The organism is Halovenus marina, assembly GCF_051414115.1.
GTDB classification, from domain to species: Archaea; Halobacteriota; Halobacteria; order Halobacteriales; family Haloarculaceae; genus Halovenus; species Halovenus marina.
In genome coordinates this window covers 272,986-498,611 of sequence record NZ_JBLKNZ010000001.1, presented here as the reverse complement: position 1 = coordinate 498,611, position 225,626 = coordinate 272,986, and the positions used below count along the sequence as shown (strand labels likewise).

The 225,626-nt window shown below is 62.1% G+C and carries 222 protein-coding genes and 1 pseudogene (2 of these 223 only partly in view); 111 read left to right on the top strand and 112 right to left on the bottom strand.

The window, feature by feature from the left end:
* From ACMGFL_RS02585 to ACMGFL_RS02550, 8 genes are all read right to left on the bottom strand, one after another.
* Positions 1-509 carry the 5' end (the start) of a [LysW]-lysine hydrolase gene (locus ACMGFL_RS02585; protein ID WP_436933973.1) on the bottom strand. The gene continues 556 nt to the left of window position 1, outside the view, so only the first 509 of its 1,065 coding nucleotides appear in the window; its start codon is at positions 507-509; its stop codon lies beyond the left edge, outside the window.
* Positions 506-1,633 (bottom strand): aspartate aminotransferase family protein, encoded by a 1,128-nt coding sequence (locus ACMGFL_RS02580; RefSeq protein WP_436933972.1) that lies wholly within the window; start codon positions 1,631-1,633, stop codon positions 506-508. Before ACMGFL_RS02580 ends, ACMGFL_RS02585 begins: the two co-directional genes overlap by 4 nt.
* A complete protein-coding gene (locus ACMGFL_RS02575; protein WP_436933971.1) occupies positions 1,630-2,496 on the bottom strand; it encodes an acetylglutamate/acetylaminoadipate kinase in 867 nt (288 codons plus the stop codon). The genes ACMGFL_RS02580 and ACMGFL_RS02575 overlap by 4 nt, the downstream gene beginning before the upstream one ends.
* 11 nt (positions 2,497-2,507) lie before the next feature.
* Entirely contained in the window at positions 2,508-3,545 is a 1,038-nt protein-coding gene (gene argC, locus ACMGFL_RS02570; RefSeq protein WP_436933970.1) for an N-acetyl-gamma-glutamyl-phosphate reductase, read from the bottom strand.
* A complete protein-coding gene (lysX, locus tag ACMGFL_RS02565; protein ID WP_436936407.1) occupies positions 3,542-4,444 on the bottom strand; it encodes a lysine biosynthesis protein LysX in 903 nt (300 codons plus the stop codon). Before lysX ends, argC begins: the two co-directional genes overlap by 4 nt.
* Positions 4,445-4,581: 137 nt before the next feature.
* Positions 4,582-4,770, bottom strand: coding sequence for a lysine biosynthesis protein LysW (gene lysW / locus ACMGFL_RS02560; protein ID WP_436933969.1), 189 nt, complete (start codon positions 4,768-4,770; stop codon positions 4,582-4,584).
* Between the two features lie 261 nt (positions 4,771-5,031).
* A complete protein-coding gene (argH, locus tag ACMGFL_RS02555) occupies positions 5,032-6,495 on the bottom strand; it encodes an argininosuccinate lyase (protein WP_436933968.1) in 1,464 nt (487 codons plus the stop codon).
* Position 6,496: 1 nt separating this feature from the next.
* The gene (locus ACMGFL_RS02550) at positions 6,497-7,705 is read right to left on the bottom strand and encodes an argininosuccinate synthase (RefSeq protein WP_436933967.1); all 1,209 of its coding nucleotides are present in this window, start codon (positions 7,703-7,705) and stop codon (positions 6,497-6,499) included.
* 306 nt (positions 7,706-8,011) lie between these two features.
* On the opposite strand from ACMGFL_RS02550, the gene ACMGFL_RS02545 reads away from it, so the two are divergent.
* From ACMGFL_RS02545 to ACMGFL_RS02525, 5 genes are all read left to right on the top strand, one after another.
* A complete protein-coding gene (locus tag ACMGFL_RS02545) occupies positions 8,012-8,197 on the top strand; it encodes a DUF7554 family protein (protein WP_436933966.1) in 186 nt (61 codons plus the stop codon).
* 202 nt (positions 8,198-8,399) lie between these two features.
* Positions 8,400-9,518, top strand: coding sequence for a hypothetical protein (locus ACMGFL_RS02540; protein ID WP_436933965.1), 1,119 nt, complete (start codon positions 8,400-8,402; stop codon positions 9,516-9,518).
* Positions 9,519-9,674: 156 nt separating this feature from the next.
* Positions 9,675-11,159, top strand: a complete 1,485-nt coding sequence (locus ACMGFL_RS02535) for a molybdopterin-dependent oxidoreductase (protein ID WP_436933964.1) — start codon at positions 9,675-9,677, stop codon at positions 11,157-11,159.
* 94 nt (positions 11,160-11,253) lie between these two features.
* A complete protein-coding gene (locus ACMGFL_RS02530) occupies positions 11,254-11,529 on the top strand; it encodes a winged helix-turn-helix domain-containing protein (protein WP_436933963.1) in 276 nt (91 codons plus the stop codon).
* A gap of 8 nt (positions 11,530-11,537) precedes the next feature.
* On the top strand, positions 11,538-11,831 hold the full coding sequence (locus ACMGFL_RS02525; protein ID WP_436933962.1) for a DUF8036 family membrane protein: 294 nt from the start codon (positions 11,538-11,540) through the stop codon (positions 11,829-11,831).
* Between the two features lie 16 nt (positions 11,832-11,847).
* Here the strand turns inward: ACMGFL_RS02525 and ACMGFL_RS02520 are convergent, their stop codons facing one another.
* Positions 11,848-13,029 (bottom strand): DUF418 domain-containing protein, encoded by a 1,182-nt coding sequence (locus tag ACMGFL_RS02520; protein ID WP_436933961.1) that lies wholly within the window; start codon positions 13,027-13,029, stop codon positions 11,848-11,850.
* 109 nt (positions 13,030-13,138) lie between these two features.
* On the opposite strand from ACMGFL_RS02520, the gene ACMGFL_RS02515 reads away from it, so the two are divergent.
* On the top strand, positions 13,139-13,648 hold the full coding sequence (locus tag ACMGFL_RS02515; protein WP_436933960.1) for a 2'-5' RNA ligase family protein: 510 nt from the start codon (positions 13,139-13,141) through the stop codon (positions 13,646-13,648).
* Positions 13,649-13,843: 195 nt separating this feature from the next.
* The gene (locus ACMGFL_RS02510) at positions 13,844-14,305 is read left to right on the top strand and encodes a hypothetical protein (protein ID WP_436933959.1); all 462 of its coding nucleotides are present in this window, start codon (positions 13,844-13,846) and stop codon (positions 14,303-14,305) included.
* 15 nt (positions 14,306-14,320) lie between these two features.
* On the opposite strand, the gene hisA is transcribed toward ACMGFL_RS02510, so the two are convergent.
* Positions 14,321-15,037, bottom strand: a complete 717-nt coding sequence (gene hisA / locus ACMGFL_RS02505) for a 1-(5-phosphoribosyl)-5-[(5-phosphoribosylamino)methylideneamino]imidazole-4-carboxamide isomerase (RefSeq protein WP_436933958.1) — start codon at positions 15,035-15,037, stop codon at positions 14,321-14,323.
* A 107-nt stretch (positions 15,038-15,144) separates the two neighbouring features.
* On the opposite strand from hisA, the gene ACMGFL_RS02500 reads away from it, so the two are divergent.
* Positions 15,145-15,321, top strand: coding sequence for a hypothetical protein (locus ACMGFL_RS02500; protein WP_436933957.1), 177 nt, complete (start codon positions 15,145-15,147; stop codon positions 15,319-15,321).
* A 151-nt stretch (positions 15,322-15,472) separates the two neighbouring features.
* Positions 15,473-15,862, top strand: coding sequence for a ferredoxin Fer (fer, locus tag ACMGFL_RS02495; RefSeq protein ID WP_436933956.1), 390 nt, complete (start codon positions 15,473-15,475; stop codon positions 15,860-15,862).
* Between the two features lie 177 nt (positions 15,863-16,039).
* On the opposite strand, the gene ACMGFL_RS02490 is transcribed toward fer, so the two are convergent.
* The 4 genes from ACMGFL_RS02490 to ACMGFL_RS02475 all read right to left on the bottom strand — a co-directional run bounded on the left by ACMGFL_RS02490 (position 16,040) and on the right by ACMGFL_RS02475 (position 17,575).
* Positions 16,040-16,219 carry a hypothetical protein gene (locus ACMGFL_RS02490; protein WP_436936406.1) on the bottom strand — a complete coding sequence of 60 codons (180 nt, stop codon included), beginning with the start codon at positions 16,217-16,219 and terminating at the stop codon, positions 16,040-16,042.
* Complete coding sequence (locus ACMGFL_RS02485) at positions 16,219-16,380, bottom strand: hypothetical protein (protein WP_436933955.1); 162 nt, start codon at positions 16,378-16,380, stop codon at positions 16,219-16,221. Before ACMGFL_RS02485 ends, ACMGFL_RS02490 begins: the two co-directional genes overlap by 1 nt.
* Positions 16,380-16,661 carry a DUF433 domain-containing protein gene (locus ACMGFL_RS02480; protein ID WP_436933954.1) on the bottom strand — a complete coding sequence of 94 codons (282 nt, stop codon included), beginning with the start codon at positions 16,659-16,661 and terminating at the stop codon, positions 16,380-16,382. Before ACMGFL_RS02480 ends, ACMGFL_RS02485 begins: the two co-directional genes overlap by 1 nt.
* 158 nt (positions 16,662-16,819) lie before the next feature.
* On the bottom strand, positions 16,820-17,575 hold the full coding sequence (locus tag ACMGFL_RS02475) for a TrmB family transcriptional regulator sugar-binding domain-containing protein (protein WP_436933953.1): 756 nt from the start codon (positions 17,573-17,575) through the stop codon (positions 16,820-16,822).
* 155 nt (positions 17,576-17,730) lie between these two features.
* Between ACMGFL_RS02475 and ACMGFL_RS02470 the strand changes: the two genes are divergently transcribed.
* The 9 genes from ACMGFL_RS02470 (at position 17,731) to ACMGFL_RS02430 (ending at position 24,601) form a co-directional block, all read left to right on the top strand.
* Positions 17,731-19,236, top strand: coding sequence for a sensor histidine kinase (locus ACMGFL_RS02470; protein ID WP_436933952.1), 1,506 nt, complete (start codon positions 17,731-17,733; stop codon positions 19,234-19,236).
* 127 nt (positions 19,237-19,363) lie between these two features.
* A complete protein-coding gene (locus ACMGFL_RS02465; RefSeq protein ID WP_436933951.1) occupies positions 19,364-19,783 on the top strand; it encodes a TRAM domain-containing protein in 420 nt (139 codons plus the stop codon).
* Positions 19,784-19,897: 114 nt separating this feature from the next.
* Complete coding sequence (locus tag ACMGFL_RS02460; RefSeq protein ID WP_436933950.1) at positions 19,898-20,644, top strand: SCO family protein; 747 nt, start codon at positions 19,898-19,900, stop codon at positions 20,642-20,644.
* On the top strand, positions 20,641-21,150 hold the full coding sequence (locus tag ACMGFL_RS02455; RefSeq protein WP_436933949.1) for a TlpA family protein disulfide reductase: 510 nt from the start codon (positions 20,641-20,643) through the stop codon (positions 21,148-21,150). Before ACMGFL_RS02460 ends, ACMGFL_RS02455 begins: the two co-directional genes overlap by 4 nt.
* On the top strand, positions 21,147-21,797 hold the full coding sequence (locus ACMGFL_RS02450) for a cytochrome C biogenesis protein (protein ID WP_436933948.1): 651 nt from the start codon (positions 21,147-21,149) through the stop codon (positions 21,795-21,797). Before ACMGFL_RS02455 ends, ACMGFL_RS02450 begins: the two co-directional genes overlap by 4 nt.
* An 86-nt stretch (positions 21,798-21,883) precedes the next feature.
* On the top strand, positions 21,884-22,288 hold the full coding sequence (locus ACMGFL_RS02445) for a thioredoxin family protein (protein WP_436933947.1): 405 nt from the start codon (positions 21,884-21,886) through the stop codon (positions 22,286-22,288).
* Between the two features lie 101 nt (positions 22,289-22,389).
* Positions 22,390-23,277 (top strand): methyl-accepting chemotaxis protein, encoded by an 888-nt coding sequence (locus tag ACMGFL_RS02440; RefSeq protein ID WP_436933946.1) that lies wholly within the window; start codon positions 22,390-22,392, stop codon positions 23,275-23,277.
* 79 nt (positions 23,278-23,356) lie between these two features.
* Positions 23,357-24,037 carry a type I 3-dehydroquinate dehydratase gene (locus ACMGFL_RS02435; protein ID WP_436933945.1) on the top strand — a complete coding sequence of 227 codons (681 nt, stop codon included), beginning with the start codon at positions 23,357-23,359 and terminating at the stop codon, positions 24,035-24,037.
* A gap of 60 nt (positions 24,038-24,097) precedes the next feature.
* Entirely contained in the window at positions 24,098-24,601 is a 504-nt protein-coding gene (locus tag ACMGFL_RS02430) for a pyridoxamine 5'-phosphate oxidase family protein (RefSeq protein WP_436933944.1), read from the top strand.
* A 6-nt stretch (positions 24,602-24,607) separates the two neighbouring features.
* Here the strand turns inward: ACMGFL_RS02430 and uppS are convergent, their stop codons facing one another.
* Entirely contained in the window at positions 24,608-25,531 is a 924-nt protein-coding gene (gene uppS / locus ACMGFL_RS02425; RefSeq protein ID WP_436933943.1) for a polyprenyl diphosphate synthase, read from the bottom strand.
* A 148-nt stretch (positions 25,532-25,679) separates the two neighbouring features.
* Between uppS and ACMGFL_RS02420 the strand changes: the two genes are divergently transcribed.
* On the top strand, positions 25,680-25,874 hold the full coding sequence (locus ACMGFL_RS02420; protein WP_436933942.1) for a cold-shock protein: 195 nt from the start codon (positions 25,680-25,682) through the stop codon (positions 25,872-25,874).
* Positions 25,875-26,028: 154 nt separating this feature from the next.
* Here ACMGFL_RS02420 and ACMGFL_RS02415 read toward each other — a convergent pair whose 3' ends face one another.
* A complete protein-coding gene (locus ACMGFL_RS02415) occupies positions 26,029-28,923 on the bottom strand; it encodes a S8 family serine peptidase (RefSeq protein WP_436933941.1) in 2,895 nt (964 codons plus the stop codon).
* A gap of 131 nt (positions 28,924-29,054) precedes the next feature.
* Here ACMGFL_RS02415 and ACMGFL_RS02410 point away from each other — a divergent pair, with 131 nt between their 5' ends.
* The 6 genes from ACMGFL_RS02410 to ACMGFL_RS02385 all read left to right on the top strand — a co-directional run bounded on the left by ACMGFL_RS02410 (position 29,055) and on the right by ACMGFL_RS02385 (position 33,865).
* Positions 29,055-29,495, top strand: coding sequence for a DUF5778 family protein (locus ACMGFL_RS02410; RefSeq protein ID WP_436933940.1), 441 nt, complete (start codon positions 29,055-29,057; stop codon positions 29,493-29,495).
* Between the two features lie 75 nt (positions 29,496-29,570).
* Positions 29,571-30,254, top strand: coding sequence for a precorrin-2 dehydrogenase/sirohydrochlorin ferrochelatase family protein (locus ACMGFL_RS02405; RefSeq protein ID WP_436933939.1), 684 nt, complete (start codon positions 29,571-29,573; stop codon positions 30,252-30,254).
* Positions 30,251-31,618, top strand: a complete 1,368-nt coding sequence (gene hemA, locus ACMGFL_RS02400; protein ID WP_436933938.1) for a glutamyl-tRNA reductase — start codon at positions 30,251-30,253, stop codon at positions 31,616-31,618. The genes ACMGFL_RS02405 and hemA overlap by 4 nt, the downstream gene beginning before the upstream one ends.
* An 81-nt stretch (positions 31,619-31,699) precedes the next feature.
* Complete coding sequence (locus tag ACMGFL_RS02395) at positions 31,700-31,978, top strand: 4a-hydroxytetrahydrobiopterin dehydratase (protein ID WP_436933937.1); 279 nt, start codon at positions 31,700-31,702, stop codon at positions 31,976-31,978.
* A 166-nt stretch (positions 31,979-32,144) separates the two neighbouring features.
* Complete coding sequence (locus tag ACMGFL_RS02390; protein ID WP_436933936.1) at positions 32,145-33,239, top strand: DUF3179 domain-containing protein; 1,095 nt, start codon at positions 32,145-32,147, stop codon at positions 33,237-33,239.
* 20 nt (positions 33,240-33,259) lie between these two features.
* On the top strand, positions 33,260-33,865 hold the full coding sequence (locus ACMGFL_RS02385; RefSeq protein WP_436933935.1) for a hypothetical protein: 606 nt from the start codon (positions 33,260-33,262) through the stop codon (positions 33,863-33,865).
* An 11-nt stretch (positions 33,866-33,876) separates the two neighbouring features.
* Here the strand turns inward: ACMGFL_RS02385 and ACMGFL_RS02380 are convergent, their stop codons facing one another.
* Complete coding sequence (locus tag ACMGFL_RS02380) at positions 33,877-34,539, bottom strand: phosphate ABC transporter permease (protein WP_436933934.1); 663 nt, start codon at positions 34,537-34,539, stop codon at positions 33,877-33,879.
* A 107-nt stretch (positions 34,540-34,646) separates the two neighbouring features.
* Between ACMGFL_RS02380 and ACMGFL_RS02375 the strand changes: the two genes are divergently transcribed.
* Positions 34,647-35,357, top strand: coding sequence for an SDR family oxidoreductase (locus ACMGFL_RS02375; protein ID WP_436933933.1), 711 nt, complete (start codon positions 34,647-34,649; stop codon positions 35,355-35,357).
* Positions 35,358-35,397: 40 nt separating this feature from the next.
* On the opposite strand, the gene ACMGFL_RS02370 is transcribed toward ACMGFL_RS02375, so the two are convergent.
* Positions 35,398-36,036, bottom strand: coding sequence for an ArsR/SmtB family transcription factor (locus tag ACMGFL_RS02370; RefSeq protein ID WP_436933932.1), 639 nt, complete (start codon positions 36,034-36,036; stop codon positions 35,398-35,400).
* A 180-nt stretch (positions 36,037-36,216) separates the two neighbouring features.
* Here ACMGFL_RS02370 and ACMGFL_RS02365 point away from each other — a divergent pair, with 180 nt between their 5' ends.
* Together ACMGFL_RS02365 and ACMGFL_RS02360 are read left to right on the top strand one after the other, a co-directional pair.
* Complete coding sequence (locus ACMGFL_RS02365) at positions 36,217-36,363, top strand: ribbon-helix-helix domain-containing protein (protein ID WP_436933931.1); 147 nt, start codon at positions 36,217-36,219, stop codon at positions 36,361-36,363.
* Between the two features lie 78 nt (positions 36,364-36,441).
* Positions 36,442-37,608, top strand: a complete 1,167-nt coding sequence (locus ACMGFL_RS02360; protein ID WP_436933930.1) for a 3-dehydroquinate synthase II — start codon at positions 36,442-36,444, stop codon at positions 37,606-37,608.
* 25 nt (positions 37,609-37,633) lie between these two features.
* Here ACMGFL_RS02360 and ACMGFL_RS02355 read toward each other — a convergent pair whose 3' ends face one another.
* A complete protein-coding gene (locus tag ACMGFL_RS02355; RefSeq protein WP_436933929.1) occupies positions 37,634-38,563 on the bottom strand; it encodes a phosphatase PAP2 family protein in 930 nt (309 codons plus the stop codon).
* Positions 38,564-38,611: 48 nt separating this feature from the next.
* Positions 38,612-39,043: a DUF7575 domain-containing protein gene (locus ACMGFL_RS02350; RefSeq protein WP_436933928.1), complete on the bottom strand. Its 432-nt coding sequence runs from the start codon at positions 39,041-39,043 to the stop codon at positions 38,612-38,614.
* Positions 39,044-39,171: 128 nt separating this feature from the next.
* On the opposite strand from ACMGFL_RS02350, the gene ACMGFL_RS02345 reads away from it, so the two are divergent.
* Positions 39,172-40,431 (top strand): DNA double-strand break repair nuclease NurA, encoded by a 1,260-nt coding sequence (locus ACMGFL_RS02345; RefSeq protein ID WP_436933927.1) that lies wholly within the window; start codon positions 39,172-39,174, stop codon positions 40,429-40,431.
* Here the strand turns inward: ACMGFL_RS02345 and ACMGFL_RS02340 are convergent.
* Entirely contained in the window at positions 40,425-40,766 is a 342-nt protein-coding gene (locus tag ACMGFL_RS02340) for a DUF7113 family protein (RefSeq protein ID WP_436933926.1), read from the bottom strand. The genes ACMGFL_RS02345 and ACMGFL_RS02340 overlap by 7 nt on opposite strands.
* A 102-nt stretch (positions 40,767-40,868) precedes the next feature.
* Between ACMGFL_RS02340 and ACMGFL_RS02335 the strand changes: the two genes are divergently transcribed.
* Complete coding sequence (locus ACMGFL_RS02335; RefSeq protein ID WP_436933925.1) at positions 40,869-42,701, top strand: ATP-binding protein; 1,833 nt, start codon at positions 40,869-40,871, stop codon at positions 42,699-42,701.
* A 45-nt stretch (positions 42,702-42,746) separates the two neighbouring features.
* On the opposite strand, the gene ACMGFL_RS02330 is transcribed toward ACMGFL_RS02335, so the two are convergent.
* Positions 42,747-42,890 (bottom strand): hypothetical protein, encoded by a 144-nt coding sequence (locus tag ACMGFL_RS02330; RefSeq protein WP_436933924.1) that lies wholly within the window; start codon positions 42,888-42,890, stop codon positions 42,747-42,749.
* Between the two features lie 59 nt (positions 42,891-42,949).
* On the opposite strand from ACMGFL_RS02330, the gene ACMGFL_RS02325 reads away from it, so the two are divergent.
* Positions 42,950-43,552, top strand: coding sequence for a stage II sporulation protein M (locus ACMGFL_RS02325; RefSeq protein ID WP_436933923.1), 603 nt, complete (start codon positions 42,950-42,952; stop codon positions 43,550-43,552).
* A gap of 61 nt (positions 43,553-43,613) precedes the next feature.
* Entirely contained in the window at positions 43,614-44,039 is a 426-nt protein-coding gene (locus ACMGFL_RS02320) for a universal stress protein (RefSeq protein WP_436933922.1), read from the top strand.
* Between the two features lie 24 nt (positions 44,040-44,063).
* Here the strand turns inward: ACMGFL_RS02320 and ACMGFL_RS02315 are convergent, their stop codons facing one another.
* Complete coding sequence (locus tag ACMGFL_RS02315) at positions 44,064-45,086, bottom strand: KaiC domain-containing protein (RefSeq protein WP_436933921.1); 1,023 nt, start codon at positions 45,084-45,086, stop codon at positions 44,064-44,066.
* Between the two features lie 129 nt (positions 45,087-45,215).
* Between ACMGFL_RS02315 and ACMGFL_RS02310 the strand changes: the two genes are divergently transcribed.
* On the top strand, positions 45,216-45,791 hold the full coding sequence (locus tag ACMGFL_RS02310; RefSeq protein ID WP_436933920.1) for a response regulator transcription factor: 576 nt from the start codon (positions 45,216-45,218) through the stop codon (positions 45,789-45,791).
* Here ACMGFL_RS02310 and ACMGFL_RS02305 read toward each other — a convergent pair.
* Positions 45,788-46,408, bottom strand: coding sequence for a PAS domain-containing protein (locus ACMGFL_RS02305; protein ID WP_436933919.1), 621 nt, complete (start codon positions 46,406-46,408; stop codon positions 45,788-45,790). The two genes, ACMGFL_RS02310 and ACMGFL_RS02305, sit on opposite strands and share 4 nt — an antisense overlap.
* A 234-nt stretch (positions 46,409-46,642) precedes the next feature.
* Here ACMGFL_RS02305 and ACMGFL_RS02300 point away from each other — a divergent pair, with 234 nt between their 5' ends.
* Positions 46,643-46,843 (top strand): hypothetical protein, encoded by a 201-nt coding sequence (locus ACMGFL_RS02300; RefSeq protein WP_436933918.1) that lies wholly within the window; start codon positions 46,643-46,645, stop codon positions 46,841-46,843.
* An 11-nt stretch (positions 46,844-46,854) separates the two neighbouring features.
* Here ACMGFL_RS02300 and ACMGFL_RS02295 read toward each other — a convergent pair whose 3' ends face one another.
* From ACMGFL_RS02295 to dnaG, 11 genes are all read right to left on the bottom strand, one after another.
* On the bottom strand, positions 46,855-47,298 hold the full coding sequence (locus tag ACMGFL_RS02295; RefSeq protein ID WP_436933917.1) for an acyl-CoA thioesterase: 444 nt from the start codon (positions 47,296-47,298) through the stop codon (positions 46,855-46,857).
* Between the two features lie 51 nt (positions 47,299-47,349).
* Positions 47,350-47,835, bottom strand: a complete 486-nt coding sequence (locus ACMGFL_RS02290; protein ID WP_436933916.1) for a GNAT family N-acetyltransferase — start codon at positions 47,833-47,835, stop codon at positions 47,350-47,352.
* A 46-nt stretch (positions 47,836-47,881) separates the two neighbouring features.
* Positions 47,882-48,442: a DUF1684 domain-containing protein gene (locus ACMGFL_RS02285; RefSeq protein WP_436933915.1), complete on the bottom strand. Its 561-nt coding sequence runs from the start codon at positions 48,440-48,442 to the stop codon at positions 47,882-47,884.
* A gap of 93 nt (positions 48,443-48,535) precedes the next feature.
* The gene (locus tag ACMGFL_RS02280) at positions 48,536-48,781 is read right to left on the bottom strand and encodes a DUF7385 family protein (protein ID WP_436933914.1); all 246 of its coding nucleotides are present in this window, start codon (positions 48,779-48,781) and stop codon (positions 48,536-48,538) included.
* A 223-nt stretch (positions 48,782-49,004) separates the two neighbouring features.
* A complete protein-coding gene (locus ACMGFL_RS02275; RefSeq protein WP_436933913.1) occupies positions 49,005-50,060 on the bottom strand; it encodes a DUF4238 domain-containing protein in 1,056 nt (351 codons plus the stop codon).
* Positions 50,061-50,246: 186 nt separating this feature from the next.
* A complete protein-coding gene (locus tag ACMGFL_RS02270; protein WP_436933912.1) occupies positions 50,247-51,050 on the bottom strand; it encodes an arginase family protein in 804 nt (267 codons plus the stop codon).
* Complete coding sequence (locus ACMGFL_RS02265; RefSeq protein WP_436933911.1) at positions 51,050-51,421, bottom strand: translation initiation factor IF-5A; 372 nt, start codon at positions 51,419-51,421, stop codon at positions 51,050-51,052. Before ACMGFL_RS02265 ends, ACMGFL_RS02270 begins: the two co-directional genes overlap by 1 nt.
* Positions 51,422-51,479: 58 nt before the next feature.
* Complete coding sequence (locus ACMGFL_RS02260) at positions 51,480-53,297, bottom strand: ABC1 kinase family protein (RefSeq protein WP_436933910.1); 1,818 nt, start codon at positions 53,295-53,297, stop codon at positions 51,480-51,482.
* 18 nt (positions 53,298-53,315) lie between these two features.
* Positions 53,316-53,672, bottom strand: coding sequence for an Hsp20/alpha crystallin family protein (locus ACMGFL_RS02255; RefSeq protein WP_436933909.1), 357 nt, complete (start codon positions 53,670-53,672; stop codon positions 53,316-53,318).
* 72 nt (positions 53,673-53,744) lie between these two features.
* Entirely contained in the window at positions 53,745-54,497 is a 753-nt protein-coding gene (locus ACMGFL_RS02250) for an HAD family hydrolase (protein WP_436933908.1), read from the bottom strand.
* A gap of 88 nt (positions 54,498-54,585) precedes the next feature.
* The gene (dnaG, locus tag ACMGFL_RS02245; RefSeq protein WP_436933907.1) at positions 54,586-56,151 is read right to left on the bottom strand and encodes a DNA primase DnaG; all 1,566 of its coding nucleotides are present in this window, start codon (positions 56,149-56,151) and stop codon (positions 54,586-54,588) included.
* 286 nt (positions 56,152-56,437) lie between these two features.
* Here dnaG and ACMGFL_RS02240 point away from each other — a divergent pair, with 286 nt between their 5' ends.
* Positions 56,438-57,295 carry a fumarylacetoacetate hydrolase family protein gene (locus ACMGFL_RS02240; protein ID WP_436933906.1) on the top strand — a complete coding sequence of 286 codons (858 nt, stop codon included), beginning with the start codon at positions 56,438-56,440 and terminating at the stop codon, positions 57,293-57,295.
* 85 nt (positions 57,296-57,380) lie between these two features.
* Positions 57,381-58,832, top strand: coding sequence for a 2,5-dioxovalerate dehydrogenase (gene xacF / locus ACMGFL_RS02235; RefSeq protein ID WP_436933905.1), 1,452 nt, complete (start codon positions 57,381-57,383; stop codon positions 58,830-58,832).
* On the opposite strand, the gene ACMGFL_RS02230 is transcribed toward xacF, so the two are convergent.
* On the bottom strand, positions 58,829-59,719 hold the full coding sequence (locus ACMGFL_RS02230; protein WP_436933904.1) for a DNA adenine methylase: 891 nt from the start codon (positions 59,717-59,719) through the stop codon (positions 58,829-58,831). The genes xacF and ACMGFL_RS02230 overlap by 4 nt on opposite strands.
* Before the next feature lie 523 nt (positions 59,720-60,242).
* Here ACMGFL_RS02230 and ACMGFL_RS02225 point away from each other — a divergent pair.
* From ACMGFL_RS02225 to ACMGFL_RS02200, 6 genes are all read left to right on the top strand, one after another.
* The gene (locus ACMGFL_RS02225) at positions 60,243-61,709 is read left to right on the top strand and encodes a sulfatase-like hydrolase/transferase (RefSeq protein WP_436933903.1); all 1,467 of its coding nucleotides are present in this window, start codon (positions 60,243-60,245) and stop codon (positions 61,707-61,709) included.
* Between the two features lie 135 nt (positions 61,710-61,844).
* A complete protein-coding gene (locus ACMGFL_RS02220) occupies positions 61,845-63,401 on the top strand; it encodes an HTTM domain-containing protein (protein WP_436933902.1) in 1,557 nt (518 codons plus the stop codon).
* A 52-nt stretch (positions 63,402-63,453) separates the two neighbouring features.
* On the top strand, positions 63,454-64,356 hold the full coding sequence (locus ACMGFL_RS02215) for an HFX_2341 family transcriptional regulator (RefSeq protein WP_436933901.1): 903 nt from the start codon (positions 63,454-63,456) through the stop codon (positions 64,354-64,356).
* A 66-nt stretch (positions 64,357-64,422) separates the two neighbouring features.
* Entirely contained in the window at positions 64,423-65,391 is a 969-nt protein-coding gene (locus tag ACMGFL_RS02210; protein WP_436933900.1) for a beta-ribofuranosylaminobenzene 5'-phosphate synthase family protein, read from the top strand.
* A 92-nt stretch (positions 65,392-65,483) separates the two neighbouring features.
* Entirely contained in the window at positions 65,484-65,720 is a 237-nt protein-coding gene (locus ACMGFL_RS02205) for a hypothetical protein (protein ID WP_436933899.1), read from the top strand.
* Positions 65,717-66,076 (top strand): type II toxin-antitoxin system PemK/MazF family toxin, encoded by a 360-nt coding sequence (locus ACMGFL_RS02200; RefSeq protein WP_436933898.1) that lies wholly within the window; start codon positions 65,717-65,719, stop codon positions 66,074-66,076. Before ACMGFL_RS02205 ends, ACMGFL_RS02200 begins: the two co-directional genes overlap by 4 nt.
* An 18-nt stretch (positions 66,077-66,094) precedes the next feature.
* Here ACMGFL_RS02200 and ACMGFL_RS02195 read toward each other — a convergent pair whose 3' ends face one another.
* The 3 genes from ACMGFL_RS02195 to katG all read right to left on the bottom strand — a co-directional run bounded on the left by ACMGFL_RS02195 (position 66,095) and on the right by katG (position 70,067).
* The gene (locus tag ACMGFL_RS02195; protein WP_436933897.1) at positions 66,095-66,802 is read right to left on the bottom strand and encodes a helix-turn-helix domain-containing protein; all 708 of its coding nucleotides are present in this window, start codon (positions 66,800-66,802) and stop codon (positions 66,095-66,097) included.
* A 91-nt stretch (positions 66,803-66,893) separates the two neighbouring features.
* Positions 66,894-67,814 carry a sensor histidine kinase gene (locus ACMGFL_RS02190; protein WP_436933896.1) on the bottom strand — a complete coding sequence of 307 codons (921 nt, stop codon included), beginning with the start codon at positions 67,812-67,814 and terminating at the stop codon, positions 66,894-66,896.
* A gap of 96 nt (positions 67,815-67,910) precedes the next feature.
* Complete coding sequence (gene katG, locus ACMGFL_RS02185) at positions 67,911-70,067, bottom strand: catalase/peroxidase HPI (RefSeq protein ID WP_436933895.1); 2,157 nt, start codon at positions 70,065-70,067, stop codon at positions 67,911-67,913.
* Positions 70,068-70,248: 181 nt separating this feature from the next.
* Here katG and ACMGFL_RS02180 point away from each other — a divergent pair, with 181 nt between their 5' ends.
* The 3 genes from ACMGFL_RS02180 (at position 70,249) to ACMGFL_RS02170 (ending at position 72,927) form a co-directional block, all read left to right on the top strand.
* Entirely contained in the window at positions 70,249-71,748 is a 1,500-nt protein-coding gene (locus ACMGFL_RS02180; RefSeq protein ID WP_436933894.1) for a replication factor C large subunit, read from the top strand.
* A gap of 87 nt (positions 71,749-71,835) precedes the next feature.
* Complete coding sequence (locus ACMGFL_RS02175; RefSeq protein WP_436936405.1) at positions 71,836-72,690, top strand: M48 family metallopeptidase; 855 nt, start codon at positions 71,836-71,838, stop codon at positions 72,688-72,690.
* Positions 72,691-72,927, top strand: coding sequence for a DUF6199 family natural product biosynthesis protein (locus ACMGFL_RS02170; RefSeq protein ID WP_436933893.1), 237 nt, complete (start codon positions 72,691-72,693; stop codon positions 72,925-72,927).
* A gap of 166 nt (positions 72,928-73,093) precedes the next feature.
* Here ACMGFL_RS02170 and ACMGFL_RS02165 read toward each other — a convergent pair whose 3' ends face one another.
* A complete protein-coding gene (locus ACMGFL_RS02165; protein ID WP_436933892.1) occupies positions 73,094-73,579 on the bottom strand; it encodes a COX15/CtaA family protein in 486 nt (161 codons plus the stop codon).
* 363 nt (positions 73,580-73,942) lie between these two features.
* On the opposite strand from ACMGFL_RS02165, the gene ACMGFL_RS02160 reads away from it, so the two are divergent.
* The 3 genes from ACMGFL_RS02160 to ACMGFL_RS02150 all read left to right on the top strand — a co-directional run bounded on the left by ACMGFL_RS02160 (position 73,943) and on the right by ACMGFL_RS02150 (position 75,257).
* Positions 73,943-74,179 (top strand): DUF4242 domain-containing protein, encoded by a 237-nt coding sequence (locus ACMGFL_RS02160; protein WP_436933891.1) that lies wholly within the window; start codon positions 73,943-73,945, stop codon positions 74,177-74,179.
* A gap of 204 nt (positions 74,180-74,383) precedes the next feature.
* The gene (locus tag ACMGFL_RS02155; protein WP_436933890.1) at positions 74,384-74,617 is read left to right on the top strand and encodes a hypothetical protein; all 234 of its coding nucleotides are present in this window, start codon (positions 74,384-74,386) and stop codon (positions 74,615-74,617) included.
* A 7-nt stretch (positions 74,618-74,624) separates the two neighbouring features.
* Positions 74,625-75,257 (top strand): DUF998 domain-containing protein, encoded by a 633-nt coding sequence (locus tag ACMGFL_RS02150; RefSeq protein WP_436933889.1) that lies wholly within the window; start codon positions 74,625-74,627, stop codon positions 75,255-75,257.
* Between the two features lie 45 nt (positions 75,258-75,302).
* On the opposite strand, the gene ACMGFL_RS02145 is transcribed toward ACMGFL_RS02150, so the two are convergent.
* Positions 75,303-75,596, bottom strand: a complete 294-nt coding sequence (locus ACMGFL_RS02145; protein ID WP_436933888.1) for a Rieske (2Fe-2S) protein — start codon at positions 75,594-75,596, stop codon at positions 75,303-75,305.
* Between the two features lie 120 nt (positions 75,597-75,716).
* Here ACMGFL_RS02145 and ACMGFL_RS02140 point away from each other — a divergent pair, with 120 nt between their 5' ends.
* The 3 genes from ACMGFL_RS02140 (at position 75,717) to ACMGFL_RS02130 (ending at position 76,966) form a co-directional block, all read left to right on the top strand.
* On the top strand, positions 75,717-76,046 hold the full coding sequence (locus ACMGFL_RS02140) for a DUF5783 family protein (protein WP_436933887.1): 330 nt from the start codon (positions 75,717-75,719) through the stop codon (positions 76,044-76,046).
* Between the two features lie 89 nt (positions 76,047-76,135).
* Positions 76,136-76,480, top strand: a complete 345-nt coding sequence (locus ACMGFL_RS02135; protein ID WP_436933886.1) for an Ig-like domain-containing protein — start codon at positions 76,136-76,138, stop codon at positions 76,478-76,480.
* A gap of 111 nt (positions 76,481-76,591) precedes the next feature.
* The gene (locus ACMGFL_RS02130; protein WP_436933885.1) at positions 76,592-76,966 is read left to right on the top strand and encodes a NifU family protein; all 375 of its coding nucleotides are present in this window, start codon (positions 76,592-76,594) and stop codon (positions 76,964-76,966) included.
* Here ACMGFL_RS02130 and ACMGFL_RS02125 read toward each other — a convergent pair.
* Both ACMGFL_RS02125 and ACMGFL_RS02120 read right to left on the bottom strand, forming a co-directional pair.
* Positions 76,963-77,541: a sugar O-acetyltransferase gene (locus tag ACMGFL_RS02125; protein ID WP_436933884.1), complete on the bottom strand. Its 579-nt coding sequence runs from the start codon at positions 77,539-77,541 to the stop codon at positions 76,963-76,965. The genes ACMGFL_RS02130 and ACMGFL_RS02125 overlap by 4 nt on opposite strands.
* A gap of 100 nt (positions 77,542-77,641) precedes the next feature.
* Positions 77,642-78,529, bottom strand: coding sequence for a ketopantoate reductase family protein (locus tag ACMGFL_RS02120; protein WP_436933883.1), 888 nt, complete (start codon positions 78,527-78,529; stop codon positions 77,642-77,644).
* Between the two features lie 83 nt (positions 78,530-78,612).
* Between ACMGFL_RS02120 and ACMGFL_RS02115 the strand changes: the two genes are divergently transcribed.
* Positions 78,613-79,056: a type II 3-dehydroquinate dehydratase gene (locus ACMGFL_RS02115; RefSeq protein ID WP_436933882.1), complete on the top strand. Its 444-nt coding sequence runs from the start codon at positions 78,613-78,615 to the stop codon at positions 79,054-79,056.
* Positions 79,057-79,084: 28 nt separating this feature from the next.
* On the opposite strand, the gene ACMGFL_RS02110 is transcribed toward ACMGFL_RS02115, so the two are convergent.
* From ACMGFL_RS02110 to ACMGFL_RS02095, 4 genes are all read right to left on the bottom strand, one after another.
* The gene (locus ACMGFL_RS02110) at positions 79,085-79,375 is read right to left on the bottom strand and encodes a DUF7130 family rubredoxin-like protein (RefSeq protein ID WP_436933881.1); all 291 of its coding nucleotides are present in this window, start codon (positions 79,373-79,375) and stop codon (positions 79,085-79,087) included.
* Between the two features lie 81 nt (positions 79,376-79,456).
* Entirely contained in the window at positions 79,457-80,662 is a 1,206-nt protein-coding gene (metX, locus tag ACMGFL_RS02105) for a homoserine O-acetyltransferase MetX (protein ID WP_436933880.1), read from the bottom strand.
* 34 nt (positions 80,663-80,696) lie between these two features.
* Positions 80,697-81,998, bottom strand: coding sequence for an O-acetylhomoserine aminocarboxypropyltransferase/cysteine synthase family protein (locus tag ACMGFL_RS02100; RefSeq protein ID WP_436933879.1), 1,302 nt, complete (start codon positions 81,996-81,998; stop codon positions 80,697-80,699).
* Positions 81,999-82,118: 120 nt separating this feature from the next.
* Positions 82,119-82,727, bottom strand: coding sequence for an undecaprenyl diphosphate synthase family protein (locus tag ACMGFL_RS02095; RefSeq protein WP_436933878.1), 609 nt, complete (start codon positions 82,725-82,727; stop codon positions 82,119-82,121).
* Positions 82,728-82,838: 111 nt separating this feature from the next.
* On the opposite strand from ACMGFL_RS02095, the gene ACMGFL_RS02090 reads away from it, so the two are divergent.
* From ACMGFL_RS02090 to ACMGFL_RS02065, 6 genes are all read left to right on the top strand, one after another.
* Positions 82,839-84,179, top strand: a complete 1,341-nt coding sequence (locus tag ACMGFL_RS02090; protein ID WP_436933877.1) for a DUF92 domain-containing protein — start codon at positions 82,839-82,841, stop codon at positions 84,177-84,179.
* Positions 84,176-84,643 (top strand): GNAT family N-acetyltransferase, encoded by a 468-nt coding sequence (locus ACMGFL_RS02085; protein WP_436933876.1) that lies wholly within the window; start codon positions 84,176-84,178, stop codon positions 84,641-84,643. Before ACMGFL_RS02090 ends, ACMGFL_RS02085 begins: the two co-directional genes overlap by 4 nt.
* Positions 84,644-84,691: 48 nt before the next feature.
* Positions 84,692-85,786, top strand: coding sequence for a TrmB family transcriptional regulator (locus ACMGFL_RS02080; RefSeq protein ID WP_436933875.1), 1,095 nt, complete (start codon positions 84,692-84,694; stop codon positions 85,784-85,786).
* Positions 85,787-86,792: 1,006 nt separating this feature from the next.
* Entirely contained in the window at positions 86,793-87,737 is a 945-nt protein-coding gene (locus ACMGFL_RS02075; RefSeq protein ID WP_436933874.1) for a mannonate dehydratase, read from the top strand.
* A 134-nt stretch (positions 87,738-87,871) separates the two neighbouring features.
* Complete coding sequence (rdfA, locus tag ACMGFL_RS02070; RefSeq protein ID WP_436933873.1) at positions 87,872-88,483, top strand: rod-determining factor RdfA; 612 nt, start codon at positions 87,872-87,874, stop codon at positions 88,481-88,483.
* 97 nt (positions 88,484-88,580) lie between these two features.
* Positions 88,581-90,527, top strand: a complete 1,947-nt coding sequence (locus ACMGFL_RS02065) for an archaea-specific SMC-related protein (protein ID WP_436933872.1) — start codon at positions 88,581-88,583, stop codon at positions 90,525-90,527.
* Positions 90,528-90,693: 166 nt separating this feature from the next.
* On the opposite strand, the gene ACMGFL_RS02060 is transcribed toward ACMGFL_RS02065, so the two are convergent.
* From ACMGFL_RS02060 to ACMGFL_RS02045, 4 genes are all read right to left on the bottom strand, one after another.
* Positions 90,694-91,458 (bottom strand): IclR family transcriptional regulator, encoded by a 765-nt coding sequence (locus ACMGFL_RS02060; RefSeq protein WP_436933871.1) that lies wholly within the window; start codon positions 91,456-91,458, stop codon positions 90,694-90,696.
* A 319-nt stretch (positions 91,459-91,777) separates the two neighbouring features.
* Positions 91,778-93,142, bottom strand: a complete 1,365-nt coding sequence (locus ACMGFL_RS02055) for an aspartate aminotransferase family protein (RefSeq protein WP_436933870.1) — start codon at positions 93,140-93,142, stop codon at positions 91,778-91,780.
* Between the two features lie 193 nt (positions 93,143-93,335).
* Positions 93,336-94,883: a M81 family metallopeptidase gene (locus ACMGFL_RS02050; RefSeq protein ID WP_436933869.1), complete on the bottom strand. Its 1,548-nt coding sequence runs from the start codon at positions 94,881-94,883 to the stop codon at positions 93,336-93,338.
* Positions 94,884-94,994: 111 nt separating this feature from the next.
* Positions 94,995-96,761, bottom strand: coding sequence for an ABC transporter substrate-binding protein (locus tag ACMGFL_RS02045; protein WP_436933868.1), 1,767 nt, complete (start codon positions 96,759-96,761; stop codon positions 94,995-94,997).
* Between the two features lie 314 nt (positions 96,762-97,075).
* On the opposite strand from ACMGFL_RS02045, the gene ACMGFL_RS02040 reads away from it, so the two are divergent.
* Genes ACMGFL_RS02040 through ACMGFL_RS02030 form a run of 3 tightly spaced genes read left to right on the top strand, consistent with a single transcriptional unit; the run spans position 97,076 to position 101,021 of the window.
* Positions 97,076-98,023, top strand: coding sequence for an ABC transporter permease (locus ACMGFL_RS02040; RefSeq protein WP_436933867.1), 948 nt, complete (start codon positions 97,076-97,078; stop codon positions 98,021-98,023).
* A 2-nt stretch (positions 98,024-98,025) separates the two neighbouring features.
* Positions 98,026-98,943 carry an ABC transporter permease gene (locus ACMGFL_RS02035; protein WP_436933866.1) on the top strand — a complete coding sequence of 306 codons (918 nt, stop codon included), beginning with the start codon at positions 98,026-98,028 and terminating at the stop codon, positions 98,941-98,943.
* Positions 98,940-101,021 (top strand): ABC transporter ATP-binding protein, encoded by a 2,082-nt coding sequence (locus ACMGFL_RS02030; RefSeq protein ID WP_436933865.1) that lies wholly within the window; start codon positions 98,940-98,942, stop codon positions 101,019-101,021. The genes ACMGFL_RS02035 and ACMGFL_RS02030 overlap by 4 nt, the downstream gene beginning before the upstream one ends.
* Before the next feature lie 60 nt (positions 101,022-101,081).
* On the opposite strand, the gene ACMGFL_RS02025 is transcribed toward ACMGFL_RS02030, so the two are convergent.
* Positions 101,082-101,819, bottom strand: coding sequence for a TenA family protein (locus ACMGFL_RS02025; protein WP_436933864.1), 738 nt, complete (start codon positions 101,817-101,819; stop codon positions 101,082-101,084).
* A 100-nt stretch (positions 101,820-101,919) separates the two neighbouring features.
* On the opposite strand from ACMGFL_RS02025, the gene ACMGFL_RS02020 reads away from it, so the two are divergent.
* Both ACMGFL_RS02020 and ACMGFL_RS02015 read left to right on the top strand, forming a co-directional pair.
* Positions 101,920-103,071: a hypothetical protein gene (locus ACMGFL_RS02020; RefSeq protein WP_436933863.1), complete on the top strand. Its 1,152-nt coding sequence runs from the start codon at positions 101,920-101,922 to the stop codon at positions 103,069-103,071.
* Positions 103,072-103,235: 164 nt separating this feature from the next.
* Positions 103,236-103,994: an MBL fold metallo-hydrolase gene (locus tag ACMGFL_RS02015; RefSeq protein WP_436933862.1), complete on the top strand. Its 759-nt coding sequence runs from the start codon at positions 103,236-103,238 to the stop codon at positions 103,992-103,994.
* Positions 103,995-104,026: 32 nt separating this feature from the next.
* On the opposite strand, the gene ACMGFL_RS02010 is transcribed toward ACMGFL_RS02015, so the two are convergent.
* A complete protein-coding gene (locus tag ACMGFL_RS02010; protein ID WP_436933861.1) occupies positions 104,027-104,866 on the bottom strand; it encodes a fumarylacetoacetate hydrolase family protein in 840 nt (279 codons plus the stop codon).
* 109 nt (positions 104,867-104,975) lie between these two features.
* On the opposite strand from ACMGFL_RS02010, the gene ACMGFL_RS02005 reads away from it, so the two are divergent.
* A complete protein-coding gene (locus ACMGFL_RS02005; RefSeq protein ID WP_436933860.1) occupies positions 104,976-105,788 on the top strand; it encodes a creatininase family protein in 813 nt (270 codons plus the stop codon).
* Position 105,789: 1 nt separating this feature from the next.
* Here the strand turns inward: ACMGFL_RS02005 and ACMGFL_RS02000 are convergent, their stop codons facing one another.
* Positions 105,790-106,776: an LLM class flavin-dependent oxidoreductase gene (locus ACMGFL_RS02000; RefSeq protein ID WP_436933859.1), complete on the bottom strand. Its 987-nt coding sequence runs from the start codon at positions 106,774-106,776 to the stop codon at positions 105,790-105,792.
* A 243-nt stretch (positions 106,777-107,019) separates the two neighbouring features.
* Between ACMGFL_RS02000 and ACMGFL_RS01995 the strand changes: the two genes are divergently transcribed.
* On the top strand, positions 107,020-108,351 hold the full coding sequence (locus ACMGFL_RS01995) for a glycerate kinase type-2 family protein (RefSeq protein WP_436933858.1): 1,332 nt from the start codon (positions 107,020-107,022) through the stop codon (positions 108,349-108,351).
* 578 nt (positions 108,352-108,929) lie between these two features.
* On the opposite strand, the gene ACMGFL_RS01990 is transcribed toward ACMGFL_RS01995, so the two are convergent.
* Both ACMGFL_RS01990 and ACMGFL_RS01985 read right to left on the bottom strand, forming a co-directional pair.
* Positions 108,930-109,712 (bottom strand): SDR family NAD(P)-dependent oxidoreductase, encoded by a 783-nt coding sequence (locus tag ACMGFL_RS01990; protein WP_436933857.1) that lies wholly within the window; start codon positions 109,710-109,712, stop codon positions 108,930-108,932.
* 431 nt (positions 109,713-110,143) lie between these two features.
* A complete protein-coding gene (locus ACMGFL_RS01985) occupies positions 110,144-110,929 on the bottom strand; it encodes an IclR family transcriptional regulator (protein WP_436933856.1) in 786 nt (261 codons plus the stop codon).
* A gap of 289 nt (positions 110,930-111,218) precedes the next feature.
* Between ACMGFL_RS01985 and ACMGFL_RS01980 the strand changes: the two genes are divergently transcribed.
* The 3 genes from ACMGFL_RS01980 (at position 111,219) to ACMGFL_RS01970 (ending at position 115,953) form a co-directional block, all read left to right on the top strand.
* Positions 111,219-112,757, top strand: coding sequence for a class I adenylate-forming enzyme family protein (locus tag ACMGFL_RS01980; protein WP_436933855.1), 1,539 nt, complete (start codon positions 111,219-111,221; stop codon positions 112,755-112,757).
* Between the two features lie 235 nt (positions 112,758-112,992).
* Entirely contained in the window at positions 112,993-113,949 is a 957-nt protein-coding gene (locus ACMGFL_RS01975) for a TAXI family TRAP transporter solute-binding subunit (RefSeq protein ID WP_436933854.1), read from the top strand.
* A 48-nt stretch (positions 113,950-113,997) separates the two neighbouring features.
* On the top strand, positions 113,998-115,953 hold the full coding sequence (locus tag ACMGFL_RS01970) for a TRAP transporter permease (RefSeq protein ID WP_436933853.1): 1,956 nt from the start codon (positions 113,998-114,000) through the stop codon (positions 115,951-115,953).
* Between the two features lie 97 nt (positions 115,954-116,050).
* On the opposite strand, the gene ACMGFL_RS01965 is transcribed toward ACMGFL_RS01970, so the two are convergent.
* Positions 116,051-116,959, bottom strand: a complete 909-nt coding sequence (locus ACMGFL_RS01965) for a MaoC family dehydratase (RefSeq protein WP_436933852.1) — start codon at positions 116,957-116,959, stop codon at positions 116,051-116,053.
* 949 nt (positions 116,960-117,908) lie between these two features.
* On the opposite strand from ACMGFL_RS01965, the gene ACMGFL_RS01960 reads away from it, so the two are divergent.
* Entirely contained in the window at positions 117,909-118,010 is a 102-nt protein-coding gene (locus tag ACMGFL_RS01960) for a DUF2061 domain-containing protein (RefSeq protein ID WP_436936404.1), read from the top strand.
* A 274-nt stretch (positions 118,011-118,284) separates the two neighbouring features.
* Here the strand turns inward: ACMGFL_RS01960 and moaC are convergent, their stop codons facing one another.
* From moaC to ACMGFL_RS01940, 4 genes and pseudogenes are all read right to left on the bottom strand, one after another.
* The gene (gene moaC, locus ACMGFL_RS01955; protein WP_436936403.1) at positions 118,285-118,806 is read right to left on the bottom strand and encodes a cyclic pyranopterin monophosphate synthase MoaC; all 522 of its coding nucleotides are present in this window, start codon (positions 118,804-118,806) and stop codon (positions 118,285-118,287) included.
* Positions 118,807-119,271: pseudogene (locus ACMGFL_RS01950) on the bottom strand (MogA/MoaB family molybdenum cofactor biosynthesis protein); the annotation flags it as partial. It lies immediately after the preceding gene.
* Between the two features lie 76 nt (positions 119,272-119,347).
* On the bottom strand, positions 119,348-120,760 hold the full coding sequence (locus ACMGFL_RS01945; protein ID WP_436933851.1) for an FAD-dependent oxidoreductase: 1,413 nt from the start codon (positions 120,758-120,760) through the stop codon (positions 119,348-119,350).
* 4 nt (positions 120,761-120,764) lie between these two features.
* A complete protein-coding gene (locus tag ACMGFL_RS01940) occupies positions 120,765-122,156 on the bottom strand; it encodes an aromatic ring-hydroxylating oxygenase subunit alpha (RefSeq protein WP_436933850.1) in 1,392 nt (463 codons plus the stop codon).
* Positions 122,157-122,277: 121 nt separating this feature from the next.
* Between ACMGFL_RS01940 and ACMGFL_RS01935 the strand changes: the two genes are divergently transcribed.
* Positions 122,278-123,558, top strand: a complete 1,281-nt coding sequence (locus tag ACMGFL_RS01935; protein ID WP_436933849.1) for an MFS transporter — start codon at positions 122,278-122,280, stop codon at positions 123,556-123,558.
* 15 nt (positions 123,559-123,573) lie between these two features.
* Here ACMGFL_RS01935 and ACMGFL_RS01930 read toward each other — a convergent pair whose 3' ends face one another.
* The 11 genes from ACMGFL_RS01930 to ACMGFL_RS01880 form a co-directional block, all read right to left on the bottom strand.
* Entirely contained in the window at positions 123,574-124,638 is a 1,065-nt protein-coding gene (locus ACMGFL_RS01930; RefSeq protein ID WP_436933848.1) for a type II glyceraldehyde-3-phosphate dehydrogenase, read from the bottom strand.
* 97 nt (positions 124,639-124,735) lie between these two features.
* Positions 124,736-125,623 (bottom strand): DUF6282 family protein, encoded by an 888-nt coding sequence (locus ACMGFL_RS01925; protein ID WP_436933847.1) that lies wholly within the window; start codon positions 125,621-125,623, stop codon positions 124,736-124,738.
* Positions 125,616-126,071, bottom strand: coding sequence for an acyl-CoA thioesterase (locus ACMGFL_RS01920; RefSeq protein ID WP_436933846.1), 456 nt, complete (start codon positions 126,069-126,071; stop codon positions 125,616-125,618). The genes ACMGFL_RS01925 and ACMGFL_RS01920 overlap by 8 nt, the downstream gene beginning before the upstream one ends.
* A gap of 163 nt (positions 126,072-126,234) precedes the next feature.
* Positions 126,235-128,097: an archaea-specific SMC-related protein gene (locus tag ACMGFL_RS01915; RefSeq protein ID WP_436933845.1), complete on the bottom strand. Its 1,863-nt coding sequence runs from the start codon at positions 128,095-128,097 to the stop codon at positions 126,235-126,237.
* Positions 128,090-128,704, bottom strand: coding sequence for a rod-determining factor RdfA (rdfA, locus tag ACMGFL_RS01910; protein ID WP_436933844.1), 615 nt, complete (start codon positions 128,702-128,704; stop codon positions 128,090-128,092). The genes ACMGFL_RS01915 and rdfA (ACMGFL_RS01910) overlap by 8 nt, the downstream gene beginning before the upstream one ends.
* A 348-nt stretch (positions 128,705-129,052) precedes the next feature.
* A complete protein-coding gene (locus ACMGFL_RS01905) occupies positions 129,053-131,203 on the bottom strand; it encodes an acetate--CoA ligase family protein (RefSeq protein WP_436933843.1) in 2,151 nt (716 codons plus the stop codon).
* Between the two features lie 95 nt (positions 131,204-131,298).
* On the bottom strand, positions 131,299-131,769 hold the full coding sequence (locus tag ACMGFL_RS01900; RefSeq protein WP_436933842.1) for an Lrp/AsnC family transcriptional regulator: 471 nt from the start codon (positions 131,767-131,769) through the stop codon (positions 131,299-131,301).
* Positions 131,770-131,897: 128 nt separating this feature from the next.
* Positions 131,898-133,865 (bottom strand): TRAP transporter permease, encoded by a 1,968-nt coding sequence (locus ACMGFL_RS01895; RefSeq protein WP_436933841.1) that lies wholly within the window; start codon positions 133,863-133,865, stop codon positions 131,898-131,900.
* Positions 133,866-133,945: 80 nt separating this feature from the next.
* Positions 133,946-134,908, bottom strand: a complete 963-nt coding sequence (locus ACMGFL_RS01890) for a TAXI family TRAP transporter solute-binding subunit (RefSeq protein ID WP_436933840.1) — start codon at positions 134,906-134,908, stop codon at positions 133,946-133,948.
* Between the two features lie 246 nt (positions 134,909-135,154).
* Positions 135,155-138,040 carry a penicillin acylase family protein gene (locus ACMGFL_RS01885; protein WP_436933839.1) on the bottom strand — a complete coding sequence of 962 codons (2,886 nt, stop codon included), beginning with the start codon at positions 138,038-138,040 and terminating at the stop codon, positions 135,155-135,157.
* 202 nt (positions 138,041-138,242) lie between these two features.
* A complete protein-coding gene (locus tag ACMGFL_RS01880) occupies positions 138,243-138,677 on the bottom strand; it encodes a universal stress protein (protein ID WP_436933838.1) in 435 nt (144 codons plus the stop codon).
* 165 nt (positions 138,678-138,842) lie between these two features.
* Between ACMGFL_RS01880 and ACMGFL_RS01875 the strand changes: the two genes are divergently transcribed.
* Positions 138,843-139,973, top strand: coding sequence for a CaiB/BaiF CoA transferase family protein (locus ACMGFL_RS01875; protein ID WP_436933837.1), 1,131 nt, complete (start codon positions 138,843-138,845; stop codon positions 139,971-139,973).
* A 1-nt stretch (position 139,974) separates the two neighbouring features.
* Here the strand turns inward: ACMGFL_RS01875 and ACMGFL_RS01870 are convergent, their stop codons facing one another.
* Positions 139,975-141,333, bottom strand: a complete 1,359-nt coding sequence (locus ACMGFL_RS01870; RefSeq protein ID WP_436933836.1) for an MFS transporter — start codon at positions 141,331-141,333, stop codon at positions 139,975-139,977.
* A gap of 154 nt (positions 141,334-141,487) precedes the next feature.
* On the opposite strand from ACMGFL_RS01870, the gene ACMGFL_RS01865 reads away from it, so the two are divergent.
* Complete coding sequence (locus ACMGFL_RS01865) at positions 141,488-141,790, top strand: hypothetical protein (RefSeq protein WP_436933835.1); 303 nt, start codon at positions 141,488-141,490, stop codon at positions 141,788-141,790.
* Positions 141,791-141,859: 69 nt separating this feature from the next.
* On the opposite strand, the gene ACMGFL_RS01860 is transcribed toward ACMGFL_RS01865, so the two are convergent.
* Positions 141,860-142,594, bottom strand: a complete 735-nt coding sequence (locus tag ACMGFL_RS01860) for an SDR family NAD(P)-dependent oxidoreductase (RefSeq protein WP_436933834.1) — start codon at positions 142,592-142,594, stop codon at positions 141,860-141,862.
* 275 nt (positions 142,595-142,869) lie between these two features.
* On the opposite strand from ACMGFL_RS01860, the gene ACMGFL_RS01855 reads away from it, so the two are divergent.
* Both ACMGFL_RS01855 and ACMGFL_RS01850 read left to right on the top strand, forming a co-directional pair.
* The gene (locus ACMGFL_RS01855; RefSeq protein ID WP_436933833.1) at positions 142,870-143,622 is read left to right on the top strand and encodes an AzlC family ABC transporter permease; all 753 of its coding nucleotides are present in this window, start codon (positions 142,870-142,872) and stop codon (positions 143,620-143,622) included.
* A complete protein-coding gene (locus ACMGFL_RS01850; protein WP_436933832.1) occupies positions 143,619-143,951 on the top strand; it encodes an AzlD domain-containing protein in 333 nt (110 codons plus the stop codon). Before ACMGFL_RS01855 ends, ACMGFL_RS01850 begins: the two co-directional genes overlap by 4 nt.
* Before the next feature lie 235 nt (positions 143,952-144,186).
* On the opposite strand, the gene ACMGFL_RS01845 is transcribed toward ACMGFL_RS01850, so the two are convergent.
* Positions 144,187-145,488, bottom strand: coding sequence for a M20 family metallopeptidase (locus ACMGFL_RS01845; protein ID WP_436933831.1), 1,302 nt, complete (start codon positions 145,486-145,488; stop codon positions 144,187-144,189).
* A gap of 153 nt (positions 145,489-145,641) precedes the next feature.
* Between ACMGFL_RS01845 and ACMGFL_RS01840 the strand changes: the two genes are divergently transcribed.
* Complete coding sequence (locus ACMGFL_RS01840) at positions 145,642-146,523, top strand: LLM class flavin-dependent oxidoreductase (protein WP_436933830.1); 882 nt, start codon at positions 145,642-145,644, stop codon at positions 146,521-146,523.
* Between the two features lie 32 nt (positions 146,524-146,555).
* Here ACMGFL_RS01840 and ACMGFL_RS01835 read toward each other — a convergent pair whose 3' ends face one another.
* On the bottom strand, positions 146,556-147,770 hold the full coding sequence (locus ACMGFL_RS01835) for an enolase C-terminal domain-like protein (RefSeq protein WP_436933829.1): 1,215 nt from the start codon (positions 147,768-147,770) through the stop codon (positions 146,556-146,558).
* 227 nt (positions 147,771-147,997) lie between these two features.
* Between ACMGFL_RS01835 and ACMGFL_RS01830 the strand changes: the two genes are divergently transcribed.
* Positions 147,998-149,395, top strand: coding sequence for an MmgE/PrpD family protein (locus ACMGFL_RS01830; RefSeq protein WP_436933828.1), 1,398 nt, complete (start codon positions 147,998-148,000; stop codon positions 149,393-149,395).
* 18 nt (positions 149,396-149,413) lie between these two features.
* On the opposite strand, the gene ACMGFL_RS01825 is transcribed toward ACMGFL_RS01830, so the two are convergent.
* On the bottom strand, positions 149,414-150,505 hold the full coding sequence (locus tag ACMGFL_RS01825) for a hypothetical protein (RefSeq protein ID WP_436933827.1): 1,092 nt from the start codon (positions 150,503-150,505) through the stop codon (positions 149,414-149,416).
* Positions 150,506-150,667: 162 nt separating this feature from the next.
* On the opposite strand from ACMGFL_RS01825, the gene ACMGFL_RS01820 reads away from it, so the two are divergent.
* Positions 150,668-151,435: an enoyl-CoA hydratase/isomerase family protein gene (locus tag ACMGFL_RS01820; protein WP_436933826.1), complete on the top strand. Its 768-nt coding sequence runs from the start codon at positions 150,668-150,670 to the stop codon at positions 151,433-151,435.
* Positions 151,436-151,562: 127 nt separating this feature from the next.
* Positions 151,563-153,038: an ATP-binding cassette domain-containing protein gene (locus ACMGFL_RS01815; RefSeq protein ID WP_436933825.1), complete on the top strand. Its 1,476-nt coding sequence runs from the start codon at positions 151,563-151,565 to the stop codon at positions 153,036-153,038.
* Positions 153,039-153,060: 22 nt separating this feature from the next.
* Here ACMGFL_RS01815 and ACMGFL_RS01810 read toward each other — a convergent pair whose 3' ends face one another.
* From ACMGFL_RS01810 to ACMGFL_RS01790, 5 genes are all read right to left on the bottom strand, one after another.
* On the bottom strand, positions 153,061-154,056 hold the full coding sequence (locus ACMGFL_RS01810; protein ID WP_436933824.1) for a succinylglutamate desuccinylase/aspartoacylase family protein: 996 nt from the start codon (positions 154,054-154,056) through the stop codon (positions 153,061-153,063).
* A 133-nt stretch (positions 154,057-154,189) separates the two neighbouring features.
* Complete coding sequence (locus ACMGFL_RS01805) at positions 154,190-155,713, bottom strand: amidase family protein (RefSeq protein ID WP_436933823.1); 1,524 nt, start codon at positions 155,711-155,713, stop codon at positions 154,190-154,192.
* A 6-nt stretch (positions 155,714-155,719) separates the two neighbouring features.
* Complete coding sequence (locus ACMGFL_RS01800) at positions 155,720-156,730, bottom strand: branched-chain amino acid ABC transporter permease (RefSeq protein ID WP_436933822.1); 1,011 nt, start codon at positions 156,728-156,730, stop codon at positions 155,720-155,722.
* Positions 156,727-157,596 carry a branched-chain amino acid ABC transporter permease gene (locus tag ACMGFL_RS01795; RefSeq protein WP_436933821.1) on the bottom strand — a complete coding sequence of 290 codons (870 nt, stop codon included), beginning with the start codon at positions 157,594-157,596 and terminating at the stop codon, positions 156,727-156,729. Before ACMGFL_RS01795 ends, ACMGFL_RS01800 begins: the two co-directional genes overlap by 4 nt.
* A gap of 41 nt (positions 157,597-157,637) precedes the next feature.
* On the bottom strand, positions 157,638-158,777 hold the full coding sequence (locus tag ACMGFL_RS01790; protein ID WP_436933820.1) for an ABC transporter substrate-binding protein: 1,140 nt from the start codon (positions 158,775-158,777) through the stop codon (positions 157,638-157,640).
* Between the two features lie 220 nt (positions 158,778-158,997).
* Between ACMGFL_RS01790 and ACMGFL_RS01785 the strand changes: the two genes are divergently transcribed.
* Entirely contained in the window at positions 158,998-159,939 is a 942-nt protein-coding gene (locus tag ACMGFL_RS01785) for a universal stress protein (RefSeq protein WP_436933819.1), read from the top strand.
* 35 nt (positions 159,940-159,974) lie between these two features.
* Here the strand turns inward: ACMGFL_RS01785 and ACMGFL_RS01780 are convergent, their stop codons facing one another.
* Both ACMGFL_RS01780 and ACMGFL_RS01775 read right to left on the bottom strand, forming a co-directional pair.
* Positions 159,975-160,589 carry a GNAT family N-acetyltransferase gene (locus ACMGFL_RS01780; protein WP_436933818.1) on the bottom strand — a complete coding sequence of 205 codons (615 nt, stop codon included), beginning with the start codon at positions 160,587-160,589 and terminating at the stop codon, positions 159,975-159,977.
* Positions 160,590-160,697: 108 nt separating this feature from the next.
* On the bottom strand, positions 160,698-161,327 hold the full coding sequence (locus ACMGFL_RS01775) for a cyclase family protein (RefSeq protein WP_436933817.1): 630 nt from the start codon (positions 161,325-161,327) through the stop codon (positions 160,698-160,700).
* A 113-nt stretch (positions 161,328-161,440) separates the two neighbouring features.
* Between ACMGFL_RS01775 and ACMGFL_RS01770 the strand changes: the two genes are divergently transcribed.
* The 9 genes from ACMGFL_RS01770 (at position 161,441) to ACMGFL_RS01730 (ending at position 170,776) form a co-directional block, all read left to right on the top strand.
* A complete protein-coding gene (locus ACMGFL_RS01770; RefSeq protein ID WP_436933816.1) occupies positions 161,441-162,637 on the top strand; it encodes a CaiB/BaiF CoA transferase family protein in 1,197 nt (398 codons plus the stop codon).
* A 29-nt stretch (positions 162,638-162,666) separates the two neighbouring features.
* Positions 162,667-163,275, top strand: a complete 609-nt coding sequence (locus tag ACMGFL_RS01765) for a DUF1989 domain-containing protein (RefSeq protein ID WP_436933815.1) — start codon at positions 162,667-162,669, stop codon at positions 163,273-163,275.
* A 99-nt stretch (positions 163,276-163,374) separates the two neighbouring features.
* Positions 163,375-163,860, top strand: a complete 486-nt coding sequence (locus ACMGFL_RS01760; RefSeq protein WP_436933814.1) for a (2Fe-2S)-binding protein — start codon at positions 163,375-163,377, stop codon at positions 163,858-163,860.
* Entirely contained in the window at positions 163,860-166,265 is a 2,406-nt protein-coding gene (locus tag ACMGFL_RS01755) for a xanthine dehydrogenase family protein molybdopterin-binding subunit (RefSeq protein WP_436933813.1), read from the top strand. The genes ACMGFL_RS01760 and ACMGFL_RS01755 overlap by 1 nt, the downstream gene beginning before the upstream one ends.
* Positions 166,265-167,119, top strand: a complete 855-nt coding sequence (locus ACMGFL_RS01750) for an FAD binding domain-containing protein (protein WP_436933812.1) — start codon at positions 166,265-166,267, stop codon at positions 167,117-167,119. Before ACMGFL_RS01755 ends, ACMGFL_RS01750 begins: the two co-directional genes overlap by 1 nt.
* 42 nt (positions 167,120-167,161) lie before the next feature.
* The gene (locus ACMGFL_RS01745) at positions 167,162-167,782 is read left to right on the top strand and encodes a DUF1989 domain-containing protein (RefSeq protein WP_436933811.1); all 621 of its coding nucleotides are present in this window, start codon (positions 167,162-167,164) and stop codon (positions 167,780-167,782) included.
* A gap of 271 nt (positions 167,783-168,053) precedes the next feature.
* Positions 168,054-169,163, top strand: a complete 1,110-nt coding sequence (locus tag ACMGFL_RS01740; protein WP_436933810.1) for an ABC transporter substrate-binding protein — start codon at positions 168,054-168,056, stop codon at positions 169,161-169,163.
* 39 nt (positions 169,164-169,202) lie between these two features.
* Entirely contained in the window at positions 169,203-169,970 is a 768-nt protein-coding gene (locus tag ACMGFL_RS01735) for an ABC transporter permease (protein WP_436933809.1), read from the top strand.
* On the top strand, positions 169,967-170,776 hold the full coding sequence (locus ACMGFL_RS01730) for an ABC transporter permease (protein WP_436933808.1): 810 nt from the start codon (positions 169,967-169,969) through the stop codon (positions 170,774-170,776). The genes ACMGFL_RS01735 and ACMGFL_RS01730 overlap by 4 nt, the downstream gene beginning before the upstream one ends.
* A gap of 186 nt (positions 170,777-170,962) precedes the next feature.
* Here the strand turns inward: ACMGFL_RS01730 and ACMGFL_RS01725 are convergent, their stop codons facing one another.
* Positions 170,963-171,757: an ABC transporter ATP-binding protein gene (locus ACMGFL_RS01725; RefSeq protein WP_436933807.1), complete on the bottom strand. Its 795-nt coding sequence runs from the start codon at positions 171,755-171,757 to the stop codon at positions 170,963-170,965.
* A 251-nt stretch (positions 171,758-172,008) separates the two neighbouring features.
* Here ACMGFL_RS01725 and ACMGFL_RS01720 point away from each other — a divergent pair, with 251 nt between their 5' ends.
* From ACMGFL_RS01720 to ACMGFL_RS01700, 5 genes are read left to right on the top strand one after another with little or no spacing between them, the layout of a single operon-like run.
* Entirely contained in the window at positions 172,009-172,458 is a 450-nt protein-coding gene (locus ACMGFL_RS01720; RefSeq protein ID WP_436933806.1) for a VOC family protein, read from the top strand.
* 44 nt (positions 172,459-172,502) lie between these two features.
* Complete coding sequence (locus ACMGFL_RS01715) at positions 172,503-174,830, top strand: xanthine dehydrogenase family protein molybdopterin-binding subunit (protein ID WP_436933805.1); 2,328 nt, start codon at positions 172,503-172,505, stop codon at positions 174,828-174,830.
* Positions 174,827-175,747 carry an FAD binding domain-containing protein gene (locus tag ACMGFL_RS01710; RefSeq protein ID WP_436933804.1) on the top strand — a complete coding sequence of 307 codons (921 nt, stop codon included), beginning with the start codon at positions 174,827-174,829 and terminating at the stop codon, positions 175,745-175,747. Before ACMGFL_RS01715 ends, ACMGFL_RS01710 begins: the two co-directional genes overlap by 4 nt.
* A complete protein-coding gene (locus ACMGFL_RS01705; RefSeq protein ID WP_436933803.1) occupies positions 175,744-176,253 on the top strand; it encodes a (2Fe-2S)-binding protein in 510 nt (169 codons plus the stop codon). Before ACMGFL_RS01710 ends, ACMGFL_RS01705 begins: the two co-directional genes overlap by 4 nt.
* Before the next feature lie 38 nt (positions 176,254-176,291).
* Positions 176,292-177,260, top strand: a complete 969-nt coding sequence (locus ACMGFL_RS01700; RefSeq protein ID WP_436933802.1) for an LLM class flavin-dependent oxidoreductase — start codon at positions 176,292-176,294, stop codon at positions 177,258-177,260.
* 29 nt (positions 177,261-177,289) lie between these two features.
* Here the strand turns inward: ACMGFL_RS01700 and ACMGFL_RS01695 are convergent, their stop codons facing one another.
* A complete protein-coding gene (locus ACMGFL_RS01695; protein WP_436933801.1) occupies positions 177,290-178,642 on the bottom strand; it encodes an MmgE/PrpD family protein in 1,353 nt (450 codons plus the stop codon).
* Positions 178,643-178,837: 195 nt separating this feature from the next.
* Here ACMGFL_RS01695 and ACMGFL_RS01690 point away from each other — a divergent pair, with 195 nt between their 5' ends.
* The gene (locus tag ACMGFL_RS01690) at positions 178,838-179,746 is read left to right on the top strand and encodes a DMT family transporter (protein WP_436933800.1); all 909 of its coding nucleotides are present in this window, start codon (positions 178,838-178,840) and stop codon (positions 179,744-179,746) included.
* Positions 179,747-179,763: 17 nt separating this feature from the next.
* Here the strand turns inward: ACMGFL_RS01690 and ACMGFL_RS01685 are convergent, their stop codons facing one another.
* Positions 179,764-180,225, bottom strand: coding sequence for a pyridoxamine 5'-phosphate oxidase family protein (locus ACMGFL_RS01685; protein ID WP_436933799.1), 462 nt, complete (start codon positions 180,223-180,225; stop codon positions 179,764-179,766).
* A 112-nt stretch (positions 180,226-180,337) separates the two neighbouring features.
* On the opposite strand from ACMGFL_RS01685, the gene ACMGFL_RS01680 reads away from it, so the two are divergent.
* Entirely contained in the window at positions 180,338-181,708 is a 1,371-nt protein-coding gene (locus ACMGFL_RS01680) for an MATE family efflux transporter (protein WP_436933798.1), read from the top strand.
* A gap of 2 nt (positions 181,709-181,710) precedes the next feature.
* On the opposite strand, the gene ACMGFL_RS01675 is transcribed toward ACMGFL_RS01680, so the two are convergent.
* The 5 genes from ACMGFL_RS01675 to ACMGFL_RS01655 form a co-directional block, all read right to left on the bottom strand.
* Complete coding sequence (locus ACMGFL_RS01675) at positions 181,711-182,112, bottom strand: VOC family protein (protein WP_436933797.1); 402 nt, start codon at positions 182,110-182,112, stop codon at positions 181,711-181,713.
* Positions 182,113-182,177: 65 nt separating this feature from the next.
* Entirely contained in the window at positions 182,178-182,912 is a 735-nt protein-coding gene (locus ACMGFL_RS01670) for an ABC transporter ATP-binding protein (protein WP_436933796.1), read from the bottom strand.
* Positions 182,905-183,717, bottom strand: coding sequence for an ABC transporter ATP-binding protein (locus tag ACMGFL_RS01665; protein ID WP_436933795.1), 813 nt, complete (start codon positions 183,715-183,717; stop codon positions 182,905-182,907). Before ACMGFL_RS01665 ends, ACMGFL_RS01670 begins: the two co-directional genes overlap by 8 nt.
* On the bottom strand, positions 183,717-185,693 hold the full coding sequence (locus ACMGFL_RS01660) for an ABC transporter permease (RefSeq protein WP_436933794.1): 1,977 nt from the start codon (positions 185,691-185,693) through the stop codon (positions 183,717-183,719). The genes ACMGFL_RS01665 and ACMGFL_RS01660 overlap by 1 nt, the downstream gene beginning before the upstream one ends.
* A gap of 88 nt (positions 185,694-185,781) precedes the next feature.
* The gene (locus tag ACMGFL_RS01655; RefSeq protein ID WP_436933793.1) at positions 185,782-187,212 is read right to left on the bottom strand and encodes an ABC transporter substrate-binding protein; all 1,431 of its coding nucleotides are present in this window, start codon (positions 187,210-187,212) and stop codon (positions 185,782-185,784) included.
* A gap of 234 nt (positions 187,213-187,446) precedes the next feature.
* On the opposite strand from ACMGFL_RS01655, the gene ACMGFL_RS01650 reads away from it, so the two are divergent.
* Both ACMGFL_RS01650 and ACMGFL_RS01645 read left to right on the top strand, forming a co-directional pair.
* Positions 187,447-187,881 carry a universal stress protein gene (locus tag ACMGFL_RS01650; RefSeq protein ID WP_436933792.1) on the top strand — a complete coding sequence of 145 codons (435 nt, stop codon included), beginning with the start codon at positions 187,447-187,449 and terminating at the stop codon, positions 187,879-187,881.
* 89 nt (positions 187,882-187,970) lie between these two features.
* Positions 187,971-188,552 carry a UbiX family flavin prenyltransferase gene (locus ACMGFL_RS01645; protein ID WP_436933791.1) on the top strand — a complete coding sequence of 194 codons (582 nt, stop codon included), beginning with the start codon at positions 187,971-187,973 and terminating at the stop codon, positions 188,550-188,552.
* 45 nt (positions 188,553-188,597) lie between these two features.
* Here the strand turns inward: ACMGFL_RS01645 and ACMGFL_RS01640 are convergent, their stop codons facing one another.
* A complete protein-coding gene (locus ACMGFL_RS01640; protein ID WP_436933790.1) occupies positions 188,598-189,950 on the bottom strand; it encodes a UbiD family decarboxylase in 1,353 nt (450 codons plus the stop codon).
* Between the two features lie 69 nt (positions 189,951-190,019).
* Complete coding sequence (locus ACMGFL_RS01635; RefSeq protein ID WP_436933789.1) at positions 190,020-190,976, bottom strand: ornithine cyclodeaminase family protein; 957 nt, start codon at positions 190,974-190,976, stop codon at positions 190,020-190,022.
* A 105-nt stretch (positions 190,977-191,081) separates the two neighbouring features.
* Between ACMGFL_RS01635 and ACMGFL_RS01630 the strand changes: the two genes are divergently transcribed.
* Both ACMGFL_RS01630 and ACMGFL_RS01625 read left to right on the top strand, forming a co-directional pair.
* Positions 191,082-191,756: an isochorismatase family protein gene (locus ACMGFL_RS01630; protein WP_436933788.1), complete on the top strand. Its 675-nt coding sequence runs from the start codon at positions 191,082-191,084 to the stop codon at positions 191,754-191,756.
* Positions 191,753-192,802: an alpha/beta fold hydrolase gene (locus ACMGFL_RS01625; protein ID WP_436933787.1), complete on the top strand. Its 1,050-nt coding sequence runs from the start codon at positions 191,753-191,755 to the stop codon at positions 192,800-192,802. The genes ACMGFL_RS01630 and ACMGFL_RS01625 overlap by 4 nt, the downstream gene beginning before the upstream one ends.
* Before the next feature lie 37 nt (positions 192,803-192,839).
* Here the strand turns inward: ACMGFL_RS01625 and ACMGFL_RS01620 are convergent, their stop codons facing one another.
* From ACMGFL_RS01620 to ACMGFL_RS01610, 3 genes are all read right to left on the bottom strand, one after another.
* Positions 192,840-193,397 carry a tripartite tricarboxylate transporter TctB family protein gene (locus ACMGFL_RS01620; protein WP_436933786.1) on the bottom strand — a complete coding sequence of 186 codons (558 nt, stop codon included), beginning with the start codon at positions 193,395-193,397 and terminating at the stop codon, positions 192,840-192,842.
* A complete protein-coding gene (locus ACMGFL_RS01615; protein WP_436933785.1) occupies positions 193,397-194,908 on the bottom strand; it encodes a tripartite tricarboxylate transporter permease in 1,512 nt (503 codons plus the stop codon). The genes ACMGFL_RS01620 and ACMGFL_RS01615 overlap by 1 nt, the downstream gene beginning before the upstream one ends.
* Before the next feature lie 104 nt (positions 194,909-195,012).
* Positions 195,013-196,074 carry a Bug family tripartite tricarboxylate transporter substrate binding protein gene (locus ACMGFL_RS01610; protein ID WP_436933784.1) on the bottom strand — a complete coding sequence of 354 codons (1,062 nt, stop codon included), beginning with the start codon at positions 196,072-196,074 and terminating at the stop codon, positions 195,013-195,015.
* 387 nt (positions 196,075-196,461) lie between these two features.
* Here ACMGFL_RS01610 and lhgO point away from each other — a divergent pair, with 387 nt between their 5' ends.
* Positions 196,462-197,664 (top strand): L-2-hydroxyglutarate oxidase, encoded by a 1,203-nt coding sequence (gene lhgO, locus ACMGFL_RS01605; RefSeq protein WP_436933783.1) that lies wholly within the window; start codon positions 196,462-196,464, stop codon positions 197,662-197,664.
* A gap of 58 nt (positions 197,665-197,722) precedes the next feature.
* The gene (locus ACMGFL_RS01600) at positions 197,723-198,649 is read left to right on the top strand and encodes a DMT family transporter (protein ID WP_436933782.1); all 927 of its coding nucleotides are present in this window, start codon (positions 197,723-197,725) and stop codon (positions 198,647-198,649) included.
* A gap of 27 nt (positions 198,650-198,676) precedes the next feature.
* Here the strand turns inward: ACMGFL_RS01600 and ACMGFL_RS01595 are convergent, their stop codons facing one another.
* The 9 genes from ACMGFL_RS01595 to ACMGFL_RS01555 all read right to left on the bottom strand — a co-directional run bounded on the left by ACMGFL_RS01595 (position 198,677) and on the right by ACMGFL_RS01555 (position 209,292).
* Complete coding sequence (locus tag ACMGFL_RS01595; protein WP_436933781.1) at positions 198,677-199,066, bottom strand: VOC family protein; 390 nt, start codon at positions 199,064-199,066, stop codon at positions 198,677-198,679.
* Between the two features lie 104 nt (positions 199,067-199,170).
* Positions 199,171-200,667, bottom strand: a complete 1,497-nt coding sequence (locus ACMGFL_RS01590; protein ID WP_436933780.1) for a tripartite tricarboxylate transporter permease — start codon at positions 200,665-200,667, stop codon at positions 199,171-199,173.
* A 3-nt stretch (positions 200,668-200,670) separates the two neighbouring features.
* On the bottom strand, positions 200,671-201,198 hold the full coding sequence (locus ACMGFL_RS01585) for a tripartite tricarboxylate transporter TctB family protein (protein WP_436933779.1): 528 nt from the start codon (positions 201,196-201,198) through the stop codon (positions 200,671-200,673).
* Between the two features lie 3 nt (positions 201,199-201,201).
* A complete protein-coding gene (locus tag ACMGFL_RS01580; RefSeq protein WP_436933778.1) occupies positions 201,202-202,365 on the bottom strand; it encodes a Bug family tripartite tricarboxylate transporter substrate binding protein in 1,164 nt (387 codons plus the stop codon).
* Positions 202,366-202,560: 195 nt separating this feature from the next.
* A complete protein-coding gene (locus ACMGFL_RS01575; protein WP_436933777.1) occupies positions 202,561-203,685 on the bottom strand; it encodes a mandelate racemase/muconate lactonizing enzyme family protein in 1,125 nt (374 codons plus the stop codon).
* A gap of 138 nt (positions 203,686-203,823) precedes the next feature.
* Positions 203,824-205,362 (bottom strand): class I adenylate-forming enzyme family protein, encoded by a 1,539-nt coding sequence (locus tag ACMGFL_RS01570; RefSeq protein WP_436933776.1) that lies wholly within the window; start codon positions 205,360-205,362, stop codon positions 203,824-203,826.
* 224 nt (positions 205,363-205,586) lie between these two features.
* A complete protein-coding gene (locus ACMGFL_RS01565) occupies positions 205,587-206,813 on the bottom strand; it encodes a C45 family autoproteolytic acyltransferase/hydrolase (protein WP_436933775.1) in 1,227 nt (408 codons plus the stop codon).
* Positions 206,814-206,930: 117 nt separating this feature from the next.
* Positions 206,931-208,373: an allantoinase AllB gene (allB, locus tag ACMGFL_RS01560; protein ID WP_436933774.1), complete on the bottom strand. Its 1,443-nt coding sequence runs from the start codon at positions 208,371-208,373 to the stop codon at positions 206,931-206,933.
* A 487-nt stretch (positions 208,374-208,860) separates the two neighbouring features.
* Positions 208,861-209,292 carry a hypothetical protein gene (locus ACMGFL_RS01555; protein ID WP_436933773.1) on the bottom strand — a complete coding sequence of 144 codons (432 nt, stop codon included), beginning with the start codon at positions 209,290-209,292 and terminating at the stop codon, positions 208,861-208,863.
* 194 nt (positions 209,293-209,486) lie between these two features.
* Between ACMGFL_RS01555 and ACMGFL_RS01550 the strand changes: the two genes are divergently transcribed.
* From ACMGFL_RS01550 to ACMGFL_RS01540, 3 genes are all read left to right on the top strand, one after another.
* Positions 209,487-210,410 (top strand): ABC transporter substrate-binding protein, encoded by a 924-nt coding sequence (locus ACMGFL_RS01550; protein ID WP_436933772.1) that lies wholly within the window; start codon positions 209,487-209,489, stop codon positions 210,408-210,410.
* A 119-nt stretch (positions 210,411-210,529) separates the two neighbouring features.
* Positions 210,530-212,038 carry an aldehyde dehydrogenase family protein gene (locus tag ACMGFL_RS01545; RefSeq protein WP_436933771.1) on the top strand — a complete coding sequence of 503 codons (1,509 nt, stop codon included), beginning with the start codon at positions 210,530-210,532 and terminating at the stop codon, positions 212,036-212,038.
* A 109-nt stretch (positions 212,039-212,147) separates the two neighbouring features.
* A complete protein-coding gene (locus ACMGFL_RS01540; protein WP_436933770.1) occupies positions 212,148-212,309 on the top strand; it encodes a hypothetical protein in 162 nt (53 codons plus the stop codon).
* A gap of 86 nt (positions 212,310-212,395) precedes the next feature.
* Here the strand turns inward: ACMGFL_RS01540 and ACMGFL_RS01535 are convergent, their stop codons facing one another.
* Positions 212,396-213,406: a dihydrodipicolinate synthase family protein gene (locus ACMGFL_RS01535; protein ID WP_436933769.1), complete on the bottom strand. Its 1,011-nt coding sequence runs from the start codon at positions 213,404-213,406 to the stop codon at positions 212,396-212,398.
* 87 nt (positions 213,407-213,493) lie between these two features.
* The gene (locus tag ACMGFL_RS01530) at positions 213,494-214,633 is read right to left on the bottom strand and encodes a 2-methylaconitate cis-trans isomerase PrpF family protein (protein WP_436933768.1); all 1,140 of its coding nucleotides are present in this window, start codon (positions 214,631-214,633) and stop codon (positions 213,494-213,496) included.
* A 151-nt stretch (positions 214,634-214,784) separates the two neighbouring features.
* On the opposite strand from ACMGFL_RS01530, the gene ACMGFL_RS01525 reads away from it, so the two are divergent.
* Positions 214,785-215,582 carry a class I SAM-dependent methyltransferase gene (locus ACMGFL_RS01525; RefSeq protein ID WP_436933767.1) on the top strand — a complete coding sequence of 266 codons (798 nt, stop codon included), beginning with the start codon at positions 214,785-214,787 and terminating at the stop codon, positions 215,580-215,582.
* A gap of 30 nt (positions 215,583-215,612) precedes the next feature.
* Here the strand turns inward: ACMGFL_RS01525 and ACMGFL_RS01520 are convergent, their stop codons facing one another.
* Together ACMGFL_RS01520 and ACMGFL_RS15920 are read right to left on the bottom strand one after the other, a co-directional pair.
* Positions 215,613-216,680 (bottom strand): quinone-dependent dihydroorotate dehydrogenase, encoded by a 1,068-nt coding sequence (locus tag ACMGFL_RS01520; RefSeq protein WP_436933766.1) that lies wholly within the window; start codon positions 216,678-216,680, stop codon positions 215,613-215,615.
* A gap of 173 nt (positions 216,681-216,853) precedes the next feature.
* Positions 216,854-217,048 carry a DUF7987 family protein gene (locus ACMGFL_RS15920; protein WP_495849324.1) on the bottom strand — a complete coding sequence of 65 codons (195 nt, stop codon included), beginning with the start codon at positions 217,046-217,048 and terminating at the stop codon, positions 216,854-216,856.
* Between the two features lie 244 nt (positions 217,049-217,292).
* Here ACMGFL_RS15920 and ACMGFL_RS01515 point away from each other — a divergent pair, with 244 nt between their 5' ends.
* From ACMGFL_RS01515 to ACMGFL_RS01495, 5 genes are all read left to right on the top strand, one after another.
* On the top strand, positions 217,293-218,291 hold the full coding sequence (locus ACMGFL_RS01515) for an LLM class flavin-dependent oxidoreductase (RefSeq protein WP_436933765.1): 999 nt from the start codon (positions 217,293-217,295) through the stop codon (positions 218,289-218,291).
* A 122-nt stretch (positions 218,292-218,413) separates the two neighbouring features.
* Positions 218,414-219,841, top strand: a complete 1,428-nt coding sequence (locus tag ACMGFL_RS01510) for an aromatic ring-hydroxylating oxygenase subunit alpha (protein WP_436933764.1) — start codon at positions 218,414-218,416, stop codon at positions 219,839-219,841.
* A 2-nt stretch (positions 219,842-219,843) separates the two neighbouring features.
* Positions 219,844-220,368, top strand: coding sequence for an aromatic-ring-hydroxylating dioxygenase subunit beta (locus ACMGFL_RS01505; protein WP_436933763.1), 525 nt, complete (start codon positions 219,844-219,846; stop codon positions 220,366-220,368).
* A gap of 2 nt (positions 220,369-220,370) precedes the next feature.
* Entirely contained in the window at positions 220,371-220,865 is a 495-nt protein-coding gene (locus ACMGFL_RS01500) for a hypothetical protein (protein ID WP_436933762.1), read from the top strand.
* 63 nt (positions 220,866-220,928) lie between these two features.
* The gene (locus ACMGFL_RS01495) at positions 220,929-221,825 is read left to right on the top strand and encodes a VOC family protein (RefSeq protein WP_436933761.1); all 897 of its coding nucleotides are present in this window, start codon (positions 220,929-220,931) and stop codon (positions 221,823-221,825) included.
* A 38-nt stretch (positions 221,826-221,863) separates the two neighbouring features.
* On the opposite strand, the gene ACMGFL_RS01490 is transcribed toward ACMGFL_RS01495, so the two are convergent.
* Positions 221,864-222,742, bottom strand: a complete 879-nt coding sequence (locus ACMGFL_RS01490) for an LLM class flavin-dependent oxidoreductase (RefSeq protein ID WP_436933760.1) — start codon at positions 222,740-222,742, stop codon at positions 221,864-221,866.
* Positions 222,743-222,905: 163 nt separating this feature from the next.
* Between ACMGFL_RS01490 and ACMGFL_RS01485 the strand changes: the two genes are divergently transcribed.
* Positions 222,906-224,081 (top strand): threonine synthase, encoded by a 1,176-nt coding sequence (locus ACMGFL_RS01485; RefSeq protein ID WP_436933759.1) that lies wholly within the window; start codon positions 222,906-222,908, stop codon positions 224,079-224,081.
* Between the two features lie 58 nt (positions 224,082-224,139).
* Here ACMGFL_RS01485 and ACMGFL_RS01480 read toward each other — a convergent pair whose 3' ends face one another.
* Positions 224,140-225,626 carry the 3' end of an FAD-binding and (Fe-S)-binding domain-containing protein gene (locus ACMGFL_RS01480; RefSeq protein ID WP_436933758.1) on the bottom strand. 1,570 nt of this gene lie beyond the right edge of the window, so the window shows 1,487 of its 3,057 coding nt (coding positions 1,571-3,057); the start codon falls outside the window, past its right edge; its stop codon occupies positions 224,140-224,142.

Below are 225,626 nucleotides of genomic sequence, written 5' to 3'. Positions count from 1 at the left end.
GAGGTTGCGACGTAGGTGCCACCCAGCAGGCCCCGGTAGCCGAGTGTGATCCCGTTCCAGCCCGACGGCTCGCCGTTGATGAGCGTGTCCGGCGCTGACTCGCGCACTGTGACAGCGTGACGGCTTCCGCGGGAGTCGACCTCCTCGCCGACGACGCCGAGAAAGCTCGCGCCCGTCCGAACGGCGACAATCGCCATCGCGGCGAGCGGCCCCTTGGCGTCGACGCTGCCTCGACCCCAGAGTTCGTCACCCGACTCTGTAGATTCGATCCTGACGGGGATGTCGCCGGGGACGGTGTCGATGTGAGAGGTCAACAACACGCCGTCGTCCCCGGGCGCGTGGACGTTCCCGACCTCGTCGATCCACACCTCGCGGCCGTGTTCCTCGAAAAAGTCCGCGAGCTTTCGGGCACACGGGCCTTCCTCGCCCGACACCGACGGCGTCTCGACCAGGTCGACGAGCAACTCGCGGGCCTCGCCGGAGACTGCCTCCAGCTGGGACTCGCTCATCCCACCACCTCGCTCATCGCCTCGACGACCCGGTCTGCCTCCGACTCGTTGATTGTCAGCGGCGGCAGCAGACGAACGACCGTCCGTCCCGAGGGCAGCGCGAGAATCCCGTGATTCAGCGCCAGGTCACGCAGACAGCGGTTCGCGCCGCGGCGAACCTCGATGCCGATCATCAGGCCCTCGCCGCGCACCTCGCGAATCGAATCGCCGAGTTCGGATTGCAGTTGCTCGCGGAGATACGCACCGACCTTCTCGGCGTGGGCCGGAACTCCCGCCTCGACCAGCGTCGAGACGGTCGCTTCTGCCGCGCTGGCAACGACCGGACCGCCACTGAACGTCGAGGCGTGTGAGCCGTGATCCTCTGCGATCCAGTCGCGACACAGCGTCGCTCCGGCAGGCAGCCCGTTGGCGAGTCCCTTCGCGCTCGTGACCATATCGGGCACGACGTCGGTCGACTCGATGGCCCACAGGTCCCCGGTCCGTCCCAGTCCGGTCTGGACCTCGTCGACGATCATCGCCGCACCGGCCTCGGCAGTCGCCTCTCGGGTGCGCGAAAGGAACGCAGCCGAGGCCGGATTGATCCCGCCCTCGCCCTGAATCGGTTCGACGATGACCGCCGCCGTCTCCTCGTCGACGGCTTCGGCCATCGCGTCGGCGTCGTCGTAGGGGACAAACTCCACGTCACCGATCAGCGGTTCGTAGGGCTCCTTGTACTCGTCTTTCCACGTGGTCGCGAGCGACCCCATGGTGCGGCCGTGAAAGCCCTGCATCGTGGCGACTATCTTCGAGTTTCCTGTCGCCGACCGGGCGAACTTCAGCGCCGCCTCGTTTGCCTCCGTGCCAGAGTTACAGAGCCACACCTTGTCGATGTCGCCGGGCGCAACCTCAGCGAGCAACTCGTAGAGGCGCGTCCGCACCGCTACGGGATAGGACGCCTGCACGTAGGTCAGGTCCGCAAGTTGGTCGGACACCGCCGACTGGACCGCCTCGTGGCCGTGGCCAAGCGGAACGCAGGCGTAACTCGCGCCCATGTCCAGATACTCCGTGTCGTCCTCGCCGTACAGGTACGGGCCATCTCCGCGAGCTATCTCGATCGGTTTCTCGTTGAAGACGAATCCGCTCATGCGTTCTCACCGTGCGTTGTCGCAGACGTATCGTCCAGCGCACTCGCGAGCACGTGCGTGCCCCCGCCGTCGAGCGCGCTCTGTACCGGTTCGTCGGCGTTCGCGTCGGCGACGATGACCTCGCGTGCGCCCGCGTCGAGCGCTTCCTCGATTGCCATCACCTTCCGACCCATGAAGCCCTCCGCGGCCGCTTCGAGGCGCTCGAACTCCGCGGGCGTCTCGACGCGTTCGATGAGCGTCTCCTCGTCGTCGGGGTCTGCGAGGATGCCGGGCACGTCCGTCAGAAGCACCAGTCGCGCTTCGAGCGCACCGGCGATGGCCGCGCTCGCACGGTCCGCGTCCGTGTTGACTGGTGTGATGATGTCCTCACCGTCGACCTCCTCAGCCCCGGCCATCGGCGGACTGACGACAGGGGTGTATCCGTCCGCGAAGAGTCCGTCGAGCAGGTCGGCGTTGACTTCCTTGATGGTGCCCGAGTGGTCGCCGCGGCGGATCTTTCGCTTGCCGTCCTCAACGACGCGCACGGCGGACTTCCGCGGGCCGTGCAGGAGTTTCCCGTCGACGCCGGAGAGACCGACCGCGTCTACGCCCTCGCTCTGGAGGCCCGCGACGAGTTCCGTGTTCAGCAGGCCCGGCATGACCATCTCGAACACCTCCATCGTCTCCTCGTCGGTGAACCGGCCGACGACGCCGCTCGGCGTCTCGACGTACTCGGGGTCGATCCCCAGTCGTTCGAGCGTCTCGTCGACGGCGGTCGACCCGCCGTGGGTCAAGACGACGTCCTCCGCGAGCGATGCCACGTCCGCCAGTGCGCCCGCCGGGTCGACCGCGCGAGCGCCGCCGATCTTTGTTACGATTGTCATGGTAGCCTCCGTTATGGTGCGCCGACCGGGTGCAACCCCGTGAACGTCAGGCCAGCAGTCTCGTCGAGTCCGAGCGCGACGTTGGCCGCGTGGACCGCCTGCCCGGCCGACCCCTTCATCATGTTGTCGATAGCCGAAAACGCGACGACGCGGCCATTTTTGGGGTCGACCTCGAACCCGACCTCGGCGCGGTTCGTCCCGGCGACAGCCTTGGGTTCGGGGTAGCGGTACACGCCGCCACCGCCAGCGACGATCTCCACGAATGGCTCATCGGCGTAGCGCCCGCGATACGCCGTCCAGAGGTCGCCCGTCGAGACGGGTTCGTCGGGAAAGACGTGACAGGTCGCGGACGCGCCGCGGATCATGTCCACCGCGTGGACGGTGAAGGACACGTCGAAGCCCAGAAACTCCGCGATTTCGGCCTCGTGACGGTGGCCGGTCGGAGCGTAGGGGCGAACCACGCCCGAGCGCTCAGGATGCGAGGACGCCTCGCCGCCGCCCGCGCCGCCCTCGCTCGACCCGACCTTCACGTCGACGACGACGCGTTCGTCGCCGGAGAGTATCCCCGCCTCGACCATGGGGAGCAGTCCGAGGATCGTCGCGGTCGCGTTACAGCCACCGGAGGCAATGATCTCTGCCCCATCGAGGCGGTCGTGGCCGAGTTCCGGCAGCGCGTACACCGATTCGTCGAGCAGTTCAGGGCGCGTGTGCCCGTCGTAGTACTCGTCGTAGGGCGCTTCGTCGCTCAGTCGGAAATCCGCAGACAGATCGACAACTGTCTCGCCTACCTCGCGGAAACGATCGATCTGTTCCATCGAGACGCCGTGCGGCGTCGCGGTAAAGAGCACGTCCACCGGTTCGAGGTCGTCAGGATCCGAAAAGCGCACGTCGAGATGACGCAGGTTCGGGTGGACGTGGCCGACGGTCTTGTTGGTCTTCGAGCGACTCGTCGCCTGCGCAATCTCGAACTCGGGGTGGCCGTCGAGCAGGCGGAGCAGTTCACCGCCGGTGAACCCGCTCGCGCCGACGACGCTCGCTGTGTAGCTCATGATGCTGCCTCCGCTTCGTCTGTCTCGTCTGTATCGCCGTACTCGCGTTCGATCCAGTCGACGACGCGAGCGGGCACGTCCACATCCGTCACGTCGTTGAGCGCCTTGAACTCGACGGTGTGATTGACCTCGTGGACGGTGTAGCCTTCGGGATTGCCGTCAGCGTCGACACCGACCTCCATCAGGTCGACGCCGAGCAGACCGCCGCCGACTGCGTCGCTTGCCTGTGCGACCAGTTCACGTGCCTCCTCGTCGAGTTCGAAGGGTTCGGTGTCTGCACCCTTGGCGGCGTTTGTCAGCCAGTGGTCGGAACTGCGAACCATCGCGGCAATTGGCTCGCCGTCGACGGCGAGCACGCGGATGTCCCGGCCGGGCTTGTCGACGAACTCCTGGACGTAGAAGACCTTGTGCTCGTAGTGGCCGAGCGTCTCCTTGTGTTCGAGTACCGCTTCGGCGGCCGAGCGCGAGTCGAGTTTCGCCATCAGCCGCCCCCACGAACCGATCACTGGTTTCAGCACGCAGGGGTAGCCGAAGTCCTCGATTATCTCCAGTGCCGTCTCCTTCGTGAACGCGACTTTCGTCGCCGGTGTCGGCACGTCCGCACCCGCGAGTGCGAGGCTGTTTTTCACCTTGTCCGCACAAATTTCTGCCGTCTGTGCGCTGTTGACGACGGGAATCCCGTAGGCATCGAGAAAGCGAGTGGCGTACAGGCTTCGGCTGGTCGCCAGACAGCGGTCGACCACCACGTCCACACCCTCGAAGTCGGCGGGCGGTTCGGTCAGGTCGAACTGCTGGTCGCGAACGTCGATCTTTGCGACCGTGTGGCCGCGCTCGCGCAGTTCCGACAGCAAGAGCTTCTCGTCCCGGCGGATCCGCGAGTACAGCACGCCGACATTCATCTGTACCACCGCAGTCCGGCCGCGTCCACGGTCATGTGTGCCACCTGATCATGGCGTTGTCCAGTGCCACCTCGTCATGGCGTTGTCCATCGTGCCACTTCGTCATGAGGTTGTCCATCCGAGACTGCACGACTGTCTCACTCGCCCCAGTCTTCTTCGAGTTCCGGCGCTTCCTGCAGTTCGACGGGGTCGAGCGAGACGACTTCGAGTTCCGTTCCCGTGATGGGGCTGTCGATTATCTCGCCAACCTCGACGTCCGCCGGCAGTTCGATCTCTTCGCCCGTCAGGGGGTCTTCTCCGTACAGCGTCTCCGTGTTCTCTGTCATGGTATCTGCCTGTATCGAACCTACGGGCTTAAACCCTTCGGAGTTATCAGAATACAATATGTATCGATAATCCGCTCTATCGGCTATCTATACCCATTTCCACCGGAATCCTGTTCTGTGTATCAGAATTTTGGTATTATGTCCCCTGGCGGGGATCGCCGGAGCGGGTCGGTCACCGGCCGCCGCCGAAACGGAGCGGTCGGCGGCTGCCGCCGGAGCGGGGCTATCGACGGCTGAGAAGGGCGTGCGTGGCGGTGTGTCCTAGACATAGTGGTCGACCTCCCTGTCCAGATGCGCACTCGCCAGTTCGACGTCCTCGCGGCGGTCGGTCGCCGCCTCGCTGTCGGTGTCGAGACGGGTACGGGCGCGAGCGATGTGCGTGCTGACCGTCTCCGGGGCGGGTCCACCGCGCGAGTCGCGCATCTCGACGCTGGCCGTCGGGTCGAGCGCCTGCTCGATTGCGTCCCAGTCGAGCGCGTTCGCCTGATCGTCGTCGAGTAGTTCCTCGACTGCCGCCTCGATGTCCTCGATAGCGGGATCCGCCGAGCGCTCGCCCGCGTGAGCGACGACTTCGTGTGCCGTCCGGAAGGGGACTCCGGAGCGAGCGAGCGAGTCCGCCACACCCGTCGCAGTGGCAAACCCGTCGCCAGCGGCGTCGGCGAGTGCTGCCTCCGGCCACTCGGCGGTCGTCACCGCGCCGATTGCGACGTCCGTCGACTCGACGACCGAGTCGATAGCGTCGAAGGCGTGCCCGCTCGCACGCTGCAGGTCGCGGTTGTACGCGCGCGGCAGGCCCTTGAGCGTCGTCACCAGCCCGTTCAGCCCGGCCGTCGCGTCGCCGGTGCGGCCGCGCACCAGTTCCAGCGTATCGGGATTCTTCTTCTGGGGCATGATCGACGACGTGGACGCGTACTCGTCGGCGAGTTCGACGTGGCCCTTGCTCGCGAACACGACCAGATCCTCGGCGAGGCCCGAGAGCGTCAGGCCGAGTCCCGTGGCGGCCGCTGTCGTCTCGACGAGACAGTCACGCGCCGAGACGGCGTCGGTCGCGTTCTCGACGAGGCCGTCGAAGCCGAGCAGTTCCGCCGTGCGCTCGCGGTCGATGTCGAACGGCGTCCCCGCGAATGCCGCCGCGCCGAGCGGCGACCGGTTGACGCGCTCGTAGGCGTCAAGGAGACGTTCCGTGTCGCGGGCGAGCGCCTGTTCGTAGGAACACAGCCAGTGGGCGACGGTGGTCGGCTGTGCTGGCTGGAGATGCGTGTAGCCGGGCATCACCGTCTCGGTGTGCTCGCTCGCGGCGTCGAGCAGCGCGTCACGCCCCGAAAGCACCGTTTCGAGCGCATCGAGGATGTCCGAACGCAACCGATACCGGAGGCAGGCGGCGACCTCGTCGTTGCGCGACCGGGCCGTGTGCATCCGGCCGCCGTCGGGGCCGACCCTGTCGATGACCGCCGTCTCGATGGCCTCGTGAACGTCCTCGCCGTCGGGGAGTTCGTCGTGGCCCGCGTTCTCGATGTCTGCGAGCGCGCCGAGAATCTCGCTTGCAGTGTCGTCGTCGACGATGTCCTGTTCGGCGAGCATCACGACGTGTGCGCGGTCGACCGCCAGATCCGCTGCGAAGATCCGCTCGTCGGCTCCGAGCGAGGAGAGAAACTCGCGGGCTGGGCCGCCACTGAAGCGGTCGCGGCGGACGACGGTCTCTTCTGCATCGTCTTCGTCGGTCATCTTACTCGTTCTTGCGTGCGTTCTCGATGGCGCGATTCGCCAGACGTGACTGGAAGCCGTGATACTTGGCGACACCAGTGGCGTCCTCCTGCGTGATGCCGCCGATGACGTCCTCCTCGTCGAACGAGGCGGCGGATTCGCTGTAGACGGCATAGTCGCTCTCGCGGGCGACCGGACGGCAGTGTCCGCCTTCGAGTTTCACCGTCACCGTGCCGGTGACGCGGGACTGCGTGCTCTCGATGAAGCCCTCCAGTGCGTCGACGAAGGGCGAGTCGATGAGACCCTGATACCCCTTCAGCGACCACTGCTGGTCGATCTGCTGCTTGAACTGGCGTTCCTCCTGGGTCAGGACGAGGCCTTCGAGGGCCTCGTGAGCGGTCAGCAGAACGGTCGCGGCCGGGTGTTCGTAGTTCTCCCTGACCTTGAGGCCGAGCATCCGGTCTTCCATCATGTCGGTGCGGCCGACGCCGTGTGCGCCAGCCTGCTCGTTGAGTGTCTCGATGAGTGCAACCGGACCGATGTCCTCGCCGTCGAGCGCGACGGGTTCGCCCGCCTCGAAGGTTATCTCGACGAGTTCCGCCTCCTTGCCGCTCGGATTCGTCGTCCAGTCGTAGATGTCGTCCTCAGGAATCGTCGCCGGGTCTTCGAGTTCCGAGCCTTCGATCGAGCGACTCCAGAGGTTGGTGTCGACGCTGTATCGGCCCTCGGAACCGCCCTCGACGGGCAGGTCACGTTCGAGCGCGTACTCCTTTTCCCACTCGCGGGTGAGGCCGAGTTCGCGAACCGGTGCGATCACGTCGAGCGGCGAGTTCCGCCACACCGCCTCGAAGCGCAACTGGTCGTTACCCTTCCCGGTACAGCCGTGTGCGAGTGCCGTGCAGTCCTGTTCGAGCGCCACGTCGAGGATTGCCTCGGCAATAACGGGACGGGCGAGCGCGGTCCCGAGGGGATACCCCTGATAGGTGGCGTTTGCCTTGACCGAGCGAAGGCACAGTTGCGCGAACTCCTCGCGCGCGTCGACGACGTAGTTCTCGACGCCGAGCGCCTCCGCAGTCTCTTCGGCCTCTGCAAACTCCTTTTCGGGCTGTCCGACGTCGACGGTGACGCCGATCACTTCGTCGTAGCCGTACTCCTCTTCGAGCAGCGGAACGCAAACGGTCGTGTCGAGCCCACCCGAGAAGGCGAGCGCGACGCGGTCTGTATCTGACATGTCTTGTTTTGAGTGTCGGATGTGGTATCCGCCCTCCGACTGTGGCGGGAATCGAAAATCGGTACGAAACGGTGGTGAGATGTGTATCGGGCCTAACGGCCCGGTCGCCGCCGGAAAACGAGTCGCTGGCGGAACCCACGGGTCGAGCGCCTGCGCGTGCCGACCGAGTGGGTTCTCATCATGTGCCTGTGAGTTGTGCCAGCGCCGTACTAATATCTTCCGAAAGCGCCCGCTTGCGTGTGTTTCTCACGGTATCGGTGAGCGGTAGCCAGAAAGGATTTCTGTCAGGCAGGAGTGTTCTACAGTATGCGAGGGAAACTCGAAGTCGAGACACTGCTGCAGATCATTCTGGTGCTGGTTATCGTCTGGATCGGTGTGCAGATCATCGACGCGCTGTTCGACGTGCTCGACTCGGTGTTCGACTTGCTCACGTCGACCTTTGGACTCATCATCATCGCGCTCATTCTGCTGTGGTGGCTCGACTACATCTAGATTCGCGGCTCCGAACCAGCCGTTTCACCCAATCGTATCAATTTCAGTATATCAGGTGGCCGATCATCGAGAGCGTCGTCTCAAGGCACGACTGCAGGCAGAACCGAGAGAGATTTTGAACGGATTTTGAACGGAATCCGACCGTAGTTTGTCCTAATGTTGAAAAATCTACTTGTGACTATCGCGAAACTGTCTGCTTGGAATGACAGAACACACACGACGACGGATCTTGCAACTCGCAGGCGGATCCACGGCTATCGCACTGGCAGGGTGTCTCGGTAGTGACGACGATGACGAGAGCGGGAACGACGGGATGAGTGATGACGGCGATGGGATGGACGATGGCGATGATGGAATGAATGATGACGATGGAATGGACGATGGCGATGACGGAATGAACGGTGACGATGGAATGGACGATGGCGATGATGGAATGAATGATGACGATGGAATGGACGATGGCGACGACGGGATGAGTCCCACAGATCCCGCGGCGGCACCGCAGGCGTCGGTCGACCGGTTCAGCGAGGAGGCCGGAACGCTGCTGGTTCGGGGCGACGGAAACGACCTTCCAGGGCCGGACGAAGCAATCAACTTCGACGAGCAACCCTTCCTCACGCGCGGACTCGGCCCAGACGGCGAGACAGTCGAGTACTACAACTTCGACGTGCAACCGACCGAACCCGCACCGATCTACACCTTCGTCGACGAGAACGGCGACCCGGTCGAAGGCCAGTTGAACGTCATCGACGTGATCCCCGGGGATCCGGGGTACAACGACTTCTGGCGCGTCAACAGAGTGGTCGTCCCCGACGAGTACGAGGCAAACACGGCCACGAGTGTCGCCGACATCTCTGCGGCGGATTACGATATCGAACAGACCAACGTCATCAAGAACTGTCCCGTCGTGCCCGAGGGCTCGACGGCCGCGAAACACTACGGTGACGACCACGATGGGGCACCGGTCGTCGAGGGATGGTACGACGGGTCTGTCGTGAGCTACTTCCTGTTCGAGGAGGACACCATCGAGAGTATGAACGGCAGTGTCCCGCTGTCACCGATCTACGTCAGCTTCAATACGAACCCCGGCGAGGACGGTGGCGGCCCGCCATCCGGCTTCATGACCGAGGAGATGAGTAGCCAGACCCACAACGTCGTCGCGACGCTGCCGGGAAGCGGCGGCTACTCGCCACTGTGGTCGGTCAACATCTACGACAACGCCGACTTCGATGCGGTCTCCGATCTCAGTTCCGCGACGGACGCGACCATCCTCGCGGAAAACCAAGCGACGGTCAACTGTCCGGTCGTGTCGGTGGAGTGAACAGATGACTGCCAAAGCTCTCGGCACGGATGGAACAGCAACTGGTTCACCCAAACACTGCGCCGGTGATTTATGCGGTTGCAGCCCCAATACAGGGAAACGAGCCATGACCGAACCTCAGCACACGACGGCGACCCAGCAGGGAGGTGTTATCACATGATCGAACGCCCCACACGAACAGATGCACTCTTCGCAGCCCTCGCAGGCATCACGGGGTTCGTCGGCTCCTACGCGACGGCTGGCTACTCGCGGTCGTTTCTCATGCAACCCATCGACGACTTCGTCATCAACTCGACGCCGGGCGCCATCTCCCAGTGGATGATCGCGAACGTCGGCGAAGAGAGCCATCACTTCCATCGCGCGCTGTCTGTCCTCATCGCCGTCACGCTGCTGGGGGTGATCGCGATCGGAGGTATGACCGTCGCCAGACGACTGGACAGGCGAATTCTCGGCAGCGTCCTCGCTGGCCTCGTGAGTTGGGGGCTGGTGGCGCTGCTCACGGGCGCGCCGCTACTGGCGCTCGGTGCTGCGGTGCCGGTACTCGCGTTTACCGCCATCGGAGCCGCACCCGCACCCGCAGCGCCGGACCACCGACGTCGACGCGTGGTCGCTGCGAGCGCTGGCGCGCTCGGCTTCGTCGGACTCGGCTTCGTGACGGGGAACACCTTCGCTGGCCCGTCGCTCGACACGGGTGATGCGGTGCCGGGTGCGAGTAAGGCAGACATCGACCAGCGCTTTCAGGAGGCCCGCGAACGGGAACTCGACCTCGCCAGTACCGAACTTCCGGGGCTCGTGAGTACCATCGACGAGTTTTTCCGGACGAGCATCTCTGGTTTCGACCCCACAGTCGAATCCGAAGAGTGGACACTCTCGGTCACGGGCGAAGTTGGAACGGACGCGGAACTCACCTACGACGAGCTGACGCAGATGCCCGTCGAGCATCGTCTCATCACCTTGCGCTGTGTCGGCGAAAACCTCAACGGGAAGAAACTCGACACTGCGGTCTGGACGGGGACGCCGATCCGTTCCCTGCTCGACGAGGTGGATCCCGAGGGCGCGTGTGGCTGTGTGATGATCTACGGCGAGGACGGCTACTACGTCCAGTTCCCCGTCGAGGCGCTCGAAGACGGCTTTCTCGCGTGGGGGATGAACGGACAGCCACTCCCCCGGAAGAACGGCCACCCCGTCCGCGTGCTCGTGCCCGGCCACTGGGGCGAGACCAACGTCAAGTGGATTCAGGAGATCGAACTGCTCGAAGAGGCCGAGGACGGCTACTGGGAGGAGCGCGGCTGGGAGGGCACCGGCCCCGTCAACACCGTCGCCAAACTCTGGGACGAGGGAGTCACCAGGCTCGACGACGGGCGGGTCGAACTGGCCGGACACGCCTACGCCGGAACGCGCGGAATCGACCGCGTCGAAGTCTCGACTGACGCCGGAGAGACCTGGGCGGAGGCTGAACTGTCGGAACCATTACCCGACGAGGACGTCTGGCGACAGTACCGATACGAGTTCGAACCCGACGACATCCACGAGGTTGTCGTCCGGGCAGTCGACGGTGAGGGGACGGTTCAGACTGAGGAACAGTCGGGTCCCGCACCCAGCGGCGCGACTGGGTGGGTACACAAGACGGTGACGGAATGACTGACCCGGCGCTCTGGCAGTCGCCGGTGAACTTCGGAATCCACCCGGGGTGCGAAACGCCTTTGGTCACACCGATTACACTATCTGACAGCGAATGGAGAAGGCCCTGTGGTACCTGTTTGCTGGCAGTCGCGGCGGTACAAACAGGGTCAAGATTGTCCGGCAACTTCGGCAGCAGCCACGGAATGCGAACGAACTCGCCGAGGAACTGGCAGTCGACTACAACACGATCACCCACCATCTGGACATGTTAGTGGAACACGACGTCGTCGAACCGAGCGACCACGACTACGGGAAACTGTACTTCCTGACCGACCAGTTCGAGAATCACCTGGAGACGTTCGACCAGATAGTCGAGGAGGTGGACTGACGGTGGCGATGGAAGGGCTCAGAGCGGCCGGGATGGCTCTCGCGACGGTCAACAGCGCTCTGCTCGTCGTGTTGCTCACGGTGTGGCTCCGGAACTACCGGAAATTCCGCTCGACGATGGTGCTCGGTCTCGTTGGATTCAGCGCCGTCCTGCTGCTCGAAAATCTGATTGCCGTGTTTTTCTTCTTCCGGAGCATGTCGATGCTGTACTCCTCTGACCCGCTGGTCGGCGAAATCGTCGTCGGGATGCGACTGCTCGAACTGCTCGCAATCGCCTTCCTGACGTACGTGACCCTCCAGTAGCGACGAACGCTCTCGTTCACAGGCCGTACGTGAGTTTTCGCCAGACCCACTCCATCGGGCCGTACCGATGAGTTCGCAGCCAGAGTATCGTCAGCACCGTCTGCAGGACCCAGATGCCGAGGACGAACCCGACCTGTTCGACCCGAGAGACGCGACCGAACAGGCCGAAGCCGAACCCGTAGAAAATCGAGATAGCAACCACTGTCTGAAACAGGTAGTTGCTCAGTGCGGTCCGTCCGACTGCCGAGGACACCCGGACGAGCGCGTTCTCGGGCCAGTGCTGACAGACGAGCACGACCAGCGCGGTGTACGACAGCGCAAGCAAGAGACTGCCCCAGTAGTTGAAGAGCGGCCAGGCGACGCCAGCACCGCCGCTCCAGTCGTAGTAGTACAGAAAGAGCACGCCCGAACCAGTCAGCGCGAGGCCGCCGACCGCGCCGCCGACCGCCAGCTTGCGGTACTCCGCTCTCGTGCGTTCACCCGAGAGCACGCCCCACTTGAAAAGCGCCATCCCCCATAGCATGATCCCGGTGTATCGCCACCCGATCACAGTCAGAAACTGTGTGGTGTGCTGGTCGATGGCTGCGGGCACGCGCTCGTCCATCGTCGACAGCCAGCCGCCGCGATACGCCTCGATTTCCGCCTGAATTGCGTCCGGCGAGGCAGTCCAGAAGTCGACCGACGCGTGCATATCGAGCGTGAGTGCGTACTGGAGACGAAGGAGGAAGGGAATGAGCAACAGTCCAGTCCCGATAATGGCGAGTTTTCTGGCGGGCCAGTCACGCGCCAGAACGACCCACAGCGCACAGAGACCGTAGACGACCAGAATGTCCCCCTGCCAGAGGAGATACGCATGGATCCCACCGATGACGAGCAGCCAGAACGTCCGCCGGTAGTGGAGTTTGACCGCCTCGTACCCCTGTGCTTCCTTGCGGTTGGTGAACAGCAACACGCCGGCCCCGAACAGCAGCGCGAAGATGGTGATCAGCTTTCGCTCGACGAAGACGTGACTCAGCAGCCAGACGGCGAAATTGATCCCGGTGAAGTCACCGAACTCGGAGGGGTTGATCCGCGCGATCGTCGGCATCGAAAACGACTGGATGTTGATGACGAGAATGCCGAAGATGGCAACGCCGCGGAGCGCGTCGAGGCTGAGAATCCGGTCTGACGGGGGTGTCGGCGTTGCGCGAGACGTCACACGATACGAGAACAGGAGCAGAATGAATGGTCTTTCGGTTGGCGGCGCCGAGGGACTGGTCCGGCATCTCGACCGACGCGTTTTTGCCCGCCGTCGCCGTGGTGTAGGTGTGTACAGCCTGAACGTTCCGGTGCCAGCCAACGTGGCCGCGCTGGCTGGCGACATCGCCCGCGAGTTACCGGGCGCTCGGGAACGCGAACGCGGCGAGCACACGCTCGGGGTGAAGCGACTCGGCGGCGACGGGGTCGAGGAGTACAACCGTCTCGAAGCCCGCGTCCGTGAACTGCTCGTCGGACAGCCAGCCTTCGAGATCCGCATAACCGACCTGTCGTACTTTCCGGAAGCGATAACCGGCCCCACACCCGTTATTTACCTCGCCGTCGAGTCACCCGAATTGCGCCGACTCCATCTCCGACTTGCCGAGGTGTTCGACCCGATCGAGGGGATCGAAGGCGAGGGATACACCCCACACGTCACGGTCGCTCGGGGCGGGTCGACCGAACGGGCGAAGGCGGTGACCGACCGCGACATCGACCCGATCGAGTGGACGGTCACCGAACTGTGCTTCTGGGACGCGCGCCACTCCGAGACGGTCAGTACAGTTTCGCTCCCGGCCTGAGTGGTGCCTCATAACGTTGTACGTCTCAACCAAGCCTGTCAACTGTCGAATGGCAGGTCTGTCTCGTGAGGCGTGGAAAATGGTAGAGGTGTCTCGTGAGGTATAGGAAATTCAAGAGCGCACGCGGGGGATCAGCAAAGACAGGCCAACGCCCTTCACCAAATTATTATACACGATAGACGACAGGCATGCTTGATGCCCTCCAGAAGACGGTTTCTAACGACGATTGGTGTAAGTACAGCAGTTGCGATGTGTGGCTGTACCGGCGTATTCACATCGGATGATGACGATGGTGACGAGAAGGTTCCCGGTCCAAAGTATCCAAGCGGGACGCTTTGGGTCTCCAATACAGCTGTAGCAGATCTTTCGGTGACAGTCACGACAGTTGATCACTCACAAACCTTCGAGAAAGTGGTTCCGTCGGGTGAAATCGAGATCCGCGAAGCGTTCGTTTCAGCCTCGACTGGAACCACTGTCACACTGAACGCACGTGTCGAATCGTTCGCTGAGGGCGGGATTTCTTACTCATTCATGCCAAGTGGCGGTGGTTCCGAGAGTGAGACTCCACCGCAATACGCCCGGCTACACGTCCCCGGCTCTGACGGCGAGGTTAACTGGCAGTCAAGAGAAGCAAGTGACTCACAGGTCGAGACTTGAGGCCCAACTGCGACCCTACAGCGTCCGGGCGTCTTCGAGCGTGAACTTCCCCTCGTAGAGGGCGCTCCCGACGACGACCGCGTCGGCGCCAGCCGATCGCAGGTCGCGGATGTCGTCGAGCGTGGCGACGCCGCCGCTCGCGACGACGGGAATGTCGACGGCATCGACGACGTTCTGTACAGGGTCCGTGCGAACACCCGATAGCTGTCCTTCCACGTCCACGTCGGTGAACAGAATCGCGCCAGCGCCGAGTTGCTCGTAGCGTTCGGCGGCCTCGGCCGGATCAAGTCCGGTCCCTTCGGTCCAGCCCGAGACGACCACTTCGCCGCCTCTGGCGTCCAGACTCACCATCACGCTGCCGGGGTGGACGGCGCTAATCTCCTCGACGATTTCGGGGGTCTCGACCGCCGCCGTGCCGAGGATCACGCGGTCGACGCCGCGGTCGAGTAGTCCAACGGCGTCTGCCTCGGTTCGGATGCCGCCGCCGATCTGAACGTCGACGTCGACCGCATTGAGGATGGCCTCGACCGCGGTGGCGTTCTGTCGCTCGCCCTCGAACGCGCCGTCGAGGTCGACGAGATGGAGCGTCGCTGCGCCTTGCTCGACCCACCGCCGCGCGGCCGCGACCGGGTCGCCGTAGGTGCGTTCGGTCCCGCGCTCGCCGCCGACGAGCTGAACGACCTCCCCGTCCTGCATGTCGACTGCCGGAATGACCTCGAACTCGCTGAACATACTCGGATCTGGTTGGTGTCGGCGTTAAGCGGTGCGGTTCGTGGAAACGAGAGCGGAGCCAGCACTGATCCGCCAACAGATAAGTCGCTGGCAGCGCCATCCGGGATATGGAAGAGGAATCCTGGCAATCGATCACCGTCATGGAGGACAAAAACGGCGAGCCACACGTGCTCCAGCAGAAAGTCAAGGTGTACACGTCGGGGGTCTCCGAGGAGTCGCCCGGCTACACGAAACCGCTGATGAAACACCGGATCGTTCCCGTGAAAGATATTGTCAACCTCTAGGCGGGCCAAATAACAATACCGGGGAAAACAGAAGCAGCGCTTCATCGCCGCTACCGGCGTATTTTCGGGAGTACGTGGATTTATCATGATTGTCCGGACGGTTCGTCGCCAACAGCAAAGTCTAACCCGGAGGGCTTTCAACTACAGGGTGATGCCAACAGTAGAGTACCTGAATTACGAGGTAGTGGACGACAACGGCTGGGACATGTACGACGACGCAGTCTTCGAGGAAGCCGCCGATGCGGGCCTCGACGACGAGGATTACGGCACGCTCGAAGTGAACGAAGGGGAGTACATCCTCGAAGCCGCCGAAGCACAGGGATACGACTGGCCGTTCTCGTGTCGAGCCGGTGCATGTGCGAACTGCGCGGCGATCGTCATCGACGGCGAGATCAACATGGACATGCAGCAGATCCTCTCCGACGAGGAAGTCGAAGACAAGAACGTTCGCCTGACCTGCATCGGATCAGCCGAGACCGACGAGGTCAAGATCGTCTACAACGCAAAGCATCTCGACTACCTGCAGAACCGCGTCATCTAAGTAACAGCGTACAACGCGCGTTAAACAAGCCGATCGTCCTTTGAGGTCGCATACGTTGCGACCTCATCAATCACCCGGCTCAAAGAGCTTCTACTGCTCAGCTTCATCTCTGACAGTGACTGCGGGCAGAACTGGGTACCAGATGTAATCGCCAGATTGACATGAGAAGGTCATCTCTCACAGCCAGTTCCTGCTGACGTATTCGAGGAGCACGTCGGACTGATCGAGACACTGTGACATCTCGTGGACGGCGTCGCCGACATCGCGCGTCGATAGCGTCTGGTCTCTCTGGAAGAGGACGCCCGCCGTGGTTTCGGCGTCCAGCTCGGCGAAGAAATCGTCGTCTTGCGTGAGGATCAGCCGCTCGTGTTCGTGGGCGTACCGGGCGATCGACTCGTCTTCGGCACGAGTCCGAGTTCGGTGACATCGTCGAGGCGTTCGACGTCGTGCCCGAGCTTTCGCAAGTAGTTGACTGTCGCTCGCTCGATATTCTCGTCGGCGAGAATCCGGTACACCATCAGTCGCGCACGTCGCTCGGATCGGTCGTCAGGTGTTCGTGCTCTTCGATCGCCGCTGCACGCTCGCGTTCGACGGCGCGCATCTCTTCTGGGTTGTCGTGGTAGTAGGTGAGCGCCCGATAGACATCGGCCACGTCGATGTCGTGCCGGTCGGCGACTGTCCGTGGTTCGAGGCCGCGGTCCTCGACCTGTGACTTGATGAACTGGACCGTGACTCGACGGCCTTCGAGATGTGGCTCGTCGTGTAGCTCCTTCACGATCCGTCTCGTCACCTGGCTCATACGCAATCTACGCCGCCATCGCACTTGAACATCCGGCCCAAAATGCGTTCAGTCCCGCGTCATCTAATCGCGTGTCAGACGGGTAGTTCGGGTTCCGAACCACCCCCGACAGCACTGTTGAATAGTTGCTCACTTGCGATTCGGTTCGCAGGCCGTATCTAGCTATTCACGACCGACCCCTCGAACAGTTCGACATCTTCTGCTCGGAGGTCTTCGAGTTCCGAGGAGGGACCACCGATCGATATCTGTCCGCCGTCGGTTTCGAGAAAGAGGCTGTTCTCGCTTGGCATCGAGTTGGTGATCGGGTAGATGATGTTCTGGCGGACGTTGACGACCGGTCCGGTTATCGTCTCGGGTTCGTCGTTTCGCTTGCGTCGTCCACAGACACGCGCGTACAGGTCCCGGTCGTCGCGGAGATGCTTCGCGGTGTCGATGACCGCGTGATAGAAGCTCTCGTACTCGCGGGGCAGCGGTTTGGGGTCGGCTGTGAACACCTCTCGCCCCTCGCGCCAGTAGTTCAGGATAAGGCTGGTGAGATGCATCCCCCCGAAGTAGCGGTCGTGATACGCCAACGCGCGGCCGTCGCCGCCGTAGTCGTCGAACTGCGCGTCGGTGACGAACCCGCTGACGTAATCGACCATCGCCGAGGTGACGACCGGTCCCTGTGGGTTCCACTGTCGGACGGCAGTCGCCGGATACGACTGGCCGGTGAGGCTCTCGGGGTCCTCGTCGGCGAGCAACAGCAAGACCAGCACACCCCGGTCGTGTGCCGCTTCGAGCGCGTCCGCGAGTTCCGGGACGAACTCGCGTGGCCCCTGAAACGCGTAGATATCCTCGGCCCCCTCCGCGAGTTCGCGTAACTCCGTCACCATCTCCGATTTCGTGGAGACGTTCCGATACGTCTGTGGTTCCATCGTGGTGGCAGTTCTCACCCCAGCGAAAAAAGCGTATCCGTCCATCGAGAGGGTGCCAGCCGACACTCCCAGTCGGAGCCACGGGGCGCTGATTACCTATATCAATTATGATAGTATCCAGAACAGCTTACTACCCCGGCCCGCACAGTCGAACTGTGACCGAGCCGCTGCCGACGGTACTGCTCGTCAGTCAGACGCCGGATCGGGACGCATACGGAGAGACGTTCGACCGCGTCTCGATGGATCTCGAGGTCGTGTCGGTCTCGGGTCGCGCCGGAGCACGGCGGAAACTACGAGAACGACCGGTCGACTGCGTCGTGGCCGAGTACGAGATTCCGGATCAGGACGGTCGGACGTACATGGGCGGGTTGCGGCTGCTCGAACACATCCGCGCGGAGTACGGCGACCTTCCGGTCATCCTCTTTACTGAAATCGTCAACGAAGACAGTGTCCGGCTCGCCACGTCGGCGGGTGTCACAGCCTACATCCGTGATACGGACGAGGAGGAGGCGTTCGAGCAGTTGCGCTATCAGGTGGAGTCGGCAGTGAGCAGACGGCGCGCCGAGCGCCGCGCAGAGAAGCAGGCCCGGATCAACGAGATCATCCGTGACGTGACCGAATCGCTGGTGCGAGAGCGCAACCGGGAGTCGCTCGTCGACCGGATGGTGTCAGAGCTGACGCGAAACGGGATCTACTCCGAGGCGGCCTTCGTCGCCGTCACCGAAACCGGCACGGCCGAGACGGTCGTGAGCACCTACGAGACGCTGTACAGCACGGAATTACGGGAAACCGCGACCGAATCGGGGGAGGTCGTCACGAGAGAGCGCGACGACGGGGACGTGACCCGAATCGCCGTGCCCGTGCGCTTCGAGGACACCGTGTACGGTACGCTCATCCTCGATACGGGGCCGGAACTGGCCGAGATGGAGCGGGCGGTGCTCCGAGAACTGGGCGAGACGATCGGACACGCGCTCCATGCCATCGAGACCAGAAACGCGCTCGAACGCCGGGAACGCGAACTCAGCGAGAAGACCGAACGGCTCGAACAGTTCGCGTCGCTCGTCTCACACGACATCCGCAACCCGCTGACGGTAGCGCAAGGACACGTCGAGTTGCTCCGACGGGACCACGACCTGGAGGGGCTAGAGCGCATCGACGAATCGATCGGCCGGATCCAGCGAATCGTCGACGACATCCTCGCGATCACACGCGGCGACGAACTCGACATCGAGACGGTGGAACTGGAGACCGTCGTCGCGGACGCGTGGGATTCGGTCGACACCGGCGATGGACAGCTCGAAACCGGCACACTGCCAGAGATGCAGGCGGACCGCTCACAGCTTCAGCGCATGCTCGAAAACCTGTTTCGGAATGCTATCGAACACGGCACTCCCGGTGGTGACACCGACGTCACGGTCACTGTAAGCGTTTCCGACGGGTGTCTCGTCGTCGAGGACGACGGCCGCGGACTGCCACAGGACCTCATCGAGAACCCCTTCGAACTCGGTGTCTCCGGGAAGAGCGAGAGCACCGGACTCGGGCTGTCAATCGTCGGTGACCTGGCAGATCTGCACGGATGGACCGTCGCAGTAGAAAACGACGGCGGTGCCCGGTTTCGAATCGAGGGCGTCACGGTTCAGGAGTATCCCGAGAGTGCCTGAGACAGTTCTCGATTCTGATACTGTCTGTTTTCTGAATACGACCAGGAGAAAGGCGGTCTTTCGCCCACTCTTCCCGCGAATGCCTGAAAACAATTAAGTACTAGACGCCGAACAGTACGAGTACTGCATGGTTGAGATCCCAGATTCGTTGCGGAGTTTGTTTACTGCGACTGTCGAAGAGCGCGACGGGCGGTACGTCGTCGAGGTACCTGAAAGCGAGATCGACCACGGGGCTGTCCGATCAAGCGAAATATATCGGGTTGCGGTGCTCCCGCAGGTCGACACCGAGGACGAACCGGAATCGACCGTCGACGAGACAGAGTTGAGTTCCGCCGACCGCGAACCAGGGCCGCCAGCACCACCAGTCGACGAAGGCGAAATCCGAACCGTCGAGGTCGAATCGGTCGGCGACCAGGGAGACGGAATCGCGAAAGTCGAACGGGGCTACGTCGTTATCGTCCCAGAGGCCGAACCCGGCGACACGCCGCGGGTCGAGATCGAAGACGTCAAGCAGAACGTCGCGTTCGCGTCAGTTCTGGACCGCTGAGACGCATCCAGCGCGAACTGACGCCTCACTGACACAGAGTGTCATCCGGGGTGTATTGCAGGCTTTCGACGCGTATACCAGATAGCCTAACCCCGTTCGGTACAACGAACAGATATGAACCGCCGGTCTGTACTCCGTGGGACGGTCGCCGCCTGTAGTGTCGCGCTCGCTGGGTGTCTCGGTATCGGCAGCGGGTCAGCGGGGAGCGAGAACACGGTTCTCGGCCCACCGGACCGAGACGTCGAAGTCGATCCGGAAGACCTCGCGTATCCCGGCTACGGGCAGGAACTCCCCGGTGTGACGCTCCCGTCGGCTCTGCACGATACCGAGATATCCACCCGCGAGTTCGTCGGTGACCGTGAGACGCTGTTAACCTTTATTTTCACTCGCTGTCAGGGGCCGTGTCCGGCCATGACCGCATCACTTGCGCGGACCCAGGTCGCTGCCAACGAGGACGGCTACGCCGACGAAGTGGCGTTCATGCCGACCACGTTCGACCCCGAGTTCGACGATCCGGAGCGATTGCAGGAGTTCGGCGAGGCAAACGGTGCCGACCCGACCGCAGACAACTGGTACTTCCTGCGACCAGCGTCCCCGGAACGTGCTCAGGAAGTCGTTCACGGAACCTTCGGTGTCGCCTTCGAGAAAAACGAAATCGAGGAGGACGGACACAGTCACAGCGGCGAATACGAGTACGGCGACCCGCTCGACCCCGGCGAGGAACCGGTCACATTCACTCACAGCAACCTGCTCTTGCTCGTCAACCGTGACGGGTTCGTCGAGCGGGCCTACAGTCCCCGGCCGCCCCGACCGGATATCGTCATCGACGACCTCGAAGCCGTGAGAGAGGGGTACCAGTGAGACGACGCGACCTGCTGGCTGGTGTCGGCAGTCTCGCCGTCCTCGGTGGCGGGGCGGCGTTTGCCCTCTCGTCGTCCTCGGGCGAGCAGGTCGACCCCGTCCCGGTCCAGCGTCTCGACGACGGTGGACGGACCGTCGAACCGATGCAGGTGCCACAGCATGGTCAGCCGACGCTGCTGACGATGTTCGCAACGTGGTGTCCGGACTGTCGAGCGACGATGCCCGAACTCGTCTCAGTCCACGAGAACGGACAGGACACCCAGTTCGTCTCGGTAACGAACGAGGCAGTCGGGCAGACGACGACCCAGCAGGACGTCGCAGACTGGTGGGACCGACACGGCGGCGACTGGCCAGTCGCCATCGACGCCGACCTCGAACTGACTGCGGCGCTCGATATCCGGTCGGTTCCGCACACGTTCGTGTTCGATTCGGACAATACCATCGTCTACGACAACCAGGGGCGAAAGTCAGCAGCCGAGTTGCGCGACGCGCTCGAACAAGCATGACGGAGACGACCTTCGCAGTCGCGTTCAGCGCCGGGATTGCAACCTTCTTCTCGCCGTGTGCCTACGCTCTCCTCCCGGGATACGTCGGCTACTACGTCGGAGCGAGCGAGACCGAGGAGACGCCGCTTGCGGGCGCACTCGTTCGTGGTCTCGCCGCCGCAGTCGGCGTACTCGCGGTGTTTCTCGGACTCGGACTGTTGGCCGCGCTGGTCGGCGACACGCTTCGACCCGTCTTTCCCGCACTCGAACTGGCCGTCGGCGCGGTGCTCGTCGTGCTCGGTGCCCTGCTCGTCGCCGGTCGCTCGTTCGAGCTGTCCGTTCGGTTGCCCGAGCGCCGAACCGGCGTGGTCGGCTTCGTCGGCTTCGGGGCGCTGTACGCGCTCGCCGCCGCTGGCTGTGTCGCGCCGCTCTTTCTCTCAGTGCTCTTTCAGTCGTTCGCGCTCTCACCGACCGGCACAGTCGCGGCCTTTCTCATCTACGCGGGCGTGTTCGCCGCGCTGCTCGTGAGCGTGACCGTCGCGACTGCAGTCGGTGACGAGTTCGCAACCGCGACGGTCGCACCGTACGCGGCTGCTGCGACCCGGCTCGCGGGTGCGCTCGTGCTGGTCGCCGGGCTTGGGCAGATAGCCGTCGCCGTCGGCTGGTAGCTCCCGCCCCCACCCGTAGCGTAACCACTCTCTGTATTGTGCCACTCACACAATATTTATTGGCAGTCGGCCCCTATCTTTCGTCGATGGACGACACAGACGAGAGAGAGCGGATCCGCGAACAGAAACGGCAGGAACTGCTCGAATCAGCAGAGAGCGACGCTGATGGGACACCAGACGACCCCGTCGAGGTCGAGAGCCGCGAGCATCTCGATACGCTCGTCGCTGACCACGAGGTTGTGCTGGTCGACTGCTACGCGGACTGGTGTGGCCCCTGCAAGATGATGGAGCCAGCGATCGAGGCGGTCGCGGCCGACACTGACGCGCTCGTCGCCAAGGTCGACGTCGACAGACACCAGGGCCTGGCTGGCGAACTCGGTGTTCAGGGCGTCCCGACGCTCGTGGTGTACACGAATGGCGAACCGGTCGAGCGCCGCGTCGGCGCACAGGACCGATCGACGCTTGAAACGTTGGTCGAGCAGGCGGCCTGAACGCCCACAGTCGAGCACCCATTTTGCTGTCGGACCAGTAAAGAATCAGACCTGATAACCGAAGGCACACGTTTAATTTGGAACGGTCCGCACACGACAGTATGGCCTCCGATTCAGACGATTCGCTCGCGGACTTCGGGCCGGGGACAGGGCAGGATCTCGGGGCGGCAATCGACGAGTTGCTCCGTGCATCGCGGAACGTCTCCGACAGTTCCCAGCAGATCAGCGAGCTCGCACAGAACCAATCAGAGAACATGAAGGAAGTGGCGGGTGAGGTGGCGAATCTCTCGGCCACTGTCGAGGAAGTTGCATCGAGTGCGAACCAGGTCAAGGCGGTCTCGAACGACGCTCGGGCGCTCGCACAGGAAGGTGGGTCGATCGCCGACGACGCCATCGACGCGATGCAAGCGGTCGACGAGGCGAACAACGACGTATCCACCGACGTCAAACAGCTCCGCCAGCGTGTCGACGAAATCGACGAAATCGTCGAGGTCATCAACGATATCGCCGACCAGACGAACATGCTCGCGCTGAACGCCTCCATCGAGGCGGCCCGCGCTGGCGAGGCGGGCGAAGGCTTTGCGGTCGTCGCCGACGAGGTCAAATCGCTGGCCGAGGAGTCACAGCAAAACGCGACAGAAATCGAGTCGCTCGTCTCGAACATCAAAGCCGACATGGAAGAGACAGTCCAGAGCATCGAGGAAGCAAACGAGCAGGTCGAAAGCGGGATCGAACAGGTCGACGAGGCTGCGAATATCCTTCAGCGCATCGACGAGGCGGTCAGCGAGGCCGCACAGGGGGCAGAGGAGGTCGCGGCGGCGACCGACGACCAGGCCGCGAGCACCGAGGAGGTCGCGAGTATGGTCGACACGACCGCCGAAGACGCCGAGGAGGTCGCCGAGGAGATCGAACAGATCGCCGCCGCAAACGAACAGCAGACCGCGAAGATCAACGAACTCCAGTCGCTGGTCGAACAGTACGAGTCCTGACTCGACGATTCGAGTGCGGTTTCGACCCGGCCGACTGCAAACAGCGTATCTTTTTGGCCTCGCTTCCCAGTTGTCCGGTATGGAGTTCGAGACGTTTCGGCTGGCCGCGAGTACGGCCGACCTGAGCGAGGAACCCGCCGCACGCGAACACGCAGATCTGATCGAGTATCGGATGGATCTAGCAGACGACGGGGTAGCGCCACTTCGCACCTACGATGGGGAGCTTCCGATTCTCGTCACGAATCGTGTCGACTGGGAGGGCGGCGAGGCGGCCGACACGCCACAGCGTCTCGACGCGCTCGTCGAGGCGGTGCGTCTTCCGGCCGTCGAGGCGGTCGACCTCGAACTGCAGGCAGTCACCGAGGGCGACGCCGAGCGCGTCCTTGAACGGGCACGGGAAGCGAACGTCTCGACTGTCGTCTCCACGCACGACTTCTCGGAGACGCCGGACCGCGAGCGGCTCAGGGCGCTGCTCGAACGGGCCTGCGAGTACGGTGACGTGGGCAAGATAGCAGTTACCGCAAACGACCGCGCGGACGTGCTCGACCTGCTTTCGGTGACCGAGCAACTGACTGCGACGGGAACACGAGTGGCGACGATGGCGATGGGCGAGGCGGGTCGTCACTCCCGGGCGGTCGCACCGCTGTACGGCTCGGTGATTGGATACGCGCCGGTCGACCCCACCGACGCGACTGCGCCCGGACAGTACGACCTGACGACGCTGCGTGACCTCGTTTCGACGCTCCAGTCCCAGTCGTGAGGTCCAAGCCAGGTCCTGCAGGCCCAAACAGATATGTCACGGGGCTGTATAGTGAGCGTAATGACAACTGTTCGCGGCGTGTGGTCACGTGAGCAACTCGAAACGTTTCTGGAGACGGCGCTCGTACCGATCCGAATCGGCTGTCACGACACCCGCGGTGGTCTCTGGATCGTCTCGCTGTGGTATCAGTACCAGGACGGGCAGTTCAAGTGTGCAACGGGCGCGACGTCGGATCTTGCTGATTTCCTGCGGGCAAACGAGGAGGTCGCCTTCGACATCTCGACGAACCGGCCGCCCTACATGGGTGTTCGTGGCAACGGGACGGCGACGCTCACGCCCGACGAGGACAAGGAGACGCTCCGGACGCTGTTCGAGCGGTATCTCGGCGGGACTGAGTCAGAACTCGCGGAGATGCTGCTCGACGAAACGCGTGAGGAACTCACCATCACTATCGACCCCGACCGTCTGTACACGTGGGACTTCACCGACCGAATGAGAGACCCGAAAGCGAGCCCAGCACGGGTTTCAGAGCCGCTCTCGCCGAAGTACGATCAGGAAGACTGACCGCGTTCAATCGGCGGGTTCGGCGTCGTCAGTCACGTCTTCTGTGTCGGCCGATTCGCCGCTGGGGAGCGCCGATCCGAGTCGTTCGAGCGTCCGCGAGGCGTCGGGCACGGCGGCCGGGCCGAGCGCCGAGACGAGCGCGCGAGCACGGCGGGCGCGACTCTGCCGCCAGGACTGCTCGCGGTGTTCGTAGGTTCGGATCCCACGAAGGAAATCGACCCGTCGAAACTCGGGCCAGTACGGCGTACAGAAGTACACCGCCGCCTCGTTGCCGTTTGCCTGCCACGGGAGGAAATTCGACGTGCGCTCGTCGCCACCAGTCCGGATGATCAGGTCGACTTCGCTCGTCGGCCCGTCGTACAGCGCCGTTTCGACCGCATTGACATCGACATCCTCGGGGGCGAGGTCGCCGCACTCGACGCGGGTTGCGATCGTTCGGGCGGCCGAGAGCAGTTCCGTCCGCCCGCCGTATGCGAGTGCGACGTTGAGCTGAAACTGGTCGTAGCCGCGGGTACGATCTTCGGCGTAGTCGATCGCCTCCTGGACGTGATCCGGAAGCCGGTCTGTCGCGCCGATCGCACGGATGCGTACCTCGCTCTCGTGGATCCGCTCGGCGTCGGCAAACTCCGTGAGCTTCTCGGCGATGAGTTCGAACAGCGTCTCCTGTTCGGACTGGGACCGTCGGAAGTTCTCGGTGGAGAAGGCATACAGCGTCACTTCTTCGATGTCGAGTTCGTCACACCACTTCAGCACCGCCTCGGTCGTCTCGGCACCAGCGTGATAGCCCGACGTCGTCTCCTGTCCCTGACTGTCGGCGTAGCGGCGGTTGCCGTCCTGAATGACTGCAACGTGGGATGGCGTCTCCGAGAGTTCCGATTCGAGAACGCGCTCGTAGACAGTCATCAGCCGGTCACGAACCCGCTGTAACATTATCCCCATGTCAGCCTGCTGTAAGCATGAAGGTTGTGTTTGCGGTCCCTTCGTGAGCACGAGACACACGCGAGAGGAGTGGTCGGCGCGAATCGCCCCGTTAGCGACCACAGCGTTTTAATACTGTCGCGCCGTCTCATCGCTTGCAATGGCGAAAGGCACCGTTGATTTCTTCAACGACACCGGCGGTTACGGATTCATCGAAACGGACGACGCGGACGAGGACGTCTTCTTCCACATGGAGGATGTCGGCGGCCCGGACCTCGAAGAAGGGCAGGAAGTCGAATTCGAGATCGTCGAAGCGGAGAAAGGACCACGCGCAAAGAACCTCGAACGACTGTAAATCGGCGTTCTGGCGACGCGCCACGCCGCTACCGGGAGCTGCTGGACCCAGCTGGGGTGTAGCACCCGGCCGATCTGTTCTTCTTTAGAGAGGGACGTCGTGCTGTCGCGAAGAGTTGTGTGCGTCGCGCTCATCGCTGGCACACGTTCGAGTATCAGTCGTCGCCCCCAGACAGACGATGGGCAATATAGCCAGCCCCGGCGAGTCCTGCGAGCGACGCAGGAACGCCGAACCCGGGACCACTTCCGTCGGATCCGTCGGGAGCTTGAGTCTGGTCGTCCCTCTCTTCCGCCGATGAATCAGTCTCTCCTGTGCCGTCTCCGGTTTCCGGTGAATCAGTCTCGTCCGTCGCATTCCCGTCCGCGGCTGACGAGTCGCTTTCGCCCCCGTTGTCGGTCTGTCCCTCAGCGCCCGATTCACGGTCGTAGGAAAGCGGCCCGTCGCCTGCAGTGACGAGTTCAGTGCCCACGTCCCTGAAGCGGTTTTGCTCGATCGTCACCCGGTCGATGAACAAGCCGCTATCGAGAGCGAGTCCATCCGTAGCACCGGTGACATCGTTGTCTGAGACGAGCGCGTTCCAGCAGATCCAGGAGAGTCGTATCCCGACTTCGGTCGCGTCGAGTTCGTTCGACAGAAGACGTGGACTCATCGTCAGTTCCCCAAGAATCCCGTGGCGGGCGTCCGAGACGGTGACGTTCTCGACGTGGACGGCGACCCCATTAAGGATACTGACACCGGCGAGGATTCCTCCCGCCTCGATTTCGATATCGGAGACAGTGACATATGAGGCAGCAACGCGCAACGCGACACGCCGTCCGCTTGGGTCGTCGACCCTAACCGTGATCGTCGGGTCGTATCCCGACGCCGCGGTGAGCGTGAGCGGGCGATCAACGACCAGCGCGGCCTCGTCCTCGCGGGCTTGCTCAAGCACTGGTGCAGTCACCGGGAACTCGAGCAAAGAATCGCCAAACGGAAACTCGAACTGCGCGGGTTCGACGGTCCACTCCTCGCCAGCGAGTTCGACACGCGTCTCCGGAGCAGCAGCTTCGAGAGCCTGTGGTAGATCTTCGTCGTCGCTCACCGTCAGCGGTCTCGCGTGAATGTGGATCGGGTCGAGTTCCACCCCCGAGATAACGGGTTCGTCTCTCAGCCTGGCGACTTCGATATCGAGGTCGACGACACCCCGTGCGTTCTCGTGGGGAGTGAGTTCGATCTGGAGGCGGTCCGGAGACTCCGGGAGCCCGGTCTCCTGACCGACTGCCGTCTCGGTGCCGTTGATCGTGAGATCGAACGCGTCAGCTCCGACGCGGCGTCCCTCGCCCTCGACGGTGACTCGTGCCCCATCGACGTGTTCGACGGCGAATTCGAGACGCAGATGTTCCCTGGGACCGATGTGCGTGGGTTCCCTATCGACCCGTTCGATATCCGGAACGACCTGATTCTCGAAGCGCAGGTCGGCTCCCTCGCCGTTGGCCATCGTCTCGACGGACTCGTACCCGACGGCGCTGGCAGTGAGCGTTTCCGGGCCGGACGGGACCGAGAGCGTGTACGACCCATCGGCCCCGGTTGTCGTCTCCGCACCGCTTTCTGCACTGACGGTCGCGCCGTCGACTGGTGATCCACCATCGTCGGTGACGACGCCCGAGATCGTTCGACCTGTCTCGGCGTGTCTGTGGACAGCGCGAGCGGCGTCGGGGATGCCGTGCGCGTACTGGTCGTTCGGAACCCGACGGTTGCTTCCGGGCGGCTGTCTAGCAGTCTCGCGGATCGTGTCGCGGAGCTGGGCTGGCGTGAGCCGCTCGGGTGCGACTGACTGCAGTAGTGCAACGATACCCGCGGCGACGGGCGGTGCATTACTCACCCCAGATGCTCTCGTCCAGTCCGCGTCGGGCGTGTCCGGTCGCCCGTCTGCCGACAGAACGTCGACTCCAGCGAGCGTGACATCCGGGACAAACGATCTATCTGGCCACGCCGTCGGAAGATCCACGCCGTGGAGCGCCCGATTCCACCGGACCTCGCCCCCGTTGGTGTCCTTCCGGGGGCGGCGGTTCTCGTTCACTGCACCCGTGACAAGCATTTCTGGCGTCGTGGCATTGAATAGAAACGGCAGGTCGTACTCGACTGCCGTGATCGGCAACGTCCCGGCCGCAACAGCGTTTTCGACCGGTTCGATAATATCGACCCACCGCCCCTCCATGGTGGTACTGATGGAGGCGACATCCGCATCGTTCTCGACGGCCCACTCCAGTCCGGCGACGACGGCCGGAAAGTTGTACCTACGGCCAAATCCCGCAACGTACAGTTCGGCATCCGGCGCAGCACCGATCGGTCGACCGCTCGCGTCGCCTCCGGTGGCCAGACTCGCCATCCCGGTTCCGTGGCCCTGTGGGTCGTTTGGCTCCGTGTCACGGCGCTGTCCCTGTTCGTCGAACGCCGCCCAGCCGCCAAGGTCGATGTCGGGGTGGTCCGGATCCACGCCTGTATCGAGAATAGCGATGCGCGAGCCACCACCGCAGGTTCCGTATCGCTCCCAGACGGCCGGGATGTTCACGAGATCGAGCGCCCAGCTTCCGTCCTCGTCGGACTCGTCGCTGGCCTGTGGCGGCCGGTTCGCTGTGGTGTCTGACCCCGAGAAGCTGCCAGACGGTTCGAGGTCGGTTCCGTGTACGCGCTGCACGGAGGGCAAGTCAGTGAGTTCCGCAAGAGCGATGCTGTCGACATCGACGGTTGTCAGAACGGCATTTGCGAGCCAGAACCGTCGAGTGATCTCGATTCCATCGCGGCGCTTCACCGCCTCGATGAGTGCTTGCTGTGTCGACTCCGCGTGTGATTGCAGCGCCCGCGTGGCTGCTCGCCGTGGCACTTCGCTGATCCGCGGAGCATCTGTGAGTCGGAGTACAGCAGTCGTTCGACCACGCTCCTCACGCAGTGACGGATCGATCGCTGGCTGTTCAGTATGTCCGGTGACAGCACCAACACCTGTCAGTGAAATGAACGTACTTGCTGTTTTCAAAAACGTCCGACGTGTGTGGTCGAACCCGTCGTCCATGCGATCACGTGGCACTGAACATATATAAAAATCGGCCGTCGAATTGGAGACGTGGACGTCACCTTCATTAGCGGTGTTCAGCGTAGCGAGGAAATCGTGATCCGTATACGTTCTCCGGCGAACGGTGTCGTATGACCGAGATACTCGACGCGGACCTGCGGCGGCGGACCTGGGAGCTGTTACAGCCCGGAGAGATCGAACTGGACGGGTTGGTCGCCACCACGGCATTCGACAGCAGCGAGGAGACGGCGATGCACCAGGCGACCGTCGAAATCGGCGACTGCATCGCGGAGCACGCTGGCTTCGACCCGACGGAGACGTTCGTGTACTCCGGAACCGACGACCCGGAGTTCGCCTCGAACCAGCATCAGGGGCTGACACTCGGCGACGAGTCGTTCGTCTGGGAGTGTCAGCAACTGTTCCGGGATGGCTCGTTCGACGTGGTCTTTTACTTCGAGGCGACCGGCGACACCGCCGCGCTCGTCGCGGACGTCAGAGCCCTCGGATACGAGGGTTTCGGCGTGAGCGGCAACGCAGAGGGCCCCGCAGACGCCGGGATCGACCCGGAGTGAGCGGATGGGTCTCCCAGTCACTGGGAGAGGGCGATCGGTTTATGTCGATCCACCGATGAACGCAGTACAGAGTCGATGATCCCGCTGGCACACGATTTCACGGGCGAACGGGTGCTCGTGTTCGGGGGCGGTCCCGTCGGAGTTCGCAAGGCCCACCGCTTCGCCAGCGAAGCCGACGTCGTGCTCGTCAGCCCCACGTTTTCGCCTCCCGAGCGCACCGATATCGGTCGGGACGAGTCCGCTTCGGCACGTAACAGGATCGAACGGGTCCGCGCCGCGCCGGAACCAGAATCGGTCGACGACTGGATCGACCGGACGGACCCCGCGCTCGTCGTCGCCGCGACGGACGACGCCGAACTCAACGCGGCCATCGAGCGGGCGGCCCAGGAACGCAACCTGCTGTACAACCGTACGGACCAGTCCGAACGCCGGGGTCCGATGAGCGTCGCCGTCCCGGCGACCGTTCGGTCAGACCCGGTCGCGGTCGCGGTCACAACAGGGGCGACCAGTCCGGCGCTCGCGCGCTATCTCCGCGAGCAGATCACCGAAACGATCGACGGGGCGGGGGCGATGGCGGAACTGTCTGGGTCGCTCCGGGATGACCTCGCGGCGACCGACATCGACGCCGCGACGCGGCGGGAGGCGATCAGGACCGTTGTCAGGAACGAGGGCGTTTGGAAGGCTTTAGATACCGGGATCGACAAGGCTGAGAAGAGAGCAACTGATGTGATCGAAGATGTAACCGGTGATCCGCTGTGACTGGACAAGCACAACTCGTCTCGGGCGTGAGCGTCTCCCACGAACGCGCCGACATGGACCACCTCGACGCGGTGACCGTCGAGAGCCAGCGTACCGCAGTCGCTGCACTGTGTTCCGAACCCGGCGTCACGGAGGCGTTTGTCCTCCAGACGTGCAACCGCGTCGAGGGGTACGTCGTCACCGAAGACGCCGACGCGGGCCGGGCCGCGCTCGACTCGTTCGTCGAGTCAGCGCCGGAGACGGCCGTCCGCGAACTCTGTCACGAGGAGAGCCTTCGACATCTGTTGCGCGTCGCCGCCGGTCTCGAATCGCTCGTCATCGGCGAAGACCAGATCCTCGGACAGGTCCGTAGCGCCTACGAGGACGCCCGAAGCGTCGACGGGATCGGCCCGGTACTCGAAGATGGCATCACGAAGGCGATCCGGGTAGGCGAGCGCGCCCGCACCGAGACGGCGATCAACGAGGGGGTCGTCTCGCTCGCGAGCGCCGCCGTTCGGCTCGCCGCCGAGAAGCGCGGACTCGCCGGACGGACCGTAATCGTCGTCGGGACCGGTGACATGGGGACTCGCGCGACGAAGCAACTCGCCGACCGGGTCGACCGACTCGTCATCGCAAACCGGACGGCGGCGAACGCACGGGAGCTCGCGACGCTCGTTCGGCCAGCGTCTGCGACCGTCGAAACGATCGACCTCTCGGACGTGTCGACTCGGCTCAGCGATGCGGACGTGCTCATCTCGGCGACCGGTGCGTCCGACCAGATACTCGACGCGGAGGCGTTCGACGGCGCACAGAACACACTCGTCGTCGACATCGCCCGACCGCGTGACGTTTCGCTCGCGGTCGACGACCGCGAATCGGTCACGGTGTACGATCTGGACAGGCTGGAGAGCGTGACCGAGAAGACTCGACAGATGCGGAGAGAGGCCGCTGTTCGCGTCGAGTCCATCGTCGACGAGGAGTTCGAGCGACTGCTCGCCCAGTACAAGCGAAAGCGAGCAGACGAGGTCATCTCGGCGATGTACGAGGGCGCAGAGCAGATCAAGGCACAGGAGCTCGAAACCGCTCTGGGCAAACTCGACATGGACGAGGAGGACAGACAGGTCGTCGAGTCGATGGCCGACGCAATCGTCTCACAGCTGCTCGCCGCGCCGACTAACAGCCTGCGGGACGCCGCAGAAGCCGACGACTGGTCGACAATTCACACCGCGTTGCGGCTGTTCAACCCGCACGTCTCGCCCGAGGAGTCACCCGTGTTCGACGAGATGCCGTTCACCAGCAACGCTCCGGCCGATGCCAGTCCCGACGAGATTCCCGACCACGTCCGCGAACAGCTTCCGGCTGGCGTGCTCGACCAGTTCGAGTGACCGGCGAGTTCGGTACTGGACAGCCGAGCCGATGGTCGCTGGGACACAAACGTTCTTTTCGCTTCGCAGTCAAGTGTGAGTATGGCGGACCTGCTCACAGACGACGAGATCGAATCGAAACTCCCCGACGGCTGGGACCGCGAGGGGGACGAAATCGTTCGCACCTACGAGTTCGACGCCTATCTCGACGGCATCGGATTCGCCTCGGGCGCTGGCGGCGTCGCTGAGGACGCCTGGCATCATCCCGAGATGACCATCCGATGGGGCGAGGTCGAGGTTCGGCTGACGACCCACGACGCCGGTGGGATCACCGACAACGATATCGGTCTCGCAGAACGGCTGAACGAGATATACGACTGACGAGTGTACTGCTGGCTGTACCATTTTGAACGAATTCGCCACCCCAGGGTGGCGAATATCTGTACGAACGGACAGCCTGCAGTATGAGTCCCGACAGCCGAATCGGTCGTGTTCTGCACCCACACAGCCGAAGGTAGTTTAATTGCGTTCGTGACCTGTATCAGATATGGAACCGCTGTCATCGCGCCGCCGATTTCTCGCACTCGCTGCTGGGGGACTCGGAGCGATGGCTGGCTGTCTCGACACGATCGACGCACGTGAAGAGGCCGCAGAGAGCGACGTCGGCCCGGACGAACTCGCTGACCGACTCCCTACTGACGAGCACAGCGTCCCCCTGTTGCCTGATCTCGACGAGTTCGAGGACCACGCCACCTCCGGCGGCGTCGAGAAGGACGCGATTCCTGCCATCGACGACCCGCAGTTCGCGGGGGTCGAGGCTGGCAACGACCAGCTGGACCCCGGCGATGTCGTCTTCGGTGTGACCATCGACGGCGAGGCCCGCGCGTACCCCCAGCGGATACTGGTCCATCACGAAATCGTCAACGACACGTTCGGGGACCGTGGGGTCGCAGTCACGTACTGCCCACTGACGGGGACGGCAATCGGATTCGAGCGCGGCGACGTCGAGTTCGGCGTCTCCGGGCAACTCGTCAACAGCAACCTCATCATGTACGACCGCGAGACCGACTCCTGGTGGCCCCAGGTCCTCGGGACGTCGATTCTCGGAACGATGAAGGGGCGTTCGCTTCGAGAAGTGCCCGTCGTCTGGACGACCTGGGAACGCTGGCGCGAGGCGCACCCGGACACTGCAGTCCTGACCGAAGACACCGGGTTCGTTCGGGATTACGGGGACGACCCGTACGGCGTTTACAACCCGCGGGGCGGGTACTATAACAGCGACCGCGTCATCTTTCCGCGGATGCACCGCAACAATCAGTACCGTCCGAAGCGGGTGTTTCTCGGCGCTCGCAACGCAGACGGGACAGTAGCATTTGACAAACAGCGACTCCGCGACGAGCGCCTGCTCGAAGCGACCGTCGGGGGCGTCCCCTATCTCGCGACCCACGACAAGGCACTCGATTTCGGCTACGTGTATTGGAACCCCGACGGGCGTTCGATCCAGGCGAGCGGGGATGGCTACGCGGGGCCTGACGGGGAGAGCCACGCGGCAGACTCCCTCCCGCTGGAACGAGTCAACGCGTTCGACGCGATGTGGTTCGCGTGGATCGCCTTCTACCGCGAATCGGTGGTGGTTGGATGACACGAAACGGGGTGGTGTGAATGGCGCGAACACAGACTGCAAACGTGGCCCAGCGGGTGACGGACAGAGTGGGACGGACGCTCGCGCTCGTGGCGAGCAGTGTTCGTCGGCGTGGGTCGCGTGCGGTGTTCGCCGTGGTCACGCTCGGGTATCTCGTGACGTTCCTGTGGGCGATGGGGGATCTGAATTTCCGTCGGACAGGGGTCGGCGTCGTCGCCGTCGTCGACGACCCGCTCGCGCGGATGCTCGAACCCGGCCCGGGTCCGTACACCCACGAACCCGTCGCGCTGGTCGAGCTCGGCGTCGGCGTCCTCCAGTTCTCGCCGCTCAACACCGCGCTCGGAATCGGGATCGCTGCGCTCGTCGGGGTGAACATGGCGTTTACCTACATCGCGATCACACAGCCAAAATCCTGTTCGATCGGAACGAGTGCTGGCGTATTGGCCTCGATTCCAGCACTCGTCGCCGGGTCGGCCTGCTGTGCGCCAGCGATCTTTCTGGCACTGGGTATCACTGCGAGCGGAATCGCGCTGACTGCCTTTCTCTGGCTGTTGCCGCTGGGAATCGTACTGTTGCTCGTGACGCCGCTGTATCTCGCAGGACAGATCGACCCGACGGCAGTGTAACGTCTCCGCGCTCAGGTGTTCGCTGATGAGTCGTCGTCACGCCCCCTGTCGGTGAGGACGCTCGCGCCGGGGAGGTAGCTCACGAGTTTCGTCACGTAGCCGAACTTGAACAGGCCGAACTGCGAGAGGATTCCGAGGACGAACAGGCCGACAAACAGCGGTTCACCGAGGTCGAACACGATCGGATCCGGTCGGAGCGTGTCCTGTGCAGCCTCGAACTCGTCCATCGTCAGCGAGCGTGAGGCGAGCGCCGACCCGATGAAGGAAGTGATGACTATCAGAAGCGATCGGGTGAAGAACATCCCGGCCCCGGCGACGATTATCCCGGCCCCGAACGCGGCGAGCAACTCCGTCTGCCAGCCAGCATCGAGCGCTGGCGCGACGATGTTCAGGCCGACGATGATGCCGACGATGAAGCTGACTGCGGCGATAGCCGTCGACAGCAGCGCGAACGTAATGACGATGCCGACGAGCGCGCCGAGTGGGATCGCAAGCGCAAACGCGACCGTTCCATCGACGCCCGCGACGTCCCCGACTGTCGGCGCAGCGAGGTAGCCGATGCCGCCGCCGAGCAGCGCGCCGAGCAGCCCGACCGTGTAGATGGACAGCACCGCCCCGAAAAACAGGAGGACGAGCCCGCCTGCAACCAGCCCGATTGCGATTGGTTCTACCATATCTCGACTGTCTCACGACGCGGAGATAATCTTTGGGGCGGACGATAGCTGTTCGGTCGTCAGGGGTGGCGACGGCGTTTTATGTCCCTGCGCCCACATGTGTGTCGATGACAGTCAACTTCGACTTCAGCGGCGATGTGGTGCTCGTGACCGGCGTCGGCGGCGCGCTCGGCAGCGCCGTGGCCGAGGCGTTTCTCGATGCCGACGCGACCGTCTGTGGCGCGGACATCGTCGACCCCCACGGCGACGACTCCGCACTCGCGGATCCGGACCGCATCGACGCCTATCAGGGCGATTTCACCGACGAGGAGACTGTCAGCGAGGTCGTCGACGAGATAGTCGAGACACACGGTGGCCTCGACTATCTCGCGAACATCGCTGGCACGTGGCGCGGCGGCGACCCAATCGAGGACACCGACGTGGACACGTTCGATTTCCTGTTCGACGTGAACCTGAAGAGTATGTTTCTGGCCTCGAAACACGCAATCCCCCACATCCGTGACCGGGAAGGGGCCATCGTCAGCATCTCCGCGCGCTCCTCGCTCGAAGGCGGCGAGGGCGACGGGATCTACCGCGCGACGAAGGCGGGGGTTCGTCTGCTGACCGAGACCATCGCGGAGGAGAACCTCGGAGACCTGCGAGCGAACGCGGTCATGCCGAGCGTCATCGACACGCAGATGAACCGGGAGATGATGCCCGACGCCGACCACGACTCGTGGGTCGACCCGGCCGAAATTGCGGCCGTCATCCAGTTTCTCTGCAGCGACGCTAGCCGCGTCACGAGCGGTGCGGCCGTCCCTGTCTACGGAGAGGCCTGACGACAGGACAGCGCAGCGTCACAAACAGGACAGGGCAGTGTCACACGGCGGACGCGCCGCGGTACTGGACCGCGAGGGCGACGACGGCCACGAAGAGGCCGCCGAGCAAGAAGAGCAGTCCGGCCGCGATTGCGGGGTCGAGACCGAACAGCGTGTCGACGGCGTGAGACGCGCCGTCGACGTCCTCGATAGTGGCGGTTCCCACCCCATCGTCTCCCCTGCCAACCGACTCTCCGCCGCTGATCGTCTGACTCGTCACGAGTCCGACGAGCACGCTCGCGGGTACGAGAAGCCCCAGTGCGCCCGCGAGTCGCTTCAGGACGCTCCCGAGCGAGCGCTCCGTGTCCTCGCCAGCGAAGAGGACGAGCGACTCGTCGGTCGGGGCGTAGACGTTCATCTCCGTCCCGCGCTCTGAGTACCACGTGTCGACGACTTCGATGAGGTCGGCGTCGCTCAACTTCTCCAGATGGTACTGGGCGTTCTGGACGGAGGTTTCGGTCGCCTCGGCGATGTCGGAGGCGGTCTTTGGCTCCCGGTGCAGTTCGAGAAACACCTCGCGTGTGGTTCGCGCGGCGAGTGTCTCGAACACCTCGTCAGCGGTGTCCTCGTCGAGTTCGACGAGTCGTGGCTCGCGCTGTTCGTGCTCGACCGAGCCACGGAGCGGGAAGAGGCTGCTCATATCTCTCCTCTATTGCCGCCCGATAAAGAGCGTTCCTTAGACTCAAACAGTCGTTTTAGTCACGGAAAGAAGCGCGCTTTCCCCGAAATTGCGGTTCTCGGGGTTCGGGCTACCGGACCCCGTCAGCCACGCGTCCGACGCCGCGATACCCTTATTGGACTGCGAGTGTTGCACCCGCTCATGGACGATAGTGAGACGGATCTGGTCTCGGTCAGTGTGCGACTCCCGGAGACGCTGTGTCTGGATATCGACGAGTATGCGGCCGAACAGGGGTACGAAAGTCGGAGCGCGGTGGTCAGTGCAGCGCTGGCTGAAGCCAGCGAGTGATACTGCTGGCTGTATGAGTGGCCCGCGCCAGTCCGCTGATCCGCCACGTTCAAGCCACGCCGCTGCGAGCATTTCCACATGACACGTTCCGTCTGGCTCAAGGCCGACGACGAAGTCGGCGACTGGGAGCAACGCAAGCGACGCATCACCGCTGGACTCGAAGCGGGGGTCGACTGGGTGCTGGTCGACCGCGCGGACGTCGAGCGCGTCCGCGAACTCGGCGACGTGAACGTCGCAGCCTTCGCTGGCGACGACGTCCACGTGATGGAGGCCGAATCGAGCGGGGTCGACGCCGACGCGACGGTCGTCGGCAAGGACGGCGAAGGCGACGGCACCGTCGACCTCCCGCCGGACTTCTCTGGCTCTGCGGATCTCTCTGCGCTTCGCCGCGACGAGGAGGGGCCGATGGGTGGGTACGTCCGTATCTTCGACGAGGACTACGAGGCCTTCGCCGAGGAAGTCGCCCGCGAGGCGGAATACACCATCGTCGTCGGGGAGAACTGGCAGATCATCCCGCTCGAAAATCTGATCGCACGCATCGGTGAGGAGACGACGCTCGTCGCGGGCGTCCAGACGGCAGAGGAAGCCCAGACCGCCTACGAGACGCTGGAGATTGGTGCCGACGCCGTCTTGCTCGACACCGACGACCCCGACGAAATCCGCGAGACCGTCGAGGTGCGCGACGAGGCCGGTCGGGAATCGCTCGACCTGCAGTACGCCGAGGTCACCGCCGTCGAGCGGGCGGGGTCGGCCGACCGGGTCTGCATCGACACGGGGTCGCTAATGGACCACGATGAGGGGATGCTCGTCGGGTCGATGTCCCGCGGGCTCTTTTTCGTCCACGCCGAGACCGCCGAATCGCCATACGTCGCGTCTCGCCCCTTCCGTGTCAACGCTGGCGCAGTCCACGCCTACGTCCGCACGCCCGGCGGCGAGACGAGTTATCTCTCGGAAGTGGCGAGCGGCGACGAGGTGCAGATAGTCGACACCGACGGGAACACCCGCGAGGCACTCGTCGGCCGGGCGAAAATCGAGAAACGGCCCATGTTTCGCGTCCAGGCCGAGACCGAGGATGGCGACCGCGTCGAGACGCTGATCCAGAACGCCGAGACGGTCAAAGTCCACACCCGCGAGGGCCGCACCGCGGTCACGGATCTGGAGGCCGGTGACGAGGTGCTCATCTACTACGAGGAGACCGCCCGGCACTTCGGTGAGGCTGTCGAGGAGAGCATTATCGAGAAGTGACTGTCGTGGGCGACTGCGTGCCCGTTCACGAGTGAGTGGGCATCAAAACACGGCGAACGTGTTGGGAGTGACGAGCAACCGGAGCCACGACGACGGCAGCGACCAGAATCGCGAGGGCGGCGGCGGCGACGTACTGGAGGAGTGTCGCGTCGGGGAGGGCGGGAACCAGTTCCAGCACGACCAGCAGCGACGCGACGCCGAGTGTCGCGAGCCCACAGCGCATCGCGAGCGTCCGCCGTTCTCCGGGTGACCCGTCGGTCGCAGTTCGCTCGCGGGCGACAGCGACGACCTGCCATCCGAGGAACGCGCCCAGCGTGGCCCCCAACAGTAACACCGACTCGAACCCGGCGTGGCTCGCGAGAACGGCGAATCCCGCAGCGGGAACTGTGAGCGCAAACAGCGCGGTCAACCGCTGTGTCTGCAGCGCTCGGACTCCGAGAGCCACAAGACAGAGACCGAGTGCCGTCCCCGCGACCACGTCGACCAGATAGTGAACCCCGAGGACGATTCGGGAGAGGCTGACGACGCCGACGAGCAGTCCGGCGACAGCGAATCGACGGCGTCGTGCGCCGACCGCCAGCACCGCCGCGAGGCCGACGTACACGATTGTCGCGCTCGTCGCGTGCCCGCTCGGAAAACCGTAGCTTGCAGGGGCCACGATAGACTCCCAGAGTGGCTGGAGCAGGTCCGGAAACCACGCCGTCGCCACCGGCGGTTCGTTCGGCCGCGGCAACGCGAACAGTTCCTTGAACCCTCTGTAGAGTCCGATCCCGGTGAGTAGAGTCGCGCCCACGACTGCAATCTCGTCCTGTCTGTCCGGGCGCGTCCAGTAGAAAACCCCGAGCAGGAGCCCCAGAAACCACAGGTCGCCGAGTTGTGTCAAGATTGCGACAGCGACCGCTCCCCACTCCGGAACGAACTCCTGAATCGTGAACTCGCCGACACCGCGTGTCATCCTTCCGTCTCTAGGAGGTGTGGCTTTTTAACTGTATGATCGATAGTCTTAGCTCGTCTGGTCGGTGTCGGTCTGCCCTCGTTCGATCGGTGTCGTACACCAGTGACAGAAATCAAGATCCTCGTCGAGTTCGTTCCCGCAATGAGGACAGACCGTCATCTCTGCGCCGGGCTGAGTCTGTGTGGCGTTGAGAGACAGCGCCATCAGGTACGCGTCGACGATGCAGAGCGCACTGACGCCCGCGAGCGCTGCGTTGACCGCCATCGACGCGTCGTCGGTCACGGTGAGAAGTTCGTCGAAGGAAGTCGCTGAGAACAGGTCGGGGATCAACAGCCACCACGCACCGACCGTCAGGACTAACCAGAAGAGACCACGCCCCCATAGCCGGAGATACGCGTGCCCGAGTCCGGGCGCGAGCAGCGTCAGCACCGCGGCTAGCCACGGCCGCTTCTGGCTCGTCTGCCCCTGCGTGAAACTCACTACTGCATGCTCGGTCCGAGCGACGGTTGAATCTTCCGGAGTCGTGAATTGACACCGCTGTGACGGCGAGACCGCTGTCGACAGCCACGAGCGGGAGTGTTTTGTACCCGGCCCGCCCAAGCCATCCCATGACACTCGATCCCGTCCACGTGGACGGTATTGCGGATCTCGCCGGTCGCGTCGACCAGTCGGTCACCGAGCGCGACCACACGGATGTCGCGATGACGGCCTGGCGCGAGTTTCTCGACCCGCTGTACGAGGACGGCGACGCGGTGCTCGAACCGCTCGGTGAACACCGTCGGCAGAAAGTGCCGGTCGACGACGTCGCGCTCGAAGAACGCCCGTTTCCGACCCAGCACGGGCTCGACGCGGGGACCATCAACCCGACGACGTTCAAAAACGGGCTGGTGCTCGACGTCTCACAGGCTGCGATGGCATCTGTCCCCTCGGACGTGGAACTCCACCGCGGCCGGACAATCGTGATGACCGTCCACGCCAACGACGACACTATCGACGTGAGCGACGACACGTGGCGGATGGGCGACGGCGGCTACGCACGCAGGCGAATCCTGCACGCCCCTCGCGTCGACCGCTACGAGCAGACGGTCGTCCACGCGCTCGCGCTGTACCGTGCGGAGAGCGAACACGCCATCGACCAGGCCGATGCTGTCGACGACCTGCTCGTGCTCGACGGGCCGCTGTATCCGACCGGGCTCCTGCGATGGATCGAGCGCGACCCCGCCCTGGAGCGACTCGTCATCGAGCGCGCGGAGTTCAGAGACGTCATCGCGAACTACCTCGAACTCGTCGAGACCTTCGCGTTCCGTGACACACCACTGGTTGGCTTCGTCAAAAACAGCACCTCGAAGGCGATCACCCGACTCCTCCGGAGCAAGACGGGTGCGCCGTGGGTCGACGACGACGCCTTCTTCCGGCACGTGCTGGAACGGCACGACGACGACGGCGAGCGACTGACCGACGCGCTGACGTTCACGAGGTGGTTTCGCTCGCGTGTCGGCACGCACGACGTCCTCAACGGTGACCGACTCGATCTGGACCACGAGCGCTCCCTGCCCGACGAGGCCTACGAGGTCACATTCTTCGTCATCTACGACCCGCGAGACGACTTGATCTACCGCGTCGAGGCACCCTACGCGGTGACCCGCGACGAGCAGACACGTGAGCAGTTGCTGACACAGACCCTCTCGGAAGTCGCAAGCGAACGCGGGCCGCCGCGTGCCGTGGCCAAGGCCGACGAACTCGCCCGGATCGGCCGGGAGGAAAAGCAGACGCTGCGTCGGCGCATCGAACGCGAGTTCGACACCGACCAGCGCGAAACCTACAACGACAAGCGGTGGGGACTGGTCGAAAGCAGCGAGTTTCAGTGATCGGTCTCAGAGACCTCCTGCAGTTCAACGTCGACCTCGTCGGGGTCGACGCCGATGCGGGCGAACTGGGTGCGGACGTGGTCGTTTGCAGCCTCAACCGCTGCCTCACGAGAGTCGAATCCCCGCGGCATCGGTGACTCGAAGGCGATCTGAATCGACTCGCCGTCGACGACCTGTGTCGTGCCGCCGGTTTCGACCTCGTAGAACTCGTCACAGACCCAGACGTAGGGCGCGTCGACGTCCGGGGAACCACGATAGGTGGGCGGCGTTTCGTCGCGCTCGTAGATAGTCCCGGTCAGCTCCGTCCCGCCAGCGCGCCCACGAACGAGCAACATACCTGGAGATAGGTTCCCCACTGGCAAAAACTGTCCGGCGACCGCAGCCAGTGTTGTCGCGCTGGGGAAACGCGTTAGTAGCTTCCCCACATTTGGCCGGTAATGTCCGACCTCGACGATTTCGCTGAGTACGATGGGAGCGGTTCCGACGCGGGGGAAGGCGATGACGAGACGGCCGATACCACGGCGGAGACCAGCCAGAACGACGAGCAGTCCGACGATTTCGAGCGTCTCGACGTGACACCGTCGGGGAGTGACCGCGGACTCGGCGTGCTCTCGGCGTCGGCCGGACTCCAGATCCACGAGGACGACGACGAGACGCGCTTGCGAGCGTACGTGACCGCGGCGAACCGCTCCGGCGTTCGAATCGGGCGATATCTGATCGTCCCCTACCCCGACAGCGGCGGCGGGGGTGAACGCCTGTTCTGTCGGATCACCGGACTGGAGTACGCACAGGAGTACCGGGCCGACGACGCCACCGAGATTCACGCCCGCCGCGCGATGCGCTCGCCGGGCATCGACGAGGAGGACTTCAAACTCATGGCGACGCTCGAACCCGTCGCGGTGCTGTACGAGGAAGACGGCGACCTCAAGCGGCGGATGACCGACCGCGTTCCGAAACCGGAGACGGTCGTGACGGAGGCCTCAGACAAGGAAGACATCAAGACCGGACTGAAGATGCCCTCGGAGGGTGTGTTTCTCGGCCACCTCGCCGTCGGCGGCGAGAAGGTTCGGACGGGCGCGAGTCCGCCGACCATCGACTACCGCCTGAAGGACGACTACACCGATGGCGACCCGCTCGTCTTCCGGCATACGCTCGTCGCTGGCGGAACGGGGTCGGGCAAGACCCACGCCGCGAAGAACGTCCTCCGGCAGTATCTCGACGAGAATCGGACCTATCCGGTCGGCGCTGGCGACGGGCGAGAGGCCCGTGCCGCAGTCGTCCAGTTCGACCCACAGGACGAGTACGCACAGATGCACGACGACGGCGACTACGACGGGGACGTGAAACGCCGTCTGGAGCGCGAGGGCGTCGCCCACGGCGGGTACGACGACACCGTCGCATTCGTGCCGAAAGTCGGGGACGCGAGCTACGCCGCGAGCGACCATCGCGCCGAGCAGGTGGAGTTCACCATCCCCTTCTCGATGGCCCACGACAACCCGTGGCTCATCGCATCAAGCGGTCTCAACGACAACCAGTACACCGCCCTGACGACGGTTCTCCTGCCCCGATTCAGAGAGCAGTACGGCCGCGAGGGGACCTACGAGCAGTTCTGCTCGTTCATGGACGACCCCGCGCTCCGGGAGGAACTCGACGAGTCCGGGCGGGTGCACGAGGCGACCTTCGACGCCATCGGCCGCCGGATTCGGGGCTTCGGCGACGTGTTCGACCAGGACGCTCGCCCGATCACCGAACGGATCCACGAGTTCGTCAGACCGGGTGGGCTGACGGTCGTTCCGACCTACCACATCTCGAAGAGTCGCCACACGGAGACGGTCGTGCTCGCGCTGGCGTCGCTGCTCGTCGACCAGAAACTCTCGAACGACCCGGCCCACGACCGCATCAAGGAGACGCCGCTCGTCGTCGGCATGGACGAGGCGCACAACTTCCTGACCGACGCCGATACCGTCCAGGCCCGGAAGGTCATCGGCAAGTTCACCGAGGCCGCAAAGCAGGGCCGCAAGGAGCGACTCGGTCTCTTTCTCATCACCCAAGACCCACAGGACATCGCCGACCCCGTGTTCAAGCAGATCAACACGACAGTCGTGCTCAACCTCGGTGACGAGGACGCCATCTCCGCGGTGAACATCCCCGCGAACCTCGAATCGAAGGTGCCCTACATGGAGAAAGGACAGATGGTGGTCTACTCGCCAGACAACTCCGAACCGGTCGAACTCGTCGGTCTCTCACACTGTGTGACCAAGCACGGGTAGGGGAATCGCCCCGTCGGCGCGCTGCTCTCCACTCCACACGCTCCTCTAGAGACGGGCGATGGCGACAAAGCCCGGCAGCATGATAAAGAGCGTGAGGAGGGTCATCCACCAGGGGAGAAACAGGGCGAGTGCGAGGAGCATCACGAGCAGCGTTCCTCCCGCGATCACCTTCTGGGCAGGTGTCATCATAGGAAACGATGTCAAGACCTCAAAAGATAAGCCTGTCCCTTGCACGTACGCTAATACGGATGTCTCGACTGTGGTCGACGCTCGTGACGGGCGTCTCAGGACTGTACTCGCGCGTCGCGGGTTTGCTGCGTGGCTGGGGGGTGTACATCGTCTGTGCGGCCGGACTCTTTCTCGGGACGGCCCTGCTCGGCGTGGCTATCGGCGTCGAGCGCGGGTCGGTGCCGCTCGTCCCGTTCGAGGTTCGCACGCCGGGTGACCCTGTGCCGTCGCTCTCCGCGATTGATCTCTTCGCTCACAACGGTCGGATCGCCGTCTTGCTGGTGGGGAGTGCGCTGCTGTTCGGGCTGCCTGCAGTCGTCATTCAGCTTTTCAACGGCCTGCTGTTTGGGTCTATCGTGGCTGTCGGGAGCGCGAACCGGGGGATGGGTGAGACGCTCCTGTTGCTTCTCCCACACGGTATCGTCGAACTCCCGGCGTTCTGGCTTGCCGGTGCCGTCGGTCTCCGGCTGACCCACAGTTTCTGGAAGGTCGCAACCGGTGACAGAGACCGGTCGCCGGTCCCGGTGGTCGTTCTCCAGAGCCTTGCGCTCTCTCTGGTGGTATTCGGACTGCTCGCAGTCGCGGCACTCATCGAGGCCCACGTCACCGCCGGACTCGTCTGAGGTTCCCCGACAGTTCGGAGACAGTCGAAACGTTCAAGCGTGTTATGTGCCAACTACAAACATGGTTGAGCACGTGCTGTTGCCCGTCGACGGATCAGAACACAGTGACCGGGCCTGTGAGGAGGCGTTCGAGATGTTTCCGGACGCGGCCATGCATTTGCTGTATGTCATCAGCCCGGCGGATACGACCACGACAGGGGAGGTTGCGACGTTCGATACGATGCCGACAGACTGGTACGAGAACGAACGCGACAGAGCGGAGCAGCTGTTCGACAAGATTGCGTCGCGCTCGTCCGAGCACACCTTCGAGCGTGCTGTCGTCGTCGGCCAGCCAAAGCGGGAGATCCTCCGATACATCGAGGACAACGACATCGACCACGTCGTCATGGGCAGCACGGGACGAGAGGGCGTCTCTCGTCTGCTTCTCGGCAGCGTCGCCGAATCAGTCGCCCGCCGCTCGCCCGTTCCGGTGACGATCACACGTTGATTGGATAGGCCGACTGCCATCCGTTCAGAAGATTGTCGCGTTCCGATAGACAGAGATGCCATCGTCGGTGAGTTCGTACGGCTTCATCTCCCGGGAGTGGTTGGCGTTTCGTATCTTCAGAATCTCGACGGCGAGTCGCGTCTCCTGGGACTCGCCGCGGACGTACTGGAGGATGAACACCGCGTCGGTCAGGTACTCGATGATCCCGTGTCGGGAGGCGTAGGCGTTCGACTCGCTGGCTTCGCTCGTGACGAACGTCGTCACGTTCGCCTTCTTCAGCGCGCGCGTGAAGTCGAACACCTCGGTCCGGCGCTTCGCGACGTCCTCGTACATCATCTCCAGCAAGGACACCGAGTCGAGGACGAGGCGGTCGGCACCGAAGTCACGGACGAGCTGTGGCAGTTCGCTCTGGATGCTGTTGAGGCTGTTGACCATCTCGACCGGGTCGAGATCGACGATAGCGAGGTCGCCGCTGTCCTCGTAGGCGGCGAAGTCCCAGCCCCACTCGTTCGCCGTCGCGAGGATGTCTTCACGGCTCTGCTCGAGCGTGATGAACACGCCGGGTTCCCCCTGCTGGAGGCCGTGGTTCAGAAACTGGAGGCCGAACGTCGTCTTGCCGGTCCCGGCGCTTCCGACCGCGGTGATCAGATGGCGCTTTGGAACCCCGCCGAGGATCATGTCGTCGAGGCCCTGAATGCCGATGTCGAGGCGGTCGATGTCCGAGTCGAACTCCGCCTCGTCGAACTCTGATTCGCCGCCCCCAAGCGACCCGAACCCCTCGTCGTCGAACAGACTCTCGTCCCCACCACCGAACGGATTCTCCGACGTCTCGTCGGACGCTCCGAAGGGATTTTCTGAGGTGTCTATCTCCTCATCAAATGGGCCCCCCTCGTCGCCCGTCTCCGGTGTCTCATCTGTGCTGGCTGTTTCCCTGTCAGACTCGTCCCAGCCGCCTTCGTCAGCGTCGCTCGCTGCCTGCTCGGCGCTGTCGTCCTCTTGAAATGCCCGCTCGAACCAGTCTTCTTCCGAGCTTTCGTCTTCGCTCACGTGTGTTCCCGGCCGACTGTGACCATCTGTGATATTACGCCCAGTACTGATTAAACTTGTCCGGGAAAGTCGCGCAAAGACGGCAAACGAGCCATACACTTATACAGGATGGCGGCCGCAGACGTACATGTGTCATCGGAGACAGAGACGGCCACGGTGCTAATCGTCGACGACGAGCGCAACGTGGCGGACGTGTACGCACTTCGTCTCGACGAGTACGACACGCGCGTCGCCTACAGCGGAGAGGAGGCACTCGAACAGTACGACGAAACGGTCGACGTCGTGTTGCTCGACCGCCGGATGCCCGACCTGTCCGGACGCGAGGTTCTCGAACAGATCCGGGCACGGAACGGGGAGTGTCGGGTCATCATGCTGACTGCCGTCGACCCCGGTCTCGACATCATCGAGATGCCCTTCGACGAGTATCTCTGCAAACCGATCGACAAGGCGGATCTCGTCGACGCGATCGAACGCCAGCGGGCGATCCAGCAGTACGACGAACAGGTCTCCGAGTATCTCGAACTCACGGCGAAACTCGCCACACTCGAATCTGAGCACTCGCCACAGCGTCTGGACGAACACGACGGGATAGCGCGTCTCCGAGAGCGCGCCGAGCGGCTCAAATCCGAGATGGACGGGACGCTCGGGGACGTCGACGTGATCGAGCGGTCGCTCCGCGATATCGACGAGACGGAGGTGGGCTAGACGGGTGATTCATCGAGCGATGCGGTGAACACGACGTATCCCCGAGCAGGTGCGACCGGGATCACGCGAACCCGGAACTGCTCTACCCCCTCCGTGGTCTCACAGGACAGTCGGCCGTCGAATCGGTCGCCCCGACTCGCCGCCTCGGCAGCACTCACACCCTCGCTCGTCATGAGCGCATGTTTCAGCGCTTCGTCTGCGAGCGAGGCTGTCGAGATGCCAAACGCGGCCTCGAATGCCGGGTTCACCGCTCGAACTGTCGGGCCGTCGCTGTCATCGTAGTACAGCATCGGGTCGGGGCTGGCCTCGAACAGGTCGACTGGCTCCGGGCCAGCCGAGTCATCCGCCTCGTCCATCTCGACGGTGACCGTCTCGGACCGGTCCGACTCTTCGCTGAGGACGACCAGCCGAACCATGGCACCCAGACCGCCGCCGACGGCAAATCCCGTGCCAAACCCCACCATGGGGTCGAGCCCCGACACCAGCACCGCTGTCGCGACCCACCCGAGTACCCCCACACCCAGACATCCGCCAGCGATCCAGAGGATGATGTCCACCAGATCTCGGTCGGCAACGGGTACCAAAAAAACGACCGCCGCGACCACACTGTCTTCCATCATGAACGGAATCTCCGCCCATTTGTTTAATTCTTTCGAGATGCACGATCCCCTGTCCGAATGGGTCACTGGGACCTAAAGCGAGTGTACAGGGACAATTATTCTCATATGAAAAACATTTGAACGACGCGCCTGGTCGGGTCCAGACCGCCGACACCGACTGACGGCTGCGTCGGTGCTGTCTCCGACGACACAACCGGTGGATTTTATGCGGTCTGTCGAATGACCAGAGATATGGTCGAGCCGTCCGACGAGATGCCCAGACATCAGGTCGTACTCACGCAGATGGGTGGCCTGTATCTGCTCGCCTTGCTTGCGCTCGCCGGACTCCAGTTCGGCGGCATCGTCGACGTGCTCACGCTGGGCCGGTTTGTCCTCCTGTTTTTCACCGGAACCGTGGTGCTCGCCGTGCTCGGACTGGTACTCGGAGAGTGAGTGCAGCGGTATCAACGGTCCGCTTCGTGGTCGAGTGCGGTCTCCCTGAGCCGTTCACAGCGGTCAGATTCGACAGTCAAGTCGGGAATCGGCGTCGGCTTGTGGTCCTCGTCGACGGCGACGAAGACGAACTGTGAGTGTGTCGTCTGCTCGCGGTCGCCGGTGTGTGGGTCCTCCCGAAACGCCTGCAGATGGACGCGAATGCTCGTCCGCCCAGTCGCGTAGGCGTAGGATTCGATGACGCAAGTTTCCCCCTGCGGTATCGGGCGCTCGAAATCCAGCCGGTCGATGCGGGCCGTCACGCAGGCCCCGCCAGCGTGGCGCATCGCCGACATCGCGCCCGTCTCGTCCATCCACTTGACGACGTTGCCCCCGTGGGCAGTGGCGTAGTTGTTGGTGTCGTTGGGCTGGACGCGCTCGCGGTTCTCGATGTACGTTTCGCTGATCGAGGCCATACGGGAATATCGGCCGAGCGAGACAAAAAAGCGATGTCGCGACGACAAACGTCACTCCGCAGAAAGCGACCGGTCCAGCCTGACAAATGTCATCTCGACACCGTCGATGGTCCGAGATTCGGCCCCGCGATCGCGATAGCCGCGTGTCTCGTAGAACGCCGTCGCGTTCGTCGAAGCCACAACCATGAGTTCCTCGACGTCGCTCATCCGCGCGCGCATCTCCAGTTGGCCGAGCAGCGACGAGGCGATTCCCTCCCGCTCGTGGTCGGGACGGACGAACAGCGCATCGATGCGACCCGCATCCGCGTTGAGAACGCCGTATCCGACGGGGTCGTCGTCGACCACGGCGAGCAGCACGTCGAACCGGTCGCTCTCGACCGCCTCCGCGAACGTCTCGCGTGCGTCGTCCGGTCGCCACGCCGCTCGCTCGTGTCTGTCGTAGTGCTCGTCGGCGATGGCGTCGATGGCCGCCCGCTTGATCCGGAGCAGGTCGTCGGCGTCGGCTCGCCGCGCCTGTCGAAACTGCAGATCCCCCATTCGTCTGCCTTTCTGCTGACTGGTACAAGAATCTTCGCCGCCAGTTTCAGCGAGTCGATCTGCCTTCCGTGCGCGCCTGTTCGCCAGCCTCGACAGCCGTTTCGAGCCAGTTTTCCTCCGGCGGCAGCGGACAGGAGAAGGTCTCGCTGTAGGCACAAAACGGCGAGTACGCGAGGTTGAAATCGACCGTGACAGTCTCGCCGTCGTCGAGTTCGCGCTCGGGTTCGAGTTCGAGATAGCGGCCATCTTTGTACGTCTGCTGGCCGGTCGTCTTGTCCCGGAATGGGACGAATATCGTCTCGTCGTCGAGCGACTGGCGATAGCCCGCGAGTTCGCGCTCGCCATCGAGATCGACGTGGAAGGTCACCACGCGCCTGTACTCGATCGTTCGGCCGTCGGAGGTCTCCATCTCGACTGTCTCGGGGTCGTCGTGGACCGTGACGGTCGCCTCGACGCGGTAGTCCGGGTCGGGTTCGAAGTACGGGAGCCCGTCGAAGGAGTCGCGCTCCTCAGGTGGGATCGGCGACTGGCGGTGCTCGGCCAGAAAGCGGTCCTTCTCGGCGCGGTGCTCGCGCAGTTCGTCCGCCCACGCGTCGGTGTCAGTCATATCCGTGCTTCGCTATGGGCGGGTATGAGTCCTGTGTCTGGGCGACGAGACTGCGCTGGGCGAGTAGGTCGCCGCGCCATCGAGAACGCGCGTTCAGTGTGTCAACAACAGCGTCTTCTCGTCGGTCCGGGCGATACAGAAGGCCGTTCCGGGGTCGCTGAAGGTGTTCGTGCGCTTTTCGCTGACGAACAGTCGGTCGAAGGGCTTGCCGCAGGCGGGGCAGGCGAACTCGTCGGCCCGGTTTTCGAGTTGCTTGGTCTCCCGGTCTTCCCGGATCAGTTTCAATCCGTGTCGGTAGTCGTGCATGTCGAACCCCTCCGAGATGTCGATCTGTTCCATGCGTTTCGGTATGGACACAGATGACCTTAGCCGCTTTCCTGCCCCCTCTGAAACAGGGGGTGCAAGCCTCAATTTGTGAGATCAGCACTCCAGCAACGGACCCGTAGTACGAATTTCAGACAAGAACATCGTGCAAGATGGGATTCGCATAGTCAGCACTCACCGGTCAGTGATCGTGAGCGATGTAGTGGATGGGTTTCTCTGGCGACTCAGATAAAAAACATCAGACAGTAATATTGTCCCAGTAATCGGTTATTGGTTCGTCTCGACGGAGTTCATGGACAAAACCAATATCGTGATCGTGTTCCCAAATGGCGTGTGCTTCCTTCTGTTCAGCATTAATGATCGGTTTACCGTATTTCCGATACCACGGTGAGTTAGCGAAGCCAGCCGCGAGTGAATATGCTAATTGAAGTCGCCCAAGGTCACCCGTATAACCTCGTATGTATGTCTCGTTGGGGAATTCAAGAATAAGTTCATCTACAATCTCCTCAAGGTAGTCTCCATAACCTACGGGACCGAATATTTCGCGGGATGCGGAGAGCACTTGGAGTTGATTCACTTCGTGGATGTCAGCAGGATCGCTGATCGTAATTTTGTCTATTTTCGTGTTGGGATATTGCCCGGTTAGTTCGAAACGTGACGGATCAAGGAAGACGAAGAGATGATCCTGGCCGATTGGAAAGTATATCTCTCGGCCCTCTGCCTGTGTGTTTGAGTTTTCTATAGCCTCTAAATCTCGCGCGAAGTACTGCGCTGACGGATTATCTGAGGTAATGAACGGGGTGTCGGAATCATTCTTAACAAGTAACCATCCCATGTGCTGGAGTTGCTCATGCCCTTCAGCAGCGTTCCGAACAAGGATTTCTTCCCACCCATCAGCCAAGGTCAGATCATCCCAGTTAGTAGTATTATCGACGTGATCGCCAAGCAGTCGCCTCACCTGATAGTGTCTCCGGGCCAGTGGGGTTCTATCCCCTTGGAACATCACAAACTGCGAGATCGTCGCAATTCCCTCCTTGTCGAGAACAGTTGTTTCCTGTAACTTCTCAAATGTTTGCTTAGCAGCATTTTCCATCTGATTGATTTCGTTTTGTTCCAACCAACCATCAGCGAAATCCTCTGTTGATGCCGCCTTCTTTGTAGGGTATCTATTATATGCAGTTCGATAGTCACCACCTTCATGCGTCTCTACAAGTGAATACCGAGAAATCAGACTTTCATTTGGCGGCGCAAGTAATCGCAGATATGATTGAGGAACGTAGTGCTCGTTAACCATTCACGGTAGATTGGTCGTTTAGGAAGTTAAATCCGGTCCGAGTGGCGAAGACAGTCTTATACCCACCTGCTGAACCCACCCTCTGTATCTTGCACACCTATTGAGAGATATCTACTAGTGTATAGGTAACCTGAAACGCCCGCATCCTATGTCTGTGTACTGTCCGGACTGAGAGCGAAAATCAGATCACCCCGTTCTGTCGGCGTGCGCGAAGGCGAACGCCCGGAGGAGTTTCGCCCCGAGCGCCGCCGCCTGCCCGTCGTCGCGGTCGTTGACCTCGACCACGTCGAATCCGACACACTGCGGGGCGACGGATCTGACCACATCGTGCATCGTCGTCGGGTCGAGACCGAAGGGCTCGGGCGTGCCAGTCCCCGGCGCGAAGCCGGGGTCGGCGGCGTCGATGTCGACGCTGCAGTAGGCGGTCTTTCCTTCGGGAGGTTCCCAGTCAGCTACCTCGTCCGGCGGGACGACGGTCACGTCGTCGTCCTCCGCGCGGTCGAACTCCACCTCGCTGCCAGAGCGCGCGCCGAGTACGACTGCTTCGTCGGCCACGTCGAGTGCGTGTCGGGTGACAGTCGCGTGGCTCAGCGGGTCCCCACGATAGGATTCGCGCAAGTCGAGGTGGGCGTCGAGACAGATGTACACGTCGGGGTCAGTTGCGCGAACGCCCGCGACGGTGACGGTGTGTTCGCCGCCGAGGACGAGCGGAGTCGTCCCCGAATCGTGGTACTCCGTGAGCACACTCTGCAGAAAGGTGAGATACTCCTCGGTGTCAGCGCCCGGGTGGATGTCGCCGTGGTCAGTCACCCCAAGATCCGGAAATCGAAGGCCGGTGTGCTGGTCGTAGGCCTCGAAGGAGTTCGCAAACTCCCGGATCCGGCGCGGCCCGAACCGCGCTCCCGGCCGAAAGCTCGTCGACGCGTCGAGCGGCGCGCCGACGACGGCGTAGTGTGTATCCTCGGGCGCGACGGTTCCGGCGAGTTCCATCAGACGATCTTTCGCTGCTCTTCGTACTCCAGAAACTCGATTTCGTCGTCAGCGGACAGGTTCTCGTCGTCGGCGCGCATCACGAAGTTCTCGTAGGTTTCTAGATCCATCACCTGAATCTCGCCGTCGCGGACGTCGATGATCTGCCCCTGCTTGCGGTTGATGATCGGCACCCACACCTTCGCGTCGACGGGTTGGGACAGCGAGCGCTTCTGCCCGTCGAAGACGCCCTTCGCGTCGATGCGTGCCTTCGCGCTCCCGTGTTTGCCCGGCTTCGCGGTGCTGTACGCCGTGATCTTGCACGGCGTGTCGTCGATCATCACGTAGCTCCCCTCGTCGAGTTCGCGAACCTCGGTCTGCTGTCTTGCCATGTCCCGCCGTTGTCCACCTGTCAGTATAAACCGTTTGGAATGGGGTCGCTCGGGACGGTCACGACCGCGGATCTGTCTCCTCGTCGGACGCACCATCCGAAACTGGTATCGAATGGCCGCCGTCGTCCGAGTCAGCGCGAGCGCGCTCGGTGTCCGCATGCGCGTCGAACTCCGTCGTGTCGCTGTCGTTGGCCCCCACGTCACCGAACCCCATCGCGTTCTCGGACTCTCGCTCACGCAGGCGCTGGCGCGTGAACTGTGGCTGTGCACGAATTCCCCGTCGACCGCGGAACGACCAGTACAGCAAGGCGAGGACGACCACCGTCGCAGCCCCGGTGACGGCCGCGATGGCGAGTTCCTCGAACGCGTACAGAATCGCCGTCGACACGGCCCCAGCGGCACCCCACATCCCGTAGATGAGCCGTCGAGCCAATCTGTCAAAGTGGTCGTCCGAGTCCTCGATATCCGCCTGCACGTGGAGGTTCTCCCGCTCGATTCGGTCGAGCGCGGATTCGAGTTTCGGCGGCACGCGAATCGACGCCTGCGCGGCGTCGGTCAGTTCTTGCCCCCGGTCGGTGAGATACTCCCGCACGCCAGCCTGGATGTACCCCTCCTCGCGGAGATAGTCGGTCGCGACCGAGATGAAATCGAAGTCGGGGTCGAGCGTGACACAAACCCCCTCGACGACGGTGGCGACGCGCAACACCAAGGCGAGATTCGAGGGAAGCCGAAGCGGGAACTCGTAGATGGTGTCCTCGACCTGCTGGATTATCTGCTGGACGCGGTACTGCTCGATGTCCTGTCCGCGCGCGTCGGCAATCGCCAGTTCCATCACGTCGCCCATCACTTCGCGGTCGGCCTCGGGCGAGAGCGTCCCCATCTCGATCAGCGCGTCGAGGATGGCGTCGATGTCCTGTCTGGCGATTGCGCCGTAGAAGTCGACGATGTGGTCTTGCACGTACTGGTCGACGTAGCCGCTCATCCCGAAGTCGTAGAGGACGAGTGTGCCGTCTGGCTGGACCGCGAGGTTGCCCGGATGTGGGTCGGCGTGAAAGACCCCGTCGTCGACGACCATCTGCATGTAGGTCCGCTGGAGTCGCTCTGCGAGTTCCGACCGGTCGATGCCGTACTCGTCGAGTCGGTCGGTGTCGGTGATTTTCGTCCCTTCGACGTACTCCATCGTGAGGACGCGCTCGGTCGAGTGACTCTCGACGATGGCGGGTATCTGGACCGCGTCGTTGCCGTCGAAGTTGGCCCGGATATCCTGCAGCATCTGCCCCTCCCGCTCGTAGTTCATCTCCTGGCGGATCGTCTTGCCGAACTCGTCAGCGAGCGTCTCCAGTGAAAACGAGCGCGAATCGTCGACAAAGCGCATCACGAGCGGGAGCAGCCAGCGAATGACGCGCAGGTCCGCCTCGACCAACTCCTCGACGCCGGGCCTGCGCACCTTGACCGCGACCTGTTGCCCGTCGACTCGCGCGAGATACACCTGCCCCAGGCTCGCGCCGCTTATCGCCGTCCGGTCGAAGTCTGCGAACTGCTCGTCGACCGGCCCCAGTTCCGACTCGATGACTTCCTCGGCGTCCGCCCAGTCGGCCGGGGGTACCTCGTCCTGTAGCTTCGAGAATTCGTCGATGTACTCGGGTGGGAGCACGTCGGGCCGCGTCGAGAGCAACTGTCCGAGTTTGATGAAGGTCGGCCCGAGCGTCAACAGCGAGTCGAGCAGCGTCGCTGCGCGCTTGCGACGCCGTGCCGACGACACCTGCCGACTGCGGCCAAAGAGCAGGAACCGATTTCTGTCGCGGGCGTAGGCGATAACCAGCGGAAAAAACTGCCAGCTGACCAGCAGAAACCGCCAGTATGCACGCAGATTCACCAGTCCGACACCTCTCCGTTACCCACCCTCGACCGGTATCGTCGTTCCCGACACCGCCGACTGCTTTGGCAATCGGAGTTCGAGAACGCCGTTCTCGATAGACGCCGCCGCCGACTCGCCGGTCGCGTCCGGCGGAGTCGGCAGCGTGATGTCGAAAAAGAGCGAGCGGTCCTCGGTGACGTATCGAAACTCCCCGGGGACGTCCTTGTCCCGGCGCGCTTCGATCTGTACCGATCCCATCTCGACGCGGGCGTCGATGGTCTCCGCGCTCGCCCCCGGCATGTCGATGACGATCAGATACGCGTCATCCCCTTCGAGCAGGTCTGCAAACACCGTGTCGGGCAGGTCGCGCATCGCCTCACGAAGCGTTTCCATACCTCGCCGTTAGGACGGAGCGGCGAAAAAGCCCCCGGTTGCGCGTGATTTGTTCACACAGACCGAGGCCAGTCAGTCGTTCAGGTCGTCCGATTTCGTGACGGAACGTCCCGGTTCGACCAGTTGCGATGACGAGCCGACACGAACTGGTTCGGACGCGTGTTCGTCGAGTTCGGTAAACGAACCGACCCGCTCGTGGCCCCGGGTGAACGGGTCCATGTGCTGGCTTCCCGGTTCGAGGCTGCTCCACTCCGTCGGTTCGCGCCGATTGACGTGTATCGCAGAGAGGTCGGCGTTCTGTGCAGCACCGATGTCGTTCGGGTCGTCGCCGACGAGCACGCCCTCGTGGGTGCTGTCGACGCCGAGTTCCTGCATGGCCAGTTCGACCGGGCCGGGATCCGGCTTCCAGCCCATCTCGTCGTTACAGCAGACGACAGTGTCGAACCAGTCGGCGATATCCAGCGAGTCGAGCACCGGTTTGGTGAGATGTGGCTGGCAGTGCGTGACGATACCGGTCGGCTGGTCGAGGGCGGGGACGAACGACGCCGCATCCGAGTACAGATGCGTCGCCGCCGCGCGCCGCTCGGGGTCTTCGACCTCGTGAAAGACCGCCCAGAACCGTTCGGGGCTGACACCGGCCGCGGTAAGCACTCGCTCGCGCTCGCCTGCGAAGCCGTACCACAGCGCCTCCCGTTCCCGTTCCGAAAACGAAACGTCGAGTCGTCGGCCCACCGCACCGAAGACGTCCTGAATGTACGACTGCTCCGTGTCCACGACCGTTCCGTCGAGGTCGAGCAGCCAGAAGTCGTACGCGCTCGCTCCCATCTGTTGTCTACTACGGCAGGGGGCCAAATAAGGACTTCTGTCAGCGTCGTTGGTGCGGTGGCTACGCCTCGATGCCGACTTCCGGTCGCTACGCCTCGACATCGAGGTCTGCAGCCGTCCGTATCCGGACGCTGACCGGTTGCTTGACGAACTCTGCAGTGTCGGCGACGACGAACTGCCCGACACCGCGCTGTGCGGCGACGTCCAGGAGTCGCTGGTCGAGCGTCCCATCGAGAACGACCGACTGGGGCGTCTCCTCCGCCGACGAAAGCAGGTCGAACGCGCTGTCCGCCGGGCCTTCCGCCAGTGCAGCGCAGTCCGCGTCGAGTAGTCGAACAGTCCCCATGCTCTCGTTGACGACAGTCTGGACGTGCCCCGCGAGCGTCTGTGGCTCGCTCGTCTCCGCGGCCACCGACGTCAGTTCGTTCTCGCCCTCTGTGTCTTCAGTCGCGTCCGCAGCGACGCCACTCTGTGCCTCCGCGACCTCTGCTGTCGCACCTTCCCCGTCCGTCGCCGCTCTGGGTTCCTGAGCGTCTGCTGCTGTGCTCGCGTCGTCGTCTTTCGCCGTCTCGGTTTCCTCGTCGTCATCACTCACCGCGCTCTCGTCACCACTCCTAGTAGCGGCGTCGGCAGTGTCCGACAGTGGTGCATCGCCATTCCGACTGGCGGAACCGTTCTGCGACTCGGCTGGTTCGCTTTCCTCGTTCGGTGCTTCTCGCCGTTCGTCGGCCACCGCATCGACGACGCCGTCTTCGGATGCTGTGGCGTCATCTTCGGCTGGAGTCGGGGATGACTCCGATTCACACTCCGCAACCGGGTCCGACCCATCGAACGTCTCGCGTGGGGTTCGCCCGTCTGCAATCTGGTCGGAGGGGAGTTTCCGCCGGAGTGCAGCGAGGATCTCCGCGCGGTCGAGGTCCTCGACCGAACGGCCGGTGGGCGCGAAGGCGACATAGTCGACGTCGCCGACCTGTTCGAGTTCGCGCAGGATGAGGTCGCCGCCACGGTCACCGTCGAGAAAGGCCGTCACGGTCCGTCCGGCAGTGAGTCCAGCGACCGCGTCGGGGATGTCCGTCCCCTCGACGGCGATGACGTTTTTGATCCCGACTTCGAGCAGGCGACGGACGTCCGCCCGTCCCTCGACGATGATGATCGCGTCGCTGTCGGCAACGCGCGGGCCTGCTGGCAACCCCTCGAAGTTCGTGACCTGCTCGACGCGAGCGCGCTGTCTGACCTCCTCGACGAGTTCGTCGCTAGTCATCGTCGTCTCCTCGAACGCGGTGAGCAACTCGCTTGCCCGGTCGACGAGTTCGCGCCGCTTTGCCTCCCGGGCGTCCTCGATATCCCTGACCGTACATTCGGCGCGACAGGGACCGACGCGCTCTATCGTCTCCAGCGCAGCCGCTAACACGGCCGTCTCGACGCGGTCGAGACCGCTCGCGACGGTGACTGTCCCGAACGACCGCCCGCCCTCCGACTCGATGTCGACGTCGATATGACCGACCTTCGAGGACTCGCTCAGATCTCGCAAATCGAGTTCGTCGCCGAGCAGCCCCTCCGTCTGCCCGAAGATAGCGCCAACGACGTCACTTCGCTCGACCACCCCGCTCGTCCTGATGTCTGCGTGTATGAGATATTTTGGTGTATCCTGCATGATTGATCTGCCCCGTAAGAGGCTGTTGTGTCGCCATGAGTGTGCTCATGACGGCCTCCTCTAATCTATCAACGCGGAAATAGCTGGCGACGCGCTTCGCTGAGTAAGAACGCGATTCGCTTCGAGTGGGGCTTTCGTTGCGGGGTCTGATACTGCTGGCTGTACCATTTTGAACGAATTCGCCACCCCGGTGTGGCGAATATCTGTACGAACGTACAGCCAGCAGTATGAGTGATGGAGGCTGCTAACCCGAACTGTCTTGGCAGTGGTAGTGGTAGACGTTCACATGCGCTATTATCAGTTCGAGGTCGACGGAACCCGACGGCTTGCCGTTCGCGCCGACGGGCAGATGTACGACCTGCGTTCGGCGCGGCCGCGACTGCGAACGTTCGGTGACTTGCTCCGGGCGGCGTCGATCAGCGACACGCCAGTCGATACAATCGCTGACAGACTTCGCTCCGACGCCGCCACCATCGAGGACCCGGACGTGAGGGTGCCACTCGACGCACAGGAGGTCTGGGCCGCGGGCGTCACCTACCAGATAAGCGAGGAAGCACGAGAAAGCGAGAGCGGCATGCCCGAGATGTATCTCGACGTCTACGACGCCGACCGGCCGGAACTGTTCTTCAAGGCGACGCCCAGTCGGACGGTCGGCCCCGGCGAGGCAGTCGGGATCCGCGCCGACGCCGAGTGGTCGGTTCCGGAACCGGAACTCGGTGTCGTCCTTTACGAGGGGGAAATCGTCGGCTACACGATTGGCAACGACATGAGTAGCCGCGACATCGAGGGGGAGAACCCGCTGTATCTCCCACAGGCGAAGGTGTACGACCGGTCCTGCTCGATCGGACCCTGTGTCCGCTCGGCCGACTCGCTCGACGACCCCCACGACTTGGAGATGTGGATGACCATCGAGCGCGGGGGAGCGGTCGTCTTCGAGGACGCGACCACCACGGGGAAGATGGCCCGGAGCGTCGAGGAACTCGTCGACTACTACACGCGCCACAACGCGGTGCCCGAACGCGCCGTGCTGTTGACCGGCACCTCGCTCGTGCCTGAAGACGACTTTACGCTTCAGTCGGGGGACGTGATCGAAATCGGCATCGAGGGGATCGGCGTTCTCAGAAACGCCGTCGTCACGGTGTGATTCTGCCATCGTGGGATGGGTTCGTTCGGCCGCTCGCGGCGCGAACGACCGTAAGGTCTGTGTGCGGTGAGCGTCGATTGTGGGTATGACTCACGAACGACGGAACTACGTCGACGGCGAGTGGGCGGACGCCGAGAGCGGCGAGACGTTCACCACGCGAAACCCCGCAGCGCCCGACGAACGGGTGGCGACGTATCCTCAGTCCAGCAGCGCAGACGCAACCGAAGCGGTCGAGGCCGCCGCGCGCGTCGCACCCGAGTGGGCCGACACGCCCGCACCGGAGCGTGGCGCAATCCTTCGCGGCGCGGCGGGGGTACTCGACGCGCGCAAGCAGGAACTGACCGAACTGCTCACCACCGAGGAGGGAAAGACCCACGCCGAGGCGAGCGGCGAGGTCCAGCGCGCGGTCGACATCTTCTACTACTACGCCGAGAAGGCCCGTGATCTGGGCGGGACGATCAAGTCCCCAAGCGGTCGAGACAAGACGCTGTACACGGTCGACGTGCCGGTCGGCGTCGCCGCGCTGATCACTCCCTGGAACTACCCCATCGCGATCCCCGCGTGGAAGATCGCACCCGCACTCGCGACCGGCAACACCGTCGTCCACAACCCCGCCTCGACCGCGCCCGGCGTCGGCGTCGCCATCTTCGAGGCACTCGACGAGGCCGGGATCCCAGACGGCGTGGCGAACGTCGTGACTGGCCCCGGGTCTGTGGTCGGTGACGAGTTCGTCACCCACGACGACGTCGATGCCGTCTCCTTCACGGGGAGTTCGGACGTCGGTGAGATGGTCTACGAGAAGGCAGTCTCGAACGGTAAGCGCGCACAGACGGAACTCGGGGGGAAGAACCCGACCGTCGTCTCCGACACCGCCGCCGTCGAGGAGGCCGCCGACATCGTCGCGAGCGGCGCGTTCGGTGTCACCGGACAGGCCTGCACGGCCTGCTCGCGGGCCATCGTCTACGCCGATGTCTACGACGAGTTCGTCGACGCAGTCGCCGCGGAAGCCGAATCCATCGCGGTCGGTCCCGGCGACAGCGCCGAGATGGGGCCACAGGTCACCGAGAGCGAACTCGAGGGGACCCTCTCGTACATCGAGGGAGCCAAAGAGGACGGCGCGACGCTCGTCGCTGGCGGACGCGAACTCCGGGGGACAGACGACTACGGCGACGGCTACTTCGTCGAACCGACGGTGTTCGCAGACGTCGACCCTGGAGACACGCTCGCCTGCGAGGAAGTGTTCGGCCCCGTGCTCGCCGTGATCGAAGTCGAGGACTTCGAGGACGCCCTCTCGGTGGCAAACGGCGTCGACTACGGACTCTCCGCCTCCATCGTCACCGACGACCACACCGAGGCAGAGCGCTTCGTCAGCGAAGTCGAGGCGGGCGTCGCGAAGATCAACGAGAAGACGACCGGTCTCGAACTGCACGTCCCCTTCGGCGGCGTCAAGCGCTCCTCCAGCGAGACCTGGCGCGAGCAGGGCGACGCCGGGATCGACTTCTACACCATCGAGCGGACCGTCTACGACAACTTCTAGGCGTTCTGGTCTGGCGGAACGTTCGTGGCGATGATCTCGTCGACCTCGTCGCGGTTCGCCGCATCGCTGTTTATCGCGCGAGTCGCGCCCTCACGTTCGACGAAGAATCCGGCGTCGTCGTAGCGGTCGTACATGACGCCGCTGTTGCTGAGGATGACGTGAACGTCCATCGCATCCAGTTCCGTCGCGACCGAGAGCAGGCGCGTCTGGTCGTCACGCCCGAATCCGGCCGCCGAGTACTCCGTGAACGATGCGGTCTGGCTCATGGGTTCGTAGGGCGGATCGAAGTAGACCAGATCCCCCTGCTGGGCCGCGTCGAGGACGTATGCGAAGTCCGTGTTGCATATCTCGACGATTTCCAGAAGGTCACTCGCCGCCCGGATCTCCGCTTCGCGCACCCAGTCCGGGTCGCTGTACCGCCCGATGGGGACGTTGAATCCCCCGTCGCTGTTCTCGCGGTACAGACCGTTGTAGCAAGTGCGGTTGAGATAGCAAAGCAGGGCGGCCTCTTCGAGTTCGTCGTAGTCGTCGCCGTAGGGTCGGTCGTTGAACAGCGCTCGCTGCTGGTAGTAGTAGACCGTAATCTCGGAGCCCTTCCGGTCAGTCTCGGCAAATCTGCGGTCGGGGTCGGTGTCCGATTCGGGGTCGTCGAACGAGCGGAGGCGGTCGATGAGTTCCTCGGGTCGGTCGCGCACCTGTCGGTAGAAGTTGACGAGGCGGTCGTTCGTGTCGTTTATCGAGCCTGCCACGGGTTCGCAGTCGAAAAACAGTGCGCCGCCGCCGAAAAACGGCTCGTGATACCGGTCGTACGTCTCGGGGAACCGCTCGTAGAGGCGGGGCAGTAACTGCCGCTTCCCGCCCGCCCACTTCAGCACTGGCCGTGCCATCGTCTTGTACCGAGTGGTGGGTCACAACACATAAACGTGCTCGCTTTCCCCTGCCGTTTCTCGCGGACGTTGATCTCCGTTGTGTGATTATTCAAGTGATAAGAACTGACTTCAGTGTGTAGAAGTGTCATACAGTATGGACGTTGTACAAAACGAAATCACGAAGACAATTCACAAGCGCGAAAAGGAGGGATCACACAACCAGACTGCGTGCGGGGTCACACGAAACACTACCGCCGACAAGTTCCAGGTAATTTCCGTCGACCTTGCAACGACTGAATATGACTCCAACAAGTGCGGTCGGTGCTTCGATGACGCGGGCGGATACTGATACTGTCGGCGATCCCACTCCGAACCCTGTTCAGCACCCCTACTGGGCGAGTATATCTCCGAACGAACAGCTGGCAGTATGACGAACTCCGTGTCTGTGGTCGACTCCTTTCGCTACGCGCAGTCGCACATCCGCTGTCGGTTGCGGACACCCATCTACGCCCTTTAATATCTGGGCGATAGATATGCCCGTATGGACACCAACATTTTGCTCGTCATCCTCGACTCGGCGCGGGCCGAGAACATGAGTCTGTACGGATACGAGCGCGAGACGACGCCGTTTCTGGAGGAGTTCGCAGAGCGGTCGACGGTGTACACGCAGGCGAGAGCGCCCGGGATACACAGCATCGCAAGTCACGTCAGCATGTTCACCGGGGACCACGTCGACCAGCACGAAGCGCTCAACCACACCGCACAGATCGATCCTGAGCGCTCTATCTGGACCGAACTGCACACCGACTTCGGGTACGAAACCGGTCTCTTCACCAACAATCGTATCGTCTCGAACGCATCGAACCTCGGCGAGCACTTCCAGTACCAGTTCAACCCCGACTACTCGCTCGCGAAGCGTCTCGAAAACACACTCGGCCACCCCGCCATCGAAAAGGCGTACTTCCGGCTCGAAGACACGGCCGCACGGATCGGCCGCTTCCTGTCGTCGCTGACCGGCGGCCGAGTCGGGTCCGCCGTCGACGGAGTGCGCGCCCGTCTCGGCGGCGCGAGCGGTGGAACGGACAACCGCGCCCCGGAGGGCGGATTCAAGACGCTGTACGGCGGCGAGTTCACCGAAGGCTTTCTGGACTGGCAGTCGACGCAAGACGGCTCCTGGGCCGCCTGTATCAACCTGATGGACACCCACTCGCCGTTTCACCCCGAACCCGAGTTCGACCGCTGGGCCGACGCGGACGACTGGGACACACAGGCGAACGATCTCCCGAGTGTCAGAGAGACACTCGCGGGCGAAGGCTGGGACCGACTGCAATCGCTCGAGCCACTGTACGACGGAACCATTTTGCAGGCAGATACGATTCTGGAGAACCTGGTCGACGAACTGGAATCGCGGGGGGAACTCGACGACACCCTGCTGATCATCACGAGCGACCACGGCGAAGCCTTCGGCGAGGAGAGCACCCTCGATCCCGACATCCGCATCCGCGACCACAAGTGGGGGGTTCCTGAGGCGCTGACGCACGTCCCTCTTCTCGTGAAGTATCCCGGCCAGACCGACGGATGCGTCGTCGACGAGGTGGTCTCGCTGACCGATCTGCCCGCGCTGATGCGTGCGACGGCAGAGGACGCTGAGGATATCGAGGAGTCGCTGCTCGCGCCCGAGATAGTGCTCGCGTCGACGTTCCGACTGCCCGAGGCGAAGACGACGAAGTACGCATCGGTCGAGGGCGTCGAGAACTACGTCGGCCCGTGGCGGGCGGTGTACGAGGACCACGACGGGACAGTGCGAAAGTACGCCAGACACGGCGAGGACAGCGTCACGCTCGATATCGATGGCCCCGGCGAGGTCACCGTCGTCGAACGCGACGACGGCGGCCGGGTCGCGGAGGTGTACGACCGTCTCGAGAAGAGTGGTGTCCTGACGGAGCGAACGACCGAAATCGACGACGAACTCGAAGAGAAACTCGAAGATCTCGGATACATCCGCTGACGGGTTGGTTTCTCGAGCGAATCGCTGACAGCATCAGTGCTTCGGTGCGACATCCCGCTTTGAGCACCATAAGACATACAAACTGAATCCGAGTAGACGCGTCTGGTTCCCAATCGCCCGCCCTGGAGACGAGGAATGACAGCACCAGCCGACCAAACCCCGATCGACGCCGTTACTGCTCGCTCTCGGCAGGTCTGGCAGCGCCTCGGCCCGGTTCGCCGCCGAGTTCGCGCTCGCGTTGCCGTCGACACCAGAGCACTCGCCGCCTTTCGGATGACGCTCGCACTCGTCATCCTCGTCGATCTGATTCACCGGTCGCGGCATCTGGAACTGTTTTACACCGACGAGGGGCTGTACCCCGTTGCGGCCTACGAGGAGACCTACCGGCAGTTCACCGGGCTGTCGGTACACGCCCTCTCGGGTGACCTGTGGTTCCAGCAACTCCTCTTCGTCGCGGCCGGACTGTTCGCGCTCGCCTTTTTCGTCGGCTATCGGACGCGACTGATGGGGCTTATCTCCGTTCTGCTGTTGTTCTCGCTGCACGCGCGGAATCCGGCGCTACTCAACGGTGGTGACCGCCTGTTTCGGGTGCTGCTTGCGATTGCGCTCGTCACGCCGCTCGGGGAGCGCTGGTCGGTCGACGCACTTCGCCGGGGCCACGCCCGGTCGACGGTCGCAAGCTTCGGCACCGTCGCCGTCCTCCTCCAGCCGGTCGTCGTGTTCACCTCGAACGCGATACTGAAACACCGCGGCGACCTCTGGTACGCGGGCGATGGACTCGAACTCGCCCTGTCGAACGACGCGATGCGATTCCTCCTCGGCAACGTCATCGTCGAGTCCCCCCGGCTGATGACCGCGCTCAACTACGGCTGGGTGACGCTACTGGCCGGGTCGTCGGTGTTACTGCTCGGAACGGTCGGCCGGGCGCGTGCAATCGCTGCACTGGCCTACATCTGTGCGTTTCTCGGGATGCTGTCCGCGATGGCCGTCGGGCTGTTCCCGCTCGTTCTGATCGCGTCAGTGCTTCCCTTCCTGACCGCGCCGTTCTGGGATGCGGTCACCGCTCGCGTTCCGTCTCGCTGGGCTGACAGACTGCCAGATAGGGAGCAACTCGGGCCGCTGGGTCGGCCGCCGCTGGAGCGACGGCTGCTCGACAGGCTCGAAGAACGTGGCCACTCGGCGGTCGTTGACATTCCTCGCGTCGCGATGGCCACGCTCGGATTGCTGGTCGTCGTCTGGATGCTGCTGTTCGCGGCCGCCGACGTCACTGCCTCCGAGGTCCCCGACCAGCTTGAGTACGACCACCTCGACCAACAGGACTGGGGGCTGTACGCGCCCGACCCTCTGTTCGGGTACAACTACTACGTCCATCAGGCGGAACTGGTCGACGGATCGACGGTCGACGCGCTCTCGAACGGGACCGTCGACTTCGACCGCCCGCCGGACGGGTCCGCTGCCTACGACACCTTCCGTCACCGGAAGTTCATGAACCTCGTCTGGTGGTCCGGCGACGGAAGTTCCCACCCGATGATCGCCGACCGATACGCGGCGTGGGTCTGCGAGCAGGCCAGCGACACCTACGACAGACGAGTGGTGCGCGTGACGGTCTATCGCATGTACCAGCCGATCCCACTCGACGGGGCCTACGAAGATCCCAGTCGGCACCTCACAGTGCGCGAGCGGTGTGGGTGAGTGCGCAGTCGAAACTGGGCACTTTTACCGGTCGCACTGCTACGTTTCGGGTATGCAGACGCACATCGTCCCGGTCGGGTTCGACTACGACCGGCTGATCGCGCCGCTGGTTCGCGAGCAACTCGACGTGGACCGCGTCGTGTTGCTCGAAGGCGCGGTCGGCAGCGAGGCCAACGTCGAGTACTCACAGAACCTGGCGAGCAAGCTCGAACAGGACTTCCAGAACCTGCTCGGAGCGACCACCGAGCGGTTCGTCATCGAGGACGTCTACGACTACGACGAGGCCTTCGAGCAGGCCTACGCACTCATCAACACGGAACTCGACCGCGACGAGGCTGGCGACAACGAAGTCTGGGTGAACATCTCCGCGATGCCCCGAACGGTCTCGTTTGCCTTCGCCACCGCCGCCCACTCCATCATGGTCGAGCGCGAGGAGGACCGCAACCGCATCCACACCTACTACACGGTCCCCGAGAAGTACCTCGAAACCGAACTCGCAGAGGAACTCCGAACCCAGATCGAACTGCTCGAAGACCTCCAGACCGACGAGTCAGTCGCCGACGAACGCGTGACCAAGCGCCTCGACAGCGCCCGACAGCTGCTCTCCGAGTTCGACGAGCGGGGGACGACCATCGGCGCAAAGGAGATCGGGGGTAGCCACATCGTCGAACTCCCGGTCGCCTCCTTCCGGAACGTCAAGCCCTTCGAGGAGGTCATCCTCTTTACGCTCGGCGAACACGGCGAGTTCGAGTCCGTCTCCGAACTCGCCCACCAGCTCGCCCGCGAACTCGGCGAGGAGTACACCGACTCCTTTCGCTCGAAGGTCATCTACAACGTCGACCGACTCGGCCCGGGCGGCAAGGGCTACATCGAACAGGAACAGCACGGCAACTCCCACCGAACCCGACTCTCCCGGATCGGAGCGCTCTGGGTGCGCGCACACTCTGACGACTGAGGTCGCTGATATCGCGTGTGGCGCTGGTTCCCCACGTTCATATTCCTCGACGGAGAATCAGCATGCATGGTAGTCGTCGAGACGGGAGCCCGGTTGCACTTTGGCTTCCAGAATCTCTCGCTGGCACACGAGCGCCTGTATGGCGGCGTCGGCGTCTCGCTCGAACACCCACGGATCGTGCTTGAGGTCACGCAGGCTCCGACTCTGTCCTGTTCTGCCGCAGTTCTAGAGCCGTACGCTCGGGAGGCGCTCGACCATCTGGGCCTCGACGGTGCGCGTCTGAACCTGAGCGAGGGCATCGACCGCCACGTCGGCCTCGGAAGCGGCACCCAACTCGCGCTCGCCAGTCTCGTCGGCATCGCACGAGCCTACGGACGGACGGTCGACCCCCGCGAGGCCGCGCCGTCGCTGGGCCGTGGGGGGCGAAGCGGCGTCGGCGTCGCCACCTTCGAGCGGGGCGGTTTCGTCGTCGACGCTGGCCATCGCACCGAGCGGTTCACCACCGCCCCACCAGCGGAGGGTAGCTGGACGGTTCCCAAGCCCATCGTCACCGAACACCTTCCCGACGAGTGGCGGTTCGTCCTCGTTCGACCAGACACCGACTCGGGACTGAGCGGTGCCGACGAGGACGAGAGCATGCGGTCGATCGTCGAGCGCGCCGACCCCGGAATCGCCGACGAGATTGCGACGCTGCTGACCCGACAGCTTCTGCCCGCGGTGGCCGAACAGCGAATCGGCTCCTTCGGGGCGGCAGTCGCCCGTCTCAGCCGCCTCAACGGCGCGTGGTACGCCGACGAACAGGGCGGCGTCTACCGCCCGCCCGCTGGCAAACTCGTCGAGGTAATGTCGGAGAGTCCCGTCGTGACTGGGGCTGGACAGTCCTCGTGGGGGCCGACGGTGTATGGGGTGACGAGCGACTCCGCGATCGAGCGTGCCCGCGAGGACGGCGAGCGCGCGCTCGACGCCGCTGGTGTCGACGGCCGCGTCGAAGTCGTCAGACCGCGCAACGAGGGCGCTGTCGTCGAGGAACAGTAGGCGGCACGGTGGTGGGCAATAGTGGGCAATACTTAATATTTCGTGGGCAATAGTGGGCAATACTTAATATTTCGTGGGCAATAGTGGGTACTATGAAGATCGACGCCGACGAATTCCAGACGAACGAGACCGACGACAGGGGACGGATCTATCTTGGAACAGAGTACGCGAACAAGCGCGTCACCGTCGCTATCGTCGACATCGAGTCCACAGGGCCAGACGAGGAGGAACTGGCCGCAGCGTATCGCGAGGCGTCGGACAGCGCCACCACGATAGCAGCGGAGTGGGACGAGGCGTCGACCGAAGCGTGGGATGGGCTCGACGAATGAGCGACGGCGTGACGATCCGACGTGGAGATGTCGTCATCGTTCGCCTCGATCCGGCAGAAGGGCACGAGCTGAAAAAGACACGGCCAGCGGTCGTTGTGCAGAATGACGTGGGGAACAAGAACGCGAGTACGACAATCGTCGCGCCCGCGACGGGAACCTACCGGGGATATCCGTTCGAGGTGCTGGTCGAGGCGGCCGACTCGCCGTTCGAGAAGGACTCCTCTGTCCGTCTTGACCAGATTCGGACCGTCGCTATCGAGCGTCGCATCCAGTCGGTCGTGGGACGGCTGGACGCTGAGACGATGGCCGAGATAGACGAGGCGTTGAAGCTGAGTCTGGGGCTCAGCACGAACTAAGCCAGGCCGAGGTCCCGGTCAGGGCAGTTCCCGCAACCCGTCGAGCATCTCCTCTAAGTCGGCCGAGGTGACCGCGAGCGAAAAGCCCTCGATGCGGGCAAGATCCGTCGCGTGCTCCCAGACGTCGTCGGGTTCGATGCCGTGCAAGACGACGGCGTGGGGGGTCGGCTTGACGACTCGGAGCGCGACCAGCGGCGACTCCCCGCGGGTGACGTTCGTGAACACGAGCGCGCGGTTCGTACTCTCCCCGTACAGGTCGTAGAACTCGTCGCTGGAGAGCCGACGGATCACCTCGATGCTGTCGATGACGGTGTGACCGGCGATGGTGTCGTGCGTTCCGGAGACCAGTTCCGTGGCGTCTATCGCGCGATAGAACCGCTGTGTCGGGATCGTAGCCCCGTACTCCCGGAGGTCGTGGACGACCTCGCTGTCGAATCCGGCGGAGAGAACGCGAGTGTACTGGCGGATGTGCGTGCCGCCGCGCTGTTCGTCGATGTCGAGCAACGCCGCGACCGTCCGGCGAACGACCTCGATCCCCGGATTTCCCCGGCGGCCGCTCTCGTAGTCAGAGACCACCGAGGGGGAGACGTCGAGCGCGTCCGCAAGGTCGGTCTGTGCAATCTCGAAGTCCGTGCGCCACTTCCGGAGTGTCGCCCCGGGGTCGTCGCTGAGCACGACCTCGCCTGCGATCTTCTCGGCGAGTTCCGCCCGTGGCCCGCGTGACATGTGTCTGTCCGACTCATCTCCACGGCAAAAACGTATCGGAAACTGGGCTGACACACACCGAACACCGAAGGAGCACACCCGACGACGCGACTTACAAAGCGGAGACGGCCCGTGTGATCCCCGCGGGGTCGTCAGCGACATCGAACGTGAGGCGAGCGGTCGTCCCGTCGTCGGTCTCGAAGGAGATGCTGCCGCGACAGTACTCACACAGCCACTTTGCGATCCAGAGACCGACGCCGCTCGTGTGTGAGAGCTTCGTCTCCTGGTCGGCACGCAGCGGTTCGATTTCGTGGTCGGGAATCGCCGGACCGTTGTCGCTCACCGAGAGCGTCACTTCGTCGTTTCGCGTGGTTATCTCGACGCGAACATCACACTCCTCGGGCGGGGCTGAGTTGTGTTTGATCGCGTTCTCGATCAGTTCGCTGATCGCGTGGCGCAACACTTCGTCCCCGTATATCTCGGCCCGGTCTGGCGCGTCGAGCGAGATGTTCGCATCGGGGTACCCCCGTTCGACCGCGGTGATCGCATCGGTCGCGATGGAGACCAGATCGACGCGACTGTGGTCCGTCTCGACGATGTCGACGTCGCTGACGACCTGCATCTTGTTACTCAGTGTCGCAACCGCTTCAGTTCGCTGGGCCGCTTTGTCGAGATCCGCCCCCCGCTCTGCAGATCGTTCGAGGTCGAGATGCCCGCGGATCACCGTGATGTCGTTGCGGATGTTGTGCCTGAACACCCGCTGGAGGACCTGCAACTGCTGGCTCACACGGTGGAGTCGCTCCCGTGACCGGCGAATGTCGCGCTGGCGAAGCGTCGTCAGACCGAACACCACGAGTCCCGAAAGCCCGACGAACACCCACCCCTTCACCGTCTGTACCGTCGTGATCGTCTCTGGCGTCTCCAGCATCGCAACCACGAGCCAGTCGGTGACCACGATCCAGAGGACGCCAAAGGCCAAGTACACGCCGAGCGCTGTGCGCGGGGAGAGCGGCTTGGGACCCGTCTGTTCCATACAAAGACATGACGGCACAGAAGTGTAAGTGTGCTGCAAGAAGCGGTCGTCCGAGCGGAAAGGACAGGGAGAACTGTACTGGTCTTCCCGGCCGAGTTACGCCAGATCGAAGCGGTCGTTGCGCATCACTTTGTGCCACGCGTCCACGAAGTCGTGGACGAGTTTTTCCTCTCCGTCGGCGGCACCGTAGACATCTGCGACGGCGCGAAGGCGGGCGTTCGACCCGAAGATGAGGTCGAAGCGAGTGGCTTCCCACTCGACGTCGCCGGTGTCGCGGTCGCGAATCTCGAAGTGTTCTCCTTCTTCGTCGACAGCCTCCCACTCGTAGTCCATATCGAGCAGGTTCACGAAGAAGTCGTTGGTCAGCGCGCCCGGTCGGTCGGTGAGGATACCGCGGTCGGAATCACCGTAGGTCGCACCCAGCGCGCGCATGCCGCCGACCAGCACGGTCATCTCGGGGACGGTCAGGTTCAGCAGTTCCGCCTTGTCGACCATCCGCTCTTCGAGGGAGTCGTACAGGTCGTCCTCGTACTCGCCGCCGAGATAGTTCCGGAAGCCGTCGACTTTCGGTTCGAGTACCTCGAAGGACTCGACGTCGGTCTGCTCCTGCGTGGCGTCTGTGCGGCCCGGTTCGAAGGGCAATTCGACGTCGTAGCCAGCCTCGGCCGCTGCCTGCTCGACGGCCGCGTTCCCGCCCAGCACGACCAGGTCGGCCAGCGAAACTCTCCGGTCGCCGGACTGGGAGTCGTTGAACGCCGCCTGAATCCCCTCCAGCGTCTCCAGAACCGTCTCCAGTTCCGCGGGTTCGTTGACCTCCCAACTTCGCTGGGGTTCGAGCCGGATCCGAGCGCCGTTCGCGCCGCCGCGCTTGTCGCTCTCGCGGTACGTCGACGCCGACGCCCACGCCGTCTTGGCCAGTTGCGAGACGGTCAGGTCCGAATCGAGGATCGTCTCCTTGAGTTCGTCGACCTCTTCGTCGCCGATCAGGTCGTAGTCAACGTCGGGTAGCGGGTCCTGCCAGATCACCGTCTCGTCGGGCACCTCCGGGCCGAGATACCGCTCGGGCGGACCCATGTCGCGGTGGAGCAGTTTGTACCACGCTCGTGCGAACGCCTGCTGGAACTCTTCGGGGTTCTCCTGGAACTGCTCCAGCACCTCGCGGTAGTCGTCGTCGTGTTTCAGGGCGACGTCCGTCGTCAGCATCATCGGCTGTTCTGTCTCCGAGGGGTCCTGTGCGCCCGGCGCGTAGTCGATGTCGTCGCCGACCGGTCGCCACTGCCAGGCACCGCCGGGCCCCTTGACCGAGGTCCAGTCGTGTCCCAGCAGGTTGTCGACGTAGCCCATATCCCACTGCGTTGGCGTGTCGTTCCACGGCCCCTCGATGCCGCTGGTGATCATCCCAGGCTTTTCGTCGAAGTCGTGGTCCCAGCCGAGGCCCTGCTCCTCGATGGGTGCCGCCTCGGGTTCGGGGCCGAGATGTTCGTCCGGGTCGTCAGCACCGTGGACCTTCCCGAAGGTGTGACCGCCAGCGATGAGCGCCACAGTCTCCTTGTCGTTCATCGCCATGCGCTCGAACTCCTCGCGGATGTTCTTCGCGGATCCCTCCACGTCTGGTTCACCGTCGGGCCCCTCGGGGTTGACGTAGATGAGACCCATCACGGTGTTCGCGAGCGGGTCCTTGAGGTTGCCTGCCTCCCCCTCGACGTAGCGGTCAGGGGAGGTCGTCTCGAACTCTGTTTCGGGACCCCACTCTGTCGCCTCGTTGGACTTGTACTCGTCATCGCGGCCGCCAGCGAAGCCGTACGTCTCGAAACCCATCGTCTCCAGTGCGACGTTTCCGGCGAGTACGATCAGGTCGGCCCACGAGAGTTTGCGACCGTACTTTTGCTTGACAGGCTGGAGCAGGCGGCGTGCCTTGTCGAGGTTCACGTTGTCCGGCCAACTGCTCTCCGGCGGGAGACGCTGGAGACCGCCCGAGGCACCGGCGCGTCCGTCGGCGGTTCGGTACGTCCCGGCGCTGTGCCACGCCATCCGGATAAAGAGCGGCCCGTAGGTGCCGTAGTCGGCTGGCCACCACTCCTGAGGGCTCATCATTACCTCCCGAATGTCTGCTTTCACTTCCTCGAGGTCGAGTTTCTGGAACTCGTCTGCGTAATCGAAGTCCTCGCCGTAGGGGCTGAGGGTTCGAGCGTTGTCGTCGAGAATGTCCAGTCGCAGTAGATTCGGCCACCAGTCCTGATTGGACCAGGTCATATCCCAGGCTACGGCGTTATCGTCTTAAGCCTGTCCGTTGCGGAGAACGGTCGTGTTTGGTTCTGAACAGAACGCTGGCGAGGAAAACGCTGAAGGGAAATTTGTCGGTTCAGTATGACAGTATCGAGCGATCGGTCGCGCGTCCACAATCGCTTTATTCGTGACCCGCCTGCATCCGCTAATGAGCGATTGGACCGAGCGATACCGCCCGTCGTCGCTGTCGGAGGTTCGGGGCAACGACAGCGCCCGCGACGCGGTGCGTGAGTGGGCCGATTCGTGGGACAGCCATCGCGAGGCGGTCATCCTCCACGGCCCGCCAGGCGTCGGGAAGACATCGGCCGCACACGCGCTGGCTGCCGACAAGGGCTGGCCGACGATCGAACTCAACGCCTCTGACTCACGGACGAAAGACGTCATCGAGCGGGTCGCGGGCGAAGCCGCAAAGAGCGCGACACTCACGGGCGGGTCGAACCGCCGTCTGGTCATCTTAGACGAGGCAGACAACGTCCACGGCAACGCCGACCGCGGCGGCAGCCGCGCCATCACCAGCCTCGTCAAGGAGGCGAATCAGCCGATGATCCTCATCGCAAACGAGTACTACGACATGGCAAACGGGCTGCGAAACGCCTGTCAGGACGTCGAGTTTCGCCCCGTCTCGAAGCGCTCTATCGTGCCCGTGCTCCGAGACATCTGCCGGAAGGAGGGCATCGAGTTCGAGGACGAGGCGCTCGACCGCATCGCGGAGATGAACAGCGGCGACCTCCGGGGGGCGATCAAGGACCTGCAGGCGCTCGGTGAGGGCCGTGACAGCCTCGCGGCCGAGGACGTGGTGACCGGCGAGCGCGACCGCACCGAGGGCATCTTCGACTTTCTCGATAGCGTCATCAAGGAGGCCGGGGCACAGGAGGCGCTCGAATCGAGTTACGACGTCGACGAGACGCCCGACGACCTCATCAACTGGATCGAGGACAACATGCCCAAAGACTACGAGGGGGAGGAACTCCGAGTCGCCTACGACTTCCTCGCCAACGCCGACCGCTGGCTCGGGCGGACGCGCGCCACGCAGAACTACGCATACTGGCGCTACGCCGCCGACAACATGACCGCGGGCGTCGCTGCGGCCCGCCGAGAGCCAAAGGGTGGGTGGACGCGCTACGGCCCGCCGAGTTACTGGTCGAAACTCGGCAGTTCGCGAGCCACGCGGGAGAAACGCGATTACATCGCCCGACAGATCGCAGAGACGAACGGAACGAGCATGAGCACCGCCAGACGGGAGATTCTGCCCCATCTCCGCCTGTTGACCCATCACTGCAAGAACCGCGAGCTAACGGTGGCGATGGCGGCGCGGTACGAACTCGACGCCGACCACGTCTCCTTCGTGACCGGCAGCGGCGAGACGACGAACAAGGTACAGTCCATCGTCGAGGACGCCGAACAGATGCGCGAAGAGCAGTCCGTCGAAGCCTCACAGGGTGCCTTCGAGGGGGCGAGTTCCGGGACTGGTGAGACAGACGGGGAGCGAACTGACGACGCCCCATCTGACGGCTCTGACGCGTCTGCCGACGAATCCGCGACCGACCAGACGGGCACAGACGAAGACACAGACGACCAATCCGAATCGGACGAACGAGCAAAACAAGCCGAGTCCGACGAACAGGCCGGTCTATCGGATTTTATGTAGCAGGTATCCCGTCAGGGGAGACGGATCCATTTTTGTGTCTTCAGCGTCGTATTGCCCGCTATGAGACATTTTGGCCTCAAAATACGGATGGCTGTGGTCGGCGGCATACTCGCGGGATTCTATCTCGTGGCAGTCGCCGCAGCGATGGTGGTGTTCGGTCAGGGCGTGCTCCCGATCGCCATCGTCGGTAGTATCCTCCTCGTCGGCATTCAGTACAAGATCGGCAAGTGGGCCGCCCTCCGCAGCGTCGGTGCCGAGGACCTGTCCGAGACGGAGTATCCACAGATCCACCAGTTCGTCGAGCAGGTCTGTCGCGACAAGGACCTGACGAAGCCGTCGCTGAAAATCGCCGAGATGGGCGTCCCGAACGCGTTTGCTGTCGGTCGCCGCGGCAACGGCACCGTCGTCATCTCGCGTGAACTCATCCAGTTACTCGACCGCGAGGAACTCGAAGGCGTCATCGCACACGAGATCGCACACATCGACAACCGCGACGTCGTCACGATGCAACTCGGACAGGGCATCGCCTCGATCGTCGCCATCGTCGCGCAGTACGCCGTGCTGTTCACCGGCGAGAACGACATCGCGGACTTCTTTCTCGCCATCGTCGTCGGTAACCTCGTGCAGTTTTTCGTGATGCTGTTCGTGCTCGCAATCTCCCGGTACCGCGAGTACGTTGCCGACGCCGACGCCAAGGAGGTCATCGGGCGGGGCGAACCACTCGCTCGTGCGCTGGAGAAAATCGACCAGGGCAACCAGCAGGCCCAAGTGTCGGCCCAGAACGCAACGCACCGCCGGAGTCGCGACGACCGACGCCGCGATACGAACATCGACCAGCAGGTGAGTGCGCTCTGCATCTCCAGCCCCGACAGCGGGCTGCTCCGGAAGATTGTCTCCACACACCCACCGATGGAAAAGCGCATTCAGCGGCTCCGATCGTAGATGTCCGGTCTCCGTGAACTCCTCGCAGTCGTCCTCGGTGTCCTGTTCGGGCTTGCGCTGATCGTCGCACCGCGAACGGCGCTTCAACTGTCCGTGTTCGTCGGCCCGCACCGCCGACGGCGCGGCGAGTACGGCTCCGACCAGGCGATCCCCGACCGGTGGGCGTGGGTCGTTCGCGCCGTCGGCGTTGCGTGTCTCGCTGTCGCTGCGTTGATCGCATATCAGACGTACGCCTGACCACACTGTCGACCACTCACATTCGTGTCGTTGGATCCGTGGCTGAACGAACGAATCGGTAGCAGAAAACGCCACACAGCGCGTCTCATACTGTCGGCTGTACCATCTCGAAAATAATTCGCCACCCGGGGTGGCGAATATTTTTACGCACGTACAGCCGACAGTATCAGTCGTCGGCCTGAACCGTGCCAGTTGTTTTCGTGCCGCCGTTTTCGGACTCCCCGTGGGTCACGTAGGCGACTGTCGTCGCGACGACGAGCGAGCCGAAGATGAGCTGTGCGGCGATCTGATGGGCCATCGAGGCAGTGATGCCGAAGTTGAGGACGGTGTTTGCGCCAAAGAGGATCTGGACTGGAAGCATCACGACTGCAATCACGAGCGTGTAGCGGATGCGGCGGTCGTAGTCACCGCGCCACGCGACGATGCCAGCCCCGAGGATCATGAAGCCGACGACCATCGCGACGAGACGGTGGAACCACTCGACGAAACTCGGCCACGTCGCCGGGAACAGCCCCATCCAGCCGTCACAGAACGGCCAGCGTCCGTCGCACGCGAGGCCAGCGCCGACCTTGCCCGTGTAGACGCCGAGCAAGATCAGAAAGAACGCGCTCACTGTCGTCACCGCCAGATAGTGGCGAAACCGGGATCCCATGTTCCGCTCTCAGGACTGTGCGCCTATTAATGGCTCCATCTGTTCCTACAAACTGAAAACCGTTCGCTCGATTTTGTGAGACGTTTTGTCGAGAATCCAGTATGCGACTGCATTATCAGAGAGTCATAACAGGACACAATCGAATCAAGTTCATCCTCGTTGGGAACAAATCACAGATTCAGTAAGCACATACCTAGCGGTTGGATCGCAAGGGAACGTGGTGTTTCGTCGGTACCGATTGCAGAGTCTCCGACGAATCTATACCGACGTTTCGCCGCCCGAATAAGTTCATCGTACCGTAAAATAGCCCTCAATAACTAACGGTGGGTATCTCCTACAGCAATATGTACCATGCCACTCTATATGGACGTTCATAGGGATGTCGATGCAAGCGTTGAGGATGTTGTAGAAGCCCACAAAAAAGATCTCGAAACCCAGGAGAAACACGGCGTGGAATACTTGAATTATTGGGTGGATGAAGACGAGGGTGCCGTCTTTTGCCTCTTTGAGGGACCCAGCAAAGAAGCGGGTGAGAAAGTTCACAAAGAAGCCCACGGTCTCACTGCAGACGAAATATTCGAAGTCGAACAGCGCGAGTGAATCTCCGGAAACACCGACAGTTGACAACTAGAAGGGGGGTTTCTCTGGATCATGCACGCAGTCTCTGACACCATTCAGTCAGATTGTGCGCTACACCATCTGTAATGAGTGATTCGGGAGTATCAAACGCTAGAATATGCGAATCGTTGGATGACTCCCTTGCTGTATCAAGCTATATGCCGCTGGGGACCAGACAGCACGGTAATGGAGGTCCGGGACCTGTTCGACGTGGTACTCGTCGTCTGTGTCGCCATCCTGCTGTACGTCGAGGTGAGCGTGACACAGCCGTCGCTTCGGGATCTGTCCCTGATCGTCGAGGTGCTCACCGGACTCAGCGTGGCCGTCTATCTCGTCTTTGCGGGCATTCTCGGCCTGCTCTTTGTCTTTGTGATCACGGTGTACATCCCACAGAAACAGAGCCAGCGAACGACCAGATAACGCGCCGATGAGCCGATCAATATCCCCACCACACCGTCGAACGCCGTCGCTCGACCGGATCGCAGTCTGGTGTGGCATCCTCGCGCCGGTGGTCGCACTCGGCTGTGTCTGGCTGGCGACACTCGTCGCCGCGCCCACGGAGTTCACGTGGGCGGAGTACGCGCTCTCTGATCTCGGTCGGCGGGAGGCGTCCACGTTCTGGCTGTTCAACGGCGGACTCGTCGCTGGCGGGCTTGCCGGAATTGCGTTCGCGTGGCCGCTCTGGCGACGGGCACGCAACCGCCTCGAACGCCTGGGTACCGGTACGTTTCTCGTCAGCGTCGTCGGACTCGGACTTGTCGGGGTCTTCTATCTCCCCCGCGACCCGCACGGCCCCGTCGCCATGCTCTTTTTCATCGGCGCACCGATCACCCACTGGCTGTACGGTGCTGGCCGGATTCGGGCCGGAGACGCGCGGCTTGGTCGCCAGTCGATCGCACTGGGATTCGTCCACGTGCTTGCGTGGGGTGGCTGGATTCTCTTCGCGCAGACGTCCGATTCGAGCGAGTGGTTCGCCGTTCCCGAGATGGTCGCCTCGCTGACCTTCGGCATCTGGGCTGTCACGGTTGCGCGTCGGTTGCTCGACGAGGTGCCGCCCTGACCTGAGACAGCGTGGACAGGCCCTGAACGGAGGATACCCACTTTGTCAGTCGGGCAGTGACCCGACCAGGTGTCCGTCCTCCCGTCGGAGCGTCGTGCGTGGGAGGCAGGCGTCCTCGGTGAGACACTCCCCCGTCTCGGGGTCGTACTCCCAGCGATGGGTGGGACAGCGAAACACGTCCTCTCTGACCATGACGCGCCCGCCCTGATGCTGACACACCGTCGAGTACAGCACGACCGTGCCGTCGTCTAACTCGTTGAGGATGTACCGGCTTCCCTCCACTGTCACGACCTGTGGGTCTTCCTCCAGTAGCGATTCCGGGCCGATCTGAACGCTCATGTCTGTCGTAGCGGCGGCGCGGATAAACATCCCCTGAAACGGCGCGAGCGGTTGGTGGAGTGCGAATCTCCGAATATATGTCGTTATACCGCTGGACACCGAAGCGTCGGCAAGAGTACGATGAGCGCACCCACCGACGAGTTCGCCGAGAAGTTCGAGGACAAGTACGAACACTACTTCCCGCAGCTACAGCAGGCCTACAGACAGGCCTTCGAGACGATGAACGACAGCTACGACTCGGAACTCGTCCACGCCATCGACCAGCAACTGCTGGCCGAGAGCGAACCCTTCTACGAGGGCGACGGCGAGTTTCGAATCGAACTCCCCGAAAACCCGAGCGAGCGACTGACTGCGGTGGTCGTCGACGAGGAGAAACTCGACGCCGTCCTCGACCAATACGTCGCCGAACTCGAATCCGAACTGCAGTCTGTGTTCGGGTTCGAGGGCTGAATTGCTCCACGATCAGTCTCCCTGCCGTGGGTCAAACGGGGATTTGAGTCTGGGCTATTGATATGGCGATTCCCCGCGAAGTCGTTCATATGACCGACGGACACCTGACCGACGCGACAGCGAGACAGGAACCGACCGCAGTAGCGAGTGCGGATCTGTTCATTCGCAACTTCGACACGACCCGGACCAACCACCTGACCGTTCGGGTTCGCGACGGCGACGGCATCGTCTTCGCGAGCAGGTACGCGCTCACGCCGGGCAAGACCGAATGCGAAGTCGACCGACTGGGTCCGGGCGAATACGACGTCATCGTGGAGTTGGACAGTCAGCGTCGCGAGCGAGCTACCTGCCGAATCGGTCCGGGTCCCGAGAAGACAGCACTCGTCGAGATCGGGAATGGAACCGTGAGCGTCACGCAAGGGCTGTACTGCTGATACTGCTGGCAGTACTTCGCTGAGCGCCGCGACTGCGCTCGGGCGCGGGTTCGAACATGCCCGGGAAAAGACCCAAAGCCTAAGCCCGCTGACTGCCTACAACAGGACACGATGAGCACGGACACCGAACAGGACCCAGACGACGAACTCCGCGAGCGTATCACGAACTTCCTGCGCCGGAACTTCCCGCAGATCCAGATGCACGGCGGCAGCGCCGCAATCCAGGACCTCAACCGCGAGGAGGGCAGCGTCACCATCCAGCTTGGCGGTGCCTGTTCCGGCTGTGGCATCTCACCGATGACGATTCAGGCGATCAAGACCCGAATGACCAAGGAGATCCCCGAAATCGACCAGGTCAACGCCATGACGGGGATGGGCGGACAGGAAGGCATGGCTGGCGGTGCCGAAGGCGGCATGAGTCCATCCTTCCCCGGTGAGATGGGCGAGGAAACCGACGACGACGAAGGCCCGCAGGCCCCGTTCTAGCGCTCTGACTGCGGTCCGGTCTCTATCTCGCGGATCACTTCGGCAGGATTCCCACCGACGAGTGTCCCCGCCGGAACGTCCGCTGTCACGACCGCACCCGACGCGACTACCGCGTCGTCACCGATCGCTACTCCGGGATTGACCACCGCGCGACCACCGATCCAGACCCGGTCACCGATCTCGACGGGCATCCCATGTTCTCGTGGTCCGGACCGCACCTCGGGGTCGAGCGCGTGTGTCGCGGTGTAGATATGGACGCCCGGGCCGAGCGAACAGTGGTCACCGATCCGGACTGGACACACGTCGAGCAGCACACAGTCGAAGTTGGCGTAGAAGTGGTCGCCGACATGTATGTTGTAGCCGTAGTCACAGCGAAACGGGGGTTCGATGTGACACTCCCCGCCGACAGACCCAAACAGTTCAGCGAGGAGTCGTGACCGGTCTTCGGACGCGTCCGGTGCTGTCTGGTTGTACGATCGCAGCATCTCGCGTGCGTCGCGTCGGTCGGCCGTGAGTTCGGGGTCGCTCGGGTCGTATCGCTCCCCGCGTCGCATCTTCTCTCGTTCGGTGGTCATTCCTCGAAGGCCTCGTGTGTGTTCGCTGTCTCTGGGAGGGTACTTTCCTGCTTGGGTTCGCTTTCAGCGACTGTGACGCTTGGCTCGGCGGCCGCATCTCTCACTCGCGTAGCCCACGCGCCCGCTCCCAGCCACGGACCAGTCTCGTGAGCGTCTCGGTGACCGGAACCAGCCGGTCGGCCTGCTCGACGACATAGCCGTTGATCGCGTCGATTTCGGTCCGTCGCTCGGCCTGCACGTCCTGCAACATCGAGGACGTATTCTCGGCGGTAGCATCAGCGACAGCGAAGACGCGGTCAGCGGTTTCGGTCGGGTCGAGGTCGATCCCCTGCTGTCCGGCGACGCGGGCAGTTTCGTGTGCGACGGCCGTGGCAGTCTCGCGGAGTGGGGCCTCACGTGTCGCCCTATTTTCGACGCGAGCGAGCGCAGTCGTGGGGTTGATCGCGGCGTTGACGGCGAGTTTCTCCCAGAGACGGCGGGGCATGTCGTCAGCGACGACGGTATCGATCCCTGCCTGCTCGAAGGCCTGCCCGACGCGGGTTGCGACCGCTGAGTCGCCGCCCACTCGGGGTCCGAGTGTCACCGTGCCGACGCCGGTACACTCGACGACGCCGGGGTTGCTCAGTCGCGCACCGTAGGTGCAAGTGCCAGCGAGCACGGGACACGAGAGTCCCGCCGCGAGCGTCGCCTCGTTTCCCATCCCGTTCTGGACCGACAGGACGGCGTCGTACTCGAACGTCGAGAGCGCCCGTGCGGCCTCGGGGGTGTCGTAGGCCTTGACAGCGACGACAGCGAGGTCTGCCGACCGCGGTTCGGTGGCCGCTTCGGGGGCCCGTTTCAGGTCGAACGCGCCCGTCACGCGGAGTCCGTCACGCTCGATAGCCGCGACGTGGGGGTCACGTCCGACCAGCGTCACGTCGTGTTCGCGCGCGAGCAGTCCTCCGAGCAGGCTTCCGAGACTGCCCGCCCCGAACACGCAGATGTCCATACCGCGATTTCAGTCTCCGTGTAAGTATAGCTGTCTCCTTCTGTGCAAACTGTTAATCCGGCGTGGACGGAAGCCCCGACAGGATGCGAATCGACATCTACAACGGCCCGAATCTGGACGACATCGGTGCTCGCTCGGACGAGTACTACGCGACGACAAACGAGGCGATCCGAGAGACGATCGAACACACAGCAGACGAGCTTGCCGTCGACTGGAAGCTACAGCAGACGAACCACGAGGGCGACCTGATCGACTGGATTCACGACACGGACGCGGATGGTGTCGTGTTGAATCCCGCAGGACTGACTCACTACGCCGCCGCGCTACGGGACGCCGTCAGCCGCGTCGACTATCCGGTCGTGGAGGCCCACATCTCGAACATCGACAGTCGCGGCGAGGAACTGGAGTGGCGCGGCCGGTCAGTTATTGCACCAGTGTGTGTCGGGCAGATTTCAGGATTCGGCGCGACCAGTTACGAACTGGGTCTGCGAGCGATTCACCGAGAACTCACGGACGCGCAGAACTGACGGTCAAGCGTGCCGGTTCCCAGCGAGATCAGTCCTCCTGCCAGTAGTAGATCTCCTCTTTCGGCGCGCCACAGGTGGGACAGGATTCGGGCATCTCCGAGAGTTGCCCCATCTCGCCACACTCCCAGCAGCGCCACATCAGCGCCTCCGCCGATTTCGATCCCGCCGAATCGACCGACGGCATCACTGCTGCCTCCGTCGTCGCGGAGACGTAGAAGCCGTTCTGGTCGAAGCCTCTGACTGTCCCGAGTTCCGTGCCGTCCGCGTCGTATACGGTCTGACCGAGGTCGAGTCGGTCGTCTGGCTGTTGTTCGCTCATATCAATCTATCTTCGAGTCAGACTAACATAAATGTGCGCTACAGAATACCACACAGGCCGATAGGAGTGTCTACCCACAGTTCAGCTCGAAAAGAGGCTCGTGTGGACCGGCGCGAACTCACTTTCGGGCTCGAAATCCTCGTCTGTGTCGGTGACTGCGGTGCCATCGACGCCGTCGGCGAGGAAGTCCGACAGCGGCGGGCCAACGTTGTCCGGTTCGACAAGAAACGCATCGTGGCCGTGGTCGGATTCGACGACGTGGTGGGCGACCTGCACGTCGGCCGCACGCATCGACTCGGCAAGTGACTCTGCCTGGGCAGTGGTGAAATGCCAGTCAGCGGTGAAGGACATGACGAGGGCTTCGCCATCGAAGGCCGCGAGCGCGTCGGCGTCGTCCTCGAAGCCCTGCGAGAGGTCGTAGTTGTCCATCGCTCGCGTCAGATACAGATAGGTGTTGGCGTCGAAGCGCTCGACGAACTTCTCGGCCTGATAGTCTAGATACGACTCCACGTCCCGGTAGGGAAAGAAGTTGGCCGCTCTGTCGGCGGGGAACGAACGGGTCGCGTCCCGGCCAGCAGCACGGCGGCCGAAGCGCCGTTCCATCGACTCCTTGGAGAGATACATGACGTGACCGATCTGTCTGGCGATACCGAGTCCGTCGTCAGGGTGGTCGTCGCCGTAGTAGTGGCCGCCCTGCCAGTTGGGGTCGGTCGTGATCGCACGGCGAGCGATCCCATCGAGCGCGAGACACTGCGGGTCGAGCCGCGCCGCGGCGGCGATGGGGATGATCGTCTCCACGTGGTCGGGGTGGCGCTTCGCCCACTCCAGAGCGTTCATGCCGCCGACGCTGCCCCCGACGACCGCGCGCAGATGCGGGACGCCGAGTTCGTCGAGCAGGAGTCGCTGGACCTCTGTCCAGTCGGTGACGGTCACGGCGGGGAAGTCCGTCCCGTAGGGGTCGCCGGTCTCGGGGTTCGTGGAGTTCGGGCCGGTCGTCCCGTAGCAGGACCCGGGCACGTTCACGCAGACGACGTAGTACTCGGTGGTGTCGATTGCCTTGCCGGGGCCGACGATGTCGTCCCACCACGCGCGGGCCTGTCCGGCAGTGCCCTCGCCGCGGTCGTGTCCGGCGACGTGGGCGCTACCGGTCAGCGCGTGACAGACCAGAACCGCGTTCTCGCCGGTGAACTCACCGTAGGCCTCGTAGGCGACGTCGAGTTCCGGGATCGACTCGCCGCACTCGAACTCGAAGGCTCCCAGCGAGATGGTGTCGTGTTCGACCTTCATGGACTCACCTCCTCGAGTTGGGTCTCCCGGTTCGTCATGGGTTCACCTCGTCGATAGCACTCTCTAAGTCAGCGACGATATCAGCCTCGTCCTCGATGCCGACCGAGAGGCGGATCAACCCCGGAGTCACACCGGAAGCGCGCTGTTCCTCCTCGGAGAGTTGCGCGTGCGTGGTGCTCGCCGGATGGGTGATCAGGGTCTTGGCGTCGCCGATGTTCGCGAGAAACTGCGCGATGTCGGTCTCCTCACAGAGGCGTTTCCCGCCCTCGAAGCCCGATTCGAGTTCGAAAGTCACCATCCCCCCGAAGCCGCAATCGAGGTACTCGCTGGCGTTGTCGTGTGTCTCGTGGCTAGCCAGTCCGGGGTAGTTGACCCACGAGACCTGTGGGTGGTCGGCGAGAAAGTCGGCGACGGAGAGGGCGTTCTCGCAGTGGCGTTCCATCCGCACCGACAGCGTCTCCGCGCCCTGCATCGTCACCCACGCGTCGAATGGCTTCTGTCCGTCCCCGAGACTGCGAAGCGCCCGGTGGCGGGCCGCGACGGCAAACGCTCGGTCGCCGAACCGCTCGACGAAGTTCCCCCCGAACGCCGGGTTCTCGCCACCGATTTCGGGATACTTCTCGGGGTACTCGTCCCACGGGAAAGACCCGCCCGCGGCGAGGACCCCGCCGACGGTCGTCCCCGACCCGTGGATCCACTTGGTGGTCGACTCCCAGACGAGGTCGGCCCCGTGTTCGAGCGGGCGACACAGCGCTGGTGTGGCGAAGGTGTTGTCGACGAACAGCGGGACGCCGCGGTCGTGAGCAACCGTCGCGATGGCCTCGAAGTCGGGTGTGACGAGCGACGGGTTGCCGATGGTCTCACAGTGGACGTAGGCGGTGTCGTCGTCGATAGCGTCGGCGTACGCGTCGGGGTCGAGCGTGTCGACGAAGCGCGGTTCGACACCGCGACGGGTCGCCATCTTAGTGAAGTAGGAGTGGGTCCCGCCGTAAATCGAGGCCGCAGAGACGATGTTGTCCCCCGAGGCGGCGAGAATCGAGGTGGCCGCGTCGAGCGCTGCCATCCCCGACCCGGTCGCCACCGCTGCGCTCGCCCCCTCCAGACTCGCGAGTCGCTGTTCGAGCATCGACACCGTCGGATTGTCGAATCGCGAGTAGACGTTGTCCTCGGCCTCCAGCGCGTACAGGTCCGCGGCGTGGTCCGCGTCGTCGAACACGTACGAAGAGGTCTGATAGATCGGCGGCGCGCGCGCTCCTGTCGTCGGATCAGGCTCCTCCTGTCCCGCGTGGACACAGCGTGTCCCGAAGCCACGCTCGTCCGGCGTCTCTCTGGTCATGTTTGTAAGTTATATATCTCCAGGCATCTATAACCGCGAGTTACGGCAAAACTCGCAACGACTGGTACCATGGCACACACAGCTGGTAGAGACGGGCGAGCAGCGATGCCCGTCGGTCGGTCACTCCCCGTAGCGGCGCTTTCGGTCCTGGTACTCCCGAAGCGCGCGGAGGTAATCGCGTCGACGGAGGTTCCGCCAGTTCACGTCGGTGAAGTACAGTTCGGAGTACACCGACTGCCAGATCATGAAATCCGAGAGGCGTTCGGCCCCAGTCTTGATCACCAGATCCGGCGCGCCCGGGAAGATGAGACGGCGCTCGATGTCCTCCTCGGTGACCGTCTCGGCGTCGAGCACGCCCGCTTCGACATCGTGTGCGATGTCCTGCACTGCCGCTGCGAACTCGTGTTTGCCGCCGAGGCCGATGCTCACCTGGATGGGAGCGTCCGCACGGCTGTCGTCCTCCGGGGACCGAACTGCGATCGGTCGGGGCGTATCGACGGATTCGAGTTGGGCTTCGAGCGTCGGGATGACCTCCCGGTCGAGCACGCTCACGTACACGACGACCTGGGTTGCGTCGAACTCGAAGGCCCACCGAAAGAACGAGGCGAGGCGGTCGTACGCGCCCGCCTCCAGCAGGTCCCGTTCGGTGATGACAACTGCCACTGTCTCGGGGAGAGCGGCGTCGGACAGGCGGAGACGGGTGGCGAGATACGTATCGTACAGGCCCACAGTCTCCGTTACCGATTCTGGAGTAAATGCACGTCGATATGCTATTTGTCTGCCGACATCTTCGTCGGCCAGTCCGGAAATGGTAAGTACTGGTCGGCTATACCGCCGATAGTGACATCTCCCGTCCGGCGTGCAGTCGCCTTCGCGCTCGTCGGTACGCTCGCGCTCGTGATCCCACTCATCGGCCAAAACGAGGACCCAGCGCTGGCGACAGTCGTCGCTATCGGCCCGTTTCTCGTCGTCGCGATGTTCGCACTCACCGTGCGGTCACAGAACGTCCTGTTCGAGTTGTTCGCTCGACCGGGTGACCGTCGCCACGGCAAACTCTACGGGCTTGCCGGGTTCGCACTCACCGCCGCCGGACTCGCCATCTTCACCGTCGAGTTTGGGATGCCGACTCACGTCTACGTCGGGACGGTCTTTTTGCTCACCTTCGGCAATCTGACCGGCCATCTGGTTCGCACGGTGACCCACGAGCGCGTCGTCGCAGCGGGCGGGTTCGTCCTCGGTGGCTTTCTCCTCGGAACCGGCGGCCAACTGCTCGCAATCGAACTCGGCGGGATGAGCGTCGCGTGGCAGACAGTGGCCTTTCTCGGGGCGAGTGGGAGTCTCATCGCCGCCCTGCTCCGCGAGACGTTTTTCAAACACGACGACGCGCTCGTGCTCGTCGTCGTCGCGCTGGTGCTGTGGCTCATCGCTGGCTTTCCGCTCGACATCTCGACCCAACAGATCGCCGTTGCGCTCGTCGTGACGGCCGTGCTCGGCTACGCCTCCTTCGCGCTCGATACCGCCTCGCTGCCGGGGATGATCACCGGCGTCCTGCTCGGCCTGCTGACCATCGTCTTGGGCGATTACGGCTGGTTCGCCATGCTGATCGCCTTCTTCGGGATCGGCGGTCTCTCCTCGAAGTTCCGGTACGACCAGAAGCTGGACCGAGGGATCGCGCAGGAAAACGAAGGGGCGCGAGGGTCCGGCAACGTGCTCGCAAACTCCCTCGTCGCGCTCGTCGCAGTGCTCGCTGCCGCCGCCAGTCCGATTGCTGGGCTCTCTGAGGCAGTCTTTTTCTTTGCGTTCGCTGGCGCTGTCAGTACCGCACTCGCGGATACACTCTCCAGTGAGATCGGTGGTCTCTACGACAATCCGCGTCTGATCGTCTCACTCGATGTCGTCGAACCGGGGACCGACGGCGCAGTCACGTGGCAGGGCGAACTCGCCGGGCTGGTGGGCGCTACCCTCATCGCCGCGATTGCGTTCGTCGGATTCGGCGGCGTGACGACGGTTCCGGCCGCGGCCATCGTCGCCGCAGGTGCGGTCGGGATGACCGTCGACAGCCTGCTCGGCGCGCTCATCGAGGGACGCTACGTCGGCAATCAGGGCGTGAACTTCCTGGCGACGCTCGCGGCAGCGCTCTTCGGGGGGGCCGTCGCCGTCGCCTTCGGGTTCGCCCTATGAGCCCTGTTCGACCCGCACGGCCCGAAGATATGGACGTGCTGCGGGAGATCCAGCAAACGGCACTCGCAGAGCCGTGGCCAGAACTCCTACCAGCGGCGGTCGAGGGGATCTTATCGTGTGTCGTCATCACAGCAGAGAAGCGCCAGGCTACTGTCGAGCGGTCCCGGTGCAAACCGGTCGGCTACGTGGTCTACATCCCGGGCGGTGAGACGGCCTATCTGCCCGAACTCGCCGTTTCCCCCGACCGACAGAACGAGGGGTACGGGTCGACACTGCTCGAAGCCGTCTGCGAGGACCTCGCACAGGAGGGATACACACACGTGCGACTCACCGCTCACGCGGCAGACGAGCGTGTCCACCGGTTTTATCAGCGCCACGGCTTCGCGGCCGTCGATCGTGCGCCCGACCAGTTCGAGGACGGGGACGGGATCATCTTCGAGCGAAGACTTGACGGCGCCGACTGAGTACGCTCGCGGAGAACAGTTTTATCCGTGACTGCCGAAAGGCAGTCCATGAGCGAACGGACGGTTCGGGAGGCGCTTCAGACGATTGGCCTCTCCGAGAAGGAAATCGAGGCATACATCACGGTGCTCAAACAGGAGTCGGCGACGATGGGGACAGTCGCCGAGGCGGGGAACATCTCACAGAGTTACGTCTACGAGATCGCAAACAGGCTCGCAGACCGGGACCTGTTGACGATAGACGAAAGCGAGACGCCGACGGTGTTGCGTGCGCGACCTCCGGGAGAGACCGCCGATGCCCTCACGACACGGATCGAGTCGTTCGAGGAGGCGGCGTCCTCGATATACGACAGAACGGCGACGGGGAAGGCTGGATTCGAGGTCATCAACGTCCCCCGGACGGTCCGGCGACGCGTAACCGACCACATCGAGACGGCCGAAACGGAACTGTTGCTCGTCGTTCCGGCACAATCGCTGTCCCGGATCCTCGACCTGCTCGAAGCGGCACAGCGCCGTGACGTGATGGTCTACTGTCTGCTGTTCGGGACCGAGAAAGCGATCGAAGAAACGCTCGCGAGTCTCGACCGGCCAGCGGAGTACTTCGACGTGCTTCGGGGCTGGTCGGGCTACCCGTCCTTGCTCGTCCTTCGAGACGGGGTCGCTGGCCTGTTCGGAACCCACAACGCGCTCGCAAACCCGGACGACTCACACGCCTTTGCCTTCACCCAGCATGCCGTCGGCGGCATGCTCTCGTCGCACGTGATCAGCAACGTCTGGCCGCTGGGTGAGGAGAAGATGATCGCAGAACCACTGGATTTGCCCCGGTCGTTCACAAACTTTCGAACGGCGGTGACGACGGCGACCCTGTATCTCCAGTCAGACACGCCACTCGTTGCCGACCTGTCGGTGATCGATCTCGAAACCAGAGCGGAGACTACCTTCGAGTCGGCCCCGGTCCGCTCGGTCAAGCAGGCACTCATCGAACCCACCGAGTACGACATCCCGATCGAATGCGCGCTCGTCATCGAGACAGACGATGGGCTCGCGACTGTCGGCGGAAACATCTCGCCGGAACGACCCACAGAGATGGGACCGTACTTCGACGACTACGGGGCGACTGACGTGACACTCCGGTTCGCCGACTGATCGGTCTCGACGGGGTCAGCGAACGCAGATAAATACCGGCGGAAGTGGGGGGCGATGCTGGCCCGCACGCACAGCACCAACTGCTTTCGAAACGATGCCGGGGTATCCCCGACGTGCGCGACCATCGACCGGGATAGGGGGCTGTGATAGACCGACACCGTGACCGGTCCGATCGATCGTATTGGCCGACGACCGCAGCACGTCGGATATCAGCGTCGCAGTGTGGCGTCTCGGCCATACCTGCGGTTTCCCGCAGCGGTACAAGCTGTTTCTTCCATCATTAAAAAATTCCGAAGGGCTCAGTTTCTATGCCCTGAGGACTGTCTACTATGGAGACGACAGCCCGCTTCGGAGCGTCTCATTCAACCAAAGATAAATAACAAGAATATGGTAGATTAGAAGTAAAATAAGATAATATATATTTCCCGGGTCAGTATCGAGAGCGGACGTCAGTACCGGATGACCGAGACAGTCATCGGTCGAGATCAAAGCTGACGAGATGGATTTCGAGAATAACTCGACAAATATAGACCGATTACTGGTGAATAGTTCTGGAGTCGAAGTCGCATTCTGAAGAGTCGTTCGAATCTACCTGTGCAATCAAAACAGCGACTATATTTTTCGTATTTTGTCGGAATAGGCGCATATTTTATTAGCAATTATTAATTTATCCCTGTAGAACATACAATATTTTTATCGATGGGTATATCAGTGAAGATTGGAAAGTAATAGGCGAATATATAAATATCAGAGATACATATATACTTGAAATATTATATAAATGGGCTCTTTTAGATTCGGCGGGGCTTGCCTTGCTGTCAGCGGTGGTCCTCTCGTGAACGATTGTCGCTCTCGTGTATACCCGAACAGATAGTGACGGAAGGCTGGGACTCAGGTATTCCCTTCTCTGTCCCCAGCGTTCGTGGTCTGAGACGCGGGCGTATCGAGCGCTTGCGGTCGACATGACCCCGAAACACCAATAGGTTCCGGGCCTGTCAGGTGATACATGGACCCGACAGTCATGCTGCCGCCGGAACCCGACCGGCGGTGGACGATCGCACAGCAACTCGGTCTCGACACCGCAGTCGTTCGCTTCTGGGGCGTCGACGAGTGGTGGACCTACGAGACGCTCCAGCAGACCGCCGCCCGGTTCGAAGACCACGGGCTCTCGCTTTCGGTCGTCGAGGACCGTCCGCCGATGGAGCGGACAGTTCTCGGTGAAGAGGGTCGCGACGAGGAGATAGCGACGGTCAAACGGCTGCTCCGGAACATGGGACGACTCGGGATCGACACCTACTGCTGGGTGTGGACCGAACTCCCGCTCGGCGTCCTCCGAACTTCCGACTCGCTGCCGGGCCGTGGCGGCTCGAAGCGCATCGGCTACGACCACGAGTGGATGGAGCGCGCGCCCGACCACCCGGCCGCGGGGATCACCGAGGCGGAACTCTGGTCGAACCTCGAGTACTTCCTCGACGAGGTCGTTCCGGTCGCCGAGGAAGCGGGCGTGAACATGGCTCTCCATCCTGACGACCCACCCCACTCACCGATCCGCGGGGTGCCCCGTATCGTCACCAGCGTCGACGAGTACCGCCGGATTCTCGACCTGCACGACTCACCGCGCCACGGGGTCACGCTCTGTCAGGGCAACTTTTCGGCGATGAACGTGGACATTCCGGCGGTCGTCGAGGAGTTCGGCGACCGGATCCACTTCGTCCACTTCCGGGACGTCGAGGGAACCGCCGACTCCTTCGTCGAAACCTGGCACGACGAGGGGCCGACGGACATGCAGGCGGCGATTGACGCCTACCAGGACATCGGCTTCGACGGCCCGATCCGCCCCGACCACGTCCCCCGGATGGTCGGTGAGGACGACCGTGACGCGGTCATGGCCGGGTACACCGACATGGGTCGTCTGTTCGCTATCGGTTACATCAAGGGGCTGCTGGAGTAGAGGGCACGCAACCCGGACGTAATCACTCACGCTATCTGCAGTTCGGCAGATGCGCCTGCGAACGAGACTTGTGAGGGAATCGATTTACTTGTGAGGCAGAAGCTATAAATATCGCTGCGCCGGTCCGTGTATACATGTCCGAACAAACCCGTGAGTGTAACAAGCGATACAAGGTCGGACGCGTGTTGAGCGAGTACGACCTGCTCGACCTCCACGATTCCTTGCCGGACCTGTGGCGGGGGGAGTCCAGTGACCCGATGAGCCTTCGCGAACTGGCCGACCACATCAATATCGCCGTTCTCGAGCGGGCGATGGAGGACGCTGGCGAGACACCGCTCGACGGTGAATCGGAGAACGCGTATCGGCTGCTTACCGGCGACGACGTGAGTGTGGGGATGCAGACCCAACAGCGAAGTCGACTGACACGTGCTGGCATCGATGTCGACCGCCTAGAAGACGACTTCGTCACCCATCAGGCAGTCCATACGTATCTCACGGATGCACTCGACGTCTCGAAGGACGTCGAGACTGCCGACCCGGTCGAAACGGGGAAAGAGCGGATCGAGCGACTTCGTGGCCGAACGACTGCAGTAGTCGAAAACACCCTCTCTGAACTCCAGAATGCGGGTCATCTCAGCGGAGGTTCCTACGATATCTTCGTCGATGTTCAGGTCTACTGCAGTGAGTGTGAGACACAGACGCAACTGTCCGAATTACTCGCTGCGGGCGGGTGTGAGTGCGAGTGATACGCCGCGAACGCCGACACGTCATTACAGATATACGAGTGTAATTGTGGGTCGAAAGACGAAATGATTTATATTGAATAGAACAAGAGATACTGACATGGAACAGAAACCAGTTGCAGAGGAACGGGTGGAGGTTCGGGCGAACAACATCGGGGGGATAGACCGAACGGAGGTCACGTTCGAGCCGGGGATAACCATTCTCACCGGCCGAAACGCGACGCACAAGACGTCGCTGTTGCAGGCGATCATGGCCGGGCTGGGCAGCACGAACGTCTCGCTGAAAAGCGACGCAGAGAGCGGGTCGGTCTCCCTGAAGATCGGTGATAAAACGGCCACAGTCGAGCTATCGCGGCAGAACGGTGACGTGCAGTTCACGGGCGAGCCCTATCAGGACGACATCGAACTGGCCGACCTGTTTGCCTTTTTGCTCAGTTCGAACGAGGCGCGTCGGACGGTCGAACTCGGCGGGAACCTCCGCGATATCGTGATGCGACCGGTCGATACGGACGCGATTCAGGCGGAGATCAGCCGTCTCCAATCCGAAAAAGCCGAGATCACCGAGCAGATCGACGCCCAATCCGACCTCCAGAGCGAACTCGCAGACCTCAAACAACGCCGGTCCGAACTCGAAACGGAGATCGAAACCGAACAGGAGAACCTGGCAGCCAAACGCGAAGAACTCGCAGACCACTCCGACGAAGCAGACGAGGTGCGAGCGGAAAACTCCGAACTCGACGCGAAGATGGACGAACTGCAGGAGCGCCGGTCAGACCTCGACACCGTGGAGTTTCAGATCGACAGCCAGCGAGAGAGTCTCGATTCGCTCCGGGGCGAGCACGAGGAACTCACCGAGGCAACAGTGGAACTCCCCGACGATGTCGCCGCCGATATCGACGAGATCGAGACGGAGATATCGCGGCTGCGCTCGCAGAAACAGCAGCTCGAATCGGACCTGAGTTCGCTGCAGAACGTCATCCAGTTCAACGAGGATATGCTCGACGGTGACAACGAGGAAATCGCGAGCGCACTCCAGGAGGATGACGGGAACGAAGCGGTCACCGACCAGCTTCTCGAAACCGACGAAACCGTGTGCTGGACCTGCGGAACAGCCGTCGCCCAGGACCGGATTCAGGAGACGCTCGCTGCACTCCGGGAACTCCGACAGACCAAGTACAGCACCCAACAGCAGATCGACGAAGAACTCGCTGAACTGACCGAGGAACGCTCGACGCTGGAAGACCGGCAGCAGCGCCGCGAGACGGTCGAACAGAAGCTCTCCGACGTCGAAGACGAGATCGAAACCCGGGAGGCGAAACTCGACGAACTCGAGACAGAGCGAGAGCGACTCGAGGAGGAGATCGACCAGCTCGAGGAGGAAGTCACACAGCTCGAACGCGAGGACATGTCCGAGGTGCTCGACCTGGAGCGCGAAGTCAACGAACTGGAGTTCGAGGTCAGTCGCCTCGAAGACAACCGCGAGAGTATCACCGAACAGATCGAAGAGATCGAGACCACGATCGAGGAACGGTCAGAGCTCGAGGAACGCCGGGAGCAACTCACCGAACAGCTTACCGAACTCCGGACGCGGGTCGACCGCATCGAGGAGCAGGCGGTCACCGAGTTCAACGCGCACATGGAAGCCGTACTCGACATTCTGGAGTACGAAAATCTCGACCGGATCTGGATCGACCGGATCGAACAGGAGACCAAACAGGGCCGACGGAAAGTCACCGAAACGGTGTTCCAGCTTCACGTCGTCCGAAGCACCGACGACGGCGTCACCTACGAGGACGAGTTCGAGAATCTGAGCGAAAGCGAGCGTGAGGTGACCGCGCTCGTATTCGCGCTCGCTGGCTATCTGGTCCACGACGTCCACGAGGAAGTCCCCTTTATTCTGCTGGACTCACTCGATGCGATCGACGCCCAGCGAATCGACTCGCTACTCGACTATCTCGCGGAGTACGCGGAGTATCTGGTCGTGACGCTGCTGCCTGAAGATGCCGAAGCCGTCGACGATTCCTACCAGTACATCTCCGAGATCTGAGTCCTTCGGCGTCGCGTCTGTCGCCTCGGCTTGTCGTCGCTGTGCGTGTATCCCACTTGTTCATTACACGCATACACCCGTAATGTTGACAGACCGATCCAAGCTATCAGGCGATCTCGAATTGTCACGCGTCCCTTCAGAGTGGACATGTGGATCGACAGTACGCTCAGGAGTAGGTCAGGTTGATGCCGATGACGTTCGCGATATTCGTCACGAGCTCTGGTAGTTCTTCCTCGAACCACTCGCCTTTCAACCGGCCGGTCGGCCCGGACACGCTGACGGCACCGACCACGTGGTCGTTGTCGAATACAACCGGAGCGGCGACACACCGCAACCCCTGCAGTCGTTCCTCGCGGTCGTACGCGTATCCTCGGTCACGGATCTCGTCGAGGCGCTCGAACAGCGCGGCCTCCTCGGTCACCGTCTGGTCGCTTACCGCGGGCAATCCGTGCAGGTCGATGACTCGTTGCACCTCCTCGTCGGACATATGAGACAGAATCGCCTTGCCAAGCGCCGTACTGTGCAGATACACCTGCTTGCCGGGGTACACGTCCAACTCCACCGCACGATCCCCCTTCGTCACGTGCAGATAGATCCCGCGCCCGTGTTCCTCGACGAGAAGGTTTGCCCACTCACCGGTTCGCTCACCTAATTCCTCTATCTCCGGCTTTGCAGTCTGGTAGAGTTCGCGCTGCTCGCGTGCGTATCCGCCCATGTTCAACAGCTTCAGCCCGAGTCGGTACTCGTCACCGCTGTTGGTCACGTATCCGTGCTCCTCCAGCGTATTCAGATGGCTGTGGACCGTGCTCTTGGGGATCTCCAGATGGTTCGAAAGCTCTGTGACACCAGCGCCGTCGAGCGCTTTCAGCGCCTCGAGAACGTCGAACGTGGTCACCAGGGCTCCGACCGGTTTCGTTCCCTTGCTTGTCATACGTCGCTGTTCACCGTGGAGCCTCAAAAGCGTTGTTCACCATCAGTGGACAGAGACAGTATTATTTTAGTACACTATTTCCGTAATAAATTGCAGTGCGGGCGAATATCCGACGGATACCCCATCACAGCCAGTAGCCTCTCGTCCACTATCACTGGACGGCAGTTGTGCTCCGTTCGGTCCAGCGTTGGCTGTCGCTCTCGCAAGAACCGTACTGGAAACTCAACTGTTCATCGCAGACTGGGGGAAGTCGTGGCTACCGTGGTAGTCATTTTGGATACAACGAGAGCAGCGGCCGACACGCGCGAACGGAGTTACGTTACAGCCGCTGTGCGGCGGTCTTGCTCGCTTCGAGCGCCGCTTCGATGTGTTCGTCGGTGTGTTCGTGCGTCAGGTTGATTCGGCCGAACTTTGGCGGGAAGAACACGCCTTCCCCGATTACCTCACTTGCGAACCGTTCGTACATCTCGATGTCGATGTTCCCGTCGACGTCACGCCACTCTGTCCACTCCTCGGGATTCGAGTCCTCGTCACAGAAGTGCACGTACGTAAAGCCCGCGAAGTCGGGCACGAGTGCGTTGTAGCCTGCATCAGCGAGGATATCGCGCAGTCCAGAGACGAGCGTCTCACCGCGCGCTCTGAGCCGTTCGTACGCGTCGTCGTCCCGGTCGGCGAGCAGTTCGAGGTTCCCCTTTGTCGCGGCCACAGCCATCGGATGGCCCGAGAACGTCCCCATGAACGTCGCTTCGTCTGAGCCTGTCCCGATAAACTCCATCACCTCTTCGCGGCCGGTCACCGCCGCACACGGGTAGCCGTTCGCCAGCGATTTCCCGTAGATGGCAAGATCCGGTTCGATGTCGAAGTACTCCTGCGCGCCGCCGAGTGCGATCCGGAACCCGGTCACGACTTCGTCGAGGATAAACAGAACGTCGTGCTCGCGGGTGAGTTCGCGAAGCCGGTCGAGATAGTCGTCTTCGGGCCAGAGCAGTCCGGAATTACTCAGCGTGGCTTCGGTGATGACGGCCGCAATCTCGTCGCCCTCGCGGTCGAGTTTCTCCTCGAGCAGGTCGATGTCGTTCCACGGGATCGACTCGACGGTTTCGAGTGTCTTTCGTGGGATACCGTTCGCGTCGGGGATGGTGTTAGGGTTGCGCCGCGTGCCGAGCGCCTCTGTGGGTGGGTGGTAGTTCATCAGCGCGTAGTCGGTGTGACCGTGGTACATCCCCTCGAACTTGAGGATCTTGTCCTTGCCAGTGTAGGCGCGAGCGAGTCGCATCGCGGTCATGACGGCTTCGGTGCCAGTGCTGATGAACTTCGTCCGGTCACTCCCGGGGACCAGGTCGTTGACGAGACTCGCCGTCTCGGCTTCCAGTTCGTAGGTGGTCGCGAAGTACGCGCCGCGGTCGAGTTGCTCGCGGACGACCGACAACTGCTGTTCTGGGTTGTGGCCGTTGATTATCGAGGAGACACCACAGTGAAAGTCGATATACTCGTTGCCATCGACGTCCGTGATGGTGACCCCCTCACCTTCTTCCATGTAGATCATGGGATAGGGGGCGTAGGAGGTCTTCCCCCGATAGTTCGAGGAGGCCGCCTCCGGGATCTCCTCGATGGCGTTTTCCTGCAGTTCGAGTGAGCGAGCGTACGCGTCCAGTGGCTGCTGTCCGTACCGTTCGTATGTCATGATCCTGTCCTGTAGCGTGTCCCAGTGGTTACAGCCTGTTTCTGCACGGTTCCTCGAAGAGAGTGCCGACGCGGAGCGTCGACAGAGATACCGCTTGGCTGGTCGTGCTGACCCATACAGGTACTACCCGGGTTCTCCCCCTTATATTTTTCCGACCGATAAGTCATCGTGCCTGCGAGCGTACACTCAACGCTCACTCCCAGTCGGGGTAGGTGATGTCAGCGTCGTCATCGAGCGGGTACAGGGGTCGCGGGATGTGGTCGTACTCGAATCGCGCGGGGTTCACCGCGCTTGCGCCGGGAGTGTCTGCGAGCACGACGTCCGAAGAGAGGGGTTTGTAATCGCCCAGAAACGCGATGAAACTCGGGATACACAGCACGTCCAGTCGCTCCGGCATGATCCCAATGTGTCGCCACACCTCGGCGTCGAACGCCGACTCTCGAACACCGGAGACGATCACGTCGAGGGTGCGGTCTGTGCCACACGTGAGATGAACTGTCGAGCCGAGGTCATTTTGCACCCCGTAGCCCTCGTGGGAGGTGCCGGTGTTGACGTACCGGCCGTCAGTGATTGCTTTCACGTACACGTCAAGATCCTCGATCGGTTCCCCGTGCTGGTCGTCGGTTTTCCCGCCGAGCGTGACGGTGAGCGAGCTCCCGACGCCTGCGTCAAGACACTGCTCGACGACGTCAGGGTCGTACATGATTGCATAGCCAGCGTTCTCGACCCCCTGTTCGAGCATGGCACGCGGAATCGTCGTTCCATCGGAGGCACCGCCACCGCCGGGATTCGACCCGAAGTTGCCCATCACGACCGGGCCCGCGTCGTCGTCAGCCCCTTCGGCCAGCGCCTTCGCCTCGGCAACTGCCGTCTCCGGGTCGGGGTAGTCCTCGACGAACTCTGCCCGGCGTTCCCACAGCGTCGTGGCGAGGTCACGGGCGACCTCGCGTGCGAGTGCGGGGTCGTCGTCGGTGATGACCGGCGTGCTGACACCCATCTCTGGAATGTCCGCGTGATAGTACCCGACGAAGACACTGACGCCCAACACTCCGTCGCGGCGCTCGTGCTCCCGGGCCTGTTCCATGATTTCAGCCATCGGTCCGGACTGTGTGTAGGCTTTTGGCTGATAGAGGATCTGTGGCGGCCGTTCGGCGTGCATGACGGGGTCGACCTCCCCGCGGACCGTATCGATCAGGACGTTCATCCCGAGCCGTCCGGTCTCAGCCTTGTCGAGATGCGGATACTCCTTGTATCCGACGAGTGCGTCGGCTTCTGCCAGCATCTCGTCGGTGACGTTGCCGTGCAGGTCAAGCGTCACCGAAATCGGAACGTCCGGCCCGACGATATCGCGGACGCGAGCGATGAGCGGTCCCTCCCCGTCGTGGAGGTGTTCCGGCACCATCGCGCCGTGCAGTGGGAGTATCACCCCGCCGAGGTCGTCGAGATGCTCGCGCACCCCCTCGACGATGCGGTCCGAGTAGAACTCGTAGGTCTCCCGTTCGACCGGCGCGCCCGGCGTCGCACCCGCCGCGAGAATCGGACGCAGATCGACGTCCTCCTCGTCTGCGACGTCGATCAGACCGCCGACCATCGTCTCGGTCCCGCGGAGGTTCTCGACGACGGCATCGCCGAAGTACTCCCGACGGGCCTGAAAGTCGCCCCGGTCCGACACGACCGGATTTTTCACGAACGTATTGGTCTCGTGACTGAACGATGCGACGACTATCGTTTCGTTCGCCATACGTCGGTGTCGGCAGTGACGTATTTATGTTTTCCTCTCGCCAGCGAATATCGCGAAGAACGACGTCTTCGAGTGAACCGTGGAATTAGCGTAAAACAGCGTCAGACGGCGCTACTCGTCGAGCCAGGCGGTATCGACCGCTCGCATCCAGTTGAGGAAGTGCGGGTGTGTGTTGTAGTCGGTGACAGTGTTGCGGTTGGCTTCGATGAGGTCACGGTGATAGATGGGGATGTTCAGCGAGAGGTCGACGAGTCGCTCCTGCAGGTCCGCGTAGATCTGCTGGCGCTCCTCTCTGCTGCCTGCCTGAGCCGCCTCGTCCCAGTGCTCGAAGACGTCGTCGTAGATGCCGCGAACGGGCGTGAGCGCTCTCGGGAAGTTCTCCTGGTCGTAGCCTCGCTGAAGGACGCCAGGGTGAAGATTCGAGACGCTCCAGTCGACTGCGATGTCGAACTCCCGCGCCGACAGGCGGCCGACCCACGTCCCGATCTCCAGTTCCTGCAGGTTGGGGTTGAACCCGGCATCTGAGAGATTGCTCGCGAGCACCTGACCGACGCCGCTGAGCGCCGGGTCGTCGGGTGAGGACAGGATTGTGATATCGAGTGGGGTGCTGAATCCGGCCTCTTCGATGAGTTCCTTTGCGCGTTCCGGATTTGCTTCCATCGAGAAGGGTGCGTAATCGACGCTCCAGTAACTGCTCTCGGGGAACCAAGACTGGGTCGGTCGCCCGTATCCGTTGTCGACGAACTCGATCATCGCGGGCCGGTCGATGGCCTCTTGAACTGCCTGACGCACCTCCAGTTCCGTCGTCGGCTTCTGCGCTGAGCGCCCGGCGTCCGGATCCGTCGTCGGGTTCAGGTGGAGCATCCGGTAGCCACCGGCATCGACCTGCTGAACGGTGATATCGCTGTTGTTCTCCAGGCTGGAGAGGTTGTCCTTCGGAGGCGTCCTGTCGACGTGGGCGCTTCCGTCCGTGAGTGCCGTCGTCCGGGCCGCCGATTCGGTGATCGGCGCGAGTACCACTTCGTCGACTCGCGGCACGTCCTCTTCCCAGTAGTTCTCGAATTTGGACATCCGGAGTTCCTCCCGGGGTTGCCAGTTCTCGAACTTGAACGGGCCAGTCCCGACCGGATGTTCCTGGGCGTCACCCCGCTCTTCCAGTGCGTCGGGCGAGAGCACCGACAGGCCCATGAACCCGAGCCAGGCAGGGAGGCTCGGAAGTCGCCGCGGCAGTTCGAGCCGGAACGTGTAGTCGTCGACCGCCTCCCAGCTATCGACCGGCTGTAGCTGTCCTGCTCGAGGTGATCCGGTGTCCGGGTCTGCGATCCGGTCGTAGTTGTACACGACGTCCTCGGCGACCATCTCCCGCTCGTACGGCGGGTGGAACATGACCCCCTCTCGGAGGGTGATGTCCCACGTGCGGCCGTTGTTGCTTATCTCCGTGTCTTCCGCGAGCAGCCCGACCATGTTGAACTCGTCGTCCACCTCGAACAGCTGCTGGTGCATCAGCGACCCGACGGAGTAGTCGACCCAGAGGCCCGCGAACGCCGGGTCGAGACCACTGAGCGGGGACCCCATCGTGACGTTCAGTGTGCCGCCTTCCTGTACGCCTGACCCGTCGCCGTCACCGCTTCCATCGCCGGATCCGTCACCACTTCCGTCGCCTGATCCATCACCGGATCCATCACCACTTCCGTCGCCTGATCCGTCACCGGATCCGTCACCATTTCCGTCGCCTGATCCATCGCCGTCACCATCGTCGTCTCCACCGAGACAGCCTGCGAGTGCAGGCCCGGCCAGGACGCTCGCAACGGCCAGGAATTGTCGTCGGTCCAGTCCAGCCTCATCTGGCGATATACGCACGCGTTTCTTGTCAGCCATGACGTTAAGAAATCACCCCGCTCATATATTTATGTTTTTCGGTGGGTTACATGCGAGATTGCGGCTCACGGCCGTTCAGACGACTCACTCGAAGGGGGACGACCACTCGAACACAGGCGAGGAACGTCATCCGTTCGCGTCAGTGTGTCACAGGTGAAAGTGCTGTACTTACCCAGGTGGGAGTACTGCACTCACACCGTGATGGTCCATCAGATATATATACGCGAGTGGTGAATGGGCGGATAGATGATACCGAGAACCACACCGCACGACCACTCGGTCTTTGCGCTCGATCGCGTGGGTGATCTGGTCCCATGAGCTGGACCGGATACGCGATCAAGCGCGTGTTCGTGAGTCTGTTGCTGCTGCTCGCGGCATCGCTGGTCATCTTTTCGATCGTTCGGCTCATCCCCGGTGACCCGGCGCAGATCATTCTGGGGCGGTTTGCCGAGGAGGGGGCCGCCCAGGCCCTCAGGGAGGATCTTGGATTGACCGAGCCGTTTTTCACGCAGTACTTCACGTGGATGCAGGAACTCGTGACGCTGCAGTGGGGCGAGAGCATCATCAACGGACAGCCGATCAGAGAACTCGTCTTCACCCGGTTCCCGCGCTCGATGCAACTCGCCATCATGGGCATCTCCATCGGCATCCTGATCGCCTTTCCGCTCGGAATCTACGCCGCCGTCAACCGCAACTCGATGGGCGATTACACGGCGCTGTTTTTCTCCCAGTTCGGCGTCTCGATCCCGAACTTCTGGCTCGGGATCATGTTGATTCTGGTGTTTGCGCGCTATCTCAACGTCCTGCCCCCGGCGGGACACGTCCCGCTCAAGGAGGACCCGATTGCGAATCTCCGCCACGCGTTTTTGCCCGCACTGACAATCGGCATCATCAACGGAGCCATCTTCACGCGCTACATCCGCTCAGAGATGCTCGAAGAACTCGGGAAGGATTACGTCAGGACCGCGAACGCGTACGGACACTCCCAGAAGCGGATCATCCGAAAGTACGTGCTGAAAAACGCGCTTCCGCCGACAGTCACCATCATCGGCATCCAGTTCGGATACATGATCGGCGGCATCGTCATCATCGAGCAGGTGTTCACATACCCCGGCCTCGGGGAGTTGCTGCTCAACTCGCTTCTGAGCCGTGACTACCCGGTGGTGCAACTGTCGCTTCTGATCCTCGTCGCGACGTTCATCTTCGTGAACCTGATCGTCGACCTGATATACGGCTACCTCGACCCCAAAATCAAATACTAACGATGAGCATGGACACACCCAACCTCCGTGACCGCGTGCGAAGGGCGCTACAATCAGAGGGGCGGTTCGGCAAGGTACTCCGTCGCTTCTTCCAGAACCGGATCGCTGTCGCCGGACTCGTGTTGACAGTTCTGTACTTCGCCGTCGGGCTTCTCGGCCCCATTCTGGCACCGCACGACCCCACTGCGATCGATGCCACGGCGCGATTCCAGCCACCGTCGCTCGAACACCCCTTCGGGACCGACACGCGGGGACGCGACATCCTCTCGCGTGTGATGCACGGTGCCCGGTTGAGCCTCTACGTGGCGGCTGTCGTCGTCACCGTCGCGGGCACCGTCGGCGTGACGCTCGGCCTCATCGCGGGATACTTCCGCGGACTCGTCGACGAGGCGATCATGCGATTCGTCGACGTCCTCTTTGCCTTCCCCGCAATCCTGCTCGCGCTGGTCATCATCACGATTCTCGGCCCGGGACTCAACAAGGCCATCGTCGCCCTCTCGATTGCCTTCGTCCCGATCATGGTCCGCGTGACCAGAGGAAGCGCCATTTCGATACGGGAGGAAGAGTACATCACTGCCGCCAAGGCCTACGGGGAGACCAGCTACAACATCATGTTCCGCGAGATGCTGCCGAACCTCATCTCCGTCGTCATGGTGCAGGCGACGATCACCTTCGCGTTCTCGATTCTCGCGGAGGCGGGCCTGTCCTATCTCGGCCTGAGCGCGCAGTTCCCGACGATCACCTGGGGGCTGATGATCAGCGAGGGACAGAACAACATCCTCAGAGCGCCGTGGTCGACGATATTCCCGGGGCTTGCCATCATGGTCTCCGTGCTGGGGCTGACCTTCTTCGGGGTCGGACTCCGCGATGCGCTCGACCCGAAAACTGACGTCGACACCGAAGCGGGAGGTGGCCTATGAGCGGCGCACCGCTGCTCGAAGTCGATGGGCTGAAAACGCAGTTCGACACCGAACAGGGCATCGTCAAGGCCGTCGACGACGTCAGTTTCCAGATCGAACGCGGCGAGACCTACGGTATCGTCGGTGAGAGCGGCGCGGGCAAGTCAGTGACGGGTCTGTCGATTCTCGACCTCGTCGAGTCGCCGGGCAACATCGTCAGCGGTGAGATCAGGTTCAAAGGGCAGGATCTGCTGTCGCTCTCGGCGGAGGAACTGCGCCAGATCCGCGGCAACGAAATCGCGATGATCTTCCAGGACCCGATGACCTCGCTGAACCCCGCGTTCACCGTCGGCAGCCAGATCGTCGATACGATCCGCGAGCATCTGGACCTCTCGAAATCCGAGGCCAGAGACCGGGCGATCACACTGCTGAGCGACGTGGGCATCCCCGACGCCGAGAGCCGGATCGACGATTACCCCCACCAGTTCTCGGGCGGGATGCGCCAGCGCGCCATGATCGCGATGGCGATTTCCTGTGACCCGGACCTGATCATCGCCGACGAGCCGACGACGGCACTCGACGTGACGATTCAGGCACAGATTCTGGAGTTGCTCTCCGACCTCCAGGAGGAGTATGGCCTTGCGATCCAGGTCATCACACACGACATGGGCGTCATCGCACAGACCTGTGACCGTGTCGGCGTCATGTACGCCGGGAAACTGGTCGAGGAAAGCGAGACGAACGAACTGTTCGAGTCGCCACGTCATCCCTACACCGTCGGGTTGATGAAGGCGATTCCGCGCCTCGACGACCCACGGTCGCGTCTCCAGACGATAGAGGGACTGATGCCGGATCTCATCGAAACTCCCTCCGGCTGTTCGTTTCATCCGCGCTGTCCGCACGCGACCGACGAGTGCAAGGAGGAAGAGCCACCGCTGGAGACCGTCAATTGGGAATCAGACCACACGTCGGCGTGTATCCGAACCGACGAAATCGACTTCGAGGCCGAGACGAAACTGACAGCCGAAACCGACGAACACGCCGAGCGCGAACCCGGAGAGCCGATTCTGGAGGCCACGGATGTCCGGAAGTACTTCACCCCAGAGGCGAGTTCCTGGTTCAAACAGCGCTTCGACCCGGAGTACGTTCGCGCGGTCGACGACGTCTCGCTGACCATAAACGAGGGGGAGACGCTGGGTCTCGTCGGCGAGAGTGGCTGTGGCAAGACGACGCTCGGCCACACCCTGCTCCAACTGTACGAACCGGACGACGGAACCGTTCTGTATGCCGGTTCGGACCTGACGAAGATGCGGAAACGCGAACTGCGAGGGTACCGCTCGGATCTTCAGATCATCTTTCAGGACCCCTTTTCCAGCCTGAACCCGCGACGCACCGTCCGACAGATTATCGGCAGGCCGATGGAAATCCACGGCACTGTCGACTCCGACGAGGAGAAAGACGAGCGGATCCGCGAACTGCTCGAAGAGGTCGGACTCTCGAAAGACCACATCAACCGCTATCCCCACGAGTTCAGCGGCGGGCAGAAACAACGGATCGGCATCGCGCGAGCACTCGCCGTCGAACCGGACTTTATCGTCGCAGACGAACCCGTGAGCGCGCTCGACGTGAGCGTGCAGGCGAAGATCACCAACCTCCTCATGGACCTGCAGGAGGAGTACAACCTCACCTACCTCTTTATCGCACACGACCTGAACGTCGTCCAGCACATCTCCGACCGGGTCGCAGTCATGTATCTGGGCGAGATCGCCGAGATCGGTACGGTCGACCAGATCTTCCAGCGACCGTATCACCCCTACACGGAGGTGCTGCTGTCGTCGATCCCCCGCCCCGACCCGACGGTCGACACCGACCGCATCACCCCCGAGGGGGAGCCGCCGAGTCCGATAAACCCCCCGAGCGGGTGTCGGTTCCACACGCGCTGTTCGTACGCGATGCCGGAGTGTGAAACGCAGGAACCGGCCGACGTCCCCGTCGAATCGGGACACGAGATCCACTGTCACCTGTTCGACGACGAGATCATGGCCGACAAGGACGAAACCGAACGGCCACAACTCGACATCCTCGAGAGCGACGACTGAGCGTCGCAGTGTCTCCGACCGACTCGCTCGATGCTCCTCTCACGTCGTCTGGCTGCTCCGTTAGTACTCCGAGAGCGGATGGTGCGTCCACGAGTCGGGGTCGTACGCGATGTCGAAAAACGCCTCTTCGAGCACCATCGTCCGCCGGAAGTGCCGACCGACGCGGCGCTGTCTGCGTTCGGTAAGGGAAGGCCCCAACTCGTCGAGTTCGGCCCGCTGCCAGTCGACGAAGTCGTACAGTGACTCGGCGGTGTGGATGTCGATCCACTCCCGCAGGTAGTCCTCGCCCGGCTCCGCGTCGACGATGCTGTCGCCCCATTCGAGGTAGAACCAGCCCGTCGGCAACAACACGGCGAGGGTCTCCTCGTAGTCACCCTCGTACGCGCCGCGTGCGAGGATGTCCGCGAAGGCCTCCGTCACCGGATGCCGGTCGGGGTCCGTTCGCTCCGACGGGGGAACGCCCAACTGCTCGAACGTCTCCTCGAAGTACTGGTTGTCACCGTCTCCGGTTCGAACGGCGAGAAAGCCCTCGATTCGGCGCTTTTGCTCCATCGTCGGCGCGTCACCGACGGCGTGTCCGATCAGTCCCACGAGATGTTCGACGAAGGCGTTGTCCTGCACGAGATACCGCCCGAACACCTCGTCGTCGATGGTTCCCTCGGCCAGTTCCGTCACAAAGCAGTGGTCGAGGCCCCGCGACCACATCGGCTCCGATAACTCTCGCAGCCACTCCGTGAAACGGGCATCTGGATGGTCCGTGCGATACTCGTCGAACGTCGCTGCTACGTCCGGTGCCATAGCCGGAATTCGCGGGGAATTACTTTGAAAGTACCGGCTCTCGCGGCCGTCGAGTGACCCCAGCAAAAGATTTAACAGCCAATTCTGAGTAGCCGTTGGTATGCAAGTCGGCATGTGGGCATACCCCTGGGACATCGTGGACAAAGGACCGGAACAGGCAGTCGAGGAACTCGTCGACATCGGCGTCGACAGCGTCTGTGTGACCGCTAACTACCACACAGTCGAATCGTTCAGCCCCCACAATCCCGAGCAGAAGACGTTCTTCACTCGCGCGAGTTCGTACTACCAGCCAAGCGACGAGTACGGTGAACTCGCGCCGGTGACGAACCCGCAGATGGGCGAGGAAGACTGGATCGGACAGATCGCAGATGCGGTGGCGGACTCGCCGCTCGACCTGAACGCGTGGATCGTCGGCTGTCACAACTCCAGACTCGGGATGGAACACCAGGAGTACGCCATCGAGAGCCCCTTCGGTGACCCGCTCGTGTTCGGGCTCTGTCCCTCACAGCCCGCCGTGCAAAAGTACATGAAGACGATGTTGTCCGACATCGACGAGTACCCGTTCGACGAGTTCCTGCTGGAGACGTTCCACTACTTCCACGGTTCGGGCTGGGGCTGGCATCACGACAAGTTCCACACCGACATCGGTGACCTCGGTGAGTTCCTACTCGGACTGTGCTTCTGCGACGAGTGCCAGGAGAACGCCCGCGAGGCCGGTGTCGACGTCGAGACCGCTCGCGAGCAGAGTCAGGAGACCATCGTGGCGCTGTCAGAAGGGGAGATGGACCCCGAAACCGACCCCACGGAGTGGATCGGAGACCACGAGACGGTCAAAGCCTACTCGGACGTTCGCAAGGAGACACTCAACGCGCTGTACAGCGACTTTGCCGCCGACATGGACGCCGACATCGGGACATTCATCGGCATGCGTGGCGTCGAAAACTCCTGGATGCACGGACTCGACCTCGACGCCCTGCAGGAGACGGTGGATTACTTCACGCTCATGGATTACTTCCCGGAGACCGAGCAGGTCGTCGAGACGTACGAGGAGACGACCGAGCGTGTGTCGGACGTGCCGATTCACGCCGGTCTGCTCCCCGGCCACCCGCTCGTCGACTCGAAGGAGACGGCAATCGACCAGATCGTCGCGCTGGAGGAGGCGGGTGCTTCGGAAGCCACCATCTACAACTACGGGCTCCTCCCCGAACGAAACCTCGATTGGGTCAAGGAGGCAATCGCCGAGATCAACTGAGTGGTTCGATTTCGCAGGAGAACCGCAGTGACCAACTGACGTGCGTTCGGTTGCATCGGAACTTCTATTATGGATCGCCATGGAGGATCACACATGCCATCGAGTACCACGAGTACCGTCGAGAGGCACGCAACCACTGCGGCGCGTTCGGAGGTGACTCACGTATGACCCCCGAAGTCGACGTCCTGATCGACCCGCTCACGATACGCTTTAGCCTCTGGGAAGGGTCGCCGGTGTATCAGATGGCTGGCGACCCCGACACCCAACTCGACGGCATGGAGCGAATGATGGATATCGACCCCGAGGAGAACGTCATCTTCGACACCAACCTCGGCTTTCTCCCGATCAGCAGCACGACGCTCATTCAGGGGGAGAAAAACATTCTCGTCGACCCGGGCAACTTCCACGTCGGATTCTACGGCCTCGTCGGGCGAGCGCTCGATTCGAAGGGACTGACGCCCGAGGATATCGACATCGTTCTCGTCACGCACTATCACTTCGACCACATGGCGAGCACCCACATGTTTCCCGAGAGCACGCTCGTCATCGGCGAGGGTGAACTCGACGCCGCCCGTGAAGTCTACTGGCCCGAACTCATCGACGCGCTCACAACCGCTCGCGTCGACGGCGTCGAGACCGTCTCCGAGGACGACGGGATGATGGAACTCTGTGAGGGCGTCTCGGCGTTCTCGACGCCGGGTCACTCGCCCGCCAGCATCTCCGTCTGGGTCGAAACGGAGGACCAGGAAATCGCGATCATCGGTGACCTCGCGATGACGAAAACTGACTACACCGAGCGGAACCTCTCACACTGGTACACAGACGAGCAAGTCGAGCAGATCCACGAGGGGCTCGATATGGTGCAGGAACTCGATCCGGACCTGGTCGTCCCGGGTCACGACTACCAGTTCGAGCCGAACTGACGCCGTCGCTGTTCTGTGGTACGTCCGACGACTTACTCGACTGCTTCGACAGTATTGGACAGCGTGCCGAGCGTCTCGATGTCGACCTCGACGGTGTCACCGTCTTCGAGTTTGATGTCCTGGAATGTGCCGACGCCTTCCGGCGTTCCCGTCGCGATGATGTCACCGGGCGTGAGTTCGACCCGACTCGACACGAACGAGACGAGATCCGCGACGGACTGGATCATCCACTCCGTGTTGTCGTCCTGCAGCACCTCGCCGTTGACCGTCGAGGCGATGTCGAGGTCCTGCGGGTCGTCGATTTCGTCGACAGCAACGGAGGGGCCGACGGGGGTGGTGTTCTGCATCGCCTTCCCCGAGAACCAGTCGAGTTTCCCCTCGTCGCCGATCTGCAGGCCGAACTGCAGGTCACGGGCCGAGGTATCGTTGAGGATCGTATACCCGGCCACGTAGTCGAGCGCCTCGTCAGGGGAGACGTGACGGGCTGATTCACCGATGACCGCCGCGAGTTCGGCCTCGTAGTCGATCTCCTGCGTGACGCGGGTGTGATAGGAGATCGGCTGCTGGTGGCCCACCAGCGTTCGCGGGAGTTTCATGAAGACGAGTGGCGGATCTGGAACCCTGCTGCCGGACTCCTCGGCGTGTGCCTCGTAGTTGAGCGCGGCACAGAAGACCGTGTTCTGTCTGGTCGTCGGCGGTAGATAGGTGATCTCGTCGGTCGAGAATGTCTCACCGTCGACCGCAGTTGCTTCGTCTGGGTTCGCGAGCGTCTCGCGGAACGACTCGAACCCATCTGTGACGTCGCGTACTGTTCCGTCCTCGAAGACGCCGATACGATCGCGACCGTCTGCGTGGAATCGTCCGATTCGCATATCTACTGATTACGCTCCCCGTTCTTTACTATTGTTATCGTCGACGAAGAGAGACACAGCAAGCGCCGCCGGAGAAACATTTTTCCTCCCGCTCTCCGTGCTCACGGGTATGGTCTACGACACCTTCGGGAGCAAACCGACCGAATGGGCAGGGAAACCGTACGCCGAGATACAGTCGATCGGCGAGTCGGACGGCTCTATCGTCGTCGTCCCCATCGGGAGCATCGAACAGCACGGCGACCACCTCCCCGTCTCGACTGATACGATCCTCGTCGACGCCGCCGCCCACGCAGGGGCGGAGGCCGCAGACGACGACGTTCCGGTCGTCGTCACGCCGCCTATCTGGTCTGGGCTTTCCTCCCATCACATGCCCTTCGGCGGAACGCTTTCTCTCGAATTCTCCGAGATGCTCGAACTCGTCGAGTCGGTCGGCGATTCCGCACTCGACAACGGCTTCGACGCCATCCTGTTGCTCAACGGTCACGGCGGGAACATGTCGCTCATCAGCACCGCGATCAACAAGATCGGCGAGGAACACCCCGATATCGAGGTATCGGGGCTGACGTACTTCTATCTCGCGTCGTCACTGATCGAGGAGGTGCGAGATAGCGACCCCGGTGGGATGATGCACGGCGGCGAACTGGAGACGTCGCTGATGCTCCACCTGCGCCCCGAACTGGTCGACGAGGACGAGATGACGGCGGTGTACGCCGAACGGAAAAACGACCTGCTACTCGAAGACCTGTTTGGCAGCGGCCCACTTGGCACCTACAGTACGTTCGCCGACCACACCGACACCGGCATTATGGGCGACCCGACGCTCGCGTCCGCCGAGAAAGGCGAAACCATCTTCGAGCACATCCGCGAGGAGATGGGGTCGCTGCTGGACGATATCCACGAGGAAGTCAAAGCGCAGGACTAGTTCAGAACTCGGGCAGAACCTTCTCGCCGAACTCCTCGACCGCGTGGGAGGGGTCGCCAAGATTGAAGGTGACGAGCAGGCGTGTCACGCCAGCCGCCTCGAACGCCTCGAAGGTCTCGACCAGTTCGGACGCGTCCTCGGCGATGAGCAGCGCCTCCTGTGCCTCCTCGTCGCTCATCTCTGCGAGGCGGTCGTTCGCGACCGACTGGATCGACCGCGGATCCGGGTTGTCGAGTTCGTCGATAGGGATCAGTTCGCCCCGCTCGCGTGCTTCTGCCACCAGTTCGTCCGGGTCGCCGACGTTCGCGACGATTTCGTCGGTGACGTGGTGACTGCCCTGCTTGCCTGCGCTTTCGCGCCCCTTCTCGAAGTTCGGGATCACCTGGTCCTCGATCAGGTCCGGACCACCCGCGGTCAACACGTGGTCGGCGTACTCGCCTGCGAGTTGACTCGACTGTGGCCCCCAGGCGGCCCAGTTGATATCGATGTCGGATTTCGGCGGCGTGAACACCTGAATGTCCTCGTACTGGTAGTGCTCGCCCTCGTAGGTGATGTAGTCCTGCGTGTTCCATAGCTCTCGCATGATCTCGATGGATTCGACGAGCATCTCGGCTCTGGTGTCCCACTCGGGCCAGGTATCGGTGAAGGGGGACTCGTTCAGCGCCTCGCCGACACCGACGCCTAGCTCGAATCGGCCCGGGAACATGTTGTCGAGCGTCGCAATCGCCTGTGCGAACACCGGCGGTTCGTACCGGAAGAGGGGGCACGAAACGGAGGTCCCGACTGGAACCTCGGGTACCTCGTTCATCAACGCACCGAGCCAGGGCAAGACGTTGTGCGTGTACGGACGGTTGTCCAACCAGGGATGGAAGTGGTCTCCGATCCAGACGCCATCGAATCCGGCGTCGACCGCTTCCTTCGCCAGTTCGATATCCTCAGCGGGGGTCTGAAAACAGCCACCCACGTTTATGTGGATCTCTAACGACATACGCTTGCGTTCCGACGGAACCAAAATAAAGATTCCGACGGGGAGTGCGAAGCGCCTGTGCCACATCCGGTCTGCACGTCTGGTTTGGTCGGGACGTAATGGTAAATCTTAATCCGCTCTGGACAGGTACGTCTAAGCGGAGTTCCAGAAGTCGGATCGATATGTCAATCCCCACCCTCATCCCCCTCAGGAACTCCATTTTCTGGGTAAACAAAGATAAACCAGCCAGTTGCATATGGAAGTATGATCAAAAACAGGGAACAGGTCGCCACGACGAACCGCCACAGCGACGCGCTCGATGCAATCGAGTCGGGTATCCACGCCGCCAGCCCCCGACGGGCCGTCGAACGCTCGGTTCGGTTCGACGGAAGCGTCCTCGAAATCGGCGACGCCCGCTTCGAACTCGACGACTACGAGCGCGTCGTCGTTCTCGGAGGCGGGAACGCGGCCAGCCAGCTGGCTCGGGCAGTTGAATCCGTACTTGGCGACGCGCTCGACAGCGGTATCGTCGTGACCGACGACCCCTGCGAACCGAGTGTCGTCGACGTACTCGATGGGACACACCCGCTTCCGAGCGAGGCGAACGTCGACGGCACTGAACGGCTGCTCGAACAGGCAGCGGAACTGACCGAGTCGGATCTGGCAGTCGTCTGTCTCACCGGTGGCGGGAGTGCCCTGCTGTGTGCCCCGGTCGCGGGCGTCTCACTTGCCGAGTATCGGGACGTGACCGACCAGTTGCTCCGGAGCGGCGCACCGATCGGGGACATCAACGCTGTCCGCAAGCACCTCTCGACGATCAAGGGTGGTCAACTCGCTCGTGCGCTCGCACCGGCCGAAAGCGTCGGCGTCATCGTGAGCGACGTCGTGGGAAATCGACTCGACGTGATCGCCAGTGGCCCGACGACGCCGGACCCGACGACCTACGAGGATGCGCTCGCGGTCTGTGACCGCTTCGACATCGACTCTCCAGAGAGTGTCGACGAACAGCTCACTGCAGGAGCGGCGGGCCGTCGCCCGGAGACTCCTGACGAGTCGGACCCGCTGTTCGACCCCGTCACGAATCAGATCATCGCCGACGGCCGCACGGCGCTCGAAGCGAGCGCGCAGTCGCTGCGGGAGGATGGCTACGAGACGGCAATTCTCTCGGCCGAAATCGAGGGTGAAGCAGCAACAGTCGGGGAGGTCCACGCCGCGATTGCGGGGGAGTGTCTAAAACAGGGCCGACCGTTCGACCCACCGGTCGCGCTGTTTTCAGGCGGAGAGACAACGGTAACTGTCACTGGTGATGGGAGAGGCGGGCCGAACCAGGAGTTCGTTCTCGGCGCTGCGCTTGCATGTGAGGACGACATCCTCGTCGTCGGGGTGGACACCGACGGTATCGACGGCAACAGTGACGCCGCTGGAGCCATTCTCGACGCCGACGCGCTCGGAGACACCGCCTCCGAGGCACGCACCGCGCTTTCTGCACACGACGTTACCTCGTATCTCGACAGCCAACAGGCGCTGATCCGGACCGGCCCGACCGGAACGAACGTCAACGACCTCCGGATCGTGCTCGTCGGAACGCCCGAGTGATCGAACCCCTCTCGGAACGTGTCTGCTACACAATCAGACACAAACAAAGTAAGTATAATAATCCTATACTAGTATACATACACCATAAAAATTATATTTAAGCGCCATAGTTATTCGAGGTTGCACGAACCGGCGAATTTCTGTAGTCAATAGCAGAATTCGGCTGATTGCGACGGAGAAACGGTCTTTTCGATATCAGAGCCACTACAGAGATAAAATTTTTTCAATATATACAACTATTGTCCAAATAACAAAATTTATTTGTGCTTTTAACGGCTCTGAGGATTAATACACATATATTTCTCAAGATAATAATTGATATGAGTGTTTCTGGGCAGGCCACATCACAGACATCAGTCTTAGAAATGATTGATAATATAGTATACTGTAGTTTTGGTAAATGTAGTTATTCTTATGAACAAAGCCACCACGGAGTAATGATCGTGATATAGAGAGAACTCCCAGAGAAATTGAACCGGTCGGTATCTGCGACGGTCGCCGAGTTCAGCAGGAGTGGGTGCTGGTGATCTAAATCTCTCGATTTATATTCGAAACGAATGGTGGTCCTTTGTTTTCCGTTACAGTGCGAGTCCACTATCGACAGGGAGGACAGCGCCTGTTATTTTGGCGGCATTATCCGAGCAAAGGTAGAGACAGGTCTCAGCAATATCCGCGGGTGTGGTTAATTGCTTTAGGGGCTGCTGATCCAGGAGATACTGGCGCTGATCTTCAGAGAGGGCGTCTGGGTCACGAATGAAGCCAGGAGCTACAATATTTGCACGGATTCCATGTGGACCCAATTCTCGAGCGGTCTCTTGTACCAGTGCTTCAAGGCCACGTTTACTCGCATCATACGCCGAAAATTCATCACCTCGAATGATCCCGTCGGAAGCAGATAGCGCCACAATCGACCCGTGGCCCTGATCCTTGAGATGAGGGGCGGCAGCATGTATAAGATTATATGCACCTGTCACGTTCGCATCCAGGTGATTCTGCCAGTCCTCAGGCGAAGTGTCGTCAATCGCGGCTTTGGAAATAACCCCGACGGTGTAGACAATTGCGTCGATCTCGCCGAGGGTTTCGAACGCATCGTTGATTACTGACTCGGCATCATCTGGGTCAGTAATATCACAGTTCCAAGACTCATGTTTTTCACTCAACTCGTCCAGTAACTCTTCAGCTTCATCCTTCGAGTTGTTGTAGGTGAACCCGACGGAACCACCGGCGGTAGCCACTTTCCGCGCAACTTCCTTTCCAGAATCTGCGGTTCCACTAACTACGAGTGTCGTCATGTTTTCACGGACCATATTCTCCCGGACAAGGGTGGCTATCATTATTCTTCTGATCTCCAATTTGTCCACGAAATGGGCTCACCTGTTTCTGCTAAATGGAAAACCATAGGACTGAGTGAGTGTTGTCTGGCTGTTTTCATCGCCAAGGTGGATCTCGATGATCATCGGCGTGCCTTCACGACGGACATAGCCGCGACAATTTCGAGTATACGGAAGTTACGTTCAGTTGGTGGGGTGTGGCTCCCGAAGGCAAGTGTATTACAGCCATATTATTGTAATGAGAGAACAGTTCTTTATACCTCATCTCAGTTGCCACGGTGGTTCTACATTAATATTGGATACTAATACAGTATAACGCCTTTGAATACCATAAAATGACGGTGTCTGTAGTGCAGGTCTCGGTATATCACTTCGAGAATACCGAAGCAAATTGTTAAGATAATTCATGTAGAATTGGGAGAGGGCTAGTGATGGAAACAAGCAATACGCGCTCTTCGGTTTCAGCGTTGACCCGATCCAGTAATATGGACATTATGGTCGCCTAACCGGAGCTCGATATCGTTTGCTGCTGCCGAAACAAGTTCTGGCAGCTCGTTTCGGAATCGTTCGTTATCGATTCTTTGTCTCGAATCCGTAATTGAGATCGCGCCGTAAACCCGGTTGTTGTGAATAATCGGACTTGCAACGGAACGAGACCCGACAACCAGCTCACTATCGTTGTACGCTACCTTCGAATCGCGTATCTGGCTCAACTCTTCCAGCAACTCTTCTTTCTCTACAATTGTCTGTTCTGTGTAAAAATCAAGCCCGTGTCTTTCGAGAATGTCATCCACTTTCTGTTCTGTATAAAACGCAAGCATTGCTTTTCCAGATGAAGAGGCATGCATTGGAACACGGCGGCCGATCCGAGCGATTGAAGAGACCCCCTGTTCTCCAACCTCTTTCTTGAGGAAGACACACCAACCCTGTTCTTCGATACTAATGAGTCCAAGTCCGCCTGTTTTCTCCACCAGTTGTGTGAGTGAATCACCAGACACGGGTACTATCTTTTTTTGCTCCCGTGCCCCCATTCCGTAGTCGAGAAATTTGAGGCTTATCTTGTATTCACTGCCTTCTTTCACGACAAAACCGTTGTCCTTCAGGGTTTCTAGGTGATCATATAGTGTACTCTCTGCCAGGTCGACTTCTTTCAGGAGGTCGCTCAAACTCCCCCCGTTCTGCTCATTCACTACTTCGAGAATATCGAACGTCCGGTTTGTTGCTTTGACCCGTCTTGGGTTGGCCATACACGACGTATATCGTCGAATCACAAATACTTTGCCAGATATATGCATACATATTAAAAATATCTTACACAGGCTTGAAGGAAGCAGTATAGGATAATCTTGGATATTTATATAATTTTGAGGTGTTCTTCGGTATTCTCGGACCGATAGTCGTATGCCGTATTCGGGAATGTACGTGGTTCTGGGACAGGGGAACCCGATTAACGAATACTTCAGGTAGTACGAACAAGGCTGCCAACCCTTACCAATACCTTTATATATTGTCGCTGTTGAAGGTCGCATCGTAACAATGGACATGGGACAGATGCTGGCCCAGTCAGCAGCGCGTTTCGAAGACGACCTTGCAGTCGCGTGCGTCTCAGAAGACGAGACACGGACCCGCTCGTTTGCTGCGCTGGACCAGGCTGCAAACCGAGTTGCAAACGCTTTTCTCGATATTGGCGTCGGGTCTGGTGACCCAGTCGCCGTCCTCTCGCGTAACTCCATCGAGTTCGTTGAGACGCTCTTTGCTACTCAAAAGATTGGTGCGCTAGTGACGCCCATCAACGTTCGTTTCGATACAGAGGATGTCAAACACGTGTTGACCGACGCGAACCCAGCGTGTCTGGTCGCAGAACCGGAGTTGCTGGCTGAACTGGACGGGATCGAAGAGGAGTTGGCAGAACGGGACATTCATCTTGTGACCATCGGAAACTACGGCGACTATCAGAGCTACGATGACTTCACAGAATCCTCAACGGTTCCACCGGGCATTACAGTCGGCCCCGACGCCGAAGATGGGTATTTCTACACATCTGGCAGTACCGGCAGGCCGAAAGGGGTCGTTCACAACCACTCGGATCGCGTGTTCGTGAACATGAATATGATCTCGGAGCTTGGACTTCGTCACGATGATGTGAGTTGTAATCCCCTGCCGCTCTTTCACAGCGGTCCGCTGTACACCGGGTTTATGCCGTTCGTACAGTTCGGGGTCCCCAGTATCATTTTCCGACAGTTCGATGCCGAACGGACGCTTGATGCCATCGAGAAGTGGGACGTGACCGTCCTCAGTGGTGTTCCAGCACAGTACGACCGAATCTCGAAAGCAGCAACGGATGGCGACTATGACCTCGACTCGTTGCGCTTCTGGTGGGCGTCGGGTGCACCGCTGACCGAGGAACTGCGCAGTCGATGCCACGAGACTCTTTGTGATACCCATTCGCTCATCTACGGTGCGACTGAGGTAGGACCACCGATCTCGACGCTTCCGCCCGAAGAAAGTCACAAACGACCAGAGTCTTGTGGGACAGGACATATGGGCCAGCAAGTCAGGGTAGTCGAACCTGATGGTGAGCCAGATCCGAAAGCTCCGGTGGAACCTGGGGAGACCGGCGAGATAATCGTCAAGGGCGAGTCCGTAATGGATCGCTATCTCAATCTGCCCGAAAAGACCGACTCAGTGTTTGTCGACGAGTGGTACTTCACGAGTGATCTCGGACAGCGCGACGAGGACGGCTACCTCTATGTCGAGGGCCGGAAAGACAACATGATAATCAGTGGCGGTGAGAATATCTACCCGAGCGAGATAGAGAACGTGTTACTTGGTCATCCAGCTGTTGATGACGTTGCCGTCCTCGGTGTCTCCCATCCCAAATGGGGGCAGACACCGAAGGCGTTCGTGGTCCCTGAGCCGAATGCACAACTCGACGGGGCCGACGTTGAACAATTCTGTAAGGAGAGCCACCTCGCCGACTACAAGCGTCCCAGAGAGGTGGCATTCATTCAAGAGATTCCCCGGAATCCGAGCGGTGGCAGCGTGCTGAAAGACGAACTGAAAGCGCTGGGGTAACTGGACGGGCTGTTCGGTCGATCGTTGCACGCATCCGGTTCTACAATCGGAGCGAAGCAGCAGGCGGCTTTTCAACCAGCCAGATACTTCTCAGACCCGGATTCTCAAACACGAATGTGGAGCAGTGCAACGAGAATAGCACTCAAACGGCACCAATACTTGCTTTAGGTACAAGAAGAAAATATCCTGTGTTCCAATAGGTTTAAGTGATCACCGAGAAAAGCGGTGCTATACCATGCCACGGATATCACGGCGATCGTTCATCGCCAGTGCAGGTATCGGAAGTGTTAGTGCTTTAGCTGGCTGTCTCGGAAGCAGCGGAGATACCGTTCAGCTTACGGTTTCTACAGCCGCAGAGAGCGGGTCGCATTACGTTATGTCCGCCCCATTAGTCGACGTATTGCCCGACAATACCGAGGATCCGGAGCTCCAGGCGACAGTGAGCACGTCGGACGGATCAGTCGCGAACATGCGATTCCTGCACGACGGTGAAGCCGACATCGGGACAACCGTCGACTCGATCGGTACGTTCGCGTATAATGGGGAAGCTATGTTCGAGGAAGAAAAGGAGATTCGGCTCATGGCTCGCGGCGAACTCGTCCTCCAGTATTATGTCGTGCAGGAAGACTCCGACATCGAATCGATCGCAGACCTCGAGGGGAAGACGATTACTGCAGGGCCAGAGGGGAGTGGACTCTCCGGGCAACACACCGCCTACATGGATCATCTGGGACTTGACGTCGAAAACGAGCCGATGTCGCCCACGGAAGGTGGGAGAGCGCTTCGAGACGGCGTCGTTGATGCCTGGTGGATCAATCACGATTCACGGCCAGTCGACGCGTTTGCAAACGATGGCGACAATCTTCGTGTGGTTCCATTCTCCGACGACAACATCGAAGCCTGGCAGGAGATCTTCCCGGGGACGGTCTCCAGAGAGCTCACCCCGGATATGCTGGAAAACTACGATACAACGACACAGGTCATCGGCACGAACAGCTTCTGGGCGTGCAATCCGAGTATGGAGAACGATATCGTCTACGCCTTCGTCGAGGCAGTACTCGAAAACTCGGAGCCGATCCAGGAGGCGAATATCGGCTCGCAGGGACTGAATCCCGAGATGGGATACTTCGATATCGGCGTGCCGTACCACGACGGCGCTGTGGAGTACTTCGAGGAAGAAGGCGTCGTATAATTCGGGCACAGAGCGAAAGGAAAGATTTCAGAGATCGAGGTAATTACAATGGGCGCTGACACGCAAAATTCAAACATAGAGAAAGAGACATTCACTCCAGTCGACGATAGTCAGATTCATCACAAGGTGTTAGCGATCCTGATGACGGTTCTGGTGTTGTACGTCGCGTTGACGTTCTCGTTCAATCGGTTCGAACGATTGGCGTCGTTCCTGTTGTTGATCGTCGTGTATATCTTTTCGAGATTTCCGCTGACGGACACCGTTTCGCTGAATCGTATCGCACAGCACGAACGAGTGCTCCAGGCGATAGACGCCCTCTTGATACTCGCCTCCGTCGTCGTCTTCGGATATCTCGTCGTCTTCTCGTCGGACATCATCGCCAGATCCGGTGATATTCAGTCGTATGAAGTTCTGATGGCACCCGTTGCGATGTTTCTTACCATGGAGGCGACGCGCCGAACGATCGGCTGGGCGATCCCTATCTTCACGGTAATCTTTCTCATCTATGCCTATCTCGGCCCGATATTCCCGGCCCCGTTCGGCCATCCAGGCTACTCGACAGATCTGATTATGACACAGATGTACGTGACCACACGAGGAATATTTGGATTTCCGCTTCGGGTCATGTTTGACTTCGTGTTCTTGTTCGTGCTGTTCGGTGCACTCCTCGAACTGTCGGGCGGTGGCAAGATGTTTCTCGACCTCTCGAAGGTACTCGTCGGGAAAGTTCAGGGTGGACCAGCAAAACTATCAATCATCGCCAGCGCCTCCATGGGGATGGTGTCCGGCAGCGCCGTTGCTAATGCCCTGACGACTGGCGCGTTTACGATCCCCACGATGAAAGACCAGGGCTACAACCCGGAGTTCGCGGCTGGTGTCGAGAGTGCGGCGAGTTCGGGCGGGCAACTACTCCCGCCAGTGATGGGGGCAGCCGTGTTCGTGATGATGGACATCACGGGGATCAGCTACAACCGAATTATCACCGCAGCAGTGATCCCGGCGGTGCTCACGTTCTTCTGTGCATTTGTGATGATACACCTGCAGAGCAAGAAGTCCAACCTCGAACCATTACCAGACGATCAGATCCCGAGCAAACGGTCGGTAGTAACTCGACTGTACTATTTTATTCCCGTCATCGCCTTGCTGTGGCTGCTGTTCGATGGAAGCAGCGTTCGGCAAGCGATCGTGATGGCGATTGGTGTTCTGCTCGCGCTCACGGTCGTCATTCCCGGTGCTCGACTGTACGATCCGCGGTCAAGTGACAATACCGCCGTCAACAACGAGTTCATGCACGCTCTCGAGTTGTGTGCAAAGCGCGCAGCACCGATTGTCGCAGCCGCGGCGTGTATCGGGATCGTGCTCGGCATCATCGGTCTCACGGGGATCGGGCTTGCGATCTCGTCAGTGTTGACCGATCTCGCAGGACAGTCCCTCCTCCTTGCGCTGGTACTGACCATGGTGCTATGTATCATCTTTGGGATGTCCTCGGATACGCTGACTGTTTATATTCTGCTGTCGATTCTGGTCGCACCGGGGATCGTCGACATGGGAATCCCCGAACTATCGGCGCATCTATTCATTTTCTACTTTGGGCTGATGGCGATGGTCACGCCACCGGTCTGTATCGCGGCCTACGCGGCTGCGACAATCGCCGAGAGCGATCCAATACGAAGCGGATTCTGGGCATGGAAGCTCTCACTCGGAGCCTTCCTGTTGCCGTTTGCCTTCGTTTACGACTCAGCACTGCTTCTGGACGGCTCCTGGGTCGACATCGTGACTGCGACTGGATCCGCCATGGTAGCATTTACCGCGCTGGCGGTCGCCGTGATTGGCTACATCTCGTTCCCGCTGAACAAAATCGAGCGGGCCGGATTCGCTGCGGCCTCGATCCTGCTCATCCATCCGTCGAACTCGATCAAGGTTCTCGGCGGCCTCGTCTGTCTTCTATCCAGCTATCGATATGTCAGAGAGATTGGCCTCAATAGGGCGTCACAACCAGCGTAACAGCCGTCCGACCTGTCGGTAGGAATATCTCTGTGACACCGTTCAGACAATAACGATAGCACGCAGTTAGTATCCTTCCAGAGCTGTATGCTGGCTCTCACGTGCTCATACGAATCGCTGCGCTGCCAGAGAGAACAAGATCACCACGCTGATTCAGCAATTTCAGTGTTAGTTGCACGGTGTCGTCGTTGTACTCGGTGTGCTCCTCGACCGAACCAGTTGCGATTACGTCATCACCCTCGAAGACGAAGCCCTCGTATCGAGCATCCAACGACAGCAGATCAGCGGGAGACTCCGCGACAGCAAACGCGGCCTGTGCCACGTACGACGCGTTTATCGGACCCTGATTGACACGTCCCGGAAACCCTTGCCGAAGCGCGGATTCGGCATCGTAGTGCATCGGGGTGGGATCACGGACGAGAGCAGTCATGAGTTGCATCTCCGCCGCGCTGACCTCCTCGAAGCGGACGACTGCGTCCTTGTCGGAAACTGTGTCTGCCACACTACGTCCAGGTTCCGAGGCACTCGAACGACCGCTTGAAGAGTCTGAGCTACCCTCTTCTGACCCTCCTTCCTCGTGGACGACCAGATCCGTCGCCATCTCGAAGACGGTCTCTCCCTTTGCAGTCGTAGCGTCGTAGGAAACTGTCAAGAGGGAGAACGAACCGGAGGAGCCATTCTTCTGCTCAAGATCGGTGACCTCGGCCGTTACATGGTAGGTCTGTCCCCACTCAAGCGGTTGGTTGTAGGTGAACCGATGGCTACCGAGGAACACGGAGGGATCGTCCCACTTCCCGTCACGAAGTCGACCTTCGATATCACCGGTTCCCGCTCCCTCACGACCGACGACAACTGCAAGCGTTGGGGGAGCAAGCGGCCCGTGGCTCCCGTCTCGGAAGAGTTCCATATCGTTCCGAGTGGCCTCGGCCCAGAGAACGGAGAGCCATCGATCAAGGGTGAACGTCCCCTCCCAAGTCTCGCCGACGAGCGCTCGTGCCTGACTCATCTGTCCACGAAACAGCGGGGATAGCTAGTCTGTCGAACAGTACGATCACGCCCAAGATTGGTGAACGAACGAGCCGAATTCCGCAAGATGAACGCCGCACTGGCGAGTCGGTTCCAGGCACCTGATTCGGCAGAAGTGTGTCTCATCTGTAAGCACCTCTGAACGGTATCACTCGAAGGAACTCGTGCGACCAACATAGATGTTTGGATGACATCGGCGGACAGTGTTCAGAGTACGGAGTCAGAGATAAAAACAAATGAGCGTAATCACGTTCCGACAGAGTTTGCTGCAACGTCTAGAAATGATAGAAATAAATATACAGTACATATGTACCAATTTCTATATATTTTAACTTCTGGCTTTGTTCCTCCAGCCTAGAAGAGAAAACACATATTGGAAACGGGAAGGAAAGAGTATAGAGTGCTATCGAAATAGGATAGATTACATCGATATATCGACTTATTCTGGATATTTATTTAATATATTGATAAAAATGGCAGATGATTATCTGAGTTGTATTAGTGACCTCGTATCGTCAGTAATTCGCCCGATTGAACCGGATTACGGTCGCTATGGGACAAGATAGACCGAGATCACCAACCTGGTTCTCCGGCAGCTTTCCGTCGTCGAACGAAACAGTATAACGGGCCGATGAAGAAAAACTCTAGAAAAACAATATAATATACTATTTTGATAGTTAGGGAGTTCACGTTGTAGAAGGAATTTCATAGTCAGCAGACTACGATCAGTGCAGGATATCTAGCTGAATGATACTTACGTCGGCGAAACTGTTGCCCGAGGACGGTCGACAAACAGTGTGACTCCGTATAGTACTGTGATACAGAGCGGCAGTAACACCAGCGACGCGCTCATACTGTCGGCTGTACCATCTCGAAAATAATTCGCCACCCAGTGTGGCGAATGTTTTTACGTACGTACAGCCGACGGTATCAGCATCGGACTCGCTGCAAACATCATCAAGACGGGGACGTACTACGGATACGAGCGACTCTGGGACCGCGTCTCGTGGGGGCTCGCTACCGATCCGTAACCGGTTTCTCGGCAAGTCAGACCGAGACTAATCCGCCCCGTGTCTCGGAACGTAGCCGCAGTCCGAGCAGACAAGTGACCCATGCTGTCGCGTGAGCTGTCCAGGACAGTCGGGACAGGTGTGAGTCACCGCTGTTGCTTGGCGACGCCGGGGGCCGTCGGTGTAGGGAACTGGTGTCATTACTCGAATGTCTTATTCGACAGAACTTAAACTTATCTACGACGTCTGACGAACTCCTGTAGTCCTATTGTCGTATGATCGAGATCACCCCGAATCAGGTTCGGTGCTTGTGCTTTTCGAGAACGCGGACGTTGTCGATTCGCGTCGTCGGATACTGGCCGTCCGCGTCCTTTTCGGCGGCTTTCACCATGTCCCAGACCACGTTCAGTCCGGTCGTGACCCCTTCGAGTGCCTCCATCTCACAGCCAGTCTTTCCCGTGGTTTCGACCGCAACCGTCAACGTGACGCACGTCGCATCGAGTTCGATATCCACGTCGACGTTCGTGATGGGGATCTGGTGACACATCGGAATCGACTCCCAGGTGTGTTTAGCACCCTGAATTGCGCCGATCCGTGCCGTGGCGAGCACGTCGCCTTTCTCGACGGCCGACTCACGAATCGCTTCGACAGTCGTCGGTTGCAGGTGAATCTCGCCGCGCGCGACGGCCCGCCGTTCGGTGTCCGGTTTGTCACCGACACCGACCATCTGCGCGGTTCCGTCTTCGTCGACGTGGGTGAGCGATTCCGAACCGGACTGCTCGTTCGTTTCCGTGAGGCCGACAACGTGTTCGACGATCGGATCGACGAGTTCGCTCGCGCCGAACGTCGCCGCCTGTTCGCTGCCGGGCAGACAGAAGACGGGAACGCCGTCGACGATGCCAGCCGCCGCCCGCGTCAACAGGCCGTGCGGGCCGACGTCCTCGACTGACCGACTGCGAAACACCTCGCCAAAGCCGGGAATCTCGCGGTCGAACAGCGGCGCGAGCGCGTCCGTGGTCACGTCGTCGGCCGTGAGTCCGGTACCACCGGTCGTCACGACCGCATCCACGTTCGGGTCAGCGACGAACTCGGTAACCCGGTCGCTGATCGCCTGTCTGTCGTCGCTGACGAGATCACGGGCGACGACAGCGTGACCAGCGTCTTCGAGCGTCGCCACGAGTGCGTCGCCGCTTTCGTCCGTCTCTGCCGTTCGACTCGACGAAATCGTCAACACGGCGAACGCAACCTCCGTCGCGTCGTGTGCGTGATGATGGTCTGTCATTAGTGTCTCTCTACACGCCGCTGGATTAGTATGCTGGGATCTCCGTCATCATGGACGGAGGTCGCCAGAACGAGTTTCAGCGACCGTCCACGTACGACGACGCGTTCTGTCCCGCGACGATCCCTGTTAAAAGAGACTGTGCGAGACCGCCGAGATACCCTCTGTTGCTGACGTTGCCGACGTCGACGCCCGCGGCGTACAGCCCCGGGATCGACCGCGTCCGTTCGGGACCGGTGGGATGGTCGAGTCCTGAGTCGCTCGCGGCCCGGTCGACGACTTCGAGGTCCGGCGTGACCGCGATCCCACCCATCGTGAACGTGATCCCCGGTTGCACCTCGACGAGATAGAAGGGCGGGTCGTCGATCGTGTTGTGATACCGCTCACGTGAGGGGTTGAGTTGCTCGCTCGCACCAGTTTCGAGGTGTTCGTTGTACGATTGGATCGTCGCTTTAGCTTCACCGCCATCGATCCCCCACGCGGCGAGTGTCTCGGCAAGGGAGTCAAGCGACTCCGCGACGGCAACCCTGCTGTCGTAGTGGTCGCGCGCCCGGTCGACCTCCTCGCCTATCGGCCCGACCGATTCGCTCGCGTAGAGTGCGCTGTCGAGGACGAGCACCGCCCGCCCGTCCGCCCGCTTTGCGGTGTCCTGTGCGAGCGTGTACTCGAAGGCGGATTCAGACTCGTCGGTGAATCGTTGCCCATCCTCGTCGAGCGCGACTGCTCGCGGCCCGTAGTACTGCGAGAGGTCGACGAACTCGTCCGTGGCGAACGCCCCCGGCGACGAGAGCATGTTGTGGCCGTAGAACGTCCCCATCCCCTCGGAGGATTTCCCGCCACAGTCCAGCGCCGCGAGCAATCCGTCGCCCGTGCTGTGCGGGTTCGACCTGAGCCACAGTCGGTCGGTTCGCTCGGTGATGTACTCTTGTACGAGTTGCTCGTTGCCCTGAAACCCGCCGGTCGCGAGGATCACCGACGGCGCGTCGATGGTGACGAGGTCGTCGCCGTCGCGGGCGACGACACCCATTATCCTCCCGTCTGGCCCGCGCTCGACGGTTTCCAGTGGCGTCTCACAGTGGATCTCCCCGCCGTGCTCCCTGATCGTTTCTGTCGCCATCTCGATGAACCGCTCGACGTTCATCCGCTTCCAGACGCCCGGTTCCGGCGGCATCACCTCGCGGTCGTCGCGCAACTGAAATGGCGGTTCGGTCAGTTCGAGACCGTGATCCCGCAGCCACTGGTACCCCTCGTCGATGTGCTCGACGACGAGTCGCTGGAGCGATTCGTCGCCCCCGGGTATCTCCGCTTGGGTCTGCTCCATGTCCTCGTGTGTCCAGACCAGGCCTGCCGAAAGCGCGAGCGACCCGCCGACCGAGTCGGCCTTTTCGAGCACCGTGACTGACGCGCCGCGCTCGGCGGCTTCGACCCCGGCGGTCAGCCCGCCCATTCCTGCACCTGCAATCACGACGTCCGTCTGCGTGGGTTCGTCCATCGCTCTATTTTAGGTCGGTGCCGTACTCGACGCCCGGCGTCTCCCCGGACATCGCCTTGTACCAGTTGTAGTGGAATGTGCGCTTGACGCCCTCTTCGAGGTTCGTGTCCCACGCGGTGCCCGGCCCCGGCCACTCCTCGTCGATGGCTGCCTCGCTCATCCCGGGCATCCCCATCTGGTAATTCAACTCCATCCCAGCGTCGCGTGCGTACGGACTCGACGCAGAATCGGTGATCTTCGACCAGATGCTGATGTCGTCCTGCTCGAAGTTCCCCGACGGGCTGAACGTGTTCACGGCGATGCGCTCTGCACGCTCGCGGTACTCCTCGGATGACTTGCTCGGAACGAGCACCCAACTCACGAACTCGAACTCGCCGGGCCCGACCGGCCGTAGCTTCCGGACGGTCAGGAGCGGCCCGAGGGGCTTGTCCGGGTCGTCGGTGTACGCCGCGTGCAGGAAGCCGAAGTTCGGGAAGACAAGCCCCACCTGCACGCCGGACATCTTCGCGATCCAGTACTGGTCGTCCGTGAGGTTCTCCTCAGAGATGTACTCGTCTGGATAGCCGAAAAACAGTTCCTTCTCGGGCGGTACGAGTCGGAGGCTGACGGTGCCGACGTCACAGTGCGTGACGTGACGGTGCCCGCCGATGTCTGGTTCGCCAGATATCTCGTCGACCGCGAACCCGACCTCGATCGCAGATCTGTGAGTGATCTGGGTGTGATAGCTGTCGCCCGCGTGGTTCTCGGCAGCGAGTTTCCAGTCCGCGTCCACTCGCCAGCGATGGGGCGTCCCGAGTACCTCGAGTCCACCGTCGACGAGGTCGAACTGCATGTCGAGATACCACGAGAACTCGCCGAGATACTCCTCCAGGTCCGGCCCGTCCTCGGTCAGCGACGCGAACACGAAGCCCTTGTAACTCTCCACGCGCGGTGCCTCGTGTAAGCCGTGTTCGTCTGTGTCGAGTTCCTTGAACGCGGTGTCTTTCTGTGGCACGCCAGCGAGTTCGCCGCTGTTCTTGTAGGTCCAGCCGTGGTACGGACACCGGAAGTGTGAGGTGTTGCCCTGGTCCGCCTTGCAGAGTTTCGCCCCCTGGTGGCGGCAGCCGTCGAACAGCACCCGCACGTCGCCGTTCTCGTCGCGAGTGAAGATGAATGGGCTCGTGCCGACGTACCGCTGACAGTAGTCACCGTTCGTGGGGATCTCCGACTTGTGGCCGATAAACACCCAGTTCTGGTGGAGCACACGCTCGACCTCGGCCTCGAAGACGTCCTGGCCGCCGTAGACGCTCGCAGGCAAGAATCCCTCCTGCAACGACTCACCGACCTCCTGAACCAGGCGCTCCATGCGCTGGTTCAGCGGTTGTACGTCCTCGTGCCATGCGTTACTCTGTCCCATACGTTCGACAGTTCGCTAATCTCAAAAAGTGTTGTGGTCGGCGTGCCTGACGCCGTCTGCTTTGGGCACGGTCGCCGCCCCCAAGCGAAACGCTTTCCACCAGACCGCGAGATGACCGACCATGGTCGACTGGTCGTCACCGCGGTCGCGTCGCTGGTTCCTCTGGGGCGTGCTCGCCGCGTCCTTTCTGCTCGTGAACGTGTATCGGCTCTCGACGGCGGTCATCGCCGACGACCTGATGACCGCCTTCGAGGTGACCGGAACGCAACTCGGGACGCTGCATGCGACCTTCTTTTTCGTCTACGCGCTGTTGCAGATCCCGACCGGGATTCTGGTCGATCTCGTCGGCCCCCGACGAACTGCCGCTGGCGGCGCGCTCGTGATGCATCTCGGGGCCGCCGTCTTCGCGCTGGCGGGAAGTTACGCCGTCGCCTTCGGCGGCCGCTTACTGATCGGTCTCGGGGCGAGCGTCATCTTCGTCTCGATCCTGCGATTCTGTGCGAACTGGTACAGCGCCGCCGAGTTCGGCACGATGAACGGGCTGAGCTTCGGCGTCTCCGGCATCGGCGGGGTCCTCGCGACGACGCCGTTTGCCGTGCTCGTGGACAGTCTCGGGTGGCGCTCGTCCGTGCTGTCTCTCGCCGCTGTCGGCGTCGCACTCGCGATTGGGATCTACGTGTTCGTCCGCGATTCGCCGGAGCGAGCGGGCCTCGATCCGATCGAGAACGTCCCCGAGCAGACCCGTCTCTCGCTGGGCGAAAGCTGGCAGTTTCTCGGCGTCGTCGTCCGCGACCGCCTGACGTGGGCCGTATTTCTCATCCTCTTCTGTACCGGCGGCGTAAGCCTCACGCTCTTTGGCCTGTGGGGAATCCCCTACCTCGCACAGGTCTACGGGCTCTCGGTGACGACCGCCTCACTGTTTCCCCTGCTCGGCGGCGCGGGCACCGTACTCGGCCCGCCCGCACTCGGTCGACTCTCCGTCCGAAGCGGCTATCGAACCGAGATCGTCGTCACTGCTGCTGCCGTGTACACGCTCACGCTCGGCGTGATCGCGCTCGTCGGTGACCCGCCGCTGGCCTTCGTCGCTGTCGCCTTTTTCGTGACCGGCGCGCTAGTCGGGGCCTTCGTCCTCACCTACCCGCTCGTCAGAGAGTGCAACCCCGACCGGGCGAGCGGAATCGCGCTCGGAACGATAAACGGGGCGTCGTTTCTCGGCGCTGCCCTGTTCCCCTCACTGATGGGCTGGATCCTCGACTCGTACTGGACGGGTGAACTCTCCGGTGGGGCGCGCGTCTACACCACGACCGGCTATCGCGTCGCCTTCGCGCTCGCGACGGGCGCAGCGCTACTCGCCTTGTTGTGTGCGGTCTGGCTGCACCGGAAGACGGACGCGGCGGTCTGACCCGCCGAGTTCGGTTTACTCGGCAGGAATGGATGGCTCGTCGGCCTGGAGCGAGTCCACGGGGAGGAGTGGGTCGTCGATACCGAGTTGTTCGTTCGTGCGCGTTCGACTCGCTGCTCTGGAGTCGGTGTCAAGTATCGCCCGAACGGCGTCGATGTTCTCGGGAACGACGATGGCTTCCTGGTGGATGGCCTGAAACAGGGAGAGTTCGCGGCCGTCGAGCGTGAGGGAGTCGTCCCAGATGCAGTTCTCCCAGACGTCCGCCCGCGGTCGGTCGGCGTCCTTCGCGAGTTCCTTGAGCGCGCCAGCCCCGTCGAGGCCGACTTCGCCGGGGATGGCAAACAGCCGCGGATCCTCGGTGAGGAGGTCCCGAACCGCGTCCATCGTCGGTGCCTCCTCGAGCGTGATAGAGACGCTGTGGAGGTGCATCAGCGTCACGGGCACCTTCATCGCGAGCGTCTCGATCGGGACGTCCATGATGTCGGTGACCTGCTTGGCGTGGTGAGAGGGGACGGTGATGGGGTCGGGAAGCGCGTCGTTGATCGGACCACGTGAGGGCTGGTTGGGGTCGCCACCACGCCGAACAAGCGTCGCCCGCGCTCGCTCGATACCGAACTGCTCTTGCAGCGGTGTGAGCAGACGCGTGAGTCCGGTCGTGTTACAGGACGCGACCCGGACGGCGTCCAGTCCGGCGGCGTCGTCGTAGTTCGCGCGAGAGTTGAAGGTAGTGGCGGCGACGGTGGCGTCCTCGCCACCCTGATACAGTGCGGGCGTGTCGTGGCGCTCGTAGAGGGTGCGGTTCTGCTCGCCCACGCCCGCAGGGGTGGCGTCGATGATCACGTCGCTTTTGGCGACGAGGTCGTCGACGGGCCCAGCGACGTCGATTCCGAGCGTCTGAAACTCCTCGCGCGAGGAATCGTCGACGTAGTAGAGGGGATAGGACCGTTCCTGGGCGCGCATGGCGACGTAGTCGGGGGTGAGCTTGGCGACGCCAGTGAGGCTCATATCTGGCTGTGCCACGATAGCGTCAGCGATGCGTTTCCCGATTGTGCCGTAGCCGTTGATGCCGACCCGGATCATGTACTAACTGCTCCGCACACCACAGGTATAACTATTGCTTTCCTACGCGCTCGGAAACAGACGTTTCAGCCCGCTGTCGGCCCGTTTTCCGGAAAATTTACTCGAGTCCGAGCAACTCTTTTGGCCGCGTTTCGATCATCGTCGTGAACTCCGACTTGGAGATTCCCTGCGCAAACAGCGCCTCGCCGAGCGTGCGCAGTCCTTCCGGTGCGCTCGGACTCTTTGCCTGTCCCCCGTCGCTGGAGACGATACAGTTGTCGACGCCGACAGCGCGGATGTTCGCCGCCAGATCCGCGCCCGTCGTCCAGCCGTAGGCCTCGCTGATCCCGAGAAACGGGAAGTTCAGCGTCGCGCCCAGTTCGGCCAGTTCCCGCTGCTGGTCGTGGTCCAGCCCAGTAATCTCGTAGTTCGGGTGGTCGATCACGACCCGCTCGTGACCCAGATCGGCGGCGTACTCGACCATCGCTTTCGTCTCGCGATAGGAGAGATGGCCAAGCGCCAGCACGACGTCGTGGGTAGCAGTCTTTTCGATGCAACGTTTGACGTCCTCGCGGAGTTTCCCGTCCGAGAGTGCAGTGATCCCCTCGACGTCGTCATACTCCTCGCCCGCTTCCACGTCGAGAAAGCCGCCGAGGTCGCCGCTCACGTCCGCGTGGTGTTTCGCGTCGATCGTCGGCCCCCAGATGACCTTGGCACCGTATCCGATCGCCGCCTCGACGGCAAAGGGGTTGAAGCCGCCGTTCGAGTAGTTGCAGACGAGACTGCCGAACACGTCGATATTGGCACCGTCGCGCTCCAGCAACCGGTCGATGTAGGCTTTCCCGTAGGCCGTCGGGAGGTGGTGTTCTTTCATCACGACCGCGTCCATCCCCGCCTCGGCGGCCTCCGCGGCGCACTCGTACCCATCTACTCGCCGGTCGAACATCGACGGGCCGACGTGAGTGTGCAGGTCGACTGCGCCGGTGAGGTCGACCTCGTCAGTCATCGGTACACCTCCCCTTCTCGCCGCTCGTCGGTCCGGACGTGCTCGCGGTCGCTGCGTCCGCCCGTATCTGCTGGCGCCACTCGTCGGGGATCGGGACCGACTCCTGATTCGAGCGACTGTAGACGACCTGCGTCATCTCGCCCGCCGCGGCGACCGCTCCGTCGGCACAGATTTCGTATTCGAGCGGGATGCTCGTCTCCCCGAGTTCGCCCGGCCGGATGCGAACCGTCACGCGTTCGTGCTCGGCTGTAATCGGCTGATGGTGGTCGATCGACGAACTGACCGTAACTGTATTCAGGTCATCGGCCAGCCCCTTGTCGAGCACTGCCCGGAAGTACCGTTCGCGTGCCTGCTCCCGGTAGGCACCGTACGCGACGTGGTTGACGTGGCCCATCGGGTCGAAATCCTGCGCCCGGATCTGGACTGTCGTCTCGAACGATTCCGTCATCTCGTCTCACCGCCCGCAGTCAGGAACTGTCGGTTCGACTGATGCGCACCCGCAGACAGCGGTCGCGACTGCTCGCGTCCAAACATGGACCGGAATTTCGCTCCGACCCTCATAAACGTGTCTGATCTCGGGGTCGGTCCGGCGTTCGAGAACGGGTATGAGATCAGGGAGAGACGAGTCGCTCGTCTGGCTTGACCAGATCGTGGTCGATATCGTGTGCCGCGACGGCATCCGCGTTCGCGGGCAGCAAGGCCGTGACCAGATGCGGTGCCTCGTCCGCGAAGTACGCGATCAGTTCGGCGACGCGGTCGGCGTCGAACGCGCCGAGCGTGTCCATCAACAGGACGGGGACGGAGTCGGCGACGTCGTAGGCGACGTACCCGGCAAGTCCGAGGACGAGGCCGACGGTCTCGCGCTCGCTCTCCGAGAGGTGTTCGATGGCGTCCTGCCGCGTCACGCCGTCGATTTCGCGGGCGATGACGAGATCGAAGTTCCCGTCGAGCCACACCCGGTCGACCGCATCGTAGCCGAGCACCGACAGGATGTCGTCCATCGCCTCGTTGAACTTCGTCCGGAGGCGCTGTTCGCGGTTCTCGATCTGCTCGGTGAGGTCGGCTATCTCCGCAGAAAGCTCCTCGATGCGGGCGGATTTGGCCGCTCGCTGTTCGCGCTTGTCTTCGAGGTCGTCGATCCGGGATTCGAGCCGGTCGACCTCGCTCCGGGCCGTGTGCAGGTCCATCTGCACCTGCTCGATCTCTGCTGCGAGCCCCGACACTTCCGACTCCTGTTCCTCGGCGTACGCTTCGAGTTGTTCGTCCAGATCCGAGAGTTCCGCCCGTATCTCCTCGAGTCGCTCCCGCTGGGTCTCCAGTGACTCGACGCGACTCTCGCGCTGTTGCTCGATATCGCGTTTCTCCCCCTCTAGACGTTCGACCCGGCGTTGTGCCTCCGTCGCCGCCTCGATCTCCGCGTCGATGTCGGACAACTGCGGTTCGTACTCCCGGCGACGCTCCTTGTCCGCGGCCACGAGTTCCTGCAGGCGTTCGGCCGTCGCTTCGACGTCGGACTCAGCCGCCTCGTTCCCACAGGCCCAGCACGTGAGCGTGTCCTCGACGAGTCCGCGGTCCTGTCCGAGCGCGCCCCGATGGGGGGAATTCAGCATCTCCCTGTTTGCAGTCAGCACGGACTGGAAGATGTCGATCCGGTCTTCGATGTCGCGGAGTTGCTGTTCGGTCTCCTCGCGCCTGGCTTCGAGCTGTTCGATGTCGTACGACTGGGCCTCTTCGCGCGCCGCCTCGATCTCCGCGTCGATGTCGTCCGCGCGGTCGTCGAGCCGGTCGATCGCGTCTTCGAGGTCTGCGATCTGTCGCTCGTACTCGTTGCGCTCGCTTACGAGATCCGCCCGCCGCTCGCGCAACTGCTGTTGTTCGTCGTCCTCGGTCGATACCTCGGTCTGCTCGGCTCTGAGGTCGTCGAGTTCTGCCTCCAAATCGTTCACTCGCTCGCGCGTGTCAGACAGCTCCGAGCGCGTTGTTTCGAGTTTCGTGTCGACGCTGTCGAGTTGGTCGACGTCCGCCTGAAGCGAGCGCTTTTGCTCTAGCTTGTCGGCACGCTCGCGCTCCAGCGCGTCCAGATTCATCGGGCTCTTGAGCAGTTGCTCGAAGTCGCTGTCGCTTCTGACTGCCTGTCGGAGGTCGTTGAACTCGAGCAAGCAGGCGAACTGGTCCAGCAGTTCGACGTCGGCAGAGTCGGTCAGCCAGCCCTCGCCGGAGACAGTCGTACCGTTGGGCGTCGCGCTGGCGGTTCTGACGACGCGGTCGCCGTCTATCTCCAGTTCGACGCGCGCCTCCTCTGCGTCGTTTTTGATCGGGACGGTCGAGCGTCCCAGCCCGAACGCGAGCGCCTGCAACAGTGACGTCTTGTTCGAGGCGTTCGGGCCGGAGACGATCCCCACCCTGCTGTCGAACGTACACTCGTATTCGTCGATACCCCCGATGTTCTCGACCGCAAGTGTGAGTTCAGTCATCGCTTACTGCCACCTCCTGTGTAGCCGTGCAGTTGCAGAGATAGCCGCGCCGCTTGACCCGTTCGAGCGGAACCCGCGTGTGACACTCGTCACACTCCAGTTCCACCGCGACGTGGACACTCGTGTCCCCGCCCGCGTCGAGTTTCCCCTTGTGGACGAGCGACTGTACCGCCTCGCCAATTTTCCCTTCTGCGTGGTCGCGGGCGATTTCGATGGAATCGCTCTCCCACTCGCCGCTTTCCTCCGGTTCGTACTCGGCACCCAGACACTCCGTGATGTGGGTTCGAACGACCCCGTAGGAGACGAAATCAGAGCGGAGTTGCTCGACGTCGATGCCCTCCCGAGAGAGCATGTTTGCGACTTCAGAGGCGCGCGCGTCGTCGCCCCGTAACCGCTCGTACTTCGACCTGGCCTCGTCTCCCAGCGTCGAAAGACCCACTTTATCCATCTCGCGTCGAAGCAAGGTGACGTTCAACCACTCTGCGAGCTGTCGATATCCTTTTCGCTGGTCGGTGTCCCCCCGCCACTCCGAGAGCAAACGCTCATCGTAGTGTTCGAAATCGCGTTCAGAGAGAACACGACACACTTTGCAGCCGTCCTGTCTCATCATACACGGAGTTCGTGAGGGGACAATAATAGTTCTTTGTGTCTTGTCTGTCACAGAACCCGATATTGATCGACTACTTCTGGTGTGTTCAATCTGCTATTCTCATCGCTGTGATCTGGGGGTTGACCGACCTTCCGTGCGGGAATTCGACCGCTGTACCCCGGTATCGTTCGTTGAGTGTCGCCACTGCTGGTGTCGAGTTTCGGTTACTGTACGACAGATCTTATCAGAAGTAGTGACAGTTCCCGAGTAGGGTAGCACTATCGACTCGACGTGCTGGGAGTTCAGGCGCGCGTGCCGTGTGCTGAGCGGAATACAGATCCGACCACCGACAGATAAGCGTTCGAGTTACAGAGAGATGCTCGCGTCGATGACCGAGACGCCGTCCTCGTAACAGAAGACGGGGTTGAGGTCCAGTTCGGTGATCTCGGGGTTTTCGGCGACGAGTCGAGACACGTCGACGAGCAGTTCGACGAGCGCCTCGTCGTCGATGTCCGGCCGGTCTCGCGCGCCGTCGAGCAGTTCCTTCCCGTCGATCCCTTCGATCATCTGGCGAGCATCGCGCTCGGTCAGCGGGACGGCCCCGAAGGTGACGTCTTCAAGCACCTCGACGAAGATGCCGCCGAGACCGAACATCACGACCGGACCGACCTCTTCGTCCTGAATTGCACCGATGATCACCTCGACGCCCTCCTCGAGCATCGGCGAGACCAGCACCCCGTCGATCGTCGCGTCGGGGTCGTACGCCTGTGCGTTCTCGACCAGTTCCTCGTAGGTCGCTCGCACTTCCTCGGGGCCGGAGACGCCGAGTGCGACGCCGCCCGCCTCCGTCTTGTGCTGGATCTGCGGCGAAACGATCTTCATCGCCAGTTCCTCGTCGTACTGCGCTGCCGCCTCGACGGCTTCCTCCGCGGAGGTGGCGAGCGTGTACGGGGCGACCGGGATGTCGTAGTCCTCCAGCACGCCCTTGGCCTCGTGTTCGGCAAGGATAGTCCCCGCGCCCGCGTTCCTGATCAGGTCGTGACCGCCGTCGCCCGCCGTGGCGACGAAGTCGGTTCGCTCGTCGGCCGTCTCCAGAAACTCGCTGTAATCGGCGAGCGCCCGGAGCGCGATTGCGGTGTCTCTGAACGAGTCGTACACCGGGACGTTGGCGTCACGCAGGATTGCGAGCGCTTCTGACTCCTCGGGCGTGAACGCGCTGTTGACGACGACCGGCTTGTCGTATTCGGCGGGCAGTTCCGCGATGCGGCGGGCGGATTCGATCTGCGCCGTCGCAGACGCCTCGTCGGTAGGCAGTTCGATCCCCGCGCCACCGACGCCGTATCCGCCGTAGGAACCACAGATCAACAGTCCGTCGATGTTCGGATCCGAGAGCAGGATTTCGGCTGCGTCGTCGTGCAGCGACGCCGTCTCGCCGCTCACCATCGTGTCGATCGGATTCTTCAGGTTCGGGGAGTGTGGGAAGAGTTCTGCGAGTTTCTCCTGTGTCTCTTCGGTCAGTTCGGGGACGGAGAGTCCGTGCTCGACGAGTGAGTCGGCAGAGGTGGTCGCCACCCCACCTGCCTCCGTCATGACCGCGATGTTGCGACCGGCGAGCGGTGGTTGGCCAGTCAGGATCTGACCGACCGGAACGATGTCGTCGAAGCTATCGACGGTGACGACCCCCGCCTGTGCGTAGACGTCTTCGAGGATGTCCGAGTCACCGGCCAGTGAGGCCGTGTGTGAGGCCGCGGAGGACTTGCCCGCGCCGGTTCGGCCACCTTTCAGCATGATGAGCGGCTTCTGTTCAGCGAACTGCTTTGCCGCCTGCAGGAACGCCCGGCCCTCGTCCATCCCCTCGACGTACAGCACGAGTGCCTCGGTGGAGTCGTCGTTCGCGAAATAATCGAGCAGTTCGTGAAACTTCAGGTCGGCCTCGTTGCCGATGGAGACGAAGTGGCTGAGACCGGTGTTTCGCGCTGCGTTCGTCACGACGCCCAGATACATGCCGAGATTCCCGCTCTGGGAGATCATCGACAGCCCACCCTCGGAGTACTCCGTGTCGATACCGAGATAGATATCCTTCGGGACGTTCACCATCCCCATCACGTTCGGGCCGAGGAATCGGATCCCGTATTCGTCTGCAATCTCGACGAGTTCGTCCTCGATGTCCTCGTTGCCGACTTCACTGAAGCCAGCCGAGAAAATTACTGCGCCTGCGGCGTCGGCACTCCCAGCGTCTTCGAGAATCTCCGGAACCGCACCGGCCGGGGTGACGACGTATATCAGGTCGACCCGCTCTGGAATTGCCGACACGGACGGGTAGACTTGCCTCCCGACGATCTCGCCCTCGTAGGAGGGGTTTACCGGGTACACCTCGCCGTCGTATGCAGAGTTCACCAGCCGTTCGGTCGCGATGTACCCCCGCTTTGCTTCGTCGGCAGATGCGCCTGCGATTGCGATCGATTTCGGGTCGAGAATGCGCTCGATCCGGTCGGACGACTGATCATGACTTGTCATATTCTCACTTGCACGAGTCCAGTAATATAGGTTGTGAAGCACCACAGCAGAGCAGTGATGCACTGAAAAATCTGATCAGAGCAAAGCGGACAGATTCACAGCGCGAGGTAGTTGTCGATTTCCGTCTCGCGGACCGTCTCGATAGCGTGTTCGACCCGCGTGACGTTGTCGATCGCTCGCACGTCTTCGAGCAGTTCGTCTGCTGCTTGCGTCGAGCGAACCGTCGCAACTGCATAGAGGTCCATCGTTCCGTGTAGTCGGCAACTCATCCAGACGCCCATCTCCGAGAGTTCCTCGAAGGCGTTCTGCTTGGCGCTCGGGGCGTTGTCCACCTCGATAAACAGTCGGATGACCTCCCAGCCGTGCTCCTGTGGGGCCGTCAGCAGGAGAATCGATGCTGTCTCGAAGAGGTTCGAGACGCGGTAGCGGATCCCCTCACTCGACATCTCGTGGCCCTCCTCCTCCAGTTGCTCTGCGATATCAGAATATGGCACCCGCGGGTCCTGGGCAATAATCCGGAGAATCGTGCGGTCGATTTCGTCGAGTTCGTCGATTTCGTCTGTCATGGCTCCGAGTATGGCTGACTGCGTAATAAAATGCCCACGTCCAGACTCGTCGCCGTCTCGTCGGGACAGATCGCCAGAATGCTGAGCTGTCGGACGCCGCAATCGCCAGAAAGGAGCGATAAAAGCGGTCAATCGGCGTCAGCAGCCACCGGCGTCCGCGACTCACCAGGCCGGAGTTTACTGAGCTGTCGGAAGCCACCGATGAACGCGAGCGCCAGTCCGACTCCCTTCCAGAGTGGGTCTGGATGGATCAGCAGTAACGACCCAGCGAGCAGTGCAACCCGTTCGGGGAGCGTCACCTTCGTGTAGACGAACCCGACGATTGCGCCAGCGAGTGCGGTGAAGGAGATGAGCGCACCGACAATCGAGATGGCGATCGAACTGTTCGACCCCATGAGCAGCAGGCCGGGGTCGTAGACGAAGGCGAAGGGAAGCAGGAAGGCTCCGAGTGAGAGCTTCCACGCCCAGAACCCGCTCCGGATCGGGCTGCTCTCCGCGATGGTCGAGGCCGCGTAGGCCGCGATACAGACCGGCGGAGTGACCATCGCCATCAGCCCGAAGTAGAAGATAAAGAGGTGGGCAGTCAGTTGCGGCACGCCGATGTTCTCCAGTCCCGGCGCGACGAGCACCGCGAGCAGGATGTAGACGGTGACCGTATCCACCGCCATCCCGAACATGATGCTCAGGATCATCGTCAGGATTAGCGCCAGAATGAGGTGAGTACTCGCCAGGTCAGAGACGACCGACGAGATGGCGATACCGACGCCAGTCATCCCGATGACACCGAGCACGATACCGATACAGGTGGCCGCAACGACGATCGGCGCGGCACGCTTTGCGGTCAGTTCGATCCCATCGATAAACGGATTCGACGTCACCTCGTGGTCGTCATTCGTGGGGTCGAACAGCCGCGACTGCTTGAAGATCATCGTCACGACGAACATGATAGCGAGCGCGTAGATGATCGACCGCTTGATGCTCGTCCCGTCGTACAGGAAGTAGACCAGAAACGCGACTGGCACGAGGTAGTACAGCCGTCGAAGCACGTCCCGACGCTCCGGAATCGCCTCGTCGGGCAGTCCGGTCAGCCCCGATTTGAGGCTCTGGAAGTGAACGACCATGTACACACAGAAGAAAAAGAGCAGCCCCGGGACGGCCGCTCGCGTGATGATCTCCACGTACTGGATCCCGGTGATGTCCACCATGATGAACACCGCGGCACCCATCACCGGCGGCAGGAGTTGGCCGCCGGTACTCGCCGCACTCTCGACGCCAGCCGCGAAGTTACGGTCGTACCCCTGCGATTTCATCGTCGGGATGGTGAACGCGCCGGTCGTGAGTGCGTTCGCGACGGCACTGCCGGAGATAATCCCCATCGACCCGCTCGCGAAGACGGCGAGTTTCGCCGGACCGCCGGTGACCTTCCCGAGCAACAGCTTCGCCAAGTCGAGGAACATCTTCCCGCCGCCCGCCACTTCGAGCATTGCGCCAAAGAGCACGAACAGATAGACGTAATCGAACATGACGCCGAGCGGGAACGAGAACAGCCCCCGCGTGGTCACGTACATCTGGATCATCAGCTGCTCGGTCGAGTAGCCCGGATGACCGAACACGCCCGGAAACGCCGGACCGACGTAGACGTACGCCAGCGCGCCGACCGTGAAAATCGGGATCGTCCAGCCAATCGTCCGGCGTGTTGCCTCAATGACGACGAACATCGCGACGACCCCGAGAACCATCTCCCGGGGCAGGATGCTCCCTGCCCGGTCGATGACCGCACTGGAGTTGACGATCAGATAGCCATACGCGATAAGTGATGCGAGAATCAGTGTCGCGTCGATGCCGTCACTGACCCGTCTGAGACGCGGCGTCAGGTCCCGGTCGATCTGCTCTTTCAGCGGGAATCGCAGGAACAGGTAGATGAGCGTCAACAGCAGGAAAGCGCCGAGCCGTTGGTACGTGTTGAAGCGCAGAGTTATCGCGACGTAGATCGTAAAGCCAGCAATCGCGAGCGCGAGGAGTTTCTGTACTATCGTGACGTCGTCGTCGATCGGATCTATCTTCTCTTGTTCGACCTCGGCTGTCGATTCACTCATGGTCGGCCTGGGTCGTTTCAGGTGATGATTTCATAGTCTGTGATATACTCACTCGCGTGGTTGTCGGTAACTGCTGGCCGTCACTCGATGATGCCTTCGTCCTCGAAGTACTCGACCGCACCCTCGTGGTACGGGATACCGAAGTCGTAATGGGCGAACTCGGGACCGAACTCCGTCGAGTTGACGTTTGCGTCGCGGATCGGCTGTGGGTTCTGTGTGGCGACTTCGACGAACTCACGGATCGCATCGGCGTCCTTGTCCGGCGTGGTTATCCAGAAGCCGTTCGTCCCCATCACCTGTACCGTTTCGTCGTGGTTCTGGAGCATATCCGGCGTAATCTCCGCCTCGGTGGTCCACGGGAACGTCTCCTGAACCACACCGATTTCCTCGTCGTTGAAGCCGAGGAGTCGGAGGTTTTCGCCGTCGGTCGAGAACGCGTTGATAACCGGTGCGCCGTGGAAGATGAACCAGGCGTCGACGTCACCGTCTCGGAGTGCGCGTCCACCCTCAGAGTAGGTGAGATACGTGTCCTCCGTTTCGATGCCGAACGCATCCATCAGCGTCTGGTGTTGCCCCGTCGTGCCGCCGCCTTCCGGGCCAGGTGTGACGTTCATCCCATCGAGGTCAGTGATGGAGGTGATATCGGAGTCTTCCCGGACAACGTAGTACTGTCCCACAACTTCTGCACGAGCGATCAGTCGCATGTCGACGGATTCGCCCTCGAACGGACCGATCCCGTTGTACGCGAGGTGGGCGACCTGATCCACGCTCGTCCCGATGTCGGTGTTGCCCTCTCCGAGCATCCGCATGTTCGCGACCGACCCGTCCGAGGAACTCACCGTTACCGAAATCGACGGGTCCTCGGAGTGGTCGTTCATCAGTTCCACGAGCGGTGCGGACATGTTGTAGTGGGATGCGCCTTCGGCAGCCGTGTGTACCTGCCAGCTGACACCATCGCCGCCGCCGCCGAGACAGCCAGCAAGCATTCCGGCTGCGCCAACTGTGCTACTCGCCAGAAACGCGCGTCTTGACAGTCGATCCATGCTGTGAAGATCCGTTAAATATAGGAGTACTTAAAACCATCCCTTATTCCCACGGTGAGCAAGTGAGAGCCGTTAAGCGGCCGGTTTTTGCGAGAGAGGAGAGGTTCCAGCAAACACTTTTGGATCGGGTAAGTTGCTCTTTGGTATCAGGGGATCTGCAACGCTGAAGCGGTTCGCCGGGAAGCGGACAGAAACCACGGCAAACCCATCGAAAAGCGGTCAACACGCAGAGCAGATGAGCGTCGTTTACTCCGTTTCGTCCTCAGTCAGCTTTCGTTTCAGCAGATACCCAGCGCTACCGAGCGCAGCTATCGATCCACCGACACCGAAGCCTGGGCCGCTGTCGTCGGCCGAATCTCCGTCGGTTCCATCGTCACTGTCGTCGTCAGTGCCACCATCGTCTGCGCTACCATCGCCAGTACCTCCATCGTTTGTCCCGTCATCGCCAGTACCTCCGTCGTCTGTCCCGTCATCGCCAGTACCTCCATCGTCTGTCCCGTCATCGTCGTCGCTCCCATCACCGTCATCGTCCGATTGTGCCTCGAAGGTCAACTCTTGTGTCGACGCCGTGGCCGCCTCGACATCCTCGTCAGCGAGCAGCAACTGCTTGTACTCGAAGTTGCGGAACATGTCGAGTTGGTCGTCGAAGTGCGGGCCGGTCGACCCGTCGGGGGCGATGTATCCGTCGTTGCCAGGCGGGAGAATGTTCTCGGCGTGGATGTCGTCGCTCAACCGGACGAAGTGTTCCTCGGTGCCGCGGTTCATCTGGGCCATCTCGCCCGCCGAGGAACTGCCGACCGGAATGCCGAACAGCGACATCGTCGAGAGCGAATCGACCGCTGCCGAGCGCCGCCATTCGCTCGGCCCACCCTCGAACTCCGAATCCAGTGTCTCGACAGCCGACCGGAATGCCCGAACGAGCGCGTCTTCCGGGTCGCCGTAGTCAGCGTGTTCACTGAGGTCCAGCGCGGCCTCTTCGGGGTTGAGCAGTCGCATGAGCGCACCCCGGCCGTAGTTGTTGTTGTGAAAGACAAGCCCCAGTCCGAGCCCATCGCCAAAGACGGGGCCGTATATCTCCCCGAGAACGTTGCCGAACGTCTCGTCCCAGATGGTGTAGCCCGGCGGATAGGTTCCCATACTGTCCGGGCCATCGCCCTCCGCGATGTGACCCCACGATTCGAGTTGCGCTTTCGCCGTCTGCTCTGTCTCGGTGAGGTCCGCGCCGTCCAGCGCATCGAGAAGATGTCCCTTGTAACGGATGGATCGCAGGTCGATGAAGGCAAGATCCTCGGGGATCGACTTCAGGAACTCGTAGTCCAGTTCGCCGTCGGTGTGGAGACGTCGCTCGACGCGGTTGATGATACGCTGGACGCGGTGGTCGGTCGAGTAGTTGTAGTTCAGGTCGCCAGCGTGCCATCCCGGAGCGTGTTTGTTGTTCCAGCTCGCCGAGTAGCCCGCTGGCGGGTTGATGCTGTAGGGCACAGTTCCGTCGGCCGCGCGCCGGTAATCCTCATCGGTGAGTTCGTACTTGTTTCCGTCCGCGGGGAACCGGGTATCCCACTCGACGGACTCGAAGTCCGGGTAACGGCCGAGGTGGAAGTAGCCGATGTCGCCGTTCCGGTCGGCCCACAGGAGATTCACCGCGTAGTCACACTGTCGACCGGCCTCGCTGAACTCCTCGACGTTCTCAGCGAACTGGATGTCGTAGTAGCCACGGAAGCAGGTCATGTGCCGTCCAGCGTACGAGCGCGTCTGCACGATTGCCTGACCGGCCTCGGGATTCCACTGCGTGACGACGCCATGACGAGTGAATCGCTCCGTGTAGGTCACGTTCTCGCCGTCTGCGACCTCGATCGTCTTCTCGACTTCCTCGATCTCCTCGGTTTCGCCCTTGAACTCGTAGGTGTCCGGCCCGTCCTCGTTGATCTCGACGTCGACCTCGAACGTCTGCACCAGATTGTCGATCCCCGCCGTCGAGGTGAACGCGCCGTGGTTGTTGTGGCCGAACATGATACAGGGATAGCCCGCGACGGTCGAGCCAGCAACGTCGAAATCAGGACCATGCAGGCCGACCTCGTACATCACAGAGGGCGAACTGAAGTCCATCTGTGGGCCGCCCATCAGGAGCGCGTCGCCGCTTTCCGTTACGTCGCCGTTGACCGCGAGCGCGAAGCTGCCCGTTTTGTACGCGATTCCCAGTTGCTTGAGGCCGTCTTCGATCGTCTGTCTGCGCGCCATCTCTCGTTCGTGGACCTGACGGCTATTTCGGGGGACAGTCACGTCACCGCCAGTCATGCGGTTCGTGACGAGATTCTGGTCGCCGGAGTCGATGCGCTCCTGTGGTTCGTACGTCGTCGTCTCGCCAGTTTCGGGGTCGGTGTAGGGCGGCCAGTACCCCTCGCCGGACTGCACCGTGGCCGTCGGCGCGCCCGGGTCGTTCTCCCAGTTGGCGTCGCTGAATACGTCGAGGGCCGTCTCGCGGTCGCCGTACTTCCCGGTGAGCATGTCGACCATCGTCGCGCCGAGCGTTTCGAGTTGAAAGCCCATGAAAAAGCCGTTTGGCGCGACGAACACGCCTGCGACGTCCTCGAACGTGAACTCCTCGGGTTCGAAGTCGTTTTCCTGAAACCCCTGATGGAACCCCCGCTCGTCGTCCTCGCGCACCTCGCGGATGTACGCGTTGATGCCGTCGGTGTACGCCTGCAAGACGTTTCGCTGGCTTTCGGTCAACTGCCCCTGTGCCTGTTCTTCAAGCGAAGGTTCGCCAGCAGTGTTGCGTCGCGCCTCCTTGTCGAACTGTACCCAGTTCTGATTCTCGCCGCCCGCACCCAGCGCCTCGGAGACGGTGCCGTGGTAGTACCGGCGGTACATTTCGAGCTGGAAGAGCCGGTCGCTGGCGGTGACGTATCCGAACCCGTAGTAGACCGGGGCACGACTCTCGCCGTCGCGAGCGTACACGTGTGGGACGCCGTACTCGTCCCGGTGAATCGTGACAGTCACCGCATCCGCCTCCATCTGTGCGTAACGTAAGGTCGCCTCCGTGGTACCAACGAGGGCGCCAGCACCGGCAACTGCAGTACCTGCTTTCAGGACGTCTCTCCGTGTCATGCCGTGGTGGGGACCTTCAGGCATGAGACCACCATAAAATGGAGTATTTATAAAAATTTGGGAGATAATTCGATAAATATGGAAAGGATACATGCTTTGGTGGGCAATAATCTCCATTCATGGATATGTCTGCGGGACAGGAGAACGGGCACGATCACCACTCCACGGGGTGGTTCCGTAGCTGTGTGAGTGTAGATTGCAATACTAACGGGGAGAGAGCCGTTGACTACTCCGACGCGTCGGCGATAGTCACAGGGCGGGAGCTGTTGAGGATCACCGACTGGGTCACGCTACCGAACATGACCTTCCCGACAGCGCTTCGCTTCCGGCCGCTCATCACGATGCTATCGACGTCTTCGGCGTCGGCGATGTCGAGAATCACGTCTTTCGGGTCGCCGTGCTCTCGGCGCGCCGCGACTTTGATTCCACGCTCTTCGAGGAACTTCGCGGTGTTTTTGAGGCTCTCGGGTGCCTCGGATTGCGCGAACAGTTCCTCGGATTCGAGTCGTCCGCCGTCCAGGTCCTGTACGTCCCGTTTCTGGAAGACACTCAACACGATCACTTCGACATCGTCTTCGGCGTTTGGCAACGCTGCAACGGCCTCAGCAGCGGCTTTGGCGCGGCTTTCGTCCGGATCGACCGGGAGTAAAACGCGATACATACGTTATCACTCTGCACCAATCCCCTTCATACTGTCGGCAAACCCAGGAGACTGGGAATGTGCGGTGTCAGGCCACCGCGACGGAGATTCGTGGCTCCGGACTGGTCTGCCAGCTATCGCCGCTGCGAGACAAACGGTGAAGTGATCCGGGCGACGTGTTCCAGTATGCGTCTCGATGGCATCACCGTACTCGATCTCACGCAACTCCTGCCCGGCGCGTACGCGACACAGCTTCTCACCGACATGGGCGCGACTGTCGTTCAGGTCGAACCGCCAGACGGCGACCCACTCCGGAGCGTCCCCGTCCTCACCCCTGACGACGGTCTGTTCGAGAGCCTCTCGCGAGGAACCCACAGTGTCGTACTCGACCTGAAAGAGACGGCGGGACAGGAGGCGGTCAAAGCGCTCGCAGACGACGCCGACGCTGTACTCGTCGGCTTTCGGCCTGCGACTGCGGAGCGTCTCGGGATCGACTACGAAACACTCAGCGAGGAAACCGACGGGCTGGTCTACTGCTCGCTGACGGGATACGGACAGACGGGACCGTACCGCGACCGACCCGGACACGACCTGACGTTCGCGGGACAGAGCGGGTTGCTCGACCGGTCGCGTCGGTCGCGGTCCGACCGACCGACGCCGCCGCCGTTCAGCATCGCCGACATGACTGGCGGCCTGTTCGCCGCTCTTGCCCTCTCCGCCGGGTTGCTTGCCAGGGAACGCGACGGCGAGGGGACGTATATCGACCTTAGCATGCTCGACGTGTTGCTCTCGCTCGGGCAGTCGCAGGGACCGGGCGCGCTCGTTGGCGAGGATCCGGATCCGCCGGGACCGTTCACCGGGCGATACCCCTGCTACGACATCTACGAGACGGCAGACGAGCGATACGTGACGCTTGCCGCCTTCGAGCCGAAGTTCTGGAACCGGTTCTGCGAACTCGTCGACCGACCGGACCTGAAGGACGCACATCTGTCCGACGACCCAGCGGTGCGCGACGCGCTTCGGGCGGAACTGACGGAGCTTTTCGCGTCACGAACCCGCGAGGAGTGGGTCGAGACCTGCGCTGGCGAAGGAACGACCGTCGCCCCCGTCAACACGCTCTCGGAAGCGCTCGCCGACGAACACGCCGAGGCGCGGTCGATGGTGACCGAAGGGCGGGTCGGTTTTCCCGCTCGGACTGACCCGCCGGTCGAACCGGCGGCCGAAGAAGCGCCGGAACTCGGCGAACACACGCGGTCAGTACTCGAAGCGGCCGGATACACAGCCGAGGAAGTCGACGAACTGGTCGACGCCCGCTAGCTCACTTGAGCGACTTGTTCATCGTCTCGACCCCGAACAGGAGCACGAGCGCGCCGCCAGCGGCCATGCCGACGGCGAAGGGAGTCAGCGCAGTGAAGTAGCCCAGTTCGACCAGAAGTCCGGCGAGGATCGGCCCGCTGATCGAGGCAATCTTTCCGATGCCGTTGACGAATCCGAACCCGATCCCGCGAACCTCTGTCGGAAACAACTCTGAGGTGTACGCGAGCATCGGCCCCCACGCGCCGATCAGGAAAAAGCTCGCCAGAAAGAGACTCAACAGCGGATGGATGGCGTTGGGGCTGACCGGCAGACTGAACTCCCCGAGTTCGGTCGCAAAGGCGAACGTGAACACGCCAGCGAGCAGGAGATAGCTTCCGATCGTTATCTTCCGACCGACTCTGTCTATCAGGTAGGCGGCACTCAGGATGCCAGGCACCTGCGCGATAGCGACCAGAAATAGCTGTTCGTAAATCGATCCGCCGAGATTCGCCGCTTCCAGCGTGTCCGGCAGCCAGATGAACACGCCGTAGAAGCCGAAGTTGATGCCGAACCAGACGAGCGACGCGAGCAGCGTCCGCCAGCGCAGTCCGGGGGAAAACAGCCGTCTGAAGCTCGTCTCCCCGCGATCCTCGTGGGTTCCCGTGATGGCCGCCACGTCGCTGCCGGTCTCTGTCGCTATCTCGCGGATTCGGCCGTTTGCCTCCTCGATGCGGTCGTTCGCGGCGAGGTAGTACGGTGTCTCCTCCAGACGCCTGAGTACGGGGACCAGAAGCGCCGGGAACATCGCTCCGACGAAGACGAATCGCCAGGCGTCGATACCGTAGATTGCCCCATCCGTCGGGACGACGTCGAGTGCCAGCCACGCCAGCGTGACGACGACCACGGTTCCGACGGGCCAGAATGCCTCGAAGTAGACCACGTACTTCCCGCGATCTCGCGTCGGAAGATGTTCCGTCAGATACGACACCGCTGTAGTCGTGGCCCAGCCGACACCCAGCCCCGTCAGAAATCGAAATGCAACGGCGGAGTACACCCCGATCGACAGCGCAGTCAGCCCGGCAAACAGCGAATAGCACAGCACAGAGAGTTGCAGCCCGGACACGCGTCCGAACCGGTCCGCGTACCAGCCGCCGAACCAGCTACCGAGCATGATCCCTACGAGCGCGGCGCTCCCGAGTATCCCAGCCGCAAGCCCCGATAGCTCCCACGTGTCGATGAGCGTCGGGAGCACGAACGATATCGACAGCACCTCGACTGCGGTAAAGGACAACACACAGCCCGTGATGACCAACACCCGTCGGTGAAACTGACCGATAACAAGTTCGTCGACAGCGTCACTGACTGTGGTAGGCCCTGACATTCGTTATGTTGAGAGGGTGGCCACGGGGGGATTAAATTTTCCCTCACGGAGTGACACCTCGAAGCTTCCACATCGGCCGCCGTGGAACCAATTCCCACCGCGAGAGATTCGGGGAAACTATGATAATGATTGATGCGAAACTCCCGATCTGTATATGAGCGAGACAGAACAGACGGCACTCGACGGTATCCCCCCGACACTCGATGAGATGGCATCGAACGACACCGAGATAACGGACGTGTTCCCCGATGAGTTCGTTCAGGAGTACACGGAATCCGAATCGATCGACGCGTTTTTCGACCAGAAATCGTGGTCAGTGTCGACGTTCGGCGATCTGGAGTCGATTCCGCTGTCGGAACTCGACGACCTCGTCAGCGAGCAGTCGACGTTCGATTCCTGGGCCGCGATGGCACAGGCCGCTGGCGACGAGTTCGCACACCGGTCGAGCACCTACTAACCGACGCGTCGATTCTCTGACGGCAGTAGCCGCGTCGGAACACGACGGCCGACCGCCCAGCGGTCGAGATTATTCGAGACTCAATCCGGAGTCGACCGGCAGCACTGCACCGGTCGTCGTCCCGGCCGCGTCCGAACAGAAGAACAGACAGGCGTTTGCGATGTCCTGTGGCGTCGTCAACTCCTTGTAGGGTTGCTGGTCGAGCAGATCCTGACGCGACTCCTCGTCGAGTGCGTCCGGATCCCGGATGAATCCGGGCGAGACGACGTTCACTCGAACGCCTGCCGGTCCGAGTTCCCGAGCGGCCTCCTCGGCAAGCGCGATCAAGCCCTGCTTGCTCGCGTCGTAGGCAGCGAGGTCGGAACTGCGCATGATGCCATCACACGCCGAGACGACCACGATAGACCCGTCGCCCTGCGCCTCGAACGACGGTGCCGCGGCCTTGATGGCGTTGAACGCACCCGTGACGTTCGCGTCGAGGTGGCGCTGCCAGTCCTCTGGGTCGGTCTCCGCGATGGGGCTTCGGGCGATCACACCGACGGTGAACACGAGTCCGTCGATGTGGCCCAGCGTGTCGAAGGCCTCGGAGACGACCGCTGCCGTCTCGTCGTGGTCGGTCACGTCACACTGCCACGCCTCGTGGCCGTCACCGGGCAGGTCCGCGAGCAACTCCTCGGCGTCCTCGGCGGCGCTGTTGTAAGTAAAGCCCACCGTTCCACCTGCTTCGGCAACGGTTCGTGCGAGCGCACTCCCGGAACCCGACGTTCCGGACATGATCAGCAACGTTTGTTCATCAGTTATCATACATTAATTATTGGGTTCTCGCACACTTAAGCGCGGCGAGTCGCCGTGAGCGAGCGTGACCGCGTCAGTTCCGCTATCTGCGGTTGAATCGCCGGTCTGTGCCACGATCAGACGCGGTCGTTCGCCAGCGTCAACCCACTTGTCGCCGCCCCTGACCCGGACAGCTGGCTGACAAAAACGGCAAACTATAAACACCGATCGGTCATAGCCCTGCAAAACGGTCGCGTCGTCCAGCAGACCAGGCGTCTGAACGGTTGATATCGGGAAGAGACGTAATGACGGACTCATCGAATCAGTCTGACGGGGAAACCGCCGGATTCCGCAGCGGCGTGTACGATATTCTTCCGGCTCTTCCACCGAATATCCCCTTCGGAATGCTCTTCGGGGCGGCGGCCGCCGACGTCGGAATTACACCGGTCGAGGCGACGGCGATGTCGCTGTTTGTCTTCGCTGGCGCTGCACAACTCGCCGCCGTCGACCTACTACAGACAGACACTGCGCTTCCGATCATCCTCTTTACGGTGCTCGTCATCAACATCCGGTACGTCATCTACAGCGCCTCGATAGCGCCACTCGTGCAGGACCTGCCCAGACGGTGGCGAGCGGTGATGGGGTTTGGACTCTTCGACGTCAACTTCGCGTTTTTCATGGACAAGTTCAACCCCGGCGAAGCGGGCAGCGACGAGGCGGAGGACTCGAACATCCACAAGGGGCGATACTATCTGGGGTTGACCATCCCGGCCGTTGGTTCGTTCGTGGTTGCCACCGCGCTGGGAGGATTCGTCGGTAATGCGGTCGGTGAAGAACTGAACCTCTCCTTTGCGATTCCGCTCATCTTCATCGCGATTCTGGCTCCGCTAGTCGATACGCGCCCTGCAATCGTGACGGTGATCGTCGCAGCAGTCGTCTCCATCGGTGCCGCTGGCTTGCCGTTCAACGTCGGGTTGCTCGTCGCCATCTTCTGTGCGGTCTGTGTCGGCACGATAATCGAGAACCTCGACCGCATATCGGGTGGGGTGACTCGATGACTGAACTGTCCCCGACTGTGCTCTGGTTGACGATACTCGTCCTGGGCGTCGGAACGTATCTGCTCCGGTCCTCGTTTCTGCTCGGCATCGAGTTTTTCGGGGGGCTCCCGCCAGCGGTCAAGTCCGTCCTCCCGCTGGTCCCTCTTGCGGTGCTTGCCGCGCTCGCCGCCCCGTATCTGGCGCTCCCCGACGGGACTCTCTCGATAAGCCCCTACAACGAGCAACTTGTCGCCGGACTCGTCGCGTTCGTCATCGCTCGTATCACGGAGAATCTCGTCCTGACTATCGTCGGCGGGATGCTCGTCCTCTGGACGCTCCAGTTCCTGTAGGCTGTTTCCCACAGGTGCCGCTAACGGCCGTTCAGCCAGGACTTGCCAGAGACACAAGCGTCCCCTGAATCGAGTCGTTATTTAACACACTTAGTCTATTATTTTGGACATATATGCCAAGATATTAAAAAAGCAGAGTTTGTCGTTCGTGATCAAATATGAAGAACATTCTGGGAAAACGGTACGTCGGACTGCAGTGAACTGAGACTCGCAAGCGAACCAGACCGACAGTCGGCTAGTCGGTCCCGCGACAGAGACGCATCGCTGTCTGTGCGTACAGTTTGGCTCCGTCGACGAGGTCATCGAGGAGCATACAGGGATGGCTGGTGCCGTCGATCGTCCGCATTTTCCGTGGCGGGCCACAGGTCACTGCCGGAACGCCAACTTCGTTGAACACGTTGATGTCTCGCCACATGCTCGTGATGGTCGGCTTTGGAGCGGGTGGCTCCGTGCCGAAGAGTCGCTCGTGTGCGGTCGTGATTTCGCTCACTAGCGGCGTGACGGCGTCACCGTCGGCGATGTATCCACGCCGAAACAGATACGGTTCGACCGTCGCGTCGATGTCTGCTGCCTGCAAAACGCGCGCAATTTCGTCACGGACGAACTCCGGACGAGCACCAGGGGGAAGGCGAACGTCGAGATAGAGCGTCGCCGTGCCCGGTGCGACGATTGGTGCTTCGGGATTCCCCGACTGGATCGCTCCGACGCCCGCAGACGGCCGCATCGTTCCGTGGTCGTACTCCCGGGTGTGCTCGTGCGCGTACTCGCTGCCCCACTCTTCCAGAATCCGAACTGCCCTGGCCGCGTCGGGCAGCGCACCCGGATGATCTCCGGTCACGTCTTCGGGGTCCGGCGTGGCGAGTCGCGGCTGATACGTCGGAGTCCCGGTGACAGTGATCTCGAACCACGCGACGCCACACTCCATCCGTGCAATCGCAAAGTCGGTCGTCTCCGCAACGACGGCGAAGTCGCCCGTGATGCCACTGTCGACGAGGCGGCGCGTGCCGATCCCGCTTCCGAGCATGCGCGGTTCCCACTCCTCGCCCAGAGAGGTCCCTCCGATCTCTCCGACGGTCCCCGTGAGATAGACGTCCCCGTCGAGCGTGACGTCCGTCTCGTCGATCGCCCGGGCGGCCCACAGAAACGCCGCCATCGGCCCCTTGTCGTTGCGGACGCCGTCGCCGAAGAGGACGTCACCGTCGCGCCACGCTTCCGTGTGGCTTCGCAACCGTTCGGGGAGGATCCGCTCGTCCTCCTCCGAATTGCCGTATGCAGTGTCGAGATGCGCGTTGAAGACGAGCCGGGATCCGTCGCCCGACTGGCCGGGGAGTCGGCCAATCACGTTCGACCGGTCTGCGACGACTGGCTGTGTTCTCGCCTCGATACCGTGCTCGCGGAGCCACGAGTGAAGAAACTCGCTCGCGTCTCGCTCGTGTCCTCGGGGACTTGAGATGTCGGCAAACTCGACGAGAAAGTTCGCCAGCTCGTCGCGGTGACCCTCGATCCATTCGTCGACCTGTTCGTGGAGCGTCATCATCCGACCCACGGCACTGAATAACTTATATTGGTCGGCCAAACGGGTCAGTTCGATTCGCGGGGTCTGGGTCGTCAGGTGACGGCCGGTCGTCGCCGTTTCGTCACTGATCTCCCGCTGCACAACGCTTAAGATGCCGGTCGGTGATGCACGGCTATGAAGGTAGGGTACGCCATCGACGCCTTTCAGCCGCTCACGAGCGACGCGACAACCGCGGGTGACGCCGTCGTCTCTGGGGCAGAAACCGCAGGAGAACGTGGCTTCGACTACGTTGAGTGTCCCGATCATCACATCAGCGAAGACCGCCGCTTCTTCCAGCATCTCCCGACCGCCTCACGGCTGTCGGCAACGTTCGACCACGTTGCCGTCATGTGTCTGCTCCCGCTGTACGACCCGGTGTATCTTGCAGAGCGACTCGGAACGCTCGATTGCTTCGTCGACCAACTGGACATGTGGTGCGCTGTCGGCGGACACGAACCCGCCTTCGAGGCGCTCAACGTGCCACTCGAAGACCGCGCCGAGTTGTTCAACGAGCACCTCTCTGTCATCGAGTCGTTCGCGGCAACCGACGACCCCGTCTCCTTCGACGGAACGCACGTCAGTCTCGACGACGTGTCGATCAATCCACGGCCGGATCCGCGGGTCTGTATCGGCGGCATCGCAAAGCCAGCGGTCGAGCGGGCCGGTCGGCGCGGCGACGCCTGGATCGTCTCTGTTAGAGAGACTGACGCCGACCTCGAACGAAAGCTGGAGTGGTTCACCGACGCGGGCGGCGGCGACGTCATTCTCCGCCGTGACGCGTTGATCCGAGAGAGCGCTGACGATGCCGCGGCGGACGTGGATGCGCTCATCGAGGACGGCTACCGTGGCTGGGACGACCCGGCCGGACGCATTCTCCACGGTGATCCGGCGACTGTCGCCGACCGTCTCGAACGCTACGAATCACTCGGCGTCGACGATGTCGTCGTCAGCCCAATCGACGAGGGAGCAGATGAGACTGTCGACCGGTTCGACGACGTGTGGGACTATCTGGACTGACGGAGTGAATCAAGGGTGGGCAACGGGGTCGATCACTCCCCGGCATACGGCAGGTCCGTCTCGCGTTCGGCGAGCAGCAGGCGGTTGAACTTCGCCGTCCGCTCGAACCGGTCGAGCGATCCGATCTTCACGTTGGATCCGGGAACCGCAATCGAGATGTCGGCCGGCACGGTCGACCCGGAGTCGCCCGCCCGCGCCGAAATGACTGGTGTGGCACCTGCGTTCGCTATCTCCCGGGCGATGTCGAGCGAGTTCGTGACCGTCCCGTATCGGTCTGGTTTCACCAGTACCGCCGAGAGCGCGCCCGATTCGATCGCCGATAGTGTCTCGGCCCGTGTCTCGCCGCGTATCTCGTCGCCGAGAATATCGACGTGAGACGGAACCTCGTCTGCCACCCGCCGCCACTGGGCTGTCATCGCCCGGAGCGGATCCTCTATCGTCACGACCGGATACTGCCGAGCCAGTTCCACGACCTCCGCGGCCAGTTCGTCGCCGTCGAGTACGCTGTCGCCCACGGGATACCCGCCCCGGTCGGGGTGGTAGAGTCGCCCGCCCGCGAAGTCGACCACGATCGCGACGTCGTCGACTGCGGGGCGAAATCCGGCGTCTTCGATGCTCGCCACTAGCATCTCGAACGCCGCACCGGGCGAGGAGACGGCCGGAACGAACGACCCCTCGCTATCGACGAGCGGTTCCTGTCCGTCATCGAGTATCCGCTCGCGAACGGCGTCCCGAACCGCTCTCCCGTCACGAATCGCCGATTCGACGCTCGCGCGACCGACCGGACGGACAGCGAGATGCTGGATCCCGAACGCTCGCGCGCCGTCGGCCCCGCCGCCGATGACGTTGACGACTGGTTCGGGGATCTGTGCGCCGTTCTCGGCGAGGTACTCGAACAGTGGTGTGTCGGTGACGTGTGTGCCAGTCTGGGCGACTGCACACGAGACGCCGTGAGCGGCTATCGTGGCTGCCGTCGAATCGCCGACCGTTCCGTCGACGATTTCGTCGACGCTTCGCTGTGCGGTCACGTCCAGTCCCGCGAGTGCTGGTGTTATCTCATCGGCGACCAGCGCCGTCGCGTCTTCGACCGTCTCCTCCCACTCCGCTCGCTCTGCCCGGCCTCCGAGCGCGCTGCCGGGAACGGAGTACTGCCCTGCGTGGGGACCGGCCGTCACCTCGACGGCCAGCGTGAATGCGCCTCTCGAATCTAGCTCCTGCCAGCAGCGGACTGTCTCGATATCGGTCATGTGTACTCTGATTTCCGAGACAGACCGTGGCCGTCTCGGATGCTGGGCGTCGATACCCCCGGCGCAGGTGTATACCTGTCGGCGAGAGCGAGGCTGAACGCACTTGGATTGTGACGCTCGCTGACGTCGAACCGGTGCTTGCTGGTGTCGGACCAATACTCGCTTGTGTCGGGTCGGTGCTCGCTGGCGCGGTACCATTAAGCGCTGTCGCCCGCTACTGAGAGAGAATGACGACGGAGTCCACTTCAGCGATGGCCGCGCTCGCCCGGCGCGTCGATTCGCTGGCCGACGAGGAACTCGCCCCAGAGACGGTCACCGACATCGAGCGAGCGTTCGTCGATACCGTCGGCGTGACATACGGTGGTCTCGCTGACGGCGCTGGCGCACGTGTCGTCCGGATCCACGATACCGAGTACGAACAGGGCCGCGTTCCTGAGCACGGGCAGAATCTCGTTCGCGTCCCCGGAACGGACATCCGAACGACGCCGACAGACGGCGCGTTCGTCATTGGAACTGCGGCGCACGCGCTGGATTTCGACGACTCCGTCCCATCGATCCCCGCCCACGTCAGTTGTGTCGTCGTGCCCGCGATTCTCTCGGTCGGTTCGCGTGTCGACGCCAGCGGTCGGGACGCAATCGTCGCGTATCTCGCAGGCTACGAGACAGTCCACGCGCTCGGAGAAGCGGGTTCACCCGGACACTACGACCGTGGCTGGCATCCGACGGGCACGCTCGGCGGGTTCGGCGCGGCCGCGGCGTCGGCGGCCCTCCTCGGACTCGACAGAGAGGAAACCGCGAACGCGCTCGGCCTCGCCGCGTCGATGGCCTCGGGCCTCCGCGCGAACTACGGGTCTGACGGGAAACCGATGCACGCTGGCCTCGCCGCGCGAAGTGGGGTGACCGCCGCGCTCGCGGCCCGCGAGGGTGCGACGGCGACGACTGACGCACTCACGGACGACCACGGCTTCTTCGACCTCTACGGGGATGGTCGGTCACTGGAAGATGCGCCACCGTTGGAGTTGGATCTCGACGGACGCGCGTTCCCGCGTGTCGGCCTGTTCCGCAAGCAGTATCCGTGCTGTCACTGCGCTCACGCGGCGATTGCGGCAGTCTCGTCGATTGTCGCCGAGCGTGACCTCGCTCCGGAATCCGTCGGGGAGGTCAGGGTGTTGGTCTCCGAGATGGGCGCTGCCGCGCTCGACGAGGCGTTCCCCACGACGGCCGACGAGGCGCGGTTTTCGCTCCCGTATCTGCTCGGCCGGGCAGTCCTCGATGGCGCTGTCGGTTTCGGGGCCTTCGAACCGGACGCGTACCGCGACCCCGCCGTCCGGACAGTTGCCGAGCGCGTCCGGATGGACGTCGACGAGAGCCGCGAGACGAGTTCACTCCGGACGACGGTCGAACTCACCACGACGGCGGGGGAGACGGTCCGACGCGAGGACGTGTCCCCGCCGGGGTCGCCGGACAGTCCGATGAGCGAGGCGGCGCTTCGCGAGAAGTTTGAGAACTGTCGGCAGCGACTCGACGACGCCGACCGGTCAACCGCTGTCGAGTCGGACGCGTACCAGTCGCTCAGGGCGCTCAGCAAACAGCCGTCGATTCGGGCGCTCGTCGAGGACCTCTAAACGCTACTCGAAAGCCCATCACCGGGATTGCTGCATGAACTGCTCGTCAGCGACTGTCTCGCCGAGTTCCGCGTCGCGTGCGAGTTCGTAGACGCGCTTCCCGATAGCGGCAAACTGGATCCCGAGACCGACGTTGTTGAGAAAGACCGTCACGCCGTCTGTGGGTTCGGCCTCGCCACCCATGGCGTCGGCGACGTCTTCGACCGGGAGACTGTCGAGGTCGATCTGTTCCGCGTTGGGATGCCAGTCCATCGTCAGCTCCGGAACCGAGTCCATCTCCTCGCCGACAGTCCAGTGGTTCGGGCCGAGCTGGTCGAGCGAGTGGAAGACGATGCGACTCGCATTCGCGAGCACGGAGGGGTCGATTTCGGCCGGAAGCACGCAACTGACGTGCGTGTCCGAATCGATCATCGACCAGTCGACCACCGGTTCGAGTTGGTTGGTCGTGCTGTACACCCAGTCTGCGTCTGCGCAGGCCGCCTCTGCGCTGTCGACGGCCACGATTGACGTGTCGATCCGGTCTGCCATCCGGTCGACGAACGCGGGAGCGCTACTCGGACTGTACACTCGAATCTCCGCTGGCTGTTCGAGTTCGTCGATTGCGAGTACGTGCGCGTTCGCCTGCGCTCCGGCCCCCAGAATGCCGACGGTCGTCGGATCCGGGTCAGCGACTCGCTGTGCGACGAGAACGTTCGTCGCGGCGACGCGGTTCTGCCCCAGATATCCGTCAGGAAGTATCGCTTGCAGCTTTCCAGTCGTGCTGTCGAAGAGCAGACAGAGCCCGACGAAAGAGCCATCCGACGTCGCCGGGAGTTTGACCGACCGGCTCTCACCGTCGACGGTGGGCCACTGCATCAGCAGGGAGTTGAACCGGATCATCCCGGCGTTCATCGACCCCACGACGCCCGTCTGGGTCTTCAGCCGATAGCCGACCGGCGAGTCGTCGACCGTCTCGATGGAGTCATCGGGATCAGTCGTGGCGTGGATGTCCATGTGTGGAAGCGACGCGGCGTCGCCGTTTCCGAGGTCGTCGTAGGCGATAGCCAACGCATCGATGCACTCGCCGACCGTCAGAACCGACCGAACGTCGTCTTCGGTGAGGTGTAACATGGGCTGTCGTGTCTCACTCAGGAGGAGACGACCATAATGGCACCGGCGAGTGCGCACAAATCGCCTCAATCGGGTCACGCTTAAGAAGACAGACGATGAATCGTCGCACATGAGTCTCAACGGAGATGTGAACGAGCACAGTCTGGTTTCGGGGTGTCGACGATGACCGGCATCGACGTGAACGTCTCGGGCAACGTCGGAACGATCACTGTCAGCAACCCGGACAGGAAAAACGCGATCAAGCCAGCCTTCCTGCCCGACATCGCCGACGCGCTCGACGAACTCCGCGACGAGGTTCGGTGTCTCGTCGTCACCGGCGAGGGAGACACCTTCTGTTCGGGATTCGACCTCTCGGAACTCGACGACGACACGACCATCAGAACCTACGAGGACACCTACGAGGAGACGATGACCAAACTCGCCGACTTTCCCTATCCGACGGTCGCGAAGGTCGCTGGCGATGCGGTCGGCGGCGGCCTCGACCTGTGTGTGAGTTGTGACCTACGTGTCGCCACGACGGACGCTCGCTTCGGTGCGCCGACGGCCCGGATCGGCATCGTCTACACCGACCGGGTGATCCGCCAACTCGTCCACACGCTCGGGTCCGTCCGGACGAAAGAACTGCTCTTTACCGCGAATCTGTTCGATGCCGAGTGGGCCGACCAGGCGGGATTTCTGGTCGATGTCGTCGACCCAGATGACTTGGACGACCGGACGGAGAAACTCACTTCGACGATTGCCGGAAACGCACCGCTGTCACTCAGCGCGAGCAAGCAGATCATCGAGACGATACTCGACCACGACAAACTCAGCGACACCGAACAGGAGTTCGTGGGGCGACTCCGGGACGAAGCCTACGAAAGCGACGACGCCGCGGAGGGGCTTGCGGCGATTTCGGAGGGGCGAAAGCCCGAATTCACCGGCGAGTGAGTCCGGTCACGTGCTCCTGAGCTAGCTGCGGTGTCCTCCCCGAGGCCGTTTCGTGTTACTGTCACGAGAGCACGGGGTATTTTCCCGTTCCAGAACGTTTTTATTACTTTGATAAGCATTCACACCCATGGGAGATAGTGCGTTGCTCGAGGTGTCCGACCTCCGGAAGACCTTCGGTGGACTCGTTGCCCTATATGATCTCTCGGTCACAGTGGAGGAAGAAACGATCCATGGTATTATCGGTCCAAACGGAAGCGGCAAGTCGACGTTCTTTAACACTATTTCGGGAGTGTACGAACCTGATAGCGGCACTGTTCGGTTCGACAGCACCGATATCACAGGGTGGTCCCCACATCGCATCGCTCGCCGCGGGATGGCTCGGACATTTCAGATTGCGTCACCCTTCGAGGAACTTACAGTCCGAGAGAATCTGCGAGTCGTCGAGACGCCCGACCGCGTCGACGACGAAGCACGTGCGACCGAACTCCTGAACCGTCTCGACATCGATCACGTTGCGGACAACGAAGCCCGCGAGATCAGCGGCGGCCAGCGGAAGTTACTCGAACTCGCGCGCGTTCTCATGCTCGATCCGGCGCTCGTGTTACTCGACGAGCCGATGGCCGGTGTCAACCCGGCGCTCGTCGACCGCATTCTCGACTTTCTCCAGGACATGAATGAGGAGGGGACGACGTTCATCCTCATCGAACACGACATGGACGTCATTCGACGCGTATCGGATACGATAACGGTCTTCGACCAGGGGTCTGTGGTGGCTCAGGGCGAGTTTCAAGACATCCGACAGGACGATCGCGTTCGCGAGGCCTATCTCGGCACGCCGGACGATGATACGTCACCGATCGATTCGGGAGGATCTGACTGGTCGTCGGAGGAGACTCCGAGACTCTCGGCCTCCAATATTGTCGCTGGCTACGGACAACACGAGGTGCTCCACGATGTCTCGATAACGAGTTGCGATGGCGTCACGTGCGTTTTCGGGCCAAATGGAAGTGGCAAGTCAACGCTCCTGAAGACGATCAATGGTCTCGTTTCGCCCTGGGAGGGCCATGTTGACCACGACGGCGCGGACATTACTGGTTGTAATCCACGCGACGGCGTCCGTAACGGGATCGTCACTGTCTCCCAAGATGGCGGCGTCTTCTCGTCGATGACTGTCAAGGAGAACCTCAAACTCGGCGCTTACGCAATCGAAGACCAGTCCGTCGTCGACGACCGGGTCGAAGAGGTGTTGGAGACGTTTCCCGACCTAGATGGAAAGCTCTCGGACCCGGCGAAATCTCTCTCGGGCGGACAGCAGATGATGCTCAGCTTCGGACAGGCGATGATGACTGGCGCTGACACCTTCTTGCTCGACGAGCCGAGTGCTGGCCTCGCGCCGTCACTCGTCGACGACGTCTTCGAGATGGTCGAGCAGTTCGCTGACGCCGAGGGGCAAGTCATACTCGTCGAGCAGAACGTCAGTGCCGCGATGCGCATCGCCGACTACGTGTATATCCTTGCCCAAGGCGAAATTCAGTTCGAGGGCACCCCGGACGAACTCTCTGACCAGACCGAGATCATGGACGTCTACCTCGGCATGGGGTGATCGGGAACGCGATTCTCCCGCGTTACGGACGGTTCGAGTAGCCGCCTGCGCCGCGTTCGGGCGCGAGTTCGACGACCAGATCCCCCGGTCTCGCAGTCGGGAGCGTGCGAACAGCCATCACGACGCCGTCGACTGGCGCGGCGAGCGAGTCGACTGTCTCACCGGTGACGTCGGTGATCGTCGCCATCTGTTCACCCGCCAACACCCTGTCTCCGCCGCGGACAGTCACGTCCACAAAGCCGCCAGCCGACGCGAACTGAAAGGAGAGATCCTCGTGGAATGTGGGTTCGGTATCCGCGGTGTCTGGCTCAGAACGAACGTCAAGTTCTGCAGTGATCCCTGCGAGAGCGTCCAGATAGTTCTCGAGCGCCCACTCGTAGACCCGAGCGCCGCTCCCGGATTCGACCACGATTGCTGGCGTCTCGCGGCGCGCCAGTTCTGCCGTGAGAAACCCGTCCATCTCGTCGGGATCCAGTTCGACAACGTGTTCGACACCGCCTGCGACGGCCGCCTCGCGGGCACGCCGCTGGACGCCGTTCCCGACTGCCGGAACGTACGCAAAACTCGTGTGCATGACGAGCTGTTCGTCTGCGCTGTGGAGGTCGACCACGAAATCAGCCGCCGCCGCTATCTCGAACAGCGTCGCTGCGATCTGCTGTGGGAGTGACCCGTCGGCCGAGCCCGGAAAGGCGTCGTTTACGTCCGCCGACCCGATGTGGACCGGGGCGCCGCGCGCTCGCTCTCGGAATGCTGGTGGGTTTGCGACTGGAATTCCGACGACAGTTCCGGTGATTGCCCCGGGGTCGAGTTCGGTGACGAACTCCCGGACGGCCAATCCGCCGACCGGTTCGTTTCCGTGTACCGCGCCCTGACAGAGGACTGTGGGGCCGTCCGTCGTCCCGTTGACGACGTACGCGTCGATCGTGATCGGCGTCCCGTCGAGGTCTGTCGCGACGTCGACCTCGACCCAGGCGCTGTCGCCCGCTTCCACGACCGTCTCGACCGGTAACTCTGACATACCGGAACGACTTTGGCAAGGAACTTAGCGGTTCCGGGCTGTCAGTAACGGGTGTGCGAAACCCCATCTGTCGTCGACGTACGATTGCGCCGACCGACTAACTGGGTGTGACCACGCAGTTGATCTCGGCTGATCAGGCCGCCCGTCCGTCGTCGCTCGTTGTTACCGTTTGCTCCAGGAACTGGGCGGCGCGGAGCAGCGTCCGGTCGTCGTTCCTGCGTGCGACGAGCATCGCACCGACCGGGAGTCCGTCGACCTCACCACACGGAACGGAGATTGCGGGATGGCCGGTTACGTTGAACGGAGCGGTGTTTGTCACTGTGAAGGCCCGATGGACGCACTCACGCCGCGAGGCGTTCGGATCGCACTCGTGGGCCGTCGTAATTGCCGTCGGTAGCGCGAGCACGTCGACATCCGCCCGGTCAAAGGCGTCGTCGTAGGCAGACGTGAGCCACCGTGAGAGGTTCTTCGCTCGTGCGTAGTGCTGACCGTACTGGTCCTCGTTGAGAAACGACGAGATCATCAGCGTCAGCTTCAACACGGGCGGGAACTTGTCGGATCTGGCACGCCGTCCGCTGGCGAACGCCTCGAGGAGGTCCGTGTCGTAGTGTCCACCGACGAAGCGTCCCACCCCCCCTGTCCGTACAATCTGAGCGACCTCCTCGGTAAGGATCGCTGACCAGACCGGGATTCCGTCGTGGTGTGCAGGTACGTCGACTGATTCGACTCGTGCCCCGGCGTCACCTATCTCCTCGACCGCGCCACGGACGGTCTGATCGACTTCCGGATCCGCGTCATCTCGACCGAATCCCTGATCGAGACGGCCGACGGCGACGTCCCCCTCCGCTTCGAGCGCGCTCTCGAACGGTGGGGGATTGCGTCCGTACGGTGACTGGCGATGGTCGAGTGGGTCGGGCCCGGTCACCGCGTCGAGGACGCGCGCGCAGTCTCGCACCGAGCGCGCGAGTGGTCCTGCGTGGTCGACCGTGTGGCCGCCGCTGACGATTCCCGTGTACGGAACCAGCCCGTAAGTGGGTTTGAGGCCAACACAGCCACACCAGGCGGCCGGAATGCGGATCGATCCCCCCTGGTCGGTGCCGATAGCTGCGTCGACCTCGCCAGCGGCGACGAGCGCCGCGGCCCCTGAGGATGACCCACCAGCGAGGTGATTCGGGTCTCTGGGATTGCGTACGGGGCCGGTCGCCGAGAGTTCCCCCGAGGCCGCTTGCGCAAGGTCGTCCATGTTCGCCTTCCCGACGATGCGAGCGCCCGCGTCGACGAGACGCGTGGTCACGGTCGCATCCTTCGTCGGAACGTAGTCGTCGAATATCTCGGAGCCACAGGTCAGGGAAACGCCAGCGACCGAGATGTTGTCCTTCAGCGCGATGTCGTATCCGGCGAGGGGGCCGGTACCGCCGCCGACGTCACATCTCGTGACCCACGCATTCAATGGATCAGTTTCCGGGAGTTGGCCACCAGACAGCTCTCTGTTCGGTTGCGACACCTCGGGAACGGGGAGGTCGTCGAGTCGTTCATAGGATTCGAGAAATTCGGCGGCGAGGGCCGTGTAATCGTCGAGTTCCTCGTCGGTAAGCTCGAATCCATTTCGACGAGCGAGGGCCCGTATCTCGGCCTCGTCTGGGGGTGCTATCTCCATGTGTGTTCAGGGCTCTTCTTCTCGGTCGAGTCTGTTCTGTACGACGCCAACAACGCCGCCGGGGAGGTAGACGAACAGGAGGATGATCAAGATGCCGTAGATGAGCAGCCTGAATTCGGTCGCGATCCGGAGATACTCCGGAAGGAGGATGACGAACAGTGCTCCGACGAGAGCGCCCGCTGGCTTCGCGAGGCCCCCGACTGCAGCGATCAGGAGGACGTTGATGCTGGTGTCGAGGTTGAACACCGGCGGCGAGATGTACCCGTTCATCGGCGCGTACAGCGTTCCAGCGAAGGCGGCAACTGCTCCGGCGAGAGTGAACGCCAACACGCGATAGTTCCGGGTGTTGATCCCGACTGACTCCGCGGTCTCCTTGTTCTCCCGAATCGCCCGGAAGCGGTCGCCAACCTGAGAGTAGAGGGGGACTCGCATGGCGAGATAGACGACGACGAACGCCAGTCCGATGATGTAGTAGTACAGCACTTCGGTTTCGACGACGTTCAGCAGTGCCGTCGGGAACCACAGTTCTGGCGTCGCCATTCCCTGGGAGCCGCCGAACACGTCGGAAAAGAGATTCAACGCCATCACGAACAGCTCGTTGAACGCGAGCGTCGCGATGGCGAGGTAGACGCCGCTCGTCCGGATGACCGACAGACCGAAGGCGAACGCGACGACCGCTCCGATGACTGTTCCGACAGGGATGACCAGCCACGTCACCAGACCGCCGTCCGATAGAAGCACGTACGTGTACGCGCCAATACCAAAGAACGCGCCCTGGCAGAGAACCAGTTGTCCCGTGTAGCCGACTGGCACGATCGCCGAGAACGCCAGGATGGCGTACGTGAACACGAGCGTCACGACGATCGTGATCGACGGGACGACCACGAACGGCAAGACCAGCATGCTGATCGCCATAAGGGCGGCGATCGGGAACCGATACTTGCTGATCACACTCGCAGTCGTCTGCAGGGTGCTATCCAGACGCTCTGTCACGGACGTGAAGAAGTTCGGCGTCATGCTAACTCACCTCGCATACCCTCGCGGTTGACGATCAGTATCCCCAGGAGGATGAGGAAGACGACGAACATCCGGAACTTGGCGCCGATGACGATCGCGGTCAGATTCTGGACGACTCCGATGAAGAGGCTGATCGCCAGTGCGCCGCCGAAGCTCCCGATACCTCCGACAACGACGATGACGAACGCGAACGCTGTCAACTGCGCGCCCAGCGTCGGGGTGAGTGAGAACAACATCCCATAGAGGATACCGGTAATTCCGGTCAGTACCGCTCCGATTCCAAAGGTGAGTGGATAGATGCGACTCGGATCGATACCGAGGAGTTCGGCACTATCGGCGTCGTCCGCAAGCGCTCGGATCGCAAGCCCCGTGTAGGTGTACTTCGTGAACAGGAACAGCAGAATCAGCGTGATGACGACGAACACGAGTGTCACCAGCCGGAACACACTGAGCTGGGATCCGAAAAGCATCACCGATCCGAAGTCGGGCGACGGGATCGTTCCGTACGACCCCACGGTGATGTTGAGAAACGCCTCGAACGACAGCGTCAGTCCGAAGGTTGCGAAGAACGCGACGATGAGAAAATCGTCCACGTCGTAGAACCGGGCGATGACGAGGCGTTCGGTCACGACACCGGCGACGAACGCGAGTGCGAGGCTGATGAGTGCCGCCGGGAGGAGTCCGACACCGAAACCCAGGAGACCGACCGTCGCGTAGCCTGCGAGTGACGCGTACTCCCCCTGTGCGAAGTTCGGGACGTCCATCACCCCGAATACGAGCGTCAACCCGAGTGCGGTGAGCATCAACAATCCACCGAACACAGCTCCGTTGATGAGTGCGAATAGCAGTTGGTTGAGAGAGATCATGAACTTATCTGAGATACTCAGAACTCGACTGTCCTATACGGCTATGGCTGGACTGGCTCTTCAGCGACGAATGCGGGATTCTGTACGATTTCGCCGTTTTCCTCAGCCCACCTGCCGTACACCGGACGGTAGGCCAGGTTGTACCCGTTTTCGCCGAATTCGATCGACCCGCCGTAGGCTCCATCGTAGGAGATGTCGCGGAGCGTATCTCTGATCGCTTCGGGGTCTGTCGAATCGGTCTCCTCGAGCGCTCGACCAGCGAGACGAACGAGGTCGTATCCCGGGATGTTCAGCGAGTCGGGCGGCGAACCCATCTCCTCCGCCACCGCTTGCGCCTGGTCGCCCGAGGTGTCGATGCTCCACGCGCCAACTCCGACGACGTTTTCGCCCATACCGCTCTGGAAGAGATTTGACCCATACGACGAGTTTCCGACGTGGATCACATCCTCGAAGACGCCGGACTCCTTGAGTTGCGTAACCAAAGTCGGAGCGTTTCCGCCGGGGAACGGCGTAAACACGGCGTCAGTGACGTCGGTGTCTATCTGTTCGATCTCGGGAACGAAGTTCGTCGTGTCCGTCGGGAGGAGTGCGGTGTGATCGACCTCGTAGTCGTAGTTGCTGGCTAGATCCTCGGTAGCCTCCGTGACTGTTTCCCCGAAGGAGTTGTCTGCACCGATGATGGAAACTGCGTTCACGTCCTCACTCTGAAACCACATCGATTGCCCTTTGACTTCCTGAATCGACGACCCCTGTGTTCGGAACGTGAAATCGGTACCGTCCTGGGTCACGTTGGGGTTTGCCGCGATCGTGGCAAACGGAACCTCTTCGTCTTCAGCGACTTCACGCATCGCGAGGGCAGTATCGCTCCCCGGAACACCCACGACGATTGGCGTGTCCTCGTCGATGAGGCTCTGCCCGGCAGAGCGAGTGTCCTCGACCGTCCCGGCACTATCTTCGGTTCGTATCTCGACGTCCATCTCCTCGGTGACCTGATCGGCGGCGACGTTGGCTCCCGACTCCATCGCTTGGCCTGCAGGCCCGAGGGGGCCACTCAGCGGGAGTGCAATCCCGATTGCGCTATCCCAGCTAGATCCACCGCCACCAAACGCAGTACATCCAGCGACGCTGGTCACCGCTGCCATAGCACCGAAGCTCTTGAGGTAGTCACGCCTTGTTGGCATGTGGCATGTGTACAAAGTACCTGTATATAAAGTTAGTGTCAATTGAAGCAGAGATGCCGTATCCGTAGGACAGTCACCGCGTTCAAGCCGAGTGCTCTCTTGGGTTGGGCGGTGCGGATATAATTAACGGATTGATACGTACAACGGTCGTCGTTAACAGGACTAAGCGCTTGGTTTTATTAGGTGATGTGGCTTTGTCTTTCGTGAGTGATTCACGTCCATGACAATTGTCACCGCTGTAAACGAAAAGGAGGGTTCGAGTCGGGCAGTCACCGTCGGGTACGAACTGGCAGAACAGTTCGACGACGACCTGGTCGTCGTACACGTTATGCCACAGAGTGTCTTCGAGAAGCGACAAAGTGCCCGTGCAGGGTCGGGATCGGAGGGCGCGTACGCGGGCGTCGACCCCGAGATGCGTGATACGGGGCGGGGGTCGGCCGAACCGTACACCGTCGACCAGGATGGAAAGCCCGACGCGGCGAACGTCGCGCGCCGCGTCGTCGAGGCAACGCTCGCGGAGTACTCGAACGTCTCCTTCGAGGGGGCGGTGGGCGACCCAGTCGAACAGATGCTCTCCGTCGCAGACGACCAGGACGCGCGATACCTCGTCATCGGCGGGCGGAAGCGAACGCCTGTCGGCAAGGCCGTGTTCGGCAGTACCACCCAGTCCGTGCTGCTCAACAGCGAGCGCCCGGTACTCACCGTTCCAGATACAGCGGCGGAGACGGCCCGGTCCGGGCCTGTCGTTGCGGCCGTGGACCGATCCGATCGGTCTGGAGAGGTGGTGCGTGAAGCGGCGGCGCTCGCCGCAGCAACGGACCGAGACTTGCACGTCGCACACGTGCTCTCGAAGAGTGCGTTCGCTGACCTAGATCGAACGACGAAATCCGGGAGTGGCGACACGGGAGAAGAGATACAGGCGACTGCGACATCGATCGCAGAGGAGGCCGCAGCGTCTGCCGCCGACGATTTTACTGCTGTGGGTCTCACCGGCGAGCCGAGCAAACGAATCGTCGAATACTGCAGCGAACACGATGCAAGCTACGTCGTCACGGCAGGCCGGAAACGGACGCCCGTCGGAAAGGTGCTGTTCGGCAGCGTCACCCAGTCGGTCATCCTGAACGCCGACTGTCCCGTGCTCACGGCGATGGCCGACTCGTAGCGAGCGGGCGACCGAGAACGGAGACTTCGACCGGATTATCGCTCTGCAGGCGGCAGTCGCACGTGGTCGGCGACCGGATGGGGAAAGGCGAGTTCCATCTCGACGTGGGTCCCCTCGAACGTCTCCTCGTACGCATCGCTGGTCATCTCGAAGCCCATCTCCCGGTAGAGGTGGATCGCACGCTCGTTGTGTGGTGAGGCAGAGAGCGTCAGTGCCTCGTACTCGTCGTCCGCGGCGTGTGCGACGAGTTGCTTGACGAGTTCCGAGCCGATCCCCCGGCCCTGATAGTCCTGATGCACGAAGACGACAAATTGCGGCCGGTCGCTCTCGGCCGGAGCGACGCCGATGTGCCCGACGATTTTGTCCTCGATGAGCGCGACCAGATTCCATCCCCCCTCGAACAGCGACTCGACCCAGTCTCGAATGGCCGCTCGCGTCTTGGGCGGAATGCCCATCGTCCGATGGTCCCACTCCACGTCCTCGTACATCGTGACCAGCGACGGGATGTCCTCGCTCTCCAGTGACCGGATGTGTATCGCCGCCCCCTCACGGTCGAAGAATCTCGGACAGCGAGGCGGACAGCCGACCGTCCCCTCACACCCGTTGTTGTCCCAGTTATCGCAGGACTGCGACGCGCTCGATTCGGTCATACGTATCGGTAGGGACTGTCCGATACAAAAGCGTGTGAGTGATTCCCACAGCCTGGGAACGCGGCGTTCACGCGAGTCAGTTCGCTCCGTCGCACTCTCTCCGGGCTGTCAGTTCGCCCCGTCGTCGGTTCTCGCGACTGCGCGGACGGGTGAGGCCTCGAATCCGGCGAGTCGGAGCGGAAGACAGCAAAACGCCACGGTAGAGTGGGTGACTATCTCGTCTGTGTTGGCGAGATACTCGACGATGGGAACGTCTGCACCGAGCAGTGCGTTGTGAACTGGCCGCGTCGAGTCGTCTGGGTCGTCCGTGAGATGGTCGACCGCAACGAGCGAGACGTCTCGGTCGAGCAGCCACGTCGCGGCCTCTTCGGTCAGGTGTGCCGCGGACTCGAAGTACCGGTCGACGTCGCCCGTGACCAGTATCACCCGCTCGGACAGCGACGCTGGGGCCGCTGCGTCGAGGTCGGATTCGGTGACTGCGCCGCCGCTTGCGTCGCGAACGTCGAGCACCGACGCAGGCCCCCAGAGCGTGGACAGCGGTATCTGGTCGACCGTTCGGCCATTCTCGACGTAGTGTGCGGGCGCGTCGACGTGTGTGCCCTGATGGGCTTTCGTCCCGAACCACCGCGCGAGATAGCCGTGTTCCTCGTGTGTCCGGATCGTCTCCGCCTCGAAGGTCGGCAAGTCCGGCAGTGTGGGCATGTCCTCCCGGAGGTCGAGTGTCAGATCAGTCGACATCTGTCTCGGGTAATACTCCGGGTGCAGATAGCAGTTCCGGCGGCTTGCCGAATCGCCCTGTGAAGCGGCAGCGGAATCTTTATTGTCGACACCAGAAAACCACACAGACAGACATGAACGCCCCCTTCGAAGACATTACTGTCGTGGATCTCTCCAGTTACGTGACCGGATCCTTCCCCGGATCGATGCTCGCGTATCTCGGCGCAGAGGTGGTCAAGGTCGAACAGCCAGGGAGCGGCGACCCCAACCGGGACTCGGCCCCCTTCATCGAGGGGGAGTCCGGCTACTTCTGGACGGTGAACTACGGCAAGCGCTCGCTCGAACTGGATCTGAAATCGGATCGGGGCACCGAACTCTTCCACGAACTGGCCGACGAGGCCGACGTGGTGCTCGAGAACTTCCGGCCCGGCGTGACCGAACGCCTCGGCATCGACTACGAGTCGGTCGCAGAGCACAACCCCGAGGTCATCTACTGTTCGATCTCCGGCTTTGGCGAATCCGGGCCGCTCAAGGACAGGCCCGGCTACGACCTGCTGATGCAGGGGATGAGCGGCATCATGTCCGTCACCGGCGAACCCGACGGCCGACCGCTCCGCGTCGGGATTCCGCTCGTGGATATGATCACCGCGATGTGGGCCGGGTTCGGCGTCGCAGGCGCGCTGTATCGACGGCAGGAGACGGGCGAAGGTGACCGAATCGAGATCGGCATGCTCGATGCGGCGATGCCGTGGCTGACGAAACAGGCCGCGAAGGCCTTCGCCGGGGAACCGACGAAGCGACTCGGCACCCGCGACCCCGTCATCGCGCCCTACCAGATATTCGAGACGAGCGACGGATACCTCGCGCTCGGCGTGAACCAGCGCCAGTGGAAGCAACTGTGTGACGCCCTCGACCGCGAAGACCTGATGGAAGACGAGCGGTTCCGCACCAACGAGGACAGAGTCGAACACGTCGACGAACTCGCCGCCGAACTCGAACGCATATTCCGAGAACGGACGACCGAGGAGTGGATCGAACACCTCACCGAAGACCACGGCATCCCGACCGGCCCGGTCTGGTCCATCGAGGAGGTGCTCGAATCCGAACACATCGACGAGCGCGGCGTGATCGATTCGCTCCCCCACACGACTGCTGGCGAGCAACCGGTCATCAACCACCCGCTGAACTTCGAGAACAGCTCCGGCGGCTTCGAGCGACACGCGCCCGTTCTGGGCGAGCACACCAGAGAGATCCTGCACGAGCTCGGCTACGACGAGGAGACGATCGAGGAGTTGTACGAGGACGCGGTCGTCACGGACGAGGAGTCCTGACTGGGCGGACATTCCGGATCGACTGATCCATGACACGCGAAGATATCCAGATCGAGGCGGAGTCTGCGGAGTCATTTACCGTTCGAGCCGGTGAGCGATTTCGCATCCACGCCGACGAGGGACCGCAGGTCGCCGATGCGGTGTTTTTCCTCGAAAACGACCCGCAGATATCCTACGCGTCGGATATGAGCGTCATCGTCAATCAGATCGAAGGAACCGGCGACCTGTGGGCTATCGAGACGCTGTACTCGCGGCCGCCGGACATGCGCCCCCTGCTGACGATCACCGACGACCAGATGGGGCGACACTTCCCGTGGGCTGGCGGGATGTGCTGTTCGCTCCTGTACAACCTCGCTGTCGACGACCCGGACCACCCAAACTGTGCGGACACGCTGCTTGCCGAACTCCGAGCGCACGGCTACGACCTCCGAACCGTGCCGGACGTGTTCAACATCGGGATGAACGTCGACATCGAAGACGACGAACTCGTCTACAGATCCCCGGCGTTCGACGCTGGCGCGTCCATCGAATTCGAGGCCCTCGAAGACCTCTTTGTCGCCATCTCCGCGTGCCCCAACGACACCTCCGTCGTCAACGAGTTCGAGCCGAAACCGCTTCGCATTTCGTTCCCCGACTGACAGCACCGACTGGACAGCCCGTTCGACGGTCACCATCGAGACAGACGGGTGACGAAACCCCACCGAAGACTTAAGATTACGTCAGCCGGTAGTGGGGCTATGCAGGGTCAGAGCGGTCTCGATCTTCAACTAACAGTGAACGGACAGGACGAGGAAGCGACCGTCCCGTCGCGATATCTTCTCTCCGACCTGCTCCGACGGGAGCTGGACTATACGAGCGTCAAACGCGGCTGTGACACGGGCAAGTGCGGTGCCTGTACGGTGTTGCTCGACGGCGACCCGGTGAAATCGTGTAGCGTCCTCGCCGGGCAGGCGCAGGGCAGCGACGTCGAAACTATTGACGGGATGGACGACGAACTCGGGGAAGCGATCAAGGATGCGTTCTCGCGGAACCACGCACTCCAGTGTGGCTTCTGTACGTCGGGCTTTCTGCTGTCGGCGAAGGCGTTGCTCGCGGAGAACCCAGACCCCGACGAGCGCGAGATTCGCGAGGCCCTGCAGGGGAACATCTGTCGCTGTACGGGCTACACCCGCATCTTCCAGGCCGTCGAAGACGCCGCGATCCGAACCTCGGAGGGTGACTAATGGCGGCCGAAGAGGAACTCCGCCCCGAACGAGAGGGGGAACAGCTCAAGGGCCGGTCGGTCGAGCGACTCGAAGACGGCCGCATCCTCAGCGGCCGCAGCGAGTACGTCGACGACATCGAACTGCCGGACATGCTCCACGCCCGCATCTTCCGGAGCAGTCGCGCACACGCTCGCCTCGAAGATGTCGACGTCAGCGAGGCCCGCGAGATGGACGGCGTCGTAGACGTACTGACCGGCGAGGAGGCAAACGAGATGGCCGACCGGTACGGCAAACGCCGGTCGGGGATGACCTCGGACCACCCGCCGCTGGCCGACGAGAAGGTGCGACACACGGGCGAGGGCATCGTCGCCGTCGCCGCGGAGAGTCACTACCGGGCCGGGGACGCCCTCGAAGCCATCGACGTCACCTACGACGCACTGCCGAACGTCCTCGACGCGGAGACGGCCCTCGACGCCGACTCGCCCGAGGAGTTCGTCCACGACGAACTGCAGGACGACCCGGACGTCGACGGCAACATCTGGGGGAACTTCAACATCGACGTCGGTGACGTCGACGAGGCATTCGCGTCGGCAGACCACGTCGTCGAGATGACGATGAAGACCTCACGCCCCTCCGCAGTGCCGATGGAGACCCACGGGGCCGTCGCCGAGTACGACCCGGCAGACGAGAAACTCACGCTGTACACCTGCACGCAGGAGGCACACCAGGTTCGCACCGACCTCGCGAACGTGCTCGGAATGCCGATGAACAAGGTTCGTGTCCAGCAACCCGAGAACATGGGCGGTGGCTTCGGGCACAAACTGGAGCTACACGAAAACGAGGTAGTCGCGGCCCTGCTTGCGATCCGAAACGAACGGCCAGTCAAGGTCGTGCTCGGTCGCACCGAAGAGTTTCAGGCGACACGCGCCCGCCAGCCGCAGATCCACGAGATGGCGCTCGCGCTGGACGAAGACGGCACCTTTCGTGCGATCCGTGACGAGATTACAGCGGAGGCCGGTGCCTACGCAGGGCTGACAAAGCCCGGGATGTGGGTGTCGTGTAACTTCATCGCGCCGCCGTACTGGATCGAGAACATCGACATCGGCGGGCAGTGTGTGTTCACGAACACGGTGCCATCGGGCGCGTATCGGGGCTTCGGGCTGACCCAGGCCGCGACTGCACGGGAGGCACTGCTCGATAAGGCCGCCGCGGAACTCGGCTTCGACCCGTGGGAACTCCGGCGGCGAAACCTCCCATCGAACGAGGAATGCCCGACGGACCATCCGATCGGCTTTCACCTCGACTCCTGTGGCATCCTCGAATGCTTCGACCTCGTCGAGGAGGACATCGACTGGGAACTGCTCGACACAGACACCGACGACGGCGTCGTCCGGGGCCTGGGCGTCGCTGGCGCGATGCACGTCAGCAGCGCTCAGCGACCGGCCTACACCTCCGACAACAGTTCGGTGACGATCCGGATGGAAGAGGACGGGTCGGTCGCGGTGGCAAACGACCAGTGTCCGATGGGCACCGGGATCGAAACCGCGCTCGCTCAGATCGTCGCGGACGAACTCGGCATCGACCACACGTCGATCGATCTGGACTTCGCCGATTCGGAGACGACGCCGTTCGGTCTCGGCTCGTGGGGCAGTCGGGGCATCGCAATCTCCGGCAGCGCGGCCTACGAGGCCGCGCGCACGGTCAGAGACAAACTCCGGCGCATCGCTGGCTTCCAGCTCGACGCCGACCCGTCGACGCTCGTCGTCGAGGGCGGAGCAGTGTTCGACCCCGACGATCCCTCTCGATCACTCTCGATCCCAGATCTGGCCTACGACGCCCACTACAATGGGACGAAACTCCCCGATGGGATGACCGCTGGCGCGGTGCAGGTGACAGAATCGTTCGACAACCCCGCACCCGGCCCGCTCGACGAGCACGGTCGCTCCGACATCGCCGTCAACTATCCGACGAACGTCCACGCGGCGGTCGTCGAGGTCGACGCCGAAACCGGCGATCTAGAGATTCTCGATTACGCAATCGCCGACGACGTCGGTGAGGTGATCAACCCGATGATCGTCGAGGGACAGATTCAGGGCGGCACCGTCCAGGGCATCGGGATGGCAATCGGCGAGGATCTGGAGTACAATCCGAACGGCCAGCTCGTAAACGGGAGCATGGAAGACTATCAGATCCCACTCGCTGCCGAGACGCCAATACTGACGAAAATCGCCGAGGCCGACACCACCTCCGAGCGCGCGCCGCTGGGAACCAAAGGCGTCGGCGAGAGCGGCGCAATCCCGAGTCCAGCGGCGATTCTCAACGCCGTCAACGACGCGCTGCTCGGTGAGTACATCGACGAACCGGCGACGACGCTCCCGCTGACCGGTGAGACCATCTTTTCGCTGTGTCGAGGTGAGGAGTAATGCAACAGATCGAATACCTCCGACCCGAGACGGTCGAGGAAGCGACCGAGATGCTCGCCGAACACGGGGGCAACGCCGTCGTGCTCGCGGGCGGGCAGAGCCTCACGCAGATGCTCAAACAGCGTCTCGTCGGCGGCGAATACGTGGTCGACATCTCCGCTATCGACGCGCTCGACCGGATCGACGCCGGTTCGGACTCGGTGACAGTCGGCGCGATGGTCACCTACCGGACGCTCCAGAACCACGACCTCGTTCGCGAGCGCGTGCCGGTACTCGCGGAAGCGCTTGGGACAATCGGCGACGTCCAGATCCGGTCCAAAGGAACCTTCGCAGGCGGTATCGCCCACGCGGACCCCCAGGGCGACCCGCCCGTGGTGGCGTCGGCGCTCGACGTGACACTCCAGCTATCGAGTACCGAGGGCGAGCGAACGGTCCCGGCCTCGGACTTCTACTATGGCCTGTTCGATACCGAACTCGAATCCGACGAGTTGCTCACTGGGGTCGAGATCCCGCTGTTACCGCCGGACGCGTACTCGACGTACCGCGCACACGCTCCGCGGAAGGGGGACTACGCGACGGCGTCGCTTGCCGTGATCCTCGAACGGGACGAGGTGACCATCACCGACGCCCGACTGGTGCTTGGCTCCATTCCCGAAAAACCGACGCCGCTCGACGCGGTGACAGACGAACTCGTCGGTGAGGAACTCGACGAGGCGCTGGTCGAGCGCGCCGCCGAGCGCGCCCGTGAGACGGTCACCCCCTACGACGACTACATGGGCAGCGCCGAGTACAAGGAGACGCTCGTCGGCAGACTGACTGCCGACGCGCTGACCGACGCGCTCGAATCGTGGTAATCGGAGGCATATTCTTAAGCGAGTGTAGCACGACGCCTGTACATGGACGTTGCAACGACTGACGTCGTTCCCGCAGAGTCAGCCAGGTCGTATCGGGTCGACGCTGGCCAGCGCTTCCGGATCGTCGCACACGAGGGACCGCAGGTCTGTGATGCAGTCTTCGTCGGTGCCGACGACCACTCGCTGACCTACAGTTCGGATCTGTCCGTGCTGTTCAACCAACTCCAGGGGACAGGCGATATGAATCAGATCGAGACGCTGTACTCGCGCCCGCCGGGGATGGAACCGATGCTGCGTGTGACCGCAGATACGATCGGTCATCACTTCCCGTGGGCGGGTGGGATGTGCAGTTCGTACCTCTACGAGGTGCGCGACGGCGACAGCGACCACCCGAACTGCGCCGACAATCTGCTGGCGGCGCTCAACGAACAGGGACTTGGCCTCACGCGAGTGCCGGAAGTGTTCAACATCGGGATGAACGTCGTCGTCGAGGACGACGAAATCCAGTATCGACCGCCGGAGTTCGAGCGCGGCGACTACATCGAGTTCGAAGCCGAAACGGACCTCATCGTCGCTATCTCCGCCTGCCCGAACGATACGACCGTGATGAACGAATCGTCGCCGAAATCCCTCGAAGTCCAGTTCGAAGCCCCGCCGGAATAGTCGCTCCGGCCGCGAGAGTCGCGGGTTCTCATGTACAGACCCACCGCTGTCTCTCGACCATCTTTCAGCTGCTAAACAGTTGTTATCACGATGCGCTGTGATGCTTGTCAGAAGAGTGTGTCGCCCACTATCATCTAATTGTATCCAAACACGATCAGGATGGAACAATAAGGAACTATTATGCACGTCAGGGCGATCCGTTAGGGTAGACCATCCCATGGTTCGAAGACGCAATTACCTGAAAGGTATCGGTACCGGTGCTGCAGTAGGAATGACCGGACTCGCTGGTTGTCTCGGCGGCGGCGACGACGACGGAGACGACAGCGGTGACGGGTCCGGCGACGGAAGCAGCGACGGGAGCAGCGATGGAAGCGGAGACGGATCCGGCGACGGGTCCGGTGACGGAAGCGGAGACGGATCCGGTGACGGTAGCGGTGACGGATCCGGAGACGGCGGCAGCGAACCGACGTACACCGACATAACACTCGGGTCGGTTCACTACCCGATCATCCCACACGGGTTCCCGCTCGAAGTCGCCCGCCGAAACGGCTACTACGAAGAGTACGGGATCGAAGTCAGCGACATCATCGCACCGCAAGCAGGCTCTGCAGGCCACCGCGTGGTCGCCTCCGGTGAAGTCTCTGCCGCTGTTCTGGGCCCACCGGGCGCTGTCAACGCCTACATGAACGGGTCGCCGGTGTACATCGCGGCGAACGCGAACCCGGTCCCACAGATCGACTTCAGCACGCAGTACGACTCCGACATCGAGGAGATTCAGGACCTCGCTGGCGGACGGATCGCCGTGACCTCGCCCGCCAGCGGAACGGAAGGGCTCGCAAAGCTCTCGGTGATGCGAGCAGACGGCATCTCGCTGGACGACGTCGAGATTGTCTACGCAGGCGGTCTCGGAGAGGCATTCGCCGCGCTGAACGAGGGCGTTGTCGACTGTTGTCTGAACACGCCGCCGACGAACGTTCAGATGTACGAAAACGAGGAGGCCCGGCGTGTCTGGAAATCTAACGAATACGTCCCACACTACCCCGAGGACGTGTTCCTGATGGGTGGCCCGGCGATGAACGACGACCCCGAACTCGGGCGCGGACTACTGAACGCGTGGATCGACGCGGTGCAGTTCATCCGCGAGAACGTCGAGGAAACCGCCGAAATGTGGGCCGACGCGGCCGACCTAGACCCGGCGATCACCCAGGCGGCGCTCGAAGACGTCAACCCCGACGAGTTCTACGGGCTCGAACTGACCCAGGACCACCAGGACACCATCGTCGAGTTCATGCGCGTGCTTGACCTCATCGACGAGGACCAGGAGCCGCCGATGGGCGAGGTCTACCGACCTGAACTCATCCCCGAAGGTCGCTCGCTCTAGGGTCGCACGGACAAGTCACCATCATCCTACTGCTTTCATATGCAAATTCAGTACAAAACCCGAGTTCGGCTGGTCGGAGCAGCTATCCTGATCGCGTTCCTTGCGGCGGTTCAATACGCCGCGACGTCAGGAATGCTCCCGCCGACCGAACTGGTGCCGGTGACCGAGATGGTCTCGACGCTGATGGACCAGGTCAGCTCTGGCGATATCCGTCCGGACTTCTTCGATACCGCGTATCGGGTCTCTGTGGCGTTTATCGCCGCGACGGTCGTCGGCATTCCGACCGGATGGCTGCTCTGGAAAAACGAGACGCTCTGGCGGATACTCGATCCGTTTTTGATCGTGTTGTACGCGACGCCGATATTCGTGTTCTATCCGCTGCTCATCGTCTACTTCGGGCTCGGTCAGTTGCCGATCATCCTGATCGCGTTCGCGATGAGCATCACTGCCATCGTGATCAGTACCGCAAACGGGCTGGACAAGGTGCCAGAGATCTACTTTAACGTCGGGCGGTCGCTCGATCTCTCAACCCTTCAGTTCATCTCACGGGTACAGCTTCCCGCTGCTGTTCCGTACATCTTCACCGGTCTGAAGCTGGGATTTATCTACGCCTTTATCGGTGTGATCGCCAGTGAGTTCATCCTCGCAAACACCGGGCTGGGCTATCTCGTCTCTCTGCACTACGACCGATGGGAGACCGCCGAGATGTACGGCGCGATCATCGCCATCATCCTGCTCGCTATCTTCGTCAACTCGATTGTCATGTACGTCGAAAACCGTCTGTACAGCCGGAGCGTGAGACAATGACACAGAACGTCCGAACCAGGTCGCTGGCGAGTCGGTTGTACCTCAACAAGTACACCCTCGGTCGGCTGCTCGTTCCAGTCGTCCTTCTGATCATCTGGCAACTCGTGGCAATGCAGGTCGGGCCCCGCCTGTTCCCGACTCCGGGGCAGACCTGGGACCGACTCCTCCAGGCATACGAAGCTGGCTGGCTCGTTCCGAACACCCGGAACACTATCTGGGCCGGAACACTCGCATTCCTACTTGCCGCGTCGAGCGGGCTTCTGTTCGGGGTGTTCGTCGGGATGCGGACGTTCGCGTACGATCTGGCAGAGCCCCCGCTCGTCTCGATGTACGCGGTTCCGAAGCTGACCTTCTATCCCGTCTTCCTGTTCGTACTCGGACTGGGATTCAACACGAAGGTCATCTACGCCGCCGCGACCGCCTTCTTCCCGATGGCACTGTTGACGATGCGTGCGATCCGGAACGTCGACGAGACGTACCTCGCGGTTGGAAAGTCGCTCAATCTCAACATCTACCAGATGTTCCGGTACATCATGTTCCCGACGACCATCGTGCAGCTGGTCGTCGCGCTCCGATTGACGTTCAGTTCGATGTTCGTGAGCCTGATCGTCGCAGAACTGTTCGTCTCCCGAGCGGGACTCGGACAGCAACTCCAGCAGGCGATGGGGATCTACGACGCCGAACGAATCATGGCTATCATCGTGGTCATCGTGCTCGTCGCCTTCGTCGTCAACGCGGCCTTCTACTGGGCACAGAAGGCGCTCGAACGGCGCTGGAACATGACTGCAGATAGCATGAACGTCTGAATCCGCCTAACTGTTTTTTCAGTATTCGAGTATCCGTACAGGGGTGGCTGCGAGCTTTGATTCCGGTCGGAAGTTGTGACTGCGAGTGGAGATTTCAGTCTGCAGTGGTGACTCCTCCGCACTCTCTGCGAGCGAGTAGTTCTTGAACGAATCACGCAAAACAGCCGTCGCAACCGCGGGAGCGCGTCACTCGACTTTCGCAGTCTGCTCGAAGCCCTGCTTGGCCTCGTCGCGGAGAATGTGCCAGAGATGGTCGTTGATCTCGTTGAACTCGTCGGTCGTGACGACGTTGTGGTCTCGCGGCCGCTCGATTTCGATGTCAACCATCTCTTTGATCTGTCCCGGTCGCGCGGACATCACCAGCACGCGGTCGGAGAGATAGGCCGCCTCGGTGAGTGAGTGTGTGATGAACAGCGTCGTCTGGTTCGTCTCACGACAGATCCGGAGCAGTTCCTCGCCGAGAATGATGCGGGTCTGTTCGTCGAGTGCGCCGAACGGCTCGTCCATCAGCATCAGATCGGGGTTGAGCGCCAGCGTGCGACCGATCGCGACGCGCTGGCGCATCCCGCCCGACAGTTCGGCCGGGTAGTTCGACTCGAACCCGCCGAGTCCGACCAGTTCGATGATCTCCTGAGCGCGCTCCCGTCGCTCCTCCTTGTCGACGCCCCGCATCTGAAGCCCGAACTCGACGTTCCGAAGGGTGTTTCGCCAGGGAAACGTCGACTCCTCCTGAAACACGACGCCGATTTCCTCTCGGGGCCCGGTGATCGGCTCACCGTTGAACCCAATTTCACCCTCGGTCGGTTCGACCAGTCCAGCGACCATCTTCATCAGCGTACTCTTCCCACAGCCAGTCGGGCCGATCACCGACAGGAACTCCCCTTCGTCGAGTTCGAAGTCGATGTCGCGGATGGCTTCGACGCTGTTGGCCGTGTTCGCATTGTACGTCTTGGATACGTTGTTGACCGAAAGTACTGTCATTTGTATATCATCTCGTGCTGAGTGATTGCTCCGTTCTACCGCACGGATGCGACCGCACCGCTGTGAGGAACCCTCACGTTCACAGGTAGTATATTGCATAACGGGTATTAAAACGTTCGGTGCGTCAACGTTCGTCACACGGCCTCCCGAAGCCGGTTTCCGATCGATTAAGCCACTCGAACCGATGTGTTCGGTATGGCACAGAACGGCACGCGCGACCGATGCGCACGGGTCACCACAGGTGGTCACCGATGAGTGCGGTTCGCGTCCTCGGAATCGACCGTGTCCTTATCGCGACGGCGGATCTGGACGAGAGTGCGAGTGCGTTCGCGGAGACGCTGGGCCTGACGTTCGGGTCGACGGTTGACCCAGCGGACGAACCGCTCGCGAACCGGGTCAGCCCGGTCGGCATCGAGTTCGTCACCGGGGACGACGGCTCCGCAGTCGCACAATTTCTCGACGAATCCGGCCCCGGTCTCTATGCGCTCTCGCTCGAAGTAGCCGACGCGGACGAGGCACGCGAGGCCCTCGCGGACAGGGGAATCGAGCCGATAGACGAGATGCAGTTCGCAGGGTTCCGCGAGTTGTTCTACCACCCGAAGGCATTCGAGGGCGTCTTGCTCGCGCTCACGGAGTACGACCACACACATCCAGCTGAATCCGCGGCTGACGCGGCGGGACTGACCGACGGGAAGCGGTGAGTGGACGGGCGAACATTATATAGCTTCAGCCTGTAGTGGGGGGCGTGAGTTCGAATAGCCCGCCCAGCGAGCAGTCTACGGGAAGCCAGGCCACAGGGACACAGGCTGGGCAGCGACGGACACGAAACATCGTCGGGACGGCGACGAAACGGGTCGACGCCGAACGGAAGGTCCGCGGTGAGGCAGAGTACGGCTCTGACATCTCGCGAGAGTCGATGCTGCACGCGGCGGTGCTGCGTTCCGACGTTCCGCACGGACAGATCCGAGGGGTGGATACGACCGACGCGCTCGCTCGCGATGGAGTCGAGGCCGCACTCGCACGCGAGGAGCTTCAGGGTATCTTCGACGAAAGGGTGCGCTACGTCGGTGACGTCATCGCCGCCGTCGCCGCCACCGACCGGGAGACTGCACTCGACGCACTCGACGACATCGCGTACGAAATCGACCAACTCGAACCGGCCCTCGACCCGACCGTCGCGGTCCGGTCGGGCGCGCCGACCGTTCAGGAGAACACTCCAGACTACGAGCAGCACCGCCAGCACCCGGTCGACGTCGACAACGAGGCGTACGTCCAGAACATCGACGATTACCACGCCGACGAACACGGCGACGTCGACGCCGCCATGGCCGAGGCGGACCACGTCGTCGAAGCCACCTACACGACGCCCCGACTCGCCCATTGCAATCTGGACACGCACTGCTGTGTCGTCGAGTGGACAGACGAGACCCTCCACATCGAGACGACGCTCGGGAACGTCACGGAAGCGAGAGAGGAACTCGGCGACTTTCTCGGTCTCGACCACGAGCGCGTCGAGATCACCGTTCCACCAGCACCGTCGTCGAGTTTTGGCGGTCGGTCGCTCCCGAAGATTACGTTCGAACCCGTCGCGGCCTCCCTCTCGCTCGAAACGGATCGCCCCGTTCGCCTCGAATTTACGCGCAAGGAGGAGTTTCTGGCCGGGGAGACCCGCCACAAGACGGAGTGGACGCTCACGATGGGCGTCAGCGCCGACGGCGAGATCCGGGCGCTCCGGACGAACGTCGTCGCCGACACCGGTGCCTATCCAAACGGCGTCGGTCACATCGTCCTCTCGAACGGCCGGGACCGCGTTCTGGACCTGTATCGGGTTCCGAACTACGAGTTCGAGGGCGTCTCGGTGTTCACTAACAACCTCCCGGCCGGTGAATACCGCGGTATCGGCGTCACGCAGGCGACGTTCGCCGTGGAATCGATCGTCGACGAGGCGGCCGAAGCAGTCGGGATCGACCCGGTCGAGTTCAGACGGCGGAACACGCTCGGAGCGGACGAACCGCGCTCGAATGGCGACGATCCGGTCGCGAGTTACGGCGCCGACGAGTGTCTCGCACGGGGGCAGGAGGCGTTCGAGCGACTGACGACTGCCGAGAGTTCCGCCGACCATCTCGTCGGCCGCGGCGTCGGCCTCGGAACCCACACCACTGGTTCCGGGTCGGACAGAATCGACGTCACCGAGGCGCGTCTCACGCTTCGCCCCGACGGCACGCTGCTGGTCAGCGCGGCCGGGGTCGAGATCGGTCAGGGCTCCGATACGGTGATGGCACAGATCGCCGCACAGGAGACCGGTATCGACACCGAGTCGATCCGCGTCGAACGGTATCCGGCGTCCGAACCGCTCGAAGACTCGCTGGGCGCGGTCGCGTCCCGGTCGACGTACATCATCGGAGCAGCGGTCAGAGACGCTGGCGAGCAACTCGAAGACGAACTGCTCGCGCGCGCTGCCGAGACGCTCGGCTGTACGGTCGCTGACGTGTGGGTCGAAGACGGGAGCGTTCACGCCCCGGACGGGACGCTTGCCTTCGAGACGCTGCTCGACGAGGAACTCGCCGTCGTCGGTCGCGCGACGACCCACGGCGCGCCCCCCTCCTACGGCGCACACTTCGCCGAAGTCGCCGTCGACCCGGACACCGGGCAGGTCGACGTGCTAACCTTCGTCGCCGCACAGGACGTCGGATTCGCCATCAATCCGCGGATGGTCGAGGGGCAACTCGAAGGCGCGACGCTGCACGGCATCGAGTTCGCGCTCTGTTCCGACCTTCGTGACCGCGGCGGCGTCCCGACCAACGCGACGCTCGCTGACTACTCCGTGGCCTCGCCCGCCGAGATGCCCGAAACGCACGAGTGCGTGATCGTCGAGACCAACGAGGAGACCGGCCCGTACGGTGCGAAAGGCGTCGGCACGCCGTCACAGCCACCCGTCGCCCCAGCCATCCTGAACGCAGTCCGGGACGCTGTCGACGCACGGCTTCCCGTCGCGCCAGCGACCGCCGAGCGCGTCCACGAGGCGATGAATGACGACACAGGAGCGACAGAATCGAGGGAGGCAGACCGATGAGCACTGACTCTTACAGCCGTCCAGAGAGTCTCGACACAGCAAAGCAGCTGCTCGCCCGCGATCCCGAGGCGACTGTCGTGGGCGGCGGCCAGACGCTCCTTCCGCTCGTCCGGGAGGGCGTCGTCGACCTCGACCACGCCGTCGACATCTCGGACGTGCCCGAACTGACCCGTCTCGACCTCGACGCAGAGCTAGTCACCATCGGGAGCGCGGTGACCTACCGTGACCTGCTGGATAGTGAAGTGGGCAGTTACTATCCGATCATCGGTGACACCGTCGAGGGAATTGCCGACCGGCAGGTGCGAGCGATGGGGACCGTCGGCGGTGCGCTCGCGTCGGGACAGACCGCACTCGATCTGATTCCGGTGCTGTACTGCCTCGACGCGACGGTCGTGATCGGTTCCGCAGACGGAACCCGCCGCGTCGACGTGGCGGAGTTGTATCAGAACGCGACCCTCGACGAGGAGATTCGCGGCGGGCGGACGAACTTCCTCGGGCTTGCGCCGGTCGAACTCGACACCGAGGAACTCATCGAACGGGTCGAGATTCCGGTGCCGTCGTCCGAGAACCGCCGCGGCGGCGACTACCGGAAACAGACGAACGTCGCCGGTGGCTGGACGGTCGCTGGTGTCGGAACAACCGTCTCGCTGTCCCCGTCAGGTGACCGGATCGACTCCGCCCGAGTCGGTCTCGCCGCGGTCGGTGAGACGGGCGCAACCGCGCCTGCAGTCGAACGGGCGCTCGACGGCGCGCCAGCGACCCAGCAGACTGTCGATGAGGCCGTCGCCCACCTCGACGGCGATATCGACCCGCAGACGACGCTCTCCTCCGCGTCGTACGTGCAGTCGGTTGCGAAAACACTCATATCCCGGAGTATCAGGGCCGCAATCGAGCGAGCAGGAGGTACCCTTTCATGACGACAACGATCAACTTCGAACTCAACGGCGAATCGGTGACGGTCGAAACGCGCCCGGATCGGTCACTGCGTGAACTGCTCCGCGAGGAACTCGACAGCTACGAGGTCAAGCGTGGCTGTCGGAGCGGTCGCTGTGGCGTCTGTACGGTGTTGCTCGACGGGTCCGCGGTGAAGTCCTGCCTCGTCATGGCTCCGAAGGTGGACGGCTCCAGCGTTCGCACCGTCACTGACCTCGGTGCCGAGGGGGAACTGCACCCCGTCCAGCAAGCCTTCGTCGACGAGTTCGCCGTCCAGTGTGGCTACTGCACGCCGGGGTTCGTCATGGCGACGGTGGACTTTCTCTCGGAGACGGAGACGTTCGACCGGGCGGAGGCCAAGAAGGCGATCAAGGGGAACGTCTGTCGCTGTACGGGCTACGAGAAGATTCTCGACGCCATCGAGGCCTGTCAGGACGTGGAGGCGAGTCCGACCTCGGCCGACGGCGAGACGTCGACACACTCTGACTGACACAATCTATAATTGCCTGGGAGCCGAGGGTACTATCGATGACGACAGCGCCGTCTTTCGGAATCATGTTGCCCCACTTCGGGCCGGACTGTGACAGAGAATTCATCGTCGAGACCGCAACGCTGGCGGAAGAACTCGGGTTCGACTCGGTGTGGGTTCGTGACCACCTCTACGTGCCACCGGAACACCAGGAACACGGCGGAATCGTCGAAAAGCGGCTGGTCGAGGCGATACAGACGCTCACCTACATCGCCGCGGTGACCGACGACCTGACGCTCGCGACGGGGAGTCTGAACCCCCACCGCCACCCGCTGAAACTCAGCCAGTGTCTCGGCACGCTCGACTACCTCTCGACGGGCGACGTGATCGCTGCCATCGGGGCCGGAACCTTCAAAGGCGAGTTCGACGCCGTCGACATCCCCTTCGATGACCGCGGGGATCTGGTCGAGGAGCAACTCGAAATTCTGGAGCGAACGCTCAACGGGACCGACGTCGACTACGAGGGCGAGCACTACGCCTTCGAGAACGTCACCCTCGACCCACGTCCCGAGGGTGACTTGCCGCTCTGGTACGGCGGCCTGTCGCCGTTTGCCGTTCGCCGTGCCGTCGAGTACGCCGACGGCTGGTTCCCCGGGCGGATGACCTACGAGAAACTCGACCAGCGACTCGCCCAACTCAGCGACCTCGAAGCCGAACACGACCGCTCGCTCGACCTGGGGTATCTGACGATCTACAGCGTCGCCGAGGACACCGAGACGGCGCTCTCACATCTGAATGCCGACGAACTCGTCGACGACGTGAACAACATTCTCAGAACCGACCACGAGACGCTCGAAGACATCAGGGGCAGTTACGTCGCCGGTGACCCCGAGCGGTGTATCGAGGACATTCAGGCGCTCGTCGACCGCGGCTTCGAGCACGTCGTCCTCGATATGCGCAACTCCTTCGACCACCTCCACTCGATGATGGAACTGACCGCCGACGAAGTGCTCCCGGCGTTTCAGTAGTCCGGACTCTGTACTCGTTTCTGGACGGGCTACCTGGATACGAGCGCGAGCACGTCGTCGACGTCGCTCTCGCCGCCCAGACCAACGATTGCGTCGTAGGCCTGTCGAATGGCTTCGGCGTCGAGCGCCCCCTCTGCGCAGTTTCGGAACTTCTCGAATCGGCGAGATTCCGAGAGCGGATCGTCCGGGCTTCCGGGGATCTGTCGGCGTTCGCGCTCGAAGCGCTCCCCCTCGGTCGTCGTGACGACTAGCTTCGCCCCGTAGTTCCCGAACCCGTCACCGAAGAGATTGGCCTCGAAGTCCCGCTCGACACGCTCCATCACCGCTCGCGTCCGCTCGTCGGTGATGTACTCGGTCGTGAACTCGTCGACGCCAGCGTCGCCCGCCCGCAGCACGGCGGCGAGGCCGAACTCGATAGACGCGCGGGCCTCGAACTCGTCTGTCGGTCGCTCGTAGGTCATCACGTCCGACGCCGCGTCGTCGAGCGCGACGACGATGGATTCGACGTTCTCGGCCTGCAGCTGTTGTTCCTGTCGTAGCTCCCGCAGTTCCTCCATCGCCGCGTGCATGATCCGCCCGCACGGGTAGGGCTTGATCCCCAGATCCCGGGCGGCCCACTCGGACCCCAGCCCGTCGGTGATCGGTTCCGGGTCGTAGCTGTCGTCGGGCGTCATCACCGCCCCATAGCCGCGCTCGCCCGAGAGTATCTGTTCGTCGGCGGTGATCCCCTCACGAACGAGCAGGGCCGCCTCGACGCCCATCCGGGCGGCGTGTGCCGGATGAACCGGCTTCATCATCGTCCCGGCGTTGCGAAGCAGGGCCGACGACCCCGAGGCGACGACGCCGAACGCGCGCTGGAGTTCAGCCGTGTCAAACCCGAAGACGGTTGCTGCGGCGGCCGCCGCCCCGAACGACCCGATGGTTCCGGTGCTGTGCCAGCCGTTAGTGTAGTGGCCCGGATAGGTCGCGTGCCCGACCCGGAACGTCGTCTCGATGCCTGCGACGTAGCCAGTCAGCAGCGTCTCGGCGTCTGCTTCAGTCGTCTCCGCCACGGCGAACGCGGCCGGGACGACCGACGCACTCGGATGAATGATGATCGACTCGAAGGTGTCGTCGTAGTCGTTCGCGTGAGCGAAGGCGCCGTTCGCGAACGCCCCACCGGTCGGACTCGCCGCCCCGCCGCCGAGCACCGTCACGGCGTCACCGGACATCGCCGTGTCCACGTACGACCGGATCTGCTCGCCGTAGGGTTGTGTCGTCGTGTGGAGTGCAACGCCGATCGTATCCGCAATCTGAACCCTCGCTCGGTCGAGCACGTCGTCCGGTATCGACGCGGCGTCGAGTTCCGCCGCGAACCTCGCCAGTTGCTCCGTTTCGTCCATACCGCCGGTACGTGGGTCGGTCAGATATACTCTCGTGTAACCTCGAGTGTCACGTTTCTGTGCCTCTAGCGAAACGATCGTCTGCAGAGACAGAACACTCAAGACACGTCCAGCCATACGGTTCTGACATCTATCAGACCGTCACGCTGGAGTACTGTCATGAGAAGAAACGCGATGTATCTGTGAGGACGCTGTATGCTTGAATCGACCCATCTGCTCGCCATCGGACTCGCTCTGGTCGCCTCCGTCTCCAACGGGTTTCAGAGTATCTTCATTCGGAAAGGGACCGACGGCGGCAAGCCGCTGGATGGGGTGATCGTGGTGATGCTCGTGAACACGCTCGTTCTGTTGCCCGCCGTCGTGCTCGTCTACTATCCCGACTACGGACTCACGCAAGCGTCGTGGGTGTCCTTTATTGGTGCGGGGCTGTTCGGCACCCTCCTCGGTCGCGCACTCATGTACACGAGCATCGACAAAATCGGCGCGAGCCGAACCATCCCGATCATCGCCTCGCAGACGCTGTTCGCGACGATATTCGGCGTTCTCCTGCTCGGGGAAACCCTCAACGAGATACACGCCGTCGCCATCGTCTGTATCGTCGGTGGCGTCTCGCTGATCGCATGGGAGACGAGTCACAGCAACCCCGACAACCTCTCTCGAAAGAACCTGCTGCTCGGACTCCTGATCCCGTTCGGTGCGGCCGTCGCCTACGGGAGCGAACCGATCTTCGCGTCGGTTGGCTTCGGCGAGGGGACGCCATCGCCCGTCGGCCTCGTGGTCAAGACGACGGCTGCGACGGTCAGTTTCACCCTCTACTTGCGACTGCAGGGTGCGCTTCCGAGCACGACGGTGTTGCAGTCGAAGAACACCCGGTGGTTCGTCTTCGCTGGTCTCGCGAACACGGTTTTTCTCGTCGGCTACTACGTCGCACTGGAGATGGCCCCGGTGAACGTGATCATCCCCGTCCTGACGACGAGCACGCTGTTCACCGTCGTGCTCTCTGCAGTGTTGCTCCCCGAACGCCTCGAACGGGTCACGTGGAAGGTCGCTGCCGCAGCGACGACGGTGGTGCTTGGCGTGCTGGCGATAACGATCTACGGGTAGGGCGACCGATCGGAGTGTTACGCCAGATGCTCCTCGCCGTGTCGCCCGGTCGCGCTGTCGATCCGGAGTTCGAGGCGTCGGATCCCCGTCATCGTCTCGTCTCTCGCACTCGCATAGAGGCTGGGATGCCACGCGTTGTCGTCCATCACCTCGTCCATGTGCTCGACCTCGTCCTCGTCGAGTTCGTGAAGCGACCCGGTGACGATGACGCTCTTCCAGTCGAAGCGGGAGTTCGCCTCGTAGGCCGCGAGCGACGCCGTCTCTGTCTGCTCGCTGAATTCGATCTTTTTGCTCCGGTCACCGAACTGGATCAGGTACAGGAAGATCCGCTCGCCGTCGTAGCCAAAGGAGATGGGGACGCCGTAGGCCTCCCCGTCTCGCGCGAGCGAGAGTGTCCCGTGTGTCAGTTCTCTGAGCGCGTCGTCCAGTTCGTCCTCGGTCATCTGATTGCCGCGGACTGGTCTGTCGTCGGGTGCCATAGGAAGAACCTTCACAGTTTGTCATCTTAAAACCCGGCGAGAAATCCCACAGTCTGCAACTGGGTGAGTAAGTATCGACACGCTCTTTCGTTCACTCGTTGTACTTTCAGGTATGGGTCTGCGAAGTCGCGTCGTCGCGGTCTGGCGGGAGACGATTTCGCTCGCCTGGCCCGTTGCAGTCCAGCAAACGCTCTCGACGCTGATGCGGACAGTCGACCTCCTGATCACGGGGCTGTTCTCACCGGCCGCGGTCGCTGCCGTCGGGATCGCCGACCTGTACGCACAGATCCCGATGCGCTTTGGCTCCGGACTCGGTGCGGGCGCGATTGCGCTCTCCAGTCAGGACACGGGACGGGGCGCGGAACTGACTCGTGACCGGGCGACCACACAGGCGATGGCGATCGGATTCGCACTCGGGATTCCGCTTATCATCCTCGGGTACCTCTTGAGCGATTTTGCGATGTCGATTCTCGGCTCTGGCCCCGATGTCATCCGGATCGGCGGCCTGTACCTGCTGATCATCTTCGCCGCCTCTCCGATGCGAATCGTCGCACTGGCCGGGTCGCGGGCGCTACAGGGCACCGGTGATACGGTCACCCCGATGTACATCAACGCTGGCGCGAACGTGTTGAACATCCTGCTGTCGATCGTGCTCGGACTCGGCGTCTGGCTGGTTCCACAGTACGGGGTCGCTGGCGTCGCGCTCGCGACGGCGGTCAGCCGAACGGCAGAGGCAATCGCCGTCGCGCTCGCAATCGCGAGCGACCGGACAGAACTGGGCTACGAGTGGTCGGCCGACCCGACGATCACCAAACAACTCGTCGCCGTCTCCGCTCCGAACATCGCTGAAGGGATGTCCACTTCTATCGTGAGCTATCCGTTCAACGCGCTGTTGCTCGTCTTCGGCACCGAGGTGAACGCTGGCTATCACATCGGGCGTCGGCTCTACCACCAGACGACGGGGCCGCTGTACCGGTCCTACGGCACCGCCGCGAGCATCGTGGTCGGACAGCGACTCGGCGAGGGTGACCCCGAGCAGGCACGCTTTTCCGGGCTGTCGATCATGGCGCTTGGCCTGCTGACGCTCGGAACCGGCGGTCTCGTTCTGATCGCGACGGCGGGTCACCTCGCCACCCTGTTCACCAACGACCCCGTGACCGTCGGGTACGCGACGAACTTCACGCGGGCCTTCGGCGTCCTGCTGTTTTTCGTCGGCATCTTCTTCCCGATCTCCGGCGCGTTGCGCGGCGCTGGCGACACCCGAACGCCCCTCTACGCCCGAGTCACCGGCTCCTTCGGCTTCATGCTCGGCTTCTCGTATCTCACCGCAGTCGTCCTCGATTTCGGGCTGATCGGCATCTACGCCGGGATGGTTCTCACCTACGTCTGGTGGTCGCTGGTCGTCCTCGCGGGCTTCCTGTGGGGTGACTGGGCGGGAAAAGCCGAGGAGATGATCGCTGAACGAGCGGCCACCTCGGACTAGCGTTATTCGGCCGGTTCGCTCGTCTTGATCTCGATCAGGAAGCCGAAGGGGTCACGGACGTAGACGGCCGGTGCGCGCCCGGTCGCGCCCAGCGGGTTCCCGTCCCGTTCGATCTCGATACCGGCGTCGTCGAGTCGCTCGCGAACCGCCTCGATCGGTTCGTCGACGACGATTGCGAAGTGGTCGAACCCTTCGCCGTCCGGCGGCGAGAAGGTATCGACCGGCCGGACGTGGATGATCGCGTCCTCGTTCAGTCGAAACGAGAAGATCGTCCGCTCGCCGTCGCGGAATCGGTCGAGGTTCTCGGGTTCGAAGCCGAGCGCGTCACGGTAGAATGCGACTGCGTCTTCGACGCCATCCGTCGGGATTCTGATGTTGACGTGGTCGATTGCGGAAACGTCCATAGGCGTTACTTGAACGTTCTGCCACAAAAAGCGGCCGATCCCCAAAGCGGGGTGTGCGCTCTCGGTCAGGAGGTGACCCCGAAGTACTCGTCGAGGATGTCCTGACTCTCGGACAACTCCTCAGAGGTGCCCTCGTAGACGATTTCGCCCTCGTTGAGCACGTAGTGATGGTCGGCGACGTTCATCGCTACCTGGACGTTCTGTTCGACGAGCAGAATGGTGAGTCCTTCGTCGTTGAGTCGTTCGATGGTCTCCTCGACGGAGCGAACGATGAAGGGAGCAAGCCCCTCCGTGGGTTCGTCGAGCATCAGCAGGTCGGCACCGCTGACCAGCGCCCGCGCGATTGCGAGCATCTGCTGTTCGCCGCCGCTCAGTTCGCTGCCGAGACTCCCCCTGTTCTCGCGGAGGTTCTCGAACATGTCGATTGCGTCGTCGATGTCGCGGGCGTCAGCACTGTCGACGGGCGTCTGTGCGACTTCGAGATTCTCGCGGATCGTGAGTCCGGGGAAGACACGTCGTTCTTCCGGGACGTACGCGATCCCTTCCCGGATCGTCTTGTCGTTGCTTTGCTTCGAGATGTCGACCCCGTTGAAGTGGATCTCGCCGGTCATCTCGGGCACGTTTCCGAGAATGCTCTCCAGTGTCGTCGTCTTTCCAGCACCGTTGCGCCCGATCAGCGTGACGACTTCGCCCCGTCCGACGTCGAAGTCGATCCCGCGCAACACGTTTCCGAGCCCGTAGCCCGCGACCAGGTCGCGAACGGACAGGAGCGGGTCGTCGTCGAATCGGTCGTCACTCATCGGTGTGCCCTCCGAGATATGCGTTCTGTACCTGTTTGTTGTTCGATATCTCATCAGGAGTCCCCTCAGCGAGGATCGACCCCTGGTGGAGTACCGTGATCCGGTCTGAGAGTTGCATCACGAGTTCGACGTCGTGTTCGATCAGGATGACGGTCGCGTCCGCAAGCACGTCTTCGATCAGGTCGATCGTCTCGTGTTTCATGTCGACGCTCATCCCTGCGGTCGGTTCGTCGAGCAACACGAGTTTCGGGTCGGTCGCAAGCACAATTCCGATTTCGAGTTTCCGACGGTCGCCGTACGAGAGGTTCTGTGCGACCTGGTCCGCCTGGTCGTCGAGTCCGATCTGTTCGAGCACCGTGTTCGTCTGGTCGTTTATTTCCTGTTGTCGACTCGACCCTCTGAAGTAGGAGTCGAACAGCGAAAGCGAAGGGTAGTTTATCGCCTGCACCGCGAGGCGGACGTTCTCGTACACGGAGAGGCCGCTCAGAACGCTCGTGATCTGAAACGACCGTGCGATCCCTTTGTGGACGAGTTCGTCCGAGGGAAGGGTCGTGATGTCCTCGCCGTCGAAATGGATCGACCCGCTGGTCGGTTTGCGCCGCCCCGTGATCAGGTCCAGCAGCGTCGTCTTGCCCGCACCGTTCGGACCGATGATGCTGTGGAAGTGGCCGTCGGTGACAGAGAGGTTGGCGTGGTCGACGGCGACGAGTTCACCGTACCGCTTGGTGAGGTCGTCCGTTTCGAGGATGGCTGATCGCGTCTCTCGCGTCGTCGGTCCGTCGTCTGTCTGTTCTGTCGTTGCCATCAGTCGTCACCTCCTGGTGAGGGTTCAGTTACTGTTTCACCGCCACCGAGCCGTCGGTTCCAGACCATCTTGACGCGTGCCGGGATCGAGACCAGTCCGCGTGGGAGAAACAGCACGAACAGGACGAACATGACGCCGAGCACGAGTCGCCACGAGGAGATATATCCAGACATGAAGTCGGAGAACCCGACGAACACGCCCGCGCCGAGCATGGGACCGTACAGCGTTCCGGTCCCGCCGAGCACGACCATCAGGATGAGTTCACCGGAGACGAGCCAGTGGAACAGCGAGGGGTCCGCGTACCCCTGCACAGCGGCGAACAGGCCACCAGCGAGTCCGGCGAGCGCGCCGCTGATCGTGAACGCTCGAAGCTTGTAGCCGCGGACGTCATAGCCCATGAACTCGGTTCGCTGTTGGTTTTCCTTGACCGACCGGAGGATGCTCCCGAAGGGCGCGTTCATCAGCGTCCGTGCGACCAGATACGAGAGTACGACGAAGATCAACACGAAGTAGAAGTACAGTTCGCCGCCGGACAACACGATGGGTTCCATGCCGACTTCGATCTCCCGGAAGTCAACACTCATTCCGGGGATCCCGAACTTCCGCTCGACGCCAAAGAGTCCGTTGCTGCCGCCGGTGAAGTCGAACTTCGAGACACCCTCGTAGAACAGCTCTGCGAACCCGAGTGTTATCAGGATGAAGTAGGGACCGGTGACCCTGATCGAGAGGTGTCCAACGACGATTGCCACGACCGTACAGATGAGAATCGCCGCTACGAGCGCAACGAGTATCGACGGCGTCAGGTGCATGAACACGAGCATGGCGGTGTACGCACCCAGCCCGTAGAACATCGCGTGGCCGAGCGATATCAGTCCCGTATAGCCCATCACGAGGTCGAGACTCAGCGCCAGCAGCGCCCAGATCATCAGCTCCTGGGTCAGCGAGACGTAGTACGCCGAGTAGAACGTGCCCGCGCCGAACGGAACGAGTGCGAGCAATCCAACCGCACCAACCCCGAGATACTTCCGCGTCTGCGTGTTGAACACGCCGCCCCGGACGCCAGCGAGGAAGTTAGTGTCCGAACTCGGAACCTCCCAGTGAGGGTTGCCGAACAGTCCCCGTGGTTTGATCAGGAGCACGGCGATCATCACGAGGAAAATTTCGACACCGGAGAAAAACGGAACGTACGTCGACATCAGACTCTGCAGCACGCCGACGAGCAACGCGCCGAACACGGCCCCTTTGAAGCTCCCGAGACCGCCGATGACCACGACGACGAACGCGGGGATGATAATCGAATTTCCGAGACTCAGCGAGACAGTCTGGTACGCTCCCATGGCGACGCCGCCGATACCGGCAAGCGCCATCCCGAACCCGAACAGGAGCGTATAGTATCGGTTGATGTTGATTCCGAGGTCACCAACCATCTTCCGGTCTTGTGACCCCGCACGGATGATGAGTCCGAACTTCGTGTAGTTGAGCATGCCCCACGTCAGGAGCACCAGCACCGTCCCGAGCGCTAGCACGAAGTAGTTGTATGCGGCATAGCTGAACCCGAAGATCTCGATCGTTCCCTCGAGCAGACCGGGTGTCGAAATCACTTCACTTCTGGACTTGCCCCAGATGAGCCCCAGGCCGTCGTAGATGATGAGCAAGAACCCGAAGGTGACAAGCGCCTGGTCGAGATGGCCGCGGCCGTACAGTGGCCGCAAGGTCACCCGTTCGATCGCCATTCCGATCACGCCGACGACGATCGGTGCCGCCAGTAACGCGACCCAGAACCCGACCCCTGCTCCGAGCGAGCCGACGATCGAAATGGCGAGATACCCACCGAGTGCGAACAACTCCCCGTGGCTGAGATTCAGGATGTCCATGACCCCGAAGATGAGGGCCAGCCCCGCTGCCGCCAGGACGTAGATCATCCCGATGACGAGACCGTTAAGCAGTATTTCAAACAGTAATGCTGGTGATACCATCGTGTTATGTTCCTGTGTTCATCGTTTGGATACGTTGTGGGCAGTTCATCAATCAATCTGAAAGCGCAGCGTGGTCAGTGGTGCCCGTTCACATCTCGCAGTTGCCGGTACAGTCCGGCGTCGTCGTTTCCTTTGGGATTTTCTCGATGATGTTGAGTTCGGTCATCTCTGCGTCCTCGCTCGGCAGGGCGACCTCGGCTGGCCACACCGGGTTCGGGGTCTGGTGGTCACACTCACGGAACGCGGTCGTGCCGAGAACGGTCTCGACTTCGAGCCCTTCGAGTGTCGACGCGACCTCGCTCGTGTCGGTCGACCCTGCCGCCTGAATCCCCCTCGCGATCAGCCGCACTGCCTCGAATCCGACACGGGCGAAGTGTCCCGGTGGGTTGCCGTGCATCTCGTTGTACATGCTGACGAACTCCTGATTGTCGCCTTCCTCGAGCGACGCGTCGTACAGCGCGGCGCTGTAGGTGCCGTCGAGGGCCGGGCCGAGTGCTCCGCGAACGAATCGGGCGAAGTTTGCGGTGCCGATGATGTCGACTTCGTCTTTCAGTCCCGCGTCGGCCGCCTGCCCCATGAAGTTGACCAGGTCGCCGCCAGTGAGCGGGACGGCGAGCACCTCCGCGTCAGAGTTTGAGATCTGGCTGATGTACGATCCGAAGTTGCTCGTTCCCTGTGAGGGAACCGTTCGGCCGACGATCTCAGCATCAGATCCTTCCAGGGCGCGCTCGATCTCCTCCATCGCAGAGTTCCCGTACGCGTAGTCTGCGGTGTGGATCCAGACGTTACTGTAGCCCTCGTTGAGGATCCACTGAGCGACGCCAGACGCCTGCTGTGCTGCGTTCGTCTCGTTTCGGAACGTGTACTGGTTACAGCTACCCTCGGTGAGTTGCATCCCTGCTCCACCAGTCGTGTACACGATCTCGTTGCTCCCACAGTACTCCGAGACTGCGAGTGCGACCGAGGAGTTGGCACACCCGGCGATGAAGTCCGCGCCGTCTTGCTGGACAACACGCTCTGCACGCCGCCGACCGACTGCTGCCCCCGTTTCCGTGTCCTCGTACACCGCGTCGAACTCGAAGTCGAACTCGTCGGAGTTGTTGACGTATTCGACCCCAGCCTGTGCCCCCTGTCGCTGCGGGCCGCCCAGTGGCGCGAAGGGGCCGCTGATCGGGTTGAGAACCCCGATCGTTACCGTTTCACCCTCAAGCGGGTTGCCGTTTCCGTCACCACTTCCGTCACCACTCCCGTCTCCGCTTCCGTCTCCGCTTCCATCCCCGCTCCCATCGCCGCTTCCGTCGTCACCACTTCCGTCGTCACCACTTCCGTCGTCACCACTTCCGTCGTCACCACTTCCGTCGTCACCACTTCCGTCGTCACCGCCATCGTCGTCCGAATCCGAGATACATCCGGCGATACCGAGCGTCCCGGCGACCCCGGCACTCTGGAGTAAACGCCGTCTGCTCAGCGGTCCCTTCGATGAGTTCTGGTCATCCGACTGCGTGTCATTCGAGCGCATACGGTTTTGGTGAATGTCCATGAATATAAATGATAGGGTTATCCGGTGAATACTACTCCAGTCGCCCGGTTTCTGCGTAGAAATTGACGTTCCTGTCTGTTTGTGTCCGATGCAGTACATATCTACCACACTAATGAACTGTGATGGCGAGCGCTGCGCTGCCGTCCCCAGCTGATATGATAGGAAGAAGACGGTTGGGGATACTAATAAAAGGCGTCGGAAACATGACTCCATATGACGATCATCGCAGCAGTCGACCGATCAGACCGAGCAGCCACCGTCGTCAGCGAAGCCGAACGGCTCGCCGAGGCGTTCGACGAACCAGTACACGTCGTGCACGTGCTGACCCGGTCTGAGTTTCTCGACCTGGGCCGAACGTCAGTCGAATCGGGCGATTCGATCGACATGGACGAGGTCCGGTCAGTCGCGAAAAGTATCGCATCGGAGACAGCGGAAGACCTTGATGTCCCCCACGAAAGCGCTGGCCTCATGGGCGCTCCGGCGGACCGTATCACCACGTACGCCGAAGAGAACGACGCTCGGTACATCGTCGTTTCGGGTCGCAAACGGTCGCCAACGGGCAAGGCACTGTTTGGAAGCGTGACCCAGTCGATCCTGCTGAACGCCCGGTGCCCAGTGGTATCAGCTATTCGACAGTCAACAGAGTGACCGCCGCGGACGGTATTGTCCATTTGGGTTCCACCCTGTCGGCCAGTGAGCACAAGAACTAACCTGAATCGCCCCTTTGACTCGATATCGTGTCACAAAGAATCATCGTGGCCCTCACCGGAGCAACCGGTCAGATATACGGTATCCGTCTTCTCGAACTGCTCGCTGAACTCGAGTACGAGTCACATCTGATTCTCTCGCGTGCGGCCAAGCTAAACATCAAACAGGAATCCGAGTACAGCGTCGAAGCGGTGCAGGCCCTGGCCGACGCCGAGTACGGGTACAAGGACGTCGCTGCACCGCCGTCGAGCGGTTCGTTCGAGACTGCCGGGATGGTGATCGCCCCGTGTTCGATGAAGACGCTCTCGAATGTCGCACACGGGAGTTCGGGAAACCTCATCACGCGCGCAGCGGATGTCACGCTGAAAGAGCGACGGACGCTCGTGCTCATGCCCAGAGAGAAGCCACTCAACAAGATCCACCTGAAGAACATGCTCGAAGTCACCGACGTTGGCGGAATTATCAATCCCCCATTTCCCTCCTTTTACAACAACCCCGACTCGATCGACGACATCATCGACCGAACCGCCGCACGGACGCTCTCGCTGTTCGACATCGACGTCGACTTCGAGGAGTGGTCGGGGATGAGCGCCGAAGAAGCACCCGAGTAACACCGTCTGCGAGCATTTTTCACTGCCGTCGACTGCGTTCCGAACCTACCACTCCACGTCTTCCTTGCCGGGGACGCGCGTGGGTTCGTACAGTTCGGGATCCTCATCGAGCGGAATCGTCGCGTCGATGCCCATCTTCTGTGACTGTCGCTTCGGCCCGGAGGGGTCGAGCGGCGCGCCGGTCATCGTCGGGAAGGAGTAGACGTCCCGTTGTGGCTGGACGCGAGTCTCCCACGCCCAGTCGACCTGCGCCTCGGTGTCCAGGTCGATGTCCTCGTCGACGACCATGCAGTACTTGGCCTGACTGCGGCCACCGAGGACACTCGCGATCACGTTCCACGGGTCCCCATCGAGGCGCTTGTCGATGGAGACGCGGGCCTGAAAGACGCCGTTGCCGCCTGCCTCACCGATCTTGACGTCAACCTGATTCACGTTCGGGACGGCCTGTGTCGCGGAGGCACGAACCGACGCACAGCGGGGGATCCAGTTCATCATCCCGTCCTCGTTCGGTGGGAGGCCGGTCAGCACGGTGTCGTATATCGCGTCCTCCCGGCGCATGATCCCCGTGACCTCGACACGTGGCGTGTTCTCGTTCGTCTCGGAGTAGATTCCGGGGTACTCACCGAAGGGCGCTTCGGGGTTCTTCTCGTCGCCGTGGATCAGCGTCTCGATGACGATTTCTGCGTTGGCTGGTACGTCAACGTCGATGGTCTCACCGGGGACCAGGTCGACCGGTTCTCCCTGCAGCGCACCCGCAACCTCGTACTTGTCGATTTCGTGGCTGACGTTCGCGATGCTCCCGAAGATCACCGACGGTGACGCGCCGATCACGATGGCCATCTCGGTGGGCTTTCCCTCCTCCGCGTTGACCCGGTAGGCGTAGCCGACGCGGCGCTCCTCGGGCGACCACAGCGAGAGTTCCTTCTCGCCGGTGACGAGCTGTCGGTAGATCCCCTGCCCGCGAACGCCCGTGTGGGGCAGATTCGCGACCTGCACGCCCGACGTGATGTACGGGCCGACGTCTTTCTCGTTGTGTGTGACGATCGGAATCTCGTTCAGGCTCGGGTCGGTGTCGATGACCTCCCGAACCGGGCCATCGTCGACGATATTTGGCTCGATTCGGTTCGACGTCGCGCCGACGAGGGCCTCCTCTGCTTCCTGTTTCGTCTCGCCGCCGATCGCTTCGAGGATGCGGCGCTTCGCCGCGAAAAACCCGGCGTGCACGTCCATGTCGTGCCCCTCGACGTTCGTGAATCGGAACGCAGGGCCGCTTACCTCACAGGACTTTTTCACGTATGCAGCAATCTCGTACTCCGGGGAGACAGGTTCGTCGATGACCTTCAGGTCACCACGGCGTTCGAGATCCTGACCCCATTCGCGTAGGCTCTGCCAAGACATACATCCACATGGTGTCGGGTTACCAAATAACTTGTCCATCGGCCCTCTGCGGGTGATTCTCTCGGACTGTCACTCTCGTGCCATCTCGATTGCCAGATTCGCCACGACGACCTCACTCCCGGGCAGCCCCAGCGGTGAGAACAGCGTGATGTCGTCGGTGCTCTCGCGCCCCACCTGTTCTTCGACGACGATATCTGCGAGTTCGACCATCTGCGATTCGTATTCGGTCCCGGCGAGGAAGTACCGGTCCCCGTACTCCTCGACCTGTTCGAGTGCGTCCGTCGCGATCACGTCGCTTCGCTCGACGACGCCCATCGGCAACTCGTGTGCGTCGTCCCACGGCGGCCCGATCGTGTTGACGTGCGTGCCATCCGACAGCCACTCGGTCTCGAACACCGGCTCTGGACTCGATGTCGCGCACGCGAGCACGTCTGCGGGTTCGACCACCTCCTTCGGGTCGTCGACTGTCTCGACATCGACGCCGAGTCGGTCGTGCATCTCGGCGGCGTACTCGGCTCTGTTCTCCGGCGTTCGGCTGTACACTCTGATGTCGTCGAACTCGCGGACGGCGAGTGCCGCTTCGAGTTGCGTTCGTGCCTGTCGTCCGGTGCCAATAATCCCGAGTGTCGAGACGTCCTCGCGCGCCATGTGGTCGATCGCGACCCCACCGAGCGCGCCGGTGCGCATATCGGGTGTTCGGCTCCCGAACACGACGCCCTTTATCTCTCCCACCGACTCGAAGACGACGACCACGTCGCGCTTGACCGGCGTGGCAACGTCGTGGTCGACTGCGTCAGCGCCGCCTGCGGCGAACTTACCCGAGACGCGCGTCCCGATGACGCCGTCGGCACTCGTCTCGCCGGGGCTGAACACCAGCGACCCGCTGTCGGTGTCGAAACTCATTCTGGGCTGTGAGACGAGCGTTCCCGCATGATACTCCCGGAACGCCTCCTCGATCCGTTCGACTGTCTCGTCCATCCCGAGCACGCGCATGACTTCCTCCTCGGTGAGCACCGTGGCTGACATAGCTGTAGTGGATGCACCCCGAGTATCTACATAAAGCTTCGTGTGGTCGCGGTGCTGCGTGACGACCACCGGAATTCTTTTGCCCGGTTCGTGTGAACAGAAGTCATGGTTTCAGACCGATTCGAAGCGGCGTATATCCCCGATGTTGTCCCGGAAACAGACCTCGACCATCTCGACAGCGGCGGGTACGGTGCCCGGATGGGCTGGGGTGACTCCCCTGCAGTGTTGGTCGTCGATATGCTCAAACTGTTCGCTGACAGCGAGTTTCTCGGCCGGTCGGAAGAATCGACCGGTGCACTTGCGGGCACGAAGCGACTGCTGGCTGCCGCCCGCGAGGCCGACATCCCGATCTACTACACGAAACTCGCTGACGACGAAGCGACGTTCTCGGCTCACAGGGGGATCGTCGACCTGAAAAAGGAAGGCGGAGGCGCGACGGTTGATCTCGATGCCGCGAGCACAATCCATCCCGAGGTTGCTCCCGAACCGGACGACATCGTCGTCGAAAAGGCAAAACTCAGCGCCTTCTTCGACACCCATCTGAGCACGATGCTCCGACACGAGGGGATCGATACGCTCGTCGTCGCCGGACTCAGTACGAGCGGCGGGATTCGCTCGACGGTTGTCGAGGCAAACTCACACAACTTCCGTCCGATCGTGGCACAGGAGTGTGTCTCCGACCGGTCGGTCATCTCTCACGAGATCAGTCTCTTCGACATCGACATGAAGTACGGCGACGTGGAATCACTCGACACAATCGTGGAGCGGTTCGAACAATGACGGAGACCACCTCAGCGGAAGCGAAGTACAGCGATGTCGCCCCTGACGCGGGCATCGACGGGTTCGAACCCTCCTTTATCGACGTCGACGGTATCAGGACGCGCTACTACCACGTTGGCGATGCTGACGACGGGACGATGGTGCCGGACAAGGACGCGATGGTGCTGTTACACGGCGGTAGCTGGGAGGGGTCGATGAGCGCGAACACGTGGACACCCGTGCTCGATGGCCTCGCCACCAACTTCGAGGTGTTCGCGCTCGACCGTCTCGGAAATGGACTCACCGACCACCCCGACTCGACCGAGGAATTCACGCACGACGCCGAGTTCGAGCATCTGCTGGGCTTTCTCGACGAACACGAGATCGAGTCTGCACACGTGGCCGGTCAGTCACGAGGCGGCGGCCTCGGCGGCCGACTCGCCGTCGAACGGCCCGACCGGGTTCGGACGCTCACCGTCGTCAACAGCGGTACGCTCGCCCCGAACTGGGGTGATTACCCGTACCGGCGAAACCGCCTCCACCGAGACGACCCGGACGACCCCTCCTCACCGACGTACTATCAGGACAAGGTCCGACACTTCGAGGAGATGATCGGCTACACCACCGACCATCTCACCGACGAGTACGTTCGCGCTGCGGCGTTCATGCGCGAAAGCGAGAAGGGACTGGAGACGGCCCGGCTGATGCGGGAGGGTGCCCGCGAACGCTGGCACCAGTCCGTCGGGGAGGCGATGAACGAAACCCAACAGCGGATCAAAGCGGGGGATCTCACCGCGCCGACGCTCGTCTACTGGGGGCGCAACGACCCGACCTCCGTGCTGGAACAGGGCCGTGCCCTCTACGAACTCATCAGCCAGACCAACCCCAACGTGCGCCAGTACATCGTCGACAAGGCTGGTCATCACGTCTACCGGGAGTACCCGGCCGAGTTCGTCGCCATGGTGACTGCCTTCGTCGAACAGTTCCGTGACCCTGCTCGCAATCATCCGCCCGGTGCGTTCAGCCCCGATGGCGTCCCCGAGTGGTACGACTCCAAGGACCGATAACTGCGAGAGTGAGGGGTTTCGAAGAAGAGAAGGCCAGTCAGAAGAACACCGGAATCGGAAGGTCCAGCATGCCCCTGTACAGCAACTGCTCGAACAGATAGATGAAGAGGAACCAGACTATCGTGACGAAGATCACCGTCACGAGCAGTGCTTTCTTCACGTCCCGCTTGAGATACCACGTCAGCGCAAATGTGTACGGCGGAAGGGTGTAGTAGAACCCGAACACGCGAATCAGGACGACCGCTGCGACAACCCAGCCGATCAGCGCCAGCGCGACCCGCTGTTCTTCTGCGGGGCTGTTTCCGCTGTCCGACGATATCCGGTCGGACAGTCTGTGCCCCTCATCCGAGTCGGCACTGCTCGGGAGGAGTCGGTCGAGGAACGATGTCCAGTTGACCGGCAGGAGGGTGATGACGATGAGGACGAAGGTCGGGATGCCGATGAGCAACGGCACCAGTCGGCTGTCGGAGTCGAGACTCCGTGTGGCACTCAGCAGAATGCCGATCCACGCAAGCAGCACCAGCAGGAACGCCTGCTCGATTCGCCGCTCAGAGATCGGAAACAGACCGTCCTCGCTGGTGTCCGCTTCGGACATTAGCTCCCACCTCCGAATCTATCCAACGAGGCAAACGAAACGTATCGCTGGATGAAGGGTCCGAGCATCGTCAGGACAACCAGCAAGATCAGGATGATCGAGATTGTGGAACTCCAGAAGATGGATACCTCCCAACTAGATATTTGCATCGACCGGAAGAAGTTACTCTCGATAATCGGGCCGAGGATCATCCCGATAATCAGCGGGATGCGCGGCATGTTCGCCCGGATCATCATGTATCCCATGATGCCGAACAGCAGCGCCGTGTAGACGTCGAAGATGTCGTTGTTGAGCGCGAAGGCCGCGATGAAGGAGATGCCGATAATCCCCGGCGCGAGGAGGTTGATATCGATGCGGGTCACGGCGGTCAGCCTATCAGAGAGTGCGATCGCAAGCGTACTGCTCAGGATGTTCGAGAACAGCGCTGCGACGATGATGATCGTCACGATATCGAGGTTCTGCTGGAGCAGCCGTGGGCCTGGTTGAATACCGTGAAGCAGAAAGGCACCGAACAGCACGGCCATGCTCGCACTTCCGGGAACCCCGAACCCGAGCGTCGGGATGTAGGCGCCGCCCGACTTCGCGTCGTTGCTGGCTTCGCTCGCGATGACGCCGCGAACGTCCCCCTCACCGAACGTCTCGTTGTTTTTCGACGTGAGCACGGCCTGCATGTACGCGATGTAGTTCGCCGTGACGCCGCCGATACCGGGGATCACGCCGACCAGCACGCCGATGATCGCCGACCGCAGGAAGAGCCACTTGTGGACGAAAACGTCCTTGAACCCTTGCAGCCGACCGTGTTTGGCGTCGTACTGGTCTTCTTCAGCGATTGTCTGTCCTTTCGAGACGAGGTTTATCATCTCGGCGATGGCGAACAGACCGATGACCGCCGCGACGACGTTGAACCCGTTCTGTAACTGTGTGAACCCGAACGAAAAGCGGTAGCCCGGGGCGATCGGTGGCTGTCCGTGCAGCGCGAACATGATGCCGAGTCCGCCAGCGATGACGCCTTTCTTGAGGTCGTCACCGATGATAAAGGCGAGTGCGGCGATGCCCCAGATACCGAGCCAGAAGATTTCTGGCGGTCCGAAGGCGAGCACGACCTCGATGAGGATTGGGATGCTGACGACGAGCACTGCAAGCCCGAGTATCGCGCCCGCCGCGCTGGCGACAGCAGCGGCAGAGATGGCCCGTCCGCCTTCGCCCTTGCGAGCCATCGGGAACCCATCGAGGAGCGTCGCTGCGTTCGGGGCACTCCCTGGCGTATTCAGGAGGATCGAACTGATTGCGCCGCCCTGATTGACGCCGCCGTGTGCGGCCGCGAGCAAGATGAACGCCGTCGCCGGTTGCATACCGAACGTGAGCGGGATGAGCAGTGCGAGTGTAATTGTCCCACCCATGCCCGGAATCATACCGATAATGAATCCAAGAACGGTTCCTATCACGAGAATCGGGATGTTTGCCGGGGTGAATATCGTGGCAAGTGCGCCGATCAAAGCGTCTGTGACCATTGTTTAATAGAGTGTGTTGGATATGTTATGGTTACTTCTTGTTTCTTGTGATGGCCCACATTCGAAACGCGTGGGCGATCTTTCAGCCCCGACTGCGGACGACCTCAGTTCACGGCGGCTTCCATGTCGTCGAGGATCGGGAGATATTCCTCCCACAGTTCGACCTGCTCCCCGAGGTACTCGCCCACGGTTTCGCTGTCAGCATACGTAATGGTCCGGCCGTTGCTCCGCGCTTCCTCCTGCAGTTCGTCCATCTGGATCGCTTCGGACATGGCGTCGCGGATGACATCTGCACGCTCTTCCTCGATGCCCGGCGGCCCCATCCAGTTCCAGTAGTGCTGGAAGGATGTGAGGCCCTGGACCTCGTCCTTGTTGTTGAGTTCGATGGATCCGAGCGTGTCGACGTCGCTGAGTTCCTCTTCGTAGAGCGTCGGAATCTCGTCCTGAGAGCCAGCCATCACGAGGACCGGCTTCAGGTCACCCGAGCGGATGAACTCGATAACGGAACTGACAGACGCCGCCATCGTGTTCACTTCACCGCGCTGCATCCCGGTCATCCCCTGTGCCTGCCCGTCGTAGACGACGTGGTTGTCCATCACCTGCGTGAGGTCGTACGCCCCGCCCACTTCTCCAAGGATGACCGGAGCAATAGTCCCGGTCGAGCGGACGCCCGTCGTGTAGAACATCGCGTTCCCGTTGGCGATGTGACTCAGCAGTTCACTCCCGCTGTTGACGTCGACGTCCGGACCGACGCAGATGGCCCGCATGTTGCTGCCCGCACTCGGCATCGGGGTGATATCGGTATAGTCGAACTCGACTCCTTCGACGCCCTGCGCCTGAAACCGGCCAGCGCCCGGCCAGGCGTTGCCGTACGTGTAGCCGTCGTTGTCGGAGTTGTAGACGTTGTTGACTCGCCCGATGAGTGACATCGTGAGGTTCTCGACCCGGATGTCGACGTCGAGCAGGTCCTCCTGCTCGATGTAGCTCGTCACCAGCCGAGTGTAATAGTCCATCCCGCCGCCGGTGTCGGCAATAACCTTGAACGTGATCGGTTCGTTGGGGAAATCACTGCCGCCATCGCTCCCTAAACACCCTGCGAGGAGTGCGACGCTCCCTGCGCCTGTTGCTTTCAAAATGTCTCGCCTGCTTTTGCTACTCCGTGGCATACACCCACTGACTCCCTGCTTGTATTTATAACTACCGGCCATATCACGGGGATCGACTCTCTTCGTGTGGTTTCGGTTGGTCACAGCACGGCCTCTGGTGGTATTTAAGTAAGTGTTATCCATAAATAGTTACTCATTCATCGACACAGTTGATCACGAGTGTAGGATTCTGCCGTTCAACTGGACCCTCGTGCCGGGTCGTCTGCGTGTCCGTCTGTCTGAGCGAGCGGTTCCGAGGAAAGCTATTTGAGGGATACCCACATTTATCTCTCCCATGTGGTTTTCTCCCGGTAGACAGACGACGGGACACACCAATATGCGCCGGAATCGCTGGCGGTATTCGCTCGCACGATTCGACACACGGTCACGCTCCCGGGGTCGATCCAGATGAGATCATCGTACGATGTTGTCGTGATCGGCGCAGGCTGTGCCGGACTCGCTATCGCAAAGCACCTTGCAGAGCAGACAGACCAGTCAGTCTGTCTGCTCGAAAAGGAGTATCAACTCGCCAGCCATCAGAGCGGCCGGAACTCGTGTGTCGTCTTTCCGGGCCATGTCCACCCGCCGGGGTCGGAGCAGGCCCGCTTCGGGCGAGAGGGAGCCGCCCGCATCAAGTCATTCTGTCGGGAATGGGACGTGCCGATCGCAGAGCGGGGGCAGTTGTTCGTCGCATCCGACGCGGACGAGGTAGAGGGGCTTCGCGGGATAGCAGAACGCGCAACGCAGAACAATGTGCCGACGGAGTTTATCGAGGACGCAGACGGTCTCGAATCGCTCCAGCCAGGGGTTTCGGGTCGAGCGGGGCTGTACTGCCCGAGCGTGGCGACACTCGACACGCGGGCGTTCATCAACACGCTCGGGGACCGGGTCCGTGACCTCGGTGTCGACCTCCTGTTTGGTCACGAGGTGACTGCACTCCAGTCGAAGCGCGATTCCATCGCCGTCTCGACCACGAAGGGGAACCTCGATGCCGAGTACGTCGTGAACGCGGCGGGACTGCACGCTGATACGCTCGCCCACGAACTCGACGTCGCCCGGGTGTATCAGATCGTCCCCTTTCGCGGTGAGTACTACGAACTCGTCGCCGACCGACGAAGCTCCGTCGAAACCGTACTCTATCCCACACCGGATCCCGAACAGCCGTATCTCGGTGTTCACTTCATGCCATTACCTGACGGTCGCGTCCTCGTCGGGCCGAACGCGGCGCTCGCGCTCGGCCGGGAGGCGTACTCGAAGTGGTCAGTCGACCCGACCGACCTCGGTCAGACGCTCGGCTACGCCGGGTTCTGGCGGTCGATACTCTCGCCGACGATGCTGCGCGCTGCGTGGGGGGAACTGATGAAAACGTACTCGAAGGACCGATTCGTCACCGAGGCACAGGCGCTTCTCCCGGGACTGGATGCGTCGGATTTCGCCAGAAGCTACACCGGCATCCGCGCCGAGCCGGTCCGACGGGACGGCGAAATCGTCGACGGTTCGCTCGTCGAGTGGGGCGACCGGTCGATGCACGTCCTGAACCCGATTTCACTCACCGCATCGCTCGCTTACGGCGACCACCTCACGGAGCAACTGGTCGAACGACAGTTATGAGCGAGGCGAGACGCGCCGTAACAGTAAGAGAGGAAGCGAGACGCGCCGTCGTAATCGGGTGGATCGCTCGGCGCACCCGTGGGGTGTGCTGTTCGTGAGTATCCTCCTTCCGATTGCCATCGCAATCGTCGCCTCGGTGTTTTACGCGACCTCGAACACGCTCATCCGAGCGGGCATTCGGGACTCCTCTTCGACGATCGCCCTGTTCATCAGCCTGACCGTCAACGTCGTCGTCCTCTGGACTGTCGCCATTACCCTCTACGATATCCAGTTCGATCTCTACGCCTGGCGGTTCTTCGTGATCGCCGGGGTGTTCGCACCCGTCCTCGGTCGCTTCTTCAACTACCAGGGGATCGACAAGATCGGGATCAACATCTCGATTCCCCTGGTGTACATGAACCCCGTCGTCGCGGGTGTGCTGTCCGTGCTGTTCCTGTCCGAGCGACTCACCGCGCCCGAGGCGGTCGGCGCGCTCGTCATCGTCGCTGGCGGAACCATGGTCGCAACCGTGCGGGGCGACGAGGACGCAGAGAGTCCCGCCCAGTTCCCGAAGCGGTATCTCCTGTTGCCGCTGCTCGGAGCCGTCTTCTACGGGACCTCTCACGTGTTTCGAGACGTCGGCGTCGACCTCGTCACGAACCCGATTCTGGCCGCGGCCGTCACCACGACAACGTCGTGGACGCTGGTCGCAGCCTACGTCGCCGTGTCGAGTCAGACAAACGTCGGGTCGATCAATCGGGACGAACTCTACTACTTCGGTGCGGCGGGGCTGGCGACCAGCACCGCGATACCGCTTATCTATCTCGCCTACAGCGTCGGCCGAGTCGTCATCGTCACACCGGTCACGAACACCTCGCCGCTGTTTGTCCTGCTGTTCTCGTTCGTGCTGTTCCGGGAGGAGGAGGTGTTCTCGAAGCGGGTGATCGGCGGCACCGGCTTGATCGTCACTGGCGTCATCGTGATGGCGCTGTTTGGGGGCGCGTGACTCGCGTCGGTCAGGTCGCTCCCGAAGCTACGCCTCGGTCGGCTGTGACACCTCGATCACGTACCCATCGGGGTCGGAGACGAGCAGCAACTCCCGGCCCCAGTCGACGGTTCGTGGCCCGGTCAGTAGCTCCGCCCCGAACGACTCAAGCTGTGCTGCGGCGTCGTCGATGTCCGACACCTCGACGACGGTGATCACTCCGGATCCCCGGTCGTCGCCGGGCGGTTCGAGGCCGAACTGGTCGAGCACAGCGTCGTCGAAGTCCTCTTCGAGAACGAGTGTACACGCGCCTGTGTCGAATTTCACCCGACCGGCGGTCTCGTCGGTCGGTTCCAGTCCGAGCCCATCCCGATAGAACTCGACGGACCGATCGATGTCGGTGACCATCAGATAGACCTGGTGGAGTGTCCGTGACATGCTGTACTGATCGGTGAGTGGTTCTAAAGTAGTTTCGGCTGGGACACTCTCGCCGTTGCGTGAAGCGAAGAAAAACGCTGCCCGGTCTCATACAGCCAGCAGTATCAGCCAGCCGAACCCCGGATCCGGCTCAGCTGTTTTTTGAACAGTGGGCCGAACAGCACAATCGCGATGAGGAAGATGAGCAACAGCGACAGCGGGCGACCTCGGATGTAGGAGAGCCCGCCGAGTTCCATCGTCCGGAACAGGTTCTCCTCTGCGATGGGGCCGAGCACGACACCGAGGACGAAGGCGATAATCGAGTAGTTGTGTCGCACCATGTAGTAGCCGAGAATGCCGAAGGCGACCACGAAGGCAAGATCGAGCCAGCTGTCACGGATGACGTAGGACCCGGTCACGGCAAACACCAGCACGAGCGGGACGATGTAGTCCGTGTTGACTCGCGTGAACCAGTGACCGACCCGGGTGACGAGCGTCATACCGAGTGCGAAGATGACGACGTTCCCGACGAGCAGGGCCAAAAACACAGCGTAGGTGATGTGCAGTTGGCTCTCGAACAGTTGCGGGCTGGGTCGGATCCCGTGCATGATGAGACCACCGAGCAGGATTGCGGTCGAACCGCTGCCGGGGATCCCGAAGGAAAGCGTCGGGATGAGCGAGCCAGCGACGGTGCCGTTGTTGGCCGCCTCCGAGGCGATGACACCTTTCGGATTTCCTGACCCGTAGGAGTCGTCGTCACTGTCGCTCCGAACCGCTTCTCCGTAGGAGATGAAGTTCGACACCGACGCGCCGGATCCGGGGATCGCGCCGATCCCGAAGCCGATGAATGCGGACCGCACGGTGGTCACGGGATGTCTGAATATCTGCCGGAAGCCCTGACCGATGCTTCCCGTGAGTTCGACGTCGTCCTCGGCGATGCTTCCCGGTTCCGCGGCCAGGCGCATCATCTCACCGACAGCGAAGACGCCGATGAGTCCCACGACGAAGGAGACGCCGTCCTGGAGTTGGAGGACGCCGAACGTGTACCGTTGCTCGTAAGTGAAGATGGGGATGCCAATCGTCGTAAGCAGGAGACCGAAGGCCCCTGCCGTGATCCCCTTCACCATCGACCCGCGGGTTACGACCGTGATCAACACGAGGCCGAACACCGCGATGAGGAAATACTCGGGCGACCCGAACAGCAAGATGAGTTCGATCAGCACCGGCGAGAGGAGGATGACAGTGAGGATCGTCAGCGCACCGCCGAGCGCCGACGCGGTTGCGGAGACGGCGAGCGCCTCCCGTGCCTTCCCCTGTTTCGTCATCGGATAGCCGTCGAACGTCGTCGCGGCGGCGGCGGCGTTCCCGGGCGTGTTGATGAGAATCGCTGCGATACTGCCGCCGTACATCGCACCACTGTAGATGCTGATCAGAAAGATGATCGCAGTCGGTCCCTCGAAGGAGATAGTGAAGGGAAGCACGACCGCCATCCCGAGGTTGGGGCCGACACCGGGCAGCGCGCCGACGACGATGCCATAGAGGAGGCCGACGAGCATCCACGAGAGTACCGACACCGTCAGAACCATCCCTGCCGCTTCGGTGAGAGAGCTAATCATCGCCATAGGTTAGACGAGAAATCCCTGCTTGAAGTTGACATTCATCACGACCATGAAGGCATATATGATACCCAGTCCGGCGGCCGAGAGTGCGATGCGACTGATCCAGCCGAGCCGAAACCACGACGTGAAGACGAAGACGAACACCGGGGTGACCCAGAACAGCCCGACGTAGTACGCACCCAGCACGTAGGCGACGAGTGCGAAGACCGTAAAGGCTGAGGCCGGGATCGGCCGCCCGCGAGCGGGATCGAAGTCCGAATCCCCCTCGCCTTCCTCTTCGCCGGGACTGTAGCTGCTCATCATGTCCGACGATTCGGCGACGTATTCGTACAACGGACTCGGCAGATAGTTACGGACCAGCAACAGCGACGTTCCCACGATAGTGACCGCGCTCATCAGTCGGGGGAAATACGCCGCACTCCGGCCGAACGAGAACGACTCCACGAACATGTACGAGGCAATCACGAGCATGGCCACTAACAGGACGTGCTCGGAGGTCAACCCCGTGTCGGCGTCGGCTGTCTCAGAGCTCATCAGTTATCTGAAACTTTCCAGATCGACGTTTTCCTCTATCCTGCTAATTGAGTTCTCGGTGAGCTGTTCCACGTAGTCGGATCCACCCTTGTAGTTGAGCGGAATACCGCCCTTGTCGGCCCAGCTCTGGAGCTCGTCACTTGTAATCGCCTCTTCGGAGGCAGATTCGAGCCACTCGATCCGGTCGTCAGGCGTGTCCGGCGGCGCGTAGGTCACGCGGGTGATCTTCCCGAGCCAATCGAGGCTCGGATAGCCCAGTTCGGGAATGATGTCCGCCTCTGGGAACGGTTCCAGTTGCTCGTCGACGAGACCGGCGAAGACGTCGACATTCTCGGCCTGGTCGCTGGCTGTCGAGAGCGTCAAGATACCGACTGGCACTTCGCCGCTCGCGAGGGCCTGTGAAATTGCACCGGTTCCGTCGTACGGGATGTAGTTCTCCCACTGGACGTTGAAATCCTCGTCGTCGAGGACCGACGCGACAACGTTGAACTGCGAACCCGGCGGCATCCCTCCGAACGAGGAGATATCTCCGTTGTTGTATCGGGATTTCATGTCCTCGAAGCCTTCGATGTTCAGCTCGGGATCTGCGGCGAGCACGAACGGTGAGGTCGCATGACCCGCGATCCCGGTGAAGTTGTCGAAGTTGTGGGGTGCCTCCTGAATCATCGCGGGGATGATGTCGCCCGGCACGTTGTACGGGACGATCGTGTGTCCGTCCGGGTCCGAGTTCACGAACTCCTGTCCGCCCCGGATGCCAGAGGCGCCCGAAATGTTGTCGAACTGTACGGAGACATCCTGCATCGTTGCGACCTTGTTCCAGATCTTTCGGACGTAGATGTCAGTACCGCCACCTTCGCCGAACGGGATGATGACGCGAATCGTCTCGCTCGGGAAGTCGCTCCCGCTGCCGTCGCCGGATCCGTCGCCGCTACCGTCACCAGACCCGTCACCACTACCGTCGCCGCTGCCGTCGCCAGATCCGTCACCGCTGCCGTCACCAGACCCGTCACCGCTGCCGTCGCCGGATCCGTCGCCGCTTCCGTCACCACTGCCGTCGCCGGACCCGTCGCCGTCGTCATCGTCGCCGCCCAGTCCGAGACAGCCAGCCAGTCCAGCGACCAGGCTACTGCCACCGAGCGCGAGCGCTCGTCGTCGGTTTGTCTTCATCTTGCCAGTACGTCGACTGTTCTCTCTGTTGCTACCGTCTCGCATGAGTCGTTTCCCTCGTTTACGGGGGTTGTATTTATACCTTCCCCATTATTTAGCGGGCTTCCGTCTGTGGAATCTGCACTACTGAATGGGAATGTTCACTGGTGCGCAGATGTGTCGGAAAATGTCTCTGATTGAACCAGTCTCAGCGTGTCAGTAATCGACACGATGCGCTTCGAGCGCGTCTCTATCTAGCTCGATACCGATTCCGGGTCGGTCCGGTGGCGAGATGCGACCGCCGTCTTCGACGGAGAGTTCGTCCTGATTTGCCGCGTACGGGCTCGCGATGAACTCGCCCGGGTCGTCGATGTCGTCGCTGAGCACGCAGAACTCGATGAGCGAACAGGCGGGACTCGCCGCAGCGACGTGCAGACTCGCCGCGTAGTTGGTCGCCGGGCCAAACGCGTGAGGGATGATCTGCTTGTTGAACGCCTCGGCGAGCGTTGCCACGCGGCGGGCGCTCGTGACGCCACCAGCGTGGTCGAGCGACGGCTGATAGATGTCGAGTGCTCCGGCCCGGAGCATGTCGACGGCCGGGTAGTGGGGAGTGTGTGTCTGGTAGCCCGCGAGGGGGACGGTGGTCTGTCGCCGGAACTCGGCGTACCCCTCGATATCGGTGTGTGCGATTGGCTCCTCGAACCAGACGAGTTCGTGCTCCTCGGTCGAGTTCGCCAGCCGAATCGCGTCAGTGAAGTCGTAGGACGTGTTCGCGTCGATAGCCAGCCCGAACCCGTCGGGCAGCCCGGAGGCGACCGTCTCGATACGCTGACGGTCCGTCTCGACGCCCAGCCCTGCGGTGATCTTGAGACAGTCAAAGCCCTTCTCGGCGAGCCAGCGGCCGTCTTCGAGCAGCGCCTCCGCGTCCTTCTGAATCGGGAACGTGGCGTAGGCACCCAACTCGCCATGCTTGCCGCCGAGCAACTGATAGAGCGGGACGCCCGCGCGCTTGCCCGCGATGTCCCACAGCGCCTCGTCGATGGCCGACAGCGCCTTGTACGCGCCCGACCGCTTCGCGTGTACGTACAGATCCGACCAGTGTTCGGTGATCCGTCGCGGGTCCTCGCCGATCAGGTACTGTTCGAGCGACTCGACAGCCGTGGCGAGCATGATGTTGTCCTCGACGCGCTGTCTGTGGAAGGACTCGCCGAGTCCGGTGATGTCCTCGTCGGTGTGCACCTCCACGAGCACCGATCCGACTTCGACCGATCCGACAGAGGGAATCGTGGCCGCATCGACGCCGCCGCTGAGTACGTGGGTCTCTATCTCGGTGATTTCCATTATCATTTTCCGTTCGTGAGGGGGGCACTTCACGATTGTGGATACCAGGAAATCGGGGGGTAATTCGATGCGTCGCTGACCGCCGTCGGGTCGGGCGCTATCCGCGACGTGCCGTCCCTCGAAATCGGCTGGCGGATTCTACGCCATCGACTTGAGTTCGTCCTTCAGGACGCTCCCGCCGCTCGGGTTGCGGGGGATTTCTGCGACGAAAGCGATCTCACGCGGGCGCTTGTAGTCAGCGAGTGGGCTTTCCTGGCAGAACGCGTCGACGTCAGCGGCGGTGAGCGCCCTCTGCTCGGACTGAACGATGAAGGCTTTCGGCGTCTGCCCCCACTCGTCGTGGGGAACGCCCAGCACGGCGACGTCCTCGATATCTGTGTGTTCGAGGAGGGCGTTCTCGACCTCGCTGGGGTAGATGTTCTCGCCGCCGCTGATGATCATGTTGTCCTTGCGACCCTCGACGTAGATGTACCCGTCCTCGTCGCGGTGGGCCAGATCCTCCGTGAAATACCAGTCGTCGACGAACACCTCGGCCGTTCGCTCGGGCCGATTCAGATACCGGTCCATCACGGACTCGCCGCGGACGATGAGTTCGCCGGTCTCACCGGGTTCGACCGTGTCGTCCGGGTCGGGGTCGCCGGTCGGCGAGACGAGCCGAACTTCCTGTCCCATGTGACCGGTACCACACGACGCGGGTCGTTTGTTGCTCTCCTCGGGCGGGAGCGTCGTGACCGGTGGGCCGATTTCGGTCGCGCCGTAGACGATCGAATGGGTGTCACAGATGGACTCGTAACATCGCGTTCGCAACTCCTCGGTGAGCGGCGCGCCCGAAACCCACCAGAAGCGCAGCGAGGACAGATCGTACTCCCCCTCCTCGGCGGCAGCAGCGATCCGGTTGTACTGAGCGGGGACCCCGCCGAGAACGGTCGCGTCCCACTCCTCGATGGCTTCGAGGGTGCGCTCCGGGTCGAACTCCCGCAGGGTAATCGTGGGAACGCCGAACTGGAAGAAGGGGACAAAGCCCGTATAGAGCGGGCCGCTGTGAAACATCGGGAGCGGATTCACAGTCACGTCGCTGTGGCGGAGACCGAACTCTGCGATGAGGTTCATATTCGAGAAGACCCGGTCGGAGTGGCGGTGGACGACCCCCTTCGGTTGCCCCGTGCTTCCCGAGGTGTAGAAGTAGCTATCGACCGCCTCGTCCCCGACGGTGATGCCCGGGGGGTCGGCCGAGGCGTCGTTGAGTTCGTCGTAGGCCCGATGCGCTCGCTCCCCATCCCCGTCGACGACGTAGATCGGGACAGACCCCGATTCGAGAACGTCGAAGGTGTCCTCCGGGAGCAGTTCCGACTCGGCGACGAGACATCGTGGTTGTGCGTCCTCGAAGATGTACTCCATGTCGGCCGGGTCGAGACGGACGTTGATAGGAACGATCGGCGCACCGATCTTCTGTGAGGCGAAAAACACCTCGAAGAACTCCACGGAGTTGTGCGCGAGCAAGGCGATCGGATCCCCCGACCCGATTCCCGCATCCAGAAAGCCGTTCGCGATCCGATTGGCCCGCACGTCCAGTTCCCGGTAGCTCAGCGTCTCGGTTCCAGCCTCCGAAACGATCGCAACCGCAGTGTCGTCTCCATAGCGGTCAGCAGACTGGGCAAGCATCTCACCGATATCCATGCTATCACATTCTCAGGGACGACCGAAATAAACGTAACGGTCAGATCGAGGTGTTATCTATCAGAAAATTTTCGTCATCTGTGAAAGCGCATACGGGGTTTGGGACAGACAAAGTCGATCGCCCGATAAGACGGGGACAAATGCTCGCAGAGGCGGTCTGAGCGGTCAAACAGGGTACGTTATCCGCGCCCGCGAGACGCTCGCGGTCGGAATCTGTCCGCGTCTCAGTCGTCCAGCGGCGTCACTTCGGCGGTGCCCGCGTACGGCTCCTCGGTGTAGTACTCAAGCCAGGCGTCGCCCGAAAGGAACGCGTCGGGCACGTCGGCTTCGGTTGCGTCCGCGGTGATGTGAATCCAGCCCTCGCCCTCGTCGCTCCGCCAGGCGTGGCAGGGCTTGCCGAGCGCGATGTAGACGTCGGAGTCGCCCGGGTTCTCGCCGTCGATGTCGAAGACAGCGCCCGACAGCGACGTCTCGTCGGTGTAGTCGTGTTCCTGGTGGCGACAGACCGATTCGAGGCCGGGGCCGTTCTCGTGGTCAACCGACAGGTCACGCATCGTGTCGACGGTGACGTCGCCCTCGTTGGCTTCGAGCACCTCCATAACGCGCTCGTAGCGGGCGTAACTGGACGGGATCTCCTCGCGCGACCGGGCCAGGTCGTCGAGCACTTGGAACTTGTTGGCGCGGCCGACGACGCCGTCCTCGACCCACTCGCTCGCCAGGTGGGTGAACTCGCCTTCGAGGATGATCGCTCGCTCGTGGTCGGCGATGTCGATGTTGCCCGGCGAGGACATCGGGTCGGCAAACAGCATCGGCGTGATGCGTTCGGCCACCTCGTTTGCGGTGTCACCGTGGAGCAGGCCCTGACGCATGTACTCACCGCGGGATGCGGCGGCCCAGTCCTTCGAGTCTTTCCCTTCTTCGTCGAAGGTCACGGTCCGGGAGATGTTCGACCCGATGGCGACACCCTTCTCGTTGATCCCCATCTTGACGGCCTGCGAACCTGCAGCGGTAACGCCGATGACCTTGTTCTTGTCGTCGGGGTCTTCGATCCGGACGACGTTGATCTGCTGGTGCTGGTGGTAGTCCTCGCCCTCGAACTCGTCTGCGCCCTTCTTGTCGCTCTGCTTGAAGAAGACGGTGTCGCCGGACGCGGCCGCATCGCCAGCCGCGATGGCCGTCGTACAGCCGTCCGGAACAAGCGTCTCCTCGAACAGGGAAAAGGCGAGCAGATCCCGCTCGGAGACGCCACTGGTCTCGGCTTTGCCCTCGATTTCCGCGCGCGTCTCCGGCGCGAGTCGCTCGGCCTGTGTCTCGGCTTCTGCGTGGACTGTCTCCCGGTCGATGCCCCTGTCTTCGACGGCCGTCCAGAAGCCTGCGACGTTCTGCACAATCGCATCCTGCAGTCGCTTCCCTCTGGATCGGCCGAGTTCGTAGTAGTACGTGGCTGTCATCGATTCGTCTAGACGTGAAACGGCCGTGGGTGATAATTGCGTCGGTAGCCCGTGCACTGCTGGAAACGAGAGAGCGATACAAAGGAAAACGAAGTCGTCAGCGTCAGACTGCGGGGCTTATCGGCCCTTGTGGAGTTCGTTCGGTTCGCGGTTCTCCGGCGGGACGCCGTAGTCGTTGTCGATGCTGTCGACATCGATGCGGGAGCCAAAGCCGGGTTCGCCGAGAACACCCTCGTCCTCGTCGTAGACGAGTTCGCCACGGACGATGGTCTTGGTCGCCTTGCCGGTGAAGGACTCGCCCTCGAACGGCGTGACCGTGTTCTTCGAGTGCAGCGTGTGGCGGTCTTCGAGCGTCCACTCGCGGTCGGGGTCGAAGATGGTGAAGTCTGCGTCGGTGCCGGTCTGCATCGACCCCTTCTCGGGGTACATACCCCAGATCTGGGCGGGCCGGGTCGAGTGCATCTGGACCCACTGCTCCATCGACATCTTCCCTTCGTTGACGAAGGTGAGCATCGCTGGAATCTCGGTCTCGAGGCCGACGAAGCCGGAGATGGCCTCCCACGTGTTGCCGAATGGGTCGTCCATGCCCTTCTCCTCGTCGGTGTGCGGGGAGTGGTCGGTCGCGATGCAGTCGATACCACCGTCGTCGTCGAGGACTTCCGTCCAGAGCAGGTCTCGCTCCTCCTCGTCGCGGATCGGCGGCTGAATGCGGGCGACGTTACCCTTCTCGTTCATGATGTCCTCGGTGAACCAGAGGTAGTGGGGCATCGTCTCCGCAGTCACGTCGATATCTCGGTCCTTGGCCTCGTTGACGATCTGTGCGCCCGAGCCACACGAGAGGTGGAACATGTGGATCTTCGCGTCCACTTCGTCTGCAAAGAGGATCGTCCGGCTGATGGACTCACGTTCCGTGATCGGCGGGCGCGACCACGAGTGGTAGATCGGGTCGTTCTTGCCTTCCTTCTGGAACTTATCGGCCAGGTGTGAGAGGATCTGGTCGTTCTCCTCGTGGAAGCCGAGTCGCTTGCCGGTCTCTGCGACCTGGTCCATCGCTTCGAGCAGTTCGCCGTCGTTCGGCGGCGGGATTGCGCCGATGGTGGTTCCGAGGAACACCTTGTAGCCGACGACGCCAGCCTCGTCGAGCGCGTGCACCTGGTCGTAGTTGTCGGAGGTGATGACTGCGTAGAACTGGAAGTCGACGAGCGCGTTTTTCTCGCCGAGTTCGGCCTTCGTGTTGATGTGTTCCGGCGCGTCGATCACGGGGTCGGTGTTCGGCATCCCGTTGACCGTCGTGACGCCACCTGCGGCCGCGGCTCTGGTCGCAGTCTCCCAGTCTTCCTTGTATTCGAGACCGGGCGTTCGGTTGTGGATGTGACAATCGATGATACCCGGTGCGAGGTAGTCCCCCTCGGCGTCGATCACGCGGTCTGCCTCGGGCAACTGCGTGTCCTCGCCGACGGAAACGATCTTTCCGTTGTCCACCGCCACACCGGCGTTGGGACCGACTTTCCCCTCCGGTGTAACGATAGTTGTGTTTTTGACTACTAGGTCTACTGCCATACACACTGAGAATCGATTCCCGGCGTAATAAAACGTTTGTTTCCGAAAGCACGACCCTGGACGACCCCATTCCGTCCGGCGATTGGCCGCCGCCACGGCCGTGGTAGTCACCCCGTCGAGACAACGCGGTACCGGAGCGATTCGGTTGCCCCGGCAGCAGTCGCCCCGGTCTGAGACGGATCAGACAGGGACGAACTGCCCCATCGGGTCGCCGCTGTCGCGACTGCCAGACGGTCGATTCTGTCCCGGCAAATATATCATCTTTTTTAATGAGGGATAAATAACACCCTTAGGGCATTATTCCAGCCAGTGGTGAGAGAAAAACAAAAACTCATTTTTGCGTTACACATTAGCACGGTACGGTTCCACGTATCCGTCACCAACTGAGTTTTGCGTGGCTCGAATCAACGAACGGCATCGTCCAATACGCGTCGCTAGCTCCTGGAGTGTGACGGTAGTTGGGAGAGTAAAATTCGGAGCAACACCCTCACTCGGCCGCGGAGGTGGGTTCCATGGCTTCCGTGACGAGATTCTCGATGGTGGTTTCGAGTTCCTTTCGGACCGTGTCGGCCATCAACCAGTCCAGAAAGAGCGCCCACCGCGAATCGAGCGTGAACTGGGTCTCTGCAGCGACTTCCGTCGCACCGTCGTCCGTCTCGGCCCCGTCTCGTATCGTCATCTGCGACTGTCGCTCGGCAAAGAGACCAGTGCTCTCGGCAAGCACGTACTCGTAGCCGTTCTCGATCTCGGAAAATTCAAACACCATGATTTCGTCCTCGAACGAGACTGTCACCTCGTCTTGCTGCGCTGATTCGATCTCGTAGATTTCCGCGTATTCGACGATATCCCGTGGCGACAGCGCGCCCAGGAGTTCCTCGCGAGAGAGATCCACTGCGTACGAGACGTCGACCGTTTTCATGAGATTATACATGTGCCAGGACAGATAAATATCGCACGCTTTGGCGGGTTCTAGCTTCGCCAGACATTCAGGGGGCTCTTCGCCAGACATTCAGGGGGCTCTTTGACAGACATTCAGGGGGCTGCATCGTCGCGCGTGCGGTCCGCTCTCTGTGGTGGGAAGTCTTATATCCGTTCTCCGGTCAACTGTCGTGTATGGTATTTCGGTTCAGCACGACCCCCTTCTACAACACTCGCCAGTTCTACTACGGGATCGAACGTGGGGCTGTCGAGTCCGATATCGACATCGCTGTCGAGCACAACCACTCACCGACGAAAGACCAGAAGCTGATCTGTGGTGGACTCGACGCGACCACCATGTCGATGGGCAAGTACGTCACGTCGAAACTCGTCAGCGACACCGACGTGGTCCCGGTCGACCCGCTCGCCGTCGCGGCGGGGCTGACCTACCGGGAAGGAAACGGCATGTTCGTCCGAACGGACGCCGCGTTCGAGGACCCCGCTGATCTCGCTGGCGCGCGCGTCGGTATCCACGACACCACGCTGGCGATGACCTATCACAAGGCGATTCTCGAAGAGCGATACGACCTTGCGCCGGAGGACATCGAGTGGGTCGTCGACACCCATCAGGGGCTGGGCGAACGCATGGAGGCAGGCGATCTAGACGCTGTCGAGCGGATCAACGACTGGTACTGGGGGTATCGTGAGGGCGAGCAGTACCGGCTGCTCTACGACATGGGGCAGGAGTGGCACGCCCACTTCGGCTACTACCCGCTCGTCCATCTGATCGCCGTCGACGGCGCTATCTACGACGAGCACCCCGACCGGATCGAGGCCTTTGTCTCGGCGCTCCAGCGCTCCCGGTCCTATCGCACGGACAACTACGAGCACATCCTCGAATCCTTCCTCGACGAGCGGACCGACGAGGGCGAGTCGACCGGCGAGTGGGAAGGCGAACGCTCCGTCGCCGCGCTCAAGCGCGTCACCGACGGCGTCGACGCGCCCTTCGAACTCGGCGACCAACAGCGACAGAACGTCGCTGACTGGATGACCTACGCCGACCGATACGGCGTCTTTACGACGCCGCCGATCCCCGACGAACGGCTCTTTCCGCAGTGATCCCGGCCAGTTCGGAATCCGCGCCATCCCCGGGAAATCGCGGGTCGAGCGTGTGTAGCGAGTTCCACCACGACCGGGACTTTCAAAACCACTAAGTACGGTTCGGGAGTACAACCGGTATGTTCGATTACGAATTAGCCACGCTATCCGGGAAGTCAGTGAGCCTGCAGATCGAAGATCACATGTACATCGACGGGGAGTTCGTCACCAGCGAGGAGACGTTCGAGGCGGAGCATCCGCCGACACACGATGTGCTCGCTAATGTTCCGGTCGCCACCGCCGAACAGGTCGACGACGCGGTGCAGGCGGCCCAGCGAGCGAGCGAGGAGTGGCGCACCTACGACGTCTTCGAGCGCCGACAGATTCTGGAGGACTTCGCCGACTACCTCAAGGAACACGAGGACATGCTGACGAACATCGACGTCGCCGACAACGGGAGCAGCATCTCCCGGATGAAGTTCGACGTCGAGAAGGGGGCCAAGAACATCCGCTACATGGCTGGCATCTCTCACGAACTCAAGGGCACGTCACCGCCAACTGGCGAGGACACCCACGACTTCACGATGCGCGAACCCTTCGGCGTCGTCGCGGGCATCGTCCCGTTCAACCACCCCAACATGTTCGTCTCCGAGAAGATAGCACCCGCACTCGCCGCGGGCAACGGCATCGTCGTCAAGCCCTCGGAGTTCACGTCGCTCTCGGCGCTCGCCATCGGCCGCCTCGTCGACGAGTTCGGTCAGTTCCCGGAAGGATTGGTCAACATCGTCACCGGCTTTGGCGAGACGGGCGCGGAGCTGGTCGGTCACGAGGGCGTCGGTCTGATTTCGATGGTCGGCGGCCCCGAAACCGGCAAGGCGATCATGCGCGGTGCGGCTGACCATCTCGCACCAGTGCTGCTCGAACTCGGCGGCAAGAACCCCTTCGTCGTCTTCCCGGACGCGACCATGGACCACGTCGTCGACGGCCTGCAGGGCGCGATGTCGCTCCCGTGGCAGGGCCAGTCCTGTGGTAGCGGCACGCGCCTGCTCGTCCACGAGGACGCTTACGACGACGTGGTACCCGAAATCGTCGAGCGCGTCGAATCCGTCACCGTCGGGGACCCGTTCGACGAGTCAAACACGATGGGGTCGGTCGTCTCCGAACCCCAGTTCGACAAGGTCGTCTCCTACATCGAGCAGGCCAAAGAGGAGGGCGCGGAGGTACTCGCTGGCGGCGAAGTCGTCGACGACTACGACACCGGCTACTTCCTCCGACCCACCATCTTCGATGTCACGCGAGACATGACCATCGCCCACGAGGAGACGTTCGGTCCCGTGCTCTCGATTCTCACCTGGTCTGACTACGACGAGATGGTCGAAATCGCAAACGACATCGACTACGGACTCGCCGCGTCCATCTGGACGAACGACCTCAACTCCGCACACCGCGCGGCCGACGACATCGAGGCTGGCTACATCTGGGTCAACCAGCACGGCCGCCACTACATCGGCGCGCCCTTCGGCGGCTACAAGGAAAGCGGCATCCGCGGCAAGGAGGACCTGCAGGAACTGCTCGACCACACCCTCGTCAAGAACGTCAACATCGACTTCAGCGGCACCTCCCCCACGCTCGCTGGCGGCAACGAGTAGGGGCTGAGCGCGGTTTTTCGTCGCCTGTTTGTTCGCTTACTGCTTCGTTGATCACGCCGTGTCCTCGTTTGGACACCAGGCTTACCCATCGTCAGGGACAACATCGAATATGGTCGAACACTGCGACAAGTGTGGGACCGAACTCGGCCAGGACCAGTATCGTCACCAGCAATATCGCGTGGATCACCCGGCGAACCCGGATGAGACGCTGGAAGGACGTCTCTGCGCGGATTGCTTCTGGGACCTCAAAGCGTGGCTCGAAACCGAGTAGATTCTCGACAAAGGAACCAGCGAGACACCAGCACTGACGCGTAACGCAATACCGTAGAACCGCTCATCAAAAACAGTCTTAGTCCGTTATCGCAGTTCGTCGGCGAGCGCCTTCCAGTCGCGGCCGGACTCGGCGGCCATCTCGACGAGTTCGTCGGGTGCGACGTGGTACGGCGGGCGCGGCGGGCCGGGGTCGATGTAGCCAGCGCCGCCGATGCGGGCCTTCTGGAGCGCGACTGTGTAGAGTCCGTAGTAGTCGTCGGCGCGGACGTTCATCGACTCGGGATAGACGGCTTCGGGACCGACCTGCGGGTAGAACTTCGTGTTCGTCGCGTTGATCTTGGTGTTCAACTCGCGTGCTGTCTCCTCGTCGCCGCTCTCGATGGCTTCGCGGAGGCGAAGCGCTGGCAGTGGGTCACAGGAGGCGCTGCCCGACCACGCAGCGTTGGCGTACTCCGGCGCGAGCTGGTCTGCGATGTACCACTTTCGCTCGATGGGCATCAACTGCACCGTGTCGCCGATCTGCTCGACGGCGTCGCGCCAGGCCACGTCGACCGCGCCGTACTTCGCGCCGACGACCTGCGGAATCTCTGCGAGTTCGCGCCACATCGCGGGCGTGATGCGGTTTTTGAACGCTGGCGGGTTGTGGTAGACGATGATGCCCAGTTCCGGAACGGCCTCGGCAACGTGTCGGTAGAACTCGATGGTCGCTTCCTCGGAGAGTTCGAGCCACATCGGTCGGCCCAGGAGTGCGCCGTCGGCACCGACGTCGCGGGCGTATTTCATCCGCTCGATGGTCGTTCGCGTGTTGAGCGTCGTCGGGCCAGCGATGACCGGCACCTCGCCGTCGACTGCCTCGACGACGATGCGCGTGAACTCCTGCCACTCGCGCTCGGTGAGCGTCGCTGCTTCACCGAAGGTGCCGTTGATCATGATGGCGTCGACGCCGCTATGGGCGAGTTTCTCCGCGCCTCTACGGGACTCTTCCTCGTCCAACGTGTACTCGGACGCGGGGTCACTCGCGTCGTCAGTCGCAGGCGTCGGCATGATCGAGAAGATTCCCTCTACGTCCTCGTAAACGAGCCGTTGGTCAGTCATAGCAGTACATCCTCCCGGGACGATTATAAGCGTTGTTGGTTCCGGCCACCGGCCGAGGAATCGCCACCGTTCGGGCGAACGTCGGCGCTACTGTGACGGGAGATAGAACAGGTCGCCGTGCATGATCTGGCGGGCGGTGCGTGCGGCCTCAGTGTAGCGAACGTCGTCGCCCTCGCGCCCCACGCCGACCGTGAGCGTCCCCTTCGGGTGGCCGATAGTGACCTGGTCGGTATCGTCGTTCGCCAGAAACTCGTTGGGGATGGTTCCGGAGAACAGCGCCGCCGTCGCGGTACACATCGACCCCGTGATGGAGTAGGCGTGATGGGCCTTCTGCATGGACATGATCCGGGCGAGCAGGTCGTACTCGTCGGGCGTGACCTCCTCACCGATCGACGACTGGTAGGGCTGTTTCTCGCCCACGACGGCCATCTTCGGGATGCCCGGACTTTCCGCCGTCGCGTCGCTCGCGTCGTCGACGAACCCGAGGCGCGCGGCGGCCTGGCTCCGGATCGCTTCGAGCGTCTCCAGCAGATCCGGATCGGAATCGATCTCTTTTGGGAGTTCCGCCGCGGTCATCCCGACAGCCTCTGCGCGGACGAACACGCAGGGGCTGGACACGTCCACGAGCGACGCCTCAACCTCCCCGACGCCGGGCACAGAGAGCGTGTCGATCCGGTTGCCGGTCGGGAACAGCGACCCCGTGACCGACCCCGCCGGGTCGAGAAACCGCGACCCGATGCGCGCGCCCGTCCCCGGAACGCCGTAGACGCGAAAGTCACCGCGATACTGCGGGTCGCCCTCATCGGTGACGGGCACTGACTGCTCGACGACCGTCCCCGTGTTCTCGTTGCGGAGCGTGAGGTTGACCTCCCCACCCTCCGTCTCGGGGTCGACGAGGCCGCGCTCCATCGCGTAGGGTCCGACGGCGTACGTGAGGTTGCCGCAGTTGCCGCCCCAGTCGACGACTGGCTTCTCGATGCCGACCTGTGCGAACAGGTACTCCACGTCCACGTCGTCGTCTTCGGGCGCGGAGATGATCATCGCCTTGCTCGCCGTCGAGTGGGAGCCACCGATCCCGTCCAGTTGCTTCGGGTCCGGACTCCCGAAGGTCTTCAGGAGCAGTTCGTCCCACTCGTCGCGGTCTGCTGGCAGGTGCTCGCGCGTGAAGTAGATCCCTTTGGTCGTCCCGCCGCGGAAGACGGTCGCCGGGAGGCTCTCTTGTGACATTTCCCGGTCGTACGGGACAGGTGGCCTTAAACGATTGCGATACCGCCGAGCAGTGGCGTTCACCACGGAAGGAAACCATTTCATCGATCCACGAGAGAACTGAGATAATGACCGAGCACACAGACAAGACACAGACCGGAGGCACTTGCCGATGACCGACGACACCGACCAGAAGCGGTCCGTCACAGAAACCACGGAGCAAAAACGCGACGCCGCGGAGACGTTCGACGAGCACGCGGACGCGTACGTGGAGAGTCGTGTCCACCGAGCGGGCGACGACCTGGAGACGCTCGCATCCTGGTGTGACGAGGCCGACCGCGCACTCGACATCGCCACGGGCGCTGGTCACACCGCTGGCGCAATCGCTGACCGGGGCGTCGACGAAGTGTGTGCGACCGACGCGGCACCCGAGATGGTCGCGACGGCGCGCTCGGAGTTTCCCGGTCTCCGCGGCGTCGTCACCGACGCCGAGCGACTCCCCTTCCGAGAGAGTGCCTTCGACGCCGTCGCCTGCCGAATCGCGGCCCATCATTTCCCCGACCCGGAGGCGTTCGTCAGTGAGGTCGGACGCGTCACCGACTCCGGCGGCGTCTTCGCGTTCGAGGACAACATCGCACCCGAGGACGACGCGCTCGATGAGTTTCTGAACCAGGTCGAACGTCTCCGCGACCCGACACACGTCCGCTCACACCGCGATTCGGAGTGGCGCGCGTGGATCCGGAATGCAGGGTTCGAGATCACGGACTCCGTTGTCATCACGAAGACCATCGACTACCCAGACTGGGTGCGCCAACTCGACACGCCAGCAAAGAACCGCGAGCAACTCGAAGCGCTGTTTGCGGATCCGCCGGACGACGCCGCAAATCTCTTCGAGATCGAACTCGGCGACGACGGGAAGCCCCTCTCCTTTGCGAATCTGAAGGTGCTGATTCGGGCAAAAAAACAGTAGTTAGGTGCGTCGCGAGTCGCGGCGAGCGCTTCAGTTCTCGGCGTCGACGCCGACGGCTTCGCTGATCGAATCGAACCCGTCGCGGTCGAGCAGTTCGACGAGTCCGGTGTTGATCTGGCGCGCAGTCGAGGGGCCCTCGTAGACGAAGCCGGTGTACAACTGGACGAGCGACGCGCCAGCGCGGATCTTGCGGTAGGCCGTCTCGGCGTCGCGGACGCCGCCGACGCCGACAATTGGCAGGTCGGTCAGTCCGGCGAGGGTGCGGACGGTTTCGGTCGCCTTCGGTTCGAGCGGGTCACCGCTGACGCCGCCCCACTCGTCGGCGTGCTCCGATTCGAGTCCCGAGTGGTCGGTCGTCGTGTTCGTCGCGACGATGCCGTCGATCCCCTGCTCGTGGACGATGTCGACGAGCGAGGCCAGTCCCTCGCGTCCGGAGTCGGGACCGACCTTCACCAGAATCGGCTTGTCTTCGGGGTTTGCCTCGTTGAGCGTCGAGAATATCTTTCGGAGGTGGTCCGGGTCTTCCTCGTCGTACTCCTCGGGCGTGTTCGGACAGGAGACGTTGACCACGAAGTAGTCGGCGTGGTCGTACAGTCGCTCGAAGACGTAGCGGTAGTCCTCGATGGCCCCCTCCTCGTCAGAGTCGTTCATCTTGCCCACGTTGATCGAGATGGGGATGTCAGGGAGTTCCGTCCGGTCGAGTCGGTCGTCGACGCGCCCGGCCCCCTGTCCGTTGAAGGCGAGTCGGTTGATCATCCCGTCGTCGTCGGGCAGCCTGAACAGACGCGGTTTCGATTCACCGTCCTGCGGAGAGGGCGTCACGGTGCCGACTTCGGTGAAGCCGAATCCAAGGTCAGCGATTGCCTGCAGGACGTGACCGTCCTTGTCGAACCCCGCGGCGATGCCCACCGGCGAGGGGAAGGTCAAGCCAAACGCCTCGACTTCGAGTTTCCGGTGGCGATAGAGATACTGGTCACGCACGAGCGAGCGAGTGAAATCAGTCGACTGAGCGGCTCTGAGTCCCAACTTTCCGAGCGAGTGTGCCGTCTCAGGCGGAAGCTTGAACAGAAGCGGCCTGACAGCGGTGTACAGTGACATTACCAGACCCACGCTGGGAAGGCAAGAAAACGCTTCGGAATCGTCCGTGGCCCCGCTCGCGGCTTGCGCGGCTGTCGTGCGGTTCGGCTCGTGTCCCCGAACGCGTCTGACCGTGCGAAGAGCGTGCGTCTCGGGCGCGTATCCCGAGTGGTTACGCCATTCAGTGATCAGCGTTAGTTACGCCATTCGTTGATCAGTGTCGGGGCGATGACACCAACGCCGAGAAGTACGGCGAGGTGAACCCATTGGCTGTCAGTTACGGCTGTCGTCCCGAACACCGAGAGGAGAGCGATTACGACGAAGCATGCTGTAATCTTGGTTTCTGTGCTAACCAGACCATTCGACCGCTTGGAGGGCTGTTCTGACACGTGCACTCGTTTCGCTGCATCACATAAATACGCTTTTCGCTGTCTCAGAGCCAGCACCCCCCTCTGGCCGAGCAGAGCAGGAGACCGGTCTACGGATAAACTTCGAACGATTCGAGGGACACGCTCTACGACAGCACCCTATCACAGACCTGGTACGCATTCCGCATCCGTGTGGCAATTTGCCGCTAGTATCACATCGGTTAAAATAGTGTTAACACGCTCGTCTCCTAAGCGGTACGTGCTTATGGTAGAGTTCGGAGTTAACATCAACAACCGCGAACCGTTGTTGATGGAAAGCTACACAGTTGAGACGATGATGGATCTGGGCAAGCGGACAGAGGAACTTGGCCTCGACTCGGTCTGGGTCGGGGACAGCCTCCTCGACCGGCCGCGGCTGGAACCGATCAGCCTCCTCGGCCATCTCGCCGCCCAGACAGACGACGTAAAGCTCGGAACCGGCTGTATGATCACGCCGCTCCGTGACCCCCTGCAGTTCCTGCAGGCATGGAACACGCTGGAGATGCTCTCGGACGGGCGCATGCACCTCGGCGCGTGCATGGGACCGCCGACGCCCGGCTGCAAGGAGCAGTACGAGGCGCTCGGGCTCGATTACCGCAAGCGTGCGAAGATGCTCGAAGAACAACTGGAGATCTTCAAGCAGTTCTGGCGCGAGGGCGAACTCAATTACGACGGCGACATCTACCAGTACGAGGATATCGATTTCCGTCGCGGTCCGGAGGTTCGTGATCTTGCACCAGTACAGGACGAGCCGCCGATTCACGTCATCAGCAACCCCGCACACCACGATTCCGCCAGCGACGACGTGGTCAACCGCGCCGCGTGGCGAATCGTCGAACTCGGTGACGGCTGGATGGCAGCGGGCCTCGGCCACGCACCCGAGGAGTACCGCCGCCAGAACGATGCCATCGTCAAGTACGCCGAGGAGAACGGCTACGACCCGGAGGACACGCACAACACCTTCCAGGTCACGATGACTATCGACGACAACACCCAGGCGGCCGACGAGAAGATGAAGGAGTACATCAAGACCTACTACCCACACCTCTACAAGGGGAAAGACCCCCTCGAATGGGGCCCCAGCGGCGACGCGGACGACCTCATCGAGTGGATCGAGACGTTCAAAGACGCCGGTGTCGACGAGTTCATCCTCCGATTCGGCGGCGAAGATGCACACGGCCAGCTAGAGCAGTTCGTCGACGAAGTGCTCCCCTCGTTCGACTGATCGGCCCGACATTTTCCCTTCGACGTTGTGCGATTTTCGCGCGATCTGCCGCCGTGTTCGTTATAAAACCCCATCGATATCATGGGTGAATTTCTATGTAAATTCCGGTGCCTTTCAGTGATATGGCACAGGACCACTGTGATTGCCCAGAAGACCCACCGGGTCGTCCGACGACGAGTACGGGTGTCGACTACGAGGTTTCAGACCGAGTGGAGCAACTCATCGAACAGCACGGGGAGATGCTGGAAGACGGGATGCTCCCGGTGAAGGTGTACAACGACGAAGAGATATTCGAGGCGGAACTCCGGCGCATCTTCGGTCAGTGCTGGGTGTTCATCGGCCACGAGACGGAGATTCCGGAGCCGGGCGATTACGCCCAGCGCTACATCGGCAAGGACCCGTTCATCTTCGTGCGCGACGAGGAAGAGGAGATTCGCGTCCTGTTCGACTCCTGTTCACACCACGGGAGCGCTCTCTGTCGCGCCGAGCAGGGCAACACCTCTCACTTCCGGTGTCCCTACCACGGCTGGACGTTCAAAAACACGGGCGACCTCACCGGTGTCCCGCTGAAACATCAGGCCTATCAGGGACTCGACGCCGAGGAGTGGGGACTCGTCGAAGCACCCCGCGTCGAGAACTACAAGGGGATGGTCTTCGCATCCATCGCTGAGGAGGGGCCGTCGCTGGAGGAGTACCTCGGCGACTTCAAGTGGTACCTCGACGTCCACCTCGACGTCGGCAAGGGCGGCATGGAGGTCATCGGCGAACCGCACCGCTGGCGCGCAGACAGCGACTGGAAGTCCGGCGCGGACAACTTCTCCGCCGACAGCTACCACACCGCCTACGCGCACAGGTCGGTCATCGAGGTCGGCTTCGCCGCCGACGAGATTTCGGGCACCCCCGGTCAGGAGACGCAGATGCACGTCACCCACGCTGATTCGGGGTCGACGAGTCTGCGACTGCTCGAGCCCGAAGACGAGATCTACTTCGGCTACCCCGAGGAGTACGTCGACACCTCGAACCTCTCGGAGGCGCAGGCCGATATGGCGGCGGCCTGTGGCGCGGCCACGGGGACTATCTTCCCCAACCTCTCCTTCATTCATCTCGCCGCGACCAACGACCCCGACGAGGACCTGGATGGCTTTTTCTCGCTGCGGAAGTGGCAGCCCATCGGCCCCGGCACGATGGAGTTCTGGAGTTGGGTGCTCGCACCCGCCGACGCCTCCGACGAGTACAAGGAACGCGCCTACGACGTGGCAGTCGGCACCTTCAGCCCATCGGGCAACTTCGAGCAGGACGACCTCGCGGTCTGGGACGGTATCGCCGACGCCGCCGGGTCAGTCTTCGCCGAGCAGCAGGGCTTCAACATGAACTATCAGATGGGGATGCCCGGCATGAGCAAGGCATCGATCGTCGATGACTTCGACGGCCCCGGCACCGCCTGGGACGACAACCTCGAAGAGGGGACCTGTCGCACCTTCCACGGCAACTGGCACAAGGCCATGAGTGGCGAGGACGTCGGCATGAGCTACCCAGAGGACCACATCTAACAATGAGTGAATCACAACAGCAGCCGACGGACGTGGAACTGCACTACGAGTGCGTCCAGTTTTACAACCAAGAGGCTCACCTGCTCGACGAGAAGGAACTCGAAGACTGGCTGGAGATGATGACTGACGACGTCACCTACGACATGCCAGTGCGGGTCAGCCGCGAGAAAGGCGCCGAGCGCTCGGAGTTCAGCGAAGAAGGCTTCAACTACAAGGAGGACCGTTCGACGCTAGAAGCACGCGTCGAGCGCTTCCAGTCCGAATTCGCGTGGTCGGAAGACCCGCCCTCTCGGACGCGCCATCACGTCTCGAACGTTCGCGTCGTCGACACCGACGGTGACGAAGTCGAGACCAAGACCAACCTCCTGCTCTTTCGCGGCCAGGGCGAAGACACCAAGGGAACGCTCCTCTCGGCAGAGCGGGATGACACGCTCCGGCGCGTCGACGGTGACCTGAAACTCGCCGAGCGGGACGTTCACCTCGACCACACCATCCTGCCGATGAAAAACCTCTCAGTGTTCTTCTGACCATGACGGCAACAGGCACCAAACCGGCGACACCCGCGGTGCAGATTGCCGACAGCGAGGGAGCCGTAACGGTACAGAAGCGCTTCACGCGGATGGGCGAGCGACTCGAAGTGCACGCTGGCTCCGATTCGTCGATCCGGATGGACGCGATCATGCTCGAAAGCGTCGCCTGGCAGGACCCCGAGGACCTGGCAGAGAAGGCTGCCGACCTCGACCCATCGCTCGAATCGCAGTTCTCCGCGGACAGCGACGGTGCCAGTGAGCAACGCGACGACCTGGACGGCACCATCACAGTCAGCAGCGAGTACGCACGGGCGGCCATCGACGTCGCAGACGACAGACGTAGTATCGAGATAACCGCGCCGAAGCTGGGCTACGACATCGAAATCGGGCCAGCGGAGTTAGCGTGGCTGGCGACACAGACACACGAGCGGTTTTCCGAGTGGCTCGAGACGCCATTCGGCCCTGGCGGCGACGACCACGACCACGGCCACTGACCGGCCGCGTATCGCCTTCAAACCAACTGCGAACGCACGACACCAATACACAAATACAGAACAATGACAGGAACGAGAGTACTCGAACACACGGTCTTGCGAGTGACAGACGTAGACGACGCCCTCGCGTTTTACACGGACGTGATGGGCCTCGTAGAACTAGCACGCGACGACGACATCGTCTATCTCGGCTGTGGGCTGGACGAAAACTACGACCTGGGCCTGGTCGAAGGCGGCACCGGCGTCGAACACTTCGCCATCAGGGTTCCCGACAGTGAGACGCTGGCCGATTACGAGACCCGTCTCCAAGACGCTGGCGTCGACGTTACGCGAACCGATGGCGGGGAATACTCTCAGGACGAGGGGATTCGCTTCTCGCTGCCGAGCGGCGTCGACATGGAACTGGTGACAGTCGAAGACCCCGACTATCTCCATCCGACACAGGCCGCCGAGGGTCGCGGCGGAATCGCCCCACGGAATCTCGACCACATCAACCTGATGAGCCACATCGTCGATGAAGACGTGGACTTCCTGACCGAGCACGTCGATTTCAAGGTCTCGGATAAGATCGTTCACGACGACGGCTCCTCCTTCCAGTCGTGGCTCCGATTCGGTCGGTTCCACCACGACGCCGGATTCACCGAATCGGACGACCCCGACGAGACGCTCCATCACCTCGGCTTCGACCTCGACTCGATGGAACACATCAAGCGGTTCTGTGACCGACTCGCACAGCACGGCTACCGTCTCGAACTCGGGCCGAGCAGACACAACGCCGGGTCGAACCTGTTCGCGTACTTCTGGGGCCCCGGCGGCAACCGGATCGAGTTGAGCGCCGAGATGGCGACGCTCGACGAGGCGGCCGAAACGGGCGTCAGAGAGCTGAGCGACACCGACAACACGGTGTCCTCGTGGGGCGGCGACGTACAGCCACCCGAGTCGTTCTCCGGCGGCTCCTGAGGAATTGCGGTTTGCGCTTTCGTTCGGTCGATACCGACCTACAGCCGGTCGTATCCGCGCGCAAACTCCTCGAAGGTCTCGCTGGCGTGCTGGTGGTCCATCGCGCCGACGACCACCTCGTCGACGCCGAGCGCTTCGAGTCGGTCGAGTTCCGCGGCGACGTCCTCCGCGTCGCCCACAATTGGGAACTCGGCGTCCTCCGGCCAGCCCCGATAGCCGGATTCGAGCAGTTCCGACGCGCGCGCTCGTGCCGCCTCGGCGTCTTCGAGGACGAGTGCGTCCCGGCGAGCGATGACCGTGCCGCCGCCAGCGTCCTCGAACCAGCCAATCTTGCCGTTCAGCGCGTCATGGCCTTCGGTAGGGTGTGCGACCCAGGCGTCGCCACGCCGTCCGGCCCGCTCGACCGCTGGCTTCGCGCCGCCACCGATACAGATCCGCGGATCCGCGCGGGGGCTGATGGACACGTCGTCGAGGGTGAAGTGCTCGCCGTCGTAGGTCACTGCCTCCTCGGTCAGCAACCGTTCGATGACTGTCAGCGACTCCTCGAATCGACTGGCGCGCGAGTCCATCGGAACGCCGACGGCGTCGAAGGAGTCCTGGTTGCCCCCGATGGCACACCACAGGTCGAGACGGTCAGTGTACGCGCCGAGCGTTCCGAGGTACTCGGCGACGAACAGGGGTTCGTACAGCGGGAGGAGCGCGAGCATCGCCACGTGGTCGAAGACGGAGGCGAGACGGCCCGCGGTCGGGACGTTCTGGAAGAACTGCCCCCCGCGAGTGACGTGGTGATCGCCGACCTCGACGTAGTCGTATCCAGCGTCTGCACACAGGCGCGCCCGGTCGACCAGCGACTGCGCGTTCTCGCTCGGCGCGTTCTCGTCGGGGTAGTACGGCGTGACAAACGAACCCAGTTCCATACCCTTTCTTCGACCGTCAGCACGTAATACTGACGACTGGTTCCGTCAGCGTCGACGGAACCCGTCTCGGTTGCCGGGAGTTTCGCGAATCGGGGTTGTCGACACGCGGAACCCCAGTGGAGATGTCACAACGCTTAACAATCGGGGCCGAGATGTCACGGTAATGGCCGACACAAACAGCGCGCTCACGCACTTCGAGGACGTGTTCTCCGGGGACACCTACGAGACGGACTTCACTGCGTTTCCCGTCGAGGACCAGATTCTCGACCCGCAGTACGACTACGACTCGGTAGATATCACCAGGGACGACTGGGAGCAACGACACGGCTCGATGTGGAAGTATCGCGAACTGCTTCCGATCACAGACACCGACAACATCGTCTCGCTCGGTGAGGGCGAGACGCCACTCATCTCTGCGGACCGACTCGCAGAGCGGGCTGGCGTCGACCGCTTGCTCCTCAAAGACGAGGGACAGAACCCGACGAACACGTTCAAAGACCGGGGCGCGTCGGCGTCTATCTCCGGCGCGGTGCAGCAGGGCATCGACGAGGTGGCGCTGGCGACTGCTGGCAACGCAGGGCAGGCCGCGAGCGCCTACGCCGCACGGGCAGGGCTGGACTGTCACGTCTTCATGAACCACCAGGCCGGAGATATTCAAAAGCAGATGACGGACGCACACGGCGCACAGCTGCATCTCGTCGACGGGAAACTCCCCGAGGCGGGGTCGGCGTTCATGGAGGACCTCGAAGCGAACGACCGCTACTCCGTCGCCACCTTCCACACGCCGTTCAGACACGAGGGGAAGAAGACAATGGGCTTCGAGTTGTTCGAGCAACTCGACTGGACGACGCCCGACCACGTCGTCTATCCCACCGGCGGCGGCGTCGGTCTCGTCGGCATCTGGAAGGCATACCAGGAGTTGCTCGAACTCGGCTGGCTCGACGAAGATGCGATGCCAGCCCTGCACGTCGCACAGAGTTCCGGCAACGCCCCGATCGTTCGCGCACTCGATGAGAAGACCGACGCACACACCGTCTGGGAGAACCCCAACTCGATCGCACGCGGTGTCGAGGTTCCCGACCCGGGTGCATCGCCGTGGCTGATCGACATCGTCACCGAATCCGGCGGCACCGGCGTTCAGGTCAGCGACGATACTGCCATCGAGGCCGCCCGCGACAGCGCGCGGCTCGCGGGCGTCGAAGTGTGTGTCAACCCCGGCGTTGCGCTCGCCGGAGCGATGAAACTCGGAGCTGATGGCGTCTTTGACGAGAGCGACGAGGTCGTCGTTCTCAACACCGGTGCGGGCTGCAAGACGGCCCACCATCTTAGCTCGCTGTAAACTTGTTGATTAGTTCGGACTATTCGATAGTGGCCTTGCGCTCGGGAAGAGAACGGACTCACTCGTCGAGCGCGTCTGCCACGGCCTCGATTGGTGTCTGCGGTGTGCCCGCTGTCCGGTCGGACCCCTCGAACTGGGTGCGACAGGACGCGCCAGGGGCGACGACGCACTCGCCCGCACTTTCCTCGACCTGGTCGAGGAGGATGCTCGCGATGGCGTCGCTCATCGAGGCGTGTTCGGCCTCGTAACCGAAGGAGCCAGCCATCCCACAGCACCCCGAGTCGAGTGGATCAACTGCGTATCCCGCCCGCCGGAGCACGCCGACGGCGTGGTGGTCCTTCGCTGTCGCCTTCTGATGGCAGTGCCCGTGATAGGTTACGTCGTCCGTTGCTCGCTCAAACGTGACCGACTCGTCGAGACTGAACGTATCCAGATACTCACAGACGCCGTAGGTGTTGTCAGCGACGGTCTCGACATCGGTTCCCGAGACCAGGTCGCGGTAGTCAGACTGGAGCATGACCGCGTCGGAGGGTTCGACCACGACGATGTCGCGGCCAGATTCGACCAGCGGTGCGAGCGCGTCGACGTTCTCGCGTGCGAGATTCCGCGCGCGGTCGAGAAATCCCTTCGAGAACGCCGGACGGCCGGTGTCGCCCACTCCTGCCGGAACCGTCACGTGGACGTTCGCGGCTTCGAGAACGCGCACCGCGGCCTTGCCCGCGTCGGGGTTGCTGTAGTCGGTGAAGGTGTCCGGGTAGAGGGCGGCAGTTCGGTCCGCTGCCGCGGGCGAAACAGTCTGCTCGCGGGCGTCGAACCAGTCGCGAAACGTCCTCCGGCAGAAGGTCGGAAGCGGGCGCATTCGGGCGATTCCGAGCGTCCGTTCGAGCAGATATCGTGACCCCGGGACCGACGTGGCGAGATTCGAGAGGGGTGCGAGTGCGCTGCCGACCCGAGAGAGCGTATGGACGCGGGCGAAGAGTCGGTCGCGGAGGGTCGCGCCGTTTTGCTGGTGTGCCTCGTGAGTGAGTTCGGCCTTCATCTTCGCCATGTCGACCTCGCTCGGGCAGTCGTGGGCACAGCCCTTGCAGCCGATACACAGGTCGAGCACCTCCGTCAGAAACTCCGCAGAGACGGCCTCGTCCGGGTCCATATCACCGGTCATGACGCGGCGGAGCGCGTTCGCACGGCCGCGAGTGGTGGTGATCTCCTCCTGACTCGCACGGTAGGTCGGACACATCACCCCACCGGTGGTCGACTGGTCGCCACGACACCCCCCGCAGCCGTGACAGAGTTCGACCATCCCCGCCATCCCGTTCTCGGTCTCCCACGAGAGCGTCGGCTCGAAGTCGACCTGCACCTCGTGGTCCGACCCGACGCGGTGGTTCTCGGTCATTCTGGTCGGGTCGTCCTCGCGGTAGACGACCTGTCCGGGATTCAACAGCCAGTCGGGGTCGAAGGCGGTCTTGAGTTGCCTGAACGTCTCCCAGAGGTCGCCGCCGTAGAGCTTGCGGTTCCACTGCGTTCTGGCGCGGCCGTCGCCGTGTT

Coding starts and splice junctions, on each gene's coding strand:
- ACMGFL_RS02550 (WP_436933967.1), bottom strand. CDS start 7,705: ATGTCAGATACAGACCGCGTCGCGCTCGCCTTCTCGGGTGGGCTCGAC.
- ACMGFL_RS02160 (WP_436933891.1), top strand. CDS start 73,943: ATGGACGTTCATAGGGATGTCGATGCAAGCGTTGAGGATGTTGTAGAA.
- ACMGFL_RS01750 (WP_436933812.1), top strand. CDS start 166,265: ATGCAACAGATCGAATACCTCCGACCCGAGACGGTCGAGGAAGCGACC.
- ACMGFL_RS01650 (WP_436933792.1), top strand. CDS start 187,447: ATGACGATCATCGCAGCAGTCGACCGATCAGACCGAGCAGCCACCGTC.
- ACMGFL_RS01915 (WP_436933845.1), bottom strand. CDS start 128,097: ATGACTGAACTCACACTTGCGGTCGAGAACATCGGGGGTATCGACGAA.
- ACMGFL_RS01845 (WP_436933831.1), bottom strand. CDS start 145,488: ATGATGACGCTCCACGAACAGGTCGACGAATGGATCGAGGGTCACCGC.
- ACMGFL_RS01810 (WP_436933824.1), bottom strand. CDS start 154,056: ATGTCAGAGTTACCGGTCGAGACGGTCGTGGAAGCGGGCGACAGCGCC.
- ACMGFL_RS01665 (WP_436933795.1), bottom strand. CDS start 183,717: ATGGCAACGACAGAACAGACAGACGACGGACCGACGACGCGAGAGACG.
- ACMGFL_RS02545 (WP_436933966.1), top strand. CDS start 8,012: ATGCGAGGGAAACTCGAAGTCGAGACACTGCTGCAGATCATTCTGGTG.
- ACMGFL_RS02165 (WP_436933892.1), bottom strand. CDS start 73,579: ATGGGATCCCGGTTTCGCCACTATCTGGCGGTGACGACAGTGAGCGCG.
- ACMGFL_RS01735 (WP_436933809.1), top strand. CDS start 169,203: ATGCAAATTCAGTACAAAACCCGAGTTCGGCTGGTCGGAGCAGCTATC.
- ACMGFL_RS01885 (WP_436933839.1), bottom strand. CDS start 138,040: ATGCCTGAAGGTCCCCACCACGGCATGACACGGAGAGACGTCCTGAAA.
- ACMGFL_RS01670 (WP_436933796.1), bottom strand. CDS start 182,912: ATGAGTGACGACCGATTCGACGACGACCCGCTCCTGTCCGTTCGCGAC.
- ACMGFL_RS01500 (WP_436933762.1), top strand. CDS start 220,371: ATGACGGCAACAGGCACCAAACCGGCGACACCCGCGGTGCAGATTGCC.
- ACMGFL_RS02275 (WP_436933913.1), bottom strand. CDS start 50,060: ATGGTTAACGAGCACTACGTTCCTCAATCATATCTGCGATTACTTGCG.
- ACMGFL_RS02440 (WP_436933946.1), top strand. CDS start 22,390: ATGGCCTCCGATTCAGACGATTCGCTCGCGGACTTCGGGCCGGGGACA.
- ACMGFL_RS01940 (WP_436933850.1), bottom strand. CDS start 122,156: ATGGGACAGAGTAACGCATGGCACGAGGACGTACAACCGCTGAACCAG.
- ACMGFL_RS02340 (WP_436933926.1), bottom strand. CDS start 40,766: ATGTTGCTCGTTCGTGGGCGCGCTGGCGGGACGGAGCTGACCGGGACT.
- ACMGFL_RS01615 (WP_436933785.1), bottom strand. CDS start 194,908: ATGGTCACAGACGCTTTGATCGGCGCACTTGCCACGATATTCACCCCG.
- metX (WP_436933880.1), bottom strand. CDS start 80,662: ATGAAGGTCGAACACGACACCATCTCGCTGGGAGCCTTCGAGTTCGAG.
- ACMGFL_RS01905 (WP_436933843.1), bottom strand. CDS start 131,203: ATGACAAGTCATGATCAGTCGTCCGACCGGATCGAGCGCATTCTCGAC.
- ACMGFL_RS01695 (WP_436933801.1), bottom strand. CDS start 178,642: ATGGACGAAACGGAGCAACTGGCGAGGTTCGCGGCGGAACTCGACGCC.
- ACMGFL_RS01970 (WP_436933853.1), top strand. CDS start 113,998: ATGGGCGCTGACACGCAAAATTCAAACATAGAGAAAGAGACATTCACT.
- ACMGFL_RS01840 (WP_436933830.1), top strand. CDS start 145,642: ATGAAGGTAGGGTACGCCATCGACGCCTTTCAGCCGCTCACGAGCGAC.
- rdfA (WP_436933844.1), bottom strand. CDS start 128,704: ATGAGACAGGACGGCTGCAAAGTGTGTCGTGTTCTCTCTGAACGCGAT.
- ACMGFL_RS01580 (WP_436933778.1), bottom strand. CDS start 202,365: ATGAAGACAAACCGACGACGAGCGCTCGCGCTCGGTGGCAGTAGCCTG.
- ACMGFL_RS02580 (WP_436933972.1), bottom strand. CDS start 1,633: ATGAGCGGATTCGTCTTCAACGAGAAACCGATCGAGATAGCTCGCGGA.
- ACMGFL_RS01545 (WP_436933771.1), top strand. CDS start 210,530: ATGTTCGATTACGAATTAGCCACGCTATCCGGGAAGTCAGTGAGCCTG.
- xacF (WP_436933905.1), top strand. CDS start 57,381: ATGACTCACGAACGACGGAACTACGTCGACGGCGAGTGGGCGGACGCC.
- ACMGFL_RS02005 (WP_436933860.1), top strand. CDS start 104,976: ATGGTCTACGACACCTTCGGGAGCAAACCGACCGAATGGGCAGGGAAA.
- ACMGFL_RS02530 (WP_436933963.1), top strand. CDS start 11,254: ATGGAGAAGGCCCTGTGGTACCTGTTTGCTGGCAGTCGCGGCGGTACA.
- ACMGFL_RS02010 (WP_436933861.1), bottom strand. CDS start 104,866: ATGCGAATCGGACGATTCCACGCAGACGGTCGCGATCGTATCGGCGTC.
- ACMGFL_RS02015 (WP_436933862.1), top strand. CDS start 103,236: ATGACCCCCGAAGTCGACGTCCTGATCGACCCGCTCACGATACGCTTT.
- ACMGFL_RS01805 (WP_436933823.1), bottom strand. CDS start 155,713: ATGGAGATAGCACCCCCAGACGAGGCCGAGATACGGGCCCTCGCTCGT.
- ACMGFL_RS02265 (WP_436933911.1), bottom strand. CDS start 51,421: ATGGCAAGACAGCAGACCGAGGTTCGCGAACTCGACGAGGGGAGCTAC.
- ACMGFL_RS01790 (WP_436933820.1), bottom strand. CDS start 158,777: ATGCCAACAAGGCGTGACTACCTCAAGAGCTTCGGTGCTATGGCAGCG.
- ACMGFL_RS02080 (WP_436933875.1), top strand. CDS start 84,692: ATGAGCGAACGGACGGTTCGGGAGGCGCTTCAGACGATTGGCCTCTCC.
- ACMGFL_RS01620 (WP_436933786.1), bottom strand. CDS start 193,397: ATGTCCGAAGCGGACACCAGCGAGGACGGTCTGTTTCCGATCTCTGAG.
- ACMGFL_RS01680 (WP_436933798.1), top strand. CDS start 180,338: ATGGGTCTGCGAAGTCGCGTCGTCGCGGTCTGGCGGGAGACGATTTCG.
- ACMGFL_RS02285 (WP_436933915.1), bottom strand. CDS start 48,442: ATGACTGACACCGACGCGTGGGCGGACGAACTGCGCGAGCACCGCGCC.
- ACMGFL_RS02175 (WP_436936405.1), top strand. CDS start 71,836: ATGGCTGTGGTCGGCGGCATACTCGCGGGATTCTATCTCGTGGCAGTC.
- ACMGFL_RS01945 (WP_436933851.1), bottom strand. CDS start 120,760: ATGGACGAACCCACGCAGACGGACGTCGTGATTGCAGGTGCAGGAATG.
- katG (WP_436933895.1), bottom strand. CDS start 70,067: ATGACCTGGTCCAATCAGGACTGGTGGCCGAATCTACTGCGACTGGAC.
- ACMGFL_RS01655 (WP_436933793.1), bottom strand. CDS start 187,212: ATGCGCTCGAATGACACGCAGTCGGATGACCAGAACTCATCGAAGGGA.
- ACMGFL_RS02085 (WP_436933876.1), top strand. CDS start 84,176: ATGAGCCCTGTTCGACCCGCACGGCCCGAAGATATGGACGTGCTGCGG.
- ACMGFL_RS02420 (WP_436933942.1), top strand. CDS start 25,680: ATGGCGAAAGGCACCGTTGATTTCTTCAACGACACCGGCGGTTACGGA.
- ACMGFL_RS02040 (WP_436933867.1), top strand. CDS start 97,076: ATGAGCTGGACCGGATACGCGATCAAGCGCGTGTTCGTGAGTCTGTTG.
- ACMGFL_RS02140 (WP_436933887.1), top strand. CDS start 75,717: ATGAGCGCACCCACCGACGAGTTCGCCGAGAAGTTCGAGGACAAGTAC.
- ACMGFL_RS02205 (WP_436933899.1), top strand. CDS start 65,484: ATGAAGATCGACGCCGACGAATTCCAGACGAACGAGACCGACGACAGG.
- ACMGFL_RS02210 (WP_436933900.1), top strand. CDS start 64,423: ATGGTAGTCGTCGAGACGGGAGCCCGGTTGCACTTTGGCTTCCAGAAT.
- ACMGFL_RS01595 (WP_436933781.1), bottom strand. CDS start 199,066: ATGTCACGGACACTCCACCAGGTCTATCTGATGGTCACCGACATCGAT.
- ACMGFL_RS02030 (WP_436933865.1), top strand. CDS start 98,940: ATGAGCGGCGCACCGCTGCTCGAAGTCGATGGGCTGAAAACGCAGTTC.
- ACMGFL_RS01710 (WP_436933804.1), top strand. CDS start 174,827: ATGAGCACTGACTCTTACAGCCGTCCAGAGAGTCTCGACACAGCAAAG.
- ACMGFL_RS02055 (WP_436933870.1), bottom strand. CDS start 93,142: ATGACATACGAACGGTACGGACAGCAGCCACTGGACGCGTACGCTCGC.
- ACMGFL_RS02190 (WP_436933896.1), bottom strand. CDS start 67,814: ATGGAACAGACGGGTCCCAAGCCGCTCTCCCCGCGCACAGCGCTCGGC.
- ACMGFL_RS02215 (WP_436933901.1), top strand. CDS start 63,454: ATGCAGACGCACATCGTCCCGGTCGGGTTCGACTACGACCGGCTGATC.
- ACMGFL_RS01725 (WP_436933807.1), bottom strand. CDS start 171,757: ATGACAGTACTTTCGGTCAACAACGTATCCAAGACGTACAATGCGAAC.
- ACMGFL_RS02115 (WP_436933882.1), top strand. CDS start 78,613: ATGCGAATCGACATCTACAACGGCCCGAATCTGGACGACATCGGTGCT.
- ACMGFL_RS02150 (WP_436933889.1), top strand. CDS start 74,625: ATGAGCCGATCAATATCCCCACCACACCGTCGAACGCCGTCGCTCGAC.
- ACMGFL_RS01995 (WP_436933858.1), top strand. CDS start 107,020: ATGATCAAAAACAGGGAACAGGTCGCCACGACGAACCGCCACAGCGAC.
- ACMGFL_RS01890 (WP_436933840.1), bottom strand. CDS start 134,908: ATGGATCGACTGTCAAGACGCGCGTTTCTGGCGAGTAGCACAGTTGGC.
- ACMGFL_RS01565 (WP_436933775.1), bottom strand. CDS start 206,813: ATGACAGCCACGTACTACTACGAACTCGGCCGATCCAGAGGGAAGCGA.
- lhgO (WP_436933783.1), top strand. CDS start 196,462: ATGAGATCATCGTACGATGTTGTCGTGATCGGCGCAGGCTGTGCCGGA.
- ACMGFL_RS02195 (WP_436933897.1), bottom strand. CDS start 66,802: ATGTCACGCGGGCCACGGGCGGAACTCGCCGAGAAGATCGCAGGCGAG.
- ACMGFL_RS01540 (WP_436933770.1), top strand. CDS start 212,148: ATGGTCGAACACTGCGACAAGTGTGGGACCGAACTCGGCCAGGACCAG.
- argC (WP_436933970.1), bottom strand. CDS start 3,545: ATGAGCTACACAGCGAGCGTCGTCGGCGCGAGCGGGTTCACCGGCGGT.
- ACMGFL_RS02225 (WP_436933903.1), top strand. CDS start 60,243: ATGGACACCAACATTTTGCTCGTCATCCTCGACTCGGCGCGGGCCGAG.
- ACMGFL_RS01705 (WP_436933803.1), top strand. CDS start 175,744: ATGACGACAACGATCAACTTCGAACTCAACGGCGAATCGGTGACGGTC.
- ACMGFL_RS01985 (WP_436933856.1), bottom strand. CDS start 110,929: ATGGCCAACCCAAGACGGGTCAAAGCAACAAACCGGACGTTCGATATT.
- dnaG (WP_436933907.1), bottom strand. CDS start 56,151: ATGCAGGATACACCAAAATATCTCATACACGCAGACATCAGGACGAGC.
- ACMGFL_RS02385 (WP_436933935.1), top strand. CDS start 33,260: ATGGCGCGAACACAGACTGCAAACGTGGCCCAGCGGGTGACGGACAGA.
- ACMGFL_RS01760 (WP_436933814.1), top strand. CDS start 163,375: ATGCAGGGTCAGAGCGGTCTCGATCTTCAACTAACAGTGAACGGACAG.
- ACMGFL_RS01740 (WP_436933810.1), top strand. CDS start 168,054: ATGACCGGACTCGCTGGTTGTCTCGGCGGCGGCGACGACGACGGAGAC.
- ACMGFL_RS01930 (WP_436933848.1), bottom strand. CDS start 124,638: ATGATCCGGGTCGGCATCAACGGCTACGGCACAATCGGGAAACGCATC.
- ACMGFL_RS02430 (WP_436933944.1), top strand. CDS start 24,098: ATGACAACTGTTCGCGGCGTGTGGTCACGTGAGCAACTCGAAACGTTT.
- ACMGFL_RS02375 (WP_436933933.1), top strand. CDS start 34,647: ATGACAGTCAACTTCGACTTCAGCGGCGATGTGGTGCTCGTGACCGGC.
- ACMGFL_RS02475 (WP_436933953.1), bottom strand. CDS start 17,575: ATGGAACCACAGACGTATCGGAACGTCTCCACGAAATCGGAGATGGTG.
- ACMGFL_RS02435 (WP_436933945.1), top strand. CDS start 23,357: ATGGAGTTCGAGACGTTTCGGCTGGCCGCGAGTACGGCCGACCTGAGC.
- argH (WP_436933968.1), bottom strand. CDS start 6,495: ATGACCGACGAAGACGATGCAGAAGAGACCGTCGTCCGCCGCGACCGC.
- ACMGFL_RS01550 (WP_436933772.1), top strand. CDS start 209,487: ATGGTATTTCGGTTCAGCACGACCCCCTTCTACAACACTCGCCAGTTC.
- ACMGFL_RS02485 (WP_436933955.1), bottom strand. CDS start 16,380: ATGGTGTACCGGATTCTCGCCGACGAGAATATCGAGCGAGCGACAGTC.
- ACMGFL_RS02405 (WP_436933939.1), top strand. CDS start 29,571: ATGATCCCGCTGGCACACGATTTCACGGGCGAACGGGTGCTCGTGTTC.
- ACMGFL_RS02300 (WP_436933918.1), top strand. CDS start 46,643: ATGGTCGAGCCGTCCGACGAGATGCCCAGACATCAGGTCGTACTCACG.
- ACMGFL_RS02020 (WP_436933863.1), top strand. CDS start 101,920: ATGCAAGTCGGCATGTGGGCATACCCCTGGGACATCGTGGACAAAGGA.
- ACMGFL_RS01610 (WP_436933784.1), bottom strand. CDS start 196,074: ATGCCACGGAGTAGCAAAAGCAGGCGAGACATTTTGAAAGCAACAGGC.
- ACMGFL_RS01635 (WP_436933789.1), bottom strand. CDS start 190,976: ATGTCAGCCACGGTGCTCACCGAGGAGGAAGTCATGCGCGTGCTCGGG.
- ACMGFL_RS01745 (WP_436933811.1), top strand. CDS start 167,162: ATGGACGTTGCAACGACTGACGTCGTTCCCGCAGAGTCAGCCAGGTCG.
- ACMGFL_RS01820 (WP_436933826.1), top strand. CDS start 150,668: ATGACCGGCATCGACGTGAACGTCTCGGGCAACGTCGGAACGATCACT.
- allB (WP_436933774.1), bottom strand. CDS start 208,373: ATGGCAGTAGACCTAGTAGTCAAAAACACAACTATCGTTACACCGGAG.
- ACMGFL_RS02050 (WP_436933869.1), bottom strand. CDS start 94,883: ATGGCGAACGAAACGATAGTCGTCGCATCGTTCAGTCACGAGACCAAT.
- ACMGFL_RS02170 (WP_436933893.1), top strand. CDS start 72,691: ATGTCCGGTCTCCGTGAACTCCTCGCAGTCGTCCTCGGTGTCCTGTTC.
- ACMGFL_RS02035 (WP_436933866.1), top strand. CDS start 98,026: ATGAGCATGGACACACCCAACCTCCGTGACCGCGTGCGAAGGGCGCTA.
- ACMGFL_RS02335 (WP_436933925.1), top strand. CDS start 40,869: ATGTCCGACCTCGACGATTTCGCTGAGTACGATGGGAGCGGTTCCGAC.
- uppS (WP_436933943.1), bottom strand. CDS start 25,531: ATGTTACAGCGGGTTCGTGACCGGCTGATGACTGTCTACGAGCGCGTT.
- ACMGFL_RS01585 (WP_436933779.1), bottom strand. CDS start 201,198: ATGAGCTCTGAGACAGCCGACGCCGACACGGGGTTGACCTCCGAGCAC.
- ACMGFL_RS01525 (WP_436933767.1), top strand. CDS start 214,785: ATGACCGACGACACCGACCAGAAGCGGTCCGTCACAGAAACCACGGAG.
- ACMGFL_RS02355 (WP_436933929.1), bottom strand. CDS start 38,563: ATGACACGCGGTGTCGGCGAGTTCACGATTCAGGAGTTCGTTCCGGAG.
- ACMGFL_RS02135 (WP_436933886.1), top strand. CDS start 76,136: ATGACCGACGGACACCTGACCGACGCGACAGCGAGACAGGAACCGACC.
- ACMGFL_RS02535 (WP_436933964.1), top strand. CDS start 9,675: ATGATCGAACGCCCCACACGAACAGATGCACTCTTCGCAGCCCTCGCA.
- ACMGFL_RS02390 (WP_436933936.1), top strand. CDS start 32,145: ATGGAACCGCTGTCATCGCGCCGCCGATTTCTCGCACTCGCTGCTGGG.
- ACMGFL_RS02500 (WP_436933957.1), top strand. CDS start 15,145: ATGGAAGAGGAATCCTGGCAATCGATCACCGTCATGGAGGACAAAAAC.
- ACMGFL_RS02330 (WP_436933924.1), bottom strand. CDS start 42,890: ATGATGACACCTGCCCAGAAGGTGATCGCGGGAGGAACGCTGCTCGTG.
- ACMGFL_RS02180 (WP_436933894.1), top strand. CDS start 70,249: ATGAGCGATTGGACCGAGCGATACCGCCCGTCGTCGCTGTCGGAGGTT.
- ACMGFL_RS01515 (WP_436933765.1), top strand. CDS start 217,293: ATGGTAGAGTTCGGAGTTAACATCAACAACCGCGAACCGTTGTTGATG.
- ACMGFL_RS02155 (WP_436933890.1), top strand. CDS start 74,384: ATGGAGGTCCGGGACCTGTTCGACGTGGTACTCGTCGTCTGTGTCGCC.
- ACMGFL_RS01975 (WP_436933854.1), top strand. CDS start 112,993: ATGCCACGGATATCACGGCGATCGTTCATCGCCAGTGCAGGTATCGGA.
- rdfA (WP_436933873.1), top strand. CDS start 87,872: ATGTCCGAACAAACCCGTGAGTGTAACAAGCGATACAAGGTCGGACGC.
- ACMGFL_RS01700 (WP_436933802.1), top strand. CDS start 176,292: ATGACGACAGCGCCGTCTTTCGGAATCATGTTGCCCCACTTCGGGCCG.
- ACMGFL_RS01505 (WP_436933763.1), top strand. CDS start 219,844: ATGAGTGAATCACAACAGCAGCCGACGGACGTGGAACTGCACTACGAG.
- ACMGFL_RS01815 (WP_436933825.1), top strand. CDS start 151,563: ATGGGAGATAGTGCGTTGCTCGAGGTGTCCGACCTCCGGAAGACCTTC.
- ACMGFL_RS01510 (WP_436933764.1), top strand. CDS start 218,414: ATGGCACAGGACCACTGTGATTGCCCAGAAGACCCACCGGGTCGTCCG.
- ACMGFL_RS01590 (WP_436933780.1), bottom strand. CDS start 200,667: ATGGCGATGATTAGCTCTCTCACCGAAGCGGCAGGGATGGTTCTGACG.
- ACMGFL_RS02480 (WP_436933954.1), bottom strand. CDS start 16,661: ATGAGCCAGGTGACGAGACGGATCGTGAAGGAGCTACACGACGAGCCA.
- ACMGFL_RS02360 (WP_436933930.1), top strand. CDS start 36,442: ATGACACGTTCCGTCTGGCTCAAGGCCGACGACGAAGTCGGCGACTGG.
- ACMGFL_RS02305 (WP_436933919.1), bottom strand. CDS start 46,408: ATGGAAGACAGTGTGGTCGCGGCGGTCGTTTTTTTGGTACCCGTTGCC.
- ACMGFL_RS01830 (WP_436933828.1), top strand. CDS start 147,998: ATGACGACGGAGTCCACTTCAGCGATGGCCGCGCTCGCCCGGCGCGTC.
- ACMGFL_RS02450 (WP_436933948.1), top strand. CDS start 21,147: ATGACGGAGACGACCTTCGCAGTCGCGTTCAGCGCCGGGATTGCAACC.
- ACMGFL_RS01770 (WP_436933816.1), top strand. CDS start 161,441: ATGAACGCCCCCTTCGAAGACATTACTGTCGTGGATCTCTCCAGTTAC.
- fer (WP_436933956.1), top strand. CDS start 15,473: ATGCCAACAGTAGAGTACCTGAATTACGAGGTAGTGGACGACAACGGC.
- ACMGFL_RS02465 (WP_436933951.1), top strand. CDS start 19,364: ATGGTTGAGATCCCAGATTCGTTGCGGAGTTTGTTTACTGCGACTGTC.
- ACMGFL_RS02000 (WP_436933859.1), bottom strand. CDS start 106,776: ATGTCGTTAGAGATCCACATAAACGTGGGTGGCTGTTTTCAGACCCCC.
- ACMGFL_RS01825 (WP_436933827.1), bottom strand. CDS start 150,505: ATGTTACACCTCACCGAAGACGACGTTCGGTCGGTTCTGACGGTCGGC.
- ACMGFL_RS01530 (WP_436933768.1), bottom strand. CDS start 214,633: ATGTCACAAGAGAGCCTCCCGGCGACCGTCTTCCGCGGCGGGACGACC.
- lysW (WP_436933969.1), bottom strand. CDS start 4,770: ATGACAGAGAACACGGAGACGCTGTACGGAGAAGACCCCCTGACGGGC.
- ACMGFL_RS02290 (WP_436933916.1), bottom strand. CDS start 47,835: ATGGGGGATCTGCAGTTTCGACAGGCGCGGCGAGCCGACGCCGACGAC.
- ACMGFL_RS01685 (WP_436933799.1), bottom strand. CDS start 180,225: ATGGCACCCGACGACAGACCAGTCCGCGGCAATCAGATGACCGAGGAC.
- ACMGFL_RS02025 (WP_436933864.1), bottom strand. CDS start 101,819: ATGGCACCGGACGTAGCAGCGACGTTCGACGAGTATCGCACGGACCAT.
- ACMGFL_RS01495 (WP_436933761.1), top strand. CDS start 220,929: ATGACAGGAACGAGAGTACTCGAACACACGGTCTTGCGAGTGACAGAC.
- ACMGFL_RS01935 (WP_436933849.1), top strand. CDS start 122,278: ATGGTCGACTGGTCGTCACCGCGGTCGCGTCGCTGGTTCCTCTGGGGC.
- ACMGFL_RS01785 (WP_436933819.1), top strand. CDS start 158,998: ATGACAATTGTCACCGCTGTAAACGAAAAGGAGGGTTCGAGTCGGGCA.
- ACMGFL_RS02270 (WP_436933912.1), bottom strand. CDS start 51,050: ATGGAACTCGCCGGAACCGTCGCGCCCGAGGATACACACTACGCCGTC.
- ACMGFL_RS01875 (WP_436933837.1), top strand. CDS start 138,843: ATGCGTCTCGATGGCATCACCGTACTCGATCTCACGCAACTCCTGCCC.
- ACMGFL_RS01755 (WP_436933813.1), top strand. CDS start 163,860: ATGGCGGCCGAAGAGGAACTCCGCCCCGAACGAGAGGGGGAACAGCTC.
- ACMGFL_RS02255 (WP_436933909.1), bottom strand. CDS start 53,672: ATGGAAACGCTTCGTGAGGCGATGCGCGACCTGCCCGACACGGTGTTT.
- ACMGFL_RS02065 (WP_436933872.1), top strand. CDS start 88,581: ATGGAACAGAAACCAGTTGCAGAGGAACGGGTGGAGGTTCGGGCGAAC.
- ACMGFL_RS02365 (WP_436933931.1), top strand. CDS start 36,217: ATGGACGATAGTGAGACGGATCTGGTCTCGGTCAGTGTGCGACTCCCG.
- ACMGFL_RS01835 (WP_436933829.1), bottom strand. CDS start 147,770: ATGACCGATATCGAGACAGTCCGCTGCTGGCAGGAGCTAGATTCGAGA.
- ACMGFL_RS02510 (WP_436933959.1), top strand. CDS start 13,844: ATGCCCTCCAGAAGACGGTTTCTAACGACGATTGGTGTAAGTACAGCA.
- ACMGFL_RS01850 (WP_436933832.1), top strand. CDS start 143,619: ATGACTGAACTGTCCCCGACTGTGCTCTGGTTGACGATACTCGTCCTG.
- ACMGFL_RS01630 (WP_436933788.1), top strand. CDS start 191,082: ATGGTTTCAGACCGATTCGAAGCGGCGTATATCCCCGATGTTGTCCCG.
- ACMGFL_RS02575 (WP_436933971.1), bottom strand. CDS start 2,496: ATGACAATCGTAACAAAGATCGGCGGCGCTCGCGCGGTCGACCCGGCG.
- ACMGFL_RS02075 (WP_436933874.1), top strand. CDS start 86,793: ATGGACCCGACAGTCATGCTGCCGCCGGAACCCGACCGGCGGTGGACG.
- ACMGFL_RS02250 (WP_436933908.1), bottom strand. CDS start 54,497: ATGGGAGCGAGCGCGTACGACTTCTGGCTGCTCGACCTCGACGGAACG.
- ACMGFL_RS01720 (WP_436933806.1), top strand. CDS start 172,009: ATGAGTGCGGTTCGCGTCCTCGGAATCGACCGTGTCCTTATCGCGACG.
- ACMGFL_RS01675 (WP_436933797.1), bottom strand. CDS start 182,112: ATGGACGTTTCCGCAATCGACCACGTCAACATCAGAATCCCGACGGAT.
- ACMGFL_RS02120 (WP_436933883.1), bottom strand. CDS start 78,529: ATGGACATCTGCGTGTTCGGGGCGGGCAGTCTCGGAAGCCTGCTCGGA.
- ACMGFL_RS01865 (WP_436933835.1), top strand. CDS start 141,488: ATGAGCGAGACAGAACAGACGGCACTCGACGGTATCCCCCCGACACTC.
- ACMGFL_RS02100 (WP_436933879.1), bottom strand. CDS start 81,998: ATGACCAGAGAGACGCCGGACGAGCGTGGCTTCGGGACACGCTGTGTC.
- ACMGFL_RS01860 (WP_436933834.1), bottom strand. CDS start 142,594: ATGATAACTGATGAACAAACGTTGCTGATCATGTCCGGAACGTCGGGT.
- ACMGFL_RS01485 (WP_436933759.1), top strand. CDS start 222,906: ATGGCCGACACAAACAGCGCGCTCACGCACTTCGAGGACGTGTTCTCC.
- ACMGFL_RS02410 (WP_436933940.1), top strand. CDS start 29,055: ATGACCGAGATACTCGACGCGGACCTGCGGCGGCGGACCTGGGAGCTG.
- ACMGFL_RS01555 (WP_436933773.1), bottom strand. CDS start 209,292: ATGAAAACGGTCGACGTCTCGTACGCAGTGGATCTCTCTCGCGAGGAA.
- ACMGFL_RS02230 (WP_436933904.1), bottom strand. CDS start 59,719: ATGGCACGGCCAGTGCTGAAGTGGGCGGGCGGGAAGCGGCAGTTACTG.
- ACMGFL_RS01535 (WP_436933769.1), bottom strand. CDS start 213,406: ATGACTGACCAACGGCTCGTTTACGAGGACGTAGAGGGAATCTTCTCG.
- ACMGFL_RS01855 (WP_436933833.1), top strand. CDS start 142,870: ATGACGGACTCATCGAATCAGTCTGACGGGGAAACCGCCGGATTCCGC.
- ACMGFL_RS02130 (WP_436933885.1), top strand. CDS start 76,592: ATGAGCACGGACACCGAACAGGACCCAGACGACGAACTCCGCGAGCGT.
- lysX (WP_436936407.1), bottom strand. CDS start 4,444: ATGAATGTCGGCGTGCTGTACTCGCGGATCCGCCGGGACGAGAAGCTC.
- ACMGFL_RS01575 (WP_436933777.1), bottom strand. CDS start 203,685: ATGGAAATCACCGAGATAGAGACCCACGTACTCAGCGGCGGCGTCGAT.
- ACMGFL_RS01880 (WP_436933838.1), bottom strand. CDS start 138,677: ATGTATCGCGTTTTACTCCCGGTCGATCCGGACGAAAGCCGCGCCAAA.
- ACMGFL_RS02320 (WP_436933922.1), top strand. CDS start 43,614: ATGGTTGAGCACGTGCTGTTGCCCGTCGACGGATCAGAACACAGTGAC.
- ACMGFL_RS02145 (WP_436933888.1), bottom strand. CDS start 75,596: ATGAGCGTTCAGATCGGCCCGGAATCGCTACTGGAGGAAGACCCACAG.
- ACMGFL_RS01640 (WP_436933790.1), bottom strand. CDS start 189,950: ATGTCTTGGCAGAGCCTACGCGAATGGGGTCAGGATCTCGAACGCCGT.
- hisA (WP_436933958.1), bottom strand. CDS start 15,037: ATGTTCAGCGAGTTCGAGGTCATTCCGGCAGTCGACATGCAGGACGGG.
- ACMGFL_RS02325 (WP_436933923.1), top strand. CDS start 42,950: ATGTCTCGACTGTGGTCGACGCTCGTGACGGGCGTCTCAGGACTGTAC.
- ACMGFL_RS01625 (WP_436933787.1), top strand. CDS start 191,753: ATGACGGAGACCACCTCAGCGGAAGCGAAGTACAGCGATGTCGCCCCT.
- ACMGFL_RS01660 (WP_436933794.1), bottom strand. CDS start 185,693: ATGGTATCACCAGCATTACTGTTTGAAATACTGCTTAACGGTCTCGTC.
- ACMGFL_RS02415 (WP_436933941.1), bottom strand. CDS start 28,923: ATGGACGACGGGTTCGACCACACACGTCGGACGTTTTTGAAAACAGCA.
- ACMGFL_RS01490 (WP_436933760.1), bottom strand. CDS start 222,742: ATGGAACTGGGTTCGTTTGTCACGCCGTACTACCCCGACGAGAACGCG.
- ACMGFL_RS02345 (WP_436933927.1), top strand. CDS start 39,172: ATGACACTCGATCCCGTCCACGTGGACGGTATTGCGGATCTCGCCGGT.
- ACMGFL_RS01925 (WP_436933847.1), bottom strand. CDS start 125,623: ATGACTGACGAGGTCGACCTCACCGGCGCAGTCGACCTGCACACTCAC.
- ACMGFL_RS02220 (WP_436933902.1), top strand. CDS start 61,845: ATGACAGCACCAGCCGACCAAACCCCGATCGACGCCGTTACTGCTCGC.
- ACMGFL_RS01765 (WP_436933815.1), top strand. CDS start 162,667: ATGACACGCGAAGATATCCAGATCGAGGCGGAGTCTGCGGAGTCATTT.
- ACMGFL_RS01980 (WP_436933855.1), top strand. CDS start 111,219: ATGGACATGGGACAGATGCTGGCCCAGTCAGCAGCGCGTTTCGAAGAC.
- ACMGFL_RS02380 (WP_436933934.1), bottom strand. CDS start 34,539: ATGGTAGAACCAATCGCAATCGGGCTGGTTGCAGGCGGGCTCGTCCTC.
- ACMGFL_RS02460 (WP_436933950.1), top strand. CDS start 19,898: ATGAACCGCCGGTCTGTACTCCGTGGGACGGTCGCCGCCTGTAGTGTC.
- ACMGFL_RS02125 (WP_436933884.1), bottom strand. CDS start 77,541: ATGACCACCGAACGAGAGAAGATGCGACGCGGGGAGCGATACGACCCG.
- ACMGFL_RS01730 (WP_436933808.1), top strand. CDS start 169,967: ATGACACAGAACGTCCGAACCAGGTCGCTGGCGAGTCGGTTGTACCTC.
- ACMGFL_RS02370 (WP_436933932.1), bottom strand. CDS start 36,036: ATGAGCAGCCTCTTCCCGCTCCGTGGCTCGGTCGAGCACGAACAGCGC.
- ACMGFL_RS02395 (WP_436933937.1), top strand. CDS start 31,700: ATGGCGGACCTGCTCACAGACGACGAGATCGAATCGAAACTCCCCGAC.
- ACMGFL_RS01800 (WP_436933822.1), bottom strand. CDS start 156,730: ATGACGCCGAACTTCTTCACGTCCGTGACAGAGCGTCTGGATAGCACC.
- ACMGFL_RS01795 (WP_436933821.1), bottom strand. CDS start 157,596: ATGATCTCTCTCAACCAACTGCTATTCGCACTCATCAACGGAGCTGTG.
- ACMGFL_RS02045 (WP_436933868.1), bottom strand. CDS start 96,761: ATGGCTGACAAGAAACGCGTGCGTATATCGCCAGATGAGGCTGGACTG.
- ACMGFL_RS02295 (WP_436933917.1), bottom strand. CDS start 47,298: ATGGCCTCGATCAGCGAAACGTACATCGAGAACCGCGAGCGCGTCCAG.
- ACMGFL_RS02280 (WP_436933914.1), bottom strand. CDS start 48,781: ATGGAACAGATCGACATCTCGGAGGGGTTCGACATGCACGACTACCGA.
- ACMGFL_RS02200 (WP_436933898.1), top strand. CDS start 65,717: ATGAGCGACGGCGTGACGATCCGACGTGGAGATGTCGTCATCGTTCGC.
- ACMGFL_RS01900 (WP_436933842.1), bottom strand. CDS start 131,769: ATGACAGACGAAATCGACGAACTCGACGAAATCGACCGCACGATTCTC.
- ACMGFL_RS01780 (WP_436933818.1), bottom strand. CDS start 160,589: ATGACCGAATCGAGCGCGTCGCAGTCCTGCGATAACTGGGACAACAAC.
- ACMGFL_RS01690 (WP_436933800.1), top strand. CDS start 178,838: ATGCTTGAATCGACCCATCTGCTCGCCATCGGACTCGCTCTGGTCGCC.
- ACMGFL_RS02060 (WP_436933871.1), bottom strand. CDS start 91,458: ATGACAAGCAAGGGAACGAAACCGGTCGGAGCCCTGGTGACCACGTTC.
- ACMGFL_RS01920 (WP_436933846.1), bottom strand. CDS start 126,071: ATGACGGAATCGTTCGAGACGACAGTCCAGATCCGGGCGCAGGATTTC.
- ACMGFL_RS01895 (WP_436933841.1), bottom strand. CDS start 133,865: ATGAGTGAATCGACAGCCGAGGTCGAACAAGAGAAGATAGATCCGATC.
- ACMGFL_RS02110 (WP_436933881.1), bottom strand. CDS start 79,375: ATGAGCGAACAACAGCCAGACGACCGACTCGACCTCGGTCAGACCGTA.
- ACMGFL_RS01520 (WP_436933766.1), bottom strand. CDS start 216,680: ATGTCACTGTACACCGCTGTCAGGCCGCTTCTGTTCAAGCTTCCGCCT.
- ACMGFL_RS02525 (WP_436933962.1), top strand. CDS start 11,538: ATGGAAGGGCTCAGAGCGGCCGGGATGGCTCTCGCGACGGTCAACAGC.
- ACMGFL_RS02240 (WP_436933906.1), top strand. CDS start 56,438: ATGCGCTATTATCAGTTCGAGGTCGACGGAACCCGACGGCTTGCCGTT.
- ACMGFL_RS01965 (WP_436933852.1), bottom strand. CDS start 116,959: ATGAGTCAGGCACGAGCGCTCGTCGGCGAGACTTGGGAGGGGACGTTC.
- ACMGFL_RS02540 (WP_436933965.1), top strand. CDS start 8,400: ATGACAGAACACACACGACGACGGATCTTGCAACTCGCAGGCGGATCC.
- ACMGFL_RS01870 (WP_436933836.1), bottom strand. CDS start 141,333: ATGTCAGGGCCTACCACAGTCAGTGACGCTGTCGACGAACTTGTTATC.
- ACMGFL_RS01570 (WP_436933776.1), bottom strand. CDS start 205,362: ATGGATATCGGTGAGATGCTTGCCCAGTCTGCTGACCGCTATGGAGAC.
- ACMGFL_RS02445 (WP_436933947.1), top strand. CDS start 21,884: ATGGACGACACAGACGAGAGAGAGCGGATCCGCGAACAGAAACGGCAG.
- ACMGFL_RS01775 (WP_436933817.1), bottom strand. CDS start 161,327: ATGTCGACTGATCTGACACTCGACCTCCGGGAGGACATGCCCACACTG.